The organism is Pseudomonas sp. RC10, assembly GCF_038397775.1.
In the GTDB taxonomy this organism is placed as follows: domain Bacteria; phylum Pseudomonadota; class Gammaproteobacteria; order Pseudomonadales; family Pseudomonadaceae; genus Aquipseudomonas; species Aquipseudomonas bambusae.
The window spans coordinates 5359323-5590008 of record NZ_CP151650.1; the positions used below are offsets into that span (position 1 = coordinate 5359323).

General features: G+C 60.4%; 201 protein-coding genes and 1 pseudogene (2 of these 202 only partly in view). 88 read left to right on the forward strand and 114 right to left on the reverse strand.

The window, feature by feature from the left end:
* The 4 genes from metG to AAEO81_RS24255 form a co-directional block, all read left to right on the forward strand.
* Positions 1-1985, forward strand: partial view of a methionine--tRNA ligase gene (gene metG, locus AAEO81_RS24240; RefSeq protein WP_341959551.1) — the 3' portion only. The gene continues 64 nt to the left of window position 1, outside the view; 1985 of the gene's 2049 nt are visible here — the last part of the coding sequence; the start codon falls outside the window, past its left edge; the stop codon is at positions 1983-1985.
* Positions 1986-2032: 47 nt separating this feature from the next.
* Complete coding sequence (gene rsxB, locus AAEO81_RS24245) at positions 2033-3070, forward strand: electron transport complex subunit RsxB (RefSeq protein WP_341959552.1); 1038 nt, start codon at positions 2033-2035, stop codon at positions 3068-3070.
* A gap of 68 nt (positions 3071-3138) precedes the next feature.
* Positions 3139-3777, forward strand: a complete 639-nt coding sequence (gene nth / locus AAEO81_RS24250) for an endonuclease III (protein ID WP_341959553.1) — start codon at positions 3139-3141, stop codon at positions 3775-3777.
* A 105-nt stretch (positions 3778-3882) separates the two neighbouring features.
* Positions 3883-4065, forward strand: coding sequence for a hypothetical protein (locus AAEO81_RS24255; RefSeq protein ID WP_166593457.1), 183 nt, complete (start codon positions 3883-3885; stop codon positions 4063-4065).
* Positions 4066-4187: 122 nt separating this feature from the next.
* Here AAEO81_RS24255 and AAEO81_RS24260 read toward each other — a convergent pair whose 3' ends face one another.
* The gene (locus AAEO81_RS24260; RefSeq protein ID WP_166593458.1) at positions 4188-4814 is read right to left on the reverse strand and encodes a response regulator transcription factor; all 627 of its coding nucleotides are present in this window, start codon (positions 4812-4814) and stop codon (positions 4188-4190) included.
* A 1178-nt stretch (positions 4815-5992) separates the two neighbouring features.
* Between AAEO81_RS24260 and AAEO81_RS24265 the strand changes: the two genes are divergently transcribed.
* Positions 5993-6547: a hypothetical protein gene (locus AAEO81_RS24265; RefSeq protein WP_341959554.1), complete on the forward strand. Its 555-nt coding sequence runs from the start codon at positions 5993-5995 to the stop codon at positions 6545-6547.
* Between the two features lie 192 nt (positions 6548-6739).
* On the opposite strand, the gene AAEO81_RS24270 is transcribed toward AAEO81_RS24265, so the two are convergent.
* Both AAEO81_RS24270 and AAEO81_RS24275 read right to left on the reverse strand, forming a co-directional pair.
* On the reverse strand, positions 6740-7957 hold the full coding sequence (locus AAEO81_RS24270) for an argininosuccinate synthase (protein WP_037012287.1): 1218 nt from the start codon (positions 7955-7957) through the stop codon (positions 6740-6742).
* Between the two features lie 120 nt (positions 7958-8077).
* The gene (locus AAEO81_RS24275; RefSeq protein ID WP_341959555.1) at positions 8078-9052 is read right to left on the reverse strand and encodes an OmpA family protein; all 975 of its coding nucleotides are present in this window, start codon (positions 9050-9052) and stop codon (positions 8078-8080) included.
* 146 nt (positions 9053-9198) lie between these two features.
* Here AAEO81_RS24275 and pyrC point away from each other — a divergent pair, with 146 nt between their 5' ends.
* The 4 genes from pyrC (at position 9199) to bfr (ending at position 12008) form a co-directional block, all read left to right on the forward strand.
* Positions 9199-10245 carry a dihydroorotase gene (pyrC, locus tag AAEO81_RS24280; RefSeq protein WP_341959556.1) on the forward strand — a complete coding sequence of 349 codons (1047 nt, stop codon included), beginning with the start codon at positions 9199-9201 and terminating at the stop codon, positions 10243-10245.
* Entirely contained in the window at positions 10242-10919 is a 678-nt protein-coding gene (rnt, locus tag AAEO81_RS24285) for a ribonuclease T (protein WP_166593463.1), read from the forward strand. Before pyrC ends, rnt begins: the two co-directional genes overlap by 4 nt.
* A 193-nt stretch (positions 10920-11112) precedes the next feature.
* On the forward strand, positions 11113-11331 hold the full coding sequence (locus tag AAEO81_RS24290) for a bacterioferritin-associated ferredoxin (protein WP_166593464.1): 219 nt from the start codon (positions 11113-11115) through the stop codon (positions 11329-11331).
* Between the two features lie 200 nt (positions 11332-11531).
* Entirely contained in the window at positions 11532-12008 is a 477-nt protein-coding gene (gene bfr, locus AAEO81_RS24295; protein WP_166593465.1) for a bacterioferritin, read from the forward strand.
* A 143-nt stretch (positions 12009-12151) separates the two neighbouring features.
* On the opposite strand, the gene grxD is transcribed toward bfr, so the two are convergent.
* The 3 genes from grxD to AAEO81_RS24310 all read right to left on the reverse strand — a co-directional run bounded on the left by grxD (position 12152) and on the right by AAEO81_RS24310 (position 15156).
* On the reverse strand, positions 12152-12481 hold the full coding sequence (grxD, locus tag AAEO81_RS24300) for a Grx4 family monothiol glutaredoxin (protein ID WP_341959557.1): 330 nt from the start codon (positions 12479-12481) through the stop codon (positions 12152-12154).
* Positions 12482-12597: 116 nt separating this feature from the next.
* Positions 12598-14706 (reverse strand): molybdopterin oxidoreductase family protein, encoded by a 2109-nt coding sequence (locus tag AAEO81_RS24305; protein ID WP_341959558.1) that lies wholly within the window; start codon positions 14704-14706, stop codon positions 12598-12600.
* A 147-nt stretch (positions 14707-14853) separates the two neighbouring features.
* Positions 14854-15156, reverse strand: coding sequence for a hypothetical protein (locus AAEO81_RS24310; protein ID WP_166593468.1), 303 nt, complete (start codon positions 15154-15156; stop codon positions 14854-14856).
* A gap of 451 nt (positions 15157-15607) precedes the next feature.
* Between AAEO81_RS24310 and argF the strand changes: the two genes are divergently transcribed.
* Together argF and AAEO81_RS24320 are read left to right on the forward strand one after the other, a co-directional pair.
* Positions 15608-16528 carry an ornithine carbamoyltransferase gene (argF, locus tag AAEO81_RS24315; RefSeq protein ID WP_341959559.1) on the forward strand — a complete coding sequence of 307 codons (921 nt, stop codon included), beginning with the start codon at positions 15608-15610 and terminating at the stop codon, positions 16526-16528.
* The gene (locus AAEO81_RS24320) at positions 16525-17565 is read left to right on the forward strand and encodes an ABC transporter ATP-binding protein (RefSeq protein WP_341959560.1); all 1041 of its coding nucleotides are present in this window, start codon (positions 16525-16527) and stop codon (positions 17563-17565) included. Before argF ends, AAEO81_RS24320 begins: the two co-directional genes overlap by 4 nt.
* A 340-nt stretch (positions 17566-17905) precedes the next feature.
* On the opposite strand, the gene AAEO81_RS24325 is transcribed toward AAEO81_RS24320, so the two are convergent.
* Positions 17906-18694, reverse strand: a complete 789-nt coding sequence (locus tag AAEO81_RS24325; RefSeq protein WP_341959561.1) for a PhzF family phenazine biosynthesis protein — start codon at positions 18692-18694, stop codon at positions 17906-17908.
* Between the two features lie 95 nt (positions 18695-18789).
* Positions 18790-19260, reverse strand: a complete 471-nt coding sequence (gene ybaK, locus AAEO81_RS24330; RefSeq protein ID WP_166593472.1) for a Cys-tRNA(Pro) deacylase — start codon at positions 19258-19260, stop codon at positions 18790-18792.
* A 282-nt stretch (positions 19261-19542) separates the two neighbouring features.
* Between ybaK and glpK the strand changes: the two genes are divergently transcribed.
* The 13 genes from glpK to AAEO81_RS24395 all read left to right on the forward strand — a co-directional run bounded on the left by glpK (position 19543) and on the right by AAEO81_RS24395 (position 34191).
* Entirely contained in the window at positions 19543-21048 is a 1506-nt protein-coding gene (gene glpK / locus AAEO81_RS24335) for a glycerol kinase GlpK (protein ID WP_341959562.1), read from the forward strand.
* Between the two features lie 185 nt (positions 21049-21233).
* The gene (locus tag AAEO81_RS24340; RefSeq protein WP_166593474.1) at positions 21234-21989 is read left to right on the forward strand and encodes a DeoR/GlpR family transcriptional regulator; all 756 of its coding nucleotides are present in this window, start codon (positions 21234-21236) and stop codon (positions 21987-21989) included.
* Between the two features lie 325 nt (positions 21990-22314).
* Positions 22315-23853 (forward strand): glycerol-3-phosphate dehydrogenase, encoded by a 1539-nt coding sequence (glpD, locus tag AAEO81_RS24345; RefSeq protein ID WP_341959563.1) that lies wholly within the window; start codon positions 22315-22317, stop codon positions 23851-23853.
* A 436-nt stretch (positions 23854-24289) separates the two neighbouring features.
* Positions 24290-25207, forward strand: a complete 918-nt coding sequence (locus AAEO81_RS24350) for a glutamate/aspartate ABC transporter substrate-binding protein (RefSeq protein WP_341959564.1) — start codon at positions 24290-24292, stop codon at positions 25205-25207.
* 116 nt (positions 25208-25323) lie between these two features.
* Positions 25324-26070, forward strand: coding sequence for an amino acid ABC transporter permease (locus AAEO81_RS24355; RefSeq protein WP_166593477.1), 747 nt, complete (start codon positions 25324-25326; stop codon positions 26068-26070).
* The gene (locus AAEO81_RS24360) at positions 26067-26735 is read left to right on the forward strand and encodes an ABC transporter permease subunit (RefSeq protein ID WP_341964607.1); all 669 of its coding nucleotides are present in this window, start codon (positions 26067-26069) and stop codon (positions 26733-26735) included. Before AAEO81_RS24355 ends, AAEO81_RS24360 begins: the two co-directional genes overlap by 4 nt.
* Complete coding sequence (locus AAEO81_RS24365; protein ID WP_341959565.1) at positions 26732-27466, forward strand: amino acid ABC transporter ATP-binding protein; 735 nt, start codon at positions 26732-26734, stop codon at positions 27464-27466. The genes AAEO81_RS24360 and AAEO81_RS24365 overlap by 4 nt, the downstream gene beginning before the upstream one ends.
* A gap of 104 nt (positions 27467-27570) precedes the next feature.
* Entirely contained in the window at positions 27571-29463 is a 1893-nt protein-coding gene (locus tag AAEO81_RS24370; protein ID WP_341959566.1) for an ATP-binding protein, read from the forward strand.
* A 130-nt stretch (positions 29464-29593) separates the two neighbouring features.
* Positions 29594-30919 carry a sigma-54 dependent transcriptional regulator gene (locus tag AAEO81_RS24375; RefSeq protein ID WP_166593481.1) on the forward strand — a complete coding sequence of 442 codons (1326 nt, stop codon included), beginning with the start codon at positions 29594-29596 and terminating at the stop codon, positions 30917-30919.
* A gap of 406 nt (positions 30920-31325) precedes the next feature.
* Positions 31326-32246 (forward strand): arginase, encoded by a 921-nt coding sequence (locus AAEO81_RS24380; protein WP_341959567.1) that lies wholly within the window; start codon positions 31326-31328, stop codon positions 32244-32246.
* A complete protein-coding gene (locus AAEO81_RS24385; RefSeq protein WP_341959568.1) occupies positions 32243-32617 on the forward strand; it encodes a transporter in 375 nt (124 codons plus the stop codon). The genes AAEO81_RS24380 and AAEO81_RS24385 overlap by 4 nt, the downstream gene beginning before the upstream one ends.
* Before the next feature lie 7 nt (positions 32618-32624).
* Positions 32625-33785, forward strand: coding sequence for a GNAT family N-acetyltransferase (locus AAEO81_RS24390; RefSeq protein ID WP_341959569.1), 1161 nt, complete (start codon positions 32625-32627; stop codon positions 33783-33785).
* Positions 33778-34191: a transporter gene (locus AAEO81_RS24395; RefSeq protein WP_341959570.1), complete on the forward strand. Its 414-nt coding sequence runs from the start codon at positions 33778-33780 to the stop codon at positions 34189-34191. The genes AAEO81_RS24390 and AAEO81_RS24395 overlap by 8 nt, the downstream gene beginning before the upstream one ends.
* A 298-nt stretch (positions 34192-34489) precedes the next feature.
* Here the strand turns inward: AAEO81_RS24395 and AAEO81_RS24400 are convergent, their stop codons facing one another.
* A complete protein-coding gene (locus tag AAEO81_RS24400) occupies positions 34490-35356 on the reverse strand; it encodes a fatty acid desaturase (RefSeq protein WP_341959571.1) in 867 nt (288 codons plus the stop codon).
* A 375-nt stretch (positions 35357-35731) separates the two neighbouring features.
* On the opposite strand from AAEO81_RS24400, the gene AAEO81_RS24405 reads away from it, so the two are divergent.
* From AAEO81_RS24405 to AAEO81_RS24430, 6 genes are read left to right on the forward strand one after another with little or no spacing between them, the layout of a single operon-like run.
* Entirely contained in the window at positions 35732-36430 is a 699-nt protein-coding gene (locus AAEO81_RS24405) for an MtnX-like HAD-IB family phosphatase (RefSeq protein WP_341959572.1), read from the forward strand.
* The gene (locus AAEO81_RS24410; RefSeq protein WP_341959573.1) at positions 36423-37817 is read left to right on the forward strand and encodes an aminotransferase class III-fold pyridoxal phosphate-dependent enzyme; all 1395 of its coding nucleotides are present in this window, start codon (positions 36423-36425) and stop codon (positions 37815-37817) included. The genes AAEO81_RS24405 and AAEO81_RS24410 overlap by 8 nt, the downstream gene beginning before the upstream one ends.
* Entirely contained in the window at positions 37814-38737 is a 924-nt protein-coding gene (locus tag AAEO81_RS24415; RefSeq protein WP_341959574.1) for an alpha/beta fold hydrolase, read from the forward strand. Before AAEO81_RS24410 ends, AAEO81_RS24415 begins: the two co-directional genes overlap by 4 nt.
* 3 nt (positions 38738-38740) lie before the next feature.
* The gene (locus AAEO81_RS24420) at positions 38741-39865 is read left to right on the forward strand and encodes a GNAT family N-acetyltransferase (protein WP_341959575.1); all 1125 of its coding nucleotides are present in this window, start codon (positions 38741-38743) and stop codon (positions 39863-39865) included.
* Entirely contained in the window at positions 39865-41634 is a 1770-nt protein-coding gene (locus AAEO81_RS24425) for an ATP-binding protein (protein WP_341959576.1), read from the forward strand. Before AAEO81_RS24420 ends, AAEO81_RS24425 begins: the two co-directional genes overlap by 1 nt.
* Positions 41631-43028 carry a sigma-54 dependent transcriptional regulator gene (locus AAEO81_RS24430; RefSeq protein ID WP_341959577.1) on the forward strand — a complete coding sequence of 466 codons (1398 nt, stop codon included), beginning with the start codon at positions 41631-41633 and terminating at the stop codon, positions 43026-43028. The genes AAEO81_RS24425 and AAEO81_RS24430 overlap by 4 nt, the downstream gene beginning before the upstream one ends.
* 133 nt (positions 43029-43161) lie before the next feature.
* Here AAEO81_RS24430 and AAEO81_RS24435 read toward each other — a convergent pair whose 3' ends face one another.
* From AAEO81_RS24435 to AAEO81_RS24465, 7 genes and pseudogenes are all read right to left on the reverse strand, one after another.
* On the reverse strand, positions 43162-44091 hold the full coding sequence (locus AAEO81_RS24435; protein WP_341959578.1) for a PfkB family carbohydrate kinase: 930 nt from the start codon (positions 44089-44091) through the stop codon (positions 43162-43164).
* A complete protein-coding gene (locus AAEO81_RS24440) occupies positions 44081-45550 on the reverse strand; it encodes a cytosine permease (protein ID WP_341959579.1) in 1470 nt (489 codons plus the stop codon). Before AAEO81_RS24440 ends, AAEO81_RS24435 begins: the two co-directional genes overlap by 11 nt.
* Before the next feature lie 180 nt (positions 45551-45730).
* Positions 45731-46747: an ADP-ribosylglycohydrolase family protein gene (locus AAEO81_RS24445; protein ID WP_341959580.1), complete on the reverse strand. Its 1017-nt coding sequence runs from the start codon at positions 46745-46747 to the stop codon at positions 45731-45733.
* Positions 46744-47457, reverse strand: coding sequence for a GntR family transcriptional regulator (locus AAEO81_RS24450; protein ID WP_341959581.1), 714 nt, complete (start codon positions 47455-47457; stop codon positions 46744-46746). The genes AAEO81_RS24445 and AAEO81_RS24450 overlap by 4 nt, the downstream gene beginning before the upstream one ends.
* A gap of 170 nt (positions 47458-47627) precedes the next feature.
* A complete protein-coding gene (locus tag AAEO81_RS24455) occupies positions 47628-48296 on the reverse strand; it encodes a DsbA family oxidoreductase (protein WP_341959582.1) in 669 nt (222 codons plus the stop codon).
* Between the two features lie 171 nt (positions 48297-48467).
* Entirely contained in the window at positions 48468-49460 is a 993-nt protein-coding gene (locus tag AAEO81_RS24460; RefSeq protein WP_341959583.1) for an alpha/beta hydrolase, read from the reverse strand.
* 479 nt (positions 49461-49939) lie between these two features.
* Positions 49940-50659, reverse strand: a pseudogene (locus AAEO81_RS24465) (5-methyltetrahydropteroyltriglutamate--homocysteine S-methyltransferase); the annotation flags it as partial.
* Positions 50660-50765: 106 nt separating this feature from the next.
* On the opposite strand from AAEO81_RS24465, the gene metR reads away from it, so the two are divergent.
* The gene (metR, locus tag AAEO81_RS24470; protein WP_166593499.1) at positions 50766-51683 is read left to right on the forward strand and encodes a transcriptional regulator MetR; all 918 of its coding nucleotides are present in this window, start codon (positions 50766-50768) and stop codon (positions 51681-51683) included.
* 276 nt (positions 51684-51959) lie between these two features.
* On the opposite strand, the gene AAEO81_RS24475 is transcribed toward metR, so the two are convergent.
* Positions 51960-52364 carry an NUDIX domain-containing protein gene (locus tag AAEO81_RS24475; protein ID WP_341959584.1) on the reverse strand — a complete coding sequence of 135 codons (405 nt, stop codon included), beginning with the start codon at positions 52362-52364 and terminating at the stop codon, positions 51960-51962.
* Positions 52361-53452, reverse strand: a complete 1092-nt coding sequence (gene ddlA, locus AAEO81_RS24480; RefSeq protein ID WP_341959585.1) for a D-alanine--D-alanine ligase — start codon at positions 53450-53452, stop codon at positions 52361-52363. Before ddlA ends, AAEO81_RS24475 begins: the two co-directional genes overlap by 4 nt.
* A gap of 201 nt (positions 53453-53653) precedes the next feature.
* Here ddlA and AAEO81_RS24485 point away from each other — a divergent pair, with 201 nt between their 5' ends.
* The 3 genes from AAEO81_RS24485 to tsaA all read left to right on the forward strand — a co-directional run bounded on the left by AAEO81_RS24485 (position 53654) and on the right by tsaA (position 55614).
* Positions 53654-54364: an rRNA pseudouridine synthase gene (locus tag AAEO81_RS24485; RefSeq protein ID WP_341959586.1), complete on the forward strand. Its 711-nt coding sequence runs from the start codon at positions 53654-53656 to the stop codon at positions 54362-54364.
* A gap of 67 nt (positions 54365-54431) precedes the next feature.
* A complete protein-coding gene (locus AAEO81_RS24490; RefSeq protein ID WP_166593503.1) occupies positions 54432-54893 on the forward strand; it encodes a DUF1456 family protein in 462 nt (153 codons plus the stop codon).
* A 16-nt stretch (positions 54894-54909) separates the two neighbouring features.
* On the forward strand, positions 54910-55614 hold the full coding sequence (gene tsaA, locus AAEO81_RS24495) for a tRNA (N6-threonylcarbamoyladenosine(37)-N6)-methyltransferase TrmO (RefSeq protein WP_341964608.1): 705 nt from the start codon (positions 54910-54912) through the stop codon (positions 55612-55614).
* Positions 55615-55950: 336 nt separating this feature from the next.
* On the opposite strand, the gene fpr is transcribed toward tsaA, so the two are convergent.
* Positions 55951-56730: a ferredoxin-NADP reductase gene (gene fpr, locus AAEO81_RS24500; protein ID WP_005616041.1), complete on the reverse strand. Its 780-nt coding sequence runs from the start codon at positions 56728-56730 to the stop codon at positions 55951-55953.
* 121 nt (positions 56731-56851) lie between these two features.
* Here fpr and AAEO81_RS24505 point away from each other — a divergent pair, with 121 nt between their 5' ends.
* Positions 56852-57778, forward strand: a complete 927-nt coding sequence (locus tag AAEO81_RS24505; RefSeq protein WP_166593505.1) for a LysR family transcriptional regulator — start codon at positions 56852-56854, stop codon at positions 57776-57778.
* Between the two features lie 28 nt (positions 57779-57806).
* On the opposite strand, the gene AAEO81_RS24510 is transcribed toward AAEO81_RS24505, so the two are convergent.
* Both AAEO81_RS24510 and erdR read right to left on the reverse strand, forming a co-directional pair.
* Positions 57807-58175, reverse strand: coding sequence for a diacylglycerol kinase (locus AAEO81_RS24510; RefSeq protein WP_172611002.1), 369 nt, complete (start codon positions 58173-58175; stop codon positions 57807-57809).
* 107 nt (positions 58176-58282) lie between these two features.
* Positions 58283-58930 carry a response regulator transcription factor ErdR gene (gene erdR, locus AAEO81_RS24515; protein WP_166593507.1) on the reverse strand — a complete coding sequence of 216 codons (648 nt, stop codon included), beginning with the start codon at positions 58928-58930 and terminating at the stop codon, positions 58283-58285.
* A 227-nt stretch (positions 58931-59157) separates the two neighbouring features.
* On the opposite strand from erdR, the gene AAEO81_RS24520 reads away from it, so the two are divergent.
* The gene (locus AAEO81_RS24520) at positions 59158-60042 is read left to right on the forward strand and encodes a DMT family transporter (protein WP_341959587.1); all 885 of its coding nucleotides are present in this window, start codon (positions 59158-59160) and stop codon (positions 60040-60042) included.
* 4 nt (positions 60043-60046) lie between these two features.
* Here the strand turns inward: AAEO81_RS24520 and AAEO81_RS24525 are convergent, their stop codons facing one another.
* Positions 60047-60760, reverse strand: a complete 714-nt coding sequence (locus tag AAEO81_RS24525; RefSeq protein WP_341959588.1) for a tRNA-uridine aminocarboxypropyltransferase — start codon at positions 60758-60760, stop codon at positions 60047-60049.
* 221 nt (positions 60761-60981) lie between these two features.
* Between AAEO81_RS24525 and AAEO81_RS24530 the strand changes: the two genes are divergently transcribed.
* The gene (locus AAEO81_RS24530; protein WP_166593510.1) at positions 60982-61407 is read left to right on the forward strand and encodes a PA3611 family quorum-sensing-regulated virulence factor; all 426 of its coding nucleotides are present in this window, start codon (positions 60982-60984) and stop codon (positions 61405-61407) included.
* Positions 61408-61416: 9 nt separating this feature from the next.
* Here the strand turns inward: AAEO81_RS24530 and AAEO81_RS24535 are convergent, their stop codons facing one another.
* Positions 61417-61605: a hypothetical protein gene (locus tag AAEO81_RS24535; RefSeq protein ID WP_166593511.1), complete on the reverse strand. Its 189-nt coding sequence runs from the start codon at positions 61603-61605 to the stop codon at positions 61417-61419.
* 497 nt (positions 61606-62102) lie between these two features.
* Here AAEO81_RS24535 and AAEO81_RS24540 point away from each other — a divergent pair, with 497 nt between their 5' ends.
* The gene (locus AAEO81_RS24540; protein ID WP_341959589.1) at positions 62103-63215 is read left to right on the forward strand and encodes an LOG family protein; all 1113 of its coding nucleotides are present in this window, start codon (positions 62103-62105) and stop codon (positions 63213-63215) included.
* Positions 63216-63262: 47 nt separating this feature from the next.
* Here the strand turns inward: AAEO81_RS24540 and recX are convergent, their stop codons facing one another.
* The 3 genes from recX to AAEO81_RS24555 all read right to left on the reverse strand — a co-directional run bounded on the left by recX (position 63263) and on the right by AAEO81_RS24555 (position 65389).
* Complete coding sequence (gene recX, locus AAEO81_RS24545; RefSeq protein WP_341959590.1) at positions 63263-63733, reverse strand: recombination regulator RecX; 471 nt, start codon at positions 63731-63733, stop codon at positions 63263-63265.
* A gap of 8 nt (positions 63734-63741) precedes the next feature.
* Complete coding sequence (gene recA / locus AAEO81_RS24550) at positions 63742-64803, reverse strand: recombinase RecA (protein WP_166593514.1); 1062 nt, start codon at positions 64801-64803, stop codon at positions 63742-63744.
* A gap of 85 nt (positions 64804-64888) precedes the next feature.
* Positions 64889-65389 carry a CinA family protein gene (locus AAEO81_RS24555; protein ID WP_341959591.1) on the reverse strand — a complete coding sequence of 167 codons (501 nt, stop codon included), beginning with the start codon at positions 65387-65389 and terminating at the stop codon, positions 64889-64891.
* A gap of 497 nt (positions 65390-65886) precedes the next feature.
* Between AAEO81_RS24555 and mutS the strand changes: the two genes are divergently transcribed.
* Entirely contained in the window at positions 65887-68454 is a 2568-nt protein-coding gene (gene mutS / locus AAEO81_RS24560; protein WP_341964609.1) for a DNA mismatch repair protein MutS, read from the forward strand.
* 228 nt (positions 68455-68682) lie between these two features.
* A complete protein-coding gene (fdxA, locus tag AAEO81_RS24565; RefSeq protein ID WP_166593516.1) occupies positions 68683-69006 on the forward strand; it encodes a ferredoxin FdxA in 324 nt (107 codons plus the stop codon).
* A gap of 578 nt (positions 69007-69584) precedes the next feature.
* Here the strand turns inward: fdxA and rpoS are convergent.
* The 8 genes from rpoS to AAEO81_RS24605 all read right to left on the reverse strand — a co-directional run bounded on the left by rpoS (position 69585) and on the right by AAEO81_RS24605 (position 76935).
* Positions 69585-70589, reverse strand: coding sequence for an RNA polymerase sigma factor RpoS (gene rpoS, locus AAEO81_RS24570; RefSeq protein WP_166593517.1), 1005 nt, complete (start codon positions 70587-70589; stop codon positions 69585-69587).
* A gap of 104 nt (positions 70590-70693) precedes the next feature.
* On the reverse strand, positions 70694-71605 hold the full coding sequence (locus AAEO81_RS24575; protein WP_341959592.1) for a peptidoglycan DD-metalloendopeptidase family protein: 912 nt from the start codon (positions 71603-71605) through the stop codon (positions 70694-70696).
* 190 nt (positions 71606-71795) lie between these two features.
* Positions 71796-72473: a protein-L-isoaspartate(D-aspartate) O-methyltransferase gene (locus AAEO81_RS24580; RefSeq protein ID WP_166593519.1), complete on the reverse strand. Its 678-nt coding sequence runs from the start codon at positions 72471-72473 to the stop codon at positions 71796-71798.
* A complete protein-coding gene (surE, locus tag AAEO81_RS24585) occupies positions 72473-73222 on the reverse strand; it encodes a 5'/3'-nucleotidase SurE (protein ID WP_341959593.1) in 750 nt (249 codons plus the stop codon). The genes AAEO81_RS24580 and surE overlap by 1 nt, the downstream gene beginning before the upstream one ends.
* Positions 73210-74268: a tRNA pseudouridine(13) synthase TruD gene (gene truD, locus AAEO81_RS24590; RefSeq protein ID WP_341959594.1), complete on the reverse strand. Its 1059-nt coding sequence runs from the start codon at positions 74266-74268 to the stop codon at positions 73210-73212. Before truD ends, surE begins: the two co-directional genes overlap by 13 nt.
* Positions 74265-74738 (reverse strand): 2-C-methyl-D-erythritol 2,4-cyclodiphosphate synthase, encoded by a 474-nt coding sequence (gene ispF, locus AAEO81_RS24595; RefSeq protein WP_166593522.1) that lies wholly within the window; start codon positions 74736-74738, stop codon positions 74265-74267. Before ispF ends, truD begins: the two co-directional genes overlap by 4 nt.
* Before the next feature lie 139 nt (positions 74739-74877).
* The gene (gene fghA, locus AAEO81_RS24600) at positions 74878-75723 is read right to left on the reverse strand and encodes an S-formylglutathione hydrolase (protein WP_341959595.1); all 846 of its coding nucleotides are present in this window, start codon (positions 75721-75723) and stop codon (positions 74878-74880) included.
* 99 nt (positions 75724-75822) lie between these two features.
* Positions 75823-76935, reverse strand: coding sequence for an S-(hydroxymethyl)glutathione dehydrogenase/class III alcohol dehydrogenase (locus tag AAEO81_RS24605; protein ID WP_341959596.1), 1113 nt, complete (start codon positions 76933-76935; stop codon positions 75823-75825).
* Between the two features lie 103 nt (positions 76936-77038).
* On the opposite strand from AAEO81_RS24605, the gene AAEO81_RS24610 reads away from it, so the two are divergent.
* Positions 77039-77935, forward strand: a complete 897-nt coding sequence (locus tag AAEO81_RS24610; protein ID WP_341959597.1) for a LysR substrate-binding domain-containing protein — start codon at positions 77039-77041, stop codon at positions 77933-77935.
* 121 nt (positions 77936-78056) lie between these two features.
* Here the strand turns inward: AAEO81_RS24610 and ispD are convergent, their stop codons facing one another.
* The 23 genes from ispD to rpsB all read right to left on the reverse strand — a co-directional run bounded on the left by ispD (position 78057) and on the right by rpsB (position 104170).
* The gene (ispD, locus tag AAEO81_RS24615) at positions 78057-78767 is read right to left on the reverse strand and encodes a 2-C-methyl-D-erythritol 4-phosphate cytidylyltransferase (protein ID WP_341959598.1); all 711 of its coding nucleotides are present in this window, start codon (positions 78765-78767) and stop codon (positions 78057-78059) included.
* 11 nt (positions 78768-78778) lie between these two features.
* A complete protein-coding gene (gene ftsB / locus AAEO81_RS24620) occupies positions 78779-79057 on the reverse strand; it encodes a cell division protein FtsB (RefSeq protein WP_074752716.1) in 279 nt (92 codons plus the stop codon).
* 158 nt (positions 79058-79215) lie between these two features.
* Positions 79216-80502, reverse strand: a complete 1287-nt coding sequence (gene eno / locus AAEO81_RS24625; RefSeq protein ID WP_166593527.1) for a phosphopyruvate hydratase — start codon at positions 80500-80502, stop codon at positions 79216-79218.
* A gap of 168 nt (positions 80503-80670) precedes the next feature.
* The gene (gene kdsA / locus AAEO81_RS24630) at positions 80671-81528 is read right to left on the reverse strand and encodes a 3-deoxy-8-phosphooctulonate synthase (protein WP_341959599.1); all 858 of its coding nucleotides are present in this window, start codon (positions 81526-81528) and stop codon (positions 80671-80673) included.
* Between the two features lie 15 nt (positions 81529-81543).
* On the reverse strand, positions 81544-83175 hold the full coding sequence (locus AAEO81_RS24635) for a CTP synthase (protein WP_341959600.1): 1632 nt from the start codon (positions 83173-83175) through the stop codon (positions 81544-81546).
* A 268-nt stretch (positions 83176-83443) separates the two neighbouring features.
* Positions 83444-84781 carry a tRNA lysidine(34) synthetase TilS gene (gene tilS / locus AAEO81_RS24640; RefSeq protein ID WP_341959601.1) on the reverse strand — a complete coding sequence of 446 codons (1338 nt, stop codon included), beginning with the start codon at positions 84779-84781 and terminating at the stop codon, positions 83444-83446.
* A 47-nt stretch (positions 84782-84828) separates the two neighbouring features.
* Positions 84829-85776 carry an acetyl-CoA carboxylase carboxyltransferase subunit alpha gene (locus AAEO81_RS24645; protein ID WP_166593531.1) on the reverse strand — a complete coding sequence of 316 codons (948 nt, stop codon included), beginning with the start codon at positions 85774-85776 and terminating at the stop codon, positions 84829-84831.
* Positions 85777-85901: 125 nt separating this feature from the next.
* Positions 85902-89423 carry a DNA polymerase III subunit alpha gene (dnaE, locus tag AAEO81_RS24650; protein WP_341959602.1) on the reverse strand — a complete coding sequence of 1174 codons (3522 nt, stop codon included), beginning with the start codon at positions 89421-89423 and terminating at the stop codon, positions 85902-85904.
* A 71-nt stretch (positions 89424-89494) separates the two neighbouring features.
* On the reverse strand, positions 89495-90136 hold the full coding sequence (gene rnhB / locus AAEO81_RS24655) for a ribonuclease HII (protein WP_341959603.1): 642 nt from the start codon (positions 90134-90136) through the stop codon (positions 89495-89497).
* A gap of 11 nt (positions 90137-90147) precedes the next feature.
* Complete coding sequence (gene lpxB, locus AAEO81_RS24660) at positions 90148-91287, reverse strand: lipid-A-disaccharide synthase (RefSeq protein WP_341964610.1); 1140 nt, start codon at positions 91285-91287, stop codon at positions 90148-90150.
* On the reverse strand, positions 91287-92063 hold the full coding sequence (lpxA, locus tag AAEO81_RS24665) for an acyl-ACP--UDP-N-acetylglucosamine O-acyltransferase (protein WP_341959604.1): 777 nt from the start codon (positions 92061-92063) through the stop codon (positions 91287-91289). Before lpxA ends, lpxB begins: the two co-directional genes overlap by 1 nt.
* Positions 92060-92500, reverse strand: coding sequence for a 3-hydroxyacyl-ACP dehydratase FabZ (gene fabZ, locus AAEO81_RS24670; RefSeq protein ID WP_166593534.1), 441 nt, complete (start codon positions 92498-92500; stop codon positions 92060-92062). The genes lpxA and fabZ overlap by 4 nt, the downstream gene beginning before the upstream one ends.
* 112 nt (positions 92501-92612) lie before the next feature.
* Entirely contained in the window at positions 92613-93668 is a 1056-nt protein-coding gene (gene lpxD, locus AAEO81_RS24675) for a UDP-3-O-(3-hydroxymyristoyl)glucosamine N-acyltransferase (protein WP_341959605.1), read from the reverse strand.
* Between the two features lie 4 nt (positions 93669-93672).
* Positions 93673-94176 (reverse strand): OmpH family outer membrane protein, encoded by a 504-nt coding sequence (locus AAEO81_RS24680; RefSeq protein ID WP_166593536.1) that lies wholly within the window; start codon positions 94174-94176, stop codon positions 93673-93675.
* A gap of 46 nt (positions 94177-94222) precedes the next feature.
* Entirely contained in the window at positions 94223-96601 is a 2379-nt protein-coding gene (gene bamA, locus AAEO81_RS24685) for an outer membrane protein assembly factor BamA (protein WP_341959606.1), read from the reverse strand.
* 74 nt (positions 96602-96675) lie between these two features.
* On the reverse strand, positions 96676-98028 hold the full coding sequence (rseP, locus tag AAEO81_RS24690; protein ID WP_341964611.1) for a sigma E protease regulator RseP: 1353 nt from the start codon (positions 98026-98028) through the stop codon (positions 96676-96678).
* Positions 98029-98121: 93 nt separating this feature from the next.
* The gene (gene ispC, locus AAEO81_RS24695) at positions 98122-99312 is read right to left on the reverse strand and encodes a 1-deoxy-D-xylulose-5-phosphate reductoisomerase (RefSeq protein WP_341959607.1); all 1191 of its coding nucleotides are present in this window, start codon (positions 99310-99312) and stop codon (positions 98122-98124) included.
* Positions 99309-100127 (reverse strand): phosphatidate cytidylyltransferase, encoded by an 819-nt coding sequence (locus tag AAEO81_RS24700; RefSeq protein WP_166593540.1) that lies wholly within the window; start codon positions 100125-100127, stop codon positions 99309-99311. The genes ispC and AAEO81_RS24700 overlap by 4 nt, the downstream gene beginning before the upstream one ends.
* On the reverse strand, positions 100127-100882 hold the full coding sequence (gene uppS / locus AAEO81_RS24705; RefSeq protein ID WP_166593541.1) for a polyprenyl diphosphate synthase: 756 nt from the start codon (positions 100880-100882) through the stop codon (positions 100127-100129). Before uppS ends, AAEO81_RS24700 begins: the two co-directional genes overlap by 1 nt.
* 16 nt (positions 100883-100898) lie before the next feature.
* Positions 100899-101456: a ribosome recycling factor gene (frr, locus tag AAEO81_RS24710; RefSeq protein WP_166593542.1), complete on the reverse strand. Its 558-nt coding sequence runs from the start codon at positions 101454-101456 to the stop codon at positions 100899-100901.
* The gene (gene pyrH, locus AAEO81_RS24715; protein ID WP_019692086.1) at positions 101453-102196 is read right to left on the reverse strand and encodes a UMP kinase; all 744 of its coding nucleotides are present in this window, start codon (positions 102194-102196) and stop codon (positions 101453-101455) included. The genes frr and pyrH overlap by 4 nt, the downstream gene beginning before the upstream one ends.
* Positions 102197-102389: 193 nt before the next feature.
* On the reverse strand, positions 102390-103253 hold the full coding sequence (gene tsf, locus AAEO81_RS24720; protein WP_166593543.1) for a translation elongation factor Ts: 864 nt from the start codon (positions 103251-103253) through the stop codon (positions 102390-102392).
* A 182-nt stretch (positions 103254-103435) separates the two neighbouring features.
* Positions 103436-104170 carry a 30S ribosomal protein S2 gene (gene rpsB, locus AAEO81_RS24725; protein ID WP_166593544.1) on the reverse strand — a complete coding sequence of 245 codons (735 nt, stop codon included), beginning with the start codon at positions 104168-104170 and terminating at the stop codon, positions 103436-103438.
* 338 nt (positions 104171-104508) lie between these two features.
* Between rpsB and map the strand changes: the two genes are divergently transcribed.
* The 8 genes from map (at position 104509) to AAEO81_RS24765 (ending at position 113753) form a co-directional block, all read left to right on the forward strand.
* Positions 104509-105291, forward strand: coding sequence for a type I methionyl aminopeptidase (gene map / locus AAEO81_RS24730; protein ID WP_166593545.1), 783 nt, complete (start codon positions 104509-104511; stop codon positions 105289-105291).
* Between the two features lie 37 nt (positions 105292-105328).
* Entirely contained in the window at positions 105329-108028 is a 2700-nt protein-coding gene (locus AAEO81_RS24735; RefSeq protein WP_341959608.1) for a [protein-PII] uridylyltransferase, read from the forward strand.
* Positions 108029-108105: 77 nt separating this feature from the next.
* Positions 108106-109302, forward strand: coding sequence for a succinyldiaminopimelate transaminase (gene dapC / locus AAEO81_RS24740; protein ID WP_341959609.1), 1197 nt, complete (start codon positions 108106-108108; stop codon positions 109300-109302).
* A 172-nt stretch (positions 109303-109474) separates the two neighbouring features.
* Complete coding sequence (locus tag AAEO81_RS24745) at positions 109475-110182, forward strand: M12 family metallopeptidase (protein ID WP_341959610.1); 708 nt, start codon at positions 109475-109477, stop codon at positions 110180-110182.
* Positions 110183-110455: 273 nt separating this feature from the next.
* Positions 110456-110824 (forward strand): ArsC family reductase, encoded by a 369-nt coding sequence (locus tag AAEO81_RS24750; protein ID WP_341959611.1) that lies wholly within the window; start codon positions 110456-110458, stop codon positions 110822-110824.
* 175 nt (positions 110825-110999) lie between these two features.
* Complete coding sequence (gene dapD / locus AAEO81_RS24755; RefSeq protein WP_166593549.1) at positions 111000-112034, forward strand: 2,3,4,5-tetrahydropyridine-2,6-dicarboxylate N-succinyltransferase; 1035 nt, start codon at positions 111000-111002, stop codon at positions 112032-112034.
* Between the two features lie 112 nt (positions 112035-112146).
* Positions 112147-113352, forward strand: coding sequence for a cysteine desulfurase (locus AAEO81_RS24760; RefSeq protein ID WP_341959612.1), 1206 nt, complete (start codon positions 112147-112149; stop codon positions 113350-113352).
* Entirely contained in the window at positions 113349-113753 is a 405-nt protein-coding gene (locus AAEO81_RS24765) for a SufE family protein (RefSeq protein WP_341959613.1), read from the forward strand. Before AAEO81_RS24760 ends, AAEO81_RS24765 begins: the two co-directional genes overlap by 4 nt.
* 148 nt (positions 113754-113901) lie before the next feature.
* Here the strand turns inward: AAEO81_RS24765 and tcdA are convergent, their stop codons facing one another.
* Entirely contained in the window at positions 113902-114726 is an 825-nt protein-coding gene (gene tcdA, locus AAEO81_RS24770) for a tRNA cyclic N6-threonylcarbamoyladenosine(37) synthase TcdA (protein ID WP_341959614.1), read from the reverse strand.
* 346 nt (positions 114727-115072) lie between these two features.
* On the opposite strand from tcdA, the gene AAEO81_RS24775 reads away from it, so the two are divergent.
* The 7 genes from AAEO81_RS24775 to AAEO81_RS24805 all read left to right on the forward strand — a co-directional run bounded on the left by AAEO81_RS24775 (position 115073) and on the right by AAEO81_RS24805 (position 124216).
* A complete protein-coding gene (locus AAEO81_RS24775; protein WP_341959615.1) occupies positions 115073-117661 on the forward strand; it encodes a glycosyltransferase in 2589 nt (862 codons plus the stop codon).
* A 188-nt stretch (positions 117662-117849) separates the two neighbouring features.
* Positions 117850-119001 (forward strand): succinyl-diaminopimelate desuccinylase, encoded by a 1152-nt coding sequence (gene dapE / locus AAEO81_RS24780; protein ID WP_341959616.1) that lies wholly within the window; start codon positions 117850-117852, stop codon positions 118999-119001.
* Positions 119001-119810: a putative RNA methyltransferase gene (locus AAEO81_RS24785; RefSeq protein ID WP_341959617.1), complete on the forward strand. Its 810-nt coding sequence runs from the start codon at positions 119001-119003 to the stop codon at positions 119808-119810. Before dapE ends, AAEO81_RS24785 begins: the two co-directional genes overlap by 1 nt.
* 90 nt (positions 119811-119900) lie before the next feature.
* Positions 119901-120278 carry a hypothetical protein gene (locus tag AAEO81_RS24790; protein ID WP_341959618.1) on the forward strand — a complete coding sequence of 126 codons (378 nt, stop codon included), beginning with the start codon at positions 119901-119903 and terminating at the stop codon, positions 120276-120278.
* Between the two features lie 245 nt (positions 120279-120523).
* Positions 120524-123016: a glycerol-3-phosphate 1-O-acyltransferase PlsB gene (gene plsB / locus AAEO81_RS24795; RefSeq protein WP_341959619.1), complete on the forward strand. Its 2493-nt coding sequence runs from the start codon at positions 120524-120526 to the stop codon at positions 123014-123016.
* A 63-nt stretch (positions 123017-123079) separates the two neighbouring features.
* Entirely contained in the window at positions 123080-123481 is a 402-nt protein-coding gene (locus AAEO81_RS24800; RefSeq protein WP_166593557.1) for a YbaY family lipoprotein, read from the forward strand.
* 45 nt (positions 123482-123526) lie between these two features.
* A complete protein-coding gene (locus tag AAEO81_RS24805; RefSeq protein ID WP_166593558.1) occupies positions 123527-124216 on the forward strand; it encodes a DUF4197 domain-containing protein in 690 nt (229 codons plus the stop codon).
* Between the two features lie 69 nt (positions 124217-124285).
* On the opposite strand, the gene AAEO81_RS24810 is transcribed toward AAEO81_RS24805, so the two are convergent.
* The 3 genes from AAEO81_RS24810 to AAEO81_RS24820 form a co-directional block, all read right to left on the reverse strand.
* Positions 124286-124852 (reverse strand): DUF4337 domain-containing protein, encoded by a 567-nt coding sequence (locus AAEO81_RS24810; RefSeq protein WP_341959620.1) that lies wholly within the window; start codon positions 124850-124852, stop codon positions 124286-124288.
* A 314-nt stretch (positions 124853-125166) separates the two neighbouring features.
* Positions 125167-128235, reverse strand: coding sequence for an efflux RND transporter permease subunit (locus AAEO81_RS24815; protein ID WP_341959621.1), 3069 nt, complete (start codon positions 128233-128235; stop codon positions 125167-125169).
* A 6-nt stretch (positions 128236-128241) separates the two neighbouring features.
* On the reverse strand, positions 128242-129342 hold the full coding sequence (locus tag AAEO81_RS24820) for an efflux RND transporter periplasmic adaptor subunit (RefSeq protein WP_341959622.1): 1101 nt from the start codon (positions 129340-129342) through the stop codon (positions 128242-128244).
* Positions 129343-129435: 93 nt separating this feature from the next.
* Here AAEO81_RS24820 and AAEO81_RS24825 point away from each other — a divergent pair, with 93 nt between their 5' ends.
* Positions 129436-130086 (forward strand): TetR/AcrR family transcriptional regulator, encoded by a 651-nt coding sequence (locus AAEO81_RS24825; protein WP_341964612.1) that lies wholly within the window; start codon positions 129436-129438, stop codon positions 130084-130086.
* Positions 130087-130206: 120 nt separating this feature from the next.
* Here the strand turns inward: AAEO81_RS24825 and AAEO81_RS24830 are convergent, their stop codons facing one another.
* A complete protein-coding gene (locus AAEO81_RS24830) occupies positions 130207-130989 on the reverse strand; it encodes a class I SAM-dependent methyltransferase (RefSeq protein ID WP_341959623.1) in 783 nt (260 codons plus the stop codon).
* A 98-nt stretch (positions 130990-131087) separates the two neighbouring features.
* Between AAEO81_RS24830 and AAEO81_RS24835 the strand changes: the two genes are divergently transcribed.
* Positions 131088-131717 (forward strand): energy transducer TonB, encoded by a 630-nt coding sequence (locus AAEO81_RS24835; protein ID WP_341959624.1) that lies wholly within the window; start codon positions 131088-131090, stop codon positions 131715-131717.
* A 118-nt stretch (positions 131718-131835) separates the two neighbouring features.
* Here the strand turns inward: AAEO81_RS24835 and AAEO81_RS24840 are convergent, their stop codons facing one another.
* The 6 genes from AAEO81_RS24840 to ppc form a co-directional block, all read right to left on the reverse strand.
* Positions 131836-132534, reverse strand: coding sequence for an extensin family protein (locus tag AAEO81_RS24840; RefSeq protein WP_341959625.1), 699 nt, complete (start codon positions 132532-132534; stop codon positions 131836-131838).
* A 46-nt stretch (positions 132535-132580) separates the two neighbouring features.
* Positions 132581-133453, reverse strand: a complete 873-nt coding sequence (locus AAEO81_RS24845) for a DUF72 domain-containing protein (RefSeq protein WP_341959626.1) — start codon at positions 133451-133453, stop codon at positions 132581-132583.
* Positions 133450-133746: a hypothetical protein gene (locus AAEO81_RS24850; protein ID WP_341959627.1), complete on the reverse strand. Its 297-nt coding sequence runs from the start codon at positions 133744-133746 to the stop codon at positions 133450-133452. The genes AAEO81_RS24845 and AAEO81_RS24850 overlap by 4 nt, the downstream gene beginning before the upstream one ends.
* A 458-nt stretch (positions 133747-134204) precedes the next feature.
* A complete protein-coding gene (gene tsaB / locus AAEO81_RS24855) occupies positions 134205-134879 on the reverse strand; it encodes a tRNA (adenosine(37)-N6)-threonylcarbamoyltransferase complex dimerization subunit type 1 TsaB (protein WP_341959628.1) in 675 nt (224 codons plus the stop codon).
* A 116-nt stretch (positions 134880-134995) separates the two neighbouring features.
* Positions 134996-135643: an adenylate kinase gene (gene adk, locus AAEO81_RS24860; protein ID WP_341959629.1), complete on the reverse strand. Its 648-nt coding sequence runs from the start codon at positions 135641-135643 to the stop codon at positions 134996-134998.
* A gap of 285 nt (positions 135644-135928) precedes the next feature.
* Positions 135929-138565, reverse strand: coding sequence for a phosphoenolpyruvate carboxylase (ppc, locus tag AAEO81_RS24865; RefSeq protein WP_341959630.1), 2637 nt, complete (start codon positions 138563-138565; stop codon positions 135929-135931).
* A gap of 244 nt (positions 138566-138809) precedes the next feature.
* Here ppc and AAEO81_RS24870 point away from each other — a divergent pair, with 244 nt between their 5' ends.
* The 3 genes from AAEO81_RS24870 (at position 138810) to AAEO81_RS24880 (ending at position 140691) form a co-directional block, all read left to right on the forward strand.
* Positions 138810-139154: a pilin assembly protein gene (locus tag AAEO81_RS24870; RefSeq protein WP_166593570.1), complete on the forward strand. Its 345-nt coding sequence runs from the start codon at positions 138810-138812 to the stop codon at positions 139152-139154.
* A gap of 280 nt (positions 139155-139434) precedes the next feature.
* Positions 139435-139860, forward strand: coding sequence for a DUF4398 domain-containing protein (locus tag AAEO81_RS24875; RefSeq protein WP_341959631.1), 426 nt, complete (start codon positions 139435-139437; stop codon positions 139858-139860).
* 48 nt (positions 139861-139908) lie between these two features.
* Positions 139909-140691, forward strand: a complete 783-nt coding sequence (locus AAEO81_RS24880; RefSeq protein WP_341959632.1) for an OmpA family protein — start codon at positions 139909-139911, stop codon at positions 140689-140691.
* 76 nt (positions 140692-140767) lie between these two features.
* Here AAEO81_RS24880 and AAEO81_RS24885 read toward each other — a convergent pair whose 3' ends face one another.
* The 15 genes from AAEO81_RS24885 to AAEO81_RS24955 all read right to left on the reverse strand — a co-directional run bounded on the left by AAEO81_RS24885 (position 140768) and on the right by AAEO81_RS24955 (position 157548).
* Complete coding sequence (locus AAEO81_RS24885; protein WP_341959633.1) at positions 140768-141094, reverse strand: hypothetical protein; 327 nt, start codon at positions 141092-141094, stop codon at positions 140768-140770.
* Complete coding sequence (locus AAEO81_RS24890) at positions 141091-142029, reverse strand: alpha/beta hydrolase (protein WP_341959634.1); 939 nt, start codon at positions 142027-142029, stop codon at positions 141091-141093. Before AAEO81_RS24890 ends, AAEO81_RS24885 begins: the two co-directional genes overlap by 4 nt.
* 37 nt (positions 142030-142066) lie before the next feature.
* Positions 142067-143344 (reverse strand): flavohemoglobin expression-modulating QEGLA motif protein, encoded by a 1278-nt coding sequence (locus AAEO81_RS24895; RefSeq protein WP_166593575.1) that lies wholly within the window; start codon positions 143342-143344, stop codon positions 142067-142069.
* A 28-nt stretch (positions 143345-143372) separates the two neighbouring features.
* Positions 143373-143936 carry a hypothetical protein gene (locus AAEO81_RS24900; RefSeq protein ID WP_341959635.1) on the reverse strand — a complete coding sequence of 188 codons (564 nt, stop codon included), beginning with the start codon at positions 143934-143936 and terminating at the stop codon, positions 143373-143375.
* A gap of 24 nt (positions 143937-143960) precedes the next feature.
* A complete protein-coding gene (locus AAEO81_RS24905; protein WP_166593577.1) occupies positions 143961-144692 on the reverse strand; it encodes a TetR family transcriptional regulator in 732 nt (243 codons plus the stop codon).
* 220 nt (positions 144693-144912) lie between these two features.
* Positions 144913-146415: a lysine--tRNA ligase gene (gene lysS, locus AAEO81_RS24910; protein ID WP_341959636.1), complete on the reverse strand. Its 1503-nt coding sequence runs from the start codon at positions 146413-146415 to the stop codon at positions 144913-144915.
* A gap of 105 nt (positions 146416-146520) precedes the next feature.
* Positions 146521-147616 (reverse strand): peptide chain release factor 2 gene (gene prfB, locus AAEO81_RS24915; protein ID WP_166593579.1). Its coding sequence is split into 2 segments (ribosomal slippage): positions 146521-147543 and positions 147545-147616, totalling 1095 coding nucleotides; the frame shifts between segments, so codons are not numbered across the junction.
* Positions 147617-147871: 255 nt separating this feature from the next.
* Positions 147872-148879, reverse strand: coding sequence for a PleD family two-component system response regulator (locus AAEO81_RS24920; protein WP_341959637.1), 1008 nt, complete (start codon positions 148877-148879; stop codon positions 147872-147874).
* A gap of 45 nt (positions 148880-148924) precedes the next feature.
* The gene (locus tag AAEO81_RS24925; protein WP_341959638.1) at positions 148925-149935 is read right to left on the reverse strand and encodes a chemotaxis response regulator protein-glutamate methylesterase; all 1011 of its coding nucleotides are present in this window, start codon (positions 149933-149935) and stop codon (positions 148925-148927) included.
* Positions 149932-152313: a hybrid sensor histidine kinase/response regulator gene (locus tag AAEO81_RS24930; RefSeq protein ID WP_341959639.1), complete on the reverse strand. Its 2382-nt coding sequence runs from the start codon at positions 152311-152313 to the stop codon at positions 149932-149934. Before AAEO81_RS24930 ends, AAEO81_RS24925 begins: the two co-directional genes overlap by 4 nt.
* Positions 152310-152993 (reverse strand): chemotaxis protein CheW, encoded by a 684-nt coding sequence (locus AAEO81_RS24935; RefSeq protein ID WP_341959640.1) that lies wholly within the window; start codon positions 152991-152993, stop codon positions 152310-152312. The genes AAEO81_RS24930 and AAEO81_RS24935 overlap by 4 nt, the downstream gene beginning before the upstream one ends.
* Positions 152990-154297 (reverse strand): protein-glutamate O-methyltransferase CheR, encoded by a 1308-nt coding sequence (locus tag AAEO81_RS24940; protein WP_341959641.1) that lies wholly within the window; start codon positions 154295-154297, stop codon positions 152990-152992. The genes AAEO81_RS24935 and AAEO81_RS24940 overlap by 4 nt, the downstream gene beginning before the upstream one ends.
* A complete protein-coding gene (locus AAEO81_RS24945; protein ID WP_341959642.1) occupies positions 154294-154830 on the reverse strand; it encodes a chemotaxis protein CheW in 537 nt (178 codons plus the stop codon). Before AAEO81_RS24945 ends, AAEO81_RS24940 begins: the two co-directional genes overlap by 4 nt.
* A 9-nt stretch (positions 154831-154839) precedes the next feature.
* The gene (locus AAEO81_RS24950) at positions 154840-156462 is read right to left on the reverse strand and encodes a methyl-accepting chemotaxis protein (protein WP_341959643.1); all 1623 of its coding nucleotides are present in this window, start codon (positions 156460-156462) and stop codon (positions 154840-154842) included.
* Positions 156463-156816: 354 nt separating this feature from the next.
* The gene (locus AAEO81_RS24955) at positions 156817-157548 is read right to left on the reverse strand and encodes a tellurite resistance TerB family protein (protein ID WP_341959644.1); all 732 of its coding nucleotides are present in this window, start codon (positions 157546-157548) and stop codon (positions 156817-156819) included.
* Between the two features lie 174 nt (positions 157549-157722).
* Here AAEO81_RS24955 and AAEO81_RS24960 point away from each other — a divergent pair, with 174 nt between their 5' ends.
* The 8 genes from AAEO81_RS24960 (at position 157723) to AAEO81_RS24995 (ending at position 168790) form a co-directional block, all read left to right on the forward strand.
* On the forward strand, positions 157723-158637 hold the full coding sequence (locus tag AAEO81_RS24960; protein WP_166593588.1) for a LysR family transcriptional regulator: 915 nt from the start codon (positions 157723-157725) through the stop codon (positions 158635-158637).
* Between the two features lie 252 nt (positions 158638-158889).
* Positions 158890-160350, forward strand: a complete 1461-nt coding sequence (locus tag AAEO81_RS24965; protein ID WP_341959645.1) for a gamma-aminobutyraldehyde dehydrogenase — start codon at positions 158890-158892, stop codon at positions 160348-160350.
* A 219-nt stretch (positions 160351-160569) separates the two neighbouring features.
* Complete coding sequence (gene ydcS / locus AAEO81_RS24970) at positions 160570-161721, forward strand: putative ABC transporter substrate-binding protein YdcS (RefSeq protein WP_341959646.1); 1152 nt, start codon at positions 160570-160572, stop codon at positions 161719-161721.
* 264 nt (positions 161722-161985) lie between these two features.
* Positions 161986-163035 (forward strand): ABC transporter ATP-binding protein, encoded by a 1050-nt coding sequence (locus tag AAEO81_RS24975; protein WP_341959647.1) that lies wholly within the window; start codon positions 161986-161988, stop codon positions 163033-163035.
* A 1-nt stretch (position 163036) separates the two neighbouring features.
* Complete coding sequence (locus AAEO81_RS24980; RefSeq protein ID WP_341959648.1) at positions 163037-163987, forward strand: ABC transporter permease; 951 nt, start codon at positions 163037-163039, stop codon at positions 163985-163987.
* Positions 163977-164807 carry an ABC transporter permease gene (locus tag AAEO81_RS24985; protein ID WP_341959649.1) on the forward strand — a complete coding sequence of 277 codons (831 nt, stop codon included), beginning with the start codon at positions 163977-163979 and terminating at the stop codon, positions 164805-164807. The genes AAEO81_RS24980 and AAEO81_RS24985 overlap by 11 nt, the downstream gene beginning before the upstream one ends.
* A gap of 188 nt (positions 164808-164995) precedes the next feature.
* Positions 164996-166420, forward strand: a complete 1425-nt coding sequence (locus tag AAEO81_RS24990; protein ID WP_341959650.1) for a gamma-aminobutyraldehyde dehydrogenase — start codon at positions 164996-164998, stop codon at positions 166418-166420.
* A 363-nt stretch (positions 166421-166783) separates the two neighbouring features.
* On the forward strand, positions 166784-168790 hold the full coding sequence (locus AAEO81_RS24995) for a response regulator (RefSeq protein WP_341964613.1): 2007 nt from the start codon (positions 166784-166786) through the stop codon (positions 168788-168790).
* A gap of 177 nt (positions 168791-168967) precedes the next feature.
* Here the strand turns inward: AAEO81_RS24995 and AAEO81_RS25000 are convergent, their stop codons facing one another.
* The 3 genes from AAEO81_RS25000 to AAEO81_RS25010 all read right to left on the reverse strand — a co-directional run bounded on the left by AAEO81_RS25000 (position 168968) and on the right by AAEO81_RS25010 (position 172493).
* Positions 168968-170074 (reverse strand): NADH:flavin oxidoreductase/NADH oxidase, encoded by a 1107-nt coding sequence (locus AAEO81_RS25000; protein WP_341959651.1) that lies wholly within the window; start codon positions 170072-170074, stop codon positions 168968-168970.
* 100 nt (positions 170075-170174) lie between these two features.
* Positions 170175-171890 carry a single-stranded-DNA-specific exonuclease RecJ gene (gene recJ, locus AAEO81_RS25005; protein WP_341959652.1) on the reverse strand — a complete coding sequence of 572 codons (1716 nt, stop codon included), beginning with the start codon at positions 171888-171890 and terminating at the stop codon, positions 170175-170177.
* A gap of 60 nt (positions 171891-171950) precedes the next feature.
* On the reverse strand, positions 171951-172493 hold the full coding sequence (locus AAEO81_RS25010; protein ID WP_166593598.1) for a YaeQ family protein: 543 nt from the start codon (positions 172491-172493) through the stop codon (positions 171951-171953).
* A gap of 346 nt (positions 172494-172839) precedes the next feature.
* Between AAEO81_RS25010 and AAEO81_RS25015 the strand changes: the two genes are divergently transcribed.
* Positions 172840-173685 (forward strand): TIGR02285 family protein, encoded by an 846-nt coding sequence (locus AAEO81_RS25015; RefSeq protein ID WP_341964614.1) that lies wholly within the window; start codon positions 172840-172842, stop codon positions 173683-173685.
* 161 nt (positions 173686-173846) lie between these two features.
* Here the strand turns inward: AAEO81_RS25015 and AAEO81_RS25020 are convergent, their stop codons facing one another.
* From AAEO81_RS25020 to ffh, 11 genes are all read right to left on the reverse strand, one after another.
* A complete protein-coding gene (locus AAEO81_RS25020) occupies positions 173847-174143 on the reverse strand; it encodes a DUF3509 domain-containing protein (protein WP_166593811.1) in 297 nt (98 codons plus the stop codon).
* Positions 174144-174299: 156 nt separating this feature from the next.
* Positions 174300-176435, reverse strand: a complete 2136-nt coding sequence (locus AAEO81_RS25025; protein ID WP_341959653.1) for a transporter substrate-binding domain-containing protein — start codon at positions 176433-176435, stop codon at positions 174300-174302.
* A 114-nt stretch (positions 176436-176549) separates the two neighbouring features.
* Positions 176550-177959 carry a threonine synthase gene (thrC, locus tag AAEO81_RS25030; protein ID WP_341959654.1) on the reverse strand — a complete coding sequence of 470 codons (1410 nt, stop codon included), beginning with the start codon at positions 177957-177959 and terminating at the stop codon, positions 176550-176552.
* A gap of 149 nt (positions 177960-178108) precedes the next feature.
* Positions 178109-179413 carry a homoserine dehydrogenase gene (locus AAEO81_RS25035; protein ID WP_341959655.1) on the reverse strand — a complete coding sequence of 435 codons (1305 nt, stop codon included), beginning with the start codon at positions 179411-179413 and terminating at the stop codon, positions 178109-178111.
* Positions 179414-179501: 88 nt separating this feature from the next.
* Positions 179502-180245 carry a bifunctional protein-disulfide isomerase/oxidoreductase DsbC gene (gene dsbC / locus AAEO81_RS25040; protein WP_341959656.1) on the reverse strand — a complete coding sequence of 248 codons (744 nt, stop codon included), beginning with the start codon at positions 180243-180245 and terminating at the stop codon, positions 179502-179504.
* Positions 180246-180413: 168 nt separating this feature from the next.
* Positions 180414-181310, reverse strand: coding sequence for a site-specific tyrosine recombinase XerD (xerD, locus tag AAEO81_RS25045; RefSeq protein WP_341959657.1), 897 nt, complete (start codon positions 181308-181310; stop codon positions 180414-180416).
* Positions 181311-181472: 162 nt separating this feature from the next.
* Positions 181473-181823, reverse strand: coding sequence for a 50S ribosomal protein L19 (gene rplS, locus AAEO81_RS25050; protein ID WP_008018567.1), 351 nt, complete (start codon positions 181821-181823; stop codon positions 181473-181475).
* 43 nt (positions 181824-181866) lie between these two features.
* A complete protein-coding gene (gene trmD, locus AAEO81_RS25055) occupies positions 181867-182619 on the reverse strand; it encodes a tRNA (guanosine(37)-N1)-methyltransferase TrmD (protein WP_341959658.1) in 753 nt (250 codons plus the stop codon).
* A gap of 3 nt (positions 182620-182622) precedes the next feature.
* Positions 182623-183159 carry a ribosome maturation factor RimM gene (rimM, locus tag AAEO81_RS25060; RefSeq protein WP_166593604.1) on the reverse strand — a complete coding sequence of 179 codons (537 nt, stop codon included), beginning with the start codon at positions 183157-183159 and terminating at the stop codon, positions 182623-182625.
* A gap of 5 nt (positions 183160-183164) precedes the next feature.
* Positions 183165-183416 (reverse strand): 30S ribosomal protein S16, encoded by a 252-nt coding sequence (rpsP, locus tag AAEO81_RS25065; protein WP_166593605.1) that lies wholly within the window; start codon positions 183414-183416, stop codon positions 183165-183167.
* A 247-nt stretch (positions 183417-183663) separates the two neighbouring features.
* The gene (gene ffh, locus AAEO81_RS25070; protein ID WP_341959659.1) at positions 183664-185037 is read right to left on the reverse strand and encodes a signal recognition particle protein; all 1374 of its coding nucleotides are present in this window, start codon (positions 185035-185037) and stop codon (positions 183664-183666) included.
* 249 nt (positions 185038-185286) lie between these two features.
* Between ffh and ccsA the strand changes: the two genes are divergently transcribed.
* From ccsA to AAEO81_RS25085, 3 genes are all read left to right on the forward strand, one after another.
* Positions 185287-186099: a cytochrome c biogenesis protein CcsA gene (ccsA, locus tag AAEO81_RS25075; RefSeq protein ID WP_166593607.1), complete on the forward strand. Its 813-nt coding sequence runs from the start codon at positions 185287-185289 to the stop codon at positions 186097-186099.
* Between the two features lie 12 nt (positions 186100-186111).
* A complete protein-coding gene (locus AAEO81_RS25080; RefSeq protein WP_341959660.1) occupies positions 186112-187350 on the forward strand; it encodes a CNNM domain-containing protein in 1239 nt (412 codons plus the stop codon).
* Between the two features lie 282 nt (positions 187351-187632).
* Positions 187633-188955 carry an MFS transporter gene (locus AAEO81_RS25085; protein WP_341959661.1) on the forward strand — a complete coding sequence of 441 codons (1323 nt, stop codon included), beginning with the start codon at positions 187633-187635 and terminating at the stop codon, positions 188953-188955.
* Positions 188956-189120: 165 nt separating this feature from the next.
* Here the strand turns inward: AAEO81_RS25085 and purT are convergent, their stop codons facing one another.
* From purT to AAEO81_RS25105, 4 genes are all read right to left on the reverse strand, one after another.
* Complete coding sequence (purT, locus tag AAEO81_RS25090) at positions 189121-190302, reverse strand: formate-dependent phosphoribosylglycinamide formyltransferase (RefSeq protein ID WP_341959662.1); 1182 nt, start codon at positions 190300-190302, stop codon at positions 189121-189123.
* Positions 190303-190541: 239 nt separating this feature from the next.
* Complete coding sequence (locus AAEO81_RS25095; protein ID WP_341959663.1) at positions 190542-190760, reverse strand: DUF1289 domain-containing protein; 219 nt, start codon at positions 190758-190760, stop codon at positions 190542-190544.
* Complete coding sequence (locus tag AAEO81_RS25100; RefSeq protein WP_341959664.1) at positions 190760-191284, reverse strand: gamma carbonic anhydrase family protein; 525 nt, start codon at positions 191282-191284, stop codon at positions 190760-190762. Before AAEO81_RS25100 ends, AAEO81_RS25095 begins: the two co-directional genes overlap by 1 nt.
* Before the next feature lie 73 nt (positions 191285-191357).
* Positions 191358-191969, reverse strand: a complete 612-nt coding sequence (locus tag AAEO81_RS25105) for a CoA pyrophosphatase (protein ID WP_341959665.1) — start codon at positions 191967-191969, stop codon at positions 191358-191360.
* A 159-nt stretch (positions 191970-192128) separates the two neighbouring features.
* Here AAEO81_RS25105 and AAEO81_RS25110 point away from each other — a divergent pair, with 159 nt between their 5' ends.
* The 7 genes from AAEO81_RS25110 to nagE all read left to right on the forward strand — a co-directional run bounded on the left by AAEO81_RS25110 (position 192129) and on the right by nagE (position 200950).
* Positions 192129-192680, forward strand: a complete 552-nt coding sequence (locus AAEO81_RS25110) for an NUDIX hydrolase (protein WP_341959666.1) — start codon at positions 192129-192131, stop codon at positions 192678-192680.
* Between the two features lie 48 nt (positions 192681-192728).
* Positions 192729-193292, forward strand: coding sequence for a L,D-transpeptidase family protein (locus AAEO81_RS25115; RefSeq protein ID WP_341959667.1), 564 nt, complete (start codon positions 192729-192731; stop codon positions 193290-193292).
* 487 nt (positions 193293-193779) lie between these two features.
* Positions 193780-194511: a GntR family transcriptional regulator gene (locus tag AAEO81_RS25120; RefSeq protein WP_341959668.1), complete on the forward strand. Its 732-nt coding sequence runs from the start codon at positions 193780-193782 to the stop codon at positions 194509-194511.
* A 33-nt stretch (positions 194512-194544) separates the two neighbouring features.
* Positions 194545-195651 (forward strand): N-acetylglucosamine-6-phosphate deacetylase, encoded by a 1107-nt coding sequence (nagA, locus tag AAEO81_RS25125; protein ID WP_341959669.1) that lies wholly within the window; start codon positions 194545-194547, stop codon positions 195649-195651.
* Positions 195644-196654, forward strand: a complete 1011-nt coding sequence (locus tag AAEO81_RS25130; protein ID WP_341964615.1) for an SIS domain-containing protein — start codon at positions 195644-195646, stop codon at positions 196652-196654. The genes nagA and AAEO81_RS25130 overlap by 8 nt, the downstream gene beginning before the upstream one ends.
* A gap of 39 nt (positions 196655-196693) precedes the next feature.
* On the forward strand, positions 196694-199231 hold the full coding sequence (gene ptsP, locus AAEO81_RS25135) for a phosphoenolpyruvate--protein phosphotransferase (RefSeq protein ID WP_341959670.1): 2538 nt from the start codon (positions 196694-196696) through the stop codon (positions 199229-199231).
* Positions 199232-199264: 33 nt separating this feature from the next.
* On the forward strand, positions 199265-200950 hold the full coding sequence (nagE, locus tag AAEO81_RS25140; protein ID WP_341959671.1) for an N-acetylglucosamine-specific PTS transporter subunit IIBC: 1686 nt from the start codon (positions 199265-199267) through the stop codon (positions 200948-200950).
* 47 nt (positions 200951-200997) lie between these two features.
* Here nagE and AAEO81_RS25145 read toward each other — a convergent pair whose 3' ends face one another.
* Together AAEO81_RS25145 and purL are read right to left on the reverse strand one after the other, a co-directional pair.
* A complete protein-coding gene (locus AAEO81_RS25145) occupies positions 200998-201309 on the reverse strand; it encodes a YqfO family protein (RefSeq protein ID WP_341959672.1) in 312 nt (103 codons plus the stop codon).
* 6 nt (positions 201310-201315) lie between these two features.
* On the reverse strand, positions 201316-205215 hold the full coding sequence (purL, locus tag AAEO81_RS25150) for a phosphoribosylformylglycinamidine synthase (protein ID WP_341959673.1): 3900 nt from the start codon (positions 205213-205215) through the stop codon (positions 201316-201318).
* Between the two features lie 213 nt (positions 205216-205428).
* Here purL and mltF point away from each other — a divergent pair, with 213 nt between their 5' ends.
* The gene (gene mltF / locus AAEO81_RS25155) at positions 205429-206889 is read left to right on the forward strand and encodes a membrane-bound lytic murein transglycosylase MltF (protein WP_341959674.1); all 1461 of its coding nucleotides are present in this window, start codon (positions 205429-205431) and stop codon (positions 206887-206889) included.
* Between the two features lie 749 nt (positions 206890-207638).
* On the opposite strand, the gene tadA is transcribed toward mltF, so the two are convergent.
* Entirely contained in the window at positions 207639-208121 is a 483-nt protein-coding gene (tadA, locus tag AAEO81_RS25160) for a tRNA adenosine(34) deaminase TadA (RefSeq protein WP_341959675.1), read from the reverse strand.
* The gene (locus AAEO81_RS25165) at positions 208121-209494 is read right to left on the reverse strand and encodes a multicopper oxidase family protein (protein WP_341959676.1); all 1374 of its coding nucleotides are present in this window, start codon (positions 209492-209494) and stop codon (positions 208121-208123) included. The genes tadA and AAEO81_RS25165 overlap by 1 nt, the downstream gene beginning before the upstream one ends.
* A 184-nt stretch (positions 209495-209678) precedes the next feature.
* Between AAEO81_RS25165 and AAEO81_RS25170 the strand changes: the two genes are divergently transcribed.
* Both AAEO81_RS25170 and AAEO81_RS25175 read left to right on the forward strand, forming a co-directional pair.
* Positions 209679-212609 carry a membrane-targeted effector domain-containing toxin gene (locus AAEO81_RS25170; protein WP_341959677.1) on the forward strand — a complete coding sequence of 977 codons (2931 nt, stop codon included), beginning with the start codon at positions 209679-209681 and terminating at the stop codon, positions 212607-212609.
* Positions 212610-212761: 152 nt separating this feature from the next.
* Positions 212762-215689 (forward strand): membrane-targeted effector domain-containing toxin, encoded by a 2928-nt coding sequence (locus tag AAEO81_RS25175; RefSeq protein ID WP_341959678.1) that lies wholly within the window; start codon positions 212762-212764, stop codon positions 215687-215689.
* Between the two features lie 89 nt (positions 215690-215778).
* On the opposite strand, the gene AAEO81_RS25180 is transcribed toward AAEO81_RS25175, so the two are convergent.
* A complete protein-coding gene (locus tag AAEO81_RS25180) occupies positions 215779-216393 on the reverse strand; it encodes a TetR/AcrR family transcriptional regulator (protein WP_341959679.1) in 615 nt (204 codons plus the stop codon).
* Positions 216394-216511: 118 nt separating this feature from the next.
* Between AAEO81_RS25180 and AAEO81_RS25185 the strand changes: the two genes are divergently transcribed.
* Together AAEO81_RS25185 and AAEO81_RS25190 are read left to right on the forward strand one after the other, a co-directional pair.
* Positions 216512-217708: an MFS transporter gene (locus AAEO81_RS25185; RefSeq protein ID WP_341959680.1), complete on the forward strand. Its 1197-nt coding sequence runs from the start codon at positions 216512-216514 to the stop codon at positions 217706-217708.
* Positions 217709-217796: 88 nt separating this feature from the next.
* Positions 217797-218645: an NAD(P)-dependent oxidoreductase gene (locus tag AAEO81_RS25190; RefSeq protein ID WP_341959681.1), complete on the forward strand. Its 849-nt coding sequence runs from the start codon at positions 217797-217799 to the stop codon at positions 218643-218645.
* A gap of 143 nt (positions 218646-218788) precedes the next feature.
* On the opposite strand, the gene guaA is transcribed toward AAEO81_RS25190, so the two are convergent.
* The 4 genes from guaA to AAEO81_RS25210 form a co-directional block, all read right to left on the reverse strand.
* Positions 218789-220366 (reverse strand): glutamine-hydrolyzing GMP synthase, encoded by a 1578-nt coding sequence (guaA, locus tag AAEO81_RS25195; protein ID WP_341959682.1) that lies wholly within the window; start codon positions 220364-220366, stop codon positions 218789-218791.
* A gap of 182 nt (positions 220367-220548) precedes the next feature.
* Positions 220549-222018 carry an IMP dehydrogenase gene (gene guaB, locus AAEO81_RS25200; protein WP_166593639.1) on the reverse strand — a complete coding sequence of 490 codons (1470 nt, stop codon included), beginning with the start codon at positions 222016-222018 and terminating at the stop codon, positions 220549-220551.
* Positions 222019-222144: 126 nt separating this feature from the next.
* Positions 222145-222693: a sugar ABC transporter ATPase gene (locus tag AAEO81_RS25205; protein WP_341959683.1), complete on the reverse strand. Its 549-nt coding sequence runs from the start codon at positions 222691-222693 to the stop codon at positions 222145-222147.
* Between the two features lie 71 nt (positions 222694-222764).
* Positions 222765-223550 carry a sulfite exporter TauE/SafE family protein gene (locus AAEO81_RS25210; protein WP_341959684.1) on the reverse strand — a complete coding sequence of 262 codons (786 nt, stop codon included), beginning with the start codon at positions 223548-223550 and terminating at the stop codon, positions 222765-222767.
* Positions 223551-223776: 226 nt separating this feature from the next.
* Here AAEO81_RS25210 and xseA point away from each other — a divergent pair, with 226 nt between their 5' ends.
* The 3 genes from xseA to leuA all read left to right on the forward strand — a co-directional run bounded on the left by xseA (position 223777) and on the right by leuA (position 228115).
* Positions 223777-225156: an exodeoxyribonuclease VII large subunit gene (gene xseA, locus AAEO81_RS25215; protein WP_341964616.1), complete on the forward strand. Its 1380-nt coding sequence runs from the start codon at positions 223777-223779 to the stop codon at positions 225154-225156.
* Positions 225157-225159: 3 nt separating this feature from the next.
* Entirely contained in the window at positions 225160-226002 is an 843-nt protein-coding gene (locus tag AAEO81_RS25220) for a peptidoglycan DD-metalloendopeptidase family protein (RefSeq protein ID WP_341959685.1), read from the forward strand.
* Positions 226003-226429: 427 nt separating this feature from the next.
* Positions 226430-228115 (forward strand): 2-isopropylmalate synthase, encoded by a 1686-nt coding sequence (gene leuA / locus AAEO81_RS25225; RefSeq protein ID WP_166593643.1) that lies wholly within the window; start codon positions 226430-226432, stop codon positions 228113-228115.
* A 188-nt stretch (positions 228116-228303) separates the two neighbouring features.
* Here the strand turns inward: leuA and AAEO81_RS25230 are convergent, their stop codons facing one another.
* The 4 genes from AAEO81_RS25230 to AAEO81_RS25245 all read right to left on the reverse strand — a co-directional run.
* Positions 228304-228708 (reverse strand): hypothetical protein, encoded by a 405-nt coding sequence (locus AAEO81_RS25230; RefSeq protein ID WP_166593644.1) that lies wholly within the window; start codon positions 228706-228708, stop codon positions 228304-228306.
* Between the two features lie 119 nt (positions 228709-228827).
* Positions 228828-229265 (reverse strand): hypothetical protein, encoded by a 438-nt coding sequence (locus tag AAEO81_RS25235; protein ID WP_341959687.1) that lies wholly within the window; start codon positions 229263-229265, stop codon positions 228828-228830.
* A gap of 58 nt (positions 229266-229323) precedes the next feature.
* The gene (locus tag AAEO81_RS25240) at positions 229324-230115 is read right to left on the reverse strand and encodes an amidohydrolase (protein ID WP_341959689.1); all 792 of its coding nucleotides are present in this window, start codon (positions 230113-230115) and stop codon (positions 229324-229326) included.
* A protein-coding gene (locus AAEO81_RS25245; RefSeq protein WP_341959690.1) for a pyridoxal phosphate-dependent aminotransferase crosses the window boundary here: on the reverse strand, positions 230103-230686 show its 3' portion. The gene runs 565 nt beyond the window's last position; only the last 584 of its 1149 coding nucleotides appear in the window; its start codon lies beyond the right edge, outside the window; it ends in the stop codon at positions 230103-230105. The genes AAEO81_RS25240 and AAEO81_RS25245 overlap by 13 nt, the downstream gene beginning before the upstream one ends.

Consider the following 230686-nt stretch of genomic DNA (forward strand, 5'->3'; position numbering starts at 1 on the left):
TTGGCCACATGCTCGAATACATCCAGACCGACATGTGGGTGCGTTTCCAGAAGCACCGCGGCAATCAGTGCATCTACGTGTGCGCAGACGATGCCCACGGCTCGGCGATCATGCTCCGCGCAGAAAAAGAAGGCATCACCCCGGAACAACTCATCGCCAACGTCCAGGCCGAGCACAGCGCCGACTTTGCCGACTTCCTGGTGGATTTCGACAATTTCCACTCGACCCACGCCGAAGAAAACCGTGAGCTGTCGAGCCTGATCTACACCCGTCTGCGCGACGCCGGGCACATCGCCACGCGTTCCGTGACCCAGTATTTCGACCCGGAAAAGAAAATGTTCCTGGCCGACCGCTTCATCAAGGGCACCTGCCCGAAATGCGGCACCGAAGACCAGTACGGCGACAACTGCGAAAAATGCGGCGCCACCTACGCACCGACCGATCTGAAAGACCCGAAATCGGCGATTTCCGGCGCAACCCCGGTGCTCAAGGACTCCAAGCACTTCTTCTTCGACCTGCCCGCTTTCGACGCCATGCTGAAGAGCTGGACCCGCAGCGGCACCCTGCAAGACGCGGTCGCGAACAAGATCGCCGAATGGCTGGATTCAGGCCTGCAACAGTGGGACATCTCCCGGGACGCCCCGTATTTCGGTTTCGAGATTCCGGACGAGCCGGGCAAGTATTTCTACGTCTGGCTGGACGCGCCCATCGGCTACATGGCCAGCTTCAAGAACCTGTGCGACCGTACGCCGGACCTTGATTTCGACGCGTTCTGGAACAAAGACTCGACCACCGAGCTGTATCACTTCATCGGCAAGGACATCGTCAATTTCCACGCGCTGTTCTGGCCCGCGATGCTCGAAGGCTCGGGCTTCCGTAAACCAAGCGGCATCAACGTCCATGGCTACCTGACCGTCAATGGCCAGAAAATGTCCAAGTCCCGTGGCACCTTCATCAAGGCGCGCACTTACCTTGAGCACCTGTCGCCGGAATACCTGCGTTATTACTACGCAGCCAAGCTGGGCCGTGGCGTCGACGACCTGGACCTGAACCTCGAAGACTTCGTGCAGAAGGTCAACTCCGACCTGATCGGCAAGGTCGTGAACATCGCCAGCCGTTGCGCCGGTTTCATTCATAAAGGCAACGCGGGTGTGCTGGTGGCGGGCAATGCCGCGCCAGAGCTGACCGACGCGTTCCTGGCGGCCGCGCCGAGCATCGCAGAAGCCTACGAAGCGCGTGATTTCGCCCGTGCCATGCGTGAAATCATGGCCCTGGCCGATCGCGCCAACGCCTGGATCGCCGACAAGGCCCCGTGGTCGCTGGCCAAGCAGGACGGCAAACAGGACGAAGTCCAGGCCATCTGCGCACTGGGTATCAACCTGTTCCGCCAACTGGTGATTTTCCTCAAGCCGGTGCTACCGAATCTGGCCGCCGATGCCGAACAGTTCCTCAACGTCGCGCCGCTGACATGGAACGACCATTTGACCCTGCTCAGCACTCATCAGTTGAACCCGTTCCAGGCCCTGATGACCCGCATCGACCCGGCCAAGGTGGAAGCCATGACCAACGCCTCTAAAGAAGACCTGACTGCCAGCGCCACCGACACGGGTGCAACTGCGCAAGGCAACGGAGAACTGACCAAGGATCCGCTGTCGCCAGAAATCGACTTCGATGCCTTCGCGGCCATCGACCTGCGCGTGGCGTTGATCGAGAAAGCCGAGCATGTCGAAGGGGCTGACAAACTGCTACGCCTGACGTTGGATATCGGCGATGAGAAGCGCAATGTGTTCTCCGGAATCAAGAGTGCTTACCCGAATCCGGCCGAGTTGGAAGGTCGCCTGACCATGATGATCGCCAACCTCAAGCCTCGGAAAATGCGTTTTGGCATTTCTGAGGGCATGGTGATGGCGGCCGGTCCTGGCGGTGAAGAGATCTACCTGTTGAGCCCTGACAGCGGCGCCAAGCCGGGCCAGCGCATCAAGTAACCGTGAACGTGATCGACGCCCTGCCAGGGCGTCGGTCGAGTCAAAGCATGAACCTGATTCAGCGGATTGACGCCTTGCTGCCGCAAACCCAATGCGGCAAATGCGACCACCCTGGCTGCAAGCCCTACGCCGAAGGGATTGCCAACGGCGAAGCCATCAACAAATGCCCGCCTGGCGGCGATGAAAGCATCGCGGCGTTGTCGCGCCTCTTGAATGTGCCCGTCATTCCACTCGATACCGAACGTGGCAGCGCTCCTCCCCAGATCGCCTTCATCCGTGAAGCCGAATGCATTGGTTGCACCAAGTGCATTCAGGCGTGCCCGGTGGACGCCATCGTCGGCGCCGCCAAACTGATGCACACCGTGATCATCGACGAATGCACGGGTTGCGATCTGTGCGTCGCCCCTTGCCCCGTCGATTGCATCGACATGCTGCCGCTGCCCTCCTCCGCTGTCGTGGCCATTGTGGGCGGCCTGGCGTTGGATGAAGCCCAGCGATTGGCTCGGGCGGCCAAGCGCGGCCACGCTCGTCAGCGATTCGAGGCCCGCAACACACGCCTGCAACGCGAAGAGCAGCAGCGTCAGGCTGAACGTCTTGCACGCCAACGCAAATCGGAAAGCCTTGCCCCGGCCAACGCCGATCCTGTCCAGGCGGCATTGGCGCGGGTGAGGACACAAAAGGCTGCCGACCACGATGCCGCGCTGAAACAAGCACGCGTCAATCTCGCCATGAGCCGTGCTCAGTTGAATAAGTCGCTCAAAGCCTTTGGCCACCCGCCCATCGCGGAGCAGGCTGCGCGGCTGGTGGAGTTGCAGAGGGAGTTTGAAGAGGCTGAACAGGCGCTGGTCGGGATTCAACAGGCTGCGCCGCTGACTCCAGGCCCTTCAGCCACGCCATCCGCTGAGGAAAAACCTGCCGTCAAACCCGACAAAGCAGCGCTGAATCGCGCCAAAATCCAGCTGGCCATGCGCCGGGCAGCCTTGAGCAAGGCTCAAGCCGCCGGTCTGCCTGCTGAAGAGATTGCCGTGTTGACCGGTGAGGTTGCTCAGGCACAGCAGGCATTGAACGTTCTGGACGGGTCTTAAGCGTCCTGTCGCCACAGTCGGGCATCCCGCACCACTTGATCTGATCGTACCCAGGGAACGCGCACTTCATGAATGCAGCAAAACGTCTGGAAATCTTCCGCCGTCTTCACGAGGACAATCCTGATCCTAAAACGGAGTTGTCCTACAGTTCTCCCTTTGAGTTGCTGATTGCAGTCATTCTCTCGGCGCAAGCGACTGACGTCAGCGTCAATAAGGCCACAGCGCGGCTCTACCCGGTCGCCAACACCCCTCAAGGCATTTACGCGCTAGGGGTTGAGGGCCTTTCGGACTACATCAAAACCATCGGACTCTATAACAGCAAGGCAAAGAACGTGATCGAGACCTGCCGCATGCTGGTCGAGCTTCATGGCGGCGAGGTGCCGCAGACGCGTGAAGCGTTGGAAGCTTTGCCTGGCGTGGGCCGCAAGACGGCCAATGTGGTGCTCAATACGGCTTTCAGGCAGTTGGCGATGGCGGTTGATACGCATATTTTCCGAGTGAGCAACCGGACAGGCGTTGCGCCCGGAAAGAATGTCGTTGAGGTCGAGCATAAGCTCATGAAGTTTGTGCCGAAGGACTATCTGCTGGACGCCCATCACTGGCTGATCCTTCACGGCCGATACGTGTGTGTGGCGCGCAAGCCTCGTTGCGGCAGTTGTCGGATCGAGGACCTGTGCGAATACAAGGCAAAAACCTCCGACGATTGAGCGATAGCGTTTTTGTTCTTCAATCGATTGAAAAAATCTTTTTTACCCGCTCGATGTTTGTCGCTATAAGGTCCGCCAAAGACAGTCTCAGCTGGAGTCAACTTTATGAGCGATGACAAAGAGCAGTTGGACGTAGACGATGACTTCGTGCCCGGAGACTCCGACGAAGCCGCGCAAGTACCGGTAGAAACTGCAAAGACCAATCTCAGCAAGCGCCGCACCATCGACAACCTGCTGGAAGAGCGCCGACTGCAAAAACAGCTGGCAGACTACGATTTCGATCTCTGATCGGCCTTCCGTTCAAAGCCTCTCCATGACGTGAGAGGCTTCAGCCGTTCGGCAGGAATTCTCAATTGAAACAAACTGTGCTCTCTCGATAAGGCTTGACGGTCCCGGGGCACCTGCCGCCGCTAGACAAGCCCGTTACGCTGCGCGAGCTCAATCAGATCGACCAGTGAATGAGCGTTGAGCTTTAACAAAAGACGCGTTTTGTAGGTGCTGACAGTCTTGTTGCTCAGAAACATACCGTCTGCAATTTCCTTGTTCGTCCTGCCCCTCGCGAGTTGCTGCAACACCATCATTTCTCGCCCTGACAGCCGATCAACCATCTCAGCCTCACTGGCGTTGCCCAGGCTGGATCGAACGGTGTGCAGCGCCTGGTTAGGGAAATAGCTATAACCCGACAACACCGCCTTGATAGCGCTCAGCAGCTCGGTCAAATCCTGCTGCTTGCAAACGTAGCCAGCGGCCCCTGCCTGCATGCACCGCATCGAAAAGTGCCCCGGTGACTGAGAGGTCAGGATCAGCACTTTGAAGGGCAGCGTCATGGCTGTGAGCCGGGCAATGACCTCCAACCCATCCAGCTTGGGAATACCAATGTCCAGAATGACGATATCGGGCAGATGCTCACGGGCCAGTTGCAGCGCGTCTACCCCGTTGTCCGTTTCCGCGATGACCTCATACCCGTGCCGCTCCATCAGCATGCGTACGGCAAGCCGAATGACCGGGTGATCATCTACGATCAACACTTTATTCATGTGCAGTCCATTCTTTTGCTGTTCGAATTTTCAGAGCCCGCACAATAGCTTAGTCGTTTAGTGCTTTGCATGGCGCTCCTCCCTATGGACTAGCAGGCAAAGACCTTTCCTACTCAAGCAACAGAAAAGTCCTACAAAACCCGCCTCATCCGGTTTCACTTTTGGATACTTCGTCATCTTTGGCCTACTGATCATGCATCGCCCTGTCCAAGAATGTGAATACGTGCTGGAGCGAGTGCTGCAACCAATCATTACAACGCATCGATGCCTTACCGCGTATCGGGTCGCGATATCCTTCTCGACGCAACATCCTGACAAGCTTGTCGAGCGCGCTGCTCATTCAAAAATTCGCTCGCAGGACCACATGCCTCCTACCCTCCACGCACCGAAAATGCCAATCCCGCACATACGATTTGTTACGCTCCCGTCAGCGCATGACGAACAGAATGACTGATCTTCAGAATATGCCGAACCTTCAGTCATGCCATAACGTATCAATCATAAAACATTGCTAATTACAACTGATTCAGAAAAACAAGATAGGGTTTTAAAATATACGTTCAAACATATAGTTTCCTATATATAAATATTTAGCGAAATCTCCTACGCAGATATCAGCAACGTCTGAAGCACCAGCCCCGCCTAGCAGCAAGGTTAGCAGCCTCTCTGCAATCCGACAGGAACGTTCCTCAACACCTTCAAATGACAACGGGGGGAGCCCTCAAATGACAGTATTGCGGCGATCATTTTGAGGGTATATGCCGACCAGTGTTCTTCCGCCTTTCACGTAATACCATATCGACTTATAAATCCAGCCAACTTCCGACAAACCAGAAAAATACTACAGCACTAGAAGACTGTAATGCCGCCCATGTAAGACCTCAAAGTAATTACAGAAACAAATAGTGGAATTTGTATTTTTTACTTGCCAAAGCCCCAACCAATGGTTACTTTTTTCTTCAGCCAGCCTTTAAGTTTCAGCCAATAAATACAACTGCGCGCCCCCATTAATTACTGGGCACTTCTCGCCGTCATTTACTTACTTCCTCGCCTGGCACCCACGCGCGAGCTGCGCCCGGCTGAATTGCATCCGGCGTGCCCGGCTTGAAACTCAGTTGATCAAGGACGCGGGCCCCGACGTGGCGCCGTATATATCAACACGTTCAAAGGCATTAACCATGACTAAGAAAACAGGAGTTTCTCCAGCAACTAACCTTCCCCCACTTAAATTGGCGGAAGCCATCGAAGCCTATATGGCCCAAGGCGGAACCATCGACGTCGTGCCAGAAGGAGAATCAGGTGAAACGGCCCTGGAGGCCGATAAAAAAGGCACCGACGCCGACCTACAAGCGCAACTGGCCTCAAAGGTGGAGCAACTCAAAGGGCTGGTCGCCAAAGGCGCGGGGGTATCGGCGCTTCAATACACGCTGCGCATGAACCGCAAGGAGATCAAGCGTCTGGCGAACGAACACGGTTTGAAGATTCGTTACAGCCGTCCCGTCAGGGGGTCGCGCATCCCTCGCGGGGGAGAAATGCCGCCAATCGATGACACGATCGCCGGTCACGCCATGCACTTTTCAACCCTTGGCTACACCGTGCCTGAGATCGCTCAGCTGTTGGACCTGAGTGTGAGAGATGTCTGGAATATGGGTAAGGCCTATCGGTTCGAATTCAAAAACGCCCCCATTATCGACGCCCCTTCTCCTCCGCTCACCGAGGCACCGGAATCATGAACTCGACGATTTGTCGCGTTGCCACCCATGTACACCGAGAGGCAGCGAATGAGTGCTTTCGTGCGCCGCTGAGACTCGGCTCGGAAACATAAGACGCAGGAGGCTAAAGGACGAGACCGCAGCAAGATAGGCTGACTGGGGCTCTGAACGGCGCAGCCCCGAATGGAGCTGCGCCTGAGGACAACGACGCGATCAGAACAGCTTGCGGTTCTTGTTCGCGGCAATGCGCATGCGCAACGCATTGAGCTTGATGAAGCCCGCCGCGTCGGCCTGGTTGTACGCACCGCCGTCTTCTTCGAAGGTCGCGATGTTGGCATCGAACAGCGAATCGTCGGACTTGCGGCCGGTGACGATCACATTACCTTTGTACAGTTTCAGGCGAACGACACCGTTCACGTGGGCCTGGGAGGCGTCGATCATCTGTTGCAGCATCAGACGCTCCGGGCTCCACCAGTAACCGGTGTAGATCAGGCTGGCGTATTTCGGCATCAGCTCGTCTTTGAGGTGGGCGACTTCGCGGTCCAGGGTGATCGACTCGATGGCGCGGTGAGCACGCAGCATGATGGTGCCGCCCGGAGTTTCATAGCAGCCACGGGACTTCATGCCGACGTAACGGTTTTCGACGATGTCCAGACGGCCGATGCCGTGCTCGCCGCCGATGCGGTTCAAGGTCGCGAGAACGGTGGCCGGGGTCATTTCGACGCCGTCCAGCGCAACGATGTCGCCATTGCGGTAGGTCAGTTCCAGGTACTGCGCCTTGTCCGGAGCGTTTTCAGGGGAAACGGTCCAGCGCCACATGTCTTCTTCGTGCTCGGTCCAGGTGTCTTCCAGCACGCCGCCCTCATAGGAGATGTGCAGCAGGTTGGCGTCCATGGAGTACGGGGATTTCTTCTTGCCGTGACGCTCGATCGGGATCGCGTGCTTCTCGGCGTAGTCCATCAGCTTCTCGCGGGACAGCAGGTCCCACTCGCGCCATGGAGCAATCACTTTCACGCCTGGCTTCAGTGCATAAGCACCCAGTTCGAAACGCACTTGGTCGTTGCCCTTGCCGGTCGCGCCGTGGGAAATGGCGTCGGCACCGGTTTCGTTGGCGATTTCGATCAGGCGCTTGGCGATCAGCGGACGTGCGATGGAGGTACCCAGCAGGTACTCGCCTTCGTAGACGGTGTTGGCGCGGAACATCGGGAACACGAAATCACGCACGAATTCTTCGCGCAGGTCGTCGATGTAGATTTCTTTGACGCCCATGGCTTGCGCCTTGGCGCGTGCTGGCTCGACTTCTTCGCCCTGACCCAGGTCAGCGGTAAAAGTCACCACTTCGCAGTTGTACGTATCTTGCAGCCACTTCAGGATCACCGAAGTATCCAGGCCACCGGAATACGCGAGAACTACCTTGTTAACGTCCGCCATGCCATCACTCCAACGCGTTGTACGGAAAACCGCTGATTCTACCGTTCAAACACGTGGATTTACAGTGTCGCGACAGCTTCTGACGACGAAGCGACAGAATCTGTCGAACACACGACCCGTTTACACCTTCGGGGCGTTGTTTCCAGCGGCGGCCGTGGGGGCTGGTGTCGCTGCCGGGGCCGGGACGGCAGGCGGGGTGATAGGCGCTGGGGCTGCCGTCGGCGCAACGGCCGGTTTTTGCTCGGCGACGCGATCAAGGTGAATGTTCACCCGACGGTTACGGGCGCGGTTGGCGTTGTTGGTGTTGGGCACCAGCGGGTACTGCTCGCCGTGGAAACGCAGGGTGATCTGCTCTTCCGGCACGCCTTGGGCCTTGAGGTAATCCATGACGGCCAGCGCACGACGCCGCGACAGGTCGCGGTTGGTCAAACGGTTGCCGCTGTTATCGGAGTGCCCATCCAGCTCCACCCGATTGACCGTCGGATCAGCCTTCATATAGGCCAGCACGGTGTCGAGGTGTCGTTTAGCCTGGGCATCGAGGTCGATTCCCCCACTGGGAAAGCCGATCTCCGCCTGACGGACCTGCTCGAAGTTCATGGGTAGCAGTTTCGCGGTGCACAGCTGAAAGTCGCTGTACGCCTGGCTGAATTTCACTGGCAGGAGACGGACTTCCATCGCACCGCCACCGTCGCGCAGCGCATGGCGAATGACCGGACTGCGGCCTTCCATCAACCCTGCGATCAACCGCCCGGCCTGCGCCTGGCTGGTATTGAACGGAATATTGCCGTTGCTGACCTTGACCGCCCCGAGGTTGAGATCTCCCCTTCCCGGCTGCCACGGTGCTGCCGCTGCGATCAGCGTTGCGGACCCCGAAGCCAGGCTGTAACCGTTAGCCTTCAGTCGGAACGTAGGCTGCTCACCCGCACGACGCACGAACTCGCCCGCACCGAAATCGGTGATCGGTTGAGTCAGACGACACTCGAATTGGTCGCCCTCTACCTTCCACTCGATATTCTCCAGACGCGTCTGGAAAGTGAGAGCCACGGCCGGCAGGCTGGCAAACACGCTGAGCAGGGCTAGATATCGCTGGCGCACGGGAGGCTCCACTAAAAAATTCACCGCGTAACAATTTATCGCTTACACGTGTCTATCGGTTACTTCCTACAAAACTTGATAGCGAGTGCCTGGATGAGTCTTTTCCGGTAGCATTCCCAGCGAGTTTGCCCGCCTGGAATCCCCCAATGTCCGACCGCCTGACCCTCCTGCGCCCCGACGACTGGCATATCCATCTTCGTGATGGCGCTGTTTTGCCCCACACCGTCGCTGACGTTGCGCGCACCTTTGGCCGCGCCATCATCATGCCGAACCTCGTGCCGCCGGTACGCAACGCGGAGCAAGCCGATGCCTATCGCCAGCGCATCCTCGCTGCCCGTCCGCTTGGCAGCCGCTTCGAGCCGCTGATGGTGCTGTACCTCACTGACGTGACGCAGCCGGAAGACATCCGCGCTGCCAAGGCCAGTGGCTTTGTGTATGCCGCCAAGCTGTACCCGGCTGGCGCCACCACCAACTCCGATTCGGGCGTGACCAGCGTCGACAAGATTTTCCCGGTCCTCGAAGCGATGGCCGAAGTCGGCATGCCGCTGTTGATCCACGGCGAAGTGACCCGTGGCGACATTGACGTGTTTGATCGCGAAAAGATCTTCATCGACGAACACATGCGTCGTGTGGTCGAGCGTTTCCCGACGCTGAAAGTCGTGTTCGAACACATCACCACCGGCGATGCCGTGCAGTTCGTCAACGAGGCTTCGGCCAACGTCGGCGCAACCATCACTGCGCACCATTTGCTGTACAACCGCAACCACATGCTGGTGGGCGGGATTCGTCCGCACTTCTATTGCCTGCCGATCCTCAAGCGCAACACCCACCAGGTCGCGCTGCTGGACGCTGCCACCGGCGGCAGCAAAAAGTTCTTCCTGGGCACTGACTCGGCGCCGCACGCGCAGCATGCCAAAGAAGCCGCTTGCGGCTGTGCCGGCTGCTACACCGCGTACGCGGCGATCGAGCTGTATGCCGAAGCGTTCGAACAACGCAACGCGCTGGACAAGCTCGAAGGGTTCGCCAGCCTGAACGGCCCGGCGTTCTACGGCCTGCCCGCCAACACCGACACCATTACTTTGGTCCGTGAAGAATGGACCGCCCCTGCCAGCCTGCCTTTTGGCGAGCTGTCCGTTATCCCGCTGCGCGCCGGTGAGACACTGCGCTGGCGCCTGCTGGAGGAACACGCGTGAGTGAAGACCATTACGACGACGAACAGGAAGGTTCTGGCGGCGGTACAGGCTCCAGGCATCCGATGGCAGCACGCTTTCGTGGCTACCTGCCGGTCGTCGTCGACGTAGAAACCGGCGGTTTCAACTCGGCCACCGATGCGTTGCTGGAAATTGCCGCGACCACCATCGGCATGGACGAAAAGGGTTTCGTGTTCCCGGAACACACCTACTTTTTCCGCGTCGAGCCGTTCGAAGGCGCCAACATCGAAGCCGCGGCGCTGGAATTCACTGGCATCAAGCTCGATCACCCGCTGCGCATGGCTGTGAGTGAAGAAACCGCGCTGAATGACATCTTCCGTGGCGTACGCAAGGCGCTGAAAGCCAATGGCTGCAAGCGGGCGATTCTGGTCGGCCATAACGCCAGCTTCGATCTGGGCTTTCTGAATGCCGCCGTTGCGCGACTGGACATGAAGCGCAACCCGTTTCACCCCTTCTCCAGTTTCGACACGGCGACGCTCGCGGGCTTGGCATACGGCCAGACCGTGCTGGCCAAGGCCTGCCAATCGGCGGACATCGACTTCGACGGTCGCGAAGCCCACTCGGCTCGTTACGACACTGAAAAGACCGCCGAGCTGTTCTGCGGCATCGTCAACCGCTGGAAAGAAATGGGCGGCTGGCACGACTTCGACGATTGATATCTCCTTCTCGTGCGTAAAGACCGGCCCGCGTGGCCGGTTTTTTTGGGCTCATCCCTCCATGTCAAGCTAGTTGTCTTCTGACCACTCATCGGCCTTCAGCAGATGTTCAGGAAGTAGTTTTGACAAGCATTCTCATTAACATTAGTATCCGTCGCACATGAGCAAATAACTCAGCGACGGTCTTTTATTTATGTATGTCTGCCTTTGCCAAGGTGTTACCGACGGACAGATCCGCGAAGCAATCATGGAAGGATGCTGCAGTTACCGTGAAGTGCGCGAGACCCTGGGTGTCGCCAGCAAATGTGGGAAATGTGCCTGCCTGGCGAAGGAAGTGGTGCGTGAAACCCTGACTGAACTGCAAACGTCACAGGCCGCCCTCGCCTATCCCGCGGAATTTTCTGCTGCGTGATTCAACGAATTAAAAGAAACCGGACCCGTGTCCGGTTTTTTTATGCCGGTATTTCAAGCGCTTAGCGATAAGATGCGGAACACAAACATTCTTATTCCTATTTATTTTCACTTATTATTCAATAACTTAGGTTTGACAGGGGATTATTCGAAGCTCAAACTTGCGGCTTATATACGAACATCTTCGACAGGACCTCGATCATGAAAGGCGACATTACAGTCATCCAGCATCTCAACAAGATCCTCGGAAACGAGCTGGTCGCGATCAACCAGTATTTTCTGCATGCGCGCATGTACGAAGATTGGGGCCTGAACAAGCTGGGCAAGCACGAGTACAAAGAATCCATCGACGAGATGAAACACGCTGACAAGCTGATCAAGCGCATCCTGTTCCTGGAAGGCCTGCCCAACCTGCAAGACCTGGGCAAAATCCTTATCGGCGAGCACACCAAGGAAATGCTGGAGTGCGACCTGAAGATCGAGCGTAAAGGCCACGCAGACCTGAAAGCCGCGATCGCTCACTGCGAAACTGTTGGCGACTTCGGCAGCCGTGAGCTGCTGGAAGACATTCTTGAGTCCGAAGAAGAACACATCGACTGGCTGGAAACCCAGCTGGGTCTGATCGACAAGGTCAGCATCGAGAACTACCTGCAATCGCAGATGGGCGAAGAAGACTGATCTCAGCCTGATCCTCTCAAAAAAGCCCCGCCCGGTGATGAACCTGGCGGGGCTTTTTGTTGGGTGTCGAACACTGCTCGGGAAGCACCCACAAAAAAGCCCCGTATCTCCTGAAAGACCGGGGCTTTTTACCAACAACCCAATCAGGCCGTTGCGTTTTTCTCGACCGCAGCCTTGATCAAGGTCTGCAACTCGCCTGCTGCGTGCATCTCAATGATGATGTCACTGCCGCCGACCAGCTCGCCGTCTACCCACAGTTGTGGGAACGTCGGCCAGTTCGCGTATTTCGGCAGGTTGGCGCGAATCTCAGGGTTCTGCAGGATATCGACGTACGCGAACTTCTCGCCACACGCCATCAAGGCTTGGGACGCCTTCGCCGAAAAGCCGCACTGCGGGGCATTCGGAGCGCCTTTCATGTAAAGCAGAACGGTGTTTTTGGCAATCTGGTCTTTGATCGTTTCGATGATATCCATGGAGCACCTCGGCTTAACTTTACGACTGTATGAGTCGACACGGTGGCGCATTCTAACCGATTCCCTAGCGTAACGCTCGGTCTTGGCTTTAATCGGCCTCATAAATATGATGAGCGTCATGCCGCTGCGACAGTGACCGGCACCCCGTTCAGCGCGGCGTTCCCGGACAGCGCGTCCATCTGCCGCTCGTCAGTCAGGTCGTTTGCACTCTCACCCGGTTGATCGCGGGCAATGTCCATTTGCACCCCTGGCCGCCCATGCCCCCACCCATGAGGCAGGCTGACCACACCGGGCATCATGTCGGCGCTGCCCATCACCTCGACCTCGATCATTCCCACCCGCGAACTCACCCGCACTCGCTGCCCGTCGCTCAGGCCGCGGGTGGCCAGGTCGTCCGGGTGCATCAGCAATTGATGGCGTGGCTTGCCTTTCACCAGCCGGTGGTAGTTGTGCATCCACGAATTATTGCTGCGAACATGACGCCGTCCAATCAGCAACAGCTCATCCACTGACGGCATTACAGCGGTGGCAAAGCGCACCAGATCGGCCAGGATCACCTCTGGCGCTGCCTGAACGCGCTGATTGGGCGTTTTCAGCCGCGTGGCGAGATTGGGCTTGAGCGCGCCCAGGTCCAGCCCATGAGGGTGGTCATGGAGCGTTTCCAATGACAGCTTCATCGCCGAGGCATCGCCATAAAAGCCTGCGCGCAATCCACGATCCACCATTTGAGCCGGAGGAATCGTGGGTTTCAGCTCACGCTCGGCGTGCGCGGCGAAGGCCTTGGCCAGCCCGACGAAAATCTCCCAGTCATGCAGTGCTCCCTCAGGCTTGGCGAGGATGGCACGATTGAAGCGGGTGACGTTGCGCACCGCGAACATGTTGAACGTTGTGTCGTAATGATCGTTTTCCAGCGCCAAGGTCGAGGGCAAAATCAGATCGGCGTGGCGCGTGGTTTCATTGATATAGAGATCGACACTGACCATGAACTCCAGGCCATCCAGCGCCTGATCGAGCTGACGACCGTTGGGCGTCGACAATACCGGATTGCCCGCCACCGTGATCAACGCCTTCACCTGCCCTTCGCCTTCGGTGAGCATTTCTTCCGCCAGCGCCGACACCGGCAGCTCGCCGCTGTATTCGGGCAGACCCGAGACACGGCTCTGCCAGCGATTGAAACCGCCGCCCGAGGTCGAGGCCACCAGATCCAGTGCAGGCTCAGTGCACAGCGCGCCGCCGACCCGGTCAAGGTTGCCAGTCACCAGATTGATCAACTGCACCAGCCAATGACACAGCGTGCCGAACGCTTGCGTCGAAATACCCATCCGCCCGTAACACACGGCGCTTTTCGCACCCGCGAAATCCCGCGCCAGTTGCCGGATGTCTTCGGCCGGCACCCCGCAACGCAGGCTCATGGCGTCCGCGTCCATGTGCGCGATGGCGGCCCGCACTTCTTCGAGGCCATCGACCGGCAGATGGGTGTCGCGGGTCAGGCTTTCGGCGAACAGCGTGTGCAGCACGCCGAACAGCAGCGCCGCGTCGCCACCGGGGCGGATGAACATGTGTTGGTTGGCGATGGCAGCCGTTTCGCTACGCCGAGGATCGACCACCACGACTTTGCCGCCCCGCGCCTGAATCGCCTTCAAGCGCTTCTCTACGTCGGGCACGGTCATGATGCTGCCGTTGGAGGCGAGCGGGTTGCCGCCCAGAATCAGCATGAAATCGGTGTGGTCGATGTCCGCGATGGGCAGCAACAGGCCGTGGCCATACATCAGGTAGCTGGTGAGGTGATGGGGCAATTGGTCGACGGATGTCGCGGAGAATCGGTTGCGGGTTTTCAGCAGACCAAGGAAGTAATTGCTGTGGGTCATCAGCCCGTAATTGTGAACGCTCGGATTGCCCTGATAGACCGCGACGGCGTTCTGCCCGTGACGCTGCTGGATGTCCAGCAGACGTTCGGCCACCAGGTCGAACGCGTCCTGCCAGGCGATGGGATGCCACTCGCTGCCCATACGGCGCATGGGCTGTCGCAGGCGGTCCGGGTCGTTCTGGATGTCTTGCAAAGCCACCGCTTTCGGGCAGATATGCCCTCGGCTGAACGTGTCTTGCGCGTCGCCCTTGATCGAGCTGATACGCACGCTGGCATCGTCTTCAAGGGTGGTTTCGATGGTCAGGCCACAGATGGCCTCGCACAGGTGACAGGCACGGTGGTGGAGAGTCTTGGTCATCGCCAGTCTCATGTTTTTGTGTGGCGATCGGCGTGATCGCGGAAACAAAACTATGGAGCCTGGCGCGGCACTTCGCCAGAAACGTCAGTGCCGTGAATCGGACAGCATCAGGCGAGCCGATAGCTCACCTGAGCGAAGGAGCGGGGATCAGGAAGCCGAACCGCCGATAGGCGTGACGACCTTGCGCTTCAGCTGAATCTCATGAACGGTCTCGACCTGTTCCTGGGAGACCTGCACGCCCGTCAGTTCGCCAATCAAACGCCAATGGTCATCCAGTCCGGCACTGATGGTGGCCATGCGGTCGATCATGCGGCGTCCTGCCGAACGGGTCACTTCATCTTCACTGCGCATCAGCTCGAACGACATCGACGTCATGGAAGCAGTGAGGTGCGTGAGGGTGCGAGCCGTAAGCCCGAGCAGTTCCGTCAGTTGTTTCTCTTTTGAATCCATTCCCCACCCCTTCTGGAGGACATAAGCGGCCTTTATAACCCACGCCACACGTTTAGGAAACGTCCCGGTTTCCACGGCGTGAAGCATGTCGCATTAGGTTCAGCAGCATTTTGAAACTGTTGCAAAAACGGCAGCAATTGCCAGTGTCCAGCGAAGCGGTGTACAACCTTTGCCCTTCGCGGTGGACGCAGATGGCGAATTGCCTTCGCTGCGTACGCAACTGTAGCACTTCGTTACATGAAAAGCGTCCTGACCACGCCATTTTCAAGCGACCGGACGTCTGACATTTTTTTTCGAACATGCCGGGCCTTGGCACGAGGCGACATTTTCTTATACCCTCGCGCCTTCCCTATTCGTCGCCCCGTGCGGCTTTTGCCGCAGGTCTCGCCCGTTTTCCCGATAAAACCCGGCTTAGAGGATCTGCGGTCTGTTGCAGACAAGGTAGTTAATGATGATCACCAGGCACTTTCTCTCGATGATGGATTACACGCCAGACGAACTGGGCGCCGTGATCCGTCGAGGCATTGAGCTGAAGGACTTGCGAAATCGAGGCGTGCTGTTCGAGCCGCTGAGAGGTCGAGTGCTGGCCATGATCTTCGAGAAATCTTCGACTCGGACTCGCATTTCGTTCGAAGCCGGCATGATCCAACTCGGCGGTCAGGCCATCTTTTTGTCGCCTCGCGACACCCAACTGGGGCGTGGCGAACCGATTGCCGACGGCGCGCGCGTCATGTCGCGCATGGTCGATGCGGTCATGATCCGCACGTTCGCCCACAGCAACCTCATCGAATTCGCTGCAAATTCCCGTGTGCCTGTGATCAACGGCCTGTCCGACGACCTGCATCCGTGCCAGTTATTGGCCGACATGCAGACCTTCCTCGAACATCGCGGTGCGATCAAAGGCAAGACCGTGGCCTGGATCGGCGACGGCAACAACATGTGCAACAGCTATATAGAAGCGGCGATCCAGTTCGACTTCCAACTGCGCGTCGCCTGCCCTGAAGGCTACGAGCCGAGCCCGCGCTTCCTGGCGCTGGCCGGTGACCGCGTGACCGTGACCCGCGACCCGCGTGAAGCGGTCAAGGGCGCGCATTTGATCAGCACCGACGTCTGGACCTCCATGGGCCAGGAAGAGGAAACCGCCAAGCGCATCGCGCTGTTCAAGCCTTTCCAGGTCACTCGCGAACTGCTCGATCTGGCCGCTGACGACGTGCTGTTCATGCACTGCCTGCCTGCCCACCGGGGTGAGGAGATCAGTGAAGACCTGCTCGACGACCCACGTTCAGTGGCGTGGGATCAGGCGGAAAACCGTCTGCATGCGCAAAAGGCGCTGCTCGAATTTCTGGTGGCGCCTGCCTACCAACCTGCATGAGTGAGCCGATGCTGCTGCAACTGCGTGAGCTGGCCTGCGGTTATCAAGACCAACGCGTGGTGCAGAACCTGAATCTGCACCTCAACGCGGGAGACATTGGCTGCCTGCTCGGCTCGTCGGGCTGCGGCAAGACCACTACGTTGCGCGCCATCGCCGGTTTCGAACCGGTGCACGCGGGTGAAATCACCCTCGCGGGCGACGTCATCTCCAGACCCGGCTTCACCCTCGCGCCCGAGAAGCGCCGTATCGGCATGGTGTTTCAGGACTACGCGCTGTTCCCGCACCTGACCGTCGCGGACAACATCGCCTTCGGCATTCGGAATCATCCGCGCCTGGCACAGGTGGTCGAGGAAATGTTGGCGCTGGTCAACCTCGGCGCGCTGGGCAAGCGGCATCCACATGAGCTCTCGGGCGGCCAGCAGCAACGCGTCGCCTTGGCGCGGGCATTGGCACCGGAACCGCAATTGCTGCTATTGGACGAACCCTTCTCCAACCTCGATGGCGAGCTGCGCCGACGTTTGAGCCATGAGGTGCGCGACATTCTCAAGGCCCGAGGCACCAGCGCGATTCTGGTGACCCACGATCAGGAAGAAGCCTTCGCCGTCAGCGATCAGGTAGGCGTGTTCAAGGAAGGACGCCTTGAACAATGGGATACGCCCTACAACCTTTATCACCGACCGGCTACGCCCTATGTCGCCAGTTTTGTCGGCCAGGGCTACTTCATCCGTGGGCAAATGATCGATGCGCAATCGGTGCAGACCGAACTCGGCGTACTGCGTGGGACCTGTGCCCGTGAACATGCAGGCTCGGTCGATGTGTTGCTGAGACCGGACGACATCACGTATGCGCCGGACAGCCCGGTGAAAGCCCGGGTCATCAGCAAAACCTTTCAGGGCGCCGTGACGCTGTATCGCTTGCAGCTGCCAAGCGGGACGCCACTGGAAGCCTTGTTCCCCAGCCATGCTGATCTGCACGCGGGAGATGACGTCGGTATCCGCGTAACGGCTCAGAATCTGGTGCTGTTTCCTGCGTCCTGACGAACACCCTCGCTGGAGTTGCGAACACAGTCCCTGTAGGAGCGAATTCATTCGCGAATAGATCGTACAGCCGATGAAGGTCTGCCGCCTGCACCGCCCTCTCGCGAATGAATTCGCTCCTACAGTTGAGCCTAAGTCAGCTCCTGACCTCGTCGCGCCGCAAATATAGCTGTAGGAGCGAATTCATTCGCGAATAGATCGTACAGCCGATGAAGGTCTGTTGCCTGCACCACCCTTTCGCGAATGAATTCGCTCCCACAGAGGACGCGGCGTTCAACACATACGATTCAACAACCGCCTCTCCCGATAAGTCGTGCCGCTCCAGCGTCACGCGGTGAACTCACCCGACCGTCAACACCCCACTCGCCACCAACGTCGCATAGCCGCCAATCTTCACCCGATCTCCCTCCAGACGACAGAACAACTCGCCCCCTCGCGCCGAACTTTGATAGGCCGTGAGGCTGAATTTGTTCAGGCGTGCTGACCAATACGGAATCAGGCTGCAATGGGTCGAGCCGGTGACCGGGTCTTCGGGAATGCCGTTCCCCGGCGCGAAGTAACGAGAGACAAAATCATGCGCGTCACCATCGCCTTTCGCAGTGATGATCACCCCCGGCCATGGCAGCCGGGCGATGGCAGCCATATCAGGCTTGCAATCGCGAACCGCCTGCTCGGACTCCAACACCACCAACAGCGCCGCAGCGCCCAGCGCGTCGACGACTTCTGTGTTCAGCGCGCGTTCGATATCCACCGTCACGCCCACTTCACTCGGGGGCAGAGAGGGAAAATCCAGCAACAGGCGTCCGTTCTCGCGGCTGACGCTCAGCGGCCCTGACTGGCTGATGAACTGAATGGTGTCAGACGTTTCGCCATACTTTTCATACAGCACATAGGCGCTGGCCAACGTCGCATGCCCGCACAGCGGGACTTCATTGGTGGGCGTGAACCAACGGATATGCCAGCCCTGCGCCTCACGCACAACAAAAGCGGTTTCGGACAGGTTGTGTTCCGTCGCAATGCGCTGCATCAGCTCATCCGACAGCCAGGCATCGAGGCGATACACCATCGCAGGGTTGCCTGCGAACGGTCGGTCACTGAAGGCATCGACTTGATGAAATTCAAGCTGCATGGAAGGCATCCCCAATCGTTATTGTTCGAGCGCCCTGCCCTGCGTCAGCCTAAATGACTACAGCAAGACACGGCATATCTGACGATGCATCCGGATCATTCGCGGCCAATCTGAGCAAACGTCGCACCGGTATGTTGAGCAAGTACCGCCGCCGACAGTTCCACCTCAAGCCCTCGACGACCGGCGCTGACAAAAATGGTCGCGAACGGTTGGGCGGACACGTCAATGAACGTCCTCAGCCGTTTCTTTTGACCCAACGGGCTGATCCCACCCAACAGATAACCGGTGGCCCGTTGCGCGGCGGCGGGGTCGGCCATCTCGGCTTTTTTCGCGCCTGCCGCATGGGCCAGGGCCTTGAGGTCCAGCGAACCCACCACCGGCACCACGGCCACCAGCAACTCGCCCTTTTCAGTGCTTGCCAGCAGCGTCTTGAAGACTTGCGCGGGTTGCAGGTTCAGCTTTTCGGCGGCTTCCAGGCCATAGGACGCGGCCTTGGGGTCATGTTCGTAACTGTGGACACGGTGTTCGGCGCGAACTTTTTTCAGCAAATCCAATGCGGGGGTCATGCAGCACTCCAGACGACCAGGGTGTTTCGTGTTGGCTGTCGCTACTTTAGGCCATCTGCTGTCGAAACGCCTCTGTTCAGCGGCTGTCCCAGCGTGAAATCGTTAGGCCCTGAAAAACAGAGGCACCGTTCACTTTCGACTTTGACAATGTTCGTTTACGTCTATATTTTTTCGAATACGAATATTCAGCCTTCAACGGTGAGGCCGCCTCATCACCTGACGGGTTTTCGCACGTACACTGACGACAGTCCCGAACACCCGCTTTATCACCAGGCAATCGACATGACTGACAACGACAACAAGAATTACATCATCGCCCTCGATCAAGGTACGACCAGCTCCCGCGCGATCATCTTCGACCGCGACGCCAATGTGGTGAGTACCGCCCAGAGCGAATTCGTGCAGCACTACCCGCAGCCAGGCTGGGTGGAGCACGATCCGATGGAAATCTTCGCCACCCAGACCGCCTGCATGACCAAAGTGCTGGCCCAGGCCAACCTGCATCACAACCAGATCGCTGCCATTGGCATCACCAACCAGCGCGAAACCACGGTGGTCTGGGAGAAAGACACTGGGCGGCCGATCTACAACGCCGTGGTCTGGCAATGCCGTCGCAGCACCGAGATTTGTCAGCAGCTCAAGCGCGACGGGCTGGAGGACTATATTCGGGACACCACCGGTCTGGTGATCGACCCGTACTTTTCCGGCAGCAAACTGAAGTGGATTCTCGACCACGTCGAAGGCAGCCGCGAACGTGCCCATCGGGGCGAGTTGCTGTTCGGCACCGTTGATAGCTGGCTGATCTGGAAATTCACCGGTGGCAAGGTGCACGTCACCGATTACACCAACGCCTCGCGCACCATGATGTTCAACATCCATACCCTCGAATGGGATCCGCGGATGCTGGACGTGCTCGACGTGCCTCGGGAAATGCTGCCCGAGGTGAAGTCATCATCTGAAGTTTACGGCCACAGCAAAAGCGGCATCGCCATAGCCGGTATCGCAGGGGACCAGCAATCGGCCCTGTTTGGCCAGATGTGCGTGGAACCCGGCCAAGCCAAGAACACGTACGGCACCGGCTGTTTCCTGTTGATGAACACGGGCAAGAAAGCCGTGAAATCCAACCACGGCTTGCTCACCACCATCGGCTGCGGCCCACGTGGCGAAGTGGCGTATGCGCTGGAAGGCGCGGTGTTCAACGGCGGCTCGACGGTGCAGTGGTTGCGGGATGAACTGAAGATCGTCAACGACTCCATGGACACCGAGTACTTCGCGACCAAGGTGAAGAACAGCAACGGCGTGTACCTGGTGCCCGCGTTCACGGGACTTGGCGCGCCGTATTGGGACCCTTACGCCCGTGGCGCGCTGTTCGGCCTGACCCGGGGCGTGAAGGTCGATCACATTATTCGGGCGGCGCTGGAATCCATCGCCTACCAGACCCGCGACGTCCTCGACGCCATGCAGCAGGACGCCGCCGAACCGCTCAAGGCCCTGCGCGTGGATGGCGGCGCGGTGGCCAACAATTTCCTGATGCAGTTCCAGGCCGACATTCTCGGCACCTACGTCGAGCGCCCGAAAATGCGCGAAACCACGGCCTTGGGCGCGGCGTATCTGGCGGGCCTGGCCATCGGTTTCTGGAGCGGGCTGGACGAGTTGAAAGACAAAGCGGTGATCGAGCGAAAATTCGAACCGCAATGCGATGAAGCGGAGAAGGAAAAGCTGTACGCGGGCTGGCGCAAGGCGGTGGAGCGCACGCGGGACTGGGAGCCGCACGAAGACGTCGAATAACCCACATACCCTGTAGGAGTGAGCTTGCTCGCGATAGCGATTTGTCTGTGACAGATTTGAGCCAACGGAACGCATCGCGAGCAAGCTCACTCCTACAGGACATCATTGGACTTCAGGTTCTTTTTCCGGCTGACAGGTAATGGCTGCCTGCGGCATCATGGGCGCTCTTGCCCGAAGGAAGAAAAATGAATCTGCCACCCCGTCAACAGCAGATCCTCGAGCTGGTCCGTGAGCGCGGCTACGTCAGCATCGAAGAAATGGCCCAATTGTTTGTCGTGACCCCGCAAACCATCCGGCGCGACATCAACCAACTGGCAGAGATGAACCTGCTGCGTCGTTATCATGGCGGCGCGGCCTACGATTCCAGCATCGAAAACACCGCCTACGCCATGCGCGCGGACCAGATGCGCGACGAGAAACAGCGCATCGCCGAAGCCATCGCGGCGCAGGTTCCCGACCACGCCTCGCTGTTCATCAACATCGGCACCACCACCGAATCCATCGCCCGCGCTTTGCTCAACCACAGTCACCTGAAGATCATCACCAACAACCTGCACGTGGCGTCGATCCTCAGCGGCAAGGACGACTTCGAAGTGCTGCTGGCGGGGGGCAACGTGCGTCGTGACGGCGGTGTGGTGGGTCAGGCGAGCGTTGATTTCATCACCCAGTTCAAGGTCGATTTCGCGCTGGTGGGCATCAGCGGCATCGACGAAGACGGCAGCCTGCTGGATTTCGACTATCAGGAAGTCCGCGTCTCCCAAGCGATCATCGCCAATGCGCGTCAGGTCATTCTGGCGGCGGACTCCAGCAAATTCGGCCGCAACGCCATGGTACGCCTGGGCCCGATCACCCTGATCGACTGCCTCGTCACCGACCAGCCCCCCGCGCCTGCACTGGCGCAATTGCTGACGCAGAACAAGATTCGGCTGGAAGTCGTTTAAGCCCCTTTCTTAGTTGCGCCTCACCTTCCTGTGGGAGCGAATTCATTCGCGATGCGGTGGTACATCCGACAAGCCTGCATCGGATGTAAAGGCCTCCCGCGAATGAATTCGCTCCCACAGAGTCCAGCGGTTCTCCAGATCAGCAGTGGGGGCTTTACGCGCTCCTTGATGTTCGCTTTTGTTCCTTTCCCCCTCCTCCCATCAGTATTTTCAATCAATACCGAGTGGTGGCCTCTGTCTTATTGCGTTACTATTTTCGAAAATGAACGTAAATGTTCGAATTCGCCAAAATCGAATGTGACCGAATTCTCGACAGGAGGCCCCGATGGCCCATTCCGCCTTGCCCACCCCACCGCTTTCCGAGGTTTATGACATTGCCGTGATCGGCGGTGGCATCAATGGCGTCGGGATCGCAGCGGATGCATCGGGACGCGGCCTGTCAGTGTTCCTTTGCGAAAAGGATGACCTCGCCAGCCACACTTCGTCGGCCAGTAGCAAGCTGATCCACGGTGGCCTGCGCTACCTCGAACATTACGAATTCCGTCTGGTGCGTGAGGCGTTGGCCGAGCGTGAAGTGCTGCTGGAGAAGGCGCCGCACATCGTCAAGCCCATGCGTTTCGTGCTGCCTCACCGTCCGCATCTGCGCCCGACGTGGATGATCCGCGCCGGTCTGTTCCTTTATGACCACCTCGGCAAACGCGAAAAGCTGCCCGCGTCGAAAAGCCTGCGCTTCGGTGCTGGCAGCCCGCTCAACGCCACTATCACCCGCGGTTTCGAATATTCCGATTGCTGGGTCGATGACGCCCGCCTCGTCGTGCTCAACGCCATGGCCGCACGGGAAAAAGGCGCGCACATCCACACCCAGACCCGCTGCCTCAGTGCCCGACGCAGCAACGGCCTGTGGCACCTGAACATGGAACGCGCCGATGGCAGCCTTTTCTCCATTCGTGCCAGGGCGTTGGTGAACGCGGCCGGCCCATGGGTCGCCAAGTTCATTCGCGAAGATTTGAAGCTGGAGTCGCAATATGGCATTCGCCTGATCCAAGGCAGCCATTTGATCGTGCCGAAACTGTACGAAGGCGAAAACGCGTTCATCCTGCAGAACGAGGATCAGCGCATCGTCTTCGCGATTCCGTATCTGGAGCGGTTCACCATCATTGGCACCACCGATCGCGAATACACCGGCGACCCGGCCAACGTGGCGATCACCGAAGGCGAGACCGATTACCTGCTGAAGATTGTCAACGAACACTTCAAGAAACAGCTCAGCCGCGACGACATCATCCGCACCTATTCCGGCGTGCGCCCGCTGTGCAACGACGAATCCGACAACCCGTCGGCGATCACCCGCGACTACACCCTGTCGCTGTCGGGTGGCGCGGGCGAGCCGCCGATCCTGTCGGTGTTCGGTGGGAAACTGACGACCTATCGCAAGCTGGCGGAGTCGGCGATGCAACAGCTGGCGCCGTTCTTCACCCAGATGCGCCCGAGCTGGACCGCCAAGGCGAGCCTGCCGGGTGGAGAAAACATGACCACGCCAGCGGCGCTGGCAACAGAGTTGCAACAACGCTGCCCTTGGCTGCCTGCAGACCTCGCCAAGCGTTGGTCGATCACCTACGGCTCACGCAGCTGGCGCATCATCGAAGGCGCGCAAGGGTTGGCGGATTTGGGCGAACACCTCGGTGGTGGCCTTTACAGCCGCGAGGTGGATTATCTGGGCAGCGAAGAATGGGCGACGAAAGCTGACGACATCCTGTGGCGTCGGACCAAGCTCGGCCTGTTCACCACGGCCGAAGAACAGCAGAACGTGCAGGCGTATCTCGATAAAGTCGCCCGGAGCAAAGGGGCCATCGAAGCCGCTTGATTTCCCGGCGACACCACCGGATCGACTGACACCCCTCGCTCCCCCTGTGGGAGCGAATTCATTCGCGATGGGGTAGTACATCCGGCAGATATGTGTCGGATGTGTGGGCGTTTCGCGAATGAATTCGCTCCTACAGGTGTTTAGCGTTTTGCCTGATTCATCCACACACAGGCATTCGGTTTTCCGAACAACCCTTCCCCGCCTATTCGGCATTCCGTACGACCAAATCCCACCCCATCGCGTATCTAAAATAAATTCTCTTTCTTTTCAGTGAGTTAAAATGTGTCACATGCTTGGCATGACTCATGCTCTACACTCATTCACGATTGCTCCGATGTAGCGTGCCGCCTGAGTTGGGCCGCCGTTGTAGCGTTCTGAAACCGATAGGGCCGACCCAACACGGACCCATAAGAAAAACAAAGTCGAGGAGAAACAGATGCGTATCGTTCCCCACATTCTGGGCGTTGCCATTGCTGCAGCCGCTTTGATCAGCACCCCGGTGTCCGCCGCCGAGCTGACCGGCACTCTGAAAAAAATCAACGATTCCGGCACCATCACCCTCGGTCACCGCGACTCGTCCATTCCGTTCTCGTACATCGCTGACGCTTCCGGCAAACCTGTCGGTTACTCCCACGACATTCAGCTGGCCATCGTCGAAGCGATCAAAAAAGACCTGAACAAGCCAGATCTGAACGTCAAGTACAACCTGGTCACTTCCCAGACCCGTATCCCGCTGGTTCAGAACGGCACTGTCGACGTTGAGTGTGGTTCGACCACCAACAACGCCGAGCGCGCTCAGCAAGTCGATTTCTCCGTCGGCATCTTCGAAATCGGCACCAAGCTGCTGACCAAGGTCGGTTCGCCGTACAACGACTTCGATGACCTGAAAGGCAAGAACGTCGTGACCACCGCGGGCACCACGTCCGAGCGCATCATCAAAGCGATGAACGCTGACAAGCAGATGGGCATGAACGTCATTTCCGCCAAAGACCACGGTGAGTCCTTCCAGATGCTGGAATCGGGCCGTGCCGTTGCGTTCATGATGGACGACGCACTGCTGGCAGGCGAAATGGCCAAGGCCAAGAAGCCAACCGACTGGCACGTGACCGGCACCCCGCAATCCTATGAAATCTACGGCTGCATGGTTCGTAAAGACGACCCGGCGTTCAAGAAAGCCGTGGACGACGCGATTGTCGGCCTCTACAAGTCGGGCGAGATCAACAAGATCTACGACAAGTGGTTCACCCAGCCAATTCCTCCAAAAGGCCTGAACCTGAGCTTCCCGATGAGCGAAGAGCTCAAGAAGCTGATCGCCAACCCGAACGACAAGCCAGCGCCGGACAAGAAGGCTTAAGCCCTTCGCTCCGCTATCACAAAAAAGATAAGCCTGATTTCCGGGGACGTAATAAGTCCCCGGAAGCCGCTGCCATCGGCATGCGCGCATAACGATCGATCAGAGGGGAGACCCTGATGAATTACAACTGGGACTGGAGCGTATTCTTCAAGTCCACTGGCGTCGGCACCGAGACCTATCTGGACTGGTATGTATCCGGTCTGGGCTGGACCATCGGCATCTCCATCGTCGCCTGGATCATCGCGTTAATCCTGGGCTCAGTGCTCGGGGTGATGCGCACGGTGCCCAATCGCATCGTGTCTTCCATCGCCACGGTTTACGTGGAAATTTTCCGTAACGTGCCACTGCTGGTGCAGCTGTTCATCTGGTACTTCCTGGTGCCGGATCTGCTGCCTGAGAACCTGCAGGAGTGGTACAAGCAGGACCTGAACCCGACCACCTCGGCCTTTCTGAGCGTTGTCGTGTGCCTGGGTCTGTTCACCGCCGCACGGGTTTGCGAACAAGTGCGCACCGGTATCCAGGCGTTGCCTCGCGGCCAGGAATCCGCCGCACGCGCCATGGGTTTCAAACTGCCGCAGATCTACTGGAACGTGCTGCTGCCGCAGGCTTACCGGATCATCATCCCGCCGCTCACCTCCGAATTCCTCAACGTGTTCAAGAACTCGTCGGTGGCCTCGCTGATCGGTCTGATGGAATTGCTGGCCCAGACCAAACAGACCGCCGAGTTTTCCGCGAACCTGTTCGAAGCCTTCACCCTCGCCACCCTGATCTACTTCACGCTGAACATGAGCCTGATGTTGCTCATGCGTCTGGTCGAGAAGAAAGTCGCCGTGCCGGGCCTGATCTCCGTGGGAGGTAAATAATGGACTTCTCTGGAATCATCCCCGCCATTCCAGGCATGTGGAACGGCATGGTCATGACCTTGCAGTTGATGGTGATGGGCGTGGTCGGCGGCATCATCATCGGGACCCTTCTGGCCCTGATGCGCCTGTCGTCGAGCAAACTGCTGTCGCGCATCGCTGGCGCCTACGTCAACTATTTCCGCTCGATCCCGCTGCTGCTGGTCATTACCTGGTTCTACCTGGCGGTGCCGTTCGTGCTGCGCTGGATCACTGGGCAAGACACCCCGGTCGGCGCGTTCACCTCCTGCGTCGTGGCCTTCATGATGTTCGAGGCGGCGTACTTCTGCGAAATCGTCCGTGCCGGTGTGCAGTCGATCTCTCGCGGTCAGATGGGCGCAGCGCAAGCACTGGGCATGACTTACGGCCAGATGATGCGCTTGATCATCCTGCCGCAAGCCTTCCGCAAGATGACCCCGCTGCTGCTGCAACAGAGCATCATCCTGTTCCAGGACACCTCGCTGGTGTACACGGTCGGTCTGGTGGACTTCCTCAACTCGGCCCGCGCCAGTGGCGACATCATTGGTCGTTCCAATGAGTTCCTGGTCATCGCCGGTCTGGTGTATTTCACGATCAGCTTCGCGGCCTCGCGTCTGGTCAAGCTCATGCAAAAAAGGTTAGCCGTATGATTTCCATCAAAAATATCAACAAGTGGTATGGGGACTTCCAGGTGCTGACCGATTGCAGCACTGAGGTCAAAAAAGGCGAAGTGATCGTGGTGTGCGGGCCTTCTGGCTCGGGCAAATCCACGCTGATCAAATGCGTCAACGCGCTCGAACCGTTCCAGAAAGGCGACATCGTGGTCGATGGCACGTCCATCGCCGACCCGAAGACCAACCTGCCGAAACTGCGTTCCCGCGTGGGTATGGTGTTCCAGCATTTCGAGCTGTTCCCGCACCTGACCATCACCGAAAACCTGACCATTGCGCAGATCAAGGTCTTGGGCCGCAGCAAGGAAGAAGCCACCAAAAAAGGCCTGGCCCTACTGGAGCGCGTCGGCTTGTCGGCTCACGCTCATAAGCACCCTGGCCAACTGTCCGGCGGCCAGCAGCAACGCGTGGCGATTGCCCGTGCGCTGGCGATGGACCCGGTGGTGATGCTGTTCGACGAACCGACCTCCGCCCTCGACCCTGAAATGGTCAACGAAGTGTTGGACGTGATGGTGCAGCTCGCTCACGAAGGCATGACCATGATGTGCGTGACCCACGAAATGGGCTTCGCTCGCAAAGTGGCCGACCGCGTGATCTTCATGGACAAGGGCCAGATCATCGAAGACTGCGTCAAGGACGAATTCTTCGGCGACGTCAGCGCCCGTTCCGAACGCGCTCAGCACTTCCTGAACAAAATCCTGCAGCACTAACCGAATCTGCCTCACGAGGGCAACGCCCCAAAAGGGCAAAAAACCACTGGCTGTCGGTGTCGCTATCAATGACACGGGCAGCTGGTCGGTCCAGGACGACTGTGATGAAATGCGATCCACCTCTTAGCGCGCCGCCATCACTTGCCGTGAAACCCCGCCTGATACGCCACCTGCTTCTGCCGCCGCTGATCATTCTGCTGATGATCGCGCTCGGCTACGTCACCTATCTGTACAGCGAAAAGAACGCCATCAAGGCCCTCGGCGAAAACGGCGAACGGCAGCTCGAACTGCACGCCCGCACCGTCGAAAGCGAAATCAACAAATACAACTACCTGCCCAGCGTGCTGGAGCTCGAATCCAATGTCTCGGACCTGCTCAACGACCCGTCGCCGGAGTTGCGCTCGAAGGTCAACGATTACCTCGAAGGCCTGAATCGCCGCAGCCGCAGCCGCGCGATCTACGTCCTCGACACCACCGGCCGCGTGCTGGCCACCAGCAACTGGCGCGACGCCGACAGCTACCTCGGCGAAGACCTGTCGTTCCGCGCCTATTATCAGGACGCGATTCGCGGGTTGCCGGGCCGCTTCTACGGCATCGGCAGCACCACCGGGGAGCCGGGTTACTACCTCGCCCACGGGCTGGAAGAGAAAGGCAAGATCATCGGCGTGGCCGTGATCAAAGTGCGCCTCGAAGCGCTGGAAGAGCGCTGGCAACGGGCGCGTCTGGAAGCCTTCGTCAGCGATGAAAACGGCATCATCATTCTGTCCAGCGACCCGGCGCGACGACTGAAATCGGTTCGCCCCCTGACCCCGCAAATCAAGGAGCGGCTGGCGCGCAGCCTGCAATATTACTGGTGGCCGCTCAACGAGCTGGTGCCGCTGGAACGCGAGCTGATCTCGGACGGGGTAGAGAAGTTGACCTTCCCGGCCAACGTCAGCGTCGACCACGAACACACGGCCGTCAGCTACCTCGCGCAAACCCGGGACCTGGCCGACACGCCGTGGCACCTGACGCTGCTGACTCCGCTGGAGGATTTGCGGCGTGAAGCGGCCAATCAAGGCATGCTGGTGGCCGTGGCCTGCGCGCTGGCGATGTTTTTGCTGATCGCCTGGAACGAGCGGCGCAAGGTGATTTCGACCCGCCTCGCGGCCCGTGAAGCGCTGGAAGAAGCCAACAACGAACTGGAACGTCGGATTACCGAACGCACCGCCGACCTGCGCGCCAGCAACGAACGCCTCAAGGGTCAGATTCGCGAGCGGCGTCAGGCCGAAGAAACCTTGCGACAGGCCCAGGACGAATTGGTGCAGGCGGGCAAACTCGCGGCCATCGGGCAGATGTCCACCAGCATCGCCCACGAACTCAATCAGCCGCTGGCCGCTCTGCGTACGTTGTCCGGGAACACGGTGCGGTTCATCGAACGCGGTGCGCTGGATACGGCGAGCACCAACCTGCGCACGATCAACGATCTGGTCGATCGCATGGGCCGCATCACCGCCAGCCTGCGCGCTTTTGCCCGACGCGGGGAAGACAAGGGCCAGGCCTCGCTGGCCAAAGCGGTGGATGCGTCATTGCAGGTGCTCGGCGGACGTCTGGAAAACAGCGCGCTGGAATTGCATCAGGCCTTCGACGACGTCGAACTCGCCATCGACCAGACGCGGCTGGAGCAGATTCTGGTCAACCTGATTGGCAACGCGCTGGACGCCATGCAGGCGCAACCGCTGCCGGTGCTGTGGCTGCAAGGCGACCTGTGCGAAGGCCGTTACCGCCTGCGCGTGCGCGACAACGGTCACGGGATCGACGCCGAAGCGCGCAAGCACCTGTTCGAACCGTTTTTCACCACCAAGCCCGGCGAACAAGGGCTGGGGCTGGGCTTGACCCTCTCCGCCAGCCTCGCAGCCGCCGCCGGGGGCAGCTTGAACGCCGAAGACCCGGCGGAAGGCGGCACGATGTTTGTGTTGGTGTTGCCATTGGTGGACGGTGGGGCGGCGAAGGTATGACGTACTTTTCGGACATTATCGTCGGCCGAAAAAAGTTCGCGGATGAATCCGCTCCCACAGCGGCATGCGTTCTGTCTGTGGGAGCGAGTTCATTCGCGATGAAGGCAACGCTGACGCATTGGATTTGCACATGAACACTGAACTGACCGTCCTCATCGTCGAAGATGACCCCCACGTCCTGCTCGGCTGCCAGCAGGCACTCGCACTGGAAGACATCCACAGCCAGGGCGTGGGCAGTGCCGAAGAGGCGTTGGCGATGGTGGGCGACAACTTTGCCGGGATCGTCATCAGCGACATTCGTTTGCCAGGCATCGACGGGCTGGAATTGCTCAAGCGCCTGAAAGAACGCGACCGCAGCCTGCCGGTGGTGCTGATCACCGGCCACGGCGATGTGTCGATGGCGGTCGGTGCCATGCGCGACGGTGCCTACGACTTCATGGAAAAACCCTTCTCCCCCGAGCGGCTGGTGGACGTCGCACGCCGCGCCCTGGAACACCGCGGGCTTGCGCGGGAAGTCTCATCGCTGCGTCGGCAACTGGCCGAACGCGACTCGCTGGAAGGCAAGATCATCGGTCGCTCACCGGCCATGCAGAACCTGCGCGCGCTGATCACCAACGTCGCGGACACCTCAGCCAACGTGTTGATCGAAGGTGAAACCGGCACGGGCAAGGAACTGGTCGCCCGCTGCCTCCACGACTTCAGCCGGCGGCACTCCAATCAGTTCGTCGCGCTGAACTGTGGTGGGCTGCCGGAGAACCTGTTCGAAAGCGAAATTTTCGGCCACGAAGCCAACGCCTTCACCGGCGCGGGCAAACGGCGCATTGGCAAGATTGAGCACGCCCACAACGGCACGCTGTTTCTCGATGAAGTGGAAAGCATGCCGATCAACCTGCAGATCAAATTGCTGCGGGTGTTGCAGGAACGCACGCTGGAGCGCCTCGGTTCGAACCAGAGTGTCGCGGTGGATTGCCGGGTGATCGCGGCGACCAAATCCGACCTCAATGAGCTGAGCAAGGCCAGCCAGTTTCGCAGCGACCTGTATTACCGCCTTAACGTGGTGACCCTGGAATTGCCACCGTTGCGTGAGCGTCGCGAAGACATCCTGCAATTGTTCGAACACTTTCTGCAGCTCTCGTCCCTGCGCTTCGACCGCGAGCCGCCGCAACTGGACCCGCACACCGTTTCCGCTCTGATGAGCCACGACTGGCCGGGCAACGTGCGAGAACTGCGCAACGTCGCCGAGCGTTATGCCTTGGGGCTGCCAGCGTTCAAGAAAACCGGCGTCGCGGCCCTGAGCCAGAGCCTGGGGTTTTCCGAGGCGGTGGAAGCCTTCGAAAAAAACCTGCTCAGCGAGGCCTTGCTGCGCAGCGGCGGCAATCTCAGTCAGGCGAGCCAGGAACTGGGCATGGCCAAGACCACGCTGTTCGACAAGGTGAAGAAATACGGGTTGGGGTGAGATACGCGTTCGTTGCAGGAACGTGGCTGGGGTTGAGGTACGCGGTCTCTGTAGGAGCGTGGCTTGTCCCGCGATCTGCTGCGCAGCGGCAGCAAAACCGATGACTCGGTACACCTGAAAGACCGCGTGCTCAGATTCTACGGCCGGTTCCCGACCGAGCGCGGGACAAGCCACGCTCCTACAGATGGCGATCCCGCGATTGCGTCAGTCCGGGCGCCCAAGCGGGCCCCATCCAACGCAATCGCGGTCAAGCGCGCTCCTACAAGGCATACGTTTCCCCAGGCCTGTTCAGCCCCCATTCAACCCCTTGGCCCACCCTTTGCACTTCCCCTGAAAGGCCCGCCCGGCCGGTGTTCATGACCATGAACCCGGTGTCAGGGGCGGCATTTCTGGGGTGAAGGCAACCTTGAACATTCTCGATCTCGATCACAGCCTGACGCAGCAGGCGCCGATCAAGGAGCGACTGCATGACGGCCGGGCGATACGCTTGGATTTGCTGGCGTTAGGGCCGGTGTTGCGGCTCTGGTCCACGGAAACCCATTACCAACGTTTTGCCGGGCACCTGAGCCATCGTGCGCGACCGCTGGGCAATCGGCCGGAAATCTTCTTCGTCGGCTCCGGTGACTATCACCACCTGACCACTGCCCTGCTCGCCGATCTCCCCGAGCCGATCACACTGATCCACTTCGACAATCACCCGGACTGGGTGCATTTCGCCCCCCGGCGCCACTGCGGGTCCTGGGTCAACCGGGCGCTGAAGCTGCCCAATGTCAGACGCATCATCACCCTCGGGCCGTGCAGCGACGACCTGCAAAGCCCACAGCTCAAGGGCGGCAACCTCGGGGCATTGAAGCGCGGCGATCTGCAGCTGTTTCCGTGGCGCCATCCGCCCTCGAAAGTCTGGGGCAAGATCGGCGACGGCCCCGGACATCGGCAGATGGACGGCCACTTGCACTGGCACAACCTGGCCGATGTGGACTGGCCGGTTTTCCTCGAACAACTGGTGGCGAGCCTGCCCACCGACGCCGTGTGGATCACCATCGACAAAGACGTGCTGGCCAGCGAAGACGCTGCGACCAATTGGGACCAAGGCGGCATGCGCCTCACCCATTTGCTCGACGCGATTCGTGCCCTGGCCGCGCAAACACGGGTGTTGGGGATCGATGTCTGCGGCGAGTTCGCCCCGCCCGCGTTCAGCAATCCGCTCAAACGCTGGGAGGCAAAATCCGATCAGCCACCTGCCGAACGCTGGAGCGACGCGGACATTGCGCGCAACGCCGAGACCAATGCGGCATTGATCACACTGTTCGAGGAGCTGTTTCCATGACCCCGACTGTGGTGCTGCTGACGGCGTTTTCGATCCTGCTGGACGTGATCGGCCAACTGGCGTTCAAGATCGGCCTGGATCGTCTGCCCGCGCAAGAAGGCGGGTTTCGCCTGCGCAGTTTCTGGGTGCAGATCGCGGGCGCGCCGATGCTCTGGTTCGGCGTCGGCGCTTATGTGGTCGAGTTCATCACCTGGCTGTTCGTGCTGTCCCTGGCGCCGCTCAGCCTGGTGTTTCCGGCGGCGAGCCTGAGTTACGTGGGCGTGGTGCTGGGTGGGCGGCTGGTCCTCGGCGAGCGGGTCAGCCGCCGTCGCTGGCTCGGCACGCTGGTCATCACGGCGGGCGTCATGTTGGTGTGCGCCACAGGCGCGTGAGGTGGTCATGACACACATTCAATTCATTCCCGAACAGGCCTCTGCGATCACGTTGAGCGACCGCTCGGCGTTAAGCGTCGAGGTCAGTCACAGCATCCACCGGGTCAGCCGCAGCGAGTGGGCACAGCTCGACAGCGACCCGCTGGAAGGCTACGACTATTACGCGGCCATTGAAGACAGCGGACTGCCCGGCATCGAGCCGCGCTATTTCATGATTCGCGACGGCCAGCGACTGATCGCGGTAGCACCGGCGTATCGCGACCGGTTGAAGCTGAGTCACCTGCTGGACGGCGTGCTCGTCAGATTGCTCGGCCATTTTTCAGTGCCGATTCTGGCAGTGGGTTCGCCGGTCACCGAGACCTGCTCCATCGCCTGCGCCCCGGACTGGCTGGCGCGCACGCCCGAGATTCTGCAGGTTCTGATCGACGCGCTGCATCGGCAATCACGTCTGGAAGGCACGTGGCTGTACCTGTTCAAGGACGTGGCCGAAGAGCGCGTGACGCTGCGCAGCGCTCTGGAACATCTGGATTTCGTTCGCGTGGCGGGGATGCCGAGAACCTCGCTCCCATTACCGTTCACAGGGCTGGAAGGCTATCTCGCCAGCTTGAGCCGGATAATTCGCAAGGGCCTGAAACGCAAGCTCAAGGCGCCGTCGAACCTGCGCATCGAGGCGCGACAACATCAGGTGGAAGACGTGATCGAGCGCATGCTGGCGCTGTACGCCGACACCGTGGCACGCAGTGGCGAGGAGATCGAACCGCTGACCGCCGACTATTTCCGCGCCGTGCTCGCCAAGCTGGGCGAGCGCGCGACCTGCTACCTGTTCTGGTCCGACGACACGCTGATCGGCTTCAATCTGCTGTTAGGGGATGGCGCGCGACAGATCGACAAGGTCTTCGCCTCCGAAGGTGCCGCCGCCCGCGAACATAACCTCTACCACCGCACTTGGCTGGCCCACGTGCAGCGCTGCATCGAACACGGCATCCCGGCGTTCGAGGCGAGTCAGGCGGCGTATGGCGAGAAGCTGCGGCTGGGCTGCCAACTGCTGGGTAACGATCATTACGTCCGCCACCGCCGCCTGTGGGTCACCCGTGTACTGGGGTGGCTGCTGCGCAAGGCCGGGCTGGATCAATCGACTGTGGTCATCAGGAATACCGACGATGAGTGAGCAGACCTTGAATCAAAAACCCGCCTGGCGCTGGCTGGAAGGCCGGGCTGCGACCATCGGCCTGTGGTGCCTGTTGATCGGCACCGAGAGCGCGGCGCAAATCGCCTTGAAACTGGGGGGCGATGGACTGGCCGCAATGCCGTTCGGCCTCGACTGGCTGCGGGCGGCGCTGACCAACATCGCCGTGCTGGCGGCAGTCGGCTGCTACATCGGTTCGTTCCTGAGCTGGATGCTGATCCTGCGGCGCAGCAGCCTGTCACTGGCCTTCCCGCTCAGCTCGCTGGTGTTCGTGGTGGTGCTGCTGGGGTCGTGGCTGGGTCTCGACGAACACATCAGCGCCCTGCACTGGCTGGGCGTGTGGGTGATCATCGGCGGGATTGCGCTGTTGGCGGAGGGGGAGCATTAACCCTCTGTAGCGACAGCGACCCACAAACGCCACCGCCGGCGAGCCGCGCTGCTACAGGCTTTGGCCGACGCAAATTACGGTACGACTCTGGGCTAGCTTTTGATTCTGGCCGGAGGCCGTAGGAGCTGGCTTGCCTGCGATCTGCCGGGTACCGGCAGCAAAACCTGACGCCTTCAACCTGCCTGACACACCGCACACACCGCACACACCGACCTTACTGCCGCTGCGCGCCAGATCGCAGGCAAGCCAGCTCCTACGGGGTGCGGTGTTTTCGCCGGACTGCTACAAAAGAAATGCATCAGGTCTTGGAATGGTCCACCAAAAAACCTAACCCATGGGACACGGGGATTTCTTTCACGCCCATCATCCGCTGCTGGTCCTTGATCTCCTTGTGGAAGGCCTTGACTTTGGTCCAGTGCATTTTCGGGCGGTAGTGGTGTTCGGCGTGGTAGCCGTTGTTCATCCAGATGACGTTGTACAGCGCGCTGTACGAACTCACGCCCCAGGCGATCGGCAAGTCAGGATTGCCACCGAGGTGCTCGTAATAGCCGTTCAGGGAAGACAACGACTGCCCCAGGTACCAGAACGGCACCAGCCACAGCACGGCATGCCAGTCATAGATCGCCAGCAGCAGGTAGGCCGCGAGGGTCACGTAGATTTCAACCCTGGCCCAGCGCGCGTCATCCGGATGTTTACGCTTCATTTCTTCGTAATAGCTCTTCGGCTCGTCACGAAACGCGCTGAGGAACACATAACGCCACAGGGCTTCAGGTTCGCCGTTGTGGCCATAGCGGTAGATCGACAGTGGGTCTACGGTGTCGCCCTTTTCGTCGGGGCGATCCGAGTTGCCGCGGTGATGGCGGTTGTGGATGTCGCGGTACAGGGTCTGGGAAAACCCGATGGTCACCGACAGCAGCAGGTCGAACGCCCGGTTCATCGACTTATGGGTAAAGTACGGGTTGTGAATCTGGTTGTGCGAGATGCTGTTGATGCTCCACGACAGGCTGACGGCGTACACCAGCGCCAGCGGCACGATGGCCCACCACGACAAGCCGTGGAAGGCTACGACCAACCACATCACGAATGCGAAATGGGCCAGCGCCATGGCAATCGGGACAATGTCCCAGAGTGAATACGCGAGCCAGCGGTAAACGGGACGAGCCATGAAGAACTTCCTCGAAACGGTGAGTGCTTCGGCTCATTGCAAGGGCCAGACCAACCCGCCCGCTACTTGAAGTGATACGCCACGGCGACGTCCAGCTCGCCGTGATTCACGTGGCCTTGCTGGCGAACGATGCTGCTGTCGGCGGCCGATCCCACCAGGCCCCCCAAGGGTCGCTGTCAGCGCAAGCACTGATGTTGTTTGTAGCGACCTACAAAAATTGTAGCTTCACACCCCTCGCTTTTTCGTCGACACCCGCCAGCGCCCCTGCCCACCGGGCTTTCAGGCCTTTGGCACAGTCCCTGCTCTTGCCCTCTCACGAGCGACACGGCGACTCCCTCGCCTCGCTCTCTCTTTGGACAAGACAGGCAAACGCAGATGATGCATTGGCATATCGTGTGTGATTTCGACGGGACGATCACGCCGACCGACGTGATCGACAACATTCTCGAACGCTTCGCCGACCCCAGTTGGGCCGACATCGAAGACGAATGGCTCAGCGGTCGCATGGGTTCGCGTGAATGCCTCAGCCGCCAGCTCGCGCTGGTCAAGGCCTACCCCGCGCAACTGCTGGACTACTTCGACAGCGTGACCATCGACCCGGACTTCCCGACCTTCGTCGAACACGTCCTCGGCCTGGGCTTCACCCTGGACATCGTCAGTGACGGCCTCGAACAAGGCATCGCGCGGATTCTGTCCCGTCACCAGATTCCCCTGTTGCCAATCATCGCCAACGGCCTGCGGCAAGTGGACCAGAACAGCTGGCGCATCGTGTTCCCCCACGCCAGCGACGCCTGCCGGGCCGCGTCGGGCAACTGCAAATGCAAATCCACGCCGAACGACAAACGCGTGCTGGTGATCGGCGATGGCAAGTCCGACATGTGCGCGGCCAGCACCGCTGATTTCGTCTTCGCCAAAGGCCGCCTGGCCGACCACTGCGCGCACAACGGCATCCCCCACGCGCGCTTCGAATCCTTCGCCGAACTCCCCGCGATGCTGGCCCTGCTGCCGCACAGCCTGCCCGCGCCGGTCGCTCATCTCTCTACCGAATCCCAGGAACGCTTCCACCATGTCTGATATCCGCATCGCCACCGCCGAAGACCAGATCCTTCTGGAAAAAGAAGCCAAATACTGCTCGTTTGGCGACACCGTTCACTACATCGACCCACCGCGCATTTTCAGCCGCTGCGAAGGTTCGTACGTCTACGACACCAGCGATCAGGCCTACCTCGACCTGCAGATGTGGTACTCGGCGGTGAACTTCGGCTACGCCAACCCGCGCCTGAACAACGCGCTGAAACAACAGATCGACACCCTGCCGCAGATCGCCAGCCAGTACCTGCACAAGGGCAAGATCGAGCTGTCGGAGCGCATCGCTGTCGACGCCAAGAACAAGTTCGGCCTGGACGGTCGAGTGCACTTCAACGTCGGTGGCTCGCAGTCCATCGAGGACTCGTTGAAAGTCGTGCGTAACGCCAGCAACGGCAAAAGCCTGATGTTCGCCTTCGAAGGCGGCTACCACGGCCGCACCCTCGGCGCGTCGTCGATCACCTCCAGCTACCGCTATCGGCGCCGCTACGGACACTTCGGCGAGCGTGCGCAGTTCATCCCGTTCCCGTACCACTTCCGCGGCCCGAAAGGCATGACCAAGGAAGAATACGGCAGCTATTGCGTGCAGCAATTCGCCCGTCTGTTCGAGACTGAATACAACGGCGTGTGGGACCCGAAAGTTGGCCAGAGCGAGTACGCCGCGTTTTACGTCGAGCCGATTCAGGGCACCGGCGGCTACGTGATTCCGCCGATGAACTTCTACAGCGAACTCAAGCACGTGCTCGATCAGCACGGCATCTTGATGGTCGTCGATGAAATCCAGATGGGCTTCTACCGCACCGGCAAGCTGTGGTCGATCGAACACTTCGACGTCAAACCCGACGTGATCGTGTTCGGCAAGGCGCTGACCAACGGCCTCAACCCGCTGGGCGGCATCTGGGCCCGCGAAGAATTGATCAACCCGACAATCTTCCCGCCAGGTTCGACCCATTCCACCTTCGCGTCCAACCCGCTGGGCACGGCCGTGGGTCTGGAGATGTTCAAGATGACCTCCGAAGTCGACTACGGCGCGATGGTCATGAATAAGGGCAAATACTTCCTCGAAGGTCTGCGCGACTTGCAAAAACGCTACCCGATCATTGGTGACGTCGACGGCCTGGGCCTGGCCCTGCGGGCTGAAATCTGTCAGGCGGACGGCTTCACGCCAGACAAGGCGACCTTGGATTTCATGGTCGAAGAAGGCATGAAAGGCGACATCGAGATCGACGGCAAACGCCTGGGTCTGGTGCTCGACGTGGGCGGTTACTACAAGAACGTGATCACCCTCGCGCCGTCGCTGGAAATCAGCTACCCGGAAATCGACCTGGGCATCGCCCTGCTCGACCGCCTCCTGCACCGGGCCATGAAACGATGAGCCCGACGCCCTCGCACCCCGCGATCGACATGGGCGAAGGCGATGCCGGGTTCATTCTCGGCAACGGCCCCGTGGGGGTATTGCTCATCCACGGCCTGACCGGCACCCCGACGGAGTTGCGTCGGGTGGCCCAGGGCTTGGCCGACAGGGGCTGCACGGTGTACGTGCCGACCCTGGCCGGGCACTGCGGCAACAACGACGACCTGCAACGCACGGTCTGGACCGACTGGTATGAAAGCGCCCGGCGAACCTTCGTCGGCGTGCGCCAGCGCCACGCTCAGGTGTTCGTCGGCGGGCTGTCGATGGGTGCCGTGATGTCGATGCACATGGCCGCGCAGCACCCCGGTGAAATCGCCGGGCTGCTGCTGTATTCCACGACCTTGCGCTACGACGGCTGGAACATGCCGTTCGTGGCCAAATTCACCCATTTCTACATGATGCTGCCGTTCGGCGTGCACCTGTGCCGCTTCAACGAAAAGCCGCCCTACGGCATCAAGAATCCGCGACTGCGCGCCATCGTCGAAAAACAGATGAAGGAAGGCGAAAGCAGCAACGCAGGGCTGTTGACCATGTCCGGCATCAGCGTTCGCGAGCTGCATCGGCTGATTGCCGTGGTCAAGCGCCACATGCCCAAGGTGACCACGCCGACGCTGGTGCTGCATTCGCTGGAAGACGACATCACCAGCCGCTGGAACGCCGATTACGTGGAGCGGCGACTGGGCGGGCCGGTGGTCAAGGTGCTGCTCGACAACTGCTATCACATGATCACCGTGGACCTCGAATACCGGCAGGTCATCGACCTGACCGCGTCGTTCATCGAAACCCGACTGCAAGGTGCTCCCCGCAAGGAAATCCCGGCACAGGAAGCCCTCGCGAATGACGAAATGATCACCCCCGACGACCATCCACAACTGGCCTGAACCATGATCAGCACCCACGCCTTTTCCAGCATCCGGTCCATTGATCGTGACGAATGGAATGACTGTTTTCCCGGTCAGCTGGAAGACTGGGATTTTTATCTGGCGGTCGAACAGGCGGGCGTCGAGCGCTTTCACTGGCGCTACCTGGCCGTGTTCGACGGGCCGCGCTTGCTGGGTGTCGCTCCGGCGTTTTACACCTGCTACAGCCTCGACACCACGATGCAAGGGGCCAGCAAACGCATGACCGAAAAGCTCAGGCGCCTGTGGCCGGGGGTGTTCGACTTGCAACTGTACGCGGTGGGTTCGCCCGTGGCCGAACGCTGCAATGCCGGGGTCGCGAGCCACGTGCCCGCAGCGCAGCGGCAGGCGGTGTTCGACCGTTTGCTGCAACGGGCGCGGCACGACGCCGACGGTCTGGGCATCGGCCTGCTCGCGGTGAAAGACGCGCCGCAACAGGACCATCTGTGGGCAAACACCTGCCGCAACGCCGGTCTGCAAGTGATGCCGAGCCTGCCCAGTGCGTTGTTGCCCGTCACCTACCCGTCGCTGGACGCCTACCTCGGCTCGTTGGGAAAATCCACGCGCAAGGACCTGCGTCGCACCCTGCGCGGACCGGCGCCGCAGATCGAATGGCGGCGGCAGATCGACGATGTATTGCCAGACATCATGCAGCTCTACGAAGCGACCCTGTTGCGCAGTGATCTACAATTCGAACGGCTCGGCCCGGCCTATTTCACCCGCATCCTCCAACAGCTCGGCGAGCGGGCGGTCTGCGTGTTGTACTGGGTCGATAACCGGCTGGTGGCGTTCAACCTGATGCTGCTGAACGAGCAACGCCTGATCGACAAGATTTTTGCCCACGACCTCGAACACACACGGGACCTGAACCTCTATGCACGCAGCTGGCTGGCGAATGTCGAATACTGCATCCACAATCGCATCCCGGTGTACGAAGCGGGCCAGGCCGGGTACGCGAGCAAGATCCGTTTCGGCTGCCGCTTCGAACCCAACCTGCTGTTTTTCCGTCACCGCAACCGGCTGCTGAACACCGTGCTCAAACTGATCAAGCGCGTGATCAGCCCCGACCGAACCGATCCCGCCCTGGCGGCGGCAATAAGCGACCATTGATGACTGAACTCCCGCCACGCTCCGTCCGCTCACTGTTTTCCCTCTCGCGTTGGAGCGTGCAACGCAAACTGGTCTTGGCGTTCTGGCTGGTGAGCGTGATTCCGACGATGATCGCCGCCGAATTGGCGGCCTCCACGCTGTCGCAGATTTTCGATAGCAACGTGCGCATCTGGTTGCAGGAATCGACCAAGATCGTCATCGACGAAACCACCGAAATCATGCACAACAACGCTCGGGTCGCGCAGTTGTTCCAGGCCTATACGCGCTCGACTGTCGAGACCGGCAACCAGCGTGACAAGCTGATCGCCGACGTGGCGGACGCCATGGGCATTGACGTCGTGGCGCTGATCCGCAGCGACGATCACAAGGTCATGTTCTCCACGGCCGCCGACGACATCGTCAGCCAGATCAGCCTCGCGCCCAAGTCCGTTTTGCAGACCATCCACGAAGGCGGCAGCGCCGTGGGCACCGTGGTCTCGACCTTCCATACCGTCGAGGGCGGCGTGGATTACGAGCTGGTGATCGCAACGTACCTGGACAGCAGTTTTCTCACCAGCGTGGCCGATGTGCACTCGCTGGACCTGCGCCTGTATCTGCGCAACAAGGAAGGGTTCGGCGAGATTTTTGCCACCCAGCGTTTCGAAGATCACCCGCCTCAGGTGCCCCCAAAAATCGAGGACATCCTGCGCAGGACCAAGGAGGCCAGCGAGCAGTCCACGCCCCGTTACAGCGGCCTGTATTCGCCCATCCTCAACGACAACGGCGAGCTGCAAGGGGTGATTTTCAGCGGCCTGTTGCGGCACTCGTCGCTGGTGGGACTGGTCAATCAGACCAACCTGTTTCTGGCGATTTTCCTGGTAGGCTCGGCGCTGTCCCTGGGGGTCGGCTCGCTGGTTTCGCAGCACCTCACCCGCCCGTTGCGCGGTCTGCGTGAAGGCGTGAGGGCGGTCACTGCCGGGGATTATCACCGTCAGGTCGAAGTCATCGGCGGCGATGAGCTGGCCGAGTTGAGCGTGACTTTCAACCACATGACTGAACGTCTGCGCGAACTCCAGCATCTGGAAGCGCAACTGCGCAGGCGCGACCGGCTGCACACCCTCGGTGAAGTGGCGATGGGGCTGGCCCACGAAATCCGCAACCCGCTGGGCATCATCAAGACCGCCACGCAACTGCTGCACCGCCGCGCCAGCCTGCCGGAAACCGACATGCGCCACTTGGAATACGTGATTTCCGAGGTCACGCGGATCAACGACCTGATCACCGAATTCCTCGATTTCGCCAAACCGAGCGCGCCGATCCGTTCCACCCTCGTCGCCCGCGGGCTGCTGGAAGACGTGTTGGGCTTTTGCGCGCCGGAGCTGAACAACCACAACGTCATCGCGTTGATCGAAGAACAGGCCTCCGGCGCGACGGTCTACGCCGATGCCCGGCAGTTGACCCAGGCCTGTCTCAACCTGATCCTCAACGCCATTGACGCCATGCCCGACGGCGGACAGTTGACCCTGTCCATCGCCCGTGGTCAGGCCGACAGCGAACGGCCCATGACGCGCATCAGCGTGTCCGACACCGGCCAGGGCATCGATGCGGACATCATCGATCGCATCTTCAACCCGTTCGTGACCACCAAGGCGTCAGGTACGGGGCTTGGGCTGGCGAAGGTCTTTTCCATCATGGAGAACCACGATGGCCGTGTAGAGTGCTTGAGCGAACCGGGCGCGGGCGCCACGTTCAATCTGTACTTGCCGGCCGATGAAGGAGAACAGGCATGAGCCATAACGTGCTGGTGGTCGACGACGAACCCAAGCTGTGCGACCTGCTGGCGTCGGCCCTTAGCCAGAACGGCATTCAGGTGTTCACCGCCGGCAACGGCCTGCACGCCCTGACGGTGCTGGAACGCGAAGAGATCGATCTGGTGATCAGCGACTGGCGCATGCCCGGCATGGACGGCCCGCAACTGCTGGCGGAAATCAAACAGCGTTTTCCGCAGCTGCCGGTGATCGTCATGACCGCCTACAGCACGGTCAAGAATGCCGTGCAATCGATGCGCAACGGCGCCTACGACTACATCAGTAAACCCTTCGACATCGACGAGCTGGACATCACCGTTCACAAGGCCTTGCAGTTCCGGGACATCCTGCGGGACAACCAGCGGCTGCGTGCCGAGCTGGACGAACACCAGCAGATCGAGAGTCTGGTGGGTGAAAGCCCGGCATTCCGTCGGGTGCTGCAAGCAGTGGACTCGGTGCGTGAAAGCAGCGCAACGATCCTGCTGACCGGCGAAAGCGGCACTGGCAAGGAAATGGTCGCACGGGCCATCCACAAACACGGCAATCGCGCGGACAAACCCTTCGTCGCGGTGAACTGCGCGGCCATCCCCGAAGGACTGCTGGAAAGCGAGATGTTCGGCCACAAAAAAGGCGCGTTCACCGGCGCAGTGTCGGACCGGGTCGGACGCTTTCAACAGGCCGACAAGGGCACGCTGTTCCTCGACGAAGTGGGCGACATGCCGCTGGCGTTGCAGGCAAAAATCCTGCGCGCCCTGCAGGAGCGCGTGATCGAGCCGGTGGGCGACCCTCGCGAGCGCAAGGTCGATGTGCGGGTGATCGCGGCCACCAACAAAGACCTGCTCGACGCGGTGGCCCGCAAAGAATTCCGCGAGGACTTGTACTACCGCCTCAACGTGTTTCCGATCCCTCTGCCTGCCCTGCGCGAACGGGCCGAGGACATCCCGTCACTGGCCCGGCATTTCGCCCATGTTCTGGGCGCCACGGCAGGTAAACGCATCACCGGTTTCAGCCCCGAAGCGCTGCTGGCCATGGCCAACTACACGTGGCCGGGCAACATCCGCGAGCTGCAAAACTGCGTCGAACGCGCGACTATCGTGGCCTCGACGCCGACCATCGAAGAGTCGGATTTGCCGGCTTATCTGTTTGGTGCACGACAATCGTCTTCGTCGACCTTGAGCATTCTCAGCGAAGGCCCCGGCATCCCCAAAGACCTCGACGCAGCGCTGGCGGAAGTCGAAAAAGCCTACATCCTCGCCGCCCTCCAAGAAACCAACGGCGTCCAGGCCGCCGCCGCGCAACTCATCGGCATCTCCGAGCGCAGCTTCTGGTATCGGCTGAAGAAACTGGAGATTCATGTGGACAAGATTGTGCGCTAACGGCCCTGCTTGACCCGATTACCGGGCCGGACATAAAACCTGTGGGAGCGAATTCATTCGCGATGCGGTTGTACATCCTATGAAGGTGTATCGGCTGTAACGGCCCCTCGCGAATGAATTCGCTCCCACAGATTTAGCCCTCCTCCGCCTCGATCAACGCGTCGACCTCTGCGGCCACAGGCGCGGTCGCCGGCCCCCACCGGGTCACGGCGATCGCCGCTGCCGCGTTGGCCCGCAATGTCGCTTGCTCAGCCGAAAGCCCCGCCGCTAAACCTGCCAGCAATACTCCGGCATGGGCGTCGCCCGCGCCGTTGGTGTCGATGGCCCTCACCGGAAAACCGCGCACATGCTGCGCATCACGGCCCTGTCGAAGCCAGCAACCTTGCGGGCCGTCACGCACGACAATCAACGCGTCCTCGTTCAGCCACTGCGCGAGTTTCTCAAGGGCATCGCCGATCCCCTCGCACCCGGTAAACCGCAGCGCCTCTTCGCAGTTGCTGGTCCACAGCGTAATCATCGGCAAGACCGCTTGCATCTCGGCGCCCTCCGGCGAGCTCACCAGCGGGCCCGGATCGAACACCACGTTCGTTCCGTTCGGCAAACCGCCCAGCCACGTCAGCAGCGTCGAGACTTTGCCCTTGTGCAGCAGGCTGTAACCGCTGACGAACACGTAGTCGTCGGGCTGCACGACAACGCTGCTCAAATCCATAGCCGACAACCCGCCCTCGGCGCCCACATAGGAGATGAACGAGCGCTCCGCCGACGGTTCGATCAGGGCGACCGAGAGGCCGGTGTCCTGATCGTCGGACACTGGCGTGGCGGCTTCTATGCCTTCCACCGCCAGCGCCTGGCGCGCCAGATCGCCAAACCGCCCGGAGCCATGCCGTCCAAGGTAGACCGTCTGCAAGCCATTGCGACAGGCAGCGGCCATGACGTTGAAACCGCCACCGACCTCGAATTGCGCGGAGCGGGCGAGGACGTCGCCCCCCGAGCGTGGCAAGGCGTCGAGCCCCATGACCAGGTCAACAACGACCTGGCCGGTGTACAGCAATCTAGCGGGCATGAGCAGCCTCTTCAGTGACGACACGGCGGTCGCGGGAACCGCCGAGGATGGCATACAGACCGCCTGCGACCACGAAGGTCACGATCCAGCCCAAGCCGTTATGGCCGAACCAGGAGTCGGACAGGAAGCCTTTGAACAAGACATTTTCCGGCGTGGTGGCGACGGTGGTGAAGCTGAACCCCAACACGATAGCCAACGCCCACGCGCCGACCGCACGCCATTCCACACCGCCGCTGTACCAGTAGGCGCTGCGCGGCGAGACGTCCATCAGGTCTTTCGCGGAATAGACATGGCGATGGAGCAGGTCAACCACGAAAATCCCGACCCACGCGGTGATCGGCACCGCCAGCATCGAGATGAAGGTAATGAACGGACCGTAAAAGCTGTCAGCGATCAGCATGAAGTAGATCGACCCGCAGAAGATCGCCACGATGTCGACGATCACCGCGTGCACGCGTTTGATCTTCAGGCCGAGGGTCAGCGTGGTGAGGCCCGCCGAGTACACCGACAGGTTGTTCGACAGCAACAGCCCGCCGAACGCAGTGATCAGGTACGGAACGGCCATCCAGGTCGGCAGCAGCTCGCGAATGGCGATGATCGGGTCGGTGGCCGAGGCCAGGTGATCGTTGCCCACCGACAGCAGCCCGCCGAGGGTGATCAGCAGCACCAGCGGAATGCCTGCGCCAAACGCGGCCGAAGCCACCAGCCGGGTGGCCTTGACGCTGCGATGCTGATAGCGCGACATGTCGGCGCCCGCGTTGGCCCAACCGATGCCGGTGCCTGCAGCCATGGTGCCGACGCCGATAATCATCGCGCTGACCGGTGCAGGCGTGGCGGCGAACACGGCGTTCCAATCGATGTGCGCAATCAGGAACCCGCCCACCACGATGTTCAACGCGCCGAAGATGTACGTCGCCCACTTCTGGATGACCAGCAAGGTCGCGTGGCCCAGGCCGGAAACGGTGAGGGTCATCAGCACGAAAATCGCAATGAAGATCAGGGTCAGGACGGGCGAGTTTTTAGCCTCCACCGCCGTGCCAAACAGGATCGAACACAGCGACAGCAGCACGAACGCCGCCGTGGTGGTGTTGACCGTTTCCCAGCCGAGCCGGGACATCAGTGAAACGATGGTAGGGCCGATGTTGCCGCGCATGCCGAAGATGGCGCGTGAGAGTGTCAGACTCGGCGCACGGCCTCGGCGACCGGCGATGGAAATCACCCCGACGACGGCAAAAGAGCCCGCAGCGCCGAGGATCGCCACGATGATGGCCTGCCCGATGGAAAGCCCGCGAAAGGCCACCAGAGTCGCGCCGAGCGGCAAACCGAGAATGCTGATGTTGGCCGCGAACCAGACCCAGAACAGTTGCAGCGGATGGCCGTTGCACTCGTTTTCCGGAACCGGCTCGATGCCGCGTGTTTCAAGCTGACCTGCGCCTTGTGCGGCGTTGGATGACGTCATGGGAAATGCTCCTGTTGCCATTTGTTCTGGTTGTGGGCAGTACGCAAAGCAAGTGACGTCCGTGTCGGATGGAGGTTATCGCGCCTTCCGCGAGGCGCAGGAACCCCCGGTCGCCTTAATATTCAAGGCGACATGTGGATCTCTCTTATTCATTTCGGCACGCGGACGTGCCCGCGTCGGTCAGTCCGCGCGCAAGGACAACAAGTGTTCGACCAGCGTGGAAAGCTCAAGCCCGTTCACCATCTGGACCTGCTCGATCAGATCGGCGGGCCAGGCGTGCATGCCGTGACACGCACCCAACATGGCCCCGAGGATCGCCGCGATGGTGTCCGTGTCGCCGCCGAGACTGGCCGCCATGCACAGCGCGTCGAAGGCCGACAGTTGGCCGGACGCAACCTGATGCGCCAATGCGAACGCGGCAATGACCGATTCCTGAGACGCCACCGAGGTGCCGATCACGTCATAAATCAGATCGGGCAGTTGTTCGTTGCTCGCTTGAGCGCAAAGCTGTTTGGCCCAGACGATGCGCGCCGAGATGCGTCCGCCTGCGATCCAGTGACCATGGCGCTCGGCCCGCTCGGCGATCCGCGCGCCGATGTCCAATGCGTCACCGAGGCCGACGCCGTTGATCCCCGCCGAGATGACGGCTGCCACAGCGGCTGCGCTGGAAATGCCAAGGGTGGTGTTGTGCGTGACCTGACAGGCTTGCACCACTGACTGGACGAACTGCTGCTCATCGGCCACGTCTGCCGCGATCCCGACCGGTGTGATGCGCATGGCCGCGCCGTTGGTGGTGCCGAAGCGACCGGCCTCTTCAGGGCTGTGGCCTGCCAGAATCATTTCGATGGCGCGTTTGGTCGAAGGGCCAAGCAAGTCTTGCGAGCCCTTCGCCTGCATCACCGCTTCCCAGTCGATGAGGCTCTGGGCCAAGTCAGAAGGACGGATCAGTCCTCCCCCGGCAATGAGCAATTCAGCCACCAACACGGCCTGTTCGGTGTCATCGGTGATCGACCCGGCGACCATGTTCGGCGCAATCGGTTGATCGGCGTCGGCCGCGGTCAGGGTGGTGATCCGGTCGAAGCGCTGCTTGATCTGCTCGCGACTCAGGGATTGCGTGGGCATGCCCAGCGCGTCTCCCAAAGCCAGGCCATAGAAGGCGGCCAGCGCGCGGTCGCGAGTGTCGATCAATGCCGTCATGTAGTCGATCCAAATGCCAGATGCAGACGAAAATGCACGGGGTCCAGAAGACTCTCGACGTGCTCCATGAAACGCTCGCGGCGGTCGAACGTGGTTCGTGTCGCCTTGAGAAATACGGTGCCCGGTTCACGCAACATGAGCGCTGCGTCATCGTTGCTCAGGGGCTCAGCGCCGATCCATTGATCGCCGCGATCCCCGACGTAACCGTGAGCGGCCATGGTCACGGTCAGTGAATCGTCGATCAGCCCGTGCTGTGGCAGGTTTTCCAGGCCATCGACGGCCGGGATCAATACCCGCTCCAGTGACACCACGCTGCCGTCGCCTGCCGTGCGGCGCCGATCCAGCGCAACGAAATCCGCCGTGCCGAATCGTACGGCCAGGTCAGGCCGTTGCACCGTCACCAGCCGCAGAATCTCGGTGCTGACCTTCGCACCGGTGTCGGCCAATGCCTGCGCCCACCCGGCGCGCTGGTCCAGCAAGATACCGTCGTAGGTCACGATGGAGCCGACGCCGGTCTGCGTCGCGATGTAGTTGCGACGCTTGAGCTCGGACAGCGCTTCACGCAGCGTGCCGCGACTGACGTTGAACTCCTGAGCCAGCAAGTTTTCACCCGGCAGCAATTCGCCCGATCCCATCTGACCGGTTTCAATACGGCGCGCCAGCTCATCGACTACGCGTTTTTTCTTGTCAAATCGAACCTGTCTAATCATGTACAAATTGATATCCGAAAAGGGTTGGTAGGAGCAAGCTATTTTTAATTTGCAATCAGAGATTTGTTACATCTGTTACGTCAAGTTGCGACCGACTTTGCCCCAGCTGGATGCTTTGAAGATCCCTCTGGAACAAGGTCGCTCGCAACGACGTCACTCAGCGTAGTCGATCATTGGACGCCGTTAACGACACTCGATTGTTCACTGATGATCTGACGAATGGCACCGACGAAAACGTCGACCGGTTGACCACCGGACACCGCGTATTGGTCGTTGAAGACGATGGTCGGCACCGAACTGACACCACGGGAGACCCACAGCTGTTCAAGCTCACGCACCTCGGCTGCGTATTCGTCAGACGAAAGAATGGCTTCGGCGCGTGTGCGATCCAGACCTACCTTCTGTGCGACGTCAGCCAGTATTTGGTGGGAAGACACGTTGGCGTGCTGGCTGAAATAGGCCGTGAACAGCGCTTCTTTCAGCGCGTGCTGCTTGCCTTCCCCTTCAGCCCAGTGAATCAGGCGGTGGGCATCGAAGGTGTTGTAAACGCGCCGGTCACCCTGTTTGAACACGAAGCCCAACTCGGCACCGCGCTGACGAATGTTCTCGGCGTTGGCTTGGTATTGCTCACGTGTGGAGCCGTACTTCTGGGCGATGTGTTCGAAGATGTCCTGGCCTTCAGGCCCCATTTTCGGATTCAGCTCGAACGGCTGGAAGTGAATCTGGGCCTGGACCTCGTCGCCCAGATGCTCCAGCGCCTGATCCAGCGCCCGCAGACCGATGATGCACCAGGGGCAGGCGACGTCGGAGATGAAATCGATTTTCAGTGGAGTACTCATGGCAGCCTCGTTCCAAAGCGGAAAAGGTGCACGATACGCCTCTGTCGTCGAGCGAAAAACCTGTAGGAGTGAGCTTGCTCGCGATTGCGCCCTGTCAGACAACCTCGTTGCGCCTGCTGAATCACAATCGCGAGCAAGCTCACTCCTACAGCGCTCTTGCAGCTTGCCTGTCTAGAGCTGGGCGACGTGGGACGCATCCTCGCGATGCTCACGCAGATACGGCAACACCGCCGCGAGTAACGGCGCCTTGAACGCCTCTTGGAAACGATGCGCCAGGCCAGGAATCAGCTTCAACTGACTGCCCTGAATATGCGCGGCGACGTGAATGCCGTGCATCACCGGCAGCAACGGATCGGCTGTGCCATGCACCACCAGCGTCGGAACCCGCAGGCGATTCAACAGTTCGACGCGGCTCGGTTCGGCCAGAATCGCAAGAATCTGCCGCTTCACCCCTTCGGGGTTGAACGCTCGGTCGTAGGAAATCGCCGCCTGCTGCAACAGCTTCTGGCGATCATCTTTGACTTCCGGACTCCCCAGCGCCGCCAGCAAATCCGCTTGTTGCTCCAGCGCCGTTTGACGATCTGGTGCGCCGCGACGGGCCAGCAATTGCAACAGCGCAGGGCTTGGCATCGGCAGGCCCGGTGCACCGGAGCTGGTCATGATCAGGGTCAGGCTTTCAACCCGTTTCGGCGCCATGTCCGCCAAGTGCTGAGCAATCATGCCGCCCATACTCGCGCCCAGCACATGAAACCGCTGAACGTGGATCGCGTCCATCAGACCCAAGGCGTCCTGCGCCATGTCAGTCAGTGAATACGGCGCCGACACCGGCAGGCCGATCTTGTAGCGCAGGACTTCGTAGGTGAGGTTGGCGGTGGCGGGCGCCTGCACCCACGTCGACAGGCCAACGTCACGGTTGTCGTAACGAATCACCCGAAAACCTTGCTGGCACAGCGCGACGACCACCTCATCCGGCCAGTGGATCAACTGGCCGCCGAGGCCCATGACCAGCAGCAACGCAGGGTCGGAATCGCGACCGACGCTTTGATACGCCAGGTGTACTTCATCGAGCTCGGCCACTTGCGTGGGAACGTTGACGTCGCATCGAGAGGCCGCAAAAGACGGCAAGCTGCACATGAGCGCAGCCAAGAAAAATAGAAACCGCATGAAAAACACCGAAACGCAGAACCCCAGTAGGCCGCGAGTCTGATGAAGTTTTTCAAAGCGCGCTGCCACAGTTGCGTGACATTTTGATGAAGGGGGCTGAACGGCGCTTTTTGAGCGGCAAGCTTCGAGCTTCGAGCTTCAAGCAAGAGCGGTGCGCCGTGCCCTTGATGAATCTGGCAAAGCACATAGTGCTGTGGGAGCGAATTTATTCGCGATGGGCCGGTGCAGACGACACATGTGCGTCGCCTGGCCGATTTTTCGCGAATGAATTCGCTCCTACGGTTCAATCCGCGGCAGCCTCACTTCCCCGGTGTGCTCGAACATCTGTAGGAGCGAATTTATTCGCGATTGGCCGGTGCAGACGACTTATGTGGGTCGCCTGGCCGATTTTTTTTGCGAATAGATTCGCTCTCACAGGGGTTGAACTGCATCCGGAAAAACGTTTGCGGATGCCAAACCGACATTTAAGCCGCGTTCTGATCGACGGGGCTAACCAGCAACGCGCCCGTATCCGTGATCCACAGGTTCTCCCCAAATCGCGCCTTAGCCTCGCTCAACAGCTCGCGGGCGACGCGCAGATCGCAGCGCCAGACGTTGAGGTCAGTGGCCACGCCCAAGGACAGCACTTTATAGGTAGGCAACCGGTCCAGCAGCTTAGGCAGCTGTTCAGGCGCGCGCACCAAGTCCACATGCAGGCCATTCACCGCCAGGGAAACCGCCAGCCCAAGGTTGGCTTCCAGGCCACCGAAATCGGTCGCGATGAGCTTTTTCAACGGCGAATACTGCAGGGTGTGGTAGGCGCGCTCGAACGCGTTCTTCCAGTCTTGTGGCAGCTCAAGGCTCAGAATCGGTTCGTCGATCTGCACCCATTCAACGCCTTGTCCGGCGAGACGCCCGAGGAGGTCGCCGTAGATCGGTAGCAAACGGTCGAGCAATTCGAGCGTGTCGAAATTGTCGGCTTTGGCCTTGCCGAGCCACAGGTAAGTCAGCGGGCCGATGATTACCCGTTTGCCCTGCGTCTGGGCCTCTTCCACTTCATCGAGTGGTGAGTCCGAGTTGAGTTCGAAACGCTGGTCCCGAGTGAATTCCGGGACCCGGTCGAGGGCGCTGGCATCGCCTTTCCAATAGGCCTCAAAGGCTTTCTTCAACTCAAGACCCGCTTGAAGGGGTGCGAACTCGAGGGTATGGGCCGAGACCATGATGACGTCTCCTACAAAAGATGGCGCCATTGTCGACACTTCACCCCACATGAGACAAACTCATTGTTTTCGTGTTGATCACAAAATTCATTCATGGAGCGCCCCGGTGCTTGAGATACGCCACCTGAAAACCCTGCATGCGCTACGCGAGGCCGACAGCCTGGTCGATGCCGCTGACCGGCTGCACCTGACGCAGTCAGCCCTGTCCCACCAGTTCAAGGAATTGGAAGAGCGCATGGGCATGCCGCTGTTCGTGCGCAAGACCAAGCCGGTGCGGTTCACCAGCGCGGGCCTGCGACTGCTCCAATTGGCTGATTCGGTGCTGCCGCAGCTGCGCAACGCCGAGCGCGACATTTCGCGGTTGGCCGGTGGCGTGGCGGGCCGCTTGCACATGGCCATTGAATGCCACAGCTGCTTTCAGTGGCTGATGCCGACCATCGACCAGTTTCGCGATGCATGGCCGGAGGTCGAACTGGACCTGGCCTCGGGTTTCGCCTTCGCCCCGTTGCCAGCGTTGGCCCGTGGCGATCTGGACTTGGTGGTGACGTCCGATCCGGTGGACCTGCCAGGCATTACCTACGTGCCGCTGTTCACCTACGAAGCCATGCTGGCGGTGGCCAATCAACATGCGTTGGCGAGCAAGCCGTTCGTGGTGCCGGAAGACCTGGCGAGCGAAACCCTGATCACCTACCCGGTGGAACGGGATCGTCTGGATATCTTCACGCGTTTTCTGGAACCGGCCGACATCGAACCGGCGCAAGTGCGCACGTCAGAGCTGACCGTTATGATGATGCAGCTTGTCGCCAGCGGCCGAGGCGTGTGTGGGATGCCGCACTGGGCGCTGCATGAATACAGCTCGCGGGGCTATGTGAAAGCCAAGCGGCTGGGTGAGAAAGGGCTGTTCGCGACGCTGTACGCGGCGATTCGCGCCGATATGCTCGACGCACCGTACATGCGTGACTTCCTGCTGACCGCAAAAGACACGTCGTTCTCGACGCTGGATGGGGTGAGCGCGGTGAGGTGAGGCCCAGCCACGCGCAGCTTTGAACTGTGGGAGCGAATTCATTCGAGAGAGAGCAGTACATCCGATAAATCACCATCGGCTGTGCATCCGTTTCGCGAATAAATTCGCTCCTACAGTTAAACCCGAAGCGGCCCCACATCTCGCGGTGTTCGTGGGCATCTGTAGGAGCGAATTCATTCGCGATGGGCCAGTGCAGGCGACACATATGCATCGCTTCCCCATTTTCGCGAATGAATTCGCTCCCACAGGTTTGACCTGCGTTGAGTTCCGGACACGTCAGGCGATTTGAAGCGCCCGGTACAACGGCAAAATCGAATCCCGGGTCAGCGGCGCGAGGTGCAGGTGATCAACACGCTCTGCATCGACCCAGACGATTTCCTCGATCTCCGCCGCAGGCACGACCGCTTGGTCAACGTCCAACCGATACAACTGGCAGTTCACTTCAAAGCCCGGCTCATTCGCGGCCACCGCCGAAAACTCTCCCAGAAACTGCGCCTGCTCTGGCTCAACCAACAGGCCCAGCTCTTCGTTCAGTTCTCGCGCCAACGCCACGGCAGCGGTTTCACCCGCGTCGATCTTGCCACCCGGCTGCATGAACGCCTGGGTCCCGCGTTTGCGCACCAGCAGCGTTCGCCCGTCCGCGCCAATCAGCAACGCCGCTGCAATGCGGATGACCTTCACAGCACCACCTCGGTTTTCAAGGCGCGGGCCTCGTCGGCGCGCTCCAGCGCCAGCACAATCAACCGATCAATCAGCTCCGGATAGCCCAGTCCGCTGGCCTGCCAGAGTTTCGGGTACATGCTGATAGAGGTGAAACCGGGCAGCGTGTTGACCTCGTTGATGATGATCTCCCGCGCCTCGGTGACGAAAAAATCCACCCGCGACAATCCCGCGCAGCCCAGCACACGATAGGCCTGCAACGCGACCTCTCGGACTTCATCACTCAGGTCTGACGGGAGATCGGCAGGAATCGCAGTACGCGCCTGGCCGTCGTTCAGGTATTTGGTGTCGTAGGCGTAGAACTCGTCGTTGGCGACCACTTCACCACACACGCTGACTTGCGGTTCGTGGTTGCCCAACACGGCGCATTCCACCTCGCGACCGACGATGCCCTGCTCGATCAGCACTTTGTTGTCGTAGTCGAAGGCGAGTTTCAACGCCGCGTCGTAGCTGGCTTGATCGGTCACTTTGCTCACGCCCACCGACGAACCCTGGCTCGCCGGTTTGACGAACAGCGGCAGGCCCAGTTGCGCGGACACGCTGACGAAATCCACCGACTCGCCCCGGTGCAGCACGGCGAACGGCGCCACGGCGATGCCCGCGTCACGCAGCAGACGTTTGGTCACGTCCTTGTCCATGCACACCGCCGAGCCCAGCACATCAGGGCCGACGCACGGGATGTCGAGCAGTCGCAACAGGCCTTGCAGCGCGCCGTCTTCGCCCGTGCTGCCGTGGATCAGGGGGAACACCACGTCAATGCGCGGCACGTCCAGGCCGGTTTCCACTTCAACGAATTGCGGGCCTTTGGTGCCGGGTCTCAGGGACAGCAGACGCCCCGACTCGCTGAGCTTGATGTGCGCAGGGTCGTTGGCATTCTGCAGGTAGTCGCGCTCGTCGAAACGCAGCCAGTGGCCTTGTTTGTCAATGCCGATCAGGGTGATGTAGTAGTTGTTGCGATCAATCGCATTGATCACGTTGCGCGCCGATTGCAACGACACTTCATGTTCGGAGGATTGCCCACCGAAAACGATGGCGACTGACTTTTTCAAAGGGGAAACTCCTGGATTTCAGGTCGCAGAGTCAAAAGCAATTTGCGCCGTTAGTCCAGCCCCGAGGGCGTTTGGTTGACGGAATGCAGACGTGTAAAGCGCAGGATTGGCGCGATTCACCCGGCATTTTCAATGTGGCCGCGATTAACGGAGCCCGCGCGGGTACAATGGCCCTCTTTCTCTTCTGCTACGGCTTTTCTCATGACTGACCCCATTCGCCTTTCCAAACGCCTTATCGAGCTGGTCGGCTGCTCAAGACGCGAGGCCGAGCTGTTCATCGAAGGCGGCTGGGTGACAGTGGACGGCGTCGTCGTCGACGAGCCGCAATTCAAGGTCGAAGGCCAGACCGTGGTCCTCAGCCCGGACGCCAAGGCGGTCACCCCGGAAGCGGTGACGATTCTGTTCAACGTACCCGCAGGCATGAGCCCCGAGCAGGCATTGCCGCTGATCACGTCTGACTCACTGTCGGCCGAGCACAGTTTTGGCAAGCGCCCACTCAAGGGTCACTTCCTGCGCCTGGAAGCGATTTCCACCCTGCAAGCCAACGCCAGCGGCCTGATGGTGTTCAGCCAGGACTGGAAAATCCTGCGCAAGCTCACCGACGACCGCAGCAAGATCGAGCAGGAATACGTGGTCGAAATCGACGGCGAGATGGTCGCTCACGGCCTCAACCGCCTGAACCACGGCCTGATGTACAAAGGCAAAGAGCTGCCGAAAGTCAAAGCCAGCTGGCAGAACGAAACCCGCCTGCGCTTCGCCATGAAAAACCCGCAACCCGGCGTCATCGCCCAGTTGTGCGAGGCCGTAGGCCTAAAGGTCGTGTCCATTCGCCGGATTCGCGTCGGCGGCGTGTCCATCGGCAAGGTGCCCGAAGGTCAATGGCGCTACATGACCGAAAAAGAAAAGTTCTAATCCCCCCTTTTTTTGAGCGCCGCGATCCATCGCACGCTGACACCCGATTGCTCAGGAAACACGCATCATGATGAACAACGACGTACTGCGTAGCATCCGCTACATGCTCGATATCAGCGACGCCAAGGTGGTGGACATCGCCAAGTTGGGCGGCATTGAGGTGACCAAGGCGCAGGTCATCGCCTTCACCAAGAAAGACGAAGAAGAAGGTTTCGAGCCGTGCAGCGATGAAATCATGGCGCACTTCCTCGACGGGCTGGTCTTCTTCAAGCGCGGCAAGGACGAGAGCCGTCCGCCGCTGCCGGTCGAGCTGCCGATGACCAACAACATCGTGCTGAAAAAGCTGCGCGTCGCCTTCGAACTCAAGGAAGAAGACATGCACGCGATCCTGAAGGCGTCGGACTTCCCGGTGTCCAAGCCGGAGCTGAGCGCGCTGTTCCGCAAGGCCGGTCACAACAACTACCGCGTGTGTGGCGACCAGTTGCTGCGCAACTTCCTGCGTGGCCTGACACTGCGCGTTCGTGGCTGAGTCTTACGGCCATTCGATGAGCCAGGCTTACAGCGTATCCCCCATCGGCTTCGTCCGTTCCTGCTTCAAGGAAAAGTTTGCCATCCCCCGCCAGCCGCAGCTTGCCCCTGCCGCTCGTGGGGTGCTGGAACTGGTGCCTCCGTTCGATCAGGGCGACGCCGTGCAGGGGTTGGAGCAGGTCAGTCATGTCTGGCTGCTGTTTCTGTTTCACGAAGCGCTTGAAGACAAGCCTCGCTTGAAGGTCCGCCCTCCTCGCCTGGGCGGCAATCAGTCGATGGGCGTGTTCGCCACCCGGGCGACCCACCGCCCCAACGGGATTGGCCAATCGGTGGTCAAGCTGGAGAAGGTCGAAGCCGGTCGCCTGTGGTTGTCGGGCATCGACCTGCTGGACGGCACGCCGGTGCTGGACGTTAAACCTTACGTGCCTTACGCCGACGTTATCATCAATGCCCGCAACACCATGGCCGCTGCGGCACCCGAGTTGATCCCGGTATCGTGGGACGACGACGCCTTGCGTCAGGCCCGCGAACATGGGCTGCGTCTGGCCGAACCGTTGATCGAGCTGATTGAGCAATGCCTGGCGCAAGACCCGCGCCCGGCCTATCAGCAACCCGCACCGGAACGACGTTACGGCGCGCAGTTCTGGGATCTGGACGTACGCTGGCACTACCCGCAGCCGGGACAGATCCGGGTGTTGGAAGTCGTTCCTTCAGGCGCCTGACCCGCTCCATACCCCCCCCTCGCATCCCGCACACTCTCTGTAGGAGCCGGCTTGCTGGCGAATGCGGCAGATCAATAATGCATCAGTTGCCTGACACGCCCCATTCGCCAGCAAGCCGGCTCCTGAGTGACGACGCAAATACAGGTACGGCGCAAAACATGCCCACAAAAAAACCGCCTGGTCCGTGACCTCCAGGCGGTTTTTTTCAGACTCCCAATTTGCAAGAGCCTGTACTGACTCGGTCGCGGACAAATCCGCCCCCACAGTCACTGTGCGAGCGGTTCATCCGCGATTGGGTCGATCCTGTACCTGCTCGTTACAGCAGGCTGAAAAGGCTTACTTCTCGACGAATGCGCGCTCGATCAGGTAATCGCCTGGCTCGCGCATGCGTGGCGAAACGGTCAGGCCGAAGCTGTTCAGCACTTCACTGGTCTCGTCGAGCATGCTCGGGCTGCCGCACAGCATGGCGCGGTCGTCCTGCGGGTTGATCGGTGGCAGACCGATGTCGCTGAACAACTTGCCGCTGCGCATCAGGTCGGTCAGACGGCCTTCGTTTTCGAACGGCTCGCGGGTCACGGTCGGGTAGTAGATCAGCTTGTCGCGCAGCGATTCGCCGAAGAATTCGTTTTGCGGCAGGTGCTCGGTGATGAACTCGCGGTAAGCGACTTCGTTCACGTAACGCACGCCGTGGCACAGGATGACCTTCTCGAAACGCTCGTAGGTTTCAGGGTCTTGAATGACACTCATGAACGGCGCCAGACCGGTGCCGGTGCTCAGCAAGTACAGGTGTTTGCCAGGCTTGAGGTCGTCCAGCACCAGTGTGCCCGTAGGCTTTTTGCTGATGATGATCTCGTCGCCTTCTTTCAGGTGTTGCAGCTGCGAGGTCAGCGGGCCGTCCGGCACCTTGATGCTGAAGAACTCCAGATGCTCTTCCCAGTTCGGGCTGGCGATGGAGTAGGCACGCATGAGCGGGCGCCCGTTTGGCTGCTGCAGACCGATCATGACGAACTGACCGTTCTCGAAGCGCAGACCAGGATCACGGGTGCACTTGAAACTGAAGAGGGTGTCGTTCCAGTGATGAACGCTGAGGACACGCTCGTGATTCATGTTGCTCATGGTACGTGGGAACTCCTGAAATTTGCCTGCGCCGATGAAAGCGCCATTGCGCGATATTCTAGTGGCAGACACAATATCTGTTAACTGGATTATCAAGATATGGGTTATCGGTTATATAGATATGCGATTCACTCTCCGTCAACTGCAAGTGTTCGTCGCCGTGGCCCAGCAGGAAAGCGTTTCCCGCGCGGCCGTGCTGTTGTCGCTATCGCAATCGGCGGCCAGCACCTCAATTACCGAACTTGAGCGGCAATCCAGCTGCCAGCTGTTCGACCGCGCCGGTAAGCGCCTGAGCCTGAACGCCACCGGGCGACAACTGCTGCCCCAGGCGGTGGCCCTGCTCGATCAGGCCAAGGAAATCGAAGACCTGCTCAACGGCAAGTCAGGCTTCGGCTCGCTGGCGGTCGGCGCCACCCTCACCATCGGCAACTACTTGGCGACCCTGCTGATCGGCAGCTTCATGCAGCGTCACCCCGAAAGCCAAGTGAAACTGCACGTGCAGAACACCGCCAACATCGTGCAGCAGGTGGCGCATTACGAAATTGACCTGGGCCTAATCGAAGGCGATTGCAGCCACCCCGACATCGAGGTCCAGACGTGGGTCGAAGATGAGCTGGTGGTGTTTTGCGCGCCACAGCACCCGCTGGCCAAACGCGGCCACGCGACACTGGCGGAATTGACCCATGAAGCGTGGATTCTGCGGGAACAAGGTTCAGGCACGCGCCTGACCTTCGATCAATCGATGCGCCATCACCTCAACAGCCTCAACGTGCGCCTGGAGCTTGAACACACCGAAGCCATCAAACGGGCCGTGGAGTCAGGTCTGGGGATTGGCTGTATTTCCCGACTGGCGCTGCGTGACGCGTTTCGCCGGGGCAGTCTGGTGGCGGTGGAAACCCCTGAGCTGGACCTGGTTCGCCAGTTTTACTTCATCTGGCACAAGCAGAAGTATCAGACCAACGCGATTCGGGAGTTTCTGGACCTGTGCCGTGCATTCACGGCCGGGGTGCGGCGCAGCGACGAGATCGTGCTCCCGAGCATCGCCTGAAACGACGCTGGGCTCATTGAAGGCAGGCTCACCCCAGCAAAATAAGCCCCCACACCACGGCAATCATGCTCAACGCCACGAACTGCGCCGCACTGCCCATGTCCTTGGCGTTCTTGGACAGCGGGTGGCGGTCCAGCGAGATGCGGTCGATGGCGGCTTCGATGGCCGAGTTCAGCAGTTCGACGATCAGTGCCAGCAGGCACACGGCGATCAGAATCGCACGCTCTCCCCGGCTGACATGAAACACGAACGACAGCGGAATCAGGATGACGTTGAGCAATACCAACTGACGGAACGCCGCTTCGCCTTTGAAGGCGGCGGTCAGGCCGTCGAGGGAATAGCCGGAAGCATTGAGGATACGTTTGAGGCCAGTCTGGCCCTTGAATGGGGACGTCATAAAGAAAACTACTGAGCAATAAAGACGGTGGAGGCTAGTTCAGCGGCGGTCAAAAAAGTGTGAAGAGCCACCGCTGAAGAGCCACATAAAGCGCCGAAACAGGCTTTTCAATTCGGCGAAATCGATTCCAGTTGTTGCAACAGCAGCGCCGCCTGGGTGCGGGTGCGTACGTTCAACTTACGGAAGATGGCAGTCACGTGGGCTTTGATCGTCGCTTCTGACACGCTCAACTCATAGGCAATCTGCTTGTTCAACAACCCCTCGCAGACCATGGTCAGCACCCGGAATTGCTGAGGTGTCAGGCTGGCAAGGCCTTCGCTGGCGGCTTTGGCTTCCGCCGAAACACTGACGCTCTCGTTGACCTGCGCGGGCCACCAGACATCGCCATCCAGCACGGTCCGTACCGCCTGTTGAATGGTTTCGAGCGAGCTGGACTTGGGAATGAAACCGCTGGCGCCGAACTCGCGGGACTTGACCACCACGGCCGCCTCTTCCTGAGCCGAGACCATCACCACCGGCACCTGCGGGTATTGACCGCGCAGCAATACCAGCCCTGAAAAGCCATAGGCGCCCGGCATATTGAGGTCCAGAAGAACGAGGTCCCAATCGGCCTTTTCAGTCAAGCGCGCTTCCAGATCGGCGATGCTTTCGGCTTCGACCAGTCGAGCGTCCGGGCCGAGGCCCAGGGTGAGGGCTTGGTGCAAGGCACTGCGAAACAAAGGGTGGTCATCGGCGATCAGGATTTCGTAGGTCATTTCATGATCCTGTTTATAAGTGAGCGCCGACGGATTCAGCCCTCACGATGGCATCCGCAGATGCCAGCCTTCACGGTGCGTCAATCTGACGCGTGCCATGCCGTCCAAAGCAGACAGATGACGGCGTTCAGACATTCACGCGGCGCCAAGGATGCCCAGCACAGCCGGGGTGGTCAAGCCTGACGGTTTACGGCACAGTTCGCGGCCCTGCCTTGACGAGTGCCATCATGCAAAACCACGCCCTGCGAGCGGATCTGCTCATGCTCCTGACCGCGATGATCTGGGGCAGCGGCTTCGTCGCTCAGACCGCTGGCATGGATCACATCGGTCCCTATCTCTTTTCAGGGCTGCGCTTTGCCCTCGGCTCACTCTGCCTGCTGCCACTTATAGTGCGCCGCCCCGCAACAGGGCCTCAGCCGGAACCCCTGCTGACCCGAGGCTTGCTGCAAGGCGGCATCGTGATGGGCCTCGCACTGGCGCTGGGCATCAACCTGCAACAGGTCGGCCTGCTGTTCACCAGCGTCACCAATTCAGGCTTCATCACCGGGCTGTATGTGATTGTAGTGCCCATTCTGGGCCTGTTCCTCGGGCATAAGACCGGCATCGGTACGTGGCTGGGCTGTCTGCTCGCCGTGCTGGGGATGTTTCTGCTGAGCGTGGGCGAGAACTTTCACGTCGCGTCCGGCGACTGGCTGCAACTGATTGGCGCCTTCGTCTGGGGCGGGCATGTGATTCTGGTTGGGGTGTTCGCCAGTCGTCACGACCCGGTGCGTCTGGCGTTTTTGCAGTTCGTCACCTGCTCGGTGGTGAGCCTGATCCTCGCGCTGGTTTTCGAACCCATCGCGCTCGACGCCATCGTCGCGGCAGCGCCTGCTGTTCTGTACGGCGGCGTGGTCGCGGTGGGGATCGGCTACACCTTGCAAGTCGTCGCGCAAAAACATGCGATTGCCTCTCACGCCGCAATCATCCTGTCGCTGGAAGCGGTATTTGCGGCCATTGCCGGGGCCTGGATTCTGGGCGAAGCCTTGCAGGTACGCGGCTATGTGGGGTGTGGATTAATGCTGGCGGGGATGTTGCTGGCGCAGCTGTGGCCGAGGAAAGCGCACAGCTGACCGCTCACTCTATAAACGCCTTCAAATAGCGGTGCGGGGCATCGTCCGGATCGATCGGCAGTTGAAACTTCGCGCCCAGATAATGGGCGCTGAACACATCCAGATAGGCGTCCAGCACACTTGCCGCCTGCTGGTCGTCCGCCAGTTCCAGACACAGCGCCGCGACCTCAGCCGTGCAGAAGTGATCATCGCGTTTCGAGCGGCGCAGGCGGTAACGCGACATGTGTTCCGGCGCCAGACTCAACACCGGCAGTTGATCCAGGTACGGACTTTTGCGAAACATTTTGCGCGCTTCCGGCCACGTGGCGTCGAGCAGAATGAACAGCGGGCGCTTGCCGTTTTCCACCTTCACCTCGGTGACCACCCGCTCAGCCGCGACGAACTCGCCGGGGAACACGATGTACGGCTGCCATTGCGGGTCGTTCAGCAGCGCGGGCAGCTTCTCGTCGATATCGGTCCTGGACCAACTAAAGGCCTCCGTGTCCTCGATCACATCAGCGATCAGCCAGCCGGTGTTGGTGGGCTTCAGCGGTTCAGTGTCGTACATCAACAGACAAACCGCTGACTTGGCCTCGACCGTTGGTTTCCATCCACACAGGCAGTAACTCTCGATCACCCGACACCCGGCACATCGCGGCGCGCGAGAACCTCGAGCGATGAAAGGCTTGGTGCTGCGGGCGAGGCGTTCGGCGCGCAGACGCGCAACGGCGTGGGTCATGGGACAAGGCAGCCGTGCGAGGGCGTCGGGTAGCGACAAGACAGGAACACAAAGGACATCCGGGATGCAAAAAAGTCGGCGCAGTCTACCAGAGCCACCCGGTTCACTGGTGTCCGCCGAGGCGACTCACCTATACTGCTCGCCCTCGAACACCCCCAGTCACCAGTGAACGCCCACGGCCGCTGCCGGTCCAACGACGTTCATTGCCCCAGGAGAGTCCAATGCTTCGCCTTATCGCCCCCACCCTCACGCTTTTGCTCGTCGCTCCGCTGTTCGCCAACGCGGCGTCCAAACAGGATTACGAACTGAACAAAGAGCTGGAACAAGTCGCGGCGAAAAGCAACGTCGGCAAGCCCAACGCCATCAGCGAAGACATTCTCGACGAAGGGTACACCGTTGATGGCCGCGTGCTGATCGACCACCTCAGCGTGCAAGCCGGCCAGGCTGCGCAGATGCGTGAAAACCCGGAGCTGATGGGTCGCCAACTGGGCACCAGCGTCTGCCGCAACCCTGGCTACCGTCAGTTGATGGCCAAAGGCGCGATCCTGCGTTACGAGTTCAAGGAATATAAAACCAACCGCCTGATCACGACCCAGCAGATCACCGCAGCCGACTGCGCCGCCAAGGCGCCCGCCAAGAAGAAATAACGCCGCTTTTCAGGACGCCGCGCGCCGTTGTTGATCTTCGGCGCGCAGTTCGGCGACCAGCGCTTGAAGGTAGTAAGAACGCCTACCGTTTTGACTCAGACGCCTGATGCACTCCTGCTCTACGGTCGAATGGCTTCTACGCGCCGCCTCGCTCAATGACCGATACAGATCCACATCGACTTCCAGCCTGATCTCCATTTCATCCCTCCATGGGGCTGTCCATGCCATACCTTCAGCATGGGCAAACCTCGACGACTTCTCGTCGGTGCGCACTCGAACCGCTGAGCACGAACCGCCGCTATCCAGGTTGCACTGGCATTCACCTTGCCTTGCCTATCAGTAAATCAGAGGCCACGCCCGAGACCCGACTGACCGACGAGTGGAAAAACATTCATGTTGTGGCGGAAGGTGGGCATTGCCAGCCTCAGTGTTCGGGCACATCATCAGGCCATCGGTTTTTACGAACAGTCACGGTTTCGTCACGCTGTCGAGGCAAAAGGGGGTTGCCTGCCGTTGTCGTTACGCTCAATGTTTTTTTCTTTTCAACCAAGGACATAGACAGAATCAGTGGCGCGACCCTGTCGCCATCCAACCTGAGCCCTATTATGGAGATGGCCAGCAGCAGCGACGCATGAAGCGTCGTGACCCTGTCTCGACGGACAGGGTCGATGATTCTGCAGAAGGAGAAAGTTTGCATGCCTTACGTACCCAATGACGTGTTGTCCCGCCACTTCCAGGACAACGGGATCGACCTGGCGAAGATCGAAGAACAACTCAGCCTGGTCGCCCCCAACAGCCCGAACCTACCGCTCTACCGCGACATGATGCTGACCGTACTGCGCATGGCTCAGGACGATCGCAATCGCTGGAACGCCAAAATCACCCTGCAAGCACTGCGTGAACTGGATAACGCCTTTCGTGTGCTTGAGCAATTCCGCGGCCGCCGCAAGGTCACGGTCTTCGGCTCGGCACGAACCCCGGTCGAACACCCCGTCTACGGCTTGGCTCGCGAACTGGGCAAGCAGCTCGCAGCCTCCGACCTGATGGTCATCACTGGGGCCGGTGGCGGGATCATGGCTGCCGCCCACGAAGGCGCGGGGCTGGATTACAGCCTGGGCTTCAACATTACCCTGCCCTTCGAACAGCACGCCAACGCCACAGTCGATGGCACGGGCAACCTGCTGCCTTTCCATTTTTTCTTCACACGTAAGCTGTTCTTCGTCAAGGAAGCCGACGCGCTAGTCCTCTGTCCCGGTGGTTTCGGTACGCTGGACGAAGCGTTGGAAGTGCTGACCCTGATCCAGACCGGGAAAAGCCCGCTGGTGCCGATCGTCCTGCTGGACGCCCCGGGGGGCACCTTCTGGGAAGGCGCTCTGAGTTTCATCCGCAACGAACTCGAAGCCAACGGCTACATCCTGCCCACCGACATGAACCTGCTCAAGCTCGTGTACAGTGCAGAGGAAGCGGTGGCTGAAATCAACCAGTTCTACAGCAACTTCCATTCAAGCCGCTGGCTGAAGAACACCTTCATCATCCGCATGCATCACGCGCTGAATGAAAACGCTCTCGATCATCTGCAGAACGCTTTTGCTGACCTGCGACTGAGCGAAGACTTCCAGCAATACGCGCATCAGGACGAACACGACGACGAGCAGTTCAGCCACCTCTCGCGGCTCGCATTCAAATTCAATGGCCGGAACCATGGACGCCTGCGGGCACTGGTGGACTTCATCAACCTGAGCGAGAACTGGGCGAAGCCGGCACAGGCTCAGGCAGCACGTGGGCGGGAGCCGTTGAAAGCGACGTGATGAGTGGATATCTGTAACCGTCCGGGCCGGGCGGTTACAGCCTCTGGTCAATAGTCGTCATGGCCTTTACCGCTTAACAGGCGGCCTATGAGCTCCGGCGGAAAGCCTCGATAGCTTAGAAATCGCATTTGCTGCCCCCGCTCACGCGCATCCTTGGGCAACTGCCCGCCGAACTTGCGCTGCCAGGACTCTTCCAGCTTTTCTCGCCAATCGATGCCGCATTCCCGAAGCGCCAGCTCAATGTCGGCGCGCTGCAACCCGCGCTGCCCAAGCTCTTCGCGAATACGCAAAGGACCGTATCCGGAACGGGCACGGTAGGAAACGAAACTTTCAAGATAACGGGATTCGGACAGCAGCCCCTCTTCCGTCAGACGGTCGAGAGCAGCTTCGATCAATTCAGGAGAGGCGCCGCGCTGACGCAATTTACGCGTCAGCTCGACTCGACCGTGCTCGCGACGTGCGAGCAGGTCCATTGCAGTACGCCGTACGGCGACGGGCGTATCAAGCACTACCGACATGGCTGCTATCAGATGTCAGCGTCTTCGACTTCGGCCACATCATCTGCGGCAACGCGAGACGATTGGGCTTTGACATCCGGCGCTGCGGTCAGCAGTTTTTCACGGATTTGCTTCTCTAGGGTCGCGCCGATTTCCGGGTTGTCCTGCAGGAACTTGGCCGAGTTGGCTTTACCCTGACCAATCTTGTTGCCCTGATAGCTGTACCAGGCACCGGATTTCTCCAGCAGACCGTGCAGCACGCCCAGGTCAATGATTTCGCCGTTACGGTAAATACCCTTGCCGTACAGAATCTGGAATTCAGCCTGACGGAACGGAGGCGCCACCTTATTCTTCACGACTTTGACGCGGGTTTCGCTACCGACAACTTCGTCGCCGTCTTTCACCGCGCCGGTACGGCGGATGTCCAGACGAACCGAAGCGTAGAACTTCAGCGCGTTACCACCGGTGGTGGTTTCCGGGCTGCCGAACATGACGCCGATCTTCATACGAATCTGGTTGATGAAGATGACGAGGCAGTTGGCGTTCTTGATGTTACCGGTGATCTTACGCAGCGCCTGAGACATCAGACGGGCTTGCAGGCCGACGTGCATGTCGCCCATTTCACCTTCGATTTCAGCTTTCGGCACTAGTGCGGCCACGGAGTCGACGACGATCACGTCGATGGCGTTGGAACGCACCAGCATGTCGGTGATTTCCAGAGCCTGTTCGCCGGTGTCCGGCTGCGAGACCAGCAGGTCGTCAACGTTGACGCCCAGTTTGCCGGCGTACTCGGGGTCGAGGGCGTGTTCGGCATCGACGAACGCACAGGTGGCGCCCATCTTCTGAGCTTCAGCAATGACCGACAGGGTCATGGTGGTTTTACCGGAAGACTCAGGACCGTAGATTTCAACGATCCGGCCTTTTGGCAGGCCGCCGATACCCAGAGCGATATCGAGACCCAGAGAGCCGGTGGAGATAGCAGGAATAGCCTGGCGGTCGTGGTCGCCCATGCGCATTACGGCGCCTTTGCCGAACTGACGCTCGATCTGACCCAAGGCCGCAGCCAAGGCTTTCTTCTTGTTGTCGTCCATTGAAGTCCTCTCGTAATCGGTTAGGCCTGAAGGCCGATATAACTGTATAAGTGAACAGTATTATTCCACAGGGTTGCGCGCGCGCCTACCCCCGATTTGGTATTTCTCCGCGAGCGAGGCGGATCAGCCCCTCTAGCGCGGCCTTCACCGTTTGTCGGCGCACGGCATCCCGGTCTCCAGCGAACTGAAAACGCTCGGCAATCAGTTGATCGGCTGCCCCCCAACAGATCCAGACGGTGCCGACCGGCTTCTCCGGCGAGCCGCCATCGGGGCCGGCCACCCCACTGACCGCCACGGAGAACTTCGCCGCGCTGTTGACTTGAGCGCCCCGCGCCATGGCCTCGACCACTTCCCGACTGACGGCACCGACTCGGCCGAACAATGCTTCAGACACGCCCAGCTGCTGGGTCTTCTGACGATTGGAATACGTGACATAACCGGCTTCGAACCAGGCCGAGCTGCCGGGGATGCGGGTAATGGCTTCGGCAATGCCGCCTCCGGTGCAGGATTCGGCGGTGCTGACCTGCGCCTTGGCTTCCAACAGGCCCTTACCCAAGGCAGTGGCCAACTGAGTGATTTCGTCCACAACTCTTCTCCGTAACTTTCAAGCGATGGGCACACGCTACACGACCGACGTGCAGGTGCAAGGTAGAACGCGGCCTGAGTCATGACCGCGCCTGCATGAAGCTTTATTTCGGCTCCCGTTTCTCGGAGCAGGGTTTCTTGACCGTTTCGATAACGGTCTCCCGAGGGCGGCGGCGCGCTTCGTCCAGCGTAATGAAGCGCCCGTTGGTTGAATCCCTTCCACGTTTACGTCGCATATAAAAGTCCCTTTCGATAAGCCTGCCCGGAATCGGGCAGTGACCCCGACAGCCTAGACACCCGTTCAGCGCATATGTCGATCCGGAAACGCGCCGTGACGAATACGCCGAACCTGCGGCCAGCGAACGTGCGTGGTAACCTTGCGCCCATCGCAAAAGCAATCGGATTTGACGTCGGCCCACGTAGGTGGTGTTCCCCGCGACCCCGTCCGTTTGCCCAAATCTCCTAACGAATTTGCCTAAATAACTGATGAATAAAGCAATTTCCGATCTCTCTTCCCACACGCCCATGATGCAGCAGTACTGGAGGCTGAAAAACCAGCATCCGGATCAACTGATGTTTTATCGGATGGGCGACTTCTATGAGATTTTCTACGAAGACGCCAAGAAGGCCGCCAAGCTGCTGGACATTACGCTGACCGCGCGCGGTCAGTCGGCGGGCCAGAGCATCCCCATGTGTGGCATTCCTTACCATGCCGCCGAGGGGTATTTGGCCAAGCTGGTAAAACTGGGTGAGTCGGTGGTGATCTGTGAGCAGATCGGCGATCCCGCCACCAGCAAAGGCCCGGTCGAGCGCCAAGTCGTGCGGATCATCACGCCGGGCACGGTGAGTGATGAAGCTTTGCTCGATGAGCGTCGCGATAACCTGATCGCGGCGGTATTGGGCGACGAACGCCTGTTCGGCCTTGCGGTACTGGACATCACCAGCGGCAACTTCACCGTTCAAGAGATCAAGGGCTGGGAAAACCTTCTGGCGGAACTCGAGCGCATCAACCCGGTGGAACTGCTGATCCCGGACGATTGGCCACAAGGTCTGCCGGCCGAAAAACGCAGAGGCGCACGCCGTCGAGCGCCGTGGGACTTCGAACGGGATTCCGCGCATAAAAGTCTGTGCCAGCAGTTTTCGACCCAAGACCTCAAGGGCTTCGGCTGTGAAACCCTGACCCTGGCCATCGGCGCCGCGGGCTGCCTGTTGGGTTACGCCAAGGAAACCCAGCGCACTGCTCTGCCCCACCTGCGCAGCCTGCGCCACGAGCGCATGGACGACACGGTAATCCTCGACGGTGCCAGCCGCCGCAATCTGGAACTGGACACCAACCTCGCTGGTGGTCGCGACAACACGTTGCAATCGGTCATGGACCGCTGCCAGACGGCCATGGCAACGCGCTTGCTGACCCGTTGGCTGAACCGGCCTTTGCGCGATCTGAAGGTGCTGCAAGCCCGTCAGGAATCCATCGGTTGTTTCCTGGAGCGCTACCGCTTCGAAAACCTGCAACCGCAGCTTAAGGAAATTGGCGACATCGAGCGGATTCTGGCGCGGATCGGCCTGCGTAACGCCCGCCCTCGCGATCTCGCACGCCTACGTGATGCTCTCGGCGCACTGCCTGAGCTGCAACTGGCGTTGGCTGAACTGGAAGCGCCGCACATTCAAGCGCTGGCAAAAACAGCCAGTACCTACCCGGAGCTGGCTGATCTGCTGCAACGGGCGATCATCGATAACCCGCCTGCGGTCATTCGCGACGGCGGTGTGCTGAAAACCGGCTACGACGGTGAACTGGACGAGCTGCTGTCGCTGAGCGAAAACGCCGGACAGTTCCTGATCGATCTGGAAACCCGCGAAAAAGCCCGCACCGGTCTCGCCAACCTCAAGGTCGGCTACAACCGCGTGCACGGCTATTTCATCGAGCTGCCGAGCAAGCAGGCCGAGCAAGCGCCAGCCGATTACATCCGTCGCCAGACGCTCAAGGGCGCCGAGCGTTTCATCACGCCCGAGCTGAAAGAATTCGAAGACAAGGCCCTGTCGGCCAAGAGCCGTGCGCTCGCCCGCGAGAAGATGCTCTACGAGGCGCTGCTGGAAGACCTGATCGGCCATCTCGCGCCGCTTCAGGACACCGCCGCCGCACTGGCCGAGCTGGACGTGTTGAGCAACCTGGCCGAGCGCGCGCTGAACCTGGACCTCAACCGTCCGCGCTTCATCGACGAGCCATGCATGCGCATCGAGCAAGGTCGTCATCCGGTGGTCGAGCAGGTGCTTTCAACGCCGTTCGTGGCCAACGACCTGGACCTCAACGACAACACCCGCATGCTGGTGATCACCGGTCCTAACATGGGCGGTAAATCCACCTACATGCGCCAGACCGCGCTGATCGTGCTGTTGGCGCACATCGGCAGTTTCGTGCCGGCGGCCAGTTGTGAGCTGTCGCTTGTGGACCGCATCTTCACCCGCATCGGCTCCAGCGATGACCTGGCCGGTGGCCGTTCGACGTTCATGGTGGAAATGAGCGAAACCGCGAACATCCTGCACAACGCCACCGACAAGAGCCTGGTGTTGATGGACGAAGTCGGTCGCGGGACCAGCACCTTTGACGGGCTTTCCCTGGCATGGGCTGCGGCAGAAAGTCTCGCCCAGTTGCGGGCGTACACCTTGTTCGCCACGCACTATTTCGAGCTGACGGTGTTACCGGAAAGCGAACCACTGGTGGCGAACGTGCACCTGAACGCGACCGAGCACAACGAGCGCATCGTGTTCCTGCACCGCGTCCTGCCCGGCCCCGCAAGCCAGAGCTATGGCCTGGCCGTGGCCCAACTGGCGGGCGTTCCAGGCAACGTTATTACCCGCGCGAAGGAGCACTTGCAGCGTCTGGAAACCACCAGCCTGCCCCACGAGCAGCCCAAGCCAAAACCCGGCAAGGCACCTGCACCGCAGCAGGCGGACATGTTCGCCACCCTGCCGCACCCGGTGCTGGAGGAGTTGTCGAAGCTGAAAATCGATGACATGACACCGCGCCAGGCGCTCGATTTGTTATATGGACTGCAAAACCGGATCTAACGGTATTTGCAACAAGCTGTTAGAATCCCGCGCGGTTTGGGAACGGTACGGCCTTTAGCCTGGCTGTATGAAATCCGAGCCGCGTTCGAACATGGCGAACCAAGCCACGCCCCTCCTGCCCCGCAGGGTGGGCCGGACTGACTGTGTTCTGAATGGCCGGGAACGATCCCAACCGAGCAACCCTGACGTGAAGGGCTCTGCTGCCGCCGCCTGAGGAGAGAATTAGAAATGACCTTCGTCGTCACCGACAACTGCATCAAGTGCAAGTACACCGACTGCGTAGAAGTCTGTCCGGTGGACTGCTTTTACGAAGGCCCGAATTTCCTGGTGATTCACCCGGACGAGTGCATCGACTGTGCCCTCTGCGAGCCCGAATGCCCCGCCACTGCGATTTTCTCTGAAGACGAGATTCCGGCCGGCATGGAGAATTTCATCGAGCTGAACGCCGAGCTGGCAGATGTCTGGCCCAACATCACCGAGCGCAAAGACCCGCTGCCGGACGCTGAAGCGTGGGACGGCAAGCCTGGCAAGATCGCTGACCTGGAGCGCTAAGCCCCGCGCGATCCCCGGAAACGCAAAAGGCCCCTCGGGGCCTTTTTGCTGTGCATCGTATGCCCACTTTTTCGCAGGCAAAAAAAGGGGCGGTTTGACCCGCCCACATTTTTTCCGTAATCCCTTCAATCCTTTTTCATCATCCTGATGAATCGCATCCTGCGATGTCCTTGAGCAGTCTTCCTTGACCGCCTGTACCAATCCGTCGGTACAGTTCTGATAGTAGTGATTTATTCGAACAGGGCAATACCCCGGAGTTTGCAAAAAGATTCGAGGTGGCATACACCACTAAAAATAAACAGTCGCTAAATCAGTGAGATAAACACTATCGTGCAAATTAAGGCGACTCTCACTGTCAGATTTAAGTGCAATGACTGACAGCTCGCGTAAGAAATGTCTTACAACTAAAGTTAGATATCCCCACACTCTGAAGAAAGATTAAACACGACATATACCACTGCAAATATAATTGATTGTTCATGATCACAACTTCATATCGTCACAATAAAAAAGCCCCGAATGATCGGGGCTTTTTTCGGTGCCATCACGCTATTGAGGCAGACAAGACACGGGCCAAATCATTGAAACAACGATTCGCTGGACAGGCCGTTTTTCTCAAGAATTTCCCGCAGACGCTTCAAGCCTTCGACCTGAATCTGCCGTACACGCTCGCGAGTGAGACCAATCTCCAGACCAACGTCTTCCAGTGTGCTGCTCTCATGCCCGCGCAACCCAAAGCGGCGTACCACCACTTCGCGCTGCTTGTCGGTCAGCTCAGACAGCCACTGGTCGATGCTTTGGGACAGGTCGTCGTCCTGCAGCAGCTCACAGGGATCAGTGGGCCGGTCATCCGTCAGCGTGTCGAGCAGGGTTTTGTCCGAGTCAGGCCCGAGCGAGACGTCCACAGAGGAAACCCGCTCATTGAGCCCCAGCATGCGCTTGACCTCACCCACTGGCTTCTCCAGCAAGTTGGCGATTTCTTCAGGGGATGGCTCATGGTCAAGCTTCTGTGTCAGCTCACGTGCCGCACGCAGGTAAACGTTAAGCTCTTTGACCACGTGAATCGGCAGGCGGATGGTCCGCGTCTGATTCATGATGGCGCGCTCGATGGTCTGACGAATCCACCAGGTCGCGTATGTGGAGAACCGGAATCCGCGCTCCGGATCAAATTTCTCGACCGCTCGAATCAGGCCGAGATTGCCCTCTTCGATCAGGTCCAGCAATGACAAGCCCCGATTGACGTAGCGTCTGGCGATTTTGACCACCAGGCGCAGATTGCTCTCAATCATGCGTTTGCGTCCGGCCGGGTCCCCTTTCTGCGACAGACGCGCAAAATGAACCTCTTCTTCCGGAGACAGCAACGGAGAGAAACCGATTTCATTGAGGTAGAGCTGCGTGGCATCCAGTGCCCGCGTGTAGTCGATGTACTTGTGTTGCTTGAGTGCTGTGGAGTTTTTGGCCTTCGCACGAACAGAAGGTGTAGCTGGCTTCTCATCCGCTGCAGAATCCAGGACGATCCCGTGCTCCATAAGGAGGACCTCGTCGTCTATGTCAAACTCCGGCACTTCTCTGTTGAGAGCCATTGTTATAGTCCTTTGGTGAGTTCGACCTCAAGCTCCAGTGGCGCCTTTTTCCTTGGCATCACGTGAGCCTGTCCCCTCTACGGCAGGAACAGGCTGACAACTGATCAACGACGTGGCAAGAATTCCAGTGGGTCTACCGGTTTACCCTGACGGCGAATCTCAAAGTGGAGTTTCACCCGGTCAGTCCCCGTGGACCCCATCTCGGCAATTGCCTGCCCTGCCTTGACCTGTTGCCCCTCCCGAACCAAAAGCCTACGGTTGTGACCGTAAGCACTGACGTAGGTATCGCTGTGTTTGATGATCACTAATTCGCCGTAGCCCCGTAATCCACTCCCGGCGTATACAACAGAACCATCAGACGCGGCCAAAACAGGCTGTCCCAAATCACCGGCGATATCAATGCCTTTATTCAAACTACCGTTTGAAGAAAATTTGCCAATCAAAACACCACTAGTTGGCCATGCCCAGCCGCTCGGAGAACGCGCTCCCGCAATAACGGGCGTATTCACTGGCGTCGTTACAGGCGTAGTTGCGGGCGGCCCATTACTCCCTGAAGTTGAACCAACAGGACGTGTAATAACGGTGGTCTTGATTGAACCCGAAGGCGAACTTGAATTGGACGTGGAGCTCCCGGACGCTGCGGCCTGGGGTACAACTACGGGCGCCGCCGCTACGACAGGTGCACTCGAATTCGAGCGCCCGTCGAAGCGGATGGTCTGGCCGACGTGGATGGTGTAGGGCTCAGGGAGATTGTTACGGGCTGCCAATGCCTTCCAGTCCCAACCGTAACGAAAGGCAATGGAAAACAGGGTATCGCCCCGTTTGACGACGTACTGACCGGTAGTGACAGGCTGACGAACCGGCGCAGCGGGCTTGGCAGCGTTGCGGTCGACGACACGCACGCCCCCCGAAGGCGCGCTGGAGCAACCGACCAGAAGGACACTCAAAGCAATGCCAATCACCAGACGTGGAAAACTTGCTGAAAACGTACGCTGCCGAATGACTGTGAGACTCACCCGCCACTCCCTTTACTGGTGACTGAATTAAAGCTGCCTATTGTGTCTTGGTGATGACCGGCAGCCATGGGGAAACTGGTTACGAAAAACTTCACGGCGAGAGACGTCGACGGGCCAGGCCCTCATCGAAAATCGCCAGCCTGTAGACAGGTGGCGCCTCACGGAATTCATTGCAGCTGCAAAACAGTGCTTACGCCAGCGGCCCGTTGAGTAAAGGCACGAAACGCACCGCCCCCAGGACATGCCGGGAGAAGCCGTTGTCCTCACGGATGATCAGCATCAACTGCTGCACCTCACCCGACCCCACCGGAATCACCAGACGACCGCCGGGTGCCAGTTGGTCCAGCAAGGCCTGCGGCACGTCGGTCGCCACGGCGGTGACGATGATGCCGTTATAAGGCGCGAGCGCCGGCCAGCCTTCCCAGCCATCCCCCCAACGAAACACCATATTGCGCAGATTGAGTTCGAGCAGACGTTCCTTGGCCCGATCCTGCAACACCTTGATCCGCTCGACGGAGAACACCCGCTCGACCAGTTGCGCGAGCACGGCGGTTTGATAACCAGAGCCAGTGCCGATCTCCAGCACTTTATCCAGCGGCCCGGCCGCCAACAGCAGCTCGCTCATGCGCGCCACCATGTAGGGCTGGGAAATCGTCTGGTTGTTGCCGATGGGCAGCGCCGTGTCTTCGTAAGCGCGGTGAGCCAACGCCTCGTCAACGAACAGATGGCGAGGGGTCTTGCGAATGACATCGAGCACCTGAGTATTGCTGATGCCCTCTTCGTACAGGCGCTGAATCAGGCGCTCGCGGGTTCGCTGGGAGGTGAATCCCACCCCACGGCGCAACAGATCATCTTGTTCACGGGACATCAGGCCATTCCCTCCAGCCAGGCGTTCAGGCTGTTGAAACCGTCCTGATAGGTTCGATCCAGCTGCAACGGTGTAATCGACACATACCCTTGCATGACCGCGTGAAAATCAGTACCTGGGCCACCATCCTCGGCATCGCCGGCAGCCGCAATCCAGTAACCGGCCCGGCCGCGGGGATCGACCACACGCACGGGCGCAGCAGCGCGGGTCCGGTGACCCAGGCGGGTCAGTTGAATGCCGCGCACATGTTCAAGTGGCAGGTTGGGAATATTCACGTTCAATACGGTACGGGGTGGAAGGTCGAGCTGCTCATGCGCTTCGACCAGAAGCCGGGCGTAATGCGCGGCCGTAGCCAGGTTATCGACCTGGCGGGACAAAAATGAAAAGGCAAACGACGGGCGTTGCAGGAAACGGCCTTCCAGTGCTGCCGCCACAGTGCCGGAATACAGCACATCATCGCCCAGATTGGCGCCGAGGTTGATGCCCGATACCACCATGTCCGGTTCATGCTCCAACAGGCCATGGATGCCGAGGTGAACGCAGTCGGTCGGCGTGCCATTGAGACTGATGAAGCCATTGTCCAGGCGATGAGGGTGCAGCGGGCGATCAAGGGTCAGCGAACTGCTGGCCCCACTCTTGTCTTGATCGGGCGCAACGACCGCGCACTCGGCATAGTCCGCCAGCGCTCCGTGGAGCGCAGCGAGTCCGGGTGCCGAGACCCCATCATCATTTGAAATCAGAATACGCATGAGCTGTCCGTCTGTCCTGCGGGCGCCAGATCAACCAGTTCGCGCACCAAAGCGGTGGCGAAGCATCCGGCGGGCAGGACGAATTCCAGTTGCAGAATGTCAGGCTCGGGATAATGCCACGTCAACCGCCCGATGGGCAGTCGCAGGATGCGACGTTCGTGTTCCATTCCCGCTTTTATCAACCAGTTACAAAGCGAGAATTCCCGTTGGGCGACGCTGTTTTCAAGCTCGGCGGTGTTCCCACCTGCCGGAGAATCGCCTGCGCCCCATTGAGGGCCGGTCGGGTGCAGATCGAGGATCGCCAGACGCGGGTCGCTGCACTCGGCCTCGCCCGCCGGAAAGAAACTGCGGCTGTCGGTGAACGCCAACAGGTCGCCCACCTGCGCCCGCTGCCAACTGCCATCGGCGACCCTCGCCGCCAGCACCTGATTAAACAAATAGCTGCGCGCCGTCGACAGCAGCCGCGAACGCACGTTGCGCTGTTCAGGCAGGGCCTGGCGTTCGGCATAGTGACGGGCTTCGCCCACGTTGCCGCCTTCGTAGCCAAAGCGCTGGGTACCGAAATAATTGGGGATACCGTGCTGCTTGATGGCTTCAAGCCGCTGATCAAGCAGGGACTTGTCGGCCTGCAGCTGCGTCAGGCGCAGGGTGAAACCGTTGGCCGCATGAGCCCCGCGCTGCAATTTGCGCTTGTGACGCTTGCTGTCGAGGATTTTCAGGGTGTCGTTCTCGGCCGCCGACATGTCTGGATCGGCCTTGCCCGGCAACTGGATGCTGAACCACTGACGGGTCAGCGCCTGACGGTCTTTCAACCCGGCGTACGCCACAGTACGCAACGGCACACCGGCAGCTTTCGCCAGACGCCGTGCGGCTTCTTCGGTGTTCAGCCCGCGTTTTTCCACCCACAGCCACAAGTGTTCGCCATCACCCGACAGCGGGATGTCCAGCACCTCATCGACCTGAAAGTCGTCGGCGGTGGCTTTGAGTACCGCGACTCCCAGTGCGTCGCCATAAGCCCGAGGGCCCAAGAGTTCGAATTCAGTCATGCGGCGATCAATAGCGCAACGGCGTGAACCGCGATGCCTTCTTCACGGCCGGTGAAGCCGAGCTTTTCGGTAGTCGTCGCCTTGACGTTGACCTGATCGAGTTCGACTTGAAGGTCTTCGGCAATCAGCGCGCGCATGGTGTCGATGTGCGGCGCCATTTTCGGGGCCTGAGCGACGATGGTGGCGTCGACGTTGCCGACCTTCCAGCCTTTGGCCTGCACTTGCTTGAGGACGTGACGCAGCAGCACGCGGCTGTCAGCACCCTTGAATTGCGGGTCGGTATCGGGGAAATGCTTGCCGATGTCGCCCAGCGCTGCAGCGCCCAGCAGGGCATCGCTCAACGCGTGCAACAGGACATCGCCGTCGGAATGTGCGAGCAAACCATGCTTGTGCGCAATCCGCACCCCACCCAAGGTAATGAAATCGCCTTCGGCGAAACGGTGCACATCATAGCCGTGGCCAATACGCATAAAAAACGCCCTGAAAAAGTCAGGGCGTGATTCTACCTACTTTGTCGGACATTAGGGCGTCTGACTGGCTGATACAGTGCTTGTCAGACGAGGCGTCCCTCGCTGTAGGGCTGCATGTATTAAAACCTGTGGCAGCGTTTCAACCCGCCAACGCCACGGCGTGATAGCGCAGGTGATCTTCGATAAAGCTGGCGATGAAGTAATAGCTGTGGTCGTAACCAGGCTGCATGCGCACCTCCAGCGGGTGACCGGCTGCCTTGGCCGCCTGCACCAGCGCTTCGGGCTTGAGCTGATTGGCGAGGAAGTCGTCGCGGTCGCCCTGATCGATCAGCAGAGGCAAGCGCTCGGCCGCGTCGGCGATCAACACGCTGGCGTCCCATTCGCGCCAGCGCGAACGGTCTTCGCCCAGGTAACGGGAGAACGCCTTCTGCCCCCACGGGCAATCCATCGGGTTGGTGATGGGCGAGAACGCCGACACCGATTTGTAACGCCCCGGGTTGCGCAAGGCACAGACCAACGCACCGTGACCGCCCATCGAATGTCCGCTGATGCTGCGTTTGTCGGAGGCCGGGAAATGCGCTTCGATCAACGTCGGCAGCTCACTGACCACGTAGTCGTACATGCGGTAATGACGCGCCCACGGTTGCTCCGTGGCATTCAGATAGAAACCGGCGCCCAGACCGAAGTCGTAGGCGTTGTCCGGATCACCCGGCACGTCGGCGCCGCGGGGGCTGGTGTCCGGCGCAACGATGATGATTCCAAGCTCGGCGGCGATGCGCTGGGCACCGGCCTTTTGCATGAAGTTCTCATCGGTGCAGGTCAGGCCCGACAGCCAGTACACCACCGGCAGCTTGCCACCCTGCTCTGCCTGCGGTGGCAGGTAGACGGCAAACACCATGTCGCAACCCAGCACATCGGAATGATGCTTGTAGCGTTTATGCCAGCCGCCGAAGCTTTTCTGGCACGAAATATTTTCCAGACTCATGGGGTCGTTCCTCCCAGCGTCGAGCCTCAAGCCACAAGCTGCAAGTGGGCACAGCGGCGCGCCTTCTTGCAGCTTGCGGCTCGTAGCTTGTCGCTGCTCTTAGAAGTGGATGACGGAGCGGATGCTTTTGCCTTCGTGCATCAGGTCGAACGCTTCGTTGATCTTATCCAGGCCCATGGTGTGAGTGATGAAAGTGTCCAGGGGGATTTCACCTTTCTGGGCTTTCTCGACGTAGCTTGGCAGTTCGGTGCGGCCTTTGACGCCGCCGAAAGCCGAACCGCGCCAGACGCGACCGGTCACCAGCTGGAATGGGCGAGTGGCGATTTCCTGGCCAGCCGGTGCAACGCCGATGATGATCGACTCGCCCCAACCCTTGTGGCAGCACTCCAGCGCGGCGCGCATGAGGTTGACGTTGCCGATGCACTCGAAGCTGTAATCCGCGCCGCCATCGGTCAGTTCGACGATGACGTCCTGAATCGGCTTGGTGTGGTCTTTCGGGTTCACGAAATCAGTGGCACCCAGTTCACGGGCGACGTCGAATTTCGACGGGTTAATGTCGATGGCGATGATGCGCGAGGCCTTGGCCATTTTCGCGCCGATGATCGCCGCCAGACCAATGCCACCGAGACCGAAGATGGCCACGGTTGCGCCCTCTTCTACCTTGGCCGTGTTGAGCACGGCGCCGATGCCCGTGGTCACGCCGCAGCCCAGGAGACAGACCTTTTCCAGCGGGGCTTCTTTCGGAATTTTCGCCAGGGAGACTTCTGCCACGACGGTGTATTCGGAGAACGTCGAGCAACCCATGTAGTGGTACACCGGCTCGCCGTTGTAGCTGAAACGACAGGTGCCGTCAGGCATCAGGCCCTTGCCTTGCGTTGCACGGACTTTCTGGCACAGGTTGGTCTTGCCGGATTTGCAGAATTTGCACTCGCGGCATTCGGCGGTGTACAGCGGGATCACATGGTCGCCGACCGCTACCGAGGTCACGCCCTCGCCCACGGCTTCAACGATACCGCCGCCTTCGTGACCCAGAATGCACGGGAACACGCCTTCGGAGTCCGCGCCAGACAGGGTGTAAGCGTCGGTGTGGCAAACGCCGGAGGCGATGGTCCGGATCAGGACCTCGCCAGCTTTTGGCGCTTCGACGTCCACTTCAACAATTTGCAGCGGTTGATTGGGACCGAACGCAACGGCAGCACGTGACTTGATCATCATCTTCTCCAGCGAAGTAAAAACGAGCCCGGAGTGTAAAACAGTGCCGTTTGATTAATAATCCACGCAAAAGCAAAACATTAATGCTGTACAGGGATAATCGATGTACACCAATCGTTGGGAAGGGCTGGACGAATTCGTCGCAGTGGCGGAATGCGGGCAGTTCACGGCAGCAGCAGAGCGAATGGGCGTTTCGTCTTCGCACATCAGCCGGCAGATCGCCCGGCTGGAGGAGCGGCTGCAAACCCGTCTTCTATATAGGAGTACCCGCAAGGTCGCGCTGACGGAGGCGGGCCAGACGTTTCTGCACCATTGCCAGCGCTTGCAAGATGGCCGCGAGGAAGCGTTGCGCGCAGTGGGCGACCTCACCAGCGAGCCCAAAGGCCTGCTGCGCATGACCTGCGCTGTGGCCTACGGCGAGCGGTTCATCGCGCCCTTGGTCACGCGGTTCATGGAGGACTATCCGCAACTGCGCGTGGACATTGAGCTGACCAACAACACGTTGGACCTGGTGCACGAAGGGATGGACCTGGCGATACGCTTGGGTCGGCTGCAAGAATCACGACTGGTCGCCACGCGGCTGGCGCCTCGACGCATGTACCTCTGCGCCTCGCCTTCTTATTTAGAACGGTATGGCCGCCCTCACAGCCTCTCGGAATTGAACCGCCATAACTGCCTTATAGGCAGCTCCGACAGTTGGCTACTGCAACAGAACGGCCGGGAATTTTCCCAGCGGGTGCAGGGAAACTGGCGCTGCAACAGCGGGCAGGCGGTGCTGGATGCGGCGTTGCAAGGGGTAGGGTTGTGTCAGTTACCGGATTATTACGTGCTGGAACACCTGAAAAGCGGCGCACTGATTTCACTGCTCGAAGCCCACCAGCCCCCCAGCACGGCGGTGTGGGGGTTGTATCCTCAGCAACGGCATTTGTCGCCCAAGGTCAGGAAGTTGGTGGATTATTTGAAGACGGGGTTGGCGGCACGGCCGGAGTATCGGCAATAACACGCTACCCACTGTAGGAGCGCGCTTGCCCGCGAACGCGTTCCATCTGCACAAAATCGGTTATTTGACCCAACGCTATCGCGGGCAAGCGCGCTCCTACAGGTGTCTCGCGCCTGACGAATCAGCGAATCAAATCACCCCGCCGCTGCCGCAACCATTCCAGGTCTTCCGGGCGCGTCACCTTGATGTTGTCGGCACGCCCCTCGATCAGGCGTGGCGATTGCCCCGCCCACTCTATCGCCGAGGCTTCGTCGGTGATCGAGACGTTCGACACCAGGCTGTCCGCCAGCGCTCGATGCAACGCCCCCAGTCGAAACATCTGCGGCGTATACGCCTGCCAGATCAAACTGCGATCAACGGTTTCCGTCACACGGCCATGGGCGTCGGCGCGCTTGAGCGTGTCTTTGGCCGGGACCGCCAGCAAACCACCCACCGGGTCGTTCGCCAGTTCATTCAGCAGGTTGTCCAGGTCCGAGCGCGCCAGATTCGGCCGCGCGGCGTCATGGACCAGCACCCAGTCGTCGTCATCGGCGCCACTGGCGTGCAGATGCAACAACGCATTGAGGACTGAATCTGCCCGTTCCTTGCCGCCCGCGACCCGCTGAATCCGGGAATCCAGCGCGCACGGCAAGGTGGGCCAATAAGGGTCGTCCGCAGCCAGACTGATCACCAGCCCCTTGAGCCGGGGGTGATCGAGAAAGCAAAGCAGGCTGTGTTCGAGAATCGTGAGGCCGCCCAGTTGCAGGTATTGCTTGGGACGGTCTGCCGCCATGCGCGCACCAACGCCCGCTGCGGGAATCACTGCCCAGAAGGCAGGAAGGGGTTGAGTCATTTACAGGAACGTCACTGTGCCAACTGATAGAGAGTCTCGCCGTCCTTGACCATGCCCAGCTCATGACGGGCACGCTCTTCAACGGTTTCCAGACCTTTCTTCAACTCCAACACCTCGGCATCCAGCACGCGGTTGCGCTCAAGCAAGGCATCGTTTTCGGCATGTTGATCGGCGATTTGCTGGGTCAGACTGGCCACCTGCGCGAGGCTGCCGTTACCCACCCATAGGCGGTATTGCAAGCCAGCGAGCAGCAAGAGCAGAACGAGGAACAACCAGTTGGGACTGCGCATTGTGAATATCTGTTACCCGGTGGAGAAAGACAGCAAAACCGACCATTTCAAATGCCCAAGAGCCCGGTGGTCACCGGGCTCGTGGATCAGGACGCCAGGAACACCCACCTTCCGGTGGATTCCCCTACGACGCCTGCTGCCTTTTTACCATCTTGTAATCAGCCGCGAAACTCGCCGCGACCACGGTACACCGCTTTGGCGCCCAATTGCTCTTCAATACGCAGCAGTTGGTTGTACTTGGCGATGCGGTCGGAACGGCTCAGGGAACCGGTCTTGATCTGACCTGCCGACGTGCCCACCGCCAGGTCGGCAATGGTCGAGTCTTCGGTTTCGCCTGAACGGTGCGAGATCACAGCGGTGTAACCAGCGGCCTTGGCCATCTGGATGGCTTCCAGGGTTTCGGTCAGGGTGCCAATCTGGTTGAACTTGATCAGGATCGAGTTACCGATCTTCTTCTCGATGCCTTCTTTCAGAATCTTGGTGTTGGTCACGAACAGGTCGTCGCCCACCAGCTGGATCTTGTCGCCGATCTTGTCAGTCAGGACTTTCCAACCGTCCCAGTCAGACTCGTCCAGACCGTCTTCGATGGAGATGATCGGGTGCTTGCTGACCAGGTCCGCCAGGTAGTCGGCAAAACCGGCGGAGTCATACTCGCCTTCTTCGCTCAGGACGTACTTGCCATTCTTGTAGAACTCGCTCGCCGCGCAATCCAGCGCCAGCGTCACGTCGGTGCCCAGTTTGTAGCCCGCGTTTTTGACGGCTTCGGCGATGGCGTCCAAGGCTTCGGCGTTGGAGTTCAGGTTCGGTGCGAAACCGCCTTCGTCACCCACCGCAGTGTTCAGGCCACGGGCCTTCAGCACAGCTTTCAGGTGGTGGAAAATCTCGGTGCCCCAGCGCAGGCCTTCGGAGAAGGTCTTGGCGCCGACTGGCTGAACCATGAATTCCTGAATGTCGATGTTGTTATCAGCATGCTCGCCACCATTGATGATGTTCATCATTGGGACCGGCATCGAGTAGACGCCTGGCGTGCCGTTCAGGTTGGCGATGTGCGCGTACAGCGGTAGGTCCTGATCCTGGGCAGCGGCTTTCGCGGCAGCCAGCGACACAGCGAGGATCGCGTTGGCGCCCAGGCTGGCTTTGTTTTCAGTGCCGTCGAGCTTGATCATCGCGTGATCCAGGGCCTTCTGGTCAACCGGGTCCTTGCCCAGCAGCAGGTCGCGGATCGGGCCATTGATGTTGGCCACGGCTTTCAGAACGCCCTTGCCCATGTAACGGCTCTTGTCGCCATCACGCAGCTCAAGTGCTTCACGCGAGCCGGTGGAAGCACCGGACGGCGCGCAAGCACTGCCGATGATGCCGTTGTCGAGGAGCACATCTGCTTCCACGGTGGGATTGCCACGGGAGTCGAGAACTTCACGACCTTTGATGTCGACGATTTTTGCCATTGTTGTTAACACTCCAAGATTGACGAAAACGACGCAGCTGGGAAAAACGACTGGCGCCCCGGGCACTAGACAGCGGGCAGGCCCGGGATGACAGATTTTCCCGACCCGTTGGTCGGGAAAGAAACGAGCGGCACTCTACCGGAGGGCATCGTGCCGGAGAAGCGGGTTTTACGCCGTTTCTATGGCCGGGAACGCTTTGACCAGATCATCGAGTGCCTTGAGCTGGGTCAGGAACGGCTCCAGCTTGTTCAAGCGCAAGGCGCACGGGCCGTCGCACTTGGCGTTGTCCGGGTCCGGATGCGCTTCAAGGAACAGGCCTGCCAGGCCCTGGCTGATACCGGCCTTGGCCAGATCGGTTACCTGAGCACGACGACCACCTGCCGAATCCGAACGACCGCCCGGCATTTGCAGCGCGTGGGTCACGTCGAAGAACACCGGGTATTCGAACGCTTTCATGATGCCGAAGCCGAGCATGTCCACGACGAGGTTGTTATAGCCGAAGCTCGAACCGCGTTCGCACAGGATCAATTGATCGTTACCGGCCTCTTCGCACTTGGTCAGGATGTGTTTCATCTCCTGGGGCGCGAGGAACTGGGCCTTCTTGATGTTGATCACGGCACCGGTCTTCGCCATCGCCACGACCAGATCGGTCTGGCGCGACAGGAAGGCCGGCAGCTGGATAATGTCGCAGACTTCCGCCACGGTCGCCGCTTGATGCGGCTCGTGAACGTCAGTGATCACCGGCACGCCAAAGGTGCTTTTGATCTCTTCGAAAATGCGCATGCCCGCTTCGAGGCCCGGACCGCGATACGAGGTCACGGAAGAACGGTTGGCTTTGTCGAAGCTGGCCTTGAACACGTAAGGGATGCCCAGTTTCTGGGTGACCCGAACGTATTCTTCGCAGACCTGCATGGCCATGTCCCGCGACTCCAGGACATTCATGCCACCGAACAAGACCATCGGCTTGTCGTTGGCGATGTCGATGCCCTTGTTCAGGCCACCGACACGGATGATTTTCTGTGCCATGTAATGAATTCCCTATCAGGCGTTCTTCTGGTGCTGAGCGAGCGCTGCCTTGACGAAGCCACTGAACAGCGGGTGACCGTCGCGAGGCGTGGAGGTGAACTCAGGGTGGAACTGGCAAGCCACGAACCACGGGTGGTCGTTGGACTCGACCACCTCAACCAGCGCGCCATCACCGGAACGACCGGACACTTTCAGCCCGGCTTCGATCAGTTGCGGTAGCAGCTTGTTGTTCACTTCGTAACGGTGACGATGACGCTCGACGATAGTGTCGTTGGCGTAGCAATCGTGCACCAGAGAACCCGGCTCCAGCAGGCATTCCTGCGCGCCCAGACGCATGGTGCCGCCAAGGTCGGAGCTTTCGGTACGGGTTTCGACCGCGCCGGTGGCGTCTTCCCACTCGGTGATCAGGCCGACCACAGGGTGCGGGCTGGTGCGATCGAACTCCGTGGAATTGGCGTCTTTCCAGCCCAGCACGTTACGGGCGAACTCGATGACCGCCACTTGCATGCCCAGGCAAATACCCAGGTAAGGCACCTTGTTTTCGCGAGCAAACTGAACGGCGGTGATCTTGCCTTCGACACCGCGCAGACCGAAGCCGCCCGGTACCAGAATGGCGTCCACGCCTTCCAGCAGGCCAGTGCCCTGGTTCTCGATGTCTTCGGAATCGATGTAGCGCAAGTTGACTTTGGTGCGGTTGCTGATGCCTGCGTGGCTCATCGCTTCGATCAGCGACTTGTACGCGTCCAGCAGTTCCATGTACTTGCCGACCATCGCGATGGTGACTTCGTGTTCAGGGTTCAGCTTGGCATCGACGACCTTGTCCCACTCGGACAGGTCGGCGCTGTTGCATTGCAGGCCAAAACGCTCAACGACGAAATCGTCCAGACCCTGCGAGTGCAGGATGCCCGGGATCTTGTAGATGGTGTCGGCGTCTTCCAGCGCGATCACAGCGCGCTCTTCGACGTTGGTGAACTGCGCGATCTTGCGACGCGACGAAACGTCGATCGGGTGATCGGAGCGGCACACCAGTACGTCAGGCTGCAGGCCAATGGAACGCAGTTCCTTGACGGAGTGCTGAGTGGGCTTGGTCTTGGTCTCGCCAGCAGTCGCGATGTACGGCACCAGCGTCAGGTGCATCAGCATCGCGCGCTTGGCGCCGACTTCGAAACGCAACTGGCGGATCGCCTCAAGGAACGGTTGCGATTCGATGTCACCCACGGTGCCACCGATCTCGACCATGGCCACGTCGGCATCGCCGGCGCCCTTGATGATGCGACGCTTGATTTCGTCGGTGATGTGCGGGATCACCTGAATGGTCGCGCCCAGATAATCACCACGGCGCTCTTTGCGCAGGACGTGTTCGTACACACGGCCGGTGGTGAAGTTGTTGTTCTGGGTCATGGTGGTGCGAATGAAACGCTCGTAGTGACCCAGGTCCAGGTCGGTCTCGGCGCCGTCGTGGGTGACGAACACTTCACCGTGCTGGAACGGGCTCATGGTGCCCGGGTCGACGTTGATGTAGGGGTCCAGCTTGAGCATGGTGACCTTAAGTCCCCTCGCCTCCAGGATGGCCGCCAATGAAGCCGAGGCAATGCCTTTCCCCAATGAAGAAACAACACCGCCCGTGACGAAGATGTAGCGCGTCATGAAAAACCCTAGAAGTCTGCGTTAAAGCGGTCAGAGCCGCCGGGGAAAGCGAAGGAAGGCCGAAGCCCCCGATGACCTGCGTGTTTCACAGTGCATTCCTGAAATTGCTGCGTTGAAAGCGACTGGCCGAAACCGGACCTGTCCATTGCTCGCCACATTTTGAGAATCGCCCAGTAAAGACTGGCTGGTAATCGGCAACTCACGTCGTTCCGAAAGGGTCGACATAAGCTGTATCAAGAAGGGAGCGTAGTCTACCGGAAACGGGCTCTCATCTCAAACTGTGGTCATTCGTCGGTGGTTGCCAGTGCAATCGCCAGTCCCCACGGGGGTCAGCGTCCAGTCCGGGCAGGTTGGCCACCGCCAGCAACTGTTCACCGCGATACAACAGCGGCAATCGGCCGCGCAAAAACACCGGCACGCCTTTTTCATTGAGCAGGCGCTTGAGGTCCCGGCGTCCGCGGTCCGGTACATCCAGCACTTCACCGCCCTGTCGATAGTGCACGTGCAGCCCGCCGCGAGGGATGTCGCCCAGAATGTGCAACATTCCGTTGCCCGGCAAATGAAGCGGCTGCGAGGCCGTGGACCAGTGCTGCGAACCCGCCACGTCCTTGAGCCAGATGCCCGACAACCACCAGATTCGCCCTTCTGCGCGATGCAATTGTCCGTCGGCCAGACGCCAGATCGGACGGCCATCCGGCCCTGCATCACGCAGGGAATCCCATCCCGCCCAGTGATCACTGTCTGGAAGACGTGTCAGCGGACTCAGCCAGTAACGTAAGGCGTTTCTCTGACGTGCAGATGACAGTTCCTCAAGCGGCGCCAGCTCCAGGGACGGCACCGCCAGCCATGGCCACGGGCACGGTGTGTCGGCGAGCGCCAGATCCTGCGTCGCCAGTTCATCGAGCAAACCTTGGGCCTCGGCCAAGTGCGCGGCGCTGCGGACCATGCTCGCGGTTGCCTGGGGCCAGCGTGCGGTCAGCATCGGCAACACATGGTTGCGCAGGTAATTGCGGGAGAAACGGCTGTCTTTGTTGCTCGGGTCTTCGATCCAGCTCAGGCCCTCTTCCTGTGCATAACGCTCAAGCAATGCGCGGGGCTCGTCCAGCAGCGGCCGGAAGACCTGGCCTTTGCCAAGCACTCGATGGGAAGGCATCGCCGCCAACCCTTTCACACCCGCTCCCCGCAGCAGGCGAAACATCAGGGTTTCCGCCTGATCGTCCCGATGCTGGGCCGTGAGCAACACCTCGCCCGCCAGCAACGTCTGCTCGAACGCGGTGTATCGCGCATCGCGGGCCGCCTGTTCGAGGCTGGCGCCGGATCGCACTTGCACGTCGATGACCTGCAACGGCACGCCTAGAATCTGACACATCTGACGGCAATGTCCCGGCCACGACGCAGCCACAGCCTGCAGACCGTGATGAACGTGGATAGCGGTCAAAGGGGGGAGACGCTGATGGCGAGCAAGCTCGGCCAGGAGGTGCAGCAGGACGGTGGAATCGAGTCCACCCGAGAAGGCGATGCGCCAACCGGCTGCACCGCGCCAGGGTTCGAGGCGCGATAGCAGACGTTGGGAGAGGTCTTTTTTGAATGTGTCCGGCTTGCTCATGCTGGTGGACCCCGCGTTAGCTCACCGGACCTCAAATATGACTCCGATCAGATGCCGTAGCTCATCAGGCGGTCGTAGCGACGCGCCAACAGTTCATCCGCATTGAATTTCTTGAGCATGGCCAACTGGCTGCTCAACGCTTCGCGGATGGAAGCCGAAGCCGCCGCCGGATCACGGTGCGCGCCACCCAGTGGCTCGTTGATGACCTTGTCGACGATGCCCAGGCCTTTGAGGCGCTCAGCGGTGATGCCCATCGCTTCGGCAGCGTCTGGCGCTTTTTCTGCGGTTTTCCACAGAATCGACGCGCAGCCTTCCGGCGAAATCACCGCGTAAGTGGAGTATTGCAGCATGTTCAGTTGATCGCACACGCCAATGGCCAGTGCACCGCCCGAACCGCCCTCACCGATCACAGTCGCGATGATCGGCGTCTTCAGACGCGCCATGACACGCAGGTTCCACGCAATCGCTTCGCTCTGGTTGCGCTCTTCAGCGTCGATGCCAGGGTAAGCGCCCGGCGTGTCGATGAAGGTCAGAATCGGCATCTTGAAGCGCTCGGCCATTTCCATCAGGCGGCACGCTTTACGGTAGCCTTCAGGACGCGGCATGCCGAAGTTGCGGCGTACTTTTTCGCGCACTTCGCGGCCTTTTTGATGACCGATCACCATGACAGGCTGGTCGTCCAGACGGGCGATACCGCCCACGATGGCCGCGTCGTCGGAGAAGTGGCGGTCGCCGTGCAGCTCGTCGAACTCGGTGAAAATGTGTTCGATGTAGTCCAGGGTGTACGGACGACGCGGATGACGCGCCATGCGCGCGATCTGCCAACTGGTCAGGTTGCCGAAAATGCTTTCGGTGAGCGTGCTGCTCTTCTCTTGCAGTCGAGAGATTTCATCGCCGATGTTCAGCGAGTTGTCATTGCCTACCAGTCGCAGCTCTTCAATTTTGGCTTGCAGGTCAGCAATCGGCTGTTCGAAATCCAGAAAATTCGGGTTCATAGGCATCCGTCTTGGGTCGACGGCCAAGAGGCCGGCCGGTTGATCCGTAAACGCCATACCTTAAAGGATGTGGCGTGTAGGGGTCGAGGTTAAAAGTGTCGAGCTTAAAAATTCGGGTATCAGCGTTATCGATACTGCAGGAAGACGTTCTCTCGTCCGAACTGGTCACGCAGCGCCTGAATCAGGCTGTCTGCGGGATCGATTCGCCACGCTTCGCCAAACTGTAATAGCGCCCGGGCCTCCTGCCCGGTGTAGTCGAGCGTGATCGGGCACGCTCCCCGGTGCTTCTTGCACAGGTCGCCCAGCCAGCGTAGACGATCGCCTTTCAGCGCCTCGCTGCGCACGGTCAGGCGCAAACTCTCAGCCAGACCGGTCCGCGCTTCTTCGAGACTCATCACCCGCTTGGCTCGCAAACGCAGGCCACCGGAGAAGTCATCGGAACTGACCTCACCTTCCACCACCACCATCGCGTCTGTCTGCAACAGCGACTGAGCGGCCTGGAAAGAATCCGCGAACAACGACGCTTCGATGCGGCCAGAGCGGTCATCCAGGGTGATAAACCCCATCTTGTCGCCCTTTTTGTTTTTCATCACACGCAAGGCGATGATCAGACCGGCGACGGTCTGGGTGTCCCGGGCCGGTTTCAAGTCAACGATCCGCTGGCGGGCGAAGCGACGAATCTCACCTTCGTACTCGTCGATCGGGTGCCCCGTCAGGTACAGGCCCAGGGTTTCCTTCTCTCCGCGCAAACGCTCTTTGAGAGTGACCTCTTTGGCCCCACGATGGTTCGCATAAACATCGGCATCGGGCTCGACGAACAGCCCGCCAAACAGATCGGCATGGCCACTGTCGTGACTGCGCGCGGTCTGTTCGGCCGATTGAATCGCACCTTCCAGCGAGGCGAGCAACACACCGCGATTGCGGTCGATGTTGGCTTGATACTGTTTAGGGTCGTCGTAGAAAAACGGCCCCAACCGGTCCAGCGCGCCACTGCTGATCAGCCCGCCCAGCGTGCGTTTGTTGACCCGTTTGAGGTCGATGCGCGCGCAGAAATCGAAAAGGTCCTTGAACGGCCCGGCCTGACGCGCTTCGGTAATCGCCTCGACCGGCCCCTCGCCCACGCCTTTGATCGCGCCCAGGCCGTACACGATGCGGCCTTCGTCATTCACGGTGAATTTGAATTCGGAGTTGTTCACGTCCGGCGCATCGAGGCGCAGCTTCATGGTCCGCACTTCCTCGATCAAGGTCACCACCTTGTCGGTGTTGTGCATGTCCGCCGAGAGCACGGCCGCCATGAACGGCGCCGGGTAATGCTTCTTCAGCCACGCCGTCTGGTACGAGACGAGCCCGTACGCAGCAGAGTGGGATTTGTTAAACCCGTAACCGGCGAATTTTTCCACCAGGTCGAAAATGTTACCGGCCAGATCCGGCTCGATATTGTTGGTCTTGCAGCCTTCGATGAAGCCGCCGCGCTGCTTGGCCATCTCCTCGGGCTTTTTCTTACCCATGGCCCGACGCAGCATGTCGGCCTCGCCGAGGGTGTAACCCGCCATGACCTGAGCAATCTGCATCACCTGTTCCTGATACAGGATGATGCCGTACGTTGGCAGCAGCACGGGCTTGAGCCCTTCGTACTGGTAATCGACGTGCGGGTAAGACAGCTCGGCGCGACCGTGCTTGCGGTTGATAAAGTCGTCCACCATGCCCGACTGCAGCGGGCCCGGGCGGAACAGTGCCACCAGTGCGATAAGGTCTTCCAGGCAGTCGGGCTTGAGCTTCTTGATCAGCTCTTTCATGCCACGGGATTCAAGCTGGAAGACCGCCGTGGTTTCGGCTTTTTGCAGCAGATCGTAGGTCGGGGCGTCATCCAGCGGGATGAAGGCGATGTCGAGCGGGTCCTCGCCGACCTTGGCGCGGTCGCGGTTGATCGTTTTCATCGCCCAGTCGATGATCGTCAGCGTTCGCAGACCCAAGAAGTCGAACTTCACCAGACCCGCGGCCTCGACATCGTCCTTGTCGTACTGGGTGACCAGGCCGCCGCCTTCCTCATCACAATAGATCGCCGCGAAGTCGGTCAGTTTGGTCGGCGCGATGACCACACCACCGGCGTGCTTGCCGACGTTACGCACAACGCCTTCGAGCTTGCGCGCCATTTCCCAGATTTCAGCCCCTTCCTCGTCGGTCTTGAGGAAGTCCCGCAGGATTTCTTCCTGCTCATAGGCCTTTTCCAGGGTCATGCCGACTTCGAACGGGATCATCTTCGACAGGCGATCCGCCAGACCGAAGGATTTCCCCTGAGCCCGCGCCACGTCCCGCACCACCGCCTTCGCCGCCATCGAGCCGAACGTAATGATCTGGCTCACCGCGTTGCGGCCGTATTTCTCGGCCACGTATTCGATCACCCGGTCGCGCCCGTCCATGCAGAAGTCGACGTCGAAGTCCGGCATCGAAACCCGTTCAGGGTTAAGAAAACGTTCGAAGAGCAGGTCATATTCCAGCGGATCGAGGTCGGTGATCTTCTGTACGTAAGCCACCAGCGAGCCGGCACCCGACCCACGGCCCGGGCCGACCGGCACGCCGTTGTTCTTGGCCCACTGGATAAAGTCCATAACGATCAGGAAGTAACCGGGGAACCCCATCTGGATGATGATATCCAGCTCGAAATTCAACCGGTCGACGTACTCCTGCCGCTTGGCTTCGTAGTTGGGTGTGGTTTCCCTCGGCCACAGCACGGCCAAGCGCTCTTCAAGGCCTTCGAAAGACACCTTGCGGAAGTATTCGTCGATGGTCAGGCCGTCTGGAATCGGGAAGTTGGGCAAGAAGTGCTTGCCCAACCGCACCTCGATATTGCAACGCTGGGCGATTTCCACGGTGTTCTGCAGCGCGTCGGGCAGGTCGCTGAAAAGCTCGGCCATTTCTGCGGCGCTTTTGAGGTATTGCTGATCGCTATAGTTGTGCGAGCGGCGCGGATCGTCCAGCGCCCGGCCTTCGCCGATACACACGCGGGTTTCGTGGGCTTCGAAATCTTCCTGCTTGATGAAGCGAACATCGTTGGTCGCCACCAGCGGCACACCGTGGCGATCGGCAAGGGCGACGGCAGCGTGCAGGTGCTCTTCGTCATTGACGCGGTTGGTCCGTTGAATCTCGATGTAGAAACGATCCGGAAAGACCGACACCCACTCCTTGAGCAACTCGTCTGCCTCGGCCGGGTTGCCGCCGAGCAGCGCCATGCCGATCTCACCTTCCTTGGCCGCCGACAGCGCAATCAGCCCTTCATGGGCCTCAGCGACCCACTCGCGCTCGATGATCACCACGCCGTTGCGCTGACCATGCATGAAACCGCGGGAAATCAGCTCGGTGAGATTCAGGTAGCCCTTGGGGTTCATCACCAACAGGCTCAAGCGGCTGAGGGGCGCATCCTTGTCACGACCTGCCAACCAGATGTCGGCGCCGCAGATCGGCTTGATGCCAGCGCCCATGGCGGCCTTGTAGAACTTGACCAGCGAGCACAGGTTGTTCTGATCGGTCACTGCCACCGCAGGCATGCTCAGGCCGGTCAACGCCTTGACCAGCGGCTTTACCCGCACCAGCCCGTCGACCAGAGAATATTCGGTGTGCATGCGCAGATGAACGAAAGAAGCCGACATGGTTGATCCTATAGCGCGCAGAAAACAAAGGCCGGATTGTACCGGCCTCTCATGAAAACATCAGCCCGCGATCAGGTAAACGGCAGCGAGGTAAAGCCGGTGGAGATCATCATCTCCCGCGCTTCATACGCCGCACGGACCGGGGCGAAGGAGCGGCGGTGGATCGGCGTCGGCCCTAACCGGGCCAGCGCTTCCAGGTGAACCGGCGTCGGGTAGCCCTTGTGGCCACCAATGCCGTAACCCGGATAGATCAGTTCCATGGCAGCCATCTCCCGGTCGCGGCTGACCTTGGCCAGGATCGACGCCGCAGCGATGGCAGGGACCTGGGCATCACCCTGAATCACCGGGGCACTCGGCACCGAGAGTTGCGGGCAACGGTTACCGTCTATCAGCGCCAGTTTCGGCGTAATCAGCAGGCCCTCGACCGCACGCTTCATGGCCAGCATGGTGGCGTGCAGAATGTTCAGCTCGTCGATTTCTTCGACTTCGGCCCGTGCGATATGCCAGCACAGCGCCTTTTCGCAGATCTCGTCGAACAGCTTTTCGCGCTTGGCTTCGGTGAGCTTTTTCGAGTCGTTAAGACCCAGGATGGGGCGACTGGGGTCAAGAATCACCGCAGCCGTTACCACAGCGCCGCACAGCGGGCCACGGCCCACCTCATCGACACCGGCGACCAGATCCTCGACCAGGTTGAAATCCAGACCCATTTGCATTGTTCGAGCGCTCATCGTGAAGGCGACGGGCCAATCAGGTCCAGGACCGCTTCGGCGGCTTGATTGGACGCGTCGCGACGCAAGGTGCGGTGAATGGCGTCAAAGCCGACGGTCTGCTCCGCGCCGTTGTCGAGCAACGGCAGCAGGGTGTTGGCCAGGGCATCGGCGGTCGCCGCGTCCTGCAAAAGCTCCGGAACCAGCAAACGCTGGGCCAACAGATTCGGCAGCGACACGTACGGACTCTTCACCATCCGCTTGAGTATCCAGTAGGTCAGCGGCGCCAGACGATAGGCAACCACCATCGGTCGTTTGTACAGCAGCGCTTCCAGCGTGGCGGTGCCCGATGCGATCAACACGGCATCGCAGGCAGCCAACGCGACATGGGAGCGGCCGTCGAGCAAGGTCAGCGGCAGATCGCGGCCTTGCAATAATTGTTCGATTTGCGCGCGGCGTTGCGGGCTGGCGCAGGGCAGCACGAAACGAATGTTCGGTCGCTGGGCGAGCAGCCGTTCGGCGGTGTCGAAAAACAGCGCGCCCAGTCGGCCCACCTCCCCGCCACGGCTGCCCGGCATCAACGCCACGACAGGCCCGTCACCCAGCCCCAGCTCAGCCCGAGCGGCCTGGCGATCTGCTTCAAGGGGGATGGTATCGGCGAGTGGATGGCCGACGAAACGCACCGGCACGCCCTTTTCTTCATAGAAACGCGCTTCGAACGGCAACAACGTCAACATCAGGTCGCAGCCTTCGCGGATCTTCAGGACACGCTTCTGCCGCCACGCCCACACGGACGGGCTGACGTAGTGCACGGTCTTGATCCCGGCCTGACGCAGTTTGAGTTCGATATTGAGGGTGAAGTCCGGAGCGTCGATCCCGATGAATACATCGGGTTTCTCATCGATCAAGGTCTGGATCAACAGCTTGCGACGGGCCAGCAACTCCTTGAGACGTCCAAGGACTTCCACCAGCCCCATGACCGACAGGCGCTCCATGGGGAAGTAGGATGCCATGCCCTCGGCTTCCATGAGCGGGCCGCCGACGCCGATGAACTGTGCATCAGGATGACGCGCCTTGATGGCACGCATCAGACCCGAACCCAGGATGTCGCCCGAGGCTTCACCGGCGACCAGCGCGATCCGCAAGGCCCCCATGATTAACGGGTGATGCCGCGGGTCGAGTTCTGGATGGACTCAAGAAACAGCGCGACTTCCGGGAACTGCGCCGCCGGTTCAGACAGCTCGACCACCGCCTGTTCGACCGTCAGCCCTTGACGATAGACCGTCTTGTAGGCGCGACGCAGGGCATGGATCGAGTCTTCCGAGAAACCACGACGACGCATGCCTTCGAAGTTCATGCTGCGGGCTTCTGCCGGGTTGCCGAACACGGTAACGAACGCCGGGACGTCCTTGCCAATCGCCGTGCCCATGCCGGAAAAGCTGTGGGCGCCGATGTGGCAATACTGATGAACCAAGGTGAACCCGGAGAGGATCGCCCAGTCAGCCACATGCACATGGCCGGCCAGCGCCGTGTTGTTGACCAGGATGCAATGGTTGCCGATGACGCTGTCATGACCGATATGCGCATAGGCCATGATCAGGTTGTTATCGCCAATCGTGGTTTCGGCGCGGTCCTGAATGGTGCCACGGTGAATCGTGACGCCTTCGCGTATCACGTTGTTGTCACCGATGACCAGACGCGTGGCTTCGCCCTTGTACTTGAGGTCAGGCGTGTCCTCACCTACCGAAGAAAACTGGTAGATGTGGTTGTGCTTACCGATGATGGTCGGACCACGCAGAATCACGTGCGGACCTATCACCGTGCCCTCGCCAATTTCCACACCGGGTCCGACGATCGACCACGGGCCGACCTCCACGTTGTCGGCCAGCACGGCCGTCGGATCGATGATTGCGCGAGGGTCAATCAAACTCATAGTTTACGTTCCGCACAGATGATTTCTGCGGAGCATACCGGCTTGCCGTCTACCGACGCCTGGCATTCGAACTTCCAGATCTGGCGCTTGCAGCTCAGAAATTTGGCTTCAAGAATCAATTGGTCGCCCGGCAGCACCGGCTGGCGGAAGCGCAGCTTGTCGGAGCCCACGAAGTAATACAGGGTGCCGTCAGCAGGCTTCACGTCAAGCATCTTGAAACCCAGGATGCCCGCGGCCTGAGCCATTGCTTCGATGATCAGCACGCCCGGCATGATTGGATGCGCAGGAAAGTGCCCATTGAAGAAGGGCTCGTTGATGCTGACATTCTTATAGGCACGAATGAGCTTATTCTCAACATCCAGCTTCACCACACGATCCACCAGCAGGAACGGGTAACGGTGGGGCAGATATTCGCGAATTTCGTTGATGTCCATCATTTCGAGAGGAAGCCTGTAGTAAAGATTGGGAGTGCGCGACGAATGCGCGGCACTCCTCTAGCAAATCAAGGAGGCAGTTTATCGGCTTTGCACACTTGATAAGAAAAAAGTATCAGCCATCAGATGACGCATTACCGCCTGAGGTCACTGCCTCGACAATCTTTTCTAGCTGCTGCAGTCGGCGGGACATGTCGTCGAGCTGGCGAATACGTGCCGCACTCTTGCGCCATTCGGCAGCGGGCTGCATCGCGGTCCCCGAAGAATAAGAACCCGGCTCGGTGATCGAACGGGTGACCATGGTCATGCCCGTGATGAAAACGCCGTCGCAAATTTCAATGTGCCCGACCAGTCCGACACCGCCGGCGAGCATACAGTGTTTGCCGATCTTCGCACTGCCGGAAATGCCAACGCAGGCCGCCATTGCCGTGTGATCGCCCACCTGTACGTTGTGGGCGATCTGAATCTGGTTATCCAGCTTCACACCGTTGCCGATGCGCGTATCGTCCATGGCGCCGCGGTCAATGGCGGTGTTCACGCCAATCTCCACGTCGTCGCCGATGGTCACGCCACCAATCTGGGCGATCTTCTGCCACACGCCTTTCTCGTTGGCGAAGCCAAAGCCCTCTCCACCCAGTACGGCACCGGACTGAATCACCACGCGCTGGCCGATCCGCACATCGTGATACAGCGTCACGCGCGGTGCCAGCCAGCCGCCTTCGCCGATGACACTGCGGGCACCAATGTAGCAATGAGCACCAAGGGTCACACCGGCAGCGATGCATGCACCGCTTTCGATGACGACATACGGGCCCACGCTGGCATTCGGATCGACCACTGCGTCAGCAGCGACGATAGCGGTCGGATGAATACCGGCAGCAGCCTTCGGCTTGGGATCGAACAGGTGGGAGATTCGTGCGTACGCCAGGTAGGGGTCGGCGATCAACAGTGCATCTCCCGCGTAACCTTCGGCATCAGCGGGCTTGAGTAGCACGGCTGCGGCGTGGGAGGTTGCGAGGAATTTTCGATACTGAGGATTGGCCAGAAAGCTGACCTGGCCGGGCCCCGCCTCCTGCAAGGTGGCCAGTCCGGTGATTTGCTTGTCCGCCGGGCCACGTAGCGTGGCACCGAGGAACTCGGCCAGATGGCCGAGCGTGATAGTCGCGGTCATGAATTTACTTCAGCTGGTTCATGCGCTCGATGACCTGGCGAGTGACGTCGTATTGTGGCTTGACGTCAATCACGGCACCGCGCTCGAACACCAGATCGTAACCGCCTTTCTTGATCACTTCTTCAACAGCCGAGTCCAGCTTGGGCTTCAGTTGCTTGAGCATGTCACGGTCAGCGACGGCTTTGGCTTCGTTCAGCTCCTTGGACTGGAACTGGAAGTCACGGGCTTTCTGTTTGAAGTCCAGTTCCAGCTTCTCGCGCTCAGGCTGGGCCATCTTGTCGCCACCGGCGACCAGACGGTCCTGGATGCCTTTGGCGCTGCTTTCCAGGGCTTTCAGCTTGGTCAGTTGCGGGCCGAATTTCTTTTCAGCGTCGACTGCATACTTCTTGGCAGCATCTGACTCAAGCAGCGCCATCTGATAGTTCAGAACAGCGATCTTCATGTCTGCGAATGCCGGGCCGGCGACCAGTACGGTTGCCAGCAGTGCCAATTGGGTCAACTTACGCACGTTGTAACTCCTACAGAATCCGTTGTCGTGATCAGTGATCAGACCCTTAGAAGGTCTGACCGAGAGAGAATTGGAAGACCTGGGTTTCGGTGTTGTCGTCTGGCTTCTTGACCGGCATCGCCAGCGCGAAACTCAATGGGCCCAGCGCGGTAACCCAGGTCACGCCAACACCGACCGAACTGGCCAGACCGGACAGGTCAGGGCCGTTACATTCGACTTTTTCGCCGTCAACCGTGAACTTCGTGGAACCGCAGTTGGTGCTGAATACGTTACCCACGTCCCAGAACAGCGAGGTCCGCAGAGAGCGCTGATCCTTGATGAACGGCAGTGGAAACAGGATTTCGGCACCGCCGGTGATCAATACGTTACCACCGAACGGCAGTGGATCCTGATCCGGGTCTTGCGCCGTCCCTTTCGCGGTATTGAGCTTACTCGGCGTACTACGAGGTCCCAAGGTGCTGTCCTTGAAGCCCCGAACCGAGTTGAAACCACCCGCGTAGTAGTTCTCGTAGAACGGCAGACCGGACGTCGAACCGTAGCCGTCACCGTAACCCAACTCCGAGTGCAGACGCAGCGTGGTGTTGGTGGTGATCGGGTGGAACAACTGACCACGGTAATCAATCTTGTAGAACGACAGGTCACTGCCCGGAATCGTGGTTTCCAGGGTCAGGCTCTGGGAATGGCCACGGGTCGGCAGTGTGCCTTTGTTCAGGGTCGATTCGGACCAGCCCACGGAAGCCTTGAAGTTGGTGAAGTTGTCGCCTTCTTTTTCCAGGAAATCGAAAATCTCGTCAACCGTGTAAGTACCGGTGTTGATTTCGTCTTTCTGTACCGACAAACCGAAGTTCAGACGCGAGGTTTCGCTGATCGGGTAGCCCATGTTGATACCGGCACCCAGGCTGTCCACCGAGTAGCTCGCCACGTCGACATCGAGGTCGTCGTAGTTGGTCTTGCGGTAGAACGCGCTGTAACCCAGGCTCACACCGTCCGGCGTGAAATACGGGTCGACGTAGCTGAAGTTGTAGCGGGTCTGGTATTCACTTTTGGTCAGACCAATGCTGACCTTGTTACCGGTACCCAGGAAGTTGTTCTGGCTGATCGAACCACCCAGAATCAGACCCGCGCTTTGCGCGAAGCCCACACTGGCGGTGATCGAACCCGACGCCTGCTCTTCCACGGCGTAGTTGACGTCAACCTGATCGTCAGTGCCCGGCACTGCAGGGGTCTCGACGTTGACTTCCTTGAAGAAGCCCAAGCGGTCCAGACGGGTCTTGGACTGGTCGATCAGGTAAGTGGAAGCCCAACCGCCTTCCATCTGACGCATTTCGCGACGCAGTACATCGTCCGCTGTCTTCGTGTTGCCACGGAAGTTGATGCGGTTCACGTAAGCCCGTTTGCCTGGATCGACGGCGAACGTGATGTCCACGGTGTGGTCTTCATCATTCGGGGTAGGCACACCGTTAACGTTGGCGAAGGTATAGCCTTCGTTACCCAGACGACGGGTAATCAGCTCGGACGTGGTGGTCATCACCTTGCGGGAGAACACTTGACCTGGCTTGACCAGCAGCAGCGACTTCACCTGATCTTCAGGCACTTTGAGGTCACCGTTCAGCTTGACCGACTTGACGCTGTACTTCTCGCCTTCATGAATGTTGACGGTGATGTACACGCTTTTCTTGTCAGGGGTGATCGACACCTGAGTCGAGGCGATATCCATGTTGATATAGCCGCGGTCGAGGTAGTAGGAACGCAGACGCTCCAGGTCACCGGACAGCTTTTCACGGGCGTACTTGTCGTCGTTCTTGAAGAACGAAAGCCAGTTGGTGGTCTTCAGCTCGAAGAGGTCGGTCAGGTCTTCTTCTTTGAAAACGGAGTTGCCGACGACGTTGATGTGCTGGATCGCGGCAACGGCGCCTTCATTGATGTTGATCTTCAGGCCGACGCGGTTGCGCGGCTGGGAAACGACTTCAGTGGCGACTTCTGCCGAGTAACGGCCTTGAGCCACGTACTGACGCTGCAGTTCGTTACGGACACCTTCGAGGGTTGCACGCTGGAAGATTTCGCCTTCCGCCAGACCCGATTGCTTGAGGCCCTTCATCAAGTCTTCGGTGGTGATCGCCTTGTTGCCTTCGATCTCGATGCTCGCAACCGACGGGCGCTCAACCACGGAGATGACCAGAACGTTACCGTCTCGGCCCAACTGGATGTCCTGGAAGAACCCGGTTTTGAACAACGCACGCGTGGCGTCGACCAGACGTGCGTCATCGGCCTGTTCACCCACGTTCAACGGCAACGCGCCAAAGACACTGCCAGCGGACACCCGCTGCAGGCCGTTGACACGGATATCGGAGATAGTGAAGGACTCGGCGTGAACTTCGGCGATCATCAGTACGGCAAGAACCGCAGTTAGCAGCAGACGTTTCATGAAGTCCTTTCTTATTCCAACTGGCAATAAACAAACTGCCGCAAAATGCGGCAGATTCACAATTCGGCGTAGCTTTACAGTCGTCCCAGATCGTTGACCAGTGCGAGCAACATGACTCCAACCACCAGACTTATCCCGATCTGAACCCCCCAACCCTGCACCTTTTCCGACAGTGGGCGACCACGCGCCCACTCGATCAGATAAAACAGCAAGTGCCCCCCGTCCAACACTGGAATGGGCAGCAAATTGAGAACCCCCAGGCTTATGCTCAGATAAGCAAGGAAATTCAAGAAGTCACCTACACCTGACTGGGCCGAAGCGCCCGCCACTTTAGCAATGGTTATCGGTCCGCTCAAGTTTTTTACCGAGAGCTCGCCGAACAACATTTTCCTCAGCGAATCGAGCGTCAATACGCTCATGGTCCATGTACGTCGCGCCCCCTCTGCGACGGCGGCCACAGGCCCGTAGCTCACCTCTCGCAGCATTTCCGGAGGCCAATCAATGCCTTTTACCCCGGCGCCGAGGTAACCCGTCGCTGTCTTGCTCTCGCCACGGGCGACCAATGTGACCGGGACGTCGATTCTCGCATTGTCTCGCTCGACACTCAGCAAAATCCGGGTATCAGGACGGACACGAACCCAGTCCACAACTTGCTGCCACTCGTTGACGGGCTGGCCGTCCAGCGCCAACAGGCGGTCACCGGTTTTCAGACCAGCGGCCTGGGCCGGACCGGCAGGATCGAGCTCAGCCAGCACTGGCGGCAATGCCGGGCGCCATGGACGAATACCCAGCGAACGGATCGGGTCTGGCTCGTCCGCACCCTTGAGCCAGTCATCCAACGCCAGCGTTCGCGGAGTATCGACGTCAGAACCCTGGTCACGGACCTTCAGGGCAATGGTCCCGCTTTCGCCGAGACGACGGACCAGCTGAAGATTCACAGCTGACCAGCCGGTCGTGGTTTCGCCATCAACGGATACAATTTCCTGCCCGGACACCAATCCGGCCTTCTCAGCGATGCTACCCGCTTCGACGCCGCCAATGACCGGACGCACCTGCTGGCTGCCCAGCATCGCCAGCACCCAGAAGAAGAGGATGGCCAGTAAAAAGTTGGCGACCGGACCCGCGATGACAATAGCGATCCGCTGATAAACGGTCTTGCGGTTGAACGATTGGTCGACCAGCTCCGGAGGCACTTCGCCTTCCCGCTCGTCGAGCATCTTCACGTAGCCGCCCAACGGGATGGCGGCAACAACGTATTCGGTACCCTTGCGGTCATGCCAACGCAAGAGCGGCATGCCGAAGCCGACGGAAAACCGCAGCACCTTGACACCACAACGCCGCGCCACCCAGAAGTGGCCAAATTCGTGAAAAGTCACCAGCACGCCCAGGGCAACCAGGGTGCCGACAATCATATAAAGCGCACTCATCGCTGTTCTCCGGATACCGGTTTGGCGTTGCAGGCAGGCATCAGGGGACAGCCCACCCACGTCGATGAACCCGTGTCACTTGGCCAATAGGGCTTATCGGTCATTACGTTTCAGCCACTGCCCGGCCAGCGCTCGCGCCCTGGCATCGACGTCAAACACAGTTTCAAGCTCGCTCACCGCAATCACCGGTTCGAGGTTCAAGACCTCGTCGATCATACTCGCGATTTCCGGAAAGCGAATGCGCCGGTCAAGAAACGCCGCGACGGCCACTTCGTTCACCGCGTTCAGGACCGCAGGCGCGCTGTCGCCGACTTCCGCAGCTTGCCGTGCGAGACGCAAGCAAGGGAAGCGCACTTCGTCCGGCGCCTGGAAGTCCAGTCGCCCTATGCTGAAGAGATCAAGCGGTGCGACCCCCGAATCGATACGCTCCGGCCACGCCAGTGCATGCGCAATCGGCGTACGCATGTCTGGGTTGCCCAGTTGAGCCAGTACCGAGCCGTCCACGTAATCCACCATCGAATGGATCACGCTTTGAGGGTGAATCACCACTTCGATACGAGCCGGTGCAGTGTCGAACAACCAGCAGGCCTCGATCAGTTCGAGCCCTTTGTTCATCATGCTGGCGGAATCAACGGAAATTTTGCGCCCCATGGACCAGTTCGGGTGCGCGCAGGCCTGCTCGGGTGACACATGCTCCAGCTCCGGCAGCGGCGTTTCGCGAAAAGGCCCACCCGAAGCCGTCAACAAGATCCGACGCACACCGACCGAATCCAGACCGTTGCCATAATGGCCTGGCAAACACTGAAAAATCGCGTTGTGCTCACTGTCGAGAGGCAGCAAGACGGTGCCGCTGCGCCGAACCGCCTGCATGAACAGGGCACCCGACATGACCAACGCTTCTTTGTTGGCCAGCAGCACTTTCTTGCCCGCCTCGACCGCCGCCAGCGTTGGGCGCAAGCCAGCGGCACCGACAATAGCGGCCAGCACCGTGTCCACCTCGGGGTGAGCCGACACTTCGCACAGCCCCCCCTCCCCTACCAACACGCGCGTGTCGAGACCGGCAGCACGCAGATCGTCCTGCAATTGTCGCGCTGCCGCGACTGTCGGCACCACCGCGAACTGCGGGACATGACGGACGCACAGTGCAAGCAACTCCGCGAGACGGCTGAACCCGGTCAGGGCAAAGACCTTGTAGCGCGTCGGGTGTCGTGCGATGACATCGAGGGTGCTAAGCCCCACCGAGCCAGTCGCCCCGAGAACCGTGATGTGTTGGAGCCGGCTCACATCAGACCCCAGTCTTTGGCGGCCCAGAGCAACAGGGCGAACACGGGAATCGCGGCGGTCAGGCTGTCGATCCGGTCCAGCACACCGCCATGACCCGGCAAGAGATTACTGCTGTCCTTGACCCCGGATTTACGCTTGAACATGCTCTCGGTCAGGTCGCCCACGACGGACACCAGCACGATAATCGCGGCACACACCAGCGAAAAAACAATCTCGGACACCTGCCAACCGCGGTTCACACCGACAATCAACGTAATCAGCAAACAGGCTGCCAGGCCGCCATACAAACCTTCCCAGCTTTTGCCCGGACTGACCTTCGGCGCCAGCTTGCGCTTGCCGAATGCCTTGCCCGAAAAATAGGCACCGATGTCGGCGCCCCACACCAGCACCATGACCGAGAGAATCAGCCAATTGCCCATCGGGGCGAGCTTGATGAGGATCAGACCCTGCCATGCCGGCAGGAGAATCAGCAGACCAATGACCAGCTTGTACGCCACGCTGGACCAGTGCTCGCTGGACTCTGGATACGTCAGCACCAGCCACGTCGCGACCAGCCACCAAATCAGCGCTGCGACCAGCACCCAAGGCGCCAATCCAGGCAACAGGTACAAGAGAAACAACAGCACTGCGACCACGGCGGCATAGCCCACGCGAATCGACTGGGTTTCAAAACCCGCGAGACGGGCCCACTCCCAGGCGCCCAGTACGACCACCGCGCCGATGAACAGCGCGAAACTGCCACCTTCCAGAAGGAAAAAGCCGCACAGCGCCAAGGGCGCAAGAATCAGCGCTGTAATGATTCGTTGTTTGAGCATTAAGCACGGGCTCCAGCTTCTACCTGCTCGCTGGTTTTCCCGAAGCGGCGTTGGCGCGAAGCGAAATCGGCCAGCGCATCGCGCATGGCTTCGTGTTTGAAGTCCGGCCAGAACAGGTCGGAGAAGTACAGCTCGGCGTACGCCAGCTGCCAAAGCAAGAAATTACTGATGCGGTGTTCGCCACCGGTACGGATGCACAGGTCCGGCAATGGCAAGTCACCGGTGGCCAGGCACGTCTGCAAGAGTTCGGGCGTAATGTCGTCCGGGCGCAAATGCCCGGCCTGCACTTCACGGGCCAAACGTTGCGCCGCCTGGGCGATGTCCCACTGGCCGCCATAGTTGGCGGCGATTTGCAGGACAAAGCGGGTGTTGCCGGCGGTTTTCGCTTCAGCCTCGCGAATCGCAGCCTGAAGCTCAGGATGGAATCGTGCACGGTCACCAATGATGCGCAGACTGATACCGTTCTCGTTCAGGCGCTTGGTCTCACGACGCAACGCCGTGAAGAACAACTCCATCAACGCGCCGACCTCTTCGGCTGGCCGCTGCCAGTTTTCACTGGAGAACGCAAACAGCGTCAGCACCTCGACCTTGGCCTCGGCACACACTTCGATCACCGCACGGACAGCGTCCACGCCAGCCTTGTGACCCGCCACACCCGGCAACAGACGCTTTTTAGCCCAGCGATTGTTCCCATCCATGATGATCGCGACATGACGCGGCACCGATGACGGCACAGCCAGCTTTGTCTTTTCCATGAAAGCTTCCTGACCCTTATACGGCCATCAGGTCTTTTTCTTTCTCTTCAGTGGCTTTTGTGATCTGAGCCTCGAAGTCCTTGATCAGCTTGTCGATCTCGGCCGTGCCACGACGCTCTTCGTCTTCGCTGATTTCCTTGTCCTTGACCAGCTTTTTCAGATCGCCCAATGCGTCGCGGCGAATGTTACGCACAGCGACACGAGCATCTTCGGCTGCACTGCGCGCCTGCTTGGTGAAGCCTTTACGTGTTTCTTCCGTCAGGGCGGGCATGGAGATCAGCAGCAGCTCACCGAGGTTGGTCGGGTTGAGGTTCAAGCCTGCACTCTGAATCGCCTTATCGACCGCCGCGAGCATGTTGCGCTCAAACGCCACGACCTGGAGGGTACGGGAATCCTTGACCGTGACGTTGGCAACACCGCTCAACGGGGTATCGGTGCCGTAGTACGGAACCATCACGTTACCCAGGATGCTTGGGTGTGCCTTGCCGGTACGAATCTGGCCAAACGCGTGGTTCAGGGATTCGATGGATTTTTGCATGCGCTCTTGAGCGTCTTTTTTGATTTCGTTGATCATTGTTCGCCTTCCTCGATCAAAGTTCCTTCCGCGCCGCCATGCACGATATTCAGCAGGGCGCCGGGTTTGTTCATATTAAAGACACGCAACGGCATCTTGTGGTCACGGCACAGGCAGATGGCCGTCAGGTCCATTACGCCCAGCTTGCGATCCAGCACTTCATCGTAAGTCAGATGATCGAACTTCTCGGCATGCGGGTCTTTGAATGGATCGGCAGTGTACACACCATCGACCTTGGTTGCCTTCAACACCACATCGGCGTCAATTTCAATCGCGCGCAGGCACGCTGCCGAATCGGTGGTGAAGAACGGGTTGCCAGTGCCCGCGGCGAAGATCACCACTTCTTTGGCGTTGAGGTGACGCATTGCCTTGCGGCGATCATAGTGATCGGTCACACCCACCATGGAGATGGCCGACATCACGATGGCGGAAATATTGGCGCGCTCCAGCGCATCACGCATGGCCAAGGCGTTCATCACAGTGGCCAGCATGCCCATGTGATCACCCGTGACTCGATCCATGCCAGCTGCGCTAAGCGCCGCACCACGGAACAGGTTGCCACCACCGATGACCAGACCGACCTGAACACCGATTCCTACCAACTGACCCACTTCAAGCGCCATACGATCCAGCACTTTGGGGTCGATACCGAACTCTTCGGACCCCATCAGGGCCTCGCCGCTAAGCTTGAGTAGAATGCGTTTATAGCGAGCTTGATAACCACTGCCCTGCTGAGCCATTGCGAATCTCTCCTGCGGCGTTTAAAAAAAATCTGCGGCCATTTTCAGCCTGCGGTAACTCTAGGCTACTTCGTCAGGAATTCGCAGCCTCATGAGCCACGCACCCTGGAAAAATAAATTCCTCCTGCCGTTTTGACAAAGAGGCTGCGCGCGTGAGCGGGCAGCCTCTTTGGTCGACAGTTGGAGAACCGTCTTATTGCTTGCTGGCAGCTACTTGAGCAGCGACTTCTTCAGCGAAGTTGTCGACTGGCTTCTCGATGCCTTCGCCCACTTTGAAGTAGGTGAACGAAACGATTTCAGCGCCGGCTTTCTTGGCCAGTTCACCGACCTTGACTTCCGGGTTCTTGACGAACGCTTGCTCAACCAGGCTGGCTTCGGCCAGGAACTTGGTGATGCGGCCCTGAACCATTTTGTCAGCGATCTCGGCAGGCTTGCCTTTGATCTTGTCTTCGTTCAGTTGCAGGAAGACACTCTTCTCGCGCTCGATCGCTTCGGCCGAAACGTCGGAAGGCAGCAGGAACTCAGGGTTGCTGGCAGCAACGTGCATCGCGATGTCTTTGGCCAGCTCGGCGTCGCCGCCTTTCAGCGCTACAACCACACCGATTTTGTTGCCGTGCAGGTACGAGCCCAGTACATCACCTTCAACACGCGCCAGACGACGGATGTTGACGTTTTCGCCGACTTTGGCAACCAGAGCGGTACGCTCGGTTTCCTGAGCTTCGATCAGTTGCTCAACGGTCAGTTCTGGCTGGTCGAAAGCCTTGTTGACACTGACGGCGACGAAGTTTTTGAAGTCGTCTTGCAGCGCCAGGAAGTCGGTCTGCGAGTTCACTTCGATCAGGACAGCGCGCTTGCCGTTGTCCTTGATTGCGATAGCGCCTTCAGCAGCGACGTTACCTGCTTTCTTGGCTGCCTTGATTGCGCCCGAAGCACGCATATCGTCGATGGCTTTCTCGATGTCGCCGCCAGCCTTGGTCAAGGCTTTTTTGCAGTCCATCATGCCTTCGCCAGTGCGCTCGCGCAGTTCTTTGACCAACGCTGCAGTAATCTCTGCCATTTCAAAATCCTCTTGGATAGGTCTTCAACCATTCCACCCGCCATGCGGGCGTCAAATTCTTGAAAAGCCATGGTGACAGCTGCGCATGACAACTAAGTCGGTGGCAACGCCAGATGGTTTTCGAGGTGGCAAAAAGGGGGCCGAGCCCCCTTTTTGCGTACCGAGTAGACGCTAAGCGTCAGTTACTCGGCAGCAGTTGCCGCTTCTTCAGCGTAAACTTCGGTGCCGCCAGAAACGTTGTTGCGACCACGGATGACAGCGTCAGCCATCGAACCCATGTACAGCTGAATGGCGCGAATGGCGTCATCGTTACCTGGGATGATGTAGTCAACGCCTTCCGGGCTGCTGTTGGTATCGACAACGCCGATGACCGGGATACCCAGCTTGTTGGCTTCGGTGATCGCGATGCGCTCGTGGTCAACGTCGATCACGAACAGTGCGTCAGGCAAACCGCCCATGTCCTTGATACCACCCAGGCTGCGGTCCAGCTTTTCCAGATCGCGAGTGCGCATCAGCGCCTCTTTCTTGGTCAGCTTGGCGAAAGTACCGTCTTCAGCCTGAACTTCCAGCTCGCGCAGACGCTTGATGGAGGCACGGATGGTTTTGAAGTTGGTCAGCATGCCGCCCAACCAGCGGTGGTCGACGAACGGCGAACCGCAACGTGCGGCTTCTTCAGCAACGATCTTGCCAGCGGAACGCTTGGTGCCGACGAACAGAATCTTGTTTTTGCCCTGGGCCAGACGCTCTACGAAGGTCAGTGCCTCGTTGAACATAGGCAGGGTTTTTTCAAGGTTGATGATGTGAATCTTGTTACGCGCGCCGAAAATGTATTTACCCATTTTCGGGTTCCAGTAACGGGTTTGGTGACCGAAGTGCACACCGGCCTTCAGCATATCGCGCATGTTGACTTGGGACATGATAGTTCCTTGATAAGTCGGGTTAGGCCTCCACGTATCCCAATGACCAACCAACGGCATGTACCGAGGGCACCCAGGTCATCGTGTCGACACGTGTGTGGGTTTGGGCTTTCGGGGCGGACCCCGTAAAGCGGCGCATTTTATATCACAAAAGTCGGCATAACGGAACCCGGAATAAGATCCTGTTTTCTCGACGCTTTTGCCCGGACAGCCCTGCCGTCTACCGGCCCTGCCAGCCTTTATATAAGGAAGCGATGATAACCCGCTTGGCATCGGTCTGGTAGAATCGCGTTTTTTCCGTGTTTTGCTGCGGCCCCGCCGCGCCGAGAGAGCCTTGTATGACCGTTACCATCAAAACCCCCGAAGACATCGAAAAGATGCGCGTCGCCGGTCGTCTGGCGGCAGACGTTCTGGAAATGATCGGGGCCTACGTCAAGCCCGGCGTCACCACTGACGAGCTGGACCGCATCTGCCACGACTACATCGTCAACGAGCAAAAAGCGATCCCTGCGCCGCTGAACTATAAGGGTTTCCCCAAATCCATCTGCACCTCGATCAACCATGTTGTCTGCCATGGCATTCCCAACGAGAAGCCGCTGAAGGAAGGCGACGTGTTGAACATCGACGTGACCGTGATCAAAGACGGTTACCACGGCGACACCAGCAAGATGTTCCACGTTGGCAAAGTGCCAGAGTGGGCCGAGCGCCTGTCGAAGATCACCCAGGAATGCATGTATAAAGGCATCGAGCTGGTCAAACCGGGCGCGCACCTGGGCGACATCGGTGAAGTGATCCAGAAACACGCTGAAAAGAACGGTTTCTCCGTCGTAAAGGAATATTGCGGCCATGGCATCGGCAAGGTGTTCCATGAAGAACCGCAAGTGCTGCACTACGGCAAGGCGGGCACCGGCATGGAACTCAAGGAAGGCATGACCTTCACCATCGAGCCGATGATCAATCAGGGCAAGGCTGATACCCGTTTGCTGGGCGACGGCTGGACCGCCATCACCAAGGACCGCAAGCTGTCGGCGCAGTGGGAGCACACCATTCTGGTCACCGCGACCGGGTATGAAATCTTCACGTTGCGCAGCGACGACACCATCGCCCGCACCTCCGCCTGATCACCCCGTGCGATATAGATAGAAGGAAAGCAGTTCGATGCCGCAGGTGGACCCAGATTTGTTCGATCGTGGCCAGTTTCAGGCCGAACTGGCGTTGAAAGCGAGCCCCATCGCCGCCTTCAAAAAGGCTATCCGTCAGGCCCGTGAGGTACTGGACGAACGCTTCAAGTCAGGCCGGGAAATTCGTCGGCTGATCGAGGACCGGGCCTGGTTCGTCGACAACATCCTGCAGCAGGCCTGGGAACAGTTCGACTGGAGCGAGGATGCCGACATTGCACTCCTCGCCGTGGGTGGCTATGGGCGCGGCGAACTGCATCCTTATTCGGACATCGACCTGCTGATCCTGCTGGACAGCGCCGATCACGAAGTTTTCCGCGACTCCATCGAGCGTTTTCTGACGCTGCTGTGGGACATTGGCCTTGAGGTTGGCCAGAGCGTGCGCTCGGTCGATGAGTGCGCCACCGAGGCCCTCGCGGATCTGACGGTGATCACCAACCTGATGGAAAGCCGCACGATTGCAGGCCCGGAGCATTTGCGTCAACGCATGCTGGAAGTCACCAGTACGAGCGAAATGTGGCCAAGCAAAGAGTTCTTCCTGGCCAAGCGCGCCGAGCAGAAAGCCCGTCATCACAAATACTTCGACACCGAATACAACCTGGAGCCGAACGTCAAAGGTTCCCCGGGTGGCCTGCGCGACATCCAGACCATTCTGTGGGTGGCCCGTCGCCAATATGGCACCCTGAACCTTCATGCCTTGGCGGACCAGGGCTTCCTGCTGGAGAGCGAACACGCGTTGCTCGCCGCCTCCCAGGAGTTTCTGTGGAAGGTGCGCTATGCCTTGCACATGCTGGCGGGCCGTTCCGAAGACCGCTTGCTATTCGATTACCAGACCAGCATCGCCCGCTTGCTGGGGTATCAGGATAACGACGCGAAACTGGCCATCGAACGCTTCATGCAGAAGTATTACCGCGTGGTCATGAGCATTGCTCAACTGAGCGATCTGATCATTCAGCACTTCGAGGAGGTGATCCTGTCGGACGACGCCAACACCGTCACCGAATCGATCAACTCGCGCTTCCAATTGCACGATGGCTACATCGAAGCGACCCATCCGAATGTCTTCAAACGCACGCCGTTCGCGATTCTGGAGATCTTCGTGTTGATGGCTCAGCGCCCGGAAATCAAGGGCGTGCGTGCCGATACCATTCGCCTGCTGCGCGAACACCGGCACCTGATCAACGACGACTTCCGCAACGATATCCGCAACACCAGCCTGTTCATCGAGCTGTTCAAATGCGAGATCGGCATCCACCGCAACCTGCGCCGAATGAACCGTTACGGCATTCTCGGGCTGTACCTGCCGGAGTTCGGCCACATCGTCGGGCAAATGCAACACGACCTGTTCCACATCTACACCGTCGATGCGCACACCCTGAACCTGATCAAGCATCTGCGTAAGCTCCAATACACGCAGGTGTCGGAGAAATTCCCGCTGGCCAGCAAGCTCATGGCCAAGCTGCCGAAACCCGAACTGATCTACCTCGCAGGCCTGTACCACGACATCGGCAAGGGCCGCGGCGGTGATCACTCAGAACTGGGGGCGGTGGATGCCGAGGCGTTCGGCATCCGTCACCATCTGCCGAACTGGGACACCCAACTGATCGTCTGGCTGGTGCAGAACCATCTCGTGATGTCGACCACAGCCCAGCGCAAGGACCTCTCCGACCCGCAAGTCATTCACGACTTTGCGCAGTTCGTCGGCGACGAAGTGCATCTGGATTATCTCTATGTGCTGACCATCGCTGACATCAACGCCACCAACCCGACGCTTTGGAACTCGTGGCGCGCCAGTCTGTTGCGCCAGCTGTACACCGAGACCAAGCGCGCCCTCAAGCGCGGGCTGGAGAACCCGGTGGATCGCGAAGAGCAGATCCGTCGTACCCAAAGCGCGGCGCTGGACATTCTCGTGCGCAACGGCACCGATCCGGACGACGTCGAGCAACTGTGGTCGCAACTGGGCGATGACTACTTCCTGCGCCACACCGCAGGCGATGTGGCCTGGCACAGCGATGCGATCCTTCAGCAACCGGCCGACGGTGGCCCCTTGGTACTGATCAAGGAAACCACCCAGCGCGAATTCGAAGGCGGCACCCAGATCTTCATTTACGCACCGGATCAGCACGACTTCTTCGCGGTGACCGTGGCGGCGATGGACCAACTGAACCTGAACATTCACGACGCCCGCGTCATCACGTCGACCAGCCAGTTCACCCTCGACACCTACATCGTGCTCGACAGTGAAGGGGGTTCGATCGGGGAGAATCCGGAACGCATCAAAGCCATTCGCGACGGTTTGACCGAAGCGCTGCGCAACCCGGACGACTACCCGACGATCATCAAGCGTCGCGTGCCACGCCAGCTCAAGCATTTCGCGTTCGCGCCCGTGGTGACGATTTCCAACGATGCGCAACGGCCGGTGACGGTGCTGGAGCTCAGCGCGCCAGACCGTCCGGGGTTGCTGGCACGGCTGGGCAAGATCTTTCTGGAGTTCGACCTGTCGCTGCAAAACGCCAAGATTGCAACCTTGGGCGAGCGAGTGGAGGACGTGTTCTTCCTCACCGACGAGAACAACCAGCCGCTGTCCGACCCGCAACTGTGCAGCCGCTTGCAAGACGCCATCGTCACGCAGCTCAGCGTCAATCCCGAACCCACCAGCGGGTTGCGCATCAGCATCTGAATCGACACCTTTTTCTGGCTATTCAACGGCGCCCGCCCCCGACGGGCTGGCGCCCCGCTTCCTGAGACCGATTGCCCATGAACAACGCTTTGCAACAGCTCCAGCCTTACCCGTTCGAAAAGCTCCGCGCGCTGCTGGGTACCGTGACGCCGAACCCGGACAAGCGGCCAATCGCCTTGTCCATCGGCGAGCCGAAGCATACTTCGCCTGCGTTCGTCGCCAAGGCACTGGCCGACAACCTCGACCAGATGGCCGTTTACCCGACGACAGCGGGCATTCCAGCCCTGCGCGAAGCCATCGCTCACTGGTGCGAACGCCGTTTCAGCGTTCCGCAGGGCTGGCTGGATGCGGGCAAGCACGTGCTACCGGTCAACGGCACCCGTGAGGCACTGTTCGCTTTCACCCAAACCGTGGTCAATCGCAGCGATGACGGACTGGTCATCAGCCCGAACCCGTTCTATCAGATTTACGAAGGTGCTGCGTTCCTGGCCGGGGCCAAGCCGCATTACCTGCCGTGCCTGGTCGAACACGGCTTCAACCCCGATTTTGACGCTGTGCCTGCGGACATCTGGAAGCGTTGCCAGATCCTGTTCCTGTGCTCGCCGGGCAACCCGACTGGCGCGCTGACCCCGGTGGACACGCTGAAAAAGCTGATCGCGCTGGCCGACGAACACGATTTCGTGATCGCTGCTGACGAATGCTACAGCGAGCTGTATTTCGATGAAGACACCCCGCCGCCGGGCCTGCTGACCGCCTGCGCCGAACTCGGCCGCCAGGACTTCAAGCGTTGCGTCGTGTTCCACAGCCTGTCCAAGCGGTCGAACCTGCCGGGCCTGCGCTCGGGCTTCGTCGCCGGTGACGCCGACATCCTCAAGGGCTTCCTGCTCTACCGCACCTACCACGGCTGCGCCATGCCGGTTCAGACCCAGCTTGCCAGCATCGCGGCCTGGAATGATGAAGAACACGTCAGGGCTAACCGCGACCTGTACCGCGAGAAGTACGATGCGGTGCTGGATATCCTCTCCCCGGTCATGGATGTGCAGCGCCCGGACGGCAGTTTCTACCTGTGGCCAAACGTCGGCGGCGACGACGCGCAATTCTGCCGTGACCTGTTCGAAGCCGAACACGTGACGGTGGTGCCGGGTTCTTACCTGTCGCGGGATGTGGACGGGTTCAACCCCGGCGCAGGCCGTGTGCGCATGGCACTCGTTGCGCCGTTGGCCGAGTGCGTCGAAGCGGCTGAGCGGATTCGGAATTTCGTGAAGCGCCGCTGATCGCCGAGCTGTAACGCCCCATCAAGGTCACCGGTTTCCAGGTGACCTTTTTTTTGCCTGAATTTCAGCCTCTATACATATGTATATCAGCCGGGGTCGGCGTATCCGGGACAATGCATGCGGGCCAGAAGTACGCTGGCTTTTACGATATTCACAAGCAAGGAGGCTTGAGATGGACTGTTTATTCAAATGCCAGCGGATAACCCGAGCAGGCACACATCACTCGCCCGCTGCAGCACCTCAGCGCAAAAGACGATCGATAGGCGCGCTTTCGTCATTCTGGCCAAACGGCAGCACGCTGCGAATTGCATTTGTCGATGACGACCTGGCACCGGATCATCAACAAAAGCTGATCGATGCGATCAACGAATGGCAACCCTACGTGAACCTCCAGTTCGAGTTCATCGACGGACGTGAAGGCCAGCCGGATCATGGCAAGGGTGATATCCGCATCACCACCGACTCAAGCATGAACTATTCGCTGATCGGCACCGCTGCAAAGGCTAATGACCCATGGGACCCGACCATGGTCTTGGGCATCCAGCCTTCAGACCCCAAATTCGCCAGTACCGTCATGCATGAGTTTGGACACGCATTGGGTGCGGAGCATGAGCATCAACATCCCGAAGCAGATATACCGTGGGATGTACCGAAGGTGTACGCCTTCTATGCGTCGAAAGGGCACTCCAGGGAAGTGGTCGATGAAAGCGTGTTGGGAAAACTGTCGGCGGAGGCGACCTTGATGCTGCCTTACGACCGGGATTCGATCATGCATTACCCGGTCGATAATGCCCTCACGTTGGGAGACTGGGAGGTGGGACACAACGCCTCCCTCAGCGAAAAGGACAAGGCGTTCATGCAGGCCGCGTACCCGAAGTGAGTGCCGCATGAGGCCTGACCAATGCCTGACCACGAAAAAACCGTATGCACAGCACATCGTCGTCAGTTCCAAGGCGACGATGTCACGAAGAGGCATAGCGTCGAAGTGCCATATTCCTGGTTTACCCTGATGCCGCCAATCAAGGCATGGCGAGTGTTCGCACAAAAATGCCCGTCAATGCACACAAAGCCTCGCCAAGCCGCGCCCAACCGGTCTGTACGTGGCATAATCCGTCACCGTTTTTTCCAATCATCCCAAAGAGGGGGCAAGCTCATGGCTGACAAACAGTTGCACCTGTACGGGATCAAGGCCTGCGACACCATGAAAAAGGCGCGCACCTGGCTCGATGAAAAATCGGTGAACTACGATTTCCACGACTACAAGACGCTGGGCATCGACCGTGAACACTTGACTCAGTGGTGCAACGAGCACGGCTGGCAGACGCTGTTGAATCGCGCCGGCACGACCTTTCGCAAACTGGACGACTCGCAAAAAGCCGACATCGACCAGAACAAGGCGATCGAACTGATGCTCGCGCAACCGTCGATGATCAAGCGCCCGGTGCTCGATCTTGGCGACAAGACCCTGATTGGCTTCAAACCCGAACTGTACGCAGCGGCTATCGCCGAACAGGCGGTGTGAAAACGTAGCGAGCGAAGGCAGGACAAGGCAAAAACAGGCGGGAAACGGCCGGGGTCGCGCCCGACTCTAGGTGTTCTAAATGAGCATTTTCCGCCTGTTTTTAACTCAGTAATGCCGAGCGCAGCAGTTTTCACGCCGCTTGTGATTGAGATAGCCCCACATTAGAGGTATCCCCATGTCCACTTCCCTGTTCAGCCTGGCCTTCGGCGTCGGCACTCAAAATCGTCAAGGCACCTGGCTGGAAGTTTTCTACGCCCTGCCTCTGCTCAACCCGTCGGCTGAAATCGTTGCCGCCGTGGCGCCAATCCTGGGTTACACCGGTGGCAATCAGGCCATCGCTTTCAACACCGATCTGGCCTCCAAACTGGCGGATGCGCTGAAATCGGTCGACGCCGCTCAAGCCGCGCTGCTGACACGTCTGGCCGAGAGCCACAAGCCGCTGGTCGCCACGGTACTGGCTGAAGACGCCGCACTGACTTCCACGCCTGAGGCCTACCTCAAGCTGCACCTGCTGTCCCATCGTCTGGTCAAGCCACACGGCCTGAGCCTGGCAGGCGTGTTCCCGTTGCTGCCGAACGTGGCATGGACCAGCCAGGGCGCCATCGACCTGGGCGAACTGCCCCAGCGTCAACTGGAAGCCCGCCTGAAAGGCGAGCTGCTGGAAGTGTTCTCCGTCGACAAATTCCCGAAAATGACCGACTACGTCGTGCCGGCTGGCGTGCGCATCGCTGACACCGCACGTGTGCGTCTGGGCGCTTACATCGGCGAAGGCACCACCGTGATGCACGAAGGCTTCGTCAACTTCAACGGCGGCACCGAAGGCCCGGGCATGATCGAAGGCCGTGTGTCGGCTGGCGTATTCGTCGGCAAGGGTTCGGACCTGGGCGGCGGTTGCTCCACCATGGGCACCCTGTCCGGTGGCGGCAACATCATCATCAAGGTCGGTGAAGGCTGCCTGATCGGCGCCAACGCCGGTATCGGCATTCCGCTGGGCGACCGCAACACCGTGGAAGCCGGTCTGTACATCACCGCAGGCACTAAAGTCGCGCTGCTGGATGAGAAGAACGAGCTGGTCAAGGTCCTCAAGGCCCGTGACCTGGCGGGTCAACCTGACCTGCTGTTCCGTCGCAACTCGCAAACCGGCGCCGTGGAATGCAAATCCCACAAGTCGGCCATCGAGCTGAACGAAGCGCTGCACGCTCACAACTGATCCACTGCGGGAGCCTTCATTCGTGATCCGATATGTCACACGACACTACGCTGTCGTCTGACATACCCTTTCGCGAATGAATTCGCTCCCACAGGACAGAGAGTCAATCCCCATGTCCCTCATTTCTCCATGGCGCGCTGACTTCCCTGCTCTCGACGCCCTCGAACGGCAAGGCCAGACCTACCTGGACAGCGCCGCCACCGCACAAAAGCCCCAAGCCCTGATCGATGCGCTGGCCCATTACTACGCCAATGGCGCGGCCAACGTGCACCGTGCCCAGCACCTTCCGGGCGCGATGGCGACTCAGGCATTCGAAGATACTCGCCGCAAGGCTGCCGAATGGCTGAACGTCGGTTCTTCCGGGCACATCGTCTTTACCCATGGCGCCACTTCAGCATTCAACCTGTTGGCGTATGGGCTTGAGCATCTGTTTCAGCCGGGCGATGAAGTCGTCATCAGCGCGCTGGAACACCACGCCAATCTCTTGCCGTGGCAGCAGCTGGCGAAACGTCGAGACCTGAAACTGATCGTGCTGCCGCTGACCGCTCAGGGCGTGATCGACCTCGACGCCGCTGCCTCGTTGATCAATACGCGTACTCGGTTGCTCGCCGTCAGCCAGCTCTCCAATGTGCTGGGAACCTGGCAGCCTGTGGCCGAACTGGTCGCACTGGCCAAGGCGCAGGGTGCACTGACGGTCATCGACGGCGCTCAAGGGGTTGTGCACGGTCGTCACGATGTCCAGGCGCTGGACTGTGATTTCTACGTGTTTTCCAGCCACAAGCTGTACGGCCCCGACGGCGTGGGCGTGTTGTTTGGTCGCCAACACGCATTGGCGCGATTGCAACATTGGCAGTTTGGCGGCGAGATGGTGCTCCAAGCGGGCTATCAGGATGCAACGTTCCGTCCGGCTCCCTTGGGGTTTGAGGCGGGTACGCCACCGATTTCCGGCATCATCGGGTTGGGCGCCACTCTCGATTACTTGAACGACGTCAATCAAGTCGCTGCGGCTGAACACGAAGCCCGTCTGCACGAGCTGCTGCGCGCCGGACTGATGTTGCGCGAAGGTGTTCGGCTGGTGGGCGATCCACACGTGGCGTTGGTCAGCTTTGTGGTCGAGGGCGTGCACAACGCCGACCTCGCGCATCTGCTGACCGAGCAAGGCATCGCGGTGCGTGCAGGCCATCATTGTGCGATCCCGCTGATCAGCAGCCTTGGCCTGTCAGGCGCGATTCGCGTGTCGCTGGCGCTGTACAACGACTCCGAGGACTTGGAGCGCTTCTTCAACGCGCTGGATCAGGCGCTGGAGTTGTTGCGATGAACCTCCCCGAAGACGCGCAAACGGCACTGAACACCTTCAACGGCTCATTGAGCTGGGAGCAACGCGCTCGCCTGCTGATGCAATGGGGTGAGCGTCTGCCCCTTCTGGCTGACAACGAGAAAACCGACGAACGCCTGGTCGATGGTTGCGAGAGCAAGGTCTGGCTGCTGGGGGAGGTGATCGACGGTCACTGGCAGTTTCGTGCGGCCAGCGATGCCCGGTTGATTCGCGGGTTGGTGGCGTTGCTGCTGGCACGGGTCAATGGGTTGTCGGCGGTCGAATTGCAGCACGTCGACTTGAACGACTGGTTCAATCACCTGGGCTTGAGCCGCCAGCTCTCCCCTTCGCGCAGCAATGGGCTAAATGCCGTCTTGCAGAAGATGCGGCAGTTGGCGGGCTGAACACGACGCCGCAAATCCTCCGTAGGAGCGAATTCATTCGCGATGGGCACGTCCCGGCGATGCATGTCGCTCGGCCGTACCGCCGTCTCGCGAATGAATTCGCTCCCACAGGGGCGGCGGCGTTGCGACAAACAGATGCCATGGGCAATCAGGGCTGCGCCGCTTCCTTCGCCTTGGCCCGCTCCGACGGGCGCCGCATGCCTGCCACGATTTTCTCCACCGCCTTGGTCGCTGCAACCATCCCGAACGTCGCGGTGACCATCATCACTGCGCCGAACCCGCCTGCGCAGTCGAGTTTCACGCCATCGCCCACAAAGCTCTTCTGCAAACAGATGCTCCCGTCCGGTTTCGGGTAGCGCAGTTGCTCGGTGGAGAACACGCACGGCACGCTGTAATGACGGGTCACGGTGCGGGAAAAGCCGTAATCGCGGCGCAGGGTCGAGCGCACTTTCGAGGCGAGCGGGTCGTTGTAGGTGCGGTTGAGGTCGCAGACCTGGATCAATGTCGGGTCAATCTGCCCGCCTGCCCCGCCGGTGGTGATGATCTGGATCTTGCGACGCTTGCACCAGGCAATCAGCGCGGCCTTGGCGTTGACGCTGTCGATGCAGTCCAGCACACAGTCGATGTCGGGCGTGATGTATTCGGCCATGGTCTCGCGGGTGACGAAGTCGGCCACGGCATGGACCACGCAATCGGGGTTGATCTCGCGAATGCGGTCGGCCATGACATCGACCTTGGAACGGCCGATGGTGCTGCTCAGGGCGTGGAGCTGACGATTGCTGTTGCTGACGCAGACGTCGTCCAGGTCGAACAGTGAAATCTCGCCCACGCCACAGCGGGCCATGGCTTCCGCCGCCCAAGACCCCACGCCGCCAATGCCGACCACTGCCACATGGGCCGCGCGCAAGCGCTCCAGGCCTTCAATGCCGTAGAGACGGGCGACGCCAGCAAACCGCGGATCTTCTGTGCTCATGACCAATACCCCAAAAAACCGGCGCGCATTATAGGCCGTGCGTGAAATTGGGACAGCTGTTTGGTGGGGGTGTTTGGTCTGAAAAATCGATGCTGATCTTGTAGGAGCCGGCTTGCTGGCGAATGCGGTGTGTCAGCCAATTCATCTGTGGCTGACACACCGCTTTCGCCAGCAAGCCGGCTCCTACAAAAAACCGCGCGTGTCAGACAACTTCGCTGAGCTCACTACGAACGCGAAATGCCCTACATTTTTTTCAGAATAGAACTTCAACCTTCGTCAGTTGCCAAAGCTCTCGCTGGCTGACGTCTCAGCCTCCCCCTGTTCCCCCTTGGAACCTGAAGTCGCTATGCCATCCCGCAAATTTGGACTCAACCTGGTAGTCGTCGTGGCGATCGCCGCGCTGTTCACGGGTTTCTGGGCACTGATCAACCGCCCTGTGACCACACCCAACTGGCCTGAACACATCTCCGGATTCTCTTATTCCCCGTTCCGCCTGGGACAAAACCCACAGAAGGGCGTGTACCCGTCCGACGAAGAGATGCGTCAGGACCTGGAGTTGATGAGCAAATGGACTGACAGCATCCGCATCTATTCGGTGGACGGCCCTCAGCAGGACATTCCCAAGCTGGCCGAGGAATTTGGCCTGCGCGTGACACTGGGCATCTGGATCAGCCCCGATCTTGAACGCAACGAGCGGGAAATCAATACCGCTATTCAACTAGCCAACACCAATCGCAGTGTGGTTCGGGTCGTGGTCGGCAACGAAGCGCTGTATCGGGAAGAGATCAAGCCGAAAGACCTGATGGCGATCCTTGACCGCGTGCGTGCCGCCGTGAAGGTGCCGGTGACCACTTCCGAGCAATGGCACATCTGGGAGAAATACCCAGAGCTGGCCAAACACGTGGACCTGATCGCTGCGCACATCCTGCCGTACTGGGAATACATCCCGGTGGACAAGGCCGGGCAGTACGTTCTGGATCGCGCCCGCGAACTCAAACACATGTTCCCGAAAAAGCCGCTGTTGCTCTCTGAAGTGGGCTGGCCCAGCAACGGCCACATGCGCGGCGGTGCAGACGCCAATCAGGCGGACCAGGCGATTTACCTGCGCACGCTGGTCAACAAACTGAACCGTCAAGGCTTCAAATATTTCGTCATCGAAGCGTTTGACCAGCCGTGGAAAGCCAGCGACGAAGGCTCGGTCGGTGCTTACTGGGGCGTGTACAACGCCGACCGTCAGCAGAAATTCAACTTTGAAGGCCCCGTCGTCGCGATCCCGCAATGGCGGGTACTGGCGGTGGGCTCGGCCGTGCTGGCCATGCTGGCACTGGCGCTGCTGTTGATCGACGGCTCGGCCCTGCGCCAGCGCGGTCGCACTTTCCTGACGTTCATCGCCTTCCTTTGCGGTTCAGTGCTGGTGTGGATTGGCTACGACTACAGCCAGCAATACAGCACCTGGTTCAGCCTGCTTGTAGGATTTCTCCTGGCATTGGGCGCATTCGGGGTGTTCATCGTACTGCTGACCGAGGCCCACGAACTGGCCGAAGCGGTCTGGACCCACAAGCGCCGTCGTGAATTCCTGCCCGTCCATGCGGACAAGGCCTACAGACCGAAAGTCTCGGTGCACGTGCCCTGCTACAACGAGCCGCCGGAAATGGTCAAACAGACGCTGAACGCACTGGCCGCGCTGGACTACCCGGATTTCGAAGTGCTGCTGATCGACAACAACACCAAGGACCCGGCTGTCTGGGAACCGGTCAAAGCCCACTGCGAAATGCTCGGCGAGCGCTTCAAGTTCTTCCACGTCGCGCCGTTGGCGGGCTTCAAGGGCGGCGCGCTGAATTACCTGATTCCTCACACCGCAAAAGACGCTGAAGTCATTGCCGTGATCGACTCGGACTACTGCGTTGACCGCAACTGGCTCAAGCACATGGTCCCGCACTTCGCCGACCCGAAAATCGCCGTGGTGCAGTCGCCTCAGGACTATCGCGACCAATACGAAAGCGCGTTCAAGAAGCTCTGCTACTCGGAATACAAAGGCTTCTTCCACATCGGCATGGTGACCCGCAACGACCGCGACGCAATCATCCAGCACGGCACGATGACCATGACTCGCCGCTCCGTGCTCGAAGAATTGGGCTGGGCCGACTGGTGCATCTGTGAAGACGCCGAGCTGGGCCTGCGGGTGTTCGAAAAAGGCTATTCCGCCGCGTACGCCCACCACAGCTACGGCCAGGGCCTGATGCCGGACACATTCATCGACTTCAAAAAGCAGCGTTTCCGCTGGGCATACGGCGCGATCCAGATCATCAAACGCCACGCCGCCAGCCTGCTGCGCGGCAAGGACACCGAATTGACTCGTGGCCAGCGCTACCACTTCCTGGCGGGCTGGCTGCCGTGGGTCGCCGACGGCATGAACATCTTCTTCACCGTCGGCGCGCTGCTGTGGTCGGCGGCGATGATCATCGTGCCGAACCGGGTCGATCCGCCGCTGCTGATCTTCGCGATCCCGCCCTTGGCGCTGTTCTTCTTCAAGGTCGGCAAGATCATCTTCCTCTACCGTCGCGCCGTGGGCGTGAACCTCAAGGATGCGTTCTACGCCGCCCTGGCGGGGCTGGCGCTGTCGCACACCATCGCCAAGGCGGTGCTCTATGGCTTCTTCACCACCAGTATTCCGTTCTTCCGCACCCCGAAAAACGCCGACAGCCATGGCCTGCTGGTGGCAATTTCCGAGGCCCGTGAAGAGCTGTTCATCATGTTGCTGCTGTGGGGCGCAGCGCTGGGCATCTGCGTGGTGCAGGGCCTGCCGAGCTACGACGTGCGTTTCTGGGTGATGATGCTGCTGGTGCAGTCGCTGCCGTACCTGGCGGCGCTGATCATGGCGTTTCTGTCGTCGCTGCCCAAACCCAAGGCACAGACGGAACCGGCCACGGCCTGAAACAATTGAGTGCTGTACTAAACGGCGGCCTTCGGGTCGCCGTTTTGCTTTAAGATATCCCCCCTTTTTGTAGGCGCGCGCTTGCCCGCGAAATCCGCGTGTCAGGCTCTACGTGACTGACGGTCCAATCGCAATCGCGGGCAAGCGCGCTCCTACAGGGTAAACACATTCATTTCTGCGGACCTTTCATGACAGCCCCAGCCGATCTCTCGCCCACTCTGCAACTCGCCTGCGACCTGATCCGTCGCCCATCGGTCACGCCGCTCGACGCCGATTGCCAGGCTGTGATGATGAAACGCCTGGGCGCTGCCGGTTTCATGCTGGAGCCGATGCGCATCGAAGACGTCGATAATTTCTGGGCGACCCATGGCACGCAAGATGGCCCGGTGCTGTGTTTCGCCGGCCACACCGACGTGGTGCCGACCGGTCCTGTGAAAGCGTGGCAGAACGACCCGTTCGACGCGCTGATCGATGAACACGGCATGCTTTGCGGCCGTGGCGCGGCGGACATGAAAGGCAGCCTGGCGTCGATGATCATCGCCACCGAACGTTTCGTCGCCGACCACCCGAACCACAAGGGCAAGGTTGCGTACCTGATCACCAGCGACGAAGAAGGCCCGGCGCACCACGGCACCAAGGCAGTGGTCGAGCGTCTGGCGGCGCGCAAGGAGCGTCTGGACTGGTGCATCGTCGGCGAGCCGTCGAGCACCACTCTGGTGGGCGATGTGGTGAAAAATGGCCGTCGCGGTTCCCTCGGCGCCACGCTGACCGTCAAAGGTGTTCAAGGCCACGTGGCCTACCCGCATCTGGCGAAAAACCCGATTCATCTGGCCGCTCCGGCGCTGGCTGAACTGGCCGCCGAGCATTGGGACGAAGGCAATGAATTCTTCCCGCCGACCAGCTTTCAGATCTCCAACCTGAATGCGGGCACCGGCGCGACCAACGTGATTCCCGGCGACCTGACCGCCATCTTCAACTTCCGCTTCTCCACCGAATCCACGGTCGAAGGATTGCAGAAACGCGTGGCCGACATTCTCGACAAACACGGGCTGGACTGGCACGTGGAGTGGGCGCTGTCGGGCCTGCCGTTCCTCACCGAGCCGGGTGCGTTGCTCGATGCCGTTTCGTCCAGCATCAAGACCGTTACCGGCCGTGACACCAAGGCGTCCACCAGCGGCGGTACGTCGGACGGCCGCTTTATCGCGACCCTCGGCACGCAGGTGGTGGAATTGGGGCCGGTCAACGCCACGATCCATCAGGTGAACGAACGCATTCTGGCCAGCGATCTCGACGTGCTGACCGAGATCTACTACCAGACCCTGGTCAAGTTGCTCGCCTGATGCTGACCTGCCCGATCTGCTCTGCCCCGCTCGATGCAGCGGACAACGGCGTGGTGTGCCCGGTCGGCCATCGCTTCGACCGCGCGCGTCAGGGTTACCTGAACCTGCTGCCGGTGCAGCACAAGAACAGCCGCGACCCTGGCGACAATCAGGCGATGGTCGAGGCGCGCCGGGATTTTCTCAACGCCGGGCATTACGCGCCGGTGGCGAAGCGTCTCGCTGAGCTGGCCGCCGAACGCGCCCCCGCGCACTGGCTCGACATTGGCTGCGGCGAGGGCTATTACACCGCCCAGATCGCCACAGCCCTGCCCCATGCCGATGGTTATGCGCTGGACATCTCTCGCGAAGCGGTCAAACGCGCCTGCAAACGCGACCCGAACCTGACCTGGTTGATCGCCAGCATGGCTCGCGTGCCGTTGCCAGACGCCAGTGTTCAGTTCATCGCCAGCGTGTTCAGCCCGTTGGACTGGGACGAGGCCAAGCGCCTGCTGTCGCCCGGCGGCGGCTTGATGCGTGTAGGACCGACCAACGAACACCTGATGGAATTGCGCCAGCGGCTGTACGACGAAGTCCGCGATTACGCCGATGACAAGCACTTAGCGCTGGTGCCTGAAGGCATGGCTTTGAAACACAGTGAGACCTTGCGTTTCAAACTGACGCTGGTGGACGGTCAGGCCCGGGCTAATCTGCTGGCGATGACGCCCCACGGCTGGCGCGCCAGTGCCGAGCGCCGGGCCAACGTCATCGATCAGGCCGAGCCGTTCGAGGTGACCGTGTCGATGCGCTACGATTATTTCGTTTTGCAGTGACCGGCTGACTTAATACCAGACACGAAACGCTGAACATGAAACACCGAATGAATCCGCGAATGGATTTTCCAGAACAACCCAGAGGTATCCATGCGCCAACCCGATATCGAGATTTACCTGAAAGACGCCGACGTCGATCACAAGGCCATCACCACTTGGCTGACCGCCGACATCGGCCCGTGCAGCGAGTGGGTGCAGAAAGGCCAGACCTGGAAATGCACCGCCGGTGACATCCCGGTGACTTGGATTCCCAAGGCTGTAGGAAAGTGGAACAGCCTTTGTCTGGACAGCGATAAAACCCCGTGGGACGACGACATCGCCTGCGCCCGCGCCGCTTTCAAAGCCTTGAACGTCGAAGTGCGTTGCGCACCAGGCACATGGGTCGAGGAAGAAAGCGACGAAGACGCCGACCGCTGGATTCGCATCAGTGCGGACGGTGAAGAAGAGATTACCTGGCGCACGTCGTAAGACGCCGCAAACCCGGGTCGGATGCGCCATGCGTCGTTTTGACGTGCACCTGTAACCTGTGGGAGCGAATTCATTCGCGATTGGCCGGTGCATCCCCCAGATGCGTACCGGCTTCACCATCGCATCGCGAATGAATTCGCTCCCACAGGGAATTACCCGCCCCTTCCCGCCGCCGCTTTGCCCATCCCCGCCATATCCGGCAAACTGACCGCTTCGTGGGCTTTGCCCCTCAGCGCAGAATTCGTATGACCCGCTCCCCGTTTCGTCGTCTCGTTTTTGGCACCCTGCGTCGCCTGCTGTATGTGTGGGTGCGTTCGGAGACGATCAATCAGTCGTCTTTCACCCTCAATCTGGACCGCAGCCGACCGGTGTTTTACGCGCTGCAAAACCCGTCGATGACCGATCTGGCCGTGCTCGACACCGAGTGCCGCAAGGCCGGTTTGCCGCGCCCGGTGCTGCCGGTGGCGGTCGGCGATCTGACAGAACCCGCTGCGTTCTTTTACCTCACGCCTGAGCCCGACTGGCTGGGTCGTCAAGACAAACGCGGCGCCCCACCGACGCTGGAGCGATTGGTCGGTGCCGTCACGCAGAACGCCACCGAAGACGCGCAGATCATCCCGGTCAGCGTGTTTTGGGGGCAGTCGCCAGACAAGGAAGACAGCCCGTGGAAATTGCTGTTTGCCGACAGCTGGGCCGTGACCGGACGCCTGCGCAAGTTCATCACCATCCTGATTCTGGGCCGCAAGACCCGCGTGCAGTTCTCCGCGCCAATCCACGTGCGCGACCTCGTCGATGAGAACAAGGGCTACGAGCGCACCGTGCGCATGGCCCAGCGTCTGTTGCGGGTGCATTTCCGCAACCTGAAAGCAGCGGTCATCGGTCCCGACATTTCTCACCGACGCAACCTGGTGAAAGGCCTGATCAACGACCCGCTGGTCAAACAGGCGATCCTCGACGAAGCGGCACGCGAGAAAATCCCGGAAGCCAAAGCACGGGAAAAAGCCCTGCATTACGGCAACGAAATCGCCTCGGATTACACCTACACCGCCATCCGTTTTCTGGAAGTGGTGCTGAGCTGGTTCTGGAACAAGATCTACGACGGCATCAAAGTCAGCCATATCGAAGGCGTGCAGAACGTCGCGCAGGGCAACGAGATCATTTATGTGCCCTGCCATCGCAGCCACATCGACTACCTGCTGCTGTCCTACCTGCTGTTCCGCAACGGCCTGACGCCCCCGCACATCGCGGCGGGCATCAACCTCAACATGCCGGTCATTGGCGGACTGCTGCGACGGGGCGGGGCGTTTTTCATGCGCCGCACCTTCAAGGGTAATCCGCTGTACACCGCCGTGTTCAACGAATACCTGCACACCCTGTTCACCAAAGGCTTCCCGGTCGAATACTTCGTTGAGGGCGGCCGCTCGCGCACCGGGCGCATGCTGCAACCCAAGACCGGCATGCTCGCGATCACCCTGCGCAGCTACCTGCGCAATTCCCGTACGCCCATCGTCTTCGTGCCGGTCTACATCGGTTACGAGCGCGTGCTGGAAGGCCGCACGTACCTCGGCGAACTGCGCGGGGCCACGAAGAAAAAAGAGTCGATTTTCGACATCTTTAAAGTCATTGGTGCACTCAAGCAAAAGTTCGGTCAGGTGTCGGTGAACTTCGGCGAGCCGATCAAGCTGGAAGAATTCCTCAACCACGAACAGCCCGACTGGCGCACCCAGGACCTGGGGCCGGTGTTCAAGCCCGCGTGGCTTAACGCCACGACCCATCGCCTCGGTGAACAGGTCGCACGTCATCTGAACGAAGCGGCGGCGGTCAATCCGGTCAACCTGGTGGCGCTGGCGCTGCTGTCGACCAACAAGCACGCGCTTGACGACCGCGCGCTGTCCCGTGTGCTCGACCTGTACCTGACGCTGCTGCGCAGCGTGCCGTACTCGCCCCACACCACCTTGCCGGAAGGCGACGGCGCGGCATTGATCGCGCACGTCAAAGGTATGGACCTGCTGTCGGAGCAGAGCGACAGGCTCGGCAAAATCCTTTATCTGGACGAGCAAAACGCCGTCCTGATGACCTACTACCGCAACAACGTGCTGCACATCTTCGCGCTGCCCGCGCTGCTGGCGAGCTTCTTCCAGAGTTCGTCGCGCATGACCCGCGAGCAAGTGTTGCGCTACACCCGAGCGCTGTATCCGTACCTGCAATCGGAGCTGTTCATCCGCTGGTCGCTGGACGATCTGGATGGCGTCATCGACCAGTGGCTGGCCGCGTTCGTCGAGCAAGGGCTGCTGCGCTTCGAGAACGACGTCTATTTGCGTCCGGCCCCTAGCTCGCGAAGTTTTGTGCTGCTGACGTTGCTGTCCCGTGCCATCGCCCAGACGCTGCAACGTTTCTACATGGCCATCGCGCTGTTGCTGAACAACGGGCAGCACACGCTGACGGCCGAAGAGCTGGAAGACCTGTGCACGATCATGGCTCAGCGCCTGTCGATCCTGCATGGCCTGAACGCCCCGGAATTCTTCGACAAGAGCCTGTTCCGGCACTTCATCCAGAGTTTGTTAGACGAGGATGTGCTGCGCAAGGACGACACCGGCAAACTGGGCTATCACGAGCTGTTGGGCGAACTGGCCGAGGGCGCCGCCAAGCGGGTTTTGCCAGCAGAAATTCGATTGTCGATTCGCCAAGTGGCACTGCATCGCGATGAAGAGGTCTTAGACGCAGGCCCGAGTGTCTGAGCCATCGCGCTCAACGTACGGCATCTGCGGGCACGCCCCCTTTGTGACATGGAGATTCACCCGATGAAACACCTGATTCTGGCCTTGGCCACCACCGTCCTGGCCGCTTGCGCCGGTCATGCACCGGACAATTTGAAAGGCACCCTCGATGGCGAGGTGTTCTACCTGCAACGCATGGCACTGCCGCCGACCGCTACCCTGAAAGTCACGCTGCAGGACGTCTCCCTGGCAGACGCACCGGCTCAGACGCTGGCCAGCGAGAGCGGCCCGATCAAGGGACAGGTTCCTTTGCCCTTCCATCTGACCTACGATCAGCAACAGGTCAAACCGGGCCACACCTATGCCGTGAGCGCGCGCATCGAGGTCGATGGCAAGCTGCTGCTGATCAGCACTGAACGCTATACGGTGGACCTGACGCTGGAAGAGAAACCCCGGGTCAAGATCCGGGTAAACCCGGCCAGCTAAAGGGCCTTTGCCCGATTTTCTTCACCTCCGAAAAGGACGTTACCCATGCTGCTTCGCTCCCTCTCGTTCACTGGCCTGTTCGCCGGGTTGTTGCTCTCGGCCAATGCCTTCGCGCTGTCGCTGGGTGACCTCTCGCAGTCGGACGCCACCGGTGGTCTCAAGGACGCGCTGACCCAAGGTGCGCAGATTGCCGTCAAGCAATTGGGCGTGCCGGGCGGATTCAGCAACAACAAGGACGTGCGCATCGAGCTGCCAGGCAAGCTGGGCAAAGTGGCGAGCAAGATGAAGCTGCTGGGCATGGGCAATCAGGTGGATCAGTTGGAAACCAGCATGAACCAGGCAGCCGAAGCCGCTGTGCCACAGGCCCAGGCGATTCTGGTAGATGCCGTGAAGAAAATGAGCGTGTCTGACGCCAAGGGCGTGCTGACCGGCGGCAAGGATTCGGCCACTCAGTACCTGAACAAATCCAGCCGCGATCAGATCCGCGCCAAGTTCCTGCCCATCGTCAAGCAAGCTACCGACAAAGTGGGCCTGGCGCAGCAATACAACAGCTTCGCCGGCAAGGCCGCGAGCCTCGGCGTGGTCGATGCGAAAGACTCGAATATCGAAGGCTACGTGACCGAAAAAGCCCTCGACGGCCTGTTCGAGATGATCGCCAAACAGGAAGAAGGCATCCGCGCCAACCCGGCCGGTGCCGCCACCAGCCTGGCGAAGAAAGTGTTCGGCGCGCTTTAACGGGCACCTTTCGCGAGCAACAAAAAGCCCCGACACTGCGAAGTGCCGGGGCTTTTTCATGAGCCGCGTTCAGAGATGCAACCAGGCCATCACGCCGAGCAAGACACTGACGCCACCCGCGCCGTACGAGACTTTCTGCAGCCACTCCTTGCGGGTCAGCAAAGTGATCGCGGCCAGAGAAATGGCCATCTGAATCGCCATCATTGCCTGCGCCCAGCGGTGGTGAGAATGCAGCACCTGCTCGGATTTCTCGTCCCACGCTTGCGCCTGCGCCTCAAGGGCTTCGGCCTTGAGCTTGGCAGCCTCTTTATCGGCCTTGTAACGCTGGACCTCCGCGACGTAATGCGCGCTGTCCAGACCGGGTATGTGGCTCGCCAGGTCCGCGAGGTTTTCACGGCTCGATTTGGCCTGGTAGTAATTCCACTGATTCGACGCCTCGGTCTTCTTGATCGCGGCATTGTTCTTGTCCATCGCCGCTTCGCTTTCAGTGGAACCGGCCTGATAGCTCAACAACGCACCGACCGTCGCCATGATCGCGGTCATGACCGCGATCTTCCCGGCAAACCGATCCCCGGTGGTGTGCGCATGCTCGACATGATGTTCATGAGGGCTGGGAACTTCGAAGGATTCGGACATGGACTTCTATCGCCTGACACGACGTTGACTCGGAGGTGCTTGAGCAGCCGGAGGCTGGCGGCGCGAATATAGGTGATATTCGTGAGGGCGAGAAGCGCAACGGTGGTTTCGTTCAGCCACAAGCAAGCTTTACCCGCGTGCTGCGACAAGCGCGGGAGCTGTGGGAGCGAATTCATTCGCGAAACGGTGGTACAGACAAAACCAATGTGTCGAATGTACCGGCCAATCGTCGGGCTGCCGCCCAGAATGAATTCGCTCACAGTTGAATCCGTGTCAGCCTCAACATCTGCCTGCGCCCCCACAGGGAACCACCTTTACGTCCCCTTCTTAACCCTGAACCACGCCGCATACAGGGCTGGCAAGAACAGCAACGTCAGCGCGGTCGCGACGATCAACCCGCCCATGATCGCCACCGCCATCGGGCCGAAAAACACGCTGCGGGACAAGGGGATCATGGCCAGGACGGCGGCCAGTGCGGTCAGGACAATCGGGCGGAAGCGGCGGACGGTGGCTTCGATGATGGCTTGCCAACGGTCGAGGCCGGCGGCGATGTCCTGTTCGATCTGGTCCACGAGAATCACCGAGTTGCGCATGATCATTCCGGACAGCGCGATGGTGCCGAGCATGGCGACGAAGCCGAAGGGCTGGCGGAAGATCAGCAGGAACAGCGTTACGCCGATCAGGCCCAGCGGCGCTGTCAGAAACACCATGAAGGTGCGTGAAAAACTGCGCAGCTGGATCATCAGCAAGGTCAGCACGACCACGATGAACAGCGGCACGCCCGCGTTCACCGAATTCTGCCCGCGAGTGGAGTCTTCGACGGTGCCGCCGACGTCCAGCAGATAGCCATCCGGCAACTGCGCGCGCACGTCGTCCAGCGTTGGCAGGATCTGGTTGACCAGCGTGGCGGGCTGTTCCTTGCCATAAATATCAGCGCGGATGGTGACGTTGGGCAGCCGGTTACGGTGCCATATCACCCCTTCTTCGAAGCCGTATTCCAGCGTGGCGACTTGCGACAAGGCGACGCTGCTGCCGTTGGCGGTGGGCACCGAGAGACTCGCTATACCGCCCAGATCGTGGCGCTCCTGCTCGGTGCCACGGAGCAGGATTTCGATCAGCTTGTCGTCCTCGCGATACTGACTCACGCTGGAGCCGGTCAACTGGCTTTGCAGGAAGCTCGACAGGTCGGCCGTTGTAACGCCCAGCGCTCGGGCACGGTCCTGATCGACGTTGAGGTACACGACCTTGCTCGGCTCTTCCCAGTCCAGGTGTACGTTGACCACATGAGGGTTCTCGCGCACCTTCGCGGCGACCTTACGCGCCAGCGCCCGCACTTCATCGATGTGCTCGCCGGTGACGCGGAATTGCACGGGATAGCCCACGGGCGGCCCGTTTTCCAGGCGCGTGACCCGAGGACGCAACATCGGGAATTGCTCATCCAGCGTCTGAATCAGCCAGGTGCGCAGCGCTTCGCGGTCTTCAATGGTTTTGGCCAGCACGACGAACTGCGCGAAGCTGGCGGCAGGCAGTTGCTGGTCCAGCGGCAGGTAGAAACGGGGCGAGCCGGTGCCGACATAGGCCACGTAATTCTCGACCCCGGCGTGGGACTTGAGCATCTCTTCCAGACGCTTGACCTGCTCGGTGGTGTTGCTCAGCGAAGCCCCTTCCGCCAGCTTCAGATCGACCATCAGCTCCAGCCTTCCCGAGGCGGGAAAGAACTGCTGCGGCACGAAACGGAAGCTGAAAATCGACAGCGCGAACAAGGCAATGGTCAGCACGATGACGGTCTTGCGCCGCCGCACGCACCAACCCACCAGACCGCGTACACGCGTGTAAAACGGCGTGCCATAGGGGTCCGGCGCATTGGGGCCGGAGCCGTGTTTGGCCGCGTGAATTTTCGCCAGATCGGGCAACAGACGTTCACCCAGGTAGGGCACGAACACCACCGCCGCGACCCACGACGCCAACAGCGCGATGGTCACCACCTGAAAGATCGAGCGGGTGTATTCACCAGTGCTCGACTGCGCTGTGGCGATGGGCAGGAAACCCGCGGCGGTGATCAGCGTACCGGTGAGCATCGGGAACGCGGTGCTGGTCCAGGCGAAACTCGCGGCCTTGAGCCGGTCGTAACCCTGCTCCATTTTGATCGCCATCATTTCCACGGCGATGATCGCGTCGTCCACCAGCAAGCCCAACGCCAGCACCAGTGCGCCGAGGGAAATCTTGTGCAGGCCGATGCCGAGGTAATACATCGTGGCGAAGGTCATCGCCAGCACCACTGGGATCGCCAGCGCCACCACCATGCCAGTGCGCACGCCGAGGGAAAAGAAACTCACCAGCAGCACGATGCCCAAGGCTTCGGCGAGCACCTGCACGAATTCGCCAACGCTGGTTTTCACGGCAGCGGGCTGATCGGACACTTTGCTCAACGCCATGCCCGCCGGGAGGTTGTTCTGCAAGCGAGCGAACTCGGCTTCCAGCGCGCGTCCCAGAACAAGGATGTCACCGCCGTCCTTCATGGCCACTGCGAGACCAATTGCGTTCTGCCCCATGAAACGCATTTCGGGCGCAGGCGGGTCATTGAAGCCACGGCGCACGTCAGCCAGATCGCTGATGCGGAACGTGCGATCACCGACGCGAATCGGGAAGTTGCGGATTTCATCGACGGTCTGGAAACGCCCGGTCACGCGCAACTGAATGCGCTCGCTCGGCGTCTCGAAAAAGCTCGCGGCCACGACTGCGTTCTGGGCTTCCAGCGCCTGTTGCACGGCTTGCAGCGGCAGACCGAGGGTGGCGAGTTTGACGTTGGACAGCTCGATCCAGATCTTCTCGTCCTGCAGCCCGATCAGCTCGACCTTGCCCACATCCTTGACCCGTTGCAGCTGGATCTGGATGCGGTCGGCGTAGTCCTTGAGCACGGCGTAGTCGAAGCCTTCCCCGGTCAGCGCGTAAATGTTGCCGAAGGTGGTGCCGAATTCGTCGTTGAAGAACGGGCCTTGGGTGCCCGGCGGCAGCGTCGCACGGATGTCGCCGATCTTTTTGCGGATCTGATACCACAGCTCCGGGAGCTTGGCCGAGACGAGGGAATCCCGCGCCATGAACGTGACTTGGGACTCGCCGGGCCGCGAGAACGAGACGATGCGCTCGTAGTCGCCGGTTTCCATCAGCTTCTTTTCGATGCGGTCGGTGACCTGCCGCGCCACTTCCTCAGCACTGGCGCCGGGCCACAGCGTGCGAATGACCATGGCCTTGAAGGTGAACGGAGGGTCTTCGCTTTGTCCCAGTTTGGTGTAGGACAACGCGCCGACGACAGCCAGAAGAATCATGAGGTACAGGACCATCTGCCGATTGCGCAGGGCCCATTCGGAAAGGTTGAAACGCATCCGTGCTTACTCCTTCGCCGCCAGTTTCACCGCACGGTTGCTGCGATCGACCGGGCGAACCTGTTCGCCGTCGTGCAGCACATGAACGCCCGCCGCCACCACCCAGTCGCTGGCTTCGAGGCCGCCGAGTACCGGGACCGACTCCTGACCGTAGGCGCCGACTTGCACCGGGGTTCGCTTGAGGGTGTTGTCGCTTTGCAGACGCCAGACGTAGGTTTGCCCCTGCTCGGCAGTCAGCGCTGACAACGGCACGGACAGCGGCACGTTGTGTTCGGACGCAATGAACACGCGGGCGCTTTGCCCCAGTTCAGCCGGGACCTTGCCACCGGCGAAGGCGATGCGCGCCGCGAAGGTACGGGATTTCGGATCAGCCGCCGGCGACAGCTCGCGAATACGACCGGGGAAACGCTGTTCCCGTTGGGTCCACAGCTCGACCGATACCGGGTCGCCAATCTTGAACCGGCCATAGTTCTGTTCCGGCAGGCTGATCGAGACTTCCCGCTCGCCATCGGCGGCGAGGGTGAACACGGTTTGCCCGGCGGCCACCACCTGACCGACTTCCACCCGTCGTTTGGCGACGACGCCGTCCTGAGACGCACGAAGCACGGCATAGCTGGTCTGATTGTCGGCAACCGTAAATTCGGCCTTGAGCTGTCGGAGCCGAGCATCACCGGCGCGGTACAGGTTTTCGGCGTTGTCGAATTGCGACTTGCTGACCATCTGCCGGTCCATCAATGTCTTGTAACGGTCACGTTCCGAGCGGACCATCTGCAAATTCGCCTCGGCGGCAGCGACCTGTGCCCGCGTGGCATCCAGTTGCAGGCGCACGTCCTGGGCATCGAGTTCGGCCAGGGGCTGGTTGGCCTTGACCCGCTCCCCCTCTTCCACGAGGCGCTTGCTGACTTTGCCGGGGATACGAAACGCCAGATCGGGTTCGAAACGGGCGCGGACTTCACCGGGATAGCTGTCCATGGATTGGGACGACGGCTGCGGTTGCACTACCATGGCCGGACGCACGGTGGCGGGAACTGAGACTTCCTGACCGCAGCCCGCGAGGAGCGACACCAGACTGATGGGCACAGCAAGGAACAAGGCATCGCGAAACATGGTGTGGCACCTTGGCAAAAGGGAGCTTTGAATAATTGTACTGGCGAGTATATTAAGAATTACCGAACTGAACAGTCCACTAATCAAACGAATATGCCTGAAAACTATTTAATCGATGCCCCTTCGACCGCTGGCCCGGGTCGTCCAAAAGATCTGGCCAAGCGAAAGGCGATCCTCGACGCGGCCAAGGACCTGTTCGTGCGCAATGGCTATGCAAGCACCAGCATGGATGCGGTGGCGGCAGAGGCCGGGGTTTCCAAGCTCACGGTCTACAGCCATTTCACCGACAAGGAGACGCTGTTTTCAGCGGCCGTGGTCGCCCGGTGCGAGGAGCAGTTGCCTGAACTGTTCGTGGTCGTGGCGCAAAATGCGCCGGTGGAGAAAGTGTTGCTGGGTATTGCGAGAGGCTTTCACACCCTCATCAACAGCCCGGAATCCATCGAACTGCACCGTTTGATGATCGCCCTCGGCACGCAGGATACGACGCTATCGGCGGTGTTTTTTGAAGCCGGACCGCAACGCATCCTGCAGGAAATGGAGCGATTTCTGACGCGGGTGAATGACACCGACGGCTTGCATTTCGATTCACCTGCGAGCGCGGCGGGGCACTTTTTGAGTTTGATCAAGGGCGTGTGCAATTTCCGGTTGCTGATCGGCAACGGCGGCGTGCCAGATGAGGAAACGAGCGAGCAGCATGTGCAGGAAGTGGTGGCGTTGTTTTTGAGGGCTTATAAGGCGGGCTGAACGCGACCTCCTGTAGGAGCGAATTCATTCGCGAGACGGCGGTACATCCGACAGAGATGTATCGCCGGGCCGGGCCCATCGCGAATGAATTCGCTCCTACAGGGTTGCTCGCGGTTGTTACTAGGGCTTCAACGCCTTCTTCGGATACACGTCATACCGGCTGGATTTGCCATCCAGCGCATACCCCGGCTTGGCGCCTTCGATGCACGGGGCTTTACGCGGGCGTTTGACCACCACACGGTGGGTCGCCAATGCCAACGCCGCTTCCAGCAACGCCGGGGCGTCCATGTCGTCGCCCACCAACGGGCGGAACAGGCGCATTTCTTTCTTCACCAATGCCGTTTTTTCGCGATGGGGAAACATCGGGTCGAGGTAGATCACCTGCGGCGGTTCGCCTTCCCAATGGCGCATCAGCTCGATCGAATTGCCCGTCAGCAAACGCATCTGGCCAATGATCGCGCCCACGTCGAGGTCCTGAGCGCCCCGCGCCAAACCGTCTTCCAGCAGCGCGGCAATGATCGGTTGGCGCTCGATCAGGCTCATTTCACAGCCCAGGCTGGCCAGCACGAATGCGTCCTTGCCTAACCCGGCCGTGGCGTCCAGCACCCGAGGACGGACACCCGGCTGAACGCCCACGGCCTTGGCGATCATCTGCCCGCTGCCGCCACCGAACAGGCGCCGGTGGGCCGCTTTGCCCTCAACAAAATCCACTCGCACAGGCCCCGGCGCATCGTCGCCCAGCTGTTGCAATTGCAGGCCGTCATCGTTCAATTGCAAGGCAAAATCCGCTTCGGTGTCCTCCAGCGGCAGGCCCAGACGCATGGCCCATTGTTCCGCTTTTTCCCGGGCTTCGGCCGTCAGGGCTTCAACGCGAATGCGGCTGCCCGCTTGCTGCTCTGTCATCTCTTCAACACGCTCAAATTTTCTTAATGATTGGCAACATCTGCCGATAACGAAAGTATCCGGCATTTTGCCAGACCCACGGCATGTACTGAGCGCTTATGTCAGACATTCAGCAAACATCCTCGATAGGTTATTTGACGTACGCAGGCGACTACAGCGTACGCAATACCGAAACCCTGAGCGGCGTCACGCAGCTTTGGCAGGATGCGTTTGCCCGTGCGATGGCGCAGCAGGTCGATGACAACGCCGCCGCGCCTTCCGAGTACCCCGCCGTTGCAGCCGCGACGGACAACATGACCGGCGAACCCGTTGCGGGCGCCAGAACGTTGGGCAAAATCGTCGAGCAGCGCGAATGCCCGGTCGTGGACACAGAAATTGCCCCGCCTGAGCCGCTGTTTCTGCCCATCGCCGAATTCGAATGGGACCTGGCCAAACGGCCCGTGCCGTTCAGCGCCAGCGAAATGATTGAACAGCAACGCAATCTGGAAATCGACAGCAGTTGGGTCCGCCCGACCGTGCTGAACCCTTACGACGACAGCGTCGAGCCGGGCCCCGGTCCTCAGCCTCGCCCTCTGTTCCTGCCGATCGCCGAGTTCGAATGGGATTTGGCCGACAAGCCTGCCACGCCGTACAGCGCTGAAGAAATGAGCGAACAGCAGCGTAACCTGGAGTTCGATAACGGCTGGGCCCGTCCGATCGTGCTGCAGAATCTGCGGATTGCGGCCTGATTAGGGCGCACACGCTGCCCCTGTAGGAGTGAGCTTGCTCGCGATTCAGTATGTCAGACGGCAAGGTGGTGACTGATCAAACGCGATCGCGAGCAAGCTCACTCCTACAAGACTGACGCTACCGACACACCCGCCACCGTCCCATGTCCACATGAAAATGATTCTGGTGCGCCGCGTTGTAGTCCGGCCCCAGCACGGTGTTGAAGTGCTGACAGGCATTGTCCCTGACCAGCCTCAGAAACCTCCCGTTATCGCCCTCGTCTTTCCAGTCCTTGAGCACGGAAATCCGCCTGCCGTCTGCCAGACGAAACCCTGCGATGTCCAGCGCATTGGCCGACGCGTGCTGACTCAGGCGGCCCTCGCTGCGGTTGTAGACATTGCGGCAGGCGAAGCTGCCGAGGTGATCGATCTGCGTGACCTTCTCCCCAAACACCTCTTGAGCCGCCGGTTGCAGGCCATGAATGTCAAACAGCGCGTAGGCCACCGCCAAAGGGCAACTTGAAAGGAAGCTGCTGCTCAACGCCACGTCTCCGCCTTGAATGCGCAAGGTATTGCTCAGCGGGCATTTGGCGTCGGCGGCGCTGTCTGCCTGATGGGCATAGCGCAGGGTTGAGGTTTGCAAAGCCTGATCGCACAGGGCCGGATCATCCTGCAAACGCCAGAGTTTGAAGGGGGTGAGCAGGTTCGGTTGTTCGCGCACGTCCAGCGGCGCCCACGGGTTCCAGCGCCCAGGGACAGGCAACCCACCGCGCCACACCGAGAGCCCGATGCCGAGGCACACCAGAAGGAATAACAGGAAAAGGGTCGAGCCGCGCATGGGCGAGGTTTCCGCAGTGAGGACAATGGCATCCCCCTAACTGACCTCACAGCAAGCCGAGTTGCTCCACCTCTGGCCCACGCTCCAGCGTCGGCAATTCAGGCAGGCCTGGCAGCAATGTCAGCAGTTGTTCATGGAAACGTCTGGCAAGGTCGGGGGCCTGGATGTTGTCGGGCGTGTGCAGAAAGACGTAAGGCGTGCGCCCTTCCTCGATCCAGGCCGCGACTTTCAGCGCCCACTGCTCGACAAAAGGCTCGTTCGCTTCCAGTTCTGGACGCCCGATGAAACGTACTTGGGGGAATAACGTGAGTGCAGCCGGGCGTACGGGCACCTTGGGTTTCTTCGATTGCGCATGGAGCACGGCCGGGTCTTGGGACACGCAACTGAACAGCGGTCGCGAATCCAGACAGATGCGCTCGACGCCCCGGTCGAGCAGCAGACGATTGAGCATGCGCTCGCCTTCACCCTTGTCGAAGAACCCCATGTTGCGCACTTCCACTGCCAAGGCACGGCCTTCCAAGGCGTCGATAAACGTCGCCAGCTCGCCGAGGCGATGGGGTGAAAAGGTCGCGGGGAGCTGCAGCCACAGGGGTTGGACGCGGTCACCCAACGGGGCCATCAGCTTCAGGAAGTCTTGCGCGGCAGTCAGGTGTTCGCGCAGGTCACCCGCGTGACTGATGTCACCGGGAAACTTGGCCGTGAATCGAAAATGCTCAGGCAAGACCTGCCCCCAGCGTTCGACAGTGGTGTCTTTGGGACGGGCGTAAAACGTGGTGTTGCCTTCAACGGCATTGAAGACCTGAGCGTAAAGTTCAAGCAGATCGGAGGTGCGGGCATCTGGCGGGTACAACGACTGACGCCAGGCGCTTTCGCTCCAGGACGGACAACCGATGAAATAAGGGGGATTGGTGACGTTCAAACGTGCAGATCGAGGCCCGAGACTTCGAGGTCCCAATCGACGAACGTTGAAGTCGTCAGGTAGCTGCTCAGGGCACTGGCCACCCGGCGACTCATGGCGCGCGGGAAAATGATGTCCTGTTGGCGTGCCGGCACATTGGCCGTGCCACCGGTTTGACGGCGAGCGGTCTGCGGAACGACTTCTTCAACGTCGTCGATGATCACCTCTTCGGAGGCGTTATCGATCGTCGCAGTACCTTTGCGGGGCTTGCGCTTTATGGGGTACGAACGTTGTGAAGGACCGTTAATCCGCATCGATGCTTACTCGGCGTCTTGTAGTGGCAATTTAATCTCACGAACCCACTTAAGCAAACTCGCGAACGATAACTAGACCACAGTTATTGCCGAATGTTTAAAACCGCCGGGCAGAAATGATCGCTTTGTCGCCGAACGGTAGTGAATGCTGTGACTTGGGTCTCAGTTGTGGCGTGTTGATATCGAGTGATCACGCCCGTAATAGCGCGGCTTGCTGGCGATGGAGCCGTGGCGGCTGTACCGTCGTCTCGCGAATGAATTCGCTCCTACAGGTGCGCGGTACGGCAGCGTAATGGTGCGGCAGAAGATGCATTCGCGGGGCGGCTCACCACGCGAGGACAGACACCACATATCCTCTGTAGGAGCGAATTCATTCGCGAAAAGGGTTTGGCAGACAGAGATTTACCGGCCGCGCGGATGCTTCGCGAATGAATTCGCTCCTACAGGGTTCAGATGGATCAACGCGCCTTGGGGGTGGCCACTTTGTCCCGCAGGTAAACGGGCTGTGCGTCGTCCGCGACAATAGCTTCGCCACGGTGCCAGGCGAAGGTGCCAAGGGTCAGCAGGTCCTGGGCGTGGGGCAGTAAAGTGGCGTCCTGACCGGAAAGGTTGACGGCGATGCGCTCGGCGTAGCCCCAACCGGTGCCCGCTCCGAACCACTCGCCCGACGCGTCGATGGGCAATGCCGCACGCTCAGGAGGCATCACCGCTTCCTCGCCCAGCAGACGCATTTCCCCGGCCGTTTCGCGATAGCAGCCCCAATACACTTCATCCATCCGCGCATCGATGGCCGCCGCCACCTGAGTCACCCCGCGCTCACGAAAGGCGCGTTGCGCCAAGGTGGCGAGGTTGGAAACCGGCAACACCGGGCGCTCCAGGCCGAACGCCAATCCTTGTACCACGCCAATGGCGATGCGCACGCCAGTGAACGCGCCGGGGCCACGACCGAACGCAATCGCGTCCAGTGCGGACAGGCCAATGCCCGCTTCGGCCAGCAGGTCCTTGATCATGGGCAGGAGTTTCTGCGCATGCAGGCGCGGGATCACCTCGTAGTGAGTCAGCACTTTGCCGTCGTGCAGCAAAGCGACTGAGCAGGCTTCAGTGGCGGTGTCCAGTGCCAGCAAGGTCGTCATCGGGGTGTCCGTGGTTGAGCGAATGAAGGGGTGCACAAAGCGTTACAAAAAATGAGGCGGCATTATAAACAACAACGGCCCGCAAGCGGGCCGTCGTTCACTGCGCTAATGAAGGATCAGCCCAGCGCTGCGTTCACCTTGCCGGTGATGTCTTCCACGGAGCCGACGCCCGCGATGCTGCTGAACTTCGGCGTGCCGTCTTTGGCTTCGAGTTGCTTGTAGAACTCGACCAGAGGCTCGGTCTGCGCGTGATAGACCGACAGGCGATGGCGAACGGTCTCTTCGACGTCGTCTTTGCGCTGAACGAGGTCTTCGCCGGTTTCGTTGTCCTTGCCTTCAACTTTTGGCGGGTTGAACACGGTGTGGTAAACGCGGCCAGAACCTTCGTGTACACGGCGGCCGGAAATGCGTTTGACGATCTCTTCGTCATCGACCTTGATCTCTACCACATGGTCAATCGCCAGGCCCGCATTCTTCAGGGCTTCGGCCTGAGGAATGGTGCGTGGGAAACCGTCGAACAGGCAGCCATTGGCGCAGTCCGGCTGCGACAGGCGATCCTTGATCAGGCCAATGATCAGGTCATCGGAAACCAGACCCCCACTGTCCATGACGCTTTTGGCTTTCAGGCCCAGCTCGGTGCCCGCCTTGACCGCTGCCCGCAGCATGTCGCCAGTGGAGATTTGCGGAATGCCGAATTTCTTGGTGATGAACGTAGCCTGAGTACCTTTACCGGCCCCGGGAGCTCCCAGCAGAATCACGCGCATTGTTGTGCTCCTCAATTTTTATAGAGATTTCGTCGGATTCGCCTAAATGGGGCCAATCACTTTAAAAAATTAACTGACCCAACGGCCAAAGGCTGATCAAGATACACAGCCGGTTCATGCCGCACAAGACGCCAAAAGTCGCAGCAACCCGCGAAAAACCAGTAGCTTGCCAACGATCAATACTTTGGTACGACCCGGTGCAACTTCAGGGGTGTGCATCCTTGTCGATGAGCCAGGCGCCGCGAGATGAAGGCCTGCGCCCTCACCCGCGTCGCAAGCGCCGCGTCAGCCGGTGTTACGCAAACCGGCGGCAATGCCTGCGACAGACACCAATAGCGCCTGTACCAAAGGACTGTCCAGACTCGCGTCCTGTTTGCGCGAGCGCGCCAGCAATTCGGCCTGCAATAGATGAAGGGGGTCCAGATAGGTGTTGCGCAGGCTGATGAACTCCAGCGTCTCGGGGCTGTGGGCCAACAGCTGCGATTGGCCGGTCAGCCCCAGCACCACGTCACACGCCTGCGACAATAGGTCGCGCAAATGTGCACCCAAATGCAGCAGCCCCGGCTCCACCAGACGTTCGTCGTAGAGCTGCGCGATGTCGCTGTCTGCCTTGGCCAGCACCATTTCCAGCATGTCGATGCGCGTGCGGAAGAATGGCCACTGTTCGCGCATCTGCCCTAGCAGGTCGCCCTGCCCTCGCTCCAGCGCCTTGCGCAGCGCGTCTTCCCAGCCGAGCCATGCAGGCAGCATCAGGCGCGTCTGGGTCCAGGCGAAAATCCAGGGGATCGCGCGCAGGCTTTCGACGCCTCCTGCGCGGCGCTTGGCCGGACGGCTGCCCAGCGGCAGACGGCCCAGTTCCTGCTCGGGCGTGGCCTGGCTGAAGTATTCGACGAACTCGGGGTTCTCGCGCACAACGGCGCGGTAGGCCTTCACGCCATCTGCCGCCAGCTCGTCCATCATTTGCCGCCACGCAGGCTCCGGCAACGGCGGTGGCTGGAGCGTCGCTTCGAGCACAGCGGCCAGGTACAGGTTGAGATTCTGTTCGGCGATATCAGGCAACCCGAACTTGAAGCGGATCATCTCGCCCTGTTCGGTGGTGCGGAAACGCCCGGCCACCGACCCCGGAGGCTGCGAGAGAATCGCCGCGTGGGCAGGACCGCCGCCACGCCCCACCGTGCCGCCGCGGCCATGGAACAGCAGCAGTTCGACTTGCTGGGCGCGGCAGATCTCCACCAGCTTTTCCTGCGCACGATACTGCGCCCAGGCCGCCGCCGTGGTGCCCGCGTCCTTGGCCGAGTCGGAATAGCCAATCATGACTTCCTGCGGACCGTGCAGACGCAGGCGATAGCCCGGCAGGCTGAGCAGATGCTCGATCACCGGCCCGGCGTTATCGAGGTCCGCAAGGGTCTCGAACAGCGGCACGACACGCATCGGTCGTTGTAATCCGGCCTCTTTGAGCAGCAACTGCACGGCGAGCACATCGGAAGCAGCACCGGCCATGGAGATCACGTAAGAGCCCAAAGACGCCGCAGGGGCAGCAGCCACTTCGCGACAGGTCGCCAGCACTTCGGCGGTGTCAGCAGCCGGTTTGAAATGCGATGGCAGCAGCGGCCGCTTGCTGTTCAGTTCTTCCAGTAAGAACTCGATGCGCGCCTCTTCGCTCCACTCGTTGTAGCGCCCCAGTCCGAGGTAATCGGTGATCTCGGTCATGGCCGCGCTGTGGCGCGTGGAGTCCTGTCGGACGTCGAGTTTGACCAGGAACAATCCGAAGGTGACGGCCCGACGCAGGCAGTCCAGCAGCGGACCGTCGGCGATGACGCCCATGCCGCATTCGTGCAACGACTGGAAACACAACTGCAGGGGTTCCAGCAATTCCCGGTTACTGTTCAGCACGTCTTCCGGCGCAGGCTGAGTGACTTTCAGTGAAGCATGGGCCCAGTTACGGGTAGCACGAAGACGCTCACGCAACTTTTTCAGCACGGCACGATAGGGTTCGACGCTGTCACCCGCTTCGGCCTGCAAAGCAGGGCTGGCCTGTTGCATCGACAGCTCGGCGGCCAGTTGATCAACGTCACGCAGGTACAGGTCCGCCGCCATCCAGCGCGCCAGCAGCAGCACTTCACGGGTCACGGCGGCGGTGACGTTCGGGTTGCCGTCGCGATCCCCACCCATCCATGAAGCGAAGCGAATCGGTGCGGCTTCCAGTGGCAAATGCAGACCGGTGGCAGCTTGCAGCGCCTGATCGGCTTTGCGCAGGTAATTGGGAACGGCCTGCCACAGCGAGTTTTCGATGACGGCAAAGCCCCATTTCGCTTCATCCACCGGGGTAGGACGTACGCGGCGGATTTCTTCGGTGTGCCACGCTTCTGCGATCAGGCGTTGCAGACGCTCGGTGATCTGCGCACGCTCCTGACGGTTCAGGTCGCGATGGTCAAGGGCAGCCAGTTGTGCGGCGATGGCGTCGTACTTCTGGATCAGGGTACGGCGCGCCACTTCAGTGGGGTGCGCAGTCAGCACCAATTCAATCTCCAGCTTGCCGAGTTGGCGCGCCAAGGCTTCAGGTGACTGCCCGGATTCCTTCAAACGCTCCAGCAACTCGGGAAGCACGCGGGACTCGAATGGCTGCGGCTTGCTGTCATCCCGTCGATGAATCAGTTGGTACTGCTCAGCGATGTTGGCCAGGTTAAGGAACTGATTGAACGCCCGCGCCACGGGCAGCAACTCGTCCTCGCCCAGGCTTTCCAGATTGGAACTCAGTTGCTCGGTGCTCTGGGTCGCGCTGCGGCGTCCGGCTTTGGCACTTTTGCGAATACGCTCGATTTTTTCGAGAAAATCAGCCCCGTGCTGATCACGAATGGTATTGCCCAATAGCTCACCCAGCAGGTGAACGTCCTCACGCAATCGTGCATCGATATCAGCCATCCAGCCTTCTCCTTCAGCGTTTTTTTGTTCTGTCCTGAGTCAGTTCGGTCATCCCGAACTGAACGCCCTCGTAAGTTTTGCCTCTATCAATGTGTATAGAGCGACAAATTCATGCACGTACGCAACCCTTTGCCTTACATCTGCCGGGAGCAAGCTAGTCTCAAGACGGGCCACGTCACGCATTGGACGACGGCTCGACAATTCGCCAGAACCCGCCCACGCGCGGGTCGATGAAGAGGTCTCTATGAAAATCCGTGAGCTCGCAAAACACTGGGAAGATTCCGCGAAAGGTCGCCTGACCAAAACCGGCTACGCGGTTCACCTGGATGTAGAAGCCGCGGCCCGCCTGGCCGCCATCGCCGAGATGTACCCCAAGCGTTCTGCCGAAGAACTGCTGGGCGAGCTGATCGGCGCTGCGCTGGAAGATTTGGAAGCCAGCTTTCCCTACATCAAAGGCCAGCATGTGGTCGCCACCGACGAGGAAGGCGATCCATTGTATGAGGACGTCGGCCCTACGCCGCGATTCCTCGCACTGTCTCGTCGTTATCTGCAGGATTTGTCCGAGCAGCAGGACAACGCTCAACACTGATCACGACGCCGCTTTCAGATCACAAGAAGTACGCGTGCCCGCCCCGGAAATCGGGGTCGGCGCGTCTTTTTTTGCGCCAATTTACGAACGCCAATTTTACAGCGCGTAACAAAACGCCCGCAGGTAAGAGCGAAAACGTCTGAACTATTCAAAAAACGTGAAGGTCCGACCCATTAGCCATTACAGAAAAAGCCGACAGGTGGCAGCGGAAATCGACCTTGGTCATGTCCCCGCCCTGGCCAGCGCTGAAATGGAAAATCTAGCTTTCAGGAGTTTCAAAATGGAGTTGACCACCATGAATACCCGCACCGCCACTCAAACCTTCAAGAGCCCGCGCGGGCTGAAACTGGCCGCGTTGGTCGTGGGCACCAGCCTCCTCCTTGCCGGTTGCGCGGGCAAACCTCCAAGCGAGCAATACGCGGTGACGCAATCTGCCGTGAACGCTGCAGTCAGCGCGGGCGGCACCGAGTACGCCGCCGTCGAGATGAAGTCGGCGCAGGACAAGTTCAAGCAAGCTGAACTGGCCATGCAGGAAAAGAAATACGACGAAGCTCGCAAGTACGCCGAACAAGCTGAATGGGACGCTCGTGTAGCCGAACGCAAGGCACAAGCGGCGAAAGCACAGAAAGCGGTGCAGGACGCGCGTCAGGGCGTCAACGAACTGCGTGAAGAAGGTCTGCGTCAGGCTCAGCCGACCGCTCAATAACCTCCCGCACTTCAAGCATTGCCACTGGATTTAAAGGACGAACATATTATGCGCAAACAAGTACTGATCCCTGCCCTGCTGGCCCTGAGCGTTGGTCTGGCTGCCTGCTCCTCTCAACCGAACGTGAACCTGGAACAGGCTCGCACTAACTACTCGGCGCTGCAAAGCAACCCGAAATCCACCGAACTCGCGGCCCTGGAAACCAAGGACGCCAGCGATTGGCTGAACAAGGCCGACGCCGCCTACCGCAACAATGAAGATCAAAAGAAGGTCGACCAACTGGCCTATCTGACCAATCAGCGCGTTGAGCTGGCGAAGCAAACCATTAACCTGAAGACCGCTGAAAACGATTTGAAGAACGCTGCGGCCCAACGTGCCCAGGCGCGTCTGGATGCTCGCGATGCGCAGATCAAAGCGCTGCAGAACAGCCTGAACGCCAAGCAGACTGAGCGCGGTACGCTGGTGACCTTCGGCGACGTGCTGTTCGACCTGAACAAGTCTGATCTGAAATCCGCAGGTCTGGTCAACGTCAACAAGCTGGCCCAGTTCCTTCAGGAAAACCCGGATCGCAAAGTGATCGTTGAGGGTTACACCGACAGCACCGGCTCCGACAGCTACAACCAGTCGCTCTCTGACCGTCGCGCCAACTCCGTGCGCATGGCGCTGGTGAAGATGGGCGTGAGCATGGACCGCGTCGTATCCCAAGGTTACGGCAAGGAATACCCGGTCGCTGACAACGCCAGCGCTTCGGGCCGCGCCATGAACCGTCGCGTGGAAGTCACCATTTCCAACGATAACCAGCCGGTCGCACCGCGTTCGTCGATGCAATAAACCCGTTGCAGCGATAAACGAAAGCCCTGCCTGTTGACGAACAGGCGGGGCTTTTTTGTGGATGACGGAGCGACGTCTACTGCACCTGCTGCGGCGTCTCCTGCCCCACGCAACGCACGGCCTGTTTGCGGTCGTTGACCAGCACACCGGTCAGGCCTTTCTGCTCGCTGTCGAACAGCACCATCACCCCTTCCACGCAGTGCGCGACCTGCGGCGCAGGTTCCAGCGCGACTTTGTAGTCCTCCCCTGGCACGGTCTTGAGCATCGTGAACTGGCTCAATTCCAATGCGTCCTCGGGCTTGGCGAAGTGCAGGTAGCCGTAGTACCACAGCACGCCCACGGTGCCGAAAATGCAGGCGATGCCGGTGAGGATTTGCGGGATGAGGTTACGCTCTTCGGTCATTGCGGCTTCTCTTCAGGCTTACTGTCCGACGGCGTAGAAGCCTTCTTCTGGCTCGGATCAGGATCGGGATAGTTGGGGACTTCGGCCAACCGACGCAGGCCGCTGAAATGCGCCGGATCATCCAGATAACGCACCATCACTTCCTGCCACGTCGGATCGGCGAACGTCTGGACGTGGGGGCCACGGGTCAATTGCAGCACCCGGGGCGGCGGCGCGTTCTGGTACAGGCTGATGCCGTTGTGAAGCGGGACTTGCGAATCGTCGAGGCTCTGGAACATCAGCATCGGCGTGCCTTTCAATTGAGCGATGCCGTTGATGGCACTGTCGCCGTCCGGAATCACCCACGACAGCGGACGCTTTAAGGGCCATGTCAGCCAGGACGTGCCGAGGGTGTATCGCGCGACTTCACGGTAGCTGGCGGGCACGCCGTCGAGCACCAGTGCCTTGATGCGCGAACGCTGTTGAGGGTGTTCGGCCAGGTAATGCACGGCCAATGCGCCACCGATGCTTTGCCCGAGCACCACCAGCGGTTTGCCCTGTACGTCCGGGGCTTTGCTCAGCCAGTCGAACGCCGCGTCAATGTCCTGATAAATCGCGGGCAGGCTGGGCTCGCCTTCCGATTTGCCATAGCCGCGGTAGTCGAGCAGCAGAATTTGATAGCCCTGCTCGGGCAGCCACCAGCTCCCACCCAAATGCCAGGCCATGTTGCCGCCGTTGCCGTGCAAGTGCAGCACCGTGCCTTTGACCGGGACGCCTTCCTTCGCAGGCAGGAACCACGCGTTGAGCCGCGTCCCGTCTGCTGCCGTGAGGGTTACGTCGCGCCAGGCGATGTGGGCCTTTTCCGGGGTCAACGGCACTTCGCGTTCGGGGTAGAACAGGAGTTGGCTGCAGCCGGTGAGCGAAATGAGCAGCAGCAACGTCAGAAGAGACTTCAAGCGATGTCCTTGTCGTTCGCGTAACTGTAGGAAACTATCACAGGATATTCGAGTAATCCGCCTCGATCCGGTCCAGGCTCAAATGGTTGAGGAAGTTGGAGAAGCACATCCACGCCGACAGCGCGTTCATGTCGCGGAACTGGTCGGGCAGGTACTTCGGTGGCACGACCAATCCCTCATCCACCAATTGCCGCAAGGTGCGCATGTCTTCCAGCGTGGTCTTGCCGCAGAACAGCAATGGCACCTGCTCCAGCTTGCCCTTTCTCACGGCCAACTGGATGTAGTTGTAAACCATGATGAAGCCCTTCAGGTAGGACAAGTCCTTGGTGAACGGCAGACCATTCGGCACCGAGCCTCGGAACACGCGACTGGCATTGCCATAGCTTTCCGGCATACCAAAGCCTTGCTCGCGGTAGAACTCGAACACCTGCAGGAAGTCCGCGCCCTCTTCTGCCATATGAATGGCGCGGGTGCGGTTGGTGAGTTTGCGCAGACGGCTTGGATAAGAGGCGAAGCCGATCACTTCCATCAGAATCGCCAGGCCTTCCTGTGTCACGGTTGACGAGGGCGGGCCTTTGGCGAGGAAGGTGCAGATCGGCTGGTTCTGGCCATTGAGCGTCGTGCCCACGTGCACCAGCCCTTCGTGGACCTCCAATGCTCGCACGTCACGTTCGTTGAACATCGCGTCGCTGCGGATCTTGATGTAATCCGCGCCCGCCGCCGCGTCGGCCACGATGCCGTCGGACTCGAACACCCGAATGGTTTCTTCGGCTTCGCCAAAGGTCCGGTTCAAGCGGCTTTGCAGCATCGCGACCGCATCTTTTGCGTTGAGGGTTTTCGGCTCGTCCTTGAGGTCGCCACGTCCGGCGATGTTGTTCAAGTAATCAGAGAGCATCATGCCGAGGTCGGCCAGCGTCGGGTCGCCGGCGTGGAAGGCATCGGACGCAGCGCCGTATAGCTCTTGGGAAATCAGACCGAAATCAGGCGTGCCCCGCGCTTCGAGCATGCGCACGACCATCCGGTATTCCTTGCACATGCGGCGCATGATCTGCCCGACCGGGTTGAACTGCCCCAGTTGCCGGGTGATGTCACGTTCGATGTTCTGGAATTCGAGCTTTACGGCGCCGGAGTCGAACCCGAGCGGGCGGTTTTCGTAGTAGGCCCGATCCACTTCGGGCATCTGCTTGCCCTTGGCCGCGAGGAAATTCTTGCGAATGCTCTCGTCCCACTTCACCGCGTCGAGCACGCGAATCGGCGTCTGCGCCAACACGATGCGGTCGGACAGCGCGCGAATGGTCTGCTGGTATTCGTCCACCCAGTACCCCTTTGATTAACCCGTGGCGCTATTTGGCCATGCGCTGATATTGAGCCGCCTTGAGAAAGACGTCGGAATTGGCGGTGTCGTCCAGGTAGGCGAACACCTTGTCCATGGAAGTGGTGATCAGCACGCCGTTTCCTTTTTCGGTTTCGGTGGTCTGGCCTTCGAAGGTTTTCTGATCGAGCAGTTGCTGCATGCGATCCACGTCCAGGTCGTAGATGACCAGTTCATCGGCGGCGCTTTCGTTGTCGATCAGGTCGAAACCGGCGATCACGTAATTGGCGCCGTACTTCTCGGGCAATGCCGCCGAGACGTACCAGCGGCTGCCGTGGCGGGAAACGGTGAAGGTGTATTCGTCGCGGTTTTTGCGGTCGCCCTTGCGGTAGCTCACGGCCTTGTACTGATTGGCTTTGTCGCCAGCGCGGCTGATTTCCAGCTCCAGCGGCTCGCCCCAGGCGTTTTTGCTGGTCCAGGTGCCGAGCAGCTTGGGCGGCGCGGTATCGCTAGTGGGAATCGGGTCCTTGAAAGTCACCAGGCATCCGCTCAACAACGCGAACGACAAGGCGAGCAAGACGCTCCAGACTTTCATCGCTTCTCCTGAATTCAAGCGTTCTCAGCCAATCACCGGCTTGGCAGTACCCAACACCAGATGCATCTGGCGCGTAAGAATAGCGAGCATTTCCTCGTCTGCTTCGGGACGTGGCCCGGCGAGCAGCCCCTGATATTCCATCCGCCCGATAATCCCCGTCAACACTTGTGCATCCACTTGCGGTTGGGTCGAGCCCATGACCTCCAGAAACTGGGCGCTTCCCTGCAAGAGAATTTGCTGATGGGCCGCCACCAATGGCGCCAGGCGAGGGTTGATCAAGGCTTCCAGGCAGAACGCATGTTCAGCGATCAACTGGTCGCGGCGGGTCAGCAATTGATGGCGCACGTAGTCCAGGGTCATGCGGGCGATTTCATCGGCCAAACGGCCACGGGCTTCGGCGCTGCCGTCGTTGCGGGCGACCATTTCTCGCAAGAGGTCTTCGGTGTTGGTCCACAGCTTGGCCATGTAGGCGGCGCTGCGTTCGACGTATTGGGCAAAGGCATCGGTGAGCAGGTCGTCGATGTCCTTGAAGTAGTAGGTGGTGGCGGACAGCGGCACTTGCGCTTCGGCGGCCACGGCCCGATGGCGGACGGCACGCACGCCGTCGCGAATGAGGATGCGCATGGCAGCATCGAGAATCTGCTGGCGGCGTTGCTCGCTGCCCTGTCGGCTGGCCTTGCGGCCCTGATACTGAACACTCTGCGCGACGGCGGTGGCCAGGCCGGCGGCTCCTTTTTGAGCGATCGTACGATTCACGACGGGGTTTCCTTTTTCAGTCTTGATAGTCAAGGCATATCACATGTTTTTCAGCGCCTGACGAGACGCTATCGCGAGCAAGCTCACTCCTACAACAGCCCGCGAACACCTGTAGGAGTGAGCTTGCTCGCGATAGCGTCATAACTGTTACCGCATGCTCCTACAGGTATTCATCAAGCAAAAAAAAGCCGCCCATGCTGAGGCGGCTTTCGGGTAACGCTTACGCCTGAGGCCGCATGTGCGGGAACAGGATGACGTCGCGGATCGACGGCGAGTTGGTCAGCAGCATGACCAGACGGTCGATACCGATGCCCTCGCCTGCCGTTGGCGGCATGCCGTATTCCAGCGCACGCACGAAGTCGGCGTCGTAATGCATGGCTTCGTCGTCGCCCGCGTCCTTGTCGGCCACTTGCGCCATGAAACGCTCGGCCTGGTCTTCTGCGTCGTTCAACTCGGAATAGGCGTTGGCAATTTCACGGCCGCCGATGAACAGCTCGAAACGGTCGGTGACGTTCGGGTTTTCGTCGTTGCGGCGTGCCAGCGGCGACACTTCGAACGGGTATTGGGTGATGAAGTGCGGCTGTTCCAGCTTGTGCTCGACCAGCTCTTCGAAAATCATCACCTGCAATTTGCCCAGGCCTTCGAAGCCCAGCACCTTGGCGCCGGCTTTCTTGGCGATGGCGCGGGCTTTGTCGATGTCGTTCAGGTCGTCAGCGGTCAGGTCCGGGTTGTATTTCAGGATCGAATCGAACACCGACAGACGCGCGAACGGCTCGCCGAAGTGGAACACTTTATCGCCGTACGGCACGTCGGTGCTGCCCAGGACCAGTTGAGCCAGTTCACGGAACAGCTCTTCGGTCAGGTCCATGTTGTCTTCGTAGTCGGCGTACGCCTGGTAGAACTCCAACATGGTGAATTCAGGGTTGTGACGGGTCGAGACGCCTTCGTTGCGGAAGTTACGGTTGATCTCGAACACCTTTTCAAACCCGCCAACCACCAGACGCTTGAGGTACAGCTCAGGCGCGATCCGCAGGAACATTTCCAGGTCCAGCGCGTTGTGGTGGGTTTCAAACGGTTTGGCTGCCGCGCCGCCCGGAATGGTTTGCAGCATCGGCGTTTCGACTTCGAGGAAGTCGCGCTTCATCAGGAAGCTGCGGATGTGGGCGATGACTTGCGAGCGCACGCGGAAGGTTTCGCGCACGTCTTCGTTGACGATCAGGTCGACGTAACGCTGGCGATAGCGCTGTTCGGTGTCGGTCAGGCCGTGGTGTTTGTCCGGCAGCGGACGCAGGGACTTGGTCAGCAGACGCACGCTGGTCATTTCGACGTACAGGTCGCCTTTGCCGGAACGGGCCAAGGTGCCTTCCGCCGCGATGATGTCGCCCATGTCCCAGGTTTTCACCGAGGCCAGGGTGTCTTCCGACAGGGTCTTGCGGTTGACGTAGACCTGAATGCGACCGGTCATGTCCTGGATCACCATGAACGAGCCACGGTTGAGCATGATGCGACCTGCAACCTTGACCGGAATCGCCGCTTCAGCCAGTTCTTCCTTGGTCTTGTCCACGTACTGTTTCTGCAGGTCGTTGCAGTAGTTTTCGCGGCGGAAGTCGTTCGGGAAGGCGTTGCCCTTGGCGCGCTCGGCAGCAAGCTTTTCCTTGCGCAGTGCGATCAGGGTGTTTTCTTCCTGTTGCTGGGCTTGCGGGTCGAGTTGTTGGTCGCTCATGTCTTTAGATTTTCCATCACAGGTTCGTTGCTCTTGCCGTCGGCAAGGGATCGCGGGCCGGTCGCTGCTTTGCATGCACCGTGCCCGCAACACGTGGGGTCGCGATTACAGCCCTTGCTTGAGGCTGGCTTCCAGGTAACCGTCGAGGTCACCGTCCAGCACCTTGTTGCAGTCGCTGCGCTCGACGCCGGTCCGCAGGTCCTTGATGCGCGAGTCATCGAGGACGTACGAGCGGATCTGGTGGCCCCAGCCGATGTCCGACTTGGTGTCTTCCAGCGCCTGGGACGCGGCGTTGCGTTTCTGCATTTCCAGCTCGTACAACTTGGCCCGCAGCATTTTCATGGCGGTGTCCTTGTTCGCGTGCTGGGAACGTTCGTTCTGGCAACTGACGACGGTGTTGGTCGGTACGTGGGTGATACGGACCGCCGAGTCGGTGGTGTTAACGTGCTGACCACCGGCACCGGACGAACGATAGGTGTCGATTCGCAGGTCCGACGGGTTGATGTCGATCTCGATGCGGTCGTCGATCTCGGGGGAAACGAACACCGCCGAGAACGAGGTGTGGCGACGTGCGCCGGAGTCGAACGGGCTCTTGCGGACCAGGCGGTGCACGCCGATTTCGGTACGCAGCCAGCCAAAGGCGTATTCGCCCTTGATGTGCACGGTGGCGCCCTTGATGCCGGCGACTTCGCCTTCGGACAGTTCCATGATGGTGGCGTCGAAGCCACGCTTGTCGGCCCAGCGCAGGTACATGCGCAGCAGGATGTTGGCCCAGTCCTGCGCTTCGGTGCCGCCGGAGCCGGCCTGGATGTCCAGGTAGGCGTTGTTCGGGTCCATCTCGCCGCTGAACATGCGACGGAATTCCAGCTTGGCGAGGGATGCTTCCAGGCCTTCCAGCAGCTCGACGACATCGGCGACAGCGCCTTCATCGTCTTCTTCGACAGCCATGTCCAGCAGCTCTTTGGCGTCGGCGAGGCCGGAACTCATTTCGTCGAGGGTTTCAACGATCTGTGCGAGCGCCGAACGCTCGCGGCCGAGGGACTGGGCATACTCGGGCTTGTTCCAGACGTTGGGGTCTTCCAGCTCGCGGTTGACTTCGGTCAGACGATCATGTTTTTGATCGTAGTCAAAGATACCCCCGAATGGATTCGGAGCGTTCGGTCAGGTCCTTGATGGTGTTCAGGATCGGGTTGATTTCCATGGTCGTCAGGACTCGCAGGCGAATTTCACAAAGCCCGCGAGTATACCCGAGCTGACGCCGGGATGGCAGTCCATTGGGCAGGGGGTGTTTGGAGCGAGCGTCGATTTTCCTGCCGTCGTACATCCTGTAGGAGCCGGCTTGCTGGCGAAGCGTCGTATCAGCCGAGCTATCCGTTGCAGATCCTGCGCCTTCGCCAGCAAGCCGGCTCCTACAATGGGGTGCAGCGTCCAGGAAACTCGGTATCACCCCCCACCCTTACGACCCGACCACGACCTGATTGCGCCCATTGTGCTTGGCAGCGTACAGGCCCTGATCCGCGCTCTGGATCAACTGGCGGCTGTGGCTGCCGACCGGAGGCACGAGGGTCGCCAGACCAATGCTCACGGTGAGGCTGGAGCCTTCCTTCGGCGCGATGTGCGGGATGTTCATGCTGGCGACGGTCTGGCGCAGTTTCTCGGCCAGCAGACGTGCGCCGCCCGGCGAGGTGTTTGGCAGCACCAGCGCGAACTCTTCGCCGCCGTAACGTGCAGGCAGGTCGGAAGGACGGCTGCAGCTGGAACGGATGGCCTTGGCCACCTGACGCAGCGCTTCGTCGCCTTCAAGGTGGCCGAAGTTGTCGTTATAGGCTTTGAAATAGTCGACATCGATCATCATCAGCGACAGCTGGGTCTGTTCGCGGGTCGCCCGGCGCCACTCCAGTTCGAGGTATTCGTCGAAGTGCCGACGGTTCGACAGCCCGGTCAGGCCATCGGAGTTCATCAGGCGTTGCAGCACCAGGTTGGTGTCCAGCAGCTGCTGCTGACTCACGCGAAGCGCACGGTAGGCTTCGTCGCGTTGCAACAGGGTCATGTAGGAGCGGGAGTGGTAGCGGATGCGCGCCACCAGCTCGATGTTGTCCGGCAGTTTGACCAGATAATCGTTGGCCCCCGCCGCGAACGCCGCGCTCTTGATGAGCGGGTCTTCCTTGGTCGAGAGCACGATGATCGGGATGTCCCGGGTCATCGGGTTGTTGCGGTACTCGCGCACCAGGGTCAGACCGTCAAGGCCCGGCATCACCAGGTCCTGCAGAATCACCGTCGGCTTGATTTCGATCGCTTGGGCGATGGCCTGATGAGGGTCGGCGCAGAAGTGGAAATCGATGTTTTCCTCATTCGCCAGCCCACGCCGGACTGCCTCGCCGATCATTGCCTGATCGTCGACCAGCAACACCATGGCAGCGTTTTCATCCGTGGCGTTTACGTCGTCCAGCTGCAAGTCATGCATTCAGGGTCTCCTGGTCACAGGCGGGCTGTGAAATCACCTGGAAAATCATTGTATAAATGCCTCTTTCAAGCGAGGCGCGATCGTGTCCAGCGGGCGGATCTCCATGGCGGCGTCGATGGCGGCTGCCGCTTTGGGCATGCCATACACCGCGCAGCTTTGCTGGTCCTGGGCGATGGTGAGGAAACCCCGCTGACGCATCAGCTTGAGTCCTTGGGCACCGTCACGGCCCATACCTGTCAACAGAACGCCCACTGCGTCACCGTTCCAATAGCTGGCCACACTTTCGAAAAACACGTCGATAGAGGGCCTATATATCTCATTCACCGGCTCGGCGGTATAGGCCAGCGTGCCGTTCTTCAACAAGCGAATATGGTGATTGGTGCCCGCCAGCAACACGGCCCCGCACTCCGGCGGTTCCCCGTCGCGCGCCAGCCGCACCTCCAGCCCTGACGAGCTGCTCAACCATTGCGCCATCCCGGCCGCGAATACCTGGTCCACATGCTGAACAAGCACGATGGCTGCCGGGAACGCCTTCGGCAGTCCTTTGAGCAGCACTTCCAGCGCTGCCGGGCCGCCTGCGGATGAACCGATGGCCACCAGTCCCTTTCTTTGTGCCGCCACGCCCAACGGCGCGGGCGTCGGACGGACGCGGCTGTCACGTTGACCCACCAGCCATCCGATGTTGAGGATCTTGCGCAGCAAGGGTGCCGCTGCCTCTTTCGGGTTGCCCGCGCCGATGGCAGGCGTGTCGACCACGTCCAGGGCACCATGGCCCATTGCCTCGAACACACGGTGGACGTTCTGTTCCCGGTCAACAGTCACAATCACGATGGCACACGGCGTGGCGGCCATGATTCGCCGGGGCGCCTCGACGCCGTCCATGACCGGCATGATGAGGTCCATCAGGATCAGATCCGGCGTCAGTTCGGCGCATCGCTGCACCGCCTCAGCGCCGTTGCTCGCCACCCACACCACCTGATGCGCAGGCTCGAACGCCAGCGCACGGCGCAGTGCTTCGACCGCCATGGGCATGTCGTTGACGATGGCGATTTTCATCCTTGCGCATCTCCTATCAGCTCGACCACCGCGTCGAGCAATGCATCATCATGAAAACTGGCCTTGGCCAGATAATAGTCGGCCCCGGCATCCAGCCCCCGACGACGATCCTCTTCGCGGTCCTTGTACGACACCACCATCACGGGCAACGACTGCAAACGACTGTCGCGGCGTAGCAGCGTCACCAGTTCGATACCGTCCATGCGCGGCATGTCGATGTCGGTGATCAGCAAATCGAAGTCTTCGGCACGCAGGGCGTTCCAGCCGTCCATCCCGTCCACGGCCACCGCGACTTCATAACCGCGGCTCAACAGCAATTTGCGCTCCAGCTCGCGCACGGTCAATGAGTCGTCCACCACCAGCACACGCTTGCGCACTTGAACGTCGACCTGACGATTGCGCCGATCAATACGCTCCAGGCGCCCGGTGTTAAGCAATTTTTCCACCGAGCGCAGCATGTCTTCGACGTCGATGATCAGCACAGCCGAGCCATCGTCCAGCAGCGCACCTGCGGAAATGTCCTGGACCTTGCCCAGACGCGGGTCCAGCGGCAGCACCACCAGCGTGCGTTCGCCGATAAAACGCTCGACCGCCACGCCATACACGGCGTCGCGTTCACGAATCACCACGACCTTGAGCGCGTCGGTGTTGCTCTGGCTGGCGGGACGGTTGAGCAATTGGCTGGCAGCGACGAGGCCGACGTGGCGCTCTTCGTGCCAGAAGTGCTGGCGGCCTTCCAGTTGCACGATTTCGTCCACTTGCACGTCGCGCATCCGCTCGATGTGCGCCAGCGGGAAGGCATAGGCTTCGCCGCCCACTTCCACCACCAGACTGCGCACGACGGACAGCGTGAGCGGCACTTCGATGTGGAAACGGCTGCCCTGCCCCGCCTGTTGATGCAGTTCGACCCCGCCGCGCAGTTGCCGGACCATGTGCTGCACCGCATCCAGGCCCACGCCGCGCCCGGAGACTTCGGTGACTTTGTCGCGCATGCTGAAACCCGGCAGGAACAGGAAGCTCAACAGCTCCTCCTCGCTCAGTTGCATCGCGGTTTCTTCGGGCGACAGTTTGCGGTCGATGATGCTGCGGCGCAGACGCTCAAGGTCCACGCCACCGCCATCGTCGATGAGTTCGACGACCAGCAAACCGGCCTGGTGCGACGCCTTGAGTTGAATCAGCCCTTCCGCCGGTTTGCCGAGGGCCAGGCGTTGCTCGGGAAATTCGATGCCGTGGTCCACGGCGTTGCGCAACAGGTGCGTCAGCGGTGCTTCGAGTTTTTCCAGCACGTCGCGGTCGACCTGGGTTTTATCGCCGTCGATTTCCAGCCGCACCTGCTTGCCCAGCGAACGGCCAAGGTCACGCACCATGCGCGCCTGCCCGGCCAGCACGTCGGCGAAAGGGCGCATGCGGCAGGCCAGTGCGGTGTCGTACAGCAACTGCGCGCGCTGACTGGCCTGCCAGCCGAATTCGTCGAGGTCGGAGGTCTGTTGGATCAACAGGTGCTGCGCCTCGCTCAACAGACGCCGCGCTTCTTCCAGCGCTTTTTGCGCGTCCGGATCGACGTTGGCGTCGAGCAAGGCTTCGAGATTGTCCAACGCGCGACTGGCGCCGCTTTGGGAGCGTTTCACCCGCTGCATCGCGGTCAGATAAGGCTTCAGGCGTTGGGTCTCGACCAGCGATTTGCTCGACAGGTCCAGCAGGTTATTCAGGCGCTCGGCCGTCACCCGCAAGACGCGCTCGCCGCCCTCGTTGACCCGACGCTCGACGCGGCGGCCGATTTTCGGCTGGGCCTCTTCTTCGGCTTCGGGCACAGGGGCCGGTTGTGCGGGTGTAACGGATTCGGTGACAGCGGGTAATTCAGGTTCAGTGGGTTCAGTCAGCGGCGCATGGGCCGATTGCACCGATTCCACCAGCGACTGCGCGTTGGCCAGCAACAAATCGTCCATTGATGGCGCAAGGTTCGGCGCAGCGGTGGCAGGACGCGCACCCGGTTTGATCAGGTCGTTCATCAATGCGACGTAGCCGTCCACGTCGCCTTGGGCCACGCTGTTCGGTCCCGGCGTGGCGATGCGCATGAGCATGTCCGTGCCCATCAACAGCGCGTCAATGTGCTCGGGCTTGAGGTGCAGCCGGCCTTCCTGGGCTTCGACGAGGCAGTCTTCCATCACGTGGGAGACGCTGACCCCGGCGTTGACGCCGACGATCCGCGCCGCGCCCTTGAGCGAGTGCGCGGCGCGCATGCAGGCTTCCAGTTGATCGGCTTGGGTCGGGTTACGCTCCAGCGCCAGAAGGCCTGCGCTCAGGACTTGGGTCTGGGCTTCGGCCTCCAGCGTGAACAGTTCGAACAACGAGGCGTCGCGCATTTGATCGGGCGTCATGTCAGGCTCCGGTTCACGGCGGACAGCAACTGTTCTTCGTCCAGCAACCGCAAGCTGCGGTCTTTCCACTGCACCACGCCTCGGGTGAAGCGTGCGTTGGCGTTTTGCGCAGGGGCCGATGCGCTGTCCAGCAAACGCGCCTCGATGGCATGAATCCCGTCGACTTCATCGACCGGCACCACCACGGGCCCTCCCTCAGCGGCCACGATCAGCATGCGCGGCATGATGCGCGAGGCATTGGCCGGGGCCGACCCGCTGTCCAATCCCAGCAGCTCGACGAACGACAGGCACGCCACCAGCGCGCCACGCACGTTCGCCACGCCGAGCAAGGCCCGGGAGCGTTGGTGCGGCAGCGAGTGAATCGTTTGCACTGGCGACACTTCGACCAGACAGCGGGTCGGGAAGCCGAGCCATTCTTCGCCCAGACGGAAGACCACCAGTGAGCGGGTCTGGATATCGCTGGCCAGCTCTTCGCTGTGAATCGACACACGCTCCTCTTGCGCCAGCGCGTAGCGGTCCAGCAAACGGGTCGCCGCCGCCGAATACACCGAGCAGTTGCGGCAATGGATGTGTTCCACCAGGAGTGGGCACGAGCGATCGCCGTGGATGCCGATCCGGTTCCAGCAATCGTCGATGGCTTGGGCATCGTTGCTGACCAGTTCACTGTGTACGCCGGTCATCGATTACGTCCTTCTTTATTCACACCACGGGCTGCGCGTTCTTGCAGACGGCGGGCACCGGCGCTGTCGCCCTGGGCCGCGAGAATGGCCGCCAATTGGGCGAGTGCTTCGGGGTGCTGCGGCTCCAGGTACAACGCCTTGCGATAAAAACCCTGGGCGCCAATCACGTCGCCGCCCACTTCGCTCAGCAGACCGAGCCAATAGAACACCGGGGCCACCGGTTCATAACGTTTGAGGTACTGCTCGCACGCGAGTTTGGCGTCGGCGCTTTTGCCTTCGTTGGCGAGCTTCTTGATGCTGTCGAGCAAGGCTGCGGCCTCCCCCGTCGCAGGCGATGCGGGAGCGGCGCTGCGCGTTGCAGGCTGAGAAGTCGGGAGAAATCGCACTCCGCCGGGAATTCGTGCAGGCGGTACAGGTGCAGGCTTTTTGCTGGCTGGCGGCGGCTCGACCGGTAATGGCGCCGCGGCGGGCGGTGCCGCGATCACCGTCAGCGACTCGGCGTCCGCCTCGCCTTGATGCCGGAACGCGAACGACTGCGCAATGCCGATGGAGGTCATGCCCATCCGCCCCAAGAGACTGCCCTCCGCAGGGCCGATGAACAGCACGCCGTCGTTGTGGGTCATGCGCTTGAGCACTTCGAACCCACGGCGCTGGGTATCGACGTCGAAATAGATCAGCAGGTTGCGGCAGAACACAAAGTCATAGGCCGACTGCGCCACCGGCAGGGTCGGGTCCAGCATGTTCCCGGCCTGAAAGCTGACGCGCTCGCGCACCTGGTCTTCGACGCGATAGCCGTCTTCGACCGGGATGAAATAACGCTCGCGAAAGCTCAACTGGTCGCCGCGAAACGAGTTCTTGCCGTAGACGCCACGGCGGGCTCGCTGCAAGGACAGCGGGCTGATGTCCACCGCTTCGATCTTGAACTGTTGCGCCTGCAGCCCGGCATCGAACAACGCCATGGCAATCGAATACGGCTCTTCGCCGGTGGAGCATGGCAGGCTGAGAATGCGCAGCGGGCGAGCACCGTTGAGATGCGCCAGACGCGCCGTCGCCAGTTTGCCAAGGGTGGCGAAGGATTCGGGATAACGAAAAAACCAGGTCTCGGGCACGATGACCGCTTCGATCAATGCCTGCTGTTCTTCCGCCGAACGTTGCAACAACTGCCAGTAGTCAGCGTGGTCGATGGCTTTGACGACCATGCGCCGCTGACGCAACGCGCGTTCGATGATCGCTTCGCCCACCGACGCCACGTCGAGGCCGATACGGTCCTTGAGAAAGGCGAAGAAACGCGCGTCGTCAGTCATGGCGTGGCCTCGAAGGGTTCGAGGCTCAAGGGTTGTGCCGGGAATAGCAGCGCACGGACCGAGTCGTCCAGCAGGTCCTGCACGCGAATCCATTGCAGCAAGCCCAACGCGTCTTCCCGCACCGGGCCGAGGTACGGCGCCTGACGGTTGTCCAGACCGTATTCCTTGAACTCGTCAGCGGCGCAACGCAGGGTGTCGGTGGCTTGTTCGAGAATCAGCCCCAGCCATTGCGGGTTGCGCTCGGCATCAGGCCGGTAATGCACCAGCACCAGACGCGTGCTGGTGCGCGAGGGGGCCGGTTCGCCGAATGTCAGCGCGCTCATGTCGATGACCGGCACCACCACGCCTCGGTGTGCGAACACACCGGCCACCCAATGCGGCGTCTGCGCGATGGGTTTGAGGATCAGCCGAGGCAGCACCTCCGCGACTTCGGTCGCTTCCAGCGCATAGCGCTCCGTCCCGATGCGAAACAGCAGGAACAGCTTGTTCTTCGTCACCACCCCGGCGCTGCGTTTGGCTGAATGCTCGATCATGGTCGGGTCTCAGACCTTGAAACGCGAAACGCCGCTGCGCAGCCCTACCGCCACCTGGCTCAACTCGTCGATGGCAAAGCTGGCCTGGCGCAGGGATTCCACGGTCTGACTGCTGGCATCGCCCAGTTGCACCAGCGCCTGATTGATCTGCTCGGCGCCGGTGGCCTGGGCCTGCATGCCCTCGTTGACCATCAACACCCGCGGCGCCAGCGCCTGAACCTGGTGGATGATCTGCGAAAGCTGCTCGCCAACCTGAGTCACTTCGAACATGCCGCGACGCACTTCTTCCGAGAACTTGTCCATGCCCATCACGCCCGCCGACACCGCCGACTGGATCTCCCGGACCATCTGTTCGATGTCGTAGGTGGCCACAGCGGTCTGGTCTGCAAGGCGTCGCACTTCAGTGGCGACCACGGCAAAACCACGGCCATATTCGCCCGCTTTTTCGGCCTCGATGGCAGCGTTCAGCGACAGCAGGTTGGTCTGGTCGGCGACCTTGACGATGGTCACGACCACTTGGTTGATGTTGCCAGCCTTCTCGTTGAGGATCGCCAGCTTGGAGTTCACCAGATCCGCTGCGCCCATCACCGAATGCATGGTTTCTTCCATGCGCGCCAGGCCTTGCTGGCCGGAACCGGCGAGAATGGACGCCTGATCCGCAGCAGACGTGACTTCGGTCATGGTGCGCACCAGGTCGCGAGACGTCGCCGCAATTTCACGAGACGTCGCACCGATTTCAGTCGTAGTGGCGGCGGTCTCGGTGGCGGTGGCCTGTTGCTGTTTGGAAGTGGCCGCGATCTCGGTCACCGAGGTCGTGACTTGCACGGACGAACGTTGCGCTTGGGACACCAGTGCCGCCAACTCGGTGACCATGTCGTTGAACCCGGTCTGCACCGAGCCGAATTCGTCGTTGCGGTCGAGGGTCAGGCGGCTGCTCAGGTCGCCCGTGCGCATGGTTTCGAGAATCCGCACGATGCGGTTCATCGGCGCCAGAATCGTGCGCATCAGCAACAGGCCGCACGCGGCGGCCGCCAGAACGGCAACGATCAGCGAGATGCCCATGCTGATCTTCGCGGTCAGCACGGCAGAAGAAATGTTCGCGGTCGCCTGATCGGCCACGGCCTTGTTGGCCACGATCAGATCGTTGAGCTGTTTGCGACCCTGCAGCCAGACCGGGTTGACTTGGCCGTAGAACACCGTGCGCGCAGTGGCGTAATCGCCCGCTTGATAGGTTTTGATCACTTCGCTCAACAGCCGGCCATACACCTCACGCTGCTTTTCGAAGGCGTTGAAATTGGCACGATCGGTGTCGTCGTAGATGGTCTTCTTGTAACTGTCCATCTGGTTTTGCAGACGGGTGTCGAAATCGATGTACTGATCCTGTTCAGAACGGGTCAGCTCGCGCGCTTTACCCTCGCCGATCAACTCCAGGGTGCGGATGTAGCTCTCGCCCCAGGCACTGCGCACCAGGGTGCTGAAGTAGACGCCCGGCAACGCGTCATCGGCGACCGCTTCTTCGCTGTGCTGGATCGACAGCAGTCGGGTGTACGACACGACAACCATCAACAGCATGATGGCGATGATTACAGCGAAGCTCGCCAAGATACGTTGGCGCAACGTCCAATTCTTCACAGTCAGCCCTCAAGAGTTCAACACCGACAACGCCGGGTTCAAGAAGCGGACCGACAGACGGCCCAACGCGAGCCGAGTATAGCCCAGTGCCTTACGAATTAGCCCGGCTGTTTCCGACATAGATAAAGCGATAACGCACAGATATATCGGAAATATCTGACAGCTTATCGGCGGGAGGGGGGAATGCTTGATGGGACGGGCGAGGCCCAACTTTGTACCTCGTCTCTCCTGTAGGAGCGAATTCATTCGCGAAGCGGTTTTCCGGGCGATGCATCTCTATCGCCTGCACCGCCGTCTCGCGAATGAATTCGCTCCTACAGGGACGGCGGTGTTGTTCAGGGGGGATTGTGAGGGTTATTGCTGCGCTTGGCGCACTTGGCTCTCCAGCTCGGCCTTGAGCCCCGGCGCCAGTTTCAGTTGTTTCGCCAGCTCATCGAGATACGCGCGTTCCATGAAGTGCTCTTCGTCAACCATCATCACGCTTGCGAGGTACATCTCGGCGGCGATTTCAGGCGTGTGGGCGGAGCGGGCGACGTCGGCGGGGTCGAGGGGTTTGTTCAGTTCGGCATGCAGCCAATGCTGCAATTCCTGGTCGCCGGTCAGACGGGTGAATTCGCCTTCGATCAATTGCCGCTCGTTGTCATCGACGTGCCCATCAGCCTTGGCCGCAGCGACCAGCGCGCGCAAGACAGCTTCGCTGTGCTGCTCGACCTGGGCGGGGGGCACACGGTCCACCGTCTGCGGCTGACTCGGTCCCGCGCCCGGCTGGTTCGCCTGCCAGTTGCCATACGCCTTGTAGGCCAGCACACCCAATGCGGCCAGGCCGCCGTAGGTCAGCGCCTTGCCGCCCATCTTGCGGGCGCTTTTATTGCCCAGCAGCAGGCCCATTGCCCCGGCTGCCAACGCCCCGCCTCCGGCCCCTGACAGGAACCCGCTCAGGTTGCCGCCGCCGACTTTGCCCAGTAAATCGTTAAGCCCGCCTTGAGCGCCTTTGCCCTGACCGGGGTTGGCCGCGCTACCAGCCTTGTTCTGCAACAGGTCCTGACCGGATTTCAACAGCTGATCGAGCAAGCCACGGGTGTTCATAACAGACCTCCTGATTCGGGATAGACGATTCGACTCGCAGGGTATGTCGAAGTCGCCAAAAGCCGTTTTCAGGTGTGCTTCTGGATGTTGCAGCGTTCGAACGCTACTCTCAAGCGCATCTAAAAAAACGATACACATGCCTGACATTGCAAAAAACACAGGGGCCGGTTTCGCATGATGACGCTTCGTCAGATCCGCCATTTCATCGCTGTGGCCGAAACCGGCTCGATTTCAGCCGCCGCTCAGGCGGTTTTCATTTCCCAATCGACCCTGACGCTCGCCATCCAGCAACTGGAGGAAGACATCGGCGTCAGCCTGTTCAGTCGGCACGCCAAGGGCATGACGCTGACCCACCAAGGGCATCAGTTCTTGCGCCAGGCGCACTTGATCCTCGCGACGGTGGAAAACGCCAAACGCAGCCTGCAACAAGGCGCGGATCAGGTGGCCGGGCAACTGGTGGTCGGCGTGACGAGCCTGGTGGCGGGCTATTACCTCGCCGACCTGCTGACCCGCTTTCAGCGCGCTTACCCCAACGTCGACATTCGGGTGATGGAGGATGAACGGCCTTACATTGAGCATCTGCTGGTCAGCGGCGAGATCGACGTGGGGGTACTGATTCTCTCCAACCTCGAAGACCGGCATGCGTTGCAAACCGAAGTGCTGACCCACTCGCCCCACCGCCTGTGGCTGCCCGCCCAGCACCCGTTGCTGGACCACGACAACATTCATCTGGCCGACGTGGCGTGCGAGCCGCTGATTCAGTTGAACGTCGACGAAATGGGGGTGAACGCCCAGCGCATCTGGTCCCGCGCCGGTTTGCAGCCCAAGGTGACGTTGCGCACCGCCTCGACAGAAGCGGTGCGCAGTCTGGTGGCGGCGGGACTGGGTGTCTCGATACAGCCGGACATGACCTATCGACCGTGGTCGTTGGAAGGCGACATCATCGAAGCCCGGCCAATCGCTGACCTGACCCAGACGCTGGACATCGGCCTGGCGTGGCGTCGGGGTACGGCGCGGCCTTCACTGGTCGATCCATTCCTGAGCGTGGCGCGGGAACAGCCGCATCCAGGACGCAGGCCATCGATTTAATCGAACGCTGCTTTCAGAATTTAGAATTTGTCGCCCGCTGGATGTGGCACTAGGCTCAGAAGCTTGGGCGGAAGCTGTTTCTGGATACGACATTCAACGACCTCGGTGTCGCCATGATGACGCTATCGCGAGCAAGCTCACTCCTACAGTGAGAACGGGTACTTCTGTAGGAGTGAGCTTGCTCGCGATAGCCCTATCAGCGACGCCATCCAGTCGTCCTGTATATAAGAATCGACAAGGAAGCTTCGAACGATGGCTGGCGACGTGACCTCACATTTTGCAACCGCGCTGCTGATCGACGGCGAACAGGTCACGGGGCAGGGTTTTGTCGAGCCGATCCTCAACCCTGCCACCGGTGAAGTGCTGACCCGCATTGCCGAGGCCAGCACCGATCAGGTCGAGACGGCGATTCTGGCCGCCCACCGCGCTTTCAATGAATGGTCGCGCACCACGCCGCAACAGCGCTCGAACATCCTCCTGAGCATCGCCGATGCCATCGAAAAGGACGCCGACCACCTCGCCCGCCTGGAAGCCCTCAACTGCGGCAAGCCGTTGCATTTGGCGCGACAGGATGACCTGACCGCCACTGTCGACGTGTTCCGTTTCTTCGCCGGGGCCGTGCGTTGCCAGACCGGGCAGCTCTCCGGCGAATACGTGCCGGGTTACACGAGCATGGTGCGGCGCGACCCGATTGGCGTCGTCGCCTCCATCGCGCCGTGGAATTACCCGATCATGATGGCCGCGTGGAAAATCGCCCCCGCCCTCGCCGCCGGCAACACCCTCGTTTTCAAACCCTCCGAACACACACCGCTCTCGGTCCTCGCGCTCGCACCGGTGTTCGCCGAGCTGCTGCCCAAGGGCGTGATCAACCTCGTTTGCGGGGGCGGTGAAGGGGTCGGCAGCCATTTGGTCAGCCATCCAAAAGTGCGCATGGTCTCGCTGACTGGCGACATCGTCACCGGTCAGAAAATTCTTCAGGCGGCGTCGAAAACCCTGAAACGCACCCATCTTGAACTGGGCGGCAAGGCGCCGGTGATTGTCTGCAACGACGCCGACATCGCCGCCGTGGTCGAGGGCGTTCGCACCTATGGCTATTACAACGCCGGTCAGGATTGCACCGCCGCCTGCCGGATCTACGCGCAAACCGGCATCCACGATCGACTTGTCGCCGAACTCGGGGCGGCCGTCAGCAGTCTGCGTTTTGCGGGCAAGCGCGACGCCGACAATGAACTCGGCCCGCTGATCAGCACCCGCCAGCGCGACCGTGTCGCCAGTTTTGTCGAGCGCGCGTTGAGTCAGCCGCACATCGAACGCATTACCGGCGCGGCCGTGCATTCCGGCCCCGGTTTCTTCTACCAGCCGACCCTGCTCGCGGGCTGCAAACAGAGTGACGAAATCGTCCAGCGCGAAGTGTTCGGCCCGGTGGTGACCGTGACCCGCTTCGACGAACTCTCCCAGGCCGTTGACTGGGCCAACGATTCCGAATACGGCTTGGCCTCGTCGATCTGGACCCAGAATCTGGACAAGGCCATGCAGGTCGCGGCCCGTCTGCAATACGGCTGCACCTGGATCAACAGCCATTTCATGCTGGTCAGCGAAATGCCTCACGGCGGCTTGAAACGCTCGGGGTACGGGAAGGATCTGTCCAGTGACTCGCTTCAGGACTACAGCGTGGTTCGCCACATCATGGCCAGGAGCAGTTACGAGCTTTGAGCGTCGAGCTGCAAGCTGCAAGCTGCAAGCTGCAAGAAAAAGCGTCAGAACTGCGTAGGTTTTGAGTCAAAACAATAAGTGAAAACGGAGAAGCAACTGCCTATCCGACTGAAAATAGAAGGTGGGCGCGATGACCACTTGCAGCTTGAAGCTTGTGGCTCGTAGCTGGGTTCCCACCACTGATCTCTGCCAAAAAAACCAATAAATGAGGGGAACCGTATGTCAGTGCAAAAGACCATGTTATTGGGAGCCATAGCCGGCGCCATGTTGACGAGCGGCGCGGTGCAGGCGGCGGAAACGCTCAAGGCTGTCGGCGACGGCGAGGGGCAGCTGGATATCGTGGCGTGGCCGGGTTATATCGAGCGGGGCGAGAGCGATAAGGCCTATGACTGGGTTACCGGTTTCGAGCAGGAAACCGGGTGCAAGGTCAGCGTCAAGACGGCGGCGACGTCCGACGAGATGGTCAGCCTGATGACCAAGGGCGGCTATGACCTGGTGACCGCGTCGGGCGACGCCTCGTTGCGTCTGGTGGCGGGCAAGCGGGTGCAGCCGATCAACACTGACCTGATCCCCAACTGGAAAACCCTCGACCCGCGCCTGAAAGACGGCCCGTGGTACACCGTCAACAAGCAGACTTACGGCACGCCTTATCAGTGGGGGCCGAATGTGCTGATGTACAACACCAACGTGTTCAAGACCCCGCCGGTGAGCTGGAGCGTGGTGTTCGAGCCGCAGGACCTGCCCGATGGCAAGCCGAACAAAGGCCGCGTTCAGGCCTATGACGGGCCGATCTACATCGCCGACGCCGCGCTGTATTTGAAGACCGCCAAGCCGGAGCTGAAGATCGAAGACCCGTATCAACTGACCGAAACCCAGTACAAGGCCGTGCTCGATCTATTGCGCGCCCAACACCCGCTGGTGCACCGCTACTGGCACGACGCGACCGTGCAGATGAGCGACGTGAAGAACGAAGGCGTCGCGGCGTCGAGTTCGTGGGGTTACATGGTCAACGGGTTGGTGGCTGACAAACAGCCGGTCGCCTCGACCATCCCGCAGGAAGGCGCCACCGGTTGGGCCGATACCACCATGTTGCACGCCGAGGCCAAGCACCCGAACTGCGCGTACAAGTGGATGAACTGGTCGCTGCAACCGAAGGTCCAGGGCGACGTCGCGGCCTGGTTCGGTTCGCTGCCGGTCGTGCCTGCGGCGTGCAAGGGCAATGAGCTGCTGGGTGCCGAGGGTTGCGCCACCAACGGCTTCGATTTGTTCGACAAGATCGCCTTCTGGAAAACCCCGCAGGCCGAGGGCGGCAAGTACGTGCCGTACAGCCGCTGGACGCAGGACTACATCGCAATCATGGGTGGGCGTTAACGCTGCCGGGCGCCGTATTCGAACGCGGCGCCCTCCCCTGTAGGAGCGTGGCTTGTCCCGCGACCGGCTGCGCAGCAGTCGTAAAGCCTGTGCATGCGGTCTGCCTGATACACCGCATCCTCAGATTTCACTGCCGCTTCGCGCCAGGTCGCAGGGCAAGCCAGCTCCTATAGAGAGCGCGTATTTCCCGCCACGCATTTGTCGTTTGTACCGGCCCTTCGCGGACAAATCCGCCCCCACAAGAGGCCATCTGGAGTTTCACCCATGACCCTTGCAGTCCAGTTCACCCACGTTTCCCGTCAGTTCGGCGAAGTGAAGGCCGTTGACCGGGTTTCCATCGACATCAAGGACGGCGAGTTCTTTTCCATGCTCGGCCCCTCGGGTTCGGGCAAGACCACCTGCCTACGCCTGATCGCAGGCTTCGAACAGCCCAGCGCAGGTTCGATCCGTATTCATGGTGAGGAGGCCGCGGGTCTTCCGCCTTATCAGCGCGACGTCAACACGGTCTTCCAGGACTACGCCCTGTTCCCGCACATGAACGTGCGCGACAACGTCGCCTACGGCCTGAAGGTGAAGGGCGTCGGCAAGAGCGAACGCCTGACCCGCGCCGAAGAAGCCTTGAACATGGTCGCCCTCGGCGGCTACGGCGACCGCAAGCCGGTGCAGCTGTCGGGGGGTCAGCGCCAGCGGGTCGCACTGGCCCGTGCGCTGGTCAACCGTCCTCGCGTGTTGTTGCTCGACGAACCCCTCGGGGCCCTGGATCTGAAGCTGCGCGAACAGATGCAAAGCGAGCTGAAAAAGCTGCAACGGCAACTGGGCATCACCTTCATCTTCGTCACGCACGACCAGACCGAAGCGCTGTCGATGTCCGACCGCGTGGCCGTGTTCAATAAGGGCCGCATCGAGCAGGTCGACACCCCGCGCAATCTGTACATGAAACCTGCGACCACGTTCGTCGCCGAATTCGTCGGCACGTCCAACGTCCTGCGCGGCGAGTTGGCGCAACAGTTGAGCGGCCACCCCAACGCGTTCTCCATTCGTCCCGAGCACATTCGTTTTGCCGAAGGCCCGGTTGCCAGTCACGAGATCGAAGTCAGTGGCCTGCTGCACGACATTCAGTACCAAGGCAGCGCCACGCGTTATGAGCTGAAGCTCGACAACGGCCAGACCCTCAGCGTCAGCCAGGCCAACACCCAATGGCTGGACACCAGCGCGCAGCACCAGCCCGGTCAGCGCATGACCGCGCGCTGGGCCCGCGAGGCGATGATCCCGCTGCATGACGCTGTCATCGAGCACACGGCCGAGGCCCATTGAGATGAGCCAGACACTCGCCCATCCAGCGCCAATGCCAGGGCAATCGCCCCTGCGGCGTTTTTCCAATCTGCTGTATCGACGGCCGAATCTGTACCTGACGCTGCTGCTGATCCCGCCGCTGCTGTGGTTTGGCGCGATCTACCTCGGCTCTTTGCTCGGGCTGCTGTGGCAAGGGTTCTACACCTTCGACGACTTCAGCATGTCGGTCACGCCGGACCTGACCCTCGCCAACTTCGCGGCGCTGTTCAACCCGGCCAACTTCGACGTGATCCAGCGCACGCTAACCATGGCCATTGCCGTGTCTATCGCCAGCGCCATCGTCGCGTTCCCCATCGCCTACTACATGGCGCGTTACACCACCGGCAAGACTAAGGCGTTTTTCTACATCGCCGTGATGATGCCGATGTGGGCCAGTTACATCGTCAAGGCCTACGCGTGGACGCTGCTGCTGGCGAAAGGCGGCGTGGCACAGTGGTTCGTTCAGCATCTGGGCCTGGAGCCAGTGTTGCAGGTGATTCTGGGGATTCCCGGTGTCGGCGGCAGCACCTTGTCCACCTCTCACCTGGGACGGTTTCTGGTGTTCGTCTACATCTGGCTGCCGTTCATGATTTTGCCGATCCAGGCCTCTCTCGAACGCCTGCCGCCCTCGCTGTTGCAAGCCTCGGCGGACCTGGGCGCCAAGCCCCGGCAGACCTTCCTGCAGGTGATCCTGCCGCTGTCGGTGCCCGGCATTGCGGCGGGTTCGATCTTCACGTTTTCGCTGACGCTGGGCGACTTCATCGTGCCGCAGCTGATCGGCCCGCCCGGCTATTTCATCGGCAGCATGGTCTACGCCCAGCAAGGCGCCATCGGCAACATGCCCATGGCCGCCGCGTTCACGCTGGTGCCCATCGTGCTGATCGCCATTTACCTGTCCATCGTCAAACGACTGGGGGCTTTCGATGCGCTCTAAGCCTGTGATCAAACAAGGCGATCAAGCCTCATGGGGCCTGAAGATCGCGGCCTGGGGTGGGCTGGTGTTTCTGCACTTCCCGATCCTGATCATCTTCGTCTACGCCTTCAACACTCAAGACGCCGCGTTCAGTTTCCCGCCACAGGGCTTCACCCTGAAGTGGTTCAGCGTGGCCTTCTCACGACCTGACGTGCTGGAGTCGATCAAGCTGTCGTTGCAGATCGCCTGCGTCGCGACGTTGATTGCGCTGGTGCTCGGCACCCTGGCGTCGGCGGCGCTGTATCGCAGGGATTTTTTTGGCAAGGACGGCATTTCGCTGATGCTGATCCTGCCCATCGCCCTGCCCGGCATCATCACCGGCCTGGCGTTGCTGTCGGCGTTCAAAACGCTGGGGATCGAGCCGGGGATGTTCACCATCATCGTCGGCCACGCGACCTTCTGCGTGGTGATCGTCTACAACAACGTCATTGCCCGCCTGCGTCGCACGTCCCACAGTTTGATCGAGGCGTCGATGGATTTGGGGGCCGACGGCTGGCAGACCTTTCGCTACATCATCCTGCCGAACCTCGGCTCCGCATTGCTGGCGGGCGGGATGCTGGCGTTCGCGTTGTCGTTCGACGAAATCATCGTGACCACGTTTACGGCCGGTCATGAACGCACCTTGCCGATCTGGCTGCTCAACCAACTCAGCCGCCCCCGCGACGTGCCGGTGACCAACGTCGTCGCGATGCTGGTGATGATGGTCACGATGCTGCCGATTCTCGGCGCGTATTACCTGACCCGTGGCGGTGAAAGCGTGGCGGGGAGCGGCGGGAAGTGATGACACCTTTTTGAATTCAACACCCAACCCTGTAGGAGTGAGCTTGCTCGCGATAGCGGTGTATCAGCTAGCCAATGAGTGACTGTTCATACGCAATCGCGAGCAAGCTCACTCCTACAGGACCACGTTTCAACGCGCTGGCGCGCCACAGCAAAGCGCCCGACAGATTCAACAAGAGGACAAACCCCATGCAAACCAAACTGCTGATCAATGGCCATCTGGTCGCCGGTGAAGGTCCCGCGCAGCCCGTGTTCAACCCCGCGCTGGGCCGGGTGTTGGTGGAAATCAACGAAGCCACCGAGGGCCAGGTCGACACCGCCGTACGCGCCGCCGATGCCGCGTTTGAGAGCTGGTCGCAAACCGCGCCGAAGGATCGCTCGTTGCTGCTGCTGAAACTGGCGGACGCCATCGACGCTAACGCCGAAGAACTCGCCAAGCTCGAATCAGACAACTGCGGCAAGCCTTATCAAGCGGCGCTGAACGACGAGCTGCCAGCGATTGCCGACGTGTTCCGCTTCTTCGCTGGCGCCAGCCGCTGCATGAGCGGCTCGGCGGCGGGCGAATACCTGCCGGGGCACACCTCGATGATCCGTCGCGACCCGGTAGGCGTCGTGGCGTCCATCGCGCCATGGAACTACCCGCTGATGATGGTCGCCTGGAAAATTGCCCCGGCGCTGGCGGCGGGTAATACCGTGGTGCTCAAACCTTCTGAGCAAACCCCTTTGACCGCGCTGCGTCTGGTCGAGCTGGCCAATGACATCTTCCCGGCAGGCGTGCTGAATCTGGTGTTCGGTCGCGGCCAGACCGTCGGCAATCCGCTGATCACCCACCCGAAAGTCCGCATGGTGTCGCTGACTGGCTCGGTCGCCACCGGCTCGCACATCATTTCCAGCACCGCCGAGAGCGTCAAACGCACCCACATGGAGTTGGGCGGCAAGGCCCCGGTGATCATCTTCGACGACGCCGACATCGACGCCGCCGTCGAAGGCATTCGCACTTTCGGCTTCTACAACGCAGGTCAGGATTGCACCGCCGCCTGCCGCATCTACGCGCAAAAAGGCATCTACGAGCAATTCGTGCAGAAGCTCGGGGAAGCCGTCAGCACGATCAAGGTCGGTCAGCAGGATGACCCGGACACCGAACTCGGCCCGCTCATCACGGCCCAACATCGCGACCGCGTCACCGGCTTCGTCGAGCGTGCGGTCGCGCAATCCCACACGCGCCTGATCACTGGTGGCAAGGCGATTGAAGGCAACGGTTTCTTCTTCCAGCCCACCGTCATCGCCGACGCCCAACAAGACGACGAAATCGTCCGCCGCGAGGTGTTCGGCCCGGTGGTGTCGGTAACGCCATTCGATGATGAAGCCCAAGTGCTGGGCTGGGCCAACGATTCCGATTATGGCCTGGCGTCGTCGGTCTGGACCCAGGACGTCGGTCGCGCCCACCGCCTGTCCGCCCGTCTGCAATACGGCTGCACCTGGGTGAACACCCACTTCATGCTCATCAGCGAAATGCCCCACGGCGGCCAGAAATTGTCCGGCTACGGCAAGGACCTGTCGATGTACGGGCTTGAGGACTACACCACCGTGCGCCATGTGATGTTCAAGCACTGATGCCTTATCTGTAGCGGTCCGGCTCGCCGGCGGCAGCGATTCCAATGACGCCACCACTGGCAAGCTTTGCTGCTCTTCCACGCCATCCAAACTGATTAGAATTTGACATCACCACGCAACCCCTGCGCTCATTCACGGTCAACACAACAGACGCTGCTTTGAGTCGCGGGGGGGTATTTTGGTATTCGTTCGAATACCAATAAAGCTCAACCACACTCAATCACCCTTCAAGCGGATGTGAAAGGTGAGGATTTTTCCGGTCCGGCTTCGTACACTGTTTCCCCCTGACTGGAGCTTGCCTCGTTGACACGATATCCCCGCTTTCCCGCAGGCGACAGTGAGGCAGGTCGCACCATCAAGGACATGGATTGGGCCGCAACGCCCCTTGGCTCCACCGAACAATGGCCGGCGGCGCTGAAGATTCACCTCAATCTGATCCTCAACTCCCCCGAGTCGATGTACCTGCTTTGGGGCCCGGAGTTGCTGTTTTTCCACAACGATGCCTGTGCCCCGACTCTCGGCCCTCGACGGGACGCGGCCATGGGTGCTCGCATGCCGGAGTTGTGGTCGGATGTGTGGGATCAAGTGCAGCCTTTTGCCGAGCAAGCGTTGAACGGGCAGCCGTATCACTGCGAAGACATGCCTCTGACCATGGCGCGTTATGGCGCAATCGAGCGCACGTGGTGGTCGTTTTCGTTCTCACCGATGATTGACGAGCACAACCAGGTGGTCGGCCTGTTCTGCGTGACCAACGAAACCACACGCCGCGTGCTGGATCAGCGAGCACTGAGGGCCAGCGAACAGCGTCGGCTCGACCTGATTGCCGACCTTGAACGGCAAGTCGTCGAGCGTGCTCATGAACGTGGCCTGACCTGGCAAGTCAGCCCCGATCTGCTCTCGATCATGACCTCCGATCTGCATTTCGAAACCACCAACCCGGCCTGGCGATTGACCTTGGGCTGGACGGACGAAGCATTGTCGCGGTTCGCGTTCTCTGACCTGATTCACCCCGAAGACGTCGCGCGCAGTCAGGAAGCCTTTGGCGCACTGGGTCGCAATCACCCGGTGCTGAATCTGGAAAACCGTTACCGACGCAAGGATGGCAGCTACCGCTGGCTGTCGTGGGTCGCGGTGCCGGAAGGCGGCAAGTTGTATTGCAGCGCACGGGACATCACCGCCGAAAAGCAACAGGCCGAAGCGCTGCGACGCGCGGAAGAGGCGTTGCGTCATTCGCAAAAAATGGAAGCTGTCGGGCAACTCACCGGAGGCCTGGCCCACGACTTCAACAACCTGCTGATGGGTGTCAGCGGCAACATCGAACTCTTGAAAAACCGTGTCGCCAAAGGCCGCACCGACAACCTCGGGCGCTACATCAACGCGGCGCTGGAAGGCTCTCGCCGAGCCGCCGCGCTGACCCACCGGCTGCTGGCGTTTTCTCGACGACAGACCCTCGATCCCCGACCGACTGATGTGGATCATCTGGTTGAGGGAATGGCCGAACTCATTCGCCGCACGGTGGGCCCCGCCATTGCCATGGACGTGATCGGCACCCCCGGCCTGTGGGCAACCCTGGTGGACGCCCATCAACTGGAAAACGCCCTGCTCAACCTGTGCCTCAATGCCCGCGATGCCATGCCCGACGGCGGTCAGCTGCTGATCGAAAGCGGCAACAAAATCCTCGACGACATCGAAGCCCGAGAGCTGGAAATGCCCGAAGGTCGGTACGTGGCGCTGTGCGTCAGCGACAACGGCACCGGGATGAGCGCCGATGTCGTCAAACGCGCCTTTGATCCCTTCTTCACCACCAAACCCATCGGCATGGGCACGGGGCTTGGGCTGTCGATGATCTACGGTTTTGCCCGCCAGTCGGGGGGCGGGGTTCAGATTCGCTCCGCAGTGGGGAAAGGCACGCAGGTGTGCATTTACCTGCCGGTGCAGGGCGAGGCCATTGCGTTTTCCCCGGACACGCCGTTGCAGGAACAACCTCCCGGACCGGTGGCGGGCGGCGAAACCGTCCTCGTGGTGGACGACGAGCCAACGGTCAGAACCTTGGTGGCCGAAGTGCTGACCGACCTCGGCTATCGTGTGCTGGAAGCCGAAAACGGTGGCGCAGCACTCGAAATCCTGCAAACACGACAAACCATCGACCTGCTCGTCTCGGACGTCGCCCTGCCCGGGGGCATGAACGGACGCCAACTCGCCGATGCCGCCCGCTCAGTGCGACCGGGTTTGAAGGTGCTGTTCGTGACCGGTTACGCGGAAAATGCCGCCTTGGGCAAAGCTCGGCTGGAACCGGGGATGCATGTGCTCACCAAACCGTTTTCGATACCGGCGCTCGGCGAGCGAGTGAAGGGGTTGCTGGAAACGTGAACGGAGCGCGCTGTACTCATCGAAAGAGGTCAGGCTGAATGATCAACTGTGGGAGCCGGCTTGCTGGCGAATCGGTTTTTTCAGTCACCAGATAGGTATCTGGCCCACCGCATTCGCCAGCAAGCCGGCTCCCACAATGTCGCGTCGGGTCATCAAGACCGGAGGGTAAGCGGGCAATCAATCCCGCAAATCAGACTCGTGAATCGGCTGATCGCGATGCGTTGCACGTTGATACTGCGCAGGCCAGGTCGCCTGACGCCCGTTCAGGTCGTCATCGGCATGCAATGGCCAGTACGGGTCGCGCAACAGCTCACGGGCGAGCAGGATCAGGTCCGCCTGACCCGTGCGCAGAATATGCTCGGCCTGAGCGGGCTCGGTGATCATCCCCACCGTTCCCGTGGCGATCTGGGACTCTTTCTTGACCCGCTCGGCAAACTGCGTCTGATACCCCGGACCCACCGGGATTTCAGCATTGGCAGCGGTACCGCCCGAGGATACGTCCACCAAGTCCGCACCCAGCGTTTTCAAACGCTTGGCCAGCTCGACCGTTTCATCCGGGTTCCAGCCGTCCTCCACCCAATCGGTCGCCGACACGCGCACGAACAATGGCAGCGCTTGCGGCCAGACATTACGCACGGCTTGGGTGACTTCCAGCGTCAGACGAATGCGGTTTTCGAACGAGCCGCCATATTCATCCTGGCGTTGGTTGCTCACCGGCGACAGGAACTGGTGCAGCAGATAGCCGTGGGCGGCGTGAATTTCCACTACGCTGAAACCGGCAGTCAGCGCACGCTTGGCAGCCGCGACGAAGGCCTCGACAACCTCTTTGATTTGAGTGGTATCCAACGGCGTCGGCGGCGTGTGTTTCGGGTCGAAAGCGATTTTCGATGGCCCCCACGGTGTCCAGCCACCCTGATCAGCAGGAATGCTGCCCTGCTTGCCCAGCCAAGGACGCCAGGTGCTCGCCTTGCGTCCGGCATGGGCCAGTTGAATACCGGCCACGGCGCCCTGAGCGGTGATGAATCGGGTAATGCGTTGCAACGGCGCGATCTGCTCGTCGTTCCACAGCCCGAGGTCCTCCGGGGTAATACGGCCGTCTTCGGTGACAGCGGCCGCTTCGGTGAAGATCAGTCCGGCACCGCCCACGGCGCGGCTGCCGAGGTGCACGAGGTGCCAGTCGTTGGCCAGACCGTCCTGGGCGGAGTATTGGCACATCGGCGAGACCACGATGCGATTGCGTAAGGTGAGTTCGCGAAGGGTGAAGGATTCAAGCAGCAGGCTCATGAGTATCTCTCGAAGTCGCGGAGGAAGGTTCCTTTGTACTGAACCTAGAGCCTAGTCGACAAGCTGAGAGAAGCCGTGGTTCCTGCTGTCTCGCGTGAAATCAACGCGGTGAAATGTGCGCCACCATGAGCTGCACGGTCTCGTTGCCCCGAAATTCGTTGAGGTCCAGCTTGTAGGCCAGCTCGACCCACCGCACCGTGGGATTGGGCCACACGTCGCGGTCAACGCTGAACGCAATGCCGTCGAGCTTCACCGTGCCGCATTCGGTTTTGAGCACCATCTTCAAATGCCGCTCGCCTACGACGCGTTGCTCCACCAGCTGGAACACCCCGTGAAACAACGGCTCGGGGAAGTGCTGGCCCCAAGGCCCGGCATTGCGCAGCGCGCGGGCCAGCTCCAGATGAAACTCTTCAACCGCCAACGTGCCATCGGACAACAGACGGCCGGTCAGGTCTTCTTCAGTCAGTTGACGACGAACTTCGGCATCGAAGGCTTCGGCGAAGGCCGGGAAATTTTCCGCAGGCAGCGACAAACCGGCTGCCATCGCGTGGCCACCAAACTTGCTGATCAACTCAGGGTGTTTCGCAGCAACGGCGTCCAGCGCATCCCTGATGTGGAATCCCGGCACCGAACGCGCCGAGCCTTTCAGCACGCCCTCCCCTGCGCTGGCAAAGGCGATAGTGGGCCGGTGATAACGCTCTTTCAGGCGCGACGCGAGAATCCCGATCACGCCCTGGTGCCATTCGGCTTCGTACAGGCAGAGCCCGAACGGCATCGACTCGACAGGCAAATCATTGAGCTGGGCCAGCGCTTCCCGTTGCATGCCCTGTTCGATGGACTTGCGGTCCTGATTCAGCTCGTCCAATTGCACGGCCATCTCCCGCGCCAGCGTCTCGTCTTCGCACAGCAGGCACTCGATGCCCAGGCTCATATCGTCCAGACGCCCCGCCGCGTTCAAACGCGGGCCGAGGATGAAGCCGAGGTCGGTGGAGGTGATGCGCGAAGGTTCGCGGCGCGCGACTTCCAGAATGGCGCGCAACCCCGGACGGGCGCGACCGGCGCGAATCCGCATCAAGCCCTGATGCACCAGAATCCGGTTGTTCGCATCCAGCGGCACCACGTCGGCCACACTGCCAAGCGCGACCAGGTCCAACAACTCGCCGAGGTTTGGCTGAGCGCGACCGTTGGCCTCGAACCATCCGATTTCCCGCAAACGCGCGCGCAGGGCCATCAAGACGTAGAACATCACGCCGACACCGGCCAGTGCCTTGCTGGGGAACGTGCAGCCGGGCTGATTCGGGTTGACGATAGCGTCAGCGACCGGCAGCTCATGGCCCGGCAAGTGGTGATCGGTCACCAGGACCTGCAGGCCCGCCGCCTTGGCAGCCGCAACACCCTCGACGCTGGAGATGCCGTTATCGACGGTCATCAACAGTTCAGGCTCACGCTCAAGGGCGACCTTGACGATTTCCGGGGTCAGTCCATAGCCGTATTCGAAGCGGTTCGGGACCAGATAATCGACATGCGCCGCACCCAGCAACCGCAGTCCCAAAACCCCGACCGTGCTGGCCGTAGCGCCGTCGGCATCGAAGTCACCGACGATCAGGATGCGCTGACGCTGTTGCAGCGCCGTCACCAGCAAATCCACCGCCGCGTCGATGCCTTTGAGTTGCTGATACGGAATCAGCCGCGCCAGGCCCTTGTCCAGCTCGTCCTGCGACAGCACGCCCCGCGAGGCATACAGACGGGTCAACAAAGGCGGCAGATCGCCCAGAAAAGGCAAGGTGTCGGGCAACTGTCGTGATTCGATGCGCATGCGGGTTCCGCTGATGTGTTCGGTTGGAGCTGATTCAGTGATCCGGGCAAACGTCGGCGGTCAACCGCGCTCGCCAGCCAGCCACTGCAATTGCACTTCGTGCTGGCCACGGTCGTCGGTCACGAAAATCGTGCCTTCGCTGATCATCACGTCCCACTTGATAACGCGGGGCATGTCCTTGGCCAGGGTCTCCAGCACTTCCTGAGGCACGGCGGCGATGTTGACGTTTTTCAACGTTTTGACGGCCGGGACGATCTTGCCCTCCCACACGCGCAGGCTGCCGTACGCCAAGAGGCTGGTGCGTTCGGTACGGCGGGAGCACCACGTCAGCCGGTCAGCATCGGGTTGGCCGACTTCGATCCAGTGCAGTACGCGGTCATCCAGGCTTTTTTCCCACAAGGCAGGTTCGTCGACGTCCGACAGACCGCGTCCGAACGACAGGTGTTCGCTGTACCAGAATGCGTAGGCCAACAGACGCACGGCCATGCGCTCTTCGGTTTCCGACGGGTGGCGGGCGATGGTCTGTTTGACGTTTTCGTACACCCCACGGTCGAGGTCGGTGAGGTTCAGTTCGAATTTGTAGGTCGTGGACGGCTGGGCCATGAACGGGCTTCTAAGGACGGGAAAGGCGCCAAGTCTAACCGATGCACGTCCCGTTGAACGACCAGACTCGATGATTGATCGTCATGGCGACATGAAAATCAGCGTGCGCGCATTTGTCAGGCTGCTTTACTCAACCCAGGGTGACGAGTGTTAAACAAATGATCCACAACGCCGATACGTTGATGCGAGACCCTCTAGCATGAAGTTCACAGCGTGGGCCGTTGCGAAATCAGACCCGTCGGATCGGGGTGATCGCGGCTTAAACCTCAGTCAGTATTTTCAGGATTTACCTCGACGGATGGTCAATCGTTACGCACACATTCGCCAGTCTGGTGTTTTCGCCCTGCTGATCGCTTCGGCACTGAGTGCGACACCCGGAACCGCAGACGCGAAGGAAACGCTGACTTGGCTGCTTCGGGATTTCCCTCCCCTGACCATTTTCGCCGGCCCGCAAGCAGGCCAGGGTGCCATCGACAAGCTGATGCCTGAATTGATTGCGCAGATGCCGGAATACAACCACCAGATCATGCACGTGAACCGTGCGCGGGGCACGCAGATGCTCCGGGACCCGGACGTCTTCGCCTGTGACCCGACACTGTTGTGGACGGCAGAACGTGCGAAGACCATTCTGTTCTCGATCCCGACCTACGCCACGCCGGGCAACGGAGTGACGATCGAACGGCGAAATCACGCGATGTTTGCGCCATTTCTCGATGCCGATGGGCATCTTGATCTGGCGGCGCTGCTGAACGCCAACACGGTCAAGACCGGTATTGTGGCCGAGCGCAGCTACGGTCCGACCATCGATAAGATACTCAAGGCGACCACCCAACCCGACAGCCTGATTCTGCATTACGGCAACGCGGCGGTGGGCAGCATGTTGCAGATGGAACGCCTGGACCGTTTCCAGGCCATCATCAGCTACTGGCCCGAAGCGCGGTATCACGCCCAGCAGCAGGGCATTGCGCTGGAAGAGCTGGAGTTTTTCCCGATCAAGGATGCGCCCAAGTACCAGTTCGCGCACATCGGCTGCTCGAAGACCGACAAGGGCCGCGAAGCCATCGAGATCATCAATCGCGAGATGCGCACGTTGCGGACCACCAAGCTGATCTCGTTCTACGCCGAATGGATGGTCGACAAGCGCCAATACCTGCAGGACGCGCAGACGTTTTTCGACGACGCGGAAAACTGAAAAACGCCAAGCAAAAGAAACCCCGAGCAGCGGGGAGACTACTCGGGGTCAACCGTGGTCCATCTTGGACCCGTACGGCAGGCAACATAAACACCGGAGCACAATGCCTGCGCCTGCCGTAATGGATAGGAGCCTACGTAATGGATAAGGTTCCCCGTTCCTCAGACAAAACCCTGACGGGCGGCAAAATTGTTGACCTGTGTCGCATTTCGCATCGCGGCGATGACGCAAGGCTCGATACGCCCCTCGGCGACCATCAAATCACGATGAAGCCCGTCGACCACATCGGTCAGCTGGCGCTTGTCACACAACTGGGCAGCGGAATAGACGCGTTCGATCACGATCGCACCGGCTGCATTTTTCAGCGTCACCAGACGCTCGCCATTTACACCGGCAGCGCCCAGGCTGGCCTCATAAGGTGCCAGTGCTTCGCTTAACAACAAGCTGATATTTTCCATCTGGATCACCACTCAACAGTTTGAATGCAAAGGTGCTTATCAATGACCATCGGCAGAAGCGGAAAGTTCTTTTCCGCTTCGAGGGTTTACCGTGAGCGGGTTGATCGTCACCCCCCTTGTCACTGGAGCATGCCTGCCCAATGTGACAGACAGAATTCAGTCTTTTGACGACCGCGTCGCGCTCGGCGTCAGACGCTTGGCCTCGCTGATATCGAGCCAGCCCCCCAGCAAGCCCTGCAACTGTCCGCCTGCGTCATAGAACGGCACCGCCCACTGAGACGCTTTAACGGCGCGACCGGACAGCGTGAAACTGCGCTCGGTCAGCAGCGGTTGATGAGTCGTCAAAAGATTCATGTAACTCGCGTGCATCGCCTCGGCAGCGTCTCGTGGGATCAGATCGACATCGATCAGGCGCCGACCATTCATCTGTTCATAGCTAATACCGAAACTGTCCTCATAGCTACGGTTGCAGAACACGAGACGACCCTGGAGATCCCGGACATACATCGGCTCAGGAATACCGTCCATCAACGCACGCTTGAACGCCAGTTGATCGTTGAGCTGCACTTCGGCGATCAGCCGTTGCCGTATCTGGTCCGTCAACCGAATTTTCCAATAGAGCGAAACCAATACGCCTGATAACACCACCGCCAGCAGCCAAAACACCCAATGGGGAGTCCGCTCCCACAGCGTGGATTGACCCATGATTCCCCCCAGCCATTTCGTGCGAATCGCCCGCATCTCGGCCACGGGGAATTCATCCAGTGCCTTGTTCAGAATGCTCAAAAGCTCAGGTTCGGAATTGATGACTGCAAACCGGTCCGGCGACCATATGTCCTCCACACTGCCAGCCACCTTCAGCCCGCGCATCGACGAGGTCCAGGCCGCCGCTTCATTCTGAATGGTCGCCGTTGCCCCTCCGCTCTCCACCAACCGCCGGGCCTCCACGTAGGAGGGCACGATCATCAGTTGGACGTCTGGGTAGCGGACGCGAATGAATTCCAGAAGAGCGTGACGGGCAGGCATCGCCAGTACCTTTCCAGACATGTTGGCCAGGCTTACGAGACCCTCGTTATCCTTTTGGGTCACGTACACCCAACTGTTCCCGCCATAGGCGTAACTGAACGACAGCGTCGCCCGGCGCTCCGCGGTTTCCGCCACAGTGGTATTCATGTCAACGGCCCCGGACGACAGCGCTTCCAGTGCCGCATGGAGGTTCGGCATCTCGTGGTGGACGAAGTTGAGGCCGGTCATGCGCGAGATTCGGTCAAGAATATCGATATTCAGCCCCACCCAGTGACCGTCGGCATCCTTAAAGACATAGGGCGCATGTTGTGTCGAACCGATGCGGACTTGCGAGTGTTTGCGAACCCACTGGCGTTCGGCGGCAGTGAGTCGAATACGCCGCCCAGGCTCGACCTCGACATCCTCGTCAAGTATCCAGCGACTTTGTATGTTCCGGTCCACCGTCTCATCCAGATCATTGAGTGAACGGTTCAACAGCGCCAACAGCGTCGTATCCTCTACCCGTGTCGCGAACCCGAAGCCCGCCAAAGGCAACAAACTCTCGAATCTGGTTTGCAAACCCAGGTAGGGACGTAGCGACTTGAAGGCATTCACGACTATTTCATTGCCGACGAATGCGTCGGCATCACCTTGAGTCAACGCCTCTACAGCGCTGAACAGCGTCGGTGCAAGCACAATATCGCTGTCAGGATACAGTCGCTGCAATTGGTCGGGATCGGCGTAGCAGTCCAGCGCGATAATGCGCTTGCCACTTAAGGCAGTGGACAATGTGAAATCTCCCCGGCGCCCTACCACCACAGCCCTGTCCGTCAGGTAATTGCGGGTGACGGCGAGGTCTGACATCCCGCGTTCGAACCCACTGGCGCTGGTCAACAGGTCGACTTTGCCTGTCTTCAACGCCTCGACGGCCTGATCGCGCTTGGCGAAGCCCGTAACGTGCATGGAGACGCCCAGCTTGGCAGCGATCAGGCTCAGATAATCGGCACTGATGCCTTGATAGCGGTTGCCGTCGCTGGTGATGTCGACAGGTTCGTAGTCGTCAATGGGAATACCGACACGCAGCACGTGTCGCTGGTCCAGCCACTGACGCTCGGCGGCCTCAAGCGGCATCGGCTGCACGCTGAGGAAGGGTTCGCCCAAAATGAAGGGAAGCTTTTCGGCTCCGTGCCCTGCCCGGCTCACGATACACACCAGTAGCATCAATGCGCACAGCAAGTATCGAAGGATTCGGTTCTGGACGGGCACTCCTTGTCTGTCCATGTTCATGTTTTATACCGCCACTTGTTTGTTCACGAAAATAAGAAATTCCGCGCAAGTGTGGCACGCATGAACAAGAAGGCCCGCCGAGAGGCGGGCCTTAGTTGTTACACGGCGATACCGTTAAAGCGGCTTGCCGCGATTGCCGTGCTGGCTGACGAACGCCTGCATGGCTTTCAGGTCATTCGGCAGCACGGTGCAGCGTTCATCGCGCTCAAACAAATCAGACAAATGTGCAGGCAACTCAAGGGCTTTTCCTACACCGGCCTTTTGCACGGCTTCCGGGAATTTGACCGGGTGCGCTGTCCCCAGAATCACCATCGGGGTATCAAGGCTGCGACGGCAATCGCGGGCCGCTTTCACACCAATCGCGGTGTGCGGGTCAAGGACTTCACCGGTGCTGGCGAAGACTTCAGCGATGGTTTCACAGGTCTGTTCGTCGCTGACCGCCAGCGAATCGAAGAGCTTGCGGGTTTCGGTCCAGCGGTCTTCTTCGACGCTGAAACCGCCACCCTGCTTGAAGCTGGCCATCAGGTCGGCAATCGCGGCACCGTTGCGACCGTGCATGTCGAACAGCAGACGTTCGAAGTTCGACGACACCATGATGTCCATCGACGGCGACAGCGTGGCGTGCAGCGTTTCCTTGACGTACTGATTGCCGCTCATGAAGCGGTGCAGGATGTCGTTGCGGTTGGTCGCCACGATCAGTTGGCTGATCGGCAGGCCCATGTTGCGCGCCAGATAACCGGCAAAAATGTCGCCGAAGTTACCCGTCGGCACCGAGAACGCGACCGAACGCGCAGGACCGCCCAGTTGCAGGGCCGCGTGGAAGTAATAGACGATCTGGGCCATGATCCGCGCCCAGTTGATCGAGTTCACGGCCACAAGACGCGTACCTTTCAGGAAGCTCTGGTCGGCGAAGCTGTTCTTGACCATTTCCTGGCAGTCATCGAAGTTGCCTTCGATGGCGATGTTATGGATGTTCTCGCCGAAGATCGTGGTCATCTGGCGGCGCTGAACGTCCGACACACGCTTGTTCGGGTGCAGGATGAAGATGTCGACGTTGTCGCAACGACGGCAGCCTTCGATGGCAGCAGAACCGGTGTCACCGGAAGTCGCGCCGATGATCACCACGCGCTCGCCGCGTTTTTCCAACACGTAATCCAGCAGGCGACCCAGCAGTTGCAGGGCGAAATCCTTGAACGCCAGGGTCGGGCCGTGGAACAGTTCCATCACCCATTCGTTGCTGTTCAATTGACGCAGAGGCGCAACGGCACTGTGGGCGAACACGCCATAGGTTTCTTCAAGGATCTTCTTGAAATCAGCGTCTGGAATGCTGCCGGTGACGAACGGGCGCATCACCCGGAACGCCAGCTCGTGATACGGCAGACCTGCCCAGGACGCGATTTCTTCCTGGGTGAAACGTGGCAGGTTTTCAGGAACGTACAGACCGCCATCGGTGGCAAGACCGGCGAGCAGCACGTCTTCAAAATTCAGGGCCGGCGCCTGGCCGCGAGTACTGATATAGCGCATAAACAAACCTTCGGTTTGAGCGGCGAGCTTCGAGCTGCAAGCTACAAGTGGAAGCCGTTCAGCGTCGACTTGCAGCTTGCGGTCTGAAGCTCACCGCGAAGTGATTCTGCTTTTTCTTGCAGCTTGTAGCTTATCGCTTGCCGCTGCTGTCAGTTGAGATGTTCGACGCGAATACGAACCACCGGGCCCGCCACGCCTTCCAGCGCTTCCAGTGCCTGAATGGCATCGTTGATGCGCTGCTCGACCACGCGATGGGTCAGCAGAATCATCGGCACCAGACCATCTTGCTCTTCGGCTTCTTTCTGCATGATCGATTCGATGTTGATGCCGCGCTCGGACAGGATGCTGGCAACCTGAGCCAGAACACCCGGATGGTCCTTCGCCTGAATGCGCAGGTAGTAGGCGCTCTCACACTTCTCGATCGGCAGGATCGGGTGAGCCGACAACGAATCTGGCTGGAAGGCCAAGTGCGGCACGCGGTTTTCAGGGTCGGTGGTCAGGGCACGCACCACATCCACCAAGTCAGCAACGACGGACGAAGCGGTCGGTTCCATGCCCGCGCCTGCGCCGTAGAACAGGGTCGAACCGGCTGCGTCGCCGTTGACCATCACCGCGTTCATCACGCCGTTGACGTTGGCGATCAGGCGGTCGGCCGGGATCAGGGTCGGGTGTACGCGCAGTTCGATACCGGCCGGGGTGCTACGAGCCACGCCCAAGTGCTTGATGCGGTAGCCCAAGGCTTCGGCGTAGTTCACGTCAGCGGTGGTCAGCTTGGTGATGCCTTCGGTATAAGCCTTGTCGAATTGCAGCGGGATACCGAATGCGATAGACGCCAGGATGGTCAGCTTGTGCGCGGCGTCGATGCCTTCGACGTCGAACGTCGGGTCGGCTTCGGCATAACCCAGCGCTTGGGCTTCGGCCAGCACGTCCGGGAAGGTACGGCCCTTCTCACGCATCTCGGTCAGGATGAAGTTGCCGGTGCCATTGATGATGCCCGCGACCCAGTTGATGCGGTTGGCGGCCAGGCCTTCACGAATGGCCTTGATCACCGGAATGCCGCCAGCGACTGCGGCTTCGAAGGCCACGATGACGCCCTTTTCGCGAGCCTTGGCGAAGATTTCGTTACCGTGAACAGCAATCAGCGCCTTGTTGGCAGTGACCACGTGCTTGCCGTTCTCGATGGCCTTGAGCACCAGCTCGCGGGCCACGGTGTAGCCGCCAATCAACTCGATGACGATGTCGATTTCAGGGTTGCTGGCCACGTCGAACACGTCGGTCGTGGTCGGGGTACCGGTAATCTGGCAATTGGGGTTTGGCGTACGCACGGCAATTTGCGCGACTTCGATTCCACGCCCGGCACGGCGGGCAATCTCCTCGGCGTTACGCTTTAGCACATTGAAGGTACCGCCACCGACAGTACCCAGCCCACAGATGCCTACTTTGACCGGTTTCACTATGAACTCCCCTAAAACGACCGGCGCTGAACCGACCGTGGAAACAGCCGCATGGCAGTGCGGCTCGCTGTTGAACTGATTTAATGGACTACTTGACGGCGCTCAGCGCCAGTTTCGCCACTTGTGGCGCAGGCTGATAACCCGGAATCACCTGACCGTCGGCCAGCACGATGGCCGGCGTGCCGTTCACACCGATCGCCTGACCTATCTCGAATTGGCGAGTCACAGGGTTATCGCATTTCGGCGCCTTGATGTTTTTGCCATCGACCATACGGTCCATGGCGTCGCGGCGATCCTTGGAGCACCAGACGGCTTGCAGTTGTTCGTCACCTGGAGAGCCCAGGCCCTGACGCGGGAACGCCACGTAACGCACTTCGATGCCGCGCTTGTTCAGCTCAGGCACTTCGCCGTGCAGTTTGTGGCAGTACGGGCAGGTGGTGTCGGTGAACACGGTGATGTGCGATTTGGTCTCGCCAATGGCCGGGTAAACCACCATCTCACCGGTCGGGATGTCATTGATGGTCTTGGAAATCGCCAGGCGCTCGACCTTCTCGGTCAGGTTGACCGGCTTGCCGCCCTGAATCTGGTAGAGGTTGCCCTGCATCACAAACTGACCGTCAGCGCTGGCGTAGAGTACACGACCGCCTTTGAGGTTGACCTCGTACAGACCGTTGAGCGGGCTGCTGGAGATGCTCTCAACCGGGATTTCCAGGTTCAGCGATTCCAGAGTCTTGCGGATGGCCTTGTCGGACGCGTCATCGGCGTGGGCGAACAGGCTGAACGTACTGGCGAGCGCTACGGCGGCTGCACCGATAAAACGAGTCACGCGCATGAAAACTCCTCGAGCGGTGGGCAGACGGGCGGGTTTGAAAACGGGAACCGCGGGCATGCCGGGCAGGTTTTCAGGCTCCAATCTGCGAAACCGGCAAAGCCTATCACATAAGGCCCGCAAGGCCGACGCCGACTGATGTAAGACTCGTCGTAAATTCCGACCGCAAAGTTACCCGCGAGGGTGGTGTTTTGCATGCAGCTCTTGTAGGCGAGCGCGAGCGATGTGGGTGTAGATCTGCGTGGTGGACAAATCGCTGTGCCCCAGCAGCATCTGCACAACGCGAAGATCAGCCCCATGGTTGAGCAAATGCGTGGCGAAGGCGTGGCGCAATGTGTGTGGCGACAGCGACTTGCCGATCCCCGCGACTTTGGCCTGCAGCTTGATACGGTGCCAGAACGTCTGGCGGGTCATTTGTTCGCCGCGTTGACTGGGAAACAGCACGTCGCTGGGGCGGCCATTGAGCAGTTCCTGTCGGCCGTCGCGCAGGTAGCGCTCGACCCAGACAATCGCCTCCTCCCCCATCGGCACCAGACGCTCTTTGCTGCCTTTGCCCATGATGCGCAACACCCCCTGACGCAAGTTGACCTGTTCGAGGGTCAGGCTCACCAGTTCCGTGACGCGCAATCCGCAGGCGTATAGCACTTCGAGCATCGCCCGGTCACGCTGGCCGATGGCTTCGCTTAGATCCGGCGCGGCCAACAAGGATTCGACGTCCGCCTCGGACAACGATTTGGGCAGCGGCTTGCCCAGCTGTGGCATGTCGACCTGCAAAGTGGGATCAACGGCAATCAGCTTTTCTCGCAACAAGTACCGATAAAAGCCACGCACGCCGGAGAGAAAACGCGCGGACGAACGCGCCTTGTAGCCATTGTCCACACGCCAGGCCAAGTGATCGAAGATCACGCCACGTCCAACGCTCATCAGGTCGATGCCGCGCTCCTGTAACCAGCCATTGAACAGCGCCAAGTCGCTGCGATAGGAATCGCGAGTGTTGTCGGACAGCCCTTTCTCCAGCCACAGGGCGTCGAGGAAGCGGTCGATCATGGGGTGGTCTAAGGCGGGCATGGGGTCAGACTTGAGCGAGGGAAAACGGGAGGGAGTCTTTCACATCTCCCAAGGCGATACAAAACTCTCATGCCTTTGAAAGACCCTTACCGCCTGGATGTTTTCATCAGGCATAAAAAAAGCAGCCCGTAGGCTGCTTCTTTTTGCATCGGAAGACTGGGATTAAACCAGTTTTTCCTTGATGCGAGCTGCTTTACCGGACAGGTCACGCAGGTAGTACAGTTTGGCCTTGCGAACGTCACCGCGACGTTTCACAGCCATGCTGTCGATTTGCGGGCTGTAGGTCTGGAAAGTACGCTCAACGCCAACACCGTTGGAGATTTTGCGAACAGTGAAAGCACTGTTCACACCACGGTTACGCTTGGCAATTACAACGCCTTCGAACGCTTGCAGACGCGAACGGTCGCCTTCCTTCACTTTCACCTGAACGACAATGGTGTCGCCCGGGGCAAAGGGAGGGATCTCTTTGGTCATCTGCTCTGCTTCGAGTGCAAGAATGATTTTGTTAGTCATGCTGTGCTCCTAAGGTAAATCAGTCGGATTTACCATCGATACGTTAACTATCGTCCCGCTCGCGGAGGTATTCCGCCAGCAGCTTCTTCTCTTCTCCAGAAAGCGAGCGGCTTTCCAGAAGATCGGCGCGTCGTTCATAGGTCCGCCCAAGGGACTGCTGTAAACGCCAACGCCGGATGTGTGCGTGATTGCCACTTAGCAACACGTCGGGAACACGCTGATCCGCATACACCTCCGGTCGGGTGTAGTGCGGGCAATCCAGCAGACCATCCGTGAAGGAATCTTCCTCCGCGGAATCCACATGCCCTAAAGCTCCAGGCAGCAGTCGCGTAACCGCATCTATCAGGACCATGGCCGGCAGCTCGCCGCCAGACAACACATAGTCTCCAATCGACCACTCTTCATCGACATGAGCCTCAATAAAGCGCTCGTCAATGCCTTCATAACGACCGGCAATCAGGATCAGTGCTTCTTCCTGTGCCAACTCGCGTACCGCAGACTGATCCAGCTTGCGGCCTTGTGGCGACAGGTAAATCACCTTCGCCGCATCCCCTGCTGCTTGCCTGGCCTGAACCAGTGCATCTTCCAGAGGTTTGATCTTCATCACCATGCCAGGGCCACCGCCAAACGGGCGATCGTCCACAGTGTGATGCCGATCCGTGGTGTAGTCCCGCGGATTCCAACAGGTCAGCTGCAACAGCCCCTGTTTCACCGCACGGCTGGTAATGCCGTATTCACTGATGGCGGAAAACATCTCGGGAAACAAACTGATGACTTCTATGCGCAGGCTCGCCATTGCTTAGAAATCCGCGTCCCAATCCACCTTCATCTCGCCTGCAACCAGATCGATGGCCAACACGCATTGCTCTGTGTAGGGCAACAAGCGTTCGCGATCATCCAGACTGCCTGCGCAGGGCTTGACCACCATTACATCGTTCGAGCCGGTTTCTAGAAGATGATCGATTTTCCCGAGCAGTTGCCCAAGGTGGTCGATAACCTTCAAACCCACGAGCTGGTACCAGTAGTACTCGCCGTCGGTCAGATCAGGAAGCATGCTGCGTTGCACGCAGATCTCATAACCGGCCAGAAGACGAGCTTCTTCACGATCATCGAGACCCTTGAGCTTCGCGACCAGGAACTTGTCGCTCCCGCGCCCGCTGACCAGCTCAACCTGCTTCACACTCCCTTCGCGCTTGAGCGTCCAGGTCTTGTACTGCAACAGGTTTTCAGTCGGATCAGTAAAGGAATACACCTTCACTTCGCCGCGAACGCCATGTACCGAATAAATCTTGCCGATGACGATGAGATCGTCGGCAGAAGCTGGCGTCGCGTTCATATTGCTCAGGCCGCAGCCTTAGCAGATTCCTTCAACAGCGAAGCAACACGCTCAGAAGGTTGTGCACCAACGCTGAGCCAGTAGTTCAGACGCTCTTGGTTCACGGACAGACGGATTTCCTGACCACGGGCAACCGGGTTGAAGAAACCGATTTGTTCCTTGTGCGAACCGTCGCGTGGGTTACGGCTGTCGGTCACAGTCAGGTGGTAGAACGGGCGCTTTTTGGAGCCGCCAAGGGCAAGACGGATTGTTAGCATTGAACAAAGTTCCTGTAGTCGGTGCTGCAAATCTAAGATGCACAGCGGGCATGGGTGCCCGAAAGGCCGCATATTCTAAGGAATATCCGGACTTTTGCAAATGACTTTTTCCGGCGCGAACCGCAAGGCCATCAAGATCTGCCATGGAGCCGTCTGCGTCGACGGCCATTAAGCGCCTGCCGAAGCAGGCCAGTGGGAAGGTTTTCCCAAAGAAGGACGCGCGAAGCCGTGCTCCGCGCGGTGTGAATCACATCTTGGGCATGCCGCCGGGCAGCATGCCGCCCATGCCGCGCATCATTTTGGCCATGCCGCCTTTGGTCGAGAATTTCTTCATCATCTTCTGCATCTGCTTGTGCTGCTTGATCAGACGCCCGATATCCTGCACCTGGGTGCCGGAACCCATGGCAATGCGGCGTTTGCGCGAACCGCTGATCAGCTCAGGGTCACGGCGCTCGGCCGGGGTCATGGAGTTGATGATGGCTTCCATTTGCTTGAACTGCTTCTCGGCCACGTTCTGTGCGTTGCCCATCTGTGACAGGTTCATGCCACCGATGCTGGGCAGTTTGTCCATGAGGCCGCCGAGGCCGCCCATGTTCTTCATCTGTTGCAGCTGATCGCGGAAGTCCTCAAGGTCGAAGCCCTTCCCTTTCTTCAGCTTCTTGGCCAGTTTGTCGGCCTTTTCCTTGTCGAGGGTCTGCTCGGCCTGTTCGATCAGGCTGAGTACATCACCCATGCCCAGGATGCGCGAAGCGATACGGTCAGGGTGGAACGGCTCCAGCGCCTCGCTCTTCTCGCCCATACCGATGAATTTGATCGGCTTGCCGGTGATGGCACGAACGGACAGCGCGGCACCGCCACGGGCGTCGCCGTCGACTTTGGTCAGGATCACGCCGGTCAGCGGCAGCGCGTCACCAAAGGCCTTGGCGGTGTTGGCGGCGTCCTGACCGGTCATGGCGTCGACCACGAACAGCGTCTCGGCCGGTTTCACTGCTGCGTGCAACGCCTGGATCTCGCCCATCATCTCGGCGTCGATGTGCAGACGGCCTGCGGTGTCGAGGATCACGACGTCGATGAATTTCAGCTTGGCTTCTTTGATGGCCGCTTCGGCGATCGCCACTGGTTTCTGGCTGATGTCGGACGGGAAGAACGTCACGCCGATGTCGTTGGCCAGGGTTTCCAGCTGCTTGATCGCCGCAGGACGGTAAACGTCCGCCGAGACCACCATGACGGTTTTCTTTTTGCGTTCCTTTAGGAATTTCGCCAGTTTGCCTGCGGTGGTGGTTTTACCCGCACCTTGCAGACCCGCCATCAGAATGACCGCCGGCGGCGTGACGTTGAGGCTCAGCTCTTCGTTGGCCGCCCCCATCATCTCTTCCAGCTCGGCCTGGACGATCTTCACGAACGCCTGGCCCGGCGTCAGGCTGCGGGACACCTCGGTGCCGACCGCGCGTTCCTTGATGCGGTTGACGAAATCCTTGACCACTGGCAAGGCGACGTCGGCTTCGAGCAGCGCCATCCGCACTTCACGCAGAGTGTCCTTGATGTTGTCCTCGGTCAGCTTGGCCTTGCCGGTGACTTGGCGCAGCGTCTGTGAGAGACGATCTGTCAGATTTTCAAACATGCGTGATCCTTTGAGTTCGTGCGAACCCCAGTGAGTGCGGCGCTGTGCCTTTCATGGCTCCATATGAGGTGTTCGAATCCGACACCTATATAGAAGAAACAGCGCTCGGCGAGCCTGTGGCTTGAGCAGGTCGCGGATTATAGCGAAGAGTCCGGCGCTCGGACACCATGACGTCTGCTTCTGTGGTCTTTCGTGCACGGTTGGTTCTATGCCAAACTCAGCGGCTTTCGGGCACGCCCATCAGGATCTATGTTCCCCTTGTCACCGAGTTTGCTATTCAGCCTCGTCGCCGCCGTGCTCTACGCCGCTGCGACCCTCTATCAAGGTATTCGCCTGCGTCAGGGCAAGAAGGCCGACAAATGGCTGTTGTGCCTGATCGGCACCCTTGCCGTCGCCTGTCAGGCCAGTGCGCTTTTCGGTCAATTGGTGCGCCCTATCGGCCTCGGTCTGGACTTTTTCAGCGCCGCCAGCCTGATCGCCGTCGCCGTGATCATCGTGACCATGCTGGCGTGCATTCGCATCCCGGTTGAAATCCTGCTGATCCTGCTCTTCCCCCTCGGCCTGTTGACGACCCTGATGGCGCAATTCGCCCCCAGCGGCACCCTGCAGCCGATCCTCGGTGAACAGGGGCTGATCGGGCATATCCTGCTGTCGATCCTGGCTTACGGCATGTTCACCATCGCCGTGTTTCAGGCGCTGCTGCTCCTGTTGCAGAACCGCCAGCTCAAGAACAAGCACCCCTCCGGGCTGATCAAGAATTTCCCGCCGCTGCAGACCATGGAAAGCCTGCTGTTCGGTTTCCTGTGGGCCGGCTGGACGCTGCTGTCGATGTCGCTGATTTCCGGCTGGCTGTTCGTCGAGAACCTGTTCGCTCAACACCTGGTGCACAAGACCCTGCTGTCGATCCTCGCGTGGATCGTGTTCAGCGTTCTGCTCTGGGGCCGCACCCGTCTGGGCTGGCGCGGGCACAAGGCGATTCGCTGGACGCTGGGCGGTTTCCTGCTGCTGATGCTGGCCTATTTCGGCAGCAAACTCGTACGCGAATACATCCTGCACATCTGACAGGCGCCGACCATGGAAAACCTGCCCAACGGCACGATGCTCGCGCTCCTAGTCCTGCTGACGCTGTGGTCCGCGCTGTTCACGGCGGTCGAGGCGGCGCACTACAACCTGCGCGCCGTGCGCATCAACCCGCGCTCGACCGAGCCCGCCAAGCCGGTGCTGGCGTTCAACCTGAACAGCCTGATTCTCGGCAACACGCTGCTTAAAGTCCTGATCACGGTGCTCGCCACCCTGCTGGCGATCAGTCGCTGGTACGACCACGGCCCCCTGATCGCCTGGGTGGGCGTCGCCAGCCTGCTGGTGATCGTCACTGAATTCATTCCGCGCAAACTCGCCGCCCGCCGCCCCGAAGCCATTTTGTTGCTGGGCAATAACGTGCTGCGCATCCCGATGCGCCTGCTGCGGCCGCTCACCTGGCTCTACAAGAACATCGCCAAAGTGCTGCTGCGCCCGTTTCTGTCCAAGCGCCGCCCGGACACCGCTGCCGATGACGACGACATGGGGCCGACGGTTTATCAAGACAACGAGAGCCAGTTCGGCCGCTCCCGCGTGATTTCCGGGATTCACGCGCTGGACAGCATGACGGTCAACGACATCCTCGTTCCGCGCAGCGAAGTGGATGGCATCAACCTTGATGACACGATTGAAGAGATCGTCGACAAGCTGATCATCTCCCGCCACACCCGATTGCCGGTCTATCACAACGACATCAATCAGGTCGAAGGCGTGCTCAATACACGCATGATCAGCCACCTGCTGCCACGCGGTCAGTTGACCAAAGAAGCGCTGAAAGCCGCCTGCTACGAGCCCTATTTCGTTCCCGAAAGCACGCCGTTGCAGATGCAGTTGCTGAACTTTCACAAGCAGCAGCGGCGCATGGGCGTGGTGGTGGACGAGTACGGCGAAGTGTTGGGCATCGTCAGCCTGGAAGACATTCTCGAAGAGATCGTCGGAGAATTCGAAAGCGAGCAATCCCTCGACAACCCGCACATTCACCCGCAGCCGGACGGCCGTCTGGTGGTGGAAGGCGCGGCCTCGATCCGCGACCTGAACAAGAGCCTGGGCTGGCACCTGCCGGCGGACGGCCCCAAGACCCTCAACGGTCTGATCACCGAAGCGCTGGAAACCATTCCCGACAGCTCGGTGTGCCTGAAGATCGGGCCGTACCGCCTCGAAACGCTGGAAACGGAGGACAACCGGGTCACCCGCGTCCTGATGTGGCAAAACACCCGGACCAAAGACGTGACCTGAGGCGCGCAACAAGCCTGAAACACTTGTTTCCGCGCCGCCGCCCTTCCTATAATCGAACCGCTTACCCAGCCCCGCCGACCCGCGTGCTACCCGCACGATGCGAGAGTCGGCCAGTCACTCAGCCTGACGTCTTCACACCGCTCACATCCCGAGCACCGTCACCTCCCCACCATTCGGGGCTAGTCTGTTCAGCGCTGTACCCAAAAACAATTAACGATTGCCCCAGCGCCCCGGACGTTTTGTCCCCCGCTGACAGGCAAGATGACTGCCAGGGATACCCGCATGACCAGCACGTCCACCTTTCCGCCAAGCGGCGAAAGCGCGGCACCGCCCGCCAATTCCGCCGCCCGCGTGGCCACTGCCAGCTTCATCGGCACGGCCATCGAGTTCTACGACTTCTACGTCTACGCCACAGCCGCCGCCCTGGTGATCGGGCCGGTGTTCTTCCCGCAGACCTCCAGTACCGCACAGATGCTGTCGGCGTTTCTGACGTTCGGCATCGCCTTTCTCGCTCGCCCGTTGGGCTCGTTGCTGTTCGGTCACTTCGGCGACCGCATTGGCCGCAAATCCACGCTGGTGGCTTCGTTGCTGTTGATGGGCATCTGCACCACGTTGATCGGCGTGCTGCCGGGCTATGAAGCCATCGGTTCATGGGCGCCGATTTTGCTATGCGTGCTGCGTTTCGGCCAAGGTCTGGGGCTCGGCGGCGAATGGGGCGGCGCAGCGTTGCTGGCCACCGAAAACGCCCCCAAAGGCAAGCGGGCGTGGTTCGGGATGTTTCCGCAACTCGGTCCATCGATCGGGTTTCTGGCGGCCAACGGCCTGTTCCTGACCCTGGCCGTCACGCTGAGCGACGAACAGTTCCGCTCCTGGGGCTGGCGCATCCCGTTCCTGCTCAGCGCCGTGCTGGTGGTGATTGGCCTCTATGTGCGTTTGAAGCTGGAAGAAACGCCGGTCTTCGCCAAGGCCATCGCTAATCACGAGCGTCTGAAAATGCCGATTGCCGAGCTTTTTTCGCAATATTGGGCGCCCATGTTGCTGGGCGCAGCATCGATGGTGGTGTGCTACGCGCTGTTCTACATCTCGACGGTGTTCTCCCTGAGCTACGGGGTGAAATCCCTGGGCTACAGCCGCGAATCCTTCCTTGCCATGCTGTGCTTTGCAGTGTTGTTCATGGCCTTGGCCACTCCGCTGTCGGCCTGGGCCAGCGACCGTTTCGGGCGCAAACCGGTGTTGATCATCGGCGGCGTGCTGGCGATTCTGTCGGGCTTTCTGATGCAACCCTTGCTGACCCACGGCACCACGTGGGCGGTGACGTTGTTCCTGTCCATCGAGCTGTTCCTGATGGGCGTGACCTTCGCCCCGATGGGCGCGATGCTGCCCGAGCTTTTCCCAACCCGCGTGCGCTACACCGGCGCGTCGGCGGCCTACAACATTGGCGGGATCGTCGGCGCCTCGGTGGCGCCGTTCTTCGCGCAGCAACTGGTGGAGATGGGCGGTTTGAGCTGGGTCGGCGGGTACGTCTCGGCGGCGGCGTTGTTAAGTCTGATTGCTGTGCTGTGCCTGAAAGAAACGCGGCATGCGGATCTGGATACGATCAAATAATGCTTGATCTGTAGGAGCGCGCTTGCCCGCGAACGCGTTGTGTCAGACAAATCAATGTCGCAGGCACACCGCAATCGCGGGCAAGCGCGCTCCTACAGTAAATCGTGCCAGCCTCCAAATAAAAACGGCGCCTCAGGGGACGCCGTTTTTGTGTGCGGAAAGATGTTACAGCTGCACTTTCACCGCCATCGACGCGCGAGTGGCCTTGCGGCGAGCGGCTTCGATCGATTCGTCGCGGGCCAAGGCCACGCCCATGCGGCGCTGACCGTTGACTTCCGGCTTGCCGAACAGGCGCAGCGCGGTGTCGGGCTCGCTCAGGGCCTGCTCCAGATTGGCAAACGCGGTCTGGGTCGATTGACCTTCCACCAGAATCACCGCCGAAGCCGACGGGCCGAACTGACGGATCAACGGGATCGGCAGACCGAGAATGGCGCGGGCGTGCAACGCGAACTGCGACAGATCCTGGGAAATCAACGTCACCAGACCGGTGTCGTGCGGGCGTGGCGAGACTTCGCTGAACCACACCTGATCGCCCTTGATGAACAGCTCGACGCCGAACAGGCCACGGCCGCCCAACGCTTCGGTCACGGCCTTGGCCACCCGCTCGGATTCCGCCAGCGCCGCCGGGCTCATGGCCTGTGGCTGCCAGGATTCCTGATAGTCGCCCTTCTCCTGACGATGGCCTACCGGCGCGCAGAAAGTGGTGCCGCCGACGTGGCGCACGGTCAGCAGGGTGATTTCGTAGTCGAAATCGATGAAGCCTTCAATGATCACGCGGCCTTTGCCCGCGCGGCCGCCTTCTTGGGCGTAGTCCCAGGCTTTCTGAACGTCAGCCTCGGTTTTCAGCAGGCTCTGGCCTTTGCCCGACGAGCTCATGACCGGTTTGACGACGCACGGGAAACCCAGGTCTTCGACGGCCTTCTTGTAGTCTTCGAAGGTGTCGGCGAAGTAATACGGCGAGGTCGGCAGGTCCAGCTCTTCGGCGGCCAGACGGCGGATGCCTTCGCGGTTCATGGTCAGCTGCGTGGCGCGCGCGGTCGGGATGACGGTGAAGCCTTCGGCCTCTAGTTCGACCAGCGTCGCGGTGGCGATGGCTTCGATTTCCGGGACGATGTAATGCGGTTTCTCCGCTTCGATCACGGCCCGCAGTGCAGCGCCGTCGAGCATGTTGATCACATGGCTGCGGTGCGCGACCTGCATGGCCGGAGCGTTGGCGTAACGGTCGACGGCAATCACTTCAACGCCCAGGCGTTGCAGTTCGATCACCACTTCCTTGCCAAGCTCGCCGCAACCGCAGAGCAAAACGCGGGTCGCGGTCGGCGACAGTGGAGTTCCGATTTGAGTCATCTCAGGTCCTCGTGGAGCAGATATCGAGGGCAACCCGCCACAGGCGAGTAACCGCAGGTCATAAAGGCGCGCAATTTACCATGAAGGCCGGGGGATGGGGTGTGATGGGTGACGGATGAGTCGGTGCTTCGCAGAAGTCCTGTAGGAGTGAGCTTGCTCGCGATGGCATTCCATCAGGTTCATATCTATCGCCCGAGAAGACGCTATCGCGAGCAAGCTCACTCCTACAGAAGAGATTGCTAAGCCTGGCCCACCGAAAACATCGCCCCACTGGCCCGCGCACGCTCATCGCACAACGCCAATACCGCGCGGCGTTCGTCGTTGCTCATTCGGCTCCAGCCGGTGATTTCCGTGACCGTGCGCTGGCAGCCAACGCACATGTCGGCATCATCCAGCGCACAGATGCTCACGCATGGCGAGCGCACGGGCTTTTCATGAACAGATTGATCGGCGGCCATCAGTCTTCCTGCGGCGCCAGATCGCGGGCGTAACGCTGCGCGTTGTGAACGTAGTGGGCGGCGCTGGCTTCGAGCATTTTCTTCTGCGCCTCGGTCAGTTCCCGCACGATCTTGCCCGGCGACCCCATGACCAGCGACCCGTCCGGAATCACCTTGCCTTCGCCGATCAGCGAATTGGCGCCGATGAGGCAGTATTTGCCGATCTTCGCCCCATTGAGGATCACCGAATTGATGCCGATCAGCGTGTTGTCGTCCACCGTGCAGCCGTGAAGCATGACGTTGTGGCCGATGGTCACGTTCTTGCCGATGGTCAGCGGCGAGCCCATGTCGGTGTGCATCACGGTGCCATCTTGCACGTTGCTGTTTTCGCCGATGTCGATCAGCTCGTTGTCACCCCGCAGCACGGCACCGAACCAGACGCTGGCGTGGGCCTGCAAACGAACCTTGCCGATCAAGGTGGCGGTGGGGGCAATCCAGCTTTGCGGGTGAGCTTCGACGCGGGCATCGCCCAGGCGGTATTTCATGGTGTCTTCCTCATGACTCGGCTCTACGGCCGTGGGTCGAGCGCGGGGCTCACGGTTGGGCAAAACGGACGATTCAGGACTTCAGCGTCAACACGGACGAACGCAGGGGTGGATGATGCAGGTTGATCTTGCTGTCGAACAGCACGTTCATCAGCTCCACGATCATGATCGCGCTCAAGCCCCAGATCTTGTACTCGCCAAATCGGTAGCTCGGCACGTACCAACTGCGCCCCTGATAGTCGATGCGGTGCGTGTGCTCGCGGGCATCTTCGCGGAAGAACTCCAGCGGCACACTGAAAACAGCAGCGATCTCCCCATCATTGGGTTTGTATTCCACGTAATCGGGGATGATGCCGACGTAAGGCGTGACTTTCAGGCCGTGCTTGGAAATCAGCGGACTCAATGGGCCGACGATTTCGACGAGGCCCGGCGGCAAGCCGATTTCCTCTTCAGCCTCGCGTAAAGCCGTGAACACCAGGTCAGGGTCCTCGGGGTCTCTTCGTCCGCCTGGGAACGCCACTTCGCCGCCGTGGGTCGACAGCCCGCTGGCGCGCAGGGTCAGCACCAGTTCCGGCTCGTCGCTGCGGGTAATAGGCATGAGCACCGCGGCCTCGGAGAACCCTGAGTCCATCTCCAGAGGCTGCGGCGTGTGGCTGCTCATACGGCGAAGTAGCTCGTCCAGCATGGGAATTCTCGGTCGATTGCCTGATCCGCATCATGCACCAAAGCGCCGACACGCCCAACCCCATGGGCGACAGCCAGCGTGTCGGAAATCACACATCGCTTGCCGACCACCCGCGCCACACGCCAAGATAGCCGCTGACTTCAGGAACCCGATTCGATCATGAAATTCTGCAGCCACTGCGGCGAACAGGTCACCCAGCGTATCCCCGAAGGCGACACGCGTCTGCGGTATGTGTGCGACCACTGTCACACCATTCATTACCAGAATCCGAACATCGTGGCGGGCGTATTGCCCCTCTGGGAAGGCAAGGTGCTGTTGTGTCGTCGCGCCATCGAGCCGCGCCTGGGTTACTGGACTCTGCCGGCCGGTTTCATGGAGAACGGTGAAAGCGTCGATCAGGCCGCGCGCCGGGAGACCGTCGAAGAAGCCTGCGCCGTGCTGGACGACTTGCACCTCTATGCCATGATCGACGTGCCGCACATCAGCCAAGTGCACATTTTCTACCGCGCCAACATGGCCAGCGCAGAATTTGCCGCCGGGGTGGAGAGCCTTGAGGTGAAGCTGTTCGACGAGGCGGACATTCCGTGGTCGGAACTGGCGTTCAACACCGTGCGACGTACGCTGGAGTATTTTTTTGCAGACCGGCGGCGTCAAGAATTCCCGGTGCATACCGATTGCCTTACTGTCGTGCCCCCTCTCAAAACCACTTGACCAGATGACCCGCGCCGCTGAGCGCAGGGTTCAGGGATACCGTTGAAAATGCGTTGGTTGCTCGCCGTTCTATGCCTGCTGGTCGTTCCGCTGTCCCAGGCCGCCTTCACTCAGACCATCGTGCCCAAGGGCAGCGAGCAGAAATTCGTCGACGGTAAGGTGGTGGACACCCAGGACATCAGCGCCCGCGCCATCGACAAGGTGCTGGTGCTCAAATCAGCACATCAGTTGCAATTGATGAGCAAGGGCGAGGCACTGAAAACCTATCGCATCTCGCTGGGCAAGGCGCCGAAAGGGCCCAAGCTGCAAGAGGGTGACCAACGCACCCCGGAAGGCTTTTATTGGCTGGACTGGCGCAAGACCAGCGACGCGTTCAACCTGTCGATGCACATTTCCTACCCCAACATCGCCGACGCCGCCCGCGCCCGCCGCGAAGGTGTGAACCCGGGCAGCATGATCATGATCCACGGCACGCCGATCAACGAAGACTACCCCGAGTGGTATTTCCACACGCTGGACTGGACCAACGGCTGCATCGCCATGAAGAACAGCGACATTCGTGAAGTCTGGGATCTGGTGAAAGACGGCACGATGATCGAGATTCGGCCGTAACGCCACTTGGATACCAGTTGTCGCCCCCTGCCATTCTCGCCGCGTACGGCTTCTGCCCGGAGGGCGTAGGCGTCGCCGGGGTCGCGTTCGACCGCAGCGGCAGCCAAACCAGACGCCTCGGTTGCATCAGACATAACGCGTTGCAGAGGTTTTGCTGCCGCTTCGCGCCAGATCGCGAGCAAGCTTGCTCCTACGGCCTTCGGCCAGAATCAAAAGCAGCTTGCGTGTTCTCAAGCACACACCGCACCGCCTCTGGCCGAAGGCCGTGGGAGACGCCGGAGGCACGACGGCAGCGATCTGTCGCGAAGCGGCAGCAAACCCGGCGACCTTGATTTGCCTGACTCAACCCAATCACCCTCCAAACGTCACCACCCCGTGACCAAAAAACCTCCCGCTCAATACCAATCCCGTTGACGTGGTATTTAAGTGGTATTACTTTCGGACGCATTCTCCGAACATAATTCCAATCCACCTCGGCCCGCCTTCCATGAATTCGATCCTGTCCCTGCGTCCCGACGACAGCCAGCCGACGCCGCTTTATTTGCAACTGGCGCGCAATCTGGAGGCGGCGATTCATGCCGGTCAATGGAAGGCCGAGCAGGCGTTGCCTTCGGAACGCAGCCTCAGCGAGAGCCTGAACATTTCCCGGGTCACTGCGCGCAAGGCACTGGAAATTCTGCTGGAACAAGGCCTGATCCGCCGCAGCCAGGGTTCGGGCACGTTCATCACGCCGCGTCTCGAACAGCCGCTGTCCCGTCTCTCCAGCTTCAGCGAGATGCTGCGGCTCAAGGGTTTCACGCCCAGTTCCCAATGGCTGGAGCGCGATATCACGTTGCCCACTCACGAAGAGCTGATCCGCCTGAGCCTGTCGCCCACCGAAAAAGTCGCCCGGCTCAAACGTCTGCGCAAGGCCGATGGCATCGTCATGGCGGTCGAACTGAGCGCGCTGCCCGCGGCCCTGTTGCCAGAACCCGAGGCCATCGGCGATTCGCTGTACGCGCATCTGGACTCCATCGGACGCCCGGTGGTGCGAGCCCTGCAGCACATCCGCGCGATCAACGCCTCGGCAGAAATGGCCGCGCTGGTCGGCCTCGAAACCGGCACCGCCATGCTGCTGATGACCCGGATCGGCTACCTCGCCGACAACACGCCCATCGAACTGACCGACACCTATTGCCGCGACGATTACTACGATTTCGTCGCCGAGTTGCGCCGTTAACCAGCCGCGCAGATAACCCCGAACGGAGCCTGTATGTCCGAGTTCAACATCCTCACCCCCGACGGCTGGATTCGCGGTCAGTTGCAGCACCGCGACGGCCGGGTGACGCGCATTGATGGCGCGCCCTGCGACCCGCAGGACAACGACCTGCCTTACGTTCTGCCGGGTTTCATTGACCTGCACGTCCACGGTGGCGGGGGCAACGACATCATGGAAGGCGCCGAAGGGTTCGCCACCATTGCACACACGCACCTGCGTTTCGGCACCACGTCGATGCTGGCCACGACCATGACCGCCCCCGCCGCCGAGATCGGTCAGATCCTGGAACAGCTGGGCGGGTATTGTCAGCGTCGGGCGTCAGAAACGGCCCGGGTGTTAGGCGTGCATCTGGAAGGCCCCTACATCAATCCCGGAAAACTCGGCGCGCAACCCAACCACGCCCACGCCGCGCTGCTGAGCGAAATCGAACATTATCTGAGTCTGGCGCCGATCAAGGTCATCACCATCGCACCGGAGATCGCCGGGCATGTCGAGCTGATCAAAGCCCTGGCGTCCCAAGGGGTGCGCCTGCAAATCGGCCACACGCTGGGCAGCTACGAAGAAGGGGTCAAGGCCCTCGAAGCCGGCGCGACCAGTTTTACCCACCTCTATAACGCCATGAGCCCGCTGCATCACCGCGAACCCGGCATCGTCGGTGCGGCGCTGGCCCATGCGCGTTACGCCGAGCTGATCCCCGATTTGCTGCACGTGCACCCCGGCGCCATCCGCGTCGCGTTGCGCTCGATCCCCTGCCTGTATTGCGTCACCGATTCCACCGCTGCCACTGGCATGCCGGACGGCGAATACAAGCTCGGCAGCCACACCGTGACCAAATGCCTGGGCGGCGTGCGCCTGCCCGACGGCACCCTCGCGGGCAGTACGCTGACCATGGATCAGGCGCTGCGCAATCTGGTGAAGATCGGCCTGCCATTGGCCGAAGCCTCACAACGCCTGTCGCAATTTCCTGCGGACTACCTGGGCATCGAAGAACGCGGCCGCCTGCAACCCGGCACTTGGGCGGACGCCGTGTACCTGGACCGCCATCTGAAACTCACCGCCGTGATGGTCGAAGGAGAGACCCTTGAACTCGAAAATGCTTGATGAAGCCCTCGCCGCTGCGGACGCGGTGCAGCGTCAGTTGACGGTGCTCGAACCCCGTCTGATCGACCTCGCGCAGCGTCTGCGTCAGACCGCGCCCCACGTCGTGCTCTCGGTGGCCCGGGGCAGTTCCGATCACGCCGCCAGTTACTTCGCCTACCTGACCATGCAGCACGTGGGCGTGCCTGTCGCGTCGCTGCCGATGTCGGTGGTGACCTTGCACGACTCGCCCATGCGCATTGAACACCAGCCGGTCATCGGCTTCTCGCAATCGGGTCAAAGCCCGGATCTGGTGAACAGCCTGCGCGCGTTGCGTGAGCGCGGCGCCTTGAGCATTGCGATGGTCAACGTCGAAGGCTCACCCCTCGAACAAGCCTGTGAATACGTGCTGCGCCTGAGCGCGGGGCCTGAGCTTAGCGTCGCGGCGACCAAAAGCTTCATCGCTACCCTGAGCGCCAGTGCACGCCTCGTCGCCCATTGGCGGCAAGACGCCCAGCTGTTGAAAGCAGGTGAAACGCTGCCGGAACGCTTGCACGAGGCGGCGCGTCAGGACTGGTCCGCTGCCATTGATGCGCTGCGCGATTGCGAGCGTCTCATGGTCATCGGTCGCGGCACCGGTTTCGCCATCGCTCAAGAGGCAGCGCTCAAGTTTAAGGAGACCTCGGGGATTCAAGCCGAAGCCTTCAGCAGCGCCGAAGTGCGCCACGGGCCGATGGCGCTGGTGGGCGATCACTATCCGCTGCTGATCTTTGCCACCCGAGGCGCCGAACAGGCCAGCCTGCTTGCCCTCGCCGCCGACATGCGCGAGCGCGGTGCCAAGGTGTTGCTGGCCGCCCCTGACGATGTGGCGGAACGCGACCTCACCCTGACCTGCGCCGACCACCCGGCCCTCGACCCGATTCTCGCCATTCAGAGTTTTTACGTGATGGCGGCGGGCCTGGCCGAAGCCAGAGGCCTCGATCCCGATCAGCCACGCCACCTGAGCAAAGTCACCAAAACCCATTGATTCCGCGCCGCCTCGACCGACGCCAGCAAGGACGATGTCATGCATAACAATAAACAAATGACGTTCAGCGCCCCGTTCAGCGGAGCGGTACTGGAACTGAGCCAAGTGCCCGACCCGGTATTCGCCGAGGGCGCCATGGGCGTCGGCATTGCCATCGATCCACTGGATGCCGTGCTGCATGCGCCCTTTGCAGGCGTGGTCATCAACGTCGCGCGCACCCGTCATGCCGTGAATCTGCGGGCCGACAACGGCAGCGAATGGCTGCTGCACGTGGGCATCGACACCGTCGGGCTGAATGGCGAGGGGTTCGAAGCACTGGTCAAAGACGGCGAGCGGGTGAAGGAGGGCCAGCCGCTGCTGCGCTTTGAGCTGGACAAGGTGGCCCGCGAAAGCCGCAGCCTGGTCAGTCCGCTGATTCTGCTCAACGGTGATCGGTACAGCCTGTCGCCAGCCCGGCCCGCTGGCCCGGTGAACGTGGGCGAACCCTTGTTGATCGTCGAAGGCGTGGCCCACGAAACGCAAACATCCCAAAATTCTGACATTCGGGCCAAACAGGCCCGAGGCATCATCCGCGTCGCCCACCACGGCGGGCTGCACGCTCGCCCTGCTGCTCTGGTACGGCAGACGGCCCGCCAGTTCGCCAGTCACGCCGAGCTGCATTTCGCCGGGGCCAGCGCGTCGACCGACAGCGTTACCGGCCTGATGGGGCTGGGGATTGCCGAGCAGGATGAGGTGGAAGTGGTGTGTCTGGGGCATGACAGCGAAGTCGCGCTTCAGGCGCTGCTCAAGGCACTGTCCACGCCCTCCCCGGACGAAAAACCTCAGGCGCCCGTGATCCAAGTCGTACCCGTCGGCAATGAAACCGCCGACCTCGAAAACGGCATACTGCGGGGGGTGACGGCGTCCCCCGGTCTTGCCAGCGGCCCGTTGTTCCGGCTCGACACGATTGAGCTGGAAGAAGACCGCGGCAGCCATCGCCCTGAAGAGCAACGCCAGATCCTCAGCGAAGGACTGGCGCAGGTTCGCGCCGACGTCAGCACCTCTCTCGATCATCAACACCACGAACAGAGCGCGATTTTCGCCACGCACCTGGCGATGCTCGAAGACCCGGCCCTGCTCGACGCGGCCTACGACGCCATCGATCAAGGCCAAAGCGCAGCCCACGCCTGGAGCCAGGCTGTGCTGGCCCAATGCGCGGTACTGGAAAACCTCGGCAATCCCCTGCTCGCCGAGCGCGCCAACGACCTGCGCGACCTGCGCCAGCGCGTGCTGCTGACCCTGCTTGGTGATGCCCGCGATGTGGCAGTGCCCTCAGGCGCCATCGTCATCGCCCGCGAACTGACGCCTTCCGATTTGTTGATGCTGGTGCAACGCGGCGTCGGCGGGATTTGCATGGCCGAAGGCGGCGCCACGTCCCACGTCGCCATCCTCGCCCGCAGCAAAGGCGTACCGTGTCTGGTCGCACTGGGGTCGGCGCTGCTCGACGTCGCGCTCAATGAAGACGTGGCGCTGGATGCCGACAATGGGCGTCTGGAAATCAGACCCGATGCCGCTCGCCTACAGGACATTCAGACCCTTCGCACACAGCGCTTCGAACAACGCCAACGTCAGCAGCAACAGGCGCACCTCCCTGCGCAAACGCAGGACGGCGTCGGCATTGAGGTTGCCGCCAACGTTGCGTCCCGTACCGACGCTGAAAACGCGCAGCTCAATGGCGCCGATGGCGTGGGCCTGTTGCGCACCGAGTTTCTCTTCGTGGATCGCAAAATCGCCCCCACTGAGGACGAGCAGCTGTCGGCCTATCAGTCGGTGCTCGACGCCATGCCCGAGAAACCGGTGATCATCCGCACCATCGACGTCGGCGGCGACAAGCAACTGGAATATTTGCCCCTCCCCGCCGAGGCCAATCCGGTGCTTGGCCTGCGCGGCATTCGTCTGGGTCAGGCCCGCCCTGAACTGCTCGATCAACAGTTGCGCGCCTTGCTGCGGATCAAACCGTTGGCGCGCTGCCGCATTCTGCTGCCGATGATCAGCGAAGTCGGCGAGCTGCTGGCGGTTCGCGCGCGCATCGACGTACTGGCTTCGGAAGCCGGCATCAGCGAGCGCCCTGAACTGGGGGTGATGATCGAGGTGCCGTCCGCTGCGTTGCTCGCCGGGCAACTGGCCGAGCACGCGGACTTTCTGTCCATCGGCACCAACGATCTGTCCCAGTACACGTTGGCCATGGACCGTGATCACGCGGGGCTGGCCGCTCGCGTCGATGCGCTGCACCCCGCCCTCCTTCGCTTGATCGCCATGACCTGCGCCGCCGCCCAGGACAAAGGCCGCTGGGTGGGCGTGTGTGGCGCGCTGGCGTCCGACCCTCTGGCGACAGCGGCGTTGATCGGGCTGGGTGTGCGTGAGTTGTCGGTGAGCCCTCCGCAAGTCCCGGAAATCAAGGCACAGGTTCGTGAGCTGGACGTCCGCCAATGCGAAGCGCTGGCTCAGCACTTGATGAACCTGACCAGCGCCGAGGACGTGCGGGACGCCTGCCGCACGTTTCAGACGCAGGTCCTGAAGCCACAAGCCATCGCCTGAATAACAAGAACGATCACCTCAAGGAGAGACGTCATGTACCAACACTTCATTGAAGGATTGCAGCGGCTGGGGCGGGCGTTGATGTTGCCCATCGCGATTCTGCCGATTGCCGGGCTGTTGCTGCGCCTGGGCGACACCGACCTGCTGGACATCGCGATCATTCACTCGGCGGGCAGCGCGATTTTCAGTAATCTGGCGCTGATCTTCGCCATCGGCATTGCCGTGGGCTTCGCCCGTGACAACAACGGCACGGCGGGTCTGGCCGGTGCGATTGGCTATCTGGTCATGACCTCGACGCTCAAGGTGCTCGACCCGCACATCGACATGGGCATGCTCGCCGGGATCATCGCGGGCCTGCTCGGCGGCGCGATGTACAACCGCTTCAAAGAGATTCACCTGCCCGAGTATCTGGCGTTTTTTGGCGGACGCCGGTTCGTGCCGATCGTCACGGGGTTGTCGGCAGTGGTGCTGGGGTTGGTGTTCGGTCTGATCTGGCCACCGGTGCAACAGGGCATCAACACCCTCGGCCAACTGATGCTGGAAAGCGGCAGCATCGGCGCGTTTTTCTTCGGCGTGATGAACCGCATCCTGATCGTCACCGGCTTGCATCACATCCTCAACAACCTGGTGTGGTTCGTGTTCGGCAGCTTCACCGACCCGGAAACCGGGCGCGCCGTGACCGGCGATCTGGCGCGCTATTTCGCAGGCGATCCCCATGCGGGCCAGTTCATGACCGGCATGTTCCCGATGATGATTTTTGGTCTCCCCGCAGCGTGCCTGGCGATGTACCGCAATGCGCTGCCGGAAAACCGCAAGCTGATCGGCGGGATTCTGCTGTCGATGGCCCTGACCTCGGCGCTCACCGGCGTGACCGAGCCTATCGAATTCGCTTTCATGTTCCTCGCGCCGATGCTGTACGTGCTGCACGCGTTGCTGACCGGTTTGTCGATGGCGCTGGCGAACATGCTCAACATTCACTTGGGCTTCACTTTCTCCGGTGGCGCCATCGACATGGCCCTCGGCTGGGGCAAGTCCACCAACGGCTGGTTGGTGTTCCCGCTGGGGTTGGCGTACGCGCTGATCTATTACGTGGTGTTCGATCAGTGCATCAAGCGCTTCAACCTCAAAACCCCGGGGCGTGAACAGGTCGTCGCCAATACCGCCCAAGTGGCGCAAAGCGACCGGGCCGGTGCGTACATCAACGCATTGGGCGGTGCGGACAATCTGCTTGGGATCGATGCCTGTACCACGCGCCTGCGCCTGCAACTGGTGGATCGCAGCAAAGCGCAGGACAGCGAGTTGAAAGCGCTGGGCGCGATGGCGGTGGTGCGGCCGGGGAATGCGGGCAGTCTGCAAGTGGTGGTCGGGCCGATGGCGGATGGCTTGGCGGACGAACTGCGCAACGCTCTGCCGAATGCAGCCAAGACACCGATGGCTGGGCAGTCGGTTGTCGCCGTTGCTCGTCAAACAGTCGACGTCGCTCAGGCAGCGCAGTGGTTCAAGGCGCTGGGCGGCAAAGGCATTGCGGACGTGGAATGTGTGGCGCTCACTCGGCTGCGGGTGCAATTAAAGGAAGGCCAGTCGTTGGCGGCGGGTCAACTGGAAGCGTTGGGCTCGCAAGGGGTGCGAAGCCTGGGGAACGGCGTGTGGCATGTGTTGGTGGGGGATGGTGCGCAGGGGTTGAGCGAGGCGGTGCGGGGGATGGTTAGGCTTGGTTGAGATTAATCACATGACCGACACATGACCTCTGTGGTGATAAGACAAACTTAGAAATCCGCCAGCTTCCACACCTCATACGCTGGGGTTTCGTAGGGGTGGCTGCTTTTGAGGGCAGCCACGGCCTGCTGAATCAACTCATCAGCGACGACAAGCTCGACCTTCCACTCTTCCACCCGCTCGATCTCGCCGGTTTGCCCAATGAACGGCTGACTGCCGTCCAACGGGCGAAACTGGCCAAGACCGAGGACCTGCCATGAGCAGCTGTCATACGCGCCGATTCGTCCCGCACCGGCGGCGAACAATGCGTTTTTGACTTGCTCCACATGGCTCAGCGGCACGAAGAAGGCGAGCTTGTACATCCCTTATCAGTTAACCCAGACGCGAGCGTTCCTGAACATGCGCATCCACGCACCGTCTTCGGTCCACTCATCCGGACGCCACGAGTTGGTCACTGCGCGGAACACGCGCTCCGGGTGCGGCATCATGATGGTGACGCGACCGTCGCGGGTGGTCAGGCCGGTGATCCCGCGCGGCGAGCCGTTCGGGTTGGCCGGGTAGGTTTCGGTGACTTTGCCGTGATTGTCGACGAAGCGCATCGCCACGGTGCCGGAGACGTCGGTTTCGAGCAACGCGTCAGCCGATTTGAATTCCGCATGGCCTTCGCCGTGGGCAATGGCGATCGGCATGCGCGAACCGGCCATGCCTTGCAGGAAGATCGACGCTGATTTCTGAACTTCGACCATCGCCACACGCCCTTCGAACTGCTCGGAGCGGTTGCGCACGAAGTGCGGCCAGAACTCGCTGCCCGGAATCAGTTCGCTCAGGTTGGACATCATCTGGCAACCGTTGCAGACGCCCAGCGCGAAGCTGTCGTTACGTTCGAAGAAGCCTTGGAACGCGTCACGTGCACGGCTGTTGAACAGCGCGGACTTGGCCCAGCCTTCACCGGCGCCGAGGACGTCGCCGTAAGAGAAGCCGCCGCACGCCACCAGACCTTTGAACTCGTTCAGGTCAACGCGGCCCGCGAGAATGTCGCTCATGTGCACGTCGACCGAGGCGAAACCGGCGCGGTCGAACGCGGCGGCCATTTCGACCTGACCGTTCACGCCCTGCTCACGCAGGACCGCCACTTGTGGGCGCACGCCTTTCTTGATGTAAGGCGCAGCGATATCGTCGTTGACGTCGTAGCCCAGCTTGACGCTCAGGCCCGGGTTGTCTTCTTCCAGCAGCGCGTCGAATTCCTGATCGGCGCAGTCGGCGTTGTCGCGCAGACGCTGGATCTGGTAGCTGGTTTCGCTCCACTGACGTTGCAGCAGACGGCGGTCGCCCTTGAACAGCTCTTCGCCGTTGAGGCTGATGGCCACTTCGCTGTTGTTGACCGGCTTGCCGATCACCGCGACGCAGTCTTCGCCCAGGCCTGCAGCGCTGAACTGTGCCAGCACGACCGGGGTCGCGTCCTGACGCACCTGAATGACCGCACCCAGCTCTTCGTTGAAGAGGATGGCCGCGATTTTTTCACGCTTGCTGGTGAGGGTGTCGAGTTCCAGGTTCAGACCACAGTGACCCGCGAACGCCATTTCCAGTGCGGTGGTCATCAGGCCACCGTCCGAGCGGTCGTGGTAGGCCAGCAGGTGGCCGTCGGCGTTGAGACCCTGAATCACGGCGAAGAACGCCTTCAGGTCTTCAGCGTCATCGACGTCCGGTGCGGCGCTGCCCAGCTTGCCGTGGGTCTGCGCGAGAATCGACGCACCCATGCGGTTCTGGCCACGGCCCAGGTCGATCAGGATCAGGTCCGTTTCGCCTTTGTCCATGCGCAGTTGCGGGGTCAGGGTCTTGCGAATATCGGTGACCGGCGCGAAACCGGTGACGATCAGCGACAGCGGCGAAGTGACGGTTTTTTCCGTGCCTTCGTCGCTCCAGCGGGTCTTCATGGACATCGAGTCCTTGCCCACCGGAATGGTGATGCCCAGCTCAGGGCACAGCTCCATGCCGACCGCTTTTACGGTGTCGTACAAACGGGCGTCTTCACCGGGGTGACCGGCTGCGGACATCCAGTTGGCCGACAGTTTGATGTCGGAAATTTTCGCGATGCTGGAAGCCGCGATGTTGGTCAGGGTTTCGCCAATCGCCATGCGACCGGACGCCGGGGCGTCCAGCAGTGCCAGCGGCGTGCGCTCGCCCATGGCCATCGATTCGCCGGTGTAGACGTCGAAGCTGGTGGCAGTCACGGCCACATCAGCCACAGGCACCTGCCACGGGCCGACCATCTGATCGCGGTTGACCATGCCGGTGATGCTGCGGTCGCCGATGGTGATCAGGAAGTTCTTGCTCGCCACGGCCGGGTGATGCAGCACGCGCTGCACGCTTTCTTCGAGATCAAGGGTGCTCGGGTCGAAATCGTCGCCCAGCTCTTCTTCGCGGCTGGCCGAACGGTGCATGCGTGGGGCCTTGCCCAGCAACACTTCCAGCGGCATGTCCACCGGGCTGTTGCCGAAGTGGCTGTCGGTGACGGTCAGTTGTGGCTCTTCGGTGGCTTCACCGACGACCGCAAACGGGCAACGCTCACGTTCACAGATCGCTTTGAAACGTTCGAAATCCGGTGCGCTGACGGCCAGGACATAACGCTCCTGGGACTCGTTGCTCCAGATTTCCAGCGGGGCCATGCCCGGCTCGTCGTTCGGCACGTTGCGCAGTTCGAAACGACCGCCACGGCCGCCGTCGTTGACCAGCTCAGGGAAGGCGTTGGACAGACCGCCCGCGCCGACGTCGTGGATGAAGGCGATCGGGTTCTGGTCGCCCAGTTGCCAGCAACGGTCGATGACTTCCTGGCAACGACGCTCCATTTCAGGGTTTTCACGCTGAACCGAGGCAAAGTCCAGGTCCGCCGAGCTGGTGCCGGTGGCCATGGAGGACGCAGCACCGCCGCCGAGACCGATCAGCATGGCCGGCCCGCCCAGCACGATCAGCTTGGCGCCAACAGTGATTTCGCCCTTCTGCACGTGGTCTTTACGGATGTTGCCCATGCCACCCGCCAGCATGATCGGCTTGTGGTAGCCACGGACTTCTTCGCCGTGCGGGGTATTGATGGATTGCTCGAAGGTACGGAAGTAGCCGGTCAGCGCCGGACGACCGAATTCGTTGTTGAACGCAGCGCCGCCCAGCGGGCCTTCGATCATGATGTCCAGTGGAGTGACGATGCGCTCAGGCTTGCCGTACGGCTTTTCCCACGGCTGCTCGAAACCCGGAATGTTCAGGTTGGACACGGTGAAACCGGTCAGGCCCGCCTTAGGCTTCGCGCCACGGCCGGTGGCGCCTTCGTCACGAATCTCGCCGCCGGAGCCGGTGGACGCGCCCGGGAACGGGGCAATCGCGGTCGGGTGGTTGTGGGTCTCGACCTTCATCAGAATGTGCACCGGCTCCTGCACCGCGCCGTACTGGCGGGTTTCAGGGTTCGGGAAGAAGCGGCCGGCCACCGAGCCGACGATCACCGAGGCGTTGTCCTTATAAGCGGACAGCACGCCTTCGTTGTGCATCTGGTAGGTGTTCTTGATCATGCCGAACAGGCTTTTTTCCTGGCTCTGCCCGTCGATGTCCCAACTGGCGTTGAAGATCTTGTGGCGGCAGTGCTCGGAGTTCGCCTGGGCGAACATCATCAGTTCGATGTCGTGCGGGTTGCGCTTGAGGCCGACGAACGCGTTGACCAGGTAATCGATTTCGTCTTCCGCCAGGGCCAGGCCCAGCTCGACGTTGGCCTTTTCCAGCGCGGCGCGACCGCCACCCAGCACATCAACGGCGGTCAGCGGCTTCGGCTCGGCGTGGCTGAACAGCCCGGCGGCCTCTTCCAGCCCCCCCAACACCAACTGGGTCATGCGGTCGTGAAGCGCGTCGGCGATGAGCTGTGCATCGGCGTCGCTGAACTGGCCTTCTACATAAAAGGCAGTACCGCGCTCGATGCGCTGAATCTTGGTCAGGCTGCAATTGCGGGCGATGTCGGTGGCCTTGCTCGACCACGGCGAAATGGTGCCGAAACGCGGCAACACCAGAAACAGGCGACCGCGAGGCTCTTGAACCGGCACGCTCGGGCCGTATTTCAACAGTCGCGCGAGGACGTGTTGCTCTTCCTCGGTCAGAACGCCGGTAACCTCAGCGAAGTGGGCGAATTCAGCGTACAGGCCACTGACAGCCGGAACTTTGTCGTTCAGCTGCTCAAGTAATTTCTTGTGGCGGAAGGCGGAAAGGGCGGGAGCACCACGCAGGATCAACATCGTCGGGACAGCCTCGGGGAAGGGGGTGTGCTTTGAGGCCGTGCATTCTAGCCTAAACACGACCTTTCGGCACCCGAAACGAAGGGTTACAGCTGCCCGAATGTCGGTGCGAGACGGTTTCTTACACCAATAGCGGAAAAAACCTTTGCTCTATCAGACGCCGCTCTCGCTGTCGAGATATGGCGGTCAGCGCGCTTTGCGTATACTGCACCGATGTTTTCCCCATCAGATTTCCGCCCACGCTGTGCCAAGTGGCTCATCGCAACCGGAATCTTCCTGCTGCTCGGCGCGTGTGTTGAGAAACCCAACACACTGGAACGAGTCAAGGAGGATGGCGTCCTGCGCGTCGTCACCCGCAACAGCCCCGCGACTTATTTCCAGGATCGTAACGGTGAAACCGGTTTCGAGTACGAACTGGTCAAGCGTTTCGCCGACGATCTGGGCGTCGAACTGAAGATCGAAACGGCTGACAATCTCGACGACCTGTTCGACCAAATGAATAAACCCGGTGGGCCTGTGTTGGCGGCAGCCGGTCTGGTCAGCACCGAAAATCGCGCCAAACAGGTGCGCTTCTCCCATTCGTACCTCGAAGTCACCCCCCAAGTCATTTACCGCAACGGCCAGAACCGTCCGACCGATCCCGGCGATCTGGTGGGCAAGAAAATCCTCGTGCTGAAGGGCAGCAGCCACGCCGAGCAACTCGCCGCACTGAAAATCAAATATCCGGGCATCAACTACGAAGAGTCCGATCAGGTCGAGGTCGTCGACCTGCTGCGCATGGTGGACGAGGGTCAGATCGACCTGACCCTCGTGGATTCCAACGAACTGGCGATGAATCAGGTGTATTTCCCGAACGTGCGCGTGGCGTTTGACCTCGGCGACGGCCGCGACCAGCGTTGGGCAGTGGCGTTGGGTGATGACAACAGCCTGCTGAACGAGATCAATACCTTCCTCGACAAAATGCAGAAGAACGGCATGCTTCAGCGGCTCAAGGACCGCTATTACGGGCATGTGGACGTTCTCGGCTACGTTGGCGCCTACACCTTCGCCCAGCATTTGCAGGAACGCTTGCCCAAATACGAAAAGCACTTCCAGGCCGCCGCGAAAGCAGAACAGGTGGATTGGCGTCTGCTGGCGGCCATTGGCTATCAGGAATCGCTGTGGCAACCGGCCGTCACGTCCAAGACCGGGGTACGCGGCCTGATGATGCTGACGCAAAGCACGGCGCAGGCGATGGGGGTCTCCAACCGACTGGACGCCAAGCAGAGCATTCAGGGCGGCGCGAAGTATTTCGCCTACGTGAAAGAACAACTGGATGACACGATTCAGGAGCCGGATCGTACGTGGCTGGCGCTGGCGTCCTACAACATCGGCACCGGACACCTCGACGATGCCCGCAAGCTGGCAGAAAACGAGGGGCTGAACCCGAATAAGTGGCTGGACGTGAAGAAGATGCTGCCGCGTCTGTCGCAGAAAAAGTGGTACAGCAAGACGCGTTATGGCTATGCCCGAGGGGGCGAGCCGGTGAGTTTCGTGGCCAACATTCGTCGGTATTATGACATTCTGACGTGGGTAACCCAGCCTCAGCTGGAAGGCAGTCAGGTCGCCGAAGGAGCATTGCATGTGCCAGGCGTGGACAAGACCAAGCCGCCGGAAGAAAAGGCGCCGCTTTAAGCTTTTGTTTTTGTGTCGATGCGGGGATGGGGGCTGATCCGTAATTTGCGGGGATGCGTTTGTTCTGGCTAACGCCAGATCTGTTTCGACTTCGTCGAGTTACTTGAAAGCACCAAGTAACCAAGTGCCTACGCCCCTTCCCGGCCCGACTTCGTCGGGTTCCCTGCGCACAGGTTCCGTTCCGTGGGCCCGCCGCAAACGGGCCATCCATGGCCCGATGCGGCTCTCGCGGCATCCATGCCGCTCGACCCACTCCACGAAACCTGTGCTCCGGCCGGGAAAAGTCGCAATTTGTGGCGTCTGCACGATTTGCGTTCAAGAACACCACACCTTTACGTAGCAGTCCGGCTTGCCGGCGGTGGGGCCCGTGAGATCGCTGCCGCCGGCAAGCCGGACTGATACAGGGTCGGTGTCGTGCTTTTGATTTGCTTTTGATCTTGATGCGCAATGGCACAGACGCCGCCAGTCGCGACTTGGGTGCAGGCCGAACGCAGGCGATGTGGAGTGGGTCGAGCCGCATGGATGCGGCGAGAGGCGTGTGGGCCATGGATGGCCCATTCACGCCGGGCCCACGGAGCATCGCCGGAGTGAGGGAAGTCTGACGAAGTCAGACCCCAACCAGGAGTAAAAGCCCTTGGTTACTTGGGGCTTTTCCAAGTAACTCGACGAAGTCGAAACGCTTCTGCCGTTAGGCAGGATCCGGGATGGGATGAGCGCCATTAAAATAGCGGCGTACTCAAATCCTGGAGCTAAGACCTCGCCCTTCTCATCCTGAAAAACTCGCTCAGCATCGTCCCGCACTCCTCCGCCAGCACGCCGCCCTCAAACAACACCCGATGGTTGAGAAACGGCTGGGTGAAAAACTGCCCTTGGCTCTGCACCACCCCGGCTTTCGGCTCGGTCGCGCCATAGACCACGCGGGTGATGCGCGAGTGCACGATCAAACCCGCACACATGCTGCACGGCTCCAGGGTGACGTACAGCGTGCTGCCGGGCAGGCGGTAGTTGCTTTGCGCCTGGGCGGCTGCGCGAATGGCGACCATTTCGGCATGGGCACTGGGGTCGCTGCCGCTGATCGGGCAGTTGAAGCCTCGACCAATGATCACGCCATCGTGAACCACCACCGCGCCCACCGGCACCTCGCCCAGCATCGCCCCTTCGGCGGCCAGAGCCAGTGCTTCGCGCATGAGATGCTGATCGCGGCTGCGATCAATGATTTGCGGCTGCCGCATTACGAAACCTCGATAGCTGCCATAAGACCGGTTTCCATGTGATCGATCACATGGCAGTGGAACATCCACACGCCGGGATTATCCGCTACCAGCGCGACCCGTGCGCGCTCGTTTCGGCCTAACAGATAGGTGTCGGTGAAATACGGGATGACGTCCTTGCGATTGGAGGCGATGACCTTGAAGCTCATGCCATGCAAATGAATGGGGTGCTGATACTGGGTCATGTTCTTCAACTCGAAGATGTAGCTCTTGCCCTTTTCCAACTTGGCGATGGGCCGATCGGCGCAGGTCTTGTCGGTAATGTCCCAAGCCTGGCCGTTGATCTGCCACAAGCTCGGCGGCTTACCGTTCTCGACGTTGACCGACACCGCGCCCGCCCATTCGAAGTTGAAATTCAGCTTTTCCGCGTTGTCCAGGTCCGGTTCCGCCACCGGGTTGGCAGGCAGCTCGGGCGGCCAGTCGCTCGGCGCCTCGTGATTTGCCACAGAACGGAACGTTCCCAGGCGAACCGGCCCGTTGCGCAACGACAGTTCCTCACCAGCAGCAGGCGCCTTGATCGCCAGGCAAATCCGCATGCCCGGCCCCAGCCAGTAATCCTTGCCCAGCGGGCGCGGTTTGACAGGGTTGCCGTCCAGCGCGTAGATCATCGCGTCGGCGTCCGGCAGGTTCAGGCGGTAGGTCACGGTGTTGTCGAGATTAAGAATGCGCACGCGGGTGATCTGCCCGGCAGGCAGTTCGATCACACCCTGAGGCACCCCGTTGATCGTCGACAGCCGCCCGGCCGTACCTTCCCGCGCGGCTTCGCGGGTCACGCTGAATTCCGTGAAAGCCCCCTGCTCGTCCACGTGCCAGCTTTTCAGACTGACCGTGCGCTCATGCAGAAAACCGGTCGGCTCACGCTCCTCGACGATCAGCGGTCCCACCAGACCGCGCCCCAATTCTTCGCTGCTGCTGACGTGGGGGTGATACCAATAGCTGCCCGCGTCCGGGACATGGAATTTGTAATCGAAGTATTCGCCCGGTTTGACCGGGAGTTGCGAGACGTACGGCACGCCGTCCATTTCCAGCGGCAGACGAATCCCGTGCCAATGAATGGTCGTCTCGACCGGCAACTGATTGATGAAGCGCACCCGCAGCCACTCGCCCTGACGAACCCGCAATTCAGTACCCGGCGCCGAACCTCCGAACGCCCATGCCGGTGTCTGATGACCGGTGACCAATTCAACGTCCAGCGGGGCGGCGATCAGCTCGTAATCGTGCCCCTCTCCCGGCCCGCGTCGGCCGAGCCAATACCGCGAAGCCCCGCCAGCCCCCAGACCGACCACGGCAAGACCAGCCAGACCTCCGAGTATTTGTCGACGAGTGAAGGACATCAGCGCATAACCTCAAAAAAACAAAAATCAGACCGCCGCCGCAAACGCGAGCGTGTGTGAGGGGCGAATACGATACACATGCATTTACACGAAGATAAGCGAACAGTGACTGCGGTACATATTTAGTACCAATTGAGCGAGGCGAATCGGGAAGCTCTAGGCTCATTCATCAAGGACGACGATCATGCCTCCTGTTACCCGCGCCTCCACTGCCGTCAATGCAGAGAGACAAGCGCTCCATACCATCGGCCAAAACGTGGTCGAAGGCTGTCCAGACATGCGCCAGATGGCCCGTGAGGCCGCCGCAGATATCCTGCGCAAACGCGGCCTTGGCAATCTGGAGCCGGACACCGTCTATTGGCACCGTTTCAGCCGCACCGCGAGCAGCCCGCTCACGTTCAACGGCTGGGAACACCTCGACACCCCCGTGGAATCCTTGACGCTGCCGCAACTGGTCATGCGCCGGTTCAACGCCAACGATCAGGACGCCGCCGACGACCTGCAAGCCATGAGCGGTTTCTACTCCGGCGGGCCGGAGGCTCAGGCGTACGACGAACACAATGAAATACGCCTGCTGCCCCAAGACGTCATGGAGGCGTTCTGGACGCTGGACTTCAAGACGCGTTTCAACACTCAACTGACCGCGTTCTGGCAAAACAGCGCTGAAGACTTCAGAACATTGGCCAAGGCCAACTTCATCGCCAAGGCCATCGAAGACCACCGCAGTGCGCACCTGACCAGTGAACAGTTCAGCTCGCTGATGGCCGCCGTGGGCATCAACCTGATAAAACCCATCACCCTTTCAACCCTTCGAGCGGAGGGCCGACTGGGCGAAGGGGTCCGTGTCGCCAAGCTGGACATTGCCGGGTACGAGGCCTCCGATATCCTGCGATTTGTGGAACCGGATGGCCGTCAATTTCTGTACGTACCGGGGGAGGTCGATGCCTTTCAGGTCTTCGATACGGCCGATGATCTGCAATGGTGGCTGATGACCCACACCAACGAGGCCAGCAATCGCGCCCGATTCATGTCGCATTTTCCACTCGCCATGCACGCCGAGAGCGATCACACCACCGGCCTCAATCACGCGCTGGACATGATGTTCAGCAATTGGGGGCACGGCACGCTCAAGGTGATCAACCTCAATGACCACACCGTGCAGGGTGATCCGTTCACTCATCTGCGCGATTGCACTCGACACCGCATGCAAGCGGACGCCGACTACGCACTTCACTCGAACGGCGAACTGCGCAAGCAGATGTGGATGGGCTATCTGAAAGCCTTTGGACAGACTTTCGGCGCACTGGCGGCGCTGGACTGGCCCATCGCACTGGCGGCGGTGGGTGCGGGGCTGGCTGACGTGGGGCTAAACGTCGATCAAGCGATCCACGGTCACACCACGGCCGAACGCAAAAGCGGGGTTATCGGCGCGATTCTCGGCAGCATTGACGTGCTGTTCAACAGCGTCTTCCTGCTGCACGCAGTGCCTGCGGAAGTGAGCACACCCGCCTCGGAGCAGTCGCCTTTTCTACCCGTCGAAGACGGACACGGCCCCGCCTCGCCGCCTGGACTCGACGGCATGGGGTCGGTATCGTACGACGTTGCGCCTTCAACCGAACCCGAGGGAAATCTGCGCGCACTCAGGACCAACGAACTGCTCGACACCATGACGCCTCCGCCCGCCGACGGTCAGATGCAAGGCGTCTACCTTCGAGGGGCCGGCGAGACCTACATCACCATTGCCGACGACGTGTATCGCGTGCGCTTCGTCAACGAACTGAACACGTGGGTGGTCATCGATCCCAAGAATCCGTTCTCATTCCACGGCAACGTCCCGGTCCGACTCGGCATTGATGGCAAGTGGCAACCCATTATCGGACAGGGTTTGCGGGGCGGCGGAAAAATGTTGAGCACGTTGTCGGGCAATGCCTCGTTGGCGCCTTCTGCTGCGCCGTTACCAACACCTTACGACATGCCGGAAAGTCTGCGACCGGCCATGCGCGGCTATGTCGAAAGCCCGAGCAACAAGCCTTTCGAGGGGTACTACGCCTCGCTCACAGACAACGCCCCGATCGAGCGCTTCTTTGAAATCCGGGACCGCCTGGCCGCTGACGCCGATGCCTTTTACACGCACCTGCAACTCCCTGAGCGCGCGCCCGTGCCTGATATTCCTCGCGATGCAGTGCCCAAGACAGCGATCAGACAACTCTACGAACATCACCAGGGTCTGGTGATCGGCGAAAGCCACAGCAGCGTCGCCAGCAAGCAATTTCTGATCGACAACATGGGGCAGCTCGCCAAACAAAAGGTGCGGACGTTGTACCTGGAACACGTGCTGACGGACCTGCACCAAGTGGATCTGGACACGTTCGCCCGAACCGGCCGCATGCCGAAAACCTTGCAGTCGTACCTGGAAGACCTGGACTGGGGGCATTTCACCGACTCGACCGGCACCTACACGTTTCAGAATCTGGTGCGCTCGGCCAACAAGCACGGCCTGCGCATCCGGGCGATCGACTGCATGACGAGTTACCGCGTCGCGGGCGTACCCGACCCCGAACGCAACGTGCGGCTAAAGCTCATGAATTATTTCGCGCACACGGTGATCGGCGCCGACGAACCCGCACGGGCCGGTGGCAGATGGATTGCACTGGTAGGCAACGCCCACGCCAACACCTTTAAAGGCGTTCCGGGCATGGCGGAAATCGAAGGCGTGATTGGCCTGCGCGTCCGGGACGTGCCAGCGGGCGGGGTGATCGGCTTCGAGCCAGACCCCGGCGAGGACGTGCTGACCGCGATGGGTAACCCCGCGGGGCGAGTTCGAAGCGATATCAGATTGCAAATGGTCACCACCGGCGTCCGCACCCATTTTTTACGTGCGCCTACGTCGCTAGGGTATCGCCTGCGACGCCCCGGCAACTTCGCCATTCAGCGTTCAGGGGAATCGCCACAGCTGATCTACAAAAACCAGGAAGGCAAAGTGACCTACCTTCCGATTACCGTCGAGGGTGAGCATTTGTCTATCCAAAGCCCCGATTGGCCAGTGATCAGCGGACGCCGCTATGGCAGCTTCGAGGAACTGGCCTTCGCGCTGAAAATGGCAGGAATGACGTAACAAAAAAGGAAGCCGGATGAGCCTGCATCCGGCTTCAGCTTCAGAAGGCGTCCTCGCGAACGGCAAGTGACAAAGCGGTGCGATACATATTTAACGCCCTCTGAGTGGCGTGAATCAGGAAGCTGGGGACTCATTCATCACGGACGACGATCATGCCTTCCATTACCCGCGACACCCCCGCCATCAGCGCAGACCAACAAGCCCTCAACGACATTAGCCGCCACGTGGTCGAGGGCTGCCCGGACATGCGTGAGATGGCGCGCGAAGCCGCAAACGGCATTCTGCGCAAACATGGCCTCGACTCGCTGGAGCCGGACGCCGTCTACTGGCACCGCTTCGACCGCACCGAAACCAGCCCGCGCACCTTCAGCGGCTGGGAACATCTGGATCCCCCGGTCGAATCCCTGACGTTACCGCAACTGGTCATGCGCCGCTTCAACGCCAACGACCAGGACTCTGCCGACGCGCTGCAAGCCATGAGCGGTTTCTACACCGCAGGCCCTGACAGCGAGGTGTTCAACGAAACCAACGAAGTGCGCTTGCTGCCGGGCGACGTCATGGGCGAGTTCTGGGCGCTGGATTTCAAGACTCAGTTCAACGACAAGATGACCGCATTCTGGCGCAATTGCTCGGATGATTTCAGCACCTTGGCCAAAGCCAATTTCATCGCCAAGGCCGTGGATGACCGACAGAGCAAAACGCTGACTGAGGTGCAGTTCAACACCCTCATGCACGCCATCGACCTGGACCCGAGCCAACCGATCACCTTGGCCATGCTGCAGGCGCCAACCGCGCCGCCGGAGGGCGTGCGATTCGCGAAACTGGACATTGCAGGCTACGCCGCCAGCGATATCCTGCGCATCGTCGAGGACAGCGGGCGGCAGTTTCTCTACCTGCCGGGCGAGGTCGATGCTTTCCATGTCTTCGACACGCCAGATGACCTGCAATGGTGGCTCATGACGCACACCAACGAAGTCGAAAACCGCGCACGTTTCATGTCGCATTTCACACTGTCCACCCACGCCGAGACCGATCACCAGACAGGGCTGCACCACGCGATCGATCTAATGTTCAGCCACTGGGGCGCGGGCACGGAGCGGATCGTCAATCGCGATAACCAATCGATCACAGGAGACCCCTTCGCTCACCTCCGGAATGCCACGCAAACCCGCATGGCGGACGATGCCGCGTTTGCGTTGCATTCCAACGGCGAACTGCGTGAGCTGATGTGGATGGGCTACCTCAAGGCGTTTGCCAAGACCTTCGGTTCACTGGCAGCGCTGGACTGGCCGATTGCACTGGCCGCCGTGGGCGCGGGGCTGGCGGATGTGGGCTTGAACATCGATCAAGCGATACATGGGCACACCACCGCCGAACGTAAAAATGGCGTGCTGGGGGCGATCTTTGGCAGCATCGACGTGTTGTTCAATGGGCTGTTTGTGGTGCAAGGCGCCGCAGGGGAGCTTCCCGAGATCCCCGTGGCAGAGGAACCAGCCGTGCTTCCGGAGGCCGCAGGTCTGCCCGCTGCTGAGGAAGAAATCGTGAGCGCCGCCCCCGCAGAACCGACCGTAACTTCTCACCCGCTCGCGCCATTCGAAACCAACGAGCTGCTCGACAGCTACGCCCTGCCTGCTCAAGCCGGTCGAATGCGTGGCATTTACGCGTCGGAGACCGGCCAGACGTTCATATCGATTGAGGACATTGCCTACCGCGTGCGTTACGTCGCGGAGCTGAAGCATTGGGTCATCGTCGATCCCGAAAACCCTTTTTCCTTCGCCCGCAATCTGCCGGTGCGCCTGAACGAAGCAGGTCAATGGGAGGCGATGACCCGCCAAGGCCTGCGCGGCGGTGGCGGTGCGCTGGGCAAACTGCCGTCCTCTGGGGCGTCGGTCGCGCCCTCGACAGCGGCCCTGCCGACGCCCTACGACATGCCGGTGGAATTGAGGGAAGGCATGCGCTACCGCGTCGAAGCCCCCGACAACAAGCCCTTCACCGGGCAATACTTTTCCATGCGAGAAAACGACCCTATCGACCGTTTCTTCGAGATTCGCCAACGCCTGGTGAGCGACGTCAACGCGTTCTACGCCGACCTGCACCTGCCCCAACGCCCGGCGATACCAACCATTGCCGCCGAAGCCTCGCCCAAGGTCGCGCTCAAACAGCTTTACAAAGACGCTCAGGGGCTGGTGATCGGTGAGAGTCACAGCAGTGTCGGCAGCAAACAGTTTCTGATCGATAACATGGGGCAATTCGCCAAGCAGAACGTCAGGACGCTGTACCTGGAACACGTGATGACCGATCTGCATCAGGCCGATCTCGACCTCTTCGTGCAGACCGGAAAAATGCCGAAAAACCTGGAGTCGTACCTGAACGAACTCGACTGGGGCCACCTCACCGACCAATCAGGGCGCTACACCTTCTTGAACCTGGTCAAAACGGCTCAACGCCACCGCATCCGGATTCGCGCCATCGACTGCATGGCCAGCTATCGCACGGCGGGTGTGCCTGACCCGGCGGACAACATGCGTCTGAAAATGATGAATTACTTCGCTGACACCGTCATTCGCGCGGATCAGGCCGCGCTGCGCGGGGGCAAATGGATCGCGCTGGTCGGCAACGCCCATGTCAACACCATGAAAGGCGCCACAGGGCTCTCCGAACTGGAAGGCGTGATCGGATTGCGCATTGAGGACGTCAGTGTGAGCGAAACCACCGGCTATGGCATCGATCCTGGAGCCGAGGTCACGGATGTCATGGGGCAACCCGCTGGCACCGTCAAAAGCGACATCCGCCTGCGCATGGCCGTGCCCGGCCGCCGCGCCGTCTCGCTGACGCCCCCACCCTCTCTCGAATCCCGGCTGCCGAAAACCGGGAATTTCATCGTGCAGCGAGCCGGGGATGCACCCGAACTCATCCACCGCAGCCGTAATGGCACGCTGGTACATACGCCAATCATCGTCGAGGGAACGGAGGTTTACATCCAGCGCGCGGAATGGCCCGTGCTGAGCCGACGCCGCTTCCAAAGCTTCGATGAACTGGCCAAAGCGTTGGCGTTGATGGGGTTGAAACAGGTCGCCTGAACGAAGAAGCCGGATGCGTCGTTGAGACGGCATCCGGCTTGCGAAGATAGATGTTTAAGGCTGACCAGGCTTCAGCGAAGCCTGGTTTATCAGCGAACGGCTGGCGCGTCCCAGACGAGCATGAGCCGATCAATGGCGCCTTCGATCACTTTCAGCGCAATGCCGTCTCGGGCCAACGTCGAGATGCCGAGCAGGAAGCTTTCGAACACGGCAGCCAATTCCATCGCATCGGTTTGCGCTGGCAACTCCCCGGCAAAAATTCCACGCTCGACGCACGCGCGCAGCCCTGCCCTGTTGCGCGCACGGGCGGTATCCAGTGGTGCTCGGACGCTGTCACTGGCCAGCGCGCAGGCGCCCATCGTTCCCAAGGCAACCATGCACCCTTTTGGATGGCCGTCGGCACATTGCATCCGCGCTGACAATTTCAACGCGCTCGCGATCGCATCTCTAGGCGCGAGATCGGGGTCGAACACCGGGTCCATGACTCGCCCGTACGTGTCCAGGTACCGGTCGACGACTTCGTTGAACAGCCCTTCCTTGGAACCGAACGCCGCATAAAAGCTCGGCGCCGTGATGCCACCGCCGATGCCTGCCTTCAACTGGCTGAGCGACGTGGAATCGTAACCATGCTCCCAGAACAGCAGCATGGCTTCGTCAATTGCACGGGCCCGGTCGAATGTCCGTGGGCGCCCCATCTGAGCCATCGTTGGCCTCCTTGAGTTCAGGACTTAAATACCGCTCGATACAGAAGTTGTTGACCCCGTTCGAGAAGCCCGATTAGATTAATACCAATCGATACATAAATCACGGGGTTCTGAAACTATGCACGATGATCGAGAGAGATTACCGGTCGGCGCTTTGCTGGCGCTGGCGATGACCGGCTTCATCTGCATCATGACTGAGACCTTGCCCGCAGGATTGTTACCGGCGATCAGCAGTGGCCTGGACATCTCACCCTCTCTTGCTGGCCAGATGGTGACCGCGTACGCGCTGGGCTCGGTGACCGCAGCGATTCCTCTCACGCTGGCGACGCAAGGCTGGCGTCGCCGCCGGGTGCTGCTCACCACCGTCATCGGCTTTCTGTTGTTCAACTCGCTGACCGCGTTGTCGAGCAATTTCGTCCTGACCCTCGCCGCCCGTTTTCTCGCGGGCGCCGCAGCGGGGCTCGCCTGGAGTCTGCTCGCAGGTTATGCGCGTCGGATGGTGACCCCTGTCGATCAGGGCCGCGCGCTCGCCATGGCCATGGTCGGCACGCCCATCGCACTGTCACTGGGTGTGCCGCTGGGGACCTGGATGGGCAACCTGCTGGGCTGGCGTTGGTCCTTTGCCGTCATGTCGTTGATGACCGTCGGGCTGGTCGTGTGGATTCTCGTCAAGGTGCCGGATTACCCCGGTCAGATCGCCAGCAAGCGCGAGTCTGTTCTCGCGGTGCTCAGCAAACCCGGCATTCGTCCAGTCCTCGCGGTCGTCCTCGCGTGGATGCTCGCGCACAACATTCTCTACACCTACATCGCACCGTTCGCGGCCCGGTTCGGACTTGAAGAGAGCGTCGATTTGATTCTGCTGGTCTTCGGCGCTGCGTCGCTAATGGGTATCTGGATCACCGGCCGCCTGGTCGATCACCACCTGCGCCGCGCCGTGTTGATCAGCCTGGGCAGCTTTGCCCTGATTTCTTTGCTGCTGGCGCTGTTCCAGTTTTCAGCCGCTGGTCTGTACGCCGCCGTGTTCATCTGGGGGTTGTCATTCGGCGGCGCCGCGACCCTGTTACAAACCGCCTTGGCGGATGCTGCGGGGAATTCAGCCGATGCCGCGCTGTCGATGAACGTCGTGGTCTGGAACTGCGCCATCGCAGGCGCCGGAGTTCTCGGCGGACTTCTGCTCGACAGCCTCGGGGTCACCTCATTTCCGTGGGCGCTACTGGGCCTTCTGCTGATCGCATTCGTCATCGCCTCGACTGCTCGCCGACAAGGCTTTCCTGCGGGAAGCCGTCGAGCGTCATCGAAGGTCGTCGCCCACTGACGCCACAACGAAAGGCGCCCACCACGCCTTTCATGCCCGCGAACAAAGATCGCCAAGGCCACCGCCACACTTGATTCAGGAGCACTTCATGAACATTGCATTCATCGGCGTCGGCAGCATGACCCGCGCCATCATCCCCAACCTGATTCGCGCAGGCTTCCACGTCAGCGCCTGGAACCGCAGCCGCCAGGCCTTCGCCGATCTTGATCAAATTCGCGTTCTAGACGACGTCAGCCAGGCCTTCGAGCAGGACATCGTGATCACCCTGCTCAGCCACGACGCCGCCGTCCGGGAAACCCTCATCGCGACAAAAGCCTGGCAAGCCGCCAAACCCGGCACCGTGCATATCCTCATGTCCACGCTGTCGCCGACGCTTGTGGATGAACTCGAAGCGCTTCATCGTGAGGCCGGTATTGGCTTCGTCGCGGCGCCGGTCTTCGGCATTCCTGCCGTCGCCGCCCAGGGTCAGCTGAATATCCTCGCCGCCGGTGCTCCCGATGCACTGGAGCGCGTCCGTCCCGTGTTCGAGGTGATGGGCAAAAAGACCTGGCACCTCGGCGACACCCCCAGCCAGGCGAGCATCGCCAAGCTGGCCGGCAACCTGATGATCACTCAGGCGATCCAGTCCCTGGCCGAAGGTGCCGCATTGGTAAAAAGCCACGGCCTCGCCCCCAGCGCGTTTTTCGAAATCGTCACCCAAACCCTGTTTGCCTGCCCCAGCTACCAACGCTACGGCGCGAAAATCGCCCAGGCAGAATTCGAACCGGGCTTCACGCTGACACTGGGTTTGAAGGACGTGAATCTGGCGTTGGATGCCGCCCAGGAAAAGGGTTGTCACTTGCCAGCTGCGCAGGAGGTGAAGAAGACCATGGAGCAGGCTATTGCGGAGGGATGGGGGGAGAAGGACTGGTCGGCGATGGCGGTGGTGAAGCGGTAGATTCAGCCCTAGGGGCCCGGAGCGAGGTCATGCACAGGCATAGTCACCAGACGGCGTGTGCAGCGGAGAACCGCCCGCACCGCCGATGCAACCGGGTCACTGCCTGATGGTGCGATGCAAGATCAGGCAGTGACGAGGCGGGTTTACTCCCACTCAATCGTCGCAGGCGGCTTGCTCGACACGTCGTAGGTCACGCGGGAGATGCCTTCGATTTCGTTGATGATGCGCCCGCTGACGGTCTCCAGCAGTTCGTAAGGCAGGTGCGCCCAACGTGCAGTCATGAAGTCGATGGTCTCGACGGCGCGCAGGGCGACGACCCAGGCGTAACGACGGCCGTCGCCGACCACGCCCACGGATTTCACGGGCTGGAACACGACGAAGGCCTGGCTGACTTTGTGGTACCAGTCGGCCTTGCGCAGTTCTTCGATGAAGATGTGGTCGGCGCGACGCAGGAGGTCGGCGTATTCCTTTTTCACTTCACCGAGGATGCGTACGCCCAAGCCTGGGCCCGGGAACGGGTGACGGTAGACCATGTCGTACGGCAGGCCCAGTTCCAGACCCAGACGACGGACTTCGTCCTTGAACAGTTCGCGCAGTGGCTCGACCAGTTTCAGGTTCATCTCTTCCGGGAGGCCGCCCACATTGTGGTGCGACTTGATGACGTGTGCCTTGCCGCTCTTGGCGCCAGCGGACTCGATCACGTCAGGGTAGATGGTGCCCTGAGCCAGGTACTTGATGTTGTGCAGCTTGTTGGACTCGGCATCGAACACGTCGATGAAGGTACGGCCAATGATCTTGCGCTTTTTCTCCGGGTCGCTTTCGCCAGCCAGGTTGTTGAGGAACTGGTCCTCGGCATTGGCGCGGATCACCTTGACGCCCATGTTCTCAGCGAACATAGCCATCACTTGCTCGCCTTCGTGCAGGCGCAGCAGGCCGTTGTCGACGAACACGCAGGTCAGTTGGTCGCCGATGGCCTTGTGCAGCAGGGCCGCGACCACCGAGGAATCGACACCGCCGGAAAGGCCCAGCAGCACGTTGTCGGTACCGACCTGGGCACGAACTTGAGCGATGGCGTCTTCCGCGATCTTCGACGGGGTCCACAGCGCTTCGCAGCCGCAGATGTCGAGGATAAAGCGCGACAGGATGCGTCCGCCCTGTTTGGTGTGGGTCACTTCGGGGTGGAACTGCACGCCGTAGTAGCCACGGGTGTCATCCGCCATACCGGCAATCGGGCAGCTCGGGGTGCTGGCCAGAATGTGGAATTCGGACGGCAGCTTGGTGACCTTGTCACCGTGGCTCATCCAGACATCGAGACCCAGCAGGCCGTCGGCGTCGACGTGATCTTCGATGCCGTCGAGCAGACGGCTCTTGCCGACCACGTCGACACGGGCGTAACCGAATTCACGCAGTTCGGAGCCTTCGACCTTGCCGCCCAGCTGCTCGGCCATGGTCTGCATGCCGTAGCAGATGCCGAACACCGGAACGCCCAGGTCAAACACGGCTTGCGGGCAGCGCGGGCTGTTGGCTTCGTGCACGGACTCGGGGCCACCGGCGAGGATGACGCCTTTCGGTGCGAATTCGCGAATCGCTTCGTCGTCCATGTCGAACGGGTGCAGTTCGCAATACACGCCGATCTCACGTACGCGACGGGCGATCAGTTGGGTGTACTGGGAACCGAAGTCCAGGATCAGGATGCGGTGGGCGTGAATGTCGAGGGCCATTGGGAGACTCTTCTAGAGCAGCTTCGAGCCTCAAGCTTCAAGCTGCAAGTGGCGCAGCTGCAAGCTTCAGGTCCAAGCCGCAAGATGTAGGGAGACTGCAAGCCGTATGTGGTGCCTGGCCTTGAAAGCGCTGGCACTACGATCGGCTTGCAGCTTGTAGCTTATAACTTGCCGCCGGGAGGCTAGCCGACCCGATAGTTCGGTGCTTCCTTGGTGATCTGCACGTCGTGGACGTGAGACTCAGCCATGCCAGCACCGGTGATGCGAACGAATTCAGGCTTGGTACGCATTTCCTGAATGTCGGCGCTGCCGGTGTAGCCCATGGAAGAGCGCAGCCCACCCATCAGTTGATGGATGATCGCGGACAGCGAGCCCTTGTAGGCGACGCGGCCTTCGATGCCTTCCGGGACCAGTTTCTCGGCGCCTTCGGAGGAGTCCTGGAAGTAACGGTCCGAAGAACCCTGTGCCTGGGACATGGCGCCCAATGAACCCATGCCGCGATACGCCTTGTACGAACGGCCCTGGAACAGTTCGATTTCACCCGGTGCTTCTTCAGTACCGGCGAACATCGAACCCATCATCACGCTGTAGGCACCGGCCACGATGGCTTTGGACAAGTCACCGGAGAAACGGATGCCGCCGTCGGCGATCAGGGGAACGTCTGTGCCTTCCAGTGCAGCAGCCACGTTGGCAACCGCGCTGATTTGCGGAACGCCCACGCCTGCAACGATACGGGTGGTGCAGATGGAGCCAGGACCGATACCGACCTTGACGCCGTCAGCGCCAGCTTCGACCAGTGCACGAGCGGCAGCGCCGGTGGCGATGTTGCCGCCGATGACCTGCACGTCGGGGAAGTTCTGCTTGACCCAGCGAACGCGGTCGATCACGCCTTTGGAGTGACCGTGAGCGGTGTCGACAACGATGACGTCAACGCCTGCTGCGACCAGCGCGGTGACGCGCTCGCCAGTGTCCTTGCCGGTGCCGACCGCAGCGCCGACGCGCAGACGACCTTGATCGTCCTTGCTGGCCAGCGGGTAGGCTTTGGATTTCTCGATGTCCTTGACGGTCATCATGCCCTTGAGCGCGAACTTGTCGTCGACGATCAAGACTTTTTCCAGACGGTGCTTGTGCAGCAGCTCGCGGACTTCGTACTTGTCGGCGCCTTCGTGCACGGTGACCAGACGCTCTTTCGGCGTCATCACTTCGCGGACGGGCACATCCAGACGATTTTCGAAGCGCACGTCACGGGAGGTCACGATGCCGACGAGCTCGCCGTCGTGCAGGACCGGAACGCCGGAGATGTTGTGCTGACGGGTCAGTTCGAACAGGTCACGAACGGTGGCATCTGCCTCGATGGTGATCGGGTCCTTGACCACACCCGCTTCGAACTTCTTGACCTTGCGCACTTCGGCAGCCTGCTGCTCGACGGTCATGTTCTTGTGGATGATGCCGATGCCGCCTTCCTGAGCCATGGCGATTGCCAGACGGGCTTCAGTGACGGTGTCCATAGCGGCGGAAACGAGGGGGATGTTCAGTTCGATGCCACGGGTCAATCGGGTTTTCAGACTGACTTCGTTGGGAAGCACCTCGGAATAACCGGGCACAAGGAGAATGTCGTCGAATGTAAGGGCTTCTTGGCTGATACGCAGCATCGCTGGGCTCCCGAGCGGGAAAATGGAAGCGCGCCATTATACCCAGACACCTGCCCTTGCTCAATGTAAAGATCAGTCTATTTGATAATCAGCGTGATCGAGCTGCTCTATCACAGGTTTCTAGTGTTATAGCCGGACTTTGACGAAAGACACAGGACGATCCAGACGTTCGGCGAACTCTTCCACGAAGCTGGCCTTGAACCCCGCGTCCAGCCAGTTGTTGAAGATGAATCCGAGATTGGAAAAGCCGCACGGGTCGAGAAACAGGAAGCCATTGATGTCGTCTTCGTGGCGGCATTCCGGGCACATGAAGTTGTCGGTGTGGCCCGGCATCCACTCTTCCAGGCTGTCGAACAATGCCTCGCCGATTTCGCGCCGACACTCGGGGCATCCGGCTTCCTCTTTAAAGCCGACCTGCGGGGTATAAATGCAGCGTTTGAGCACGATCTCCAGGCCGTTGATTGACTGGCCATAAGGCAGCGCATCGGGGTTTTCGACGAAACGCCGCGCACCGGGCGCGATGGCGTAGGCCATGCGGTTGAAACTGCGCCCACAGGTGGTCAGCGATTCCTCGACCACGCCGAGCTTCACCAGCCAACGCAGGATCGCCCGCGCCTTGGCTTCATGGGCCGGGAAGCTGGAGATTTGCGGGACGATGATGCTTTGGGTGTTCATGACGGGCCTGTCTGACGCGTGATCGGGGGGCGGCAGCTTAATACCACCGCCGACGACGTCAAGTATGGCTTTCAGCCCGCGAGGTAGCGACCGATCAACGTGATGCCGCTGATCAGCACCATCCAGGTCACCAGCCGCACGAACATTTCCCGCGAAAGGCGCATGACCAGCCGTCGTCCGATCCAGGAGCCGATGATCATCGCGGGCAACAGGCAGACCGCCAGCACCAGCAGCGAAATTTGCGCGTACACCCCGGTGATCACAAACAGGCTCAGGCGCACGATGGTGCTGCAACTGATCAGCGCGTTTTGCGTGGCGCGGGCCTGGAATTTGTCGGTCAGACGACCATTGAGATAGATCGCGTATAAAAAGCCGCCACTCCCAAACAGGGCCCCGAACAGACCACCCATGGTACCCATCGGAATCGACCACGCGGCGGACAGTTGCGTTGGCCTGACTTTCACCGCAAGGCTGTAAATCGAATAACCGATCAGAAACAGTCCCATCATTAATAGAAGGACGTCGGATTTCAGATTGAGCAAGAACAGCACGCCCAACGTACAGCCGACCGCCATGCACGGCACCATGCGAAACAGCTCGGAACGCACCACCGATTGCCGCGAGGGCAGCAAATGGCTGAACGCGGCGAGGAAGTCCAGCATCACCAATAAAGGGATGATCCGCGAGAGCGGCATGAAATGAATCAGGACGGGGCCTGCGACCAGGGCCGTGCCAAAACCGGCAATAGCGAAGACCAGATAGGCGGCAATAACGCCACCTTCAATGAACAGCCAGTCGGTGGGGGTGAGCCCCAGTGAATCGACGACGCCCGACAATTCGGCGAGGGTGGTGAGCATTGCGTCCTCCGTGGATAAGCGGCGGCGCACAGCATATCCTGAGACTGCCGCTTCACCGGAAGAAAAAACGCCCCCTGGGGGAGCGAATTCATTCGCGATTGGCCATTCGCCCGGCACATCTGTTTCGGTCATGCCGACGTCTCGCGAATGAATTCGCGCCCGCAGGGGCGGCGTACAGGTCTATTAATGTGGTGACCCACGCCCCAATGCCTTTATCATGCCCGCCATGATCAAAGACCCCTTCGCAAGACTCGGCCTTGACCGGGAAGTCCTCACTGTCAGCCAGCTCAACGGCCGCGCCCGCGTGTTGCTGGAAGATGTGTTTTCGAACATCTGGGTCGAGGGGGAGATTTCCAACCTGTCTCGTCCGGCATCGGGTCACGTCTATTTCACCCTGAAAGACAGTGGCGCCCAGGTCCGTTGCGCGCTGTTTCGCAGCAACGCCGCTCGGGTTCGTCAGGCGTTGAAAGACGGTCTGGCCGTCAAAGTGCGTGGCAAGGTCTCGCTCTTCGAAGGTCGCGGCGACTATCAGTTGATCCTCGACACGGTCGAGCCTGCTGGCGATGGCGCCCTGCGTCTGGCCTTCGATGCGCTGAAAGAAAAGCTCAATGCCGAAGGCCTCTTCAGCGCCGAGCGGAAGGTCGCTCTGCCCTTGCACCCGCAGCGTATCGGCATCGTCAGCTCACCGACGGGCGCGGTGATTCGCGACATCATCAGCGTGTTCCGCCGTCGCGCCCCGCAAGTTGAACTGACACTGATCCCCACTGCAGTGCAAGGCCGCGAGGCGATCAACCAGATCGTCCGCGCTTTGAAACTCGCGGACTCCCGAGGCTTCGATGCGCTGATCCTGGCCCGAGGCGGTGGCTCGCTGGAAGACCTCTGGTGCTTCAACGAAGAAGCCGTGGCCCGCGCCATCGATGCCTGCGTGACGCCCATCGTCAGCGCCGTTGGCCATGAGACCGATGTGTCGATCAGTGACTTCGTAGCCGACGTTCGCGCCCCCACGCCGTCCGCCGCCGCCGAGCTGCTGGCTCCAGATTCAAGCGACCTGCACCGCCGGGTCGAGAACCTGCAGCGTCGGCTCGTCACGCGGATGCGCGATCGGCTGATGCGCGAACAACTGCGTCTGGACGGCATTTCCCGCCGCCTGCGTCATCCCGGTGAGCGCCTGCGTCAACGCGCCCAACGGCTGGACGATCTGGACATGCGCCTGCGTCGCGCCTTCGAGCAACATATGCACAAACGCCACGTGCGCATGAGCCATCTTGAAAGCCGATTGGCGGCCCAACACCCCGGTCGCACTCTCGCGTTTCTGCGTCAACGTCTGGACGTGCTGGCCGAGCGCTTGCCTCGGGCGATCAAAGAAAACCTCAAGTCTCGGCGCCTGCAATTGCAAGGTCAGATGCAGACGCTGAACGTGGTCAGCCCCCTCGCCACCCTCGGACGCGGTTACAGCATTTTGCTCGACGAGCGCGGTAAGGCGATTCGTGCCGCCGAACAGACCCACACCGGTCAACGCCTCACCGCGAAGCTGGCCGAGGGCGAACTGCAAGTCCGTGTTGAGGACAATCACCTGACGCCTGTCACCCTTTCTCTTCTGGATTGATCGATGCTGCCTTTTATCTCCCGCTCTCTGGCAGGCGCCGCGTTTGCCCTGTGTCTCGCCCTTCCCGCCCACGCTGACAGCTACCTCTCGCGCCTGCTGAACAAACCGGTGCCAGGCGGCGTTGCGGTGGTGGACCTCGGCCCTGCGGCTCAGGCGCCCAAGGCCACGTGGCAAGGCAAACCGGTGCTGGTGGTCAAAGATTCCGATGCGCGCTGGCAGGCCATCGTCGGCATTCCGCTGACCGTCAAACCTGGCACGTCACAACAGGTGAGCAGCGGTGGTCGCACGCTGGCGTTCACCGTCGGCAGCAAGAAATACCCGGAACAACACATCACCCTGAAGAATCAGCGGCAGGTCAATCCGAACCCGGATGACCTGAAACGCATCGAGCAGGAACTGGACGTGCAGGTCCGCGCCTATCGCACGTTCAGCCCGGTGACGCCGAGCAATCTGCTGCTGGATAAGCCCGTCGATGGCCCGCTGTCGAGCAAGTTCGGCGTACGTCGTTTCTTCAACGGTGAGGAACGCAACCCTCACGCAGGCCTGGATTTCGCGGTACCTGCGGGCACCCCGATCAAGTCGCCTGCAGCAGGTAAGGTCATTCTGATCGGCAATTACTTCTTCAACGGCAACACAGTGTTCGTCGATCACGGCCAAGGCTTCATCAGCATGTTCTGCCACATGTCGAAGATTGACGTGAAAGTGGGCGACGCCGTACCCCGTGGCGGCGTGGTGGGTCGCGTCGGCTCGACCGGGCGTGCCACCGGGCCGCATATGCACTGGAACGTGAGCCTGAACGATGCGCGGGTCGATCCGGCGATTTTCATTAACGCGTTCCAGCCCTAGACGCGGCTTTCAGCTGTAGGAGTGAGCTTGCTCGCGATACCAACGTTGCCGCAGCGGCTCGGTGCCTGACACCACGCTATCGCGAGCAAGCTCACTCCTACAGTCGACCCCGGTTGCACGACCTGAAACGGGCCAGCAATAAAATCCTGAAAGCACGTAGCAATCCGTCAAAAAATCGCTGCATACCGCTACTTTTGAAATTCCCTCTCAATTTTTTCCAACTGCTTGCCAGCTTTCACCTCATTGGTTACGGTTGGACACATGAAAACCTCTCAAACCCTCATTCTGTTGCGTCAACATCGCTGCCTCAGCCTCGTCAGTGCACGACTGCCAGGCTGAAATCGCGGTGCCTCGACCCTTCATCTGCGTTTCTTGTTAATCGGCTGGCCGCCTTCTTTCGGCCTTGAGTCCACAAAGGATTATTCTCATGACCATGCTCAAAGATCCCTCGAAGAAGTACCGCGCGTTTCCTGTCATCGACCTGCCCGATCGCACCTGGCCTTCCAAGACCATTACCGAAGTGCCGATCTGGTGCAGCTCTGACTTGCGCGACGGTAACCAATCGCTGATCGAGCCAATGGATTCGGTCAAAAAGCTGCGCTTCTGGAAAACCCTCGTTCAGGTGGGCGTGAAAGAAATTGAAGCTTCGTTCCCAGCGGCTTCGCAAACCGACTTCGACTTCGTGCGCACCCTGATCGAGGACGGCCACATTCCGGACGACACCACCATTCAAGTGCTGACACAGGGCCGTGAAGACCTGATCGCTCGGACTTTCGAATCCCTGCGCGGCGCGAAGAAAGCCATCGTCCACCTGTACAACGCGACCTCGCCGTCCTTCCGCCGCATCGTGTTCAATCAGGACAAGGACGGCATCAAGGCCATCGCGGTCAACGCCGCCAAGCTGTTCGTCAAATACGCTGCTCAGCAGCCGGAAACCCAGTGGCAGTTCGAATACTCGCCGGAAACCTTCAGCGCCACCGAACTGGATTTCGCCAAGGAAGTCTGTGACGCCGTGATCGAAGTGTGGAACGCCACGCCGCAGAACAAGGTGATCCTCAACCTGCCGGCCACTGTCGAAGTCGCCACGCCGAATATCTACGCCGACCAGATCGAGTGGTTCTGCCGCAACATCACCCGCCGCGACAGCGTGATCATCAGCCTGCACACCCACAACGACCGTGGCACTGGCGTGGCCGCTACCGAACTGGGCCTGATGGCCGGTGCTGACCGTGTCGAAGGCTGCCTGTTCGGCAACGGCGAGCGCACTGGCAACGTCGATCTGGTGACCGTTGCCCTCAACATGTACACCCAGGGTCTGAACCCGCAACTGGACTTCTCCGACATCGACGGCGTTCGTAAGGTGGTCGAAGAGTGCAACCAGATCCCGGTTCACCCTCGTCACCCGTACGTCGGCGACCTCGTGCACACCGCGTTCTCCGGTTCGCACCAAGACGCGATTCGCAAGGGCTTCACTCAGCAGAAAGAAGACGCGCTGTGGGAAGTGCCATACCTGCCGATCGACCCGGCGGACATCGGCCGCAGCTACGAAGCGGTCATTCGGGTGAACAGCCAGTCCGGCAAAGGCGGCATCACTTACCTGCTGGAACAGGAATACGGCATCTCGCTGCCACGTCGCATGCAGATCGAGTTCAGCCAAGTGGTTCAGGGCGAGACCGACCGTCTGGGCCTGGAGATGACCGCGCAGCAGATCTACTCGCTGTTCAAGACTGAATACCTGCAAGCCAACAAGCCCTACGCGCTGGTCAGCCATCGTCTCCAGGAAGAAAACGGTCACAGCGCCGTTGAAGTCGAAGTCACGGGCAAAGGTGACGGCGAAAGCAACCTGCACTGGAAGGGCCGCGGTAACGGCGCGCTGGAGGCACTGGTGGCCGGTCTGCCGGTCAAGGCGGAGATCATGGACTACAACGAACACGCCATTGGCGCGGGCACCACGGCCAAGGCGGCTGCCTACATCGAACTGCGCGTGAACGGCGAGCGTGCGGTCCACGGCGTGGGTATCGATGAAAACATCACCACCGCCAGCTTCAAGGCCCTGTTCAGCGCACTGAACCGTGCACTGATTCAGGCTGAGGTCGCGGCACAGGCTGCTTGATGCCCGAGGATCGGTGAAGACAGACCTGTAGGCGCGAATTCATTCGCGATGCGAGGGCGCCAGGCGATGCATCTGTGTCGCCCGTTACATCTTTCGCGAATACATTCGCTCCGACAGATGATGTGTTTGAACCATAAAAAGGCCCTGAAGCTCACGCTCCAGGGCCTTTTTTATGGGTGCCGTGTGGGTCAGGCCTTGGTGCTGACGGAGCCTTTCATCAATTCCAGCAATGACGCCTGAAGAGCGGTGAGTTGCGCCATGGTCCCGGCGATCTGCTGTTGGATAGCCATGACTTGCGCGGCTTTCTCCTGCTCGGGAGCCTTGCTGTTCAACGCGGCGGCGAGCTGTTGCTGCTGTTGCTCAAGCACTTTTTGCGTCTCTTTGATCTGATCTTGAAGTTGCTTGATCATCTGCTCGCGTGGCGACTGGGGCGCCTCCGCTTCTCCCGCTTTCTTACCGGGCTCGGTGTACGCCGTGCCGCGCAGGTTCACGCTGGCGGTCACCACATCGCTCTTGGTGGCCTGATCGTTTTTGAGCGCGACCGTAAAAGGATTGGCGTAAGGACTCAACGTGCTTGTATTGATCGTCGTCATGATGAACTCCTGTTCTGTGCACTTTGTATCGGCCAAGGTACAAAGAACTGAAGCCCATTCTTTACGCACACGAAAACGCCCCGTGACCTTCGTCACGGAGCGCTTTTACGGGGGAGATGTCAGGCGGTGGTGTTGATGCTGCCAGACTTTTGCAACTGGGCCAGCGCGGCCTGTTGGGTCGCCAGCGTAGAAGTGGTCGTGGAAATCTGGCCCTGGATCGCCATCGCGCGCTGGGCTTTCTCTTCATCGGAGCCGCTGCTGGCGTTGGCCGCTGCCAATTGCTGCTCTTGCTGCTGCAACTGCTTTTGGGTTTCCTTGATCTGCTCTTCGAGGTTCTCGATGGCCTGCTCGCTCTCGCTGGAGGAACTGGAGCTGCCGCCCGCCGCCCCTGCGCCACCCGCAGCACCGGCGCCGCCTGCCTGCGCGGTGGTAGAGCCCGCCGCAACGGTAGTGGTGGAGGCGTCGCTGTCAGTAGAGGTCGTCGAGGTGTCTTTCTTGACGGCAACCGAGAAACTGCTGGTGTAGGACGCGAGTGAAGAAGTGCTGATGGTGGTCATACCGATCTCCTGTTTGGGTACAACGCTATCGACCGCCCCCCCCTCCAACTCTATGACGTTAGTGTATCTCGAATGTATCGGCGTCGAGATATGCCGGGAATTTCTCGCGATAGGCATCCAGGCTTTCAGCGGACAGGCTGACATGAAAAACCCCGTCGGCCCCACCAATATTCAGCAGGCTTTCACCCTGGAAATCCAGCACCTGACTGTCGCCGGTGTAGGCGAAGCTTTTGCCGTCGATGCCCACACGGTTCACCGCTGCTACGTAGCACAGGTTCTCGATGGCCCGAGCCGGCAACAGGCGATTCCAGTGCTGGCGCCGGGCGCCAGGCCAGTTGGCGGTGTACAGCAACAGGTCGGTGTCTTGAGCACCCCGGCTCCACACTGGAAACCGGAGGTCGTAGCAGATCAGCGGTCGAATTCGCCAGCCCTTGAGTTCGAACTGCACCTGACGTTCGCCTGGGCTGTAGTGCTCGTGCTCGCCCGCCATGCGAAACAGGTGGCGTTTGTCGTAGTGCAACAGCTCGCCGTCCGGACGGGCCCACAGCAAGCGATTGCGATGGCTGCCGTCTTCCGCCCGAATGATGACGCTGCCGGTCACGACCGCATTGAGGCGCTTGGCCTGATCGAGCAACCAGCGCGACGTGATGCCGTTTTCAGGCTCAGCCAATGCTTCGGACTCCATCGAAAATCCGGTGGTGAACATTTCCGGCAGGATCACCAGATCGGCACCCTGGGCTTGGGACAGCAGCTCCTCGAAGTGCGCGTGATTCGCCTGACAGTCGTGCCAGACGAGGGTGGTCTGCACCAACGCCAGACTGAGATTTGGCAATGAACTCAAATCGCGCATAGTTTTTCCGCTGCCAGACGCAGCGTCTCCTCTCGCTTGGGAAAGCACAGGCGAATCAGGCGCTGGCCTTCGGGCGGATTCTGATAGAACACGGACGGGGGAATGCTCGCCACGCCATGCTCGCGGGTCATCCACAGCGACATGTCCACGTCGTTCAGATCAGGACGAATCTGTGAGTAATCGACCAGTTGGAAATACGTCCCGGCGGCGCGGGTGAAGGTAAAACGCGAGCCTTCGAGGCGGTCGCAAAAAAAGTCACGTTTAGCCTGGTAGAACGCTGGCAGCTCCTCGACGTGCTCTGGACAGGCCGCCATGAAATCGGCCAACGCCCACTGCAACGGGGTCACGCCACAGAAGCCGACGAATTGGTGAACCTTACGCATCTCGGCGGTCAGCGCAGGCGGTGCGATGAGATAGCCGGTTTTCCAGCCGGTCACGTGGTAGGTCTTGCCAAACGAACTGACCACGAATGCTCGCGCATACAGCTCATCGTGAGCCAAGACGCTGGCGTGTTTCACGCCGTCGAACACCAAGTGCTCGTACACCTCGTCGCTGACCAGATAGATATCAC

Bases quoted from the DNA above. Each gene is read 5' to 3' on its own strand.
- AAEO81_RS24385 (WP_341959568.1), top strand. From the start codon at position 32,243: ATGACCCCGACTGTGGTGCTGCTGACGGCGTTTTCGATCCTGCTGGAC.
- trmD (WP_341959658.1), bottom strand. From the start codon at position 182,619: ATGGCGAGCCTGCGCATAGAAGTCATCAGTTTGTTTCCCGAGATGTTT.
- dapD (WP_166593549.1), top strand. From the start codon at position 111,000: ATGTCCACTTCCCTGTTCAGCCTGGCCTTCGGCGTCGGCACTCAAAAT.
- ptsP (WP_341959670.1), top strand. From the start codon at position 196,694: ATGCATAACAATAAACAAATGACGTTCAGCGCCCCGTTCAGCGGAGCG.
- rpoS (WP_166593517.1), bottom strand. From the start codon at position 70,589: ATGGCTCTCAACAGAGAAGTGCCGGAGTTTGACATAGACGACGAGGTC.
- erdR (WP_166593507.1), bottom strand. From the start codon at position 58,930: ATGACCTACGAAATCCTGATCGCCGATGACCACCCTTTGTTTCGCAGT.
- tsf (WP_166593543.1), bottom strand. From the start codon at position 103,253: ATGGCAGAGATTACTGCAGCGTTGGTCAAAGAACTGCGCGAGCGCACT.
- AAEO81_RS24940 (WP_341959641.1), bottom strand. From the start codon at position 154,297: ATGACTGACGACGCGCGTTTCTTCGCCTTTCTCAAGGACCGTATCGGC.
- AAEO81_RS24580 (WP_166593519.1), bottom strand. From the start codon at position 72,473: ATGTCCCGTGAACAAGATGATCTGTTGCGCCGTGGGGTGGGATTCACC.
- AAEO81_RS24935 (WP_341959640.1), bottom strand. From the start codon at position 152,993: ATGACCGGCGTACACAGTGAACTGGTCAGCAACGATGCCCAAGCCATC.
- dapE (WP_341959616.1), top strand. From the start codon at position 117,850: ATGACAGCCCCAGCCGATCTCTCGCCCACTCTGCAACTCGCCTGCGAC.
- eno (WP_166593527.1), bottom strand. From the start codon at position 80,502: ATGGCAAAAATCGTCGACATCAAAGGTCGTGAAGTTCTCGACTCCCGT.
- AAEO81_RS25190 (WP_341959681.1), top strand. From the start codon at position 217,797: ATGAACATTGCATTCATCGGCGTCGGCAGCATGACCCGCGCCATCATC.
- AAEO81_RS24980 (WP_341959648.1), top strand. From the start codon at position 163,037: ATGAGCCAGACACTCGCCCATCCAGCGCCAATGCCAGGGCAATCGCCC.
- AAEO81_RS24525 (WP_341959588.1), bottom strand. From the start codon at position 60,760: ATGACCCACGCCGTTGCGCGTCTGCGCGCCGAACGCCTCGCCCGCAGC.
- tadA (WP_341959675.1), bottom strand. From the start codon at position 208,121: ATGCGGCAGCCGCAAATCATTGATCGCAGCCGCGATCAGCATCTCATG.
- AAEO81_RS24395 (WP_341959570.1), top strand. From the start codon at position 33,778: ATGAGTGAGCAGACCTTGAATCAAAAACCCGCCTGGCGCTGGCTGGAA.
- AAEO81_RS25145 (WP_341959672.1), bottom strand. From the start codon at position 201,309: ATGTACAAGCTCGCCTTCTTCGTGCCGCTGAGCCATGTGGAGCAAGTC.
- lpxD (WP_341959605.1), bottom strand. From the start codon at position 93,668: ATGACCGCGACTATCACGCTCGGCCATCTGGCCGAGTTCCTCGGTGCC.
- AAEO81_RS24805 (WP_166593558.1), top strand. From the start codon at position 123,527: ATGCTGCTTCGCTCCCTCTCGTTCACTGGCCTGTTCGCCGGGTTGTTG.
- xseA (WP_341964616.1), top strand. From the start codon at position 223,777: ATGATCAAAGACCCCTTCGCAAGACTCGGCCTTGACCGGGAAGTCCTC.
- AAEO81_RS25080 (WP_341959660.1), top strand. From the start codon at position 186,112: ATGGAAAACCTGCCCAACGGCACGATGCTCGCGCTCCTAGTCCTGCTG.
- AAEO81_RS24945 (WP_341959642.1), bottom strand. From the start codon at position 154,830: ATGATCGAGCATTCAGCCAAACGCAGCGCCGGGGTGGTGACGAAGAAC.
- kdsA (WP_341959599.1), bottom strand. From the start codon at position 81,528: ATGGCACAGAAAATCATCCGTGTCGGTGGCCTGAACAAGGGCATCGAC.
- AAEO81_RS24440 (WP_341959579.1), bottom strand. From the start codon at position 45,550: ATGACGTCATCCAACGCCGCACAAGGCGCAGGTCAGCTTGAAACACGC.
- AAEO81_RS24350 (WP_341959564.1), top strand. From the start codon at position 24,290: ATGCGTATCGTTCCCCACATTCTGGGCGTTGCCATTGCTGCAGCCGCT.
- tsaA (WP_341964608.1), top strand. From the start codon at position 54,910: ATGAGCCAGGCTTACAGCGTATCCCCCATCGGCTTCGTCCGTTCCTGC.
- fabZ (WP_166593534.1), bottom strand. From the start codon at position 92,500: ATGATGGACATCAACGAAATTCGCGAATATCTGCCCCACCGTTACCCG.
- AAEO81_RS24930 (WP_341959639.1), bottom strand. From the start codon at position 152,313: ATGACGCCCGATCAAATGCGCGACGCCTCGTTGTTCGAACTGTTCACG.
- uppS (WP_166593541.1), bottom strand. From the start codon at position 100,882: ATGGAAAAGACAAAGCTGGCTGTGCCGTCATCGGTGCCGCGTCATGTC.
- AAEO81_RS25220 (WP_341959685.1), top strand. From the start codon at position 225,160: ATGCTGCCTTTTATCTCCCGCTCTCTGGCAGGCGCCGCGTTTGCCCTG.
- recJ (WP_341959652.1), bottom strand. From the start codon at position 171,890: ATGCGCATCGAATCACGACAGTTGCCCGACACCTTGCCTTTTCTGGGC.
- AAEO81_RS24735 (WP_341959608.1), top strand. From the start codon at position 105,329: ATGCCGCAGGTGGACCCAGATTTGTTCGATCGTGGCCAGTTTCAGGCC.
- AAEO81_RS24265 (WP_341959554.1), top strand. From the start codon at position 5,993: ATGACTAAGAAAACAGGAGTTTCTCCAGCAACTAACCTTCCCCCACTT.
- AAEO81_RS25185 (WP_341959680.1), top strand. From the start codon at position 216,512: ATGCACGATGATCGAGAGAGATTACCGGTCGGCGCTTTGCTGGCGCTG.
- AAEO81_RS24900 (WP_341959635.1), bottom strand. From the start codon at position 143,936: ATGAAAGTCTGGAGCGTCTTGCTCGCCTTGTCGTTCGCGTTGTTGAGC.
- ftsB (WP_074752716.1), bottom strand. From the start codon at position 79,057: ATGCGCAGTCCCAACTGGTTGTTCCTCGTTCTGCTCTTGCTGCTCGCT.
- AAEO81_RS24785 (WP_341959617.1), top strand. From the start codon at position 119,001: ATGCTGACCTGCCCGATCTGCTCTGCCCCGCTCGATGCAGCGGACAAC.
- AAEO81_RS24975 (WP_341959647.1), top strand. From the start codon at position 161,986: ATGACCCTTGCAGTCCAGTTCACCCACGTTTCCCGTCAGTTCGGCGAA.
- fdxA (WP_166593516.1), top strand. From the start codon at position 68,683: ATGACCTTCGTCGTCACCGACAACTGCATCAAGTGCAAGTACACCGAC.
- mltF (WP_341959674.1), top strand. From the start codon at position 205,429: ATGTTTTCCCCATCAGATTTCCGCCCACGCTGTGCCAAGTGGCTCATC.
- AAEO81_RS24305 (WP_341959558.1), bottom strand. From the start codon at position 14,706: ATGACCAAGACTCTCCACCACCGTGCCTGTCACCTGTGCGAGGCCATC.
- AAEO81_RS24405 (WP_341959572.1), top strand. From the start codon at position 35,732: ATGATGCATTGGCATATCGTGTGTGATTTCGACGGGACGATCACGCCG.
- AAEO81_RS24425 (WP_341959576.1), top strand. From the start codon at position 39,865: ATGACTGAACTCCCGCCACGCTCCGTCCGCTCACTGTTTTCCCTCTCG.
- AAEO81_RS24415 (WP_341959574.1), top strand. From the start codon at position 37,814: ATGAGCCCGACGCCCTCGCACCCCGCGATCGACATGGGCGAAGGCGAT.
- AAEO81_RS24390 (WP_341959569.1), top strand. From the start codon at position 32,625: ATGACACACATTCAATTCATTCCCGAACAGGCCTCTGCGATCACGTTG.
- AAEO81_RS25010 (WP_166593598.1), bottom strand. From the start codon at position 172,493: ATGGCCCAGCCGTCCACGACCTACAAATTCGAACTGAACCTCACCGAC.
- AAEO81_RS24460 (WP_341959583.1), bottom strand. From the start codon at position 49,460: ATGCGGTTTCTATTTTTCTTGGCTGCGCTCATGTGCAGCTTGCCGTCT.
- AAEO81_RS24290 (WP_166593464.1), top strand. From the start codon at position 11,113: ATGTATGTCTGCCTTTGCCAAGGTGTTACCGACGGACAGATCCGCGAA.
- AAEO81_RS25205 (WP_341959683.1), bottom strand. From the start codon at position 222,693: ATGAACACCCAAAGCATCATCGTCCCGCAAATCTCCAGCTTCCCGGCC.
- AAEO81_RS24745 (WP_341959610.1), top strand. From the start codon at position 109,475: ATGGACTGTTTATTCAAATGCCAGCGGATAACCCGAGCAGGCACACAT.
- xerD (WP_341959657.1), bottom strand. From the start codon at position 181,310: ATGCCCGCCTTAGACCACCCCATGATCGACCGCTTCCTCGACGCCCTG.
- AAEO81_RS24310 (WP_166593468.1), bottom strand. From the start codon at position 15,156: ATGGATTCAAAAGAGAAACAACTGACGGAACTGCTCGGGCTTACGGCT.
- AAEO81_RS24260 (WP_166593458.1), bottom strand. From the start codon at position 4,814: ATGAATAAAGTGTTGATCGTAGATGATCACCCGGTCATTCGGCTTGCC.
- map (WP_166593545.1), top strand. From the start codon at position 104,509: ATGACCGTTACCATCAAAACCCCCGAAGACATCGAAAAGATGCGCGTC.
- fpr (WP_005616041.1), bottom strand. From the start codon at position 56,730: ATGAGCAACATGAATCACGAGCGTGTCCTCAGCGTTCATCACTGGAAC.
- AAEO81_RS24815 (WP_341959621.1), bottom strand. From the start codon at position 128,235: ATGCGTTTCAACCTTTCCGAATGGGCCCTGCGCAATCGGCAGATGGTC.
- AAEO81_RS25095 (WP_341959663.1), bottom strand. From the start codon at position 190,760: ATGGCCGCCGATCAATCTGTTCATGAAAAGCCCGTGCGCTCGCCATGC.
- AAEO81_RS24820 (WP_341959622.1), bottom strand. From the start codon at position 129,342: ATGTTTCGCGATGCCTTGTTCCTTGCTGTGCCCATCAGTCTGGTGTCG.
- AAEO81_RS24645 (WP_166593531.1), bottom strand. From the start codon at position 85,776: ATGAACCCGAATTTTCTGGATTTCGAACAGCCGATTGCTGACCTGCAA.
- AAEO81_RS24955 (WP_341959644.1), bottom strand. From the start codon at position 157,548: ATGAACACCCGTGGCTTGCTCGATCAGCTGTTGAAATCCGGTCAGGAC.
- plsB (WP_341959619.1), top strand. From the start codon at position 120,524: ATGACCCGCTCCCCGTTTCGTCGTCTCGTTTTTGGCACCCTGCGTCGC.
- bamA (WP_341959606.1), bottom strand. From the start codon at position 96,601: ATGAAACGTCTGCTGCTAACTGCGGTTCTTGCCGTACTGATGATCGCC.
- AAEO81_RS24880 (WP_341959632.1), top strand. From the start codon at position 139,909: ATGCGCAAACAAGTACTGATCCCTGCCCTGCTGGCCCTGAGCGTTGGT.
- leuA (WP_166593643.1), top strand. From the start codon at position 226,430: ATGACCATGCTCAAAGATCCCTCGAAGAAGTACCGCGCGTTTCCTGTC.
- tcdA (WP_341959614.1), bottom strand. From the start codon at position 114,726: ATGAGCACAGAAGATCCGCGGTTTGCTGGCGTCGCCCGTCTCTACGGC.
- grxD (WP_341959557.1), bottom strand. From the start codon at position 12,481: ATGGATATCATCGAAACGATCAAAGACCAGATTGCCAAAAACACCGTT.
- AAEO81_RS24760 (WP_341959612.1), top strand. From the start codon at position 112,147: ATGTCCCTCATTTCTCCATGGCGCGCTGACTTCCCTGCTCTCGACGCC.
- AAEO81_RS24810 (WP_341959620.1), bottom strand. From the start codon at position 124,852: ATGTCCGAATCCTTCGAAGTTCCCAGCCCTCATGAACATCATGTCGAG.
- AAEO81_RS24530 (WP_166593510.1), top strand. From the start codon at position 60,982: ATGCTTCGCCTTATCGCCCCCACCCTCACGCTTTTGCTCGTCGCTCCG.
- rpsB (WP_166593544.1), bottom strand. From the start codon at position 104,170: ATGTCCCAAGTCAACATGCGCGATATGCTGAAGGCCGGTGTGCACTTC.
- lpxA (WP_341959604.1), bottom strand. From the start codon at position 92,063: ATGAGTTTGATTGACCCTCGCGCAATCATCGATCCGACGGCCGTGCTG.
- AAEO81_RS24535 (WP_166593511.1), bottom strand. From the start codon at position 61,605: ATGGAGATCAGGCTGGAAGTCGATGTGGATCTGTATCGGTCATTGAGC.
- ffh (WP_341959659.1), bottom strand. From the start codon at position 185,037: ATGTTTGAAAATCTGACAGATCGTCTCTCACAGACGCTGCGCCAAGTC.
- surE (WP_341959593.1), bottom strand. From the start codon at position 73,222: ATGCGTATTCTGATTTCAAATGATGATGGGGTCTCGGCACCCGGACTC.
- AAEO81_RS24445 (WP_341959580.1), bottom strand. From the start codon at position 46,747: ATGACGGCATTGATCGACACTCGCGACCGCGCGCTGGCCGCCTTCTAT.
- ispD (WP_341959598.1), bottom strand. From the start codon at position 78,767: ATGACTCAACCCCTTCCTGCCTTCTGGGCAGTGATTCCCGCAGCGGGC.
- AAEO81_RS24775 (WP_341959615.1), top strand. From the start codon at position 115,073: ATGCCATCCCGCAAATTTGGACTCAACCTGGTAGTCGTCGTGGCGATC.
- AAEO81_RS24510 (WP_172611002.1), bottom strand. From the start codon at position 58,175: ATGACGTCCCCATTCAAGGGCCAGACTGGCCTCAAACGTATCCTCAAT.
- recX (WP_341959590.1), bottom strand. From the start codon at position 63,733: ATGTCGGTAGTGCTTGATACGCCCGTCGCCGTACGGCGTACTGCAATG.
- dsbC (WP_341959656.1), bottom strand. From the start codon at position 180,245: ATGCGCGTGACTCGTTTTATCGGTGCAGCCGCCGTAGCGCTCGCCAGT.
- AAEO81_RS24505 (WP_166593505.1), top strand. From the start codon at position 56,852: ATGCGATTCACTCTCCGTCAACTGCAAGTGTTCGTCGCCGTGGCCCAG.
- AAEO81_RS24490 (WP_166593503.1), top strand. From the start codon at position 54,432: ATGATGAACAACGACGTACTGCGTAGCATCCGCTACATGCTCGATATC.
- AAEO81_RS25085 (WP_341959661.1), top strand. From the start codon at position 187,633: ATGACCAGCACGTCCACCTTTCCGCCAAGCGGCGAAAGCGCGGCACCG.
- AAEO81_RS25240 (WP_341959689.1), bottom strand. From the start codon at position 230,115: ATGCGCGATTTGAGTTCATTGCCAAATCTCAGTCTGGCGTTGGTGCAG.
- AAEO81_RS24920 (WP_341959637.1), bottom strand. From the start codon at position 148,879: ATGCATGACTTGCAGCTGGACGACGTAAACGCCACGGATGAAAACGCT.
- AAEO81_RS24700 (WP_166593540.1), bottom strand. From the start codon at position 100,127: ATGCTCAAACAACGAATCATTACAGCGCTGATTCTTGCGCCCTTGGCG.
- ccsA (WP_166593607.1), top strand. From the start codon at position 185,287: ATGTTCCCCTTGTCACCGAGTTTGCTATTCAGCCTCGTCGCCGCCGTG.
- AAEO81_RS24765 (WP_341959613.1), top strand. From the start codon at position 113,349: ATGAACCTCCCCGAAGACGCGCAAACGGCACTGAACACCTTCAACGGC.
- purL (WP_341959673.1), bottom strand. From the start codon at position 205,215: ATGTTGATCCTGCGTGGTGCTCCCGCCCTTTCCGCCTTCCGCCACAAG.
- AAEO81_RS24455 (WP_341959582.1), bottom strand. From the start codon at position 48,296: ATGAGTACTCCACTGAAAATCGATTTCATCTCCGACGTCGCCTGCCCC.
- pyrH (WP_019692086.1), bottom strand. From the start codon at position 102,196: ATGGCTCAGCAGGGCAGTGGTTATCAAGCTCGCTATAAACGCATTCTA.
- AAEO81_RS24830 (WP_341959623.1), bottom strand. From the start codon at position 130,989: ATGACAGAGCAGCAAGCGGGCAGCCGCATTCGCGTTGAAGCCCTGACG.
- AAEO81_RS25165 (WP_341959676.1), bottom strand. From the start codon at position 209,494: ATGTCCTTCACTCGTCGACAAATACTCGGAGGTCTGGCTGGTCTTGCC.
- AAEO81_RS25180 (WP_341959679.1), bottom strand. From the start codon at position 216,393: ATGGCTCAGATGGGGCGCCCACGGACATTCGACCGGGCCCGTGCAATT.
- rsxB (WP_341959552.1), top strand. From the start codon at position 2,033: ATGAACCTGATTCAGCGGATTGACGCCTTGCTGCCGCAAACCCAATGC.
- glpK (WP_341959562.1), top strand. From the start codon at position 19,543: ATGACTGACAACGACAACAAGAATTACATCATCGCCCTCGATCAAGGT.
- AAEO81_RS24375 (WP_166593481.1), top strand. From the start codon at position 29,594: ATGAACACTGAACTGACCGTCCTCATCGTCGAAGATGACCCCCACGTC.
- AAEO81_RS25000 (WP_341959651.1), bottom strand. From the start codon at position 170,074: ATGAGCCTGCTGCTTGAATCCTTCACCCTTCGCGAACTCACCTTACGC.
- AAEO81_RS25130 (WP_341964615.1), top strand. From the start codon at position 195,644: ATGCTTGATGAAGCCCTCGCCGCTGCGGACGCGGTGCAGCGTCAGTTG.
- AAEO81_RS24875 (WP_341959631.1), top strand. From the start codon at position 139,435: ATGGAGTTGACCACCATGAATACCCGCACCGCCACTCAAACCTTCAAG.
- ydcS (WP_341959646.1), top strand. From the start codon at position 160,570: ATGTCAGTGCAAAAGACCATGTTATTGGGAGCCATAGCCGGCGCCATG.
- AAEO81_RS24835 (WP_341959624.1), top strand. From the start codon at position 131,088: ATGTCAGACATTCAGCAAACATCCTCGATAGGTTATTTGACGTACGCA.
- AAEO81_RS24885 (WP_341959633.1), bottom strand. From the start codon at position 141,094: ATGACCGAAGAGCGTAACCTCATCCCGCAAATCCTCACCGGCATCGCC.
- AAEO81_RS24420 (WP_341959575.1), top strand. From the start codon at position 38,741: ATGATCAGCACCCACGCCTTTTCCAGCATCCGGTCCATTGATCGTGAC.
- AAEO81_RS24925 (WP_341959638.1), bottom strand. From the start codon at position 149,935: ATGAAAATCGCCATCGTCAACGACATGCCCATGGCGGTCGAAGCACTG.
- AAEO81_RS25175 (WP_341959678.1), top strand. From the start codon at position 212,762: ATGCCTTCCATTACCCGCGACACCCCCGCCATCAGCGCAGACCAACAA.
- AAEO81_RS25100 (WP_341959664.1), bottom strand. From the start codon at position 191,284: ATGAAATACCGCCTGGGCGATGCCCGCGTCGAAGCTCACCCGCAAAGC.
- AAEO81_RS24800 (WP_166593557.1), top strand. From the start codon at position 123,080: ATGAAACACCTGATTCTGGCCTTGGCCACCACCGTCCTGGCCGCTTGC.
- dnaE (WP_341959602.1), bottom strand. From the start codon at position 89,423: ATGTCGGCTTCTTTCGTTCATCTGCGCATGCACACCGAATATTCTCTG.
- AAEO81_RS24270 (WP_037012287.1), bottom strand. From the start codon at position 7,957: ATGGCGGACGTTAACAAGGTAGTTCTCGCGTATTCCGGTGGCCTGGAT.
- thrC (WP_341959654.1), bottom strand. From the start codon at position 177,959: ATGCGCTATATCAGTACTCGCGGCCAGGCGCCGGCCCTGAATTTTGAA.
- pyrC (WP_341959556.1), top strand. From the start codon at position 9,199: ATGTCCGACCGCCTGACCCTCCTGCGCCCCGACGACTGGCATATCCAT.
- AAEO81_RS24840 (WP_341959625.1), bottom strand. From the start codon at position 132,534: ATGCGCGGCTCGACCCTTTTCCTGTTATTCCTTCTGGTGTGCCTCGGC.
- rimM (WP_166593604.1), bottom strand. From the start codon at position 183,159: ATGAACGCGACGCCAGCTTCTGCCGACGATCTCATCGTCATCGGCAAG.
- AAEO81_RS25230 (WP_166593644.1), bottom strand. From the start codon at position 228,708: ATGACGACGATCAATACAAGCACGTTGAGTCCTTACGCCAATCCTTTT.
- nth (WP_341959553.1), top strand. From the start codon at position 3,139: ATGAATGCAGCAAAACGTCTGGAAATCTTCCGCCGTCTTCACGAGGAC.
- AAEO81_RS24450 (WP_341959581.1), bottom strand. From the start codon at position 47,457: ATGATTAGACAGGTTCGATTTGACAAGAAAAAACGCGTAGTCGATGAG.
- guaA (WP_341959682.1), bottom strand. From the start codon at position 220,366: ATGGCCCTCGACATTCACGCCCACCGCATCCTGATCCTGGACTTCGGT.
- AAEO81_RS24750 (WP_341959611.1), top strand. From the start codon at position 110,456: ATGGCTGACAAACAGTTGCACCTGTACGGGATCAAGGCCTGCGACACC.
- AAEO81_RS24985 (WP_341959649.1), top strand. From the start codon at position 163,977: ATGCGCTCTAAGCCTGTGATCAAACAAGGCGATCAAGCCTCATGGGGC.
- lysS (WP_341959636.1), bottom strand. From the start codon at position 146,415: ATGAGCGACCAACAACTCGACCCGCAAGCCCAGCAACAGGAAGAAAAC.
- AAEO81_RS24790 (WP_341959618.1), top strand. From the start codon at position 119,901: ATGCGCCAACCCGATATCGAGATTTACCTGAAAGACGCCGACGTCGAT.
- AAEO81_RS25025 (WP_341959653.1), bottom strand. From the start codon at position 176,435: ATGAACATGGACAGACAAGGAGTGCCCGTCCAGAACCGAATCCTTCGA.
- rseP (WP_341964611.1), bottom strand. From the start codon at position 98,028: ATGAGTGCGCTTTATATGATTGTCGGCACCCTGGTTGCCCTGGGCGTG.
- glpD (WP_341959563.1), top strand. From the start codon at position 22,315: ATGGCCCATTCCGCCTTGCCCACCCCACCGCTTTCCGAGGTTTATGAC.
- rnhB (WP_341959603.1), bottom strand. From the start codon at position 90,136: ATGCAAATGGGTCTGGATTTCAACCTGGTCGAGGATCTGGTCGCCGGT.
- AAEO81_RS24605 (WP_341959596.1), bottom strand. From the start codon at position 76,935: ATGATCAAGTCACGTGCTGCCGTTGCGTTCGGTCCCAATCAACCGCTG.
- AAEO81_RS25105 (WP_341959665.1), bottom strand. From the start codon at position 191,969: ATGCTGGACGAGCTACTTCGCCGTATGAGCAGCCACACGCCGCAGCCT.
- AAEO81_RS24410 (WP_341959573.1), top strand. From the start codon at position 36,423: ATGTCTGATATCCGCATCGCCACCGCCGAAGACCAGATCCTTCTGGAA.
- AAEO81_RS25210 (WP_341959684.1), bottom strand. From the start codon at position 223,550: ATGCTCACCACCCTCGCCGAATTGTCGGGCGTCGTCGATTCACTGGGG.
- nagE (WP_341959671.1), top strand. From the start codon at position 199,265: ATGTACCAACACTTCATTGAAGGATTGCAGCGGCTGGGGCGGGCGTTG.
- AAEO81_RS24990 (WP_341959650.1), top strand. From the start codon at position 164,996: ATGCAAACCAAACTGCTGATCAATGGCCATCTGGTCGCCGGTGAAGGT.
- AAEO81_RS24995 (WP_341964613.1), top strand. From the start codon at position 166,784: ATGGATTGGGCCGCAACGCCCCTTGGCTCCACCGAACAATGGCCGGCG.
- AAEO81_RS24870 (WP_166593570.1), top strand. From the start codon at position 138,810: ATGAAAATCCGTGAGCTCGCAAAACACTGGGAAGATTCCGCGAAAGGT.
- AAEO81_RS25110 (WP_341959666.1), top strand. From the start codon at position 192,129: ATGAAATTCTGCAGCCACTGCGGCGAACAGGTCACCCAGCGTATCCCC.
- AAEO81_RS24850 (WP_341959627.1), bottom strand. From the start codon at position 133,746: ATGCGGATTAACGGTCCTTCACAACGTTCGTACCCCATAAAGCGCAAG.
- adk (WP_341959629.1), bottom strand. From the start codon at position 135,643: ATGCGCGTGATTCTGCTGGGAGCTCCCGGGGCCGGTAAAGGTACTCAG.
- guaB (WP_166593639.1), bottom strand. From the start codon at position 222,018: ATGCTGCGTATCAGCCAAGAAGCCCTTACATTCGACGACATTCTCCTT.
- dapC (WP_341959609.1), top strand. From the start codon at position 108,106: ATGAACAACGCTTTGCAACAGCTCCAGCCTTACCCGTTCGAAAAGCTC.
- AAEO81_RS24520 (WP_341959587.1), top strand. From the start codon at position 59,158: ATGCAAAACCACGCCCTGCGAGCGGATCTGCTCATGCTCCTGACCGCG.
- bfr (WP_166593465.1), top strand. From the start codon at position 11,532: ATGAAAGGCGACATTACAGTCATCCAGCATCTCAACAAGATCCTCGGA.
- fghA (WP_341959595.1), bottom strand. From the start codon at position 75,723: ATGAGTCTGGAAAATATTTCGTGCCAGAAAAGCTTCGGCGGCTGGCAT.
- AAEO81_RS24430 (WP_341959577.1), top strand. From the start codon at position 41,631: ATGAGCCATAACGTGCTGGTGGTCGACGACGAACCCAAGCTGTGCGAC.
- AAEO81_RS24340 (WP_166593474.1), top strand. From the start codon at position 21,234: ATGAATCTGCCACCCCGTCAACAGCAGATCCTCGAGCTGGTCCGTGAG.
- truD (WP_341959594.1), bottom strand. From the start codon at position 74,268: ATGACTGAATTCGAACTCTTGGGCCCTCGGGCTTATGGCGACGCACTG.
- AAEO81_RS24965 (WP_341959645.1), top strand. From the start codon at position 158,890: ATGGCTGGCGACGTGACCTCACATTTTGCAACCGCGCTGCTGATCGAC.
- AAEO81_RS24255 (WP_166593457.1), top strand. From the start codon at position 3,883: ATGAGCGATGACAAAGAGCAGTTGGACGTAGACGATGACTTCGTGCCC.
- AAEO81_RS24325 (WP_341959561.1), bottom strand. From the start codon at position 18,694: ATGCAGCTTGAATTTCATCAAGTCGATGCCTTCAGTGACCGACCGTTC.
- ispF (WP_166593522.1), bottom strand. From the start codon at position 74,738: ATGCGTATTGGCCACGGCTATGATGTGCACCGTTTCGCCGAAGGCGAT.
- purT (WP_341959662.1), bottom strand. From the start codon at position 190,302: ATGACTCAAATCGGAACTCCACTGTCGCCGACCGCGACCCGCGTTTTG.
- ppc (WP_341959630.1), bottom strand. From the start codon at position 138,565: ATGGCTGATATCGATGCACGATTGCGTGAGGACGTTCACCTGCTGGGT.
- AAEO81_RS24540 (WP_341959589.1), top strand. From the start codon at position 62,103: ATGCCTTACGTACCCAATGACGTGTTGTCCCGCCACTTCCAGGACAAC.
- AAEO81_RS24960 (WP_166593588.1), top strand. From the start codon at position 157,723: ATGATGACGCTTCGTCAGATCCGCCATTTCATCGCTGTGGCCGAAACC.
- AAEO81_RS25120 (WP_341959668.1), top strand. From the start codon at position 193,780: ATGAATTCGATCCTGTCCCTGCGTCCCGACGACAGCCAGCCGACGCCG.
- AAEO81_RS25020 (WP_166593811.1), bottom strand. From the start codon at position 174,143: ATGGAAAATATCAGCTTGTTGTTAAGCGAAGCACTGGCACCTTATGAG.
- AAEO81_RS24370 (WP_341959566.1), top strand. From the start codon at position 27,571: ATGAAATGCGATCCACCTCTTAGCGCGCCGCCATCACTTGCCGTGAAA.
- AAEO81_RS24365 (WP_341959565.1), top strand. From the start codon at position 26,732: ATGATTTCCATCAAAAATATCAACAAGTGGTATGGGGACTTCCAGGTG.
- argF (WP_341959559.1), top strand. From the start codon at position 15,608: ATGATCACCAGGCACTTTCTCTCGATGATGGATTACACGCCAGACGAA.
- recA (WP_166593514.1), bottom strand. From the start codon at position 64,803: ATGGACGACAACAAGAAGAAAGCCTTGGCTGCGGCCTTGGGTCAGATC.
- AAEO81_RS24435 (WP_341959578.1), bottom strand. From the start codon at position 44,091: ATGCCCGCTAGATTGCTGTACACCGGCCAGGTCGTTGTTGACCTGGTC.
- AAEO81_RS25235 (WP_341959687.1), bottom strand. From the start codon at position 229,265: ATGACCACCATCAGCACTTCTTCACTCGCGTCCTACACCAGCAGTTTC.
- AAEO81_RS24825 (WP_341964612.1), top strand. From the start codon at position 129,436: ATGCCTGAAAACTATTTAATCGATGCCCCTTCGACCGCTGGCCCGGGT.
- rplS (WP_008018567.1), bottom strand. From the start codon at position 181,823: ATGACTAACAAAATCATTCTTGCACTCGAAGCAGAGCAGATGACCAAA.
- AAEO81_RS24355 (WP_166593477.1), top strand. From the start codon at position 25,324: ATGAATTACAACTGGGACTGGAGCGTATTCTTCAAGTCCACTGGCGTC.
- AAEO81_RS25115 (WP_341959667.1), top strand. From the start codon at position 192,729: ATGCGTTGGTTGCTCGCCGTTCTATGCCTGCTGGTCGTTCCGCTGTCC.
- AAEO81_RS24610 (WP_341959597.1), top strand. From the start codon at position 77,039: ATGTACACCAATCGTTGGGAAGGGCTGGACGAATTCGTCGCAGTGGCG.
- rpsP (WP_166593605.1), bottom strand. From the start codon at position 183,416: ATGCTAACAATCCGTCTTGCCCTTGGCGGCTCCAAAAAGCGCCCGTTC.
- ybaK (WP_166593472.1), bottom strand. From the start codon at position 19,260: ATGACCCCCGCATTGGATTTGCTGAAAAAAGTTCGCGCCGAACACCGT.
- nagA (WP_341959669.1), top strand. From the start codon at position 194,545: ATGTCCGAGTTCAACATCCTCACCCCCGACGGCTGGATTCGCGGTCAG.
- AAEO81_RS24400 (WP_341959571.1), bottom strand. From the start codon at position 35,356: ATGGCTCGTCCCGTTTACCGCTGGCTCGCGTATTCACTCTGGGACATT.
- AAEO81_RS24485 (WP_341959586.1), top strand. From the start codon at position 53,654: ATGACTGACCCCATTCGCCTTTCCAAACGCCTTATCGAGCTGGTCGGC.
- AAEO81_RS25170 (WP_341959677.1), top strand. From the start codon at position 209,679: ATGCCTCCTGTTACCCGCGCCTCCACTGCCGTCAATGCAGAGAGACAA.
- tsaB (WP_341959628.1), bottom strand. From the start codon at position 134,879: ATGACGACCTTGCTGGCACTGGACACCGCCACTGAAGCCTGCTCAGTC.
- frr (WP_166593542.1), bottom strand. From the start codon at position 101,456: ATGATCAACGAAATCAAAAAAGACGCTCAAGAGCGCATGCAAAAATCC.
- AAEO81_RS24320 (WP_341959560.1), top strand. From the start codon at position 16,525: ATGAGTGAGCCGATGCTGCTGCAACTGCGTGAGCTGGCCTGCGGTTAT.
- tilS (WP_341959601.1), bottom strand. From the start codon at position 84,781: ATGAGCAAGCCGGACACATTCAAAAAAGACCTCTCCCAACGTCTGCTA.
- AAEO81_RS24635 (WP_341959600.1), bottom strand. From the start codon at position 83,175: ATGACGCGCTACATCTTCGTCACGGGCGGTGTTGTTTCTTCATTGGGG.